The organism is Micromonospora sp. A200 (assembly GCF_029893845.1).
In the GTDB taxonomy this organism is placed as follows: Bacteria; Actinomycetota; Actinomycetes; order Mycobacteriales; family Micromonosporaceae; genus Micromonospora; species Micromonospora purpureochromogenes.
Genome location: NZ_JARXXY010000006.1, coordinates 1 through 229,513, shown reverse-complemented (window position 1 = coordinate 229,513; position 229,513 = coordinate 1). Strand labels below are relative to the sequence as shown.

The 229,513-nt window shown below is 73.3% G+C and carries 198 protein-coding genes, 3 tRNA genes, 1 other RNA gene and 1 pseudogene; 121 read left to right on the top strand and 82 right to left on the bottom strand.

Going from position 1 to position 229,513, the window contains the following annotated elements:
* Nucleotides 1-174: 174 nt before the first annotated feature.
* Nucleotides 175-402, bottom strand: a complete 228-nt coding sequence (locus tag M2302_RS08855) for a hypothetical protein (RefSeq protein WP_280837421.1) — start codon at nt 400-402, stop codon at nt 175-177.
* A gap of 192 nt (nt 403-594) precedes the next feature.
* On the opposite strand from M2302_RS08855, the gene nudC reads away from it, so the two are divergent.
* A complete protein-coding gene (gene nudC, locus M2302_RS08850) occupies nt 595-1,518 on the top strand; it encodes an NAD(+) diphosphatase (RefSeq protein WP_280837420.1) in 924 nt (307 codons plus the stop codon).
* Between the two features lie 6 nt (nt 1,519-1,524).
* Here nudC and M2302_RS08845 read toward each other — a convergent pair whose 3' ends face one another.
* Both M2302_RS08845 and M2302_RS08840 read right to left on the bottom strand, forming a co-directional pair.
* Nucleotides 1,525-4,059, bottom strand: a complete 2,535-nt coding sequence (locus M2302_RS08845) for a fibronectin type III domain-containing protein (protein WP_280837419.1) — start codon at nt 4,057-4,059, stop codon at nt 1,525-1,527.
* Nucleotides 4,056-5,318 carry a polysaccharide biosynthesis protein gene (locus M2302_RS08840; RefSeq protein WP_280837418.1) on the bottom strand — a complete coding sequence of 421 codons (1,263 nt, stop codon included), beginning with the start codon at nt 5,316-5,318 and terminating at the stop codon, nt 4,056-4,058. Before M2302_RS08840 ends, M2302_RS08845 begins: the two co-directional genes overlap by 4 nt.
* Before the next feature lie 120 nt (nt 5,319-5,438).
* On the opposite strand from M2302_RS08840, the gene M2302_RS08835 reads away from it, so the two are divergent.
* Both M2302_RS08835 and M2302_RS08830 read left to right on the top strand, forming a co-directional pair.
* Nucleotides 5,439-6,986 carry a hypothetical protein gene (locus tag M2302_RS08835; RefSeq protein ID WP_280837417.1) on the top strand — a complete coding sequence of 516 codons (1,548 nt, stop codon included), beginning with the start codon at nt 5,439-5,441 and terminating at the stop codon, nt 6,984-6,986.
* A gap of 107 nt (nt 6,987-7,093) precedes the next feature.
* On the top strand, nt 7,094-7,294 hold the full coding sequence (locus M2302_RS08830; RefSeq protein WP_280837416.1) for a hypothetical protein: 201 nt from the start codon (nt 7,094-7,096) through the stop codon (nt 7,292-7,294).
* 1 nt (nt 7,295) lies between these two features.
* Here M2302_RS08830 and M2302_RS08825 read toward each other — a convergent pair whose 3' ends face one another.
* Nucleotides 7,296-8,498 (bottom strand): glycosyltransferase family 4 protein, encoded by a 1,203-nt coding sequence (locus tag M2302_RS08825; protein WP_280837415.1) that lies wholly within the window; start codon nt 8,496-8,498, stop codon nt 7,296-7,298.
* 177 nt (nt 8,499-8,675) lie between these two features.
* Between M2302_RS08825 and M2302_RS08820 the strand changes: the two genes are divergently transcribed.
* Entirely contained in the window at nt 8,676-12,842 is a 4,167-nt protein-coding gene (locus M2302_RS08820; protein WP_280837414.1) for an alpha-(1->3)-arabinofuranosyltransferase, read from the top strand.
* Here M2302_RS08820 and M2302_RS08815 read toward each other — a convergent pair.
* A complete protein-coding gene (locus tag M2302_RS08815; RefSeq protein WP_280837413.1) occupies nt 12,767-13,966 on the bottom strand; it encodes an acyltransferase in 1,200 nt (399 codons plus the stop codon). The genes M2302_RS08820 and M2302_RS08815 overlap by 76 nt on opposite strands.
* Nucleotides 13,967-14,077: 111 nt before the next feature.
* Between M2302_RS08815 and M2302_RS08810 the strand changes: the two genes are divergently transcribed.
* The 3 genes from M2302_RS08810 (at nt 14,078) to M2302_RS08800 (ending at nt 17,845) form a co-directional block, all read left to right on the top strand.
* Nucleotides 14,078-15,280: a DUF3068 domain-containing protein gene (locus M2302_RS08810; protein WP_280837412.1), complete on the top strand. Its 1,203-nt coding sequence runs from the start codon at nt 14,078-14,080 to the stop codon at nt 15,278-15,280.
* A 394-nt stretch (nt 15,281-15,674) separates the two neighbouring features.
* Complete coding sequence (locus tag M2302_RS08805; protein WP_210777431.1) at nt 15,675-16,280, top strand: DUF6230 family protein; 606 nt, start codon at nt 15,675-15,677, stop codon at nt 16,278-16,280.
* 83 nt (nt 16,281-16,363) lie between these two features.
* Nucleotides 16,364-17,845: a DUF6114 domain-containing protein gene (locus tag M2302_RS08800; RefSeq protein ID WP_280837411.1), complete on the top strand. Its 1,482-nt coding sequence runs from the start codon at nt 16,364-16,366 to the stop codon at nt 17,843-17,845.
* Nucleotides 17,846-17,914: 69 nt separating this feature from the next.
* Here M2302_RS08800 and M2302_RS08795 read toward each other — a convergent pair whose 3' ends face one another.
* On the bottom strand, nt 17,915-19,585 hold the full coding sequence (locus M2302_RS08795; RefSeq protein WP_280837410.1) for a DUF885 domain-containing protein: 1,671 nt from the start codon (nt 19,583-19,585) through the stop codon (nt 17,915-17,917).
* 9 nt (nt 19,586-19,594) lie between these two features.
* The gene (locus M2302_RS08790; RefSeq protein ID WP_280837409.1) at nt 19,595-20,236 is read right to left on the bottom strand and encodes a Uma2 family endonuclease; all 642 of its coding nucleotides are present in this window, start codon (nt 20,234-20,236) and stop codon (nt 19,595-19,597) included.
* A gap of 173 nt (nt 20,237-20,409) precedes the next feature.
* Between M2302_RS08790 and M2302_RS08785 the strand changes: the two genes are divergently transcribed.
* Nucleotides 20,410-21,390 carry a DMT family transporter gene (locus M2302_RS08785; RefSeq protein WP_280837408.1) on the top strand — a complete coding sequence of 327 codons (981 nt, stop codon included), beginning with the start codon at nt 20,410-20,412 and terminating at the stop codon, nt 21,388-21,390.
* 124 nt (nt 21,391-21,514) lie between these two features.
* Here M2302_RS08785 and M2302_RS08780 read toward each other — a convergent pair whose 3' ends face one another.
* The 3 genes from M2302_RS08780 to M2302_RS08770 form a co-directional block, all read right to left on the bottom strand.
* Complete coding sequence (locus tag M2302_RS08780; protein ID WP_280837407.1) at nt 21,515-22,585, bottom strand: PHP domain-containing protein; 1,071 nt, start codon at nt 22,583-22,585, stop codon at nt 21,515-21,517.
* A gap of 74 nt (nt 22,586-22,659) precedes the next feature.
* Nucleotides 22,660-25,569, bottom strand: coding sequence for a glycosyl hydrolase (locus M2302_RS08775; RefSeq protein ID WP_280837406.1), 2,910 nt, complete (start codon nt 25,567-25,569; stop codon nt 22,660-22,662).
* Between the two features lie 170 nt (nt 25,570-25,739).
* Nucleotides 25,740-26,501, bottom strand: a complete 762-nt coding sequence (locus M2302_RS08770) for a M23 family metallopeptidase (protein WP_280837405.1) — start codon at nt 26,499-26,501, stop codon at nt 25,740-25,742.
* Between the two features lie 79 nt (nt 26,502-26,580).
* On the opposite strand from M2302_RS08770, the gene M2302_RS08765 reads away from it, so the two are divergent.
* The 4 genes from M2302_RS08765 (at nt 26,581) to M2302_RS08750 (ending at nt 28,519) form a co-directional block, all read left to right on the top strand.
* Complete coding sequence (locus tag M2302_RS08765; protein WP_280837404.1) at nt 26,581-26,967, top strand: hypothetical protein; 387 nt, start codon at nt 26,581-26,583, stop codon at nt 26,965-26,967.
* A 73-nt stretch (nt 26,968-27,040) separates the two neighbouring features.
* Complete coding sequence (locus M2302_RS08760) at nt 27,041-27,208, top strand: hypothetical protein (RefSeq protein WP_170285394.1); 168 nt, start codon at nt 27,041-27,043, stop codon at nt 27,206-27,208.
* 119 nt (nt 27,209-27,327) lie between these two features.
* Nucleotides 27,328-27,855 (top strand): tRNA adenosine deaminase-associated protein, encoded by a 528-nt coding sequence (locus M2302_RS08755; protein WP_280837403.1) that lies wholly within the window; start codon nt 27,328-27,330, stop codon nt 27,853-27,855.
* A 208-nt stretch (nt 27,856-28,063) separates the two neighbouring features.
* Nucleotides 28,064-28,519: a nucleoside deaminase gene (locus tag M2302_RS08750; protein WP_280837429.1), complete on the top strand. Its 456-nt coding sequence runs from the start codon at nt 28,064-28,066 to the stop codon at nt 28,517-28,519.
* Nucleotides 28,520-28,573: 54 nt separating this feature from the next.
* On the opposite strand, the gene M2302_RS08745 is transcribed toward M2302_RS08750, so the two are convergent.
* From M2302_RS08745 to deoD, 3 genes are all read right to left on the bottom strand, one after another.
* Nucleotides 28,574-29,041 (bottom strand): thioesterase family protein, encoded by a 468-nt coding sequence (locus M2302_RS08745; protein WP_280837402.1) that lies wholly within the window; start codon nt 29,039-29,041, stop codon nt 28,574-28,576.
* A complete protein-coding gene (locus tag M2302_RS08740; RefSeq protein WP_280837401.1) occupies nt 29,038-29,676 on the bottom strand; it encodes a TetR/AcrR family transcriptional regulator in 639 nt (212 codons plus the stop codon). Before M2302_RS08740 ends, M2302_RS08745 begins: the two co-directional genes overlap by 4 nt.
* A 125-nt stretch (nt 29,677-29,801) precedes the next feature.
* Entirely contained in the window at nt 29,802-30,509 is a 708-nt protein-coding gene (gene deoD / locus M2302_RS08735; protein WP_280837400.1) for a purine-nucleoside phosphorylase, read from the bottom strand.
* Nucleotides 30,510-30,584: 75 nt separating this feature from the next.
* Between deoD and M2302_RS08730 the strand changes: the two genes are divergently transcribed.
* Nucleotides 30,585-30,671 (top strand) — tRNA-Ser (locus M2302_RS08730).
* A 64-nt stretch (nt 30,672-30,735) separates the two neighbouring features.
* Here the strand turns inward: M2302_RS08730 and M2302_RS08725 are convergent.
* Together M2302_RS08725 and M2302_RS08720 are read right to left on the bottom strand one after the other, a co-directional pair.
* On the bottom strand, nt 30,736-31,467 hold the full coding sequence (locus M2302_RS08725) for a hypothetical protein (RefSeq protein WP_280837399.1): 732 nt from the start codon (nt 31,465-31,467) through the stop codon (nt 30,736-30,738).
* Nucleotides 31,464-31,967: a SigE family RNA polymerase sigma factor gene (locus M2302_RS08720; RefSeq protein WP_280837398.1), complete on the bottom strand. Its 504-nt coding sequence runs from the start codon at nt 31,965-31,967 to the stop codon at nt 31,464-31,466. The genes M2302_RS08725 and M2302_RS08720 overlap by 4 nt, the downstream gene beginning before the upstream one ends.
* 161 nt (nt 31,968-32,128) lie before the next feature.
* Between M2302_RS08720 and M2302_RS08715 the strand changes: the two genes are divergently transcribed.
* The 3 genes from M2302_RS08715 (at nt 32,129) to M2302_RS08705 (ending at nt 36,387) form a co-directional block, all read left to right on the top strand.
* The gene (locus M2302_RS08715) at nt 32,129-32,926 is read left to right on the top strand and encodes a DUF3152 domain-containing protein (RefSeq protein WP_280837397.1); all 798 of its coding nucleotides are present in this window, start codon (nt 32,129-32,131) and stop codon (nt 32,924-32,926) included.
* 176 nt (nt 32,927-33,102) lie between these two features.
* Nucleotides 33,103-34,737, top strand: coding sequence for an FG-GAP and VCBS repeat-containing protein (locus M2302_RS08710; protein ID WP_280837396.1), 1,635 nt, complete (start codon nt 33,103-33,105; stop codon nt 34,735-34,737).
* A gap of 243 nt (nt 34,738-34,980) precedes the next feature.
* A complete protein-coding gene (locus tag M2302_RS08705) occupies nt 34,981-36,387 on the top strand; it encodes a hypothetical protein (RefSeq protein ID WP_280837395.1) in 1,407 nt (468 codons plus the stop codon).
* Nucleotides 36,388-36,564: 177 nt separating this feature from the next.
* Here the strand turns inward: M2302_RS08705 and M2302_RS08700 are convergent, their stop codons facing one another.
* The 5 genes from M2302_RS08700 to M2302_RS08680 all read right to left on the bottom strand — a co-directional run bounded on the left by M2302_RS08700 (nt 36,565) and on the right by M2302_RS08680 (nt 41,510).
* Nucleotides 36,565-39,150 (bottom strand): hypothetical protein, encoded by a 2,586-nt coding sequence (locus tag M2302_RS08700; RefSeq protein WP_280837394.1) that lies wholly within the window; start codon nt 39,148-39,150, stop codon nt 36,565-36,567.
* Nucleotides 39,151-39,255: 105 nt separating this feature from the next.
* Nucleotides 39,256-39,786, bottom strand: a complete 531-nt coding sequence (locus tag M2302_RS08695; protein WP_280837393.1) for a hypothetical protein — start codon at nt 39,784-39,786, stop codon at nt 39,256-39,258.
* Nucleotides 39,783-40,397 (bottom strand): hypothetical protein, encoded by a 615-nt coding sequence (locus tag M2302_RS08690; protein WP_280837392.1) that lies wholly within the window; start codon nt 40,395-40,397, stop codon nt 39,783-39,785. Before M2302_RS08690 ends, M2302_RS08695 begins: the two co-directional genes overlap by 4 nt.
* Nucleotides 40,398-40,560: 163 nt before the next feature.
* Nucleotides 40,561-40,752 (bottom strand): DUF397 domain-containing protein, encoded by a 192-nt coding sequence (locus tag M2302_RS08685; RefSeq protein WP_280837391.1) that lies wholly within the window; start codon nt 40,750-40,752, stop codon nt 40,561-40,563.
* The gene (locus tag M2302_RS08680) at nt 40,743-41,510 is read right to left on the bottom strand and encodes a helix-turn-helix transcriptional regulator (protein ID WP_280837390.1); all 768 of its coding nucleotides are present in this window, start codon (nt 41,508-41,510) and stop codon (nt 40,743-40,745) included. Before M2302_RS08680 ends, M2302_RS08685 begins: the two co-directional genes overlap by 10 nt.
* 196 nt (nt 41,511-41,706) lie before the next feature.
* Between M2302_RS08680 and M2302_RS08675 the strand changes: the two genes are divergently transcribed.
* Nucleotides 41,707-41,952, top strand: coding sequence for a hypothetical protein (locus tag M2302_RS08675; RefSeq protein WP_280837389.1), 246 nt, complete (start codon nt 41,707-41,709; stop codon nt 41,950-41,952).
* A complete protein-coding gene (locus tag M2302_RS08670) occupies nt 41,949-42,197 on the top strand; it encodes a flavin reductase (RefSeq protein WP_280837388.1) in 249 nt (82 codons plus the stop codon). Before M2302_RS08675 ends, M2302_RS08670 begins: the two co-directional genes overlap by 4 nt.
* 342 nt (nt 42,198-42,539) lie before the next feature.
* Here the strand turns inward: M2302_RS08670 and M2302_RS08665 are convergent, their stop codons facing one another.
* Complete coding sequence (locus M2302_RS08665) at nt 42,540-42,947, bottom strand: DUF805 domain-containing protein (protein ID WP_280837387.1); 408 nt, start codon at nt 42,945-42,947, stop codon at nt 42,540-42,542.
* A gap of 307 nt (nt 42,948-43,254) precedes the next feature.
* Between M2302_RS08665 and M2302_RS08660 the strand changes: the two genes are divergently transcribed.
* Nucleotides 43,255-43,749 carry an SMI1/KNR4 family protein gene (locus M2302_RS08660; RefSeq protein ID WP_280837386.1) on the top strand — a complete coding sequence of 165 codons (495 nt, stop codon included), beginning with the start codon at nt 43,255-43,257 and terminating at the stop codon, nt 43,747-43,749.
* 611 nt (nt 43,750-44,360) lie between these two features.
* Nucleotides 44,361-46,130, top strand: a complete 1,770-nt coding sequence (locus M2302_RS08655; RefSeq protein WP_280837385.1) for a hypothetical protein — start codon at nt 44,361-44,363, stop codon at nt 46,128-46,130.
* Here the strand turns inward: M2302_RS08655 and M2302_RS08650 are convergent.
* A tRNA-Ser gene (locus M2302_RS08650) sits at nt 46,104-46,188 on the bottom strand. The two genes, M2302_RS08655 and M2302_RS08650, sit on opposite strands and share 27 nt — an antisense overlap.
* An 81-nt stretch (nt 46,189-46,269) precedes the next feature.
* Here M2302_RS08650 and ffs point away from each other — a divergent pair.
* From ffs to recR, 4 genes are all read left to right on the top strand, one after another.
* Nucleotides 46,270-46,359: signal recognition particle sRNA small type (gene ffs, locus M2302_RS08645), an RNA gene on the top strand.
* A gap of 96 nt (nt 46,360-46,455) precedes the next feature.
* Nucleotides 46,456-49,416, top strand: a complete 2,961-nt coding sequence (locus M2302_RS08640; RefSeq protein ID WP_280837384.1) for a DNA polymerase III subunit gamma and tau — start codon at nt 46,456-46,458, stop codon at nt 49,414-49,416.
* Between the two features lie 108 nt (nt 49,417-49,524).
* Nucleotides 49,525-49,833, top strand: coding sequence for a YbaB/EbfC family nucleoid-associated protein (locus M2302_RS08635; protein WP_218896632.1), 309 nt, complete (start codon nt 49,525-49,527; stop codon nt 49,831-49,833).
* A gap of 8 nt (nt 49,834-49,841) precedes the next feature.
* The gene (recR, locus tag M2302_RS08630) at nt 49,842-50,435 is read left to right on the top strand and encodes a recombination mediator RecR (protein WP_179802253.1); all 594 of its coding nucleotides are present in this window, start codon (nt 49,842-49,844) and stop codon (nt 50,433-50,435) included.
* Between the two features lie 200 nt (nt 50,436-50,635).
* On the opposite strand, the gene M2302_RS08625 is transcribed toward recR, so the two are convergent.
* A complete protein-coding gene (locus M2302_RS08625; RefSeq protein ID WP_280837383.1) occupies nt 50,636-51,232 on the bottom strand; it encodes a hypothetical protein in 597 nt (198 codons plus the stop codon).
* Nucleotides 51,233-52,216: 984 nt separating this feature from the next.
* Here M2302_RS08625 and M2302_RS08620 point away from each other — a divergent pair.
* The 5 genes from M2302_RS08620 to M2302_RS08600 all read left to right on the top strand — a co-directional run bounded on the left by M2302_RS08620 (nt 52,217) and on the right by M2302_RS08600 (nt 58,213).
* On the top strand, nt 52,217-53,890 hold the full coding sequence (locus M2302_RS08620; RefSeq protein WP_210776036.1) for an ABC transporter substrate-binding protein: 1,674 nt from the start codon (nt 52,217-52,219) through the stop codon (nt 53,888-53,890).
* 100 nt (nt 53,891-53,990) lie between these two features.
* Complete coding sequence (locus M2302_RS08615) at nt 53,991-54,998, top strand: ABC transporter permease (protein WP_210776037.1); 1,008 nt, start codon at nt 53,991-53,993, stop codon at nt 54,996-54,998.
* A gap of 83 nt (nt 54,999-55,081) precedes the next feature.
* Nucleotides 55,082-56,023 carry an ABC transporter permease gene (locus tag M2302_RS08610; protein ID WP_210776076.1) on the top strand — a complete coding sequence of 314 codons (942 nt, stop codon included), beginning with the start codon at nt 55,082-55,084 and terminating at the stop codon, nt 56,021-56,023.
* Between the two features lie 112 nt (nt 56,024-56,135).
* Nucleotides 56,136-57,122 (top strand): ABC transporter ATP-binding protein, encoded by a 987-nt coding sequence (locus tag M2302_RS08605; RefSeq protein ID WP_280837381.1) that lies wholly within the window; start codon nt 56,136-56,138, stop codon nt 57,120-57,122.
* Nucleotides 57,119-58,213 carry an oligopeptide/dipeptide ABC transporter ATP-binding protein gene (locus M2302_RS08600; RefSeq protein ID WP_280837380.1) on the top strand — a complete coding sequence of 365 codons (1,095 nt, stop codon included), beginning with the start codon at nt 57,119-57,121 and terminating at the stop codon, nt 58,211-58,213. Before M2302_RS08605 ends, M2302_RS08600 begins: the two co-directional genes overlap by 4 nt.
* 51 nt (nt 58,214-58,264) lie before the next feature.
* Here M2302_RS08600 and M2302_RS08595 read toward each other — a convergent pair whose 3' ends face one another.
* Together M2302_RS08595 and M2302_RS08590 are read right to left on the bottom strand one after the other, a co-directional pair.
* Complete coding sequence (locus tag M2302_RS08595; protein WP_280837379.1) at nt 58,265-58,726, bottom strand: hypothetical protein; 462 nt, start codon at nt 58,724-58,726, stop codon at nt 58,265-58,267.
* Complete coding sequence (locus M2302_RS08590) at nt 58,708-59,367, bottom strand: HNH endonuclease family protein (protein ID WP_280837378.1); 660 nt, start codon at nt 59,365-59,367, stop codon at nt 58,708-58,710. The genes M2302_RS08595 and M2302_RS08590 overlap by 19 nt, the downstream gene beginning before the upstream one ends.
* A 107-nt stretch (nt 59,368-59,474) precedes the next feature.
* Here M2302_RS08590 and M2302_RS08585 point away from each other — a divergent pair, with 107 nt between their 5' ends.
* Both M2302_RS08585 and M2302_RS08580 read left to right on the top strand, forming a co-directional pair.
* Complete coding sequence (locus M2302_RS08585) at nt 59,475-60,908, top strand: MFS transporter (RefSeq protein WP_280837377.1); 1,434 nt, start codon at nt 59,475-59,477, stop codon at nt 60,906-60,908.
* A gap of 52 nt (nt 60,909-60,960) precedes the next feature.
* Nucleotides 60,961-61,164 (top strand): DUF1737 domain-containing protein, encoded by a 204-nt coding sequence (locus M2302_RS08580; RefSeq protein ID WP_280837376.1) that lies wholly within the window; start codon nt 60,961-60,963, stop codon nt 61,162-61,164.
* 50 nt (nt 61,165-61,214) lie between these two features.
* Here M2302_RS08580 and leuA read toward each other — a convergent pair whose 3' ends face one another.
* The gene (leuA, locus tag M2302_RS08575) at nt 61,215-62,966 is read right to left on the bottom strand and encodes a 2-isopropylmalate synthase (RefSeq protein ID WP_280837375.1); all 1,752 of its coding nucleotides are present in this window, start codon (nt 62,964-62,966) and stop codon (nt 61,215-61,217) included.
* Nucleotides 62,967-63,205: 239 nt separating this feature from the next.
* Nucleotides 63,206-64,486, bottom strand: a complete 1,281-nt coding sequence (locus M2302_RS08570) for an MFS transporter (RefSeq protein ID WP_280837374.1) — start codon at nt 64,484-64,486, stop codon at nt 63,206-63,208.
* 77 nt (nt 64,487-64,563) lie between these two features.
* Between M2302_RS08570 and M2302_RS08565 the strand changes: the two genes are divergently transcribed.
* The gene (locus M2302_RS08565) at nt 64,564-65,553 is read left to right on the top strand and encodes a helix-turn-helix domain-containing protein (protein WP_280837373.1); all 990 of its coding nucleotides are present in this window, start codon (nt 64,564-64,566) and stop codon (nt 65,551-65,553) included.
* A gap of 52 nt (nt 65,554-65,605) precedes the next feature.
* Here M2302_RS08565 and M2302_RS08560 read toward each other — a convergent pair whose 3' ends face one another.
* Nucleotides 65,606-66,136, bottom strand: a complete 531-nt coding sequence (locus M2302_RS08560; protein ID WP_088959871.1) for a nitroreductase family protein — start codon at nt 66,134-66,136, stop codon at nt 65,606-65,608.
* An 84-nt stretch (nt 66,137-66,220) separates the two neighbouring features.
* On the bottom strand, nt 66,221-67,006 hold the full coding sequence (locus M2302_RS08555) for a hypothetical protein (RefSeq protein ID WP_280837372.1): 786 nt from the start codon (nt 67,004-67,006) through the stop codon (nt 66,221-66,223).
* A gap of 248 nt (nt 67,007-67,254) precedes the next feature.
* Here M2302_RS08555 and M2302_RS08550 point away from each other — a divergent pair, with 248 nt between their 5' ends.
* Together M2302_RS08550 and M2302_RS08545 are read left to right on the top strand one after the other, a co-directional pair.
* Complete coding sequence (locus M2302_RS08550) at nt 67,255-68,520, top strand: aspartate kinase (protein WP_154941300.1); 1,266 nt, start codon at nt 67,255-67,257, stop codon at nt 68,518-68,520.
* 5 nt (nt 68,521-68,525) lie between these two features.
* Nucleotides 68,526-69,587: an aspartate-semialdehyde dehydrogenase gene (locus M2302_RS08545; RefSeq protein ID WP_280837371.1), complete on the top strand. Its 1,062-nt coding sequence runs from the start codon at nt 68,526-68,528 to the stop codon at nt 69,585-69,587.
* 142 nt (nt 69,588-69,729) lie between these two features.
* On the opposite strand, the gene M2302_RS08540 is transcribed toward M2302_RS08545, so the two are convergent.
* Complete coding sequence (locus tag M2302_RS08540; RefSeq protein WP_280837370.1) at nt 69,730-71,151, bottom strand: diguanylate cyclase; 1,422 nt, start codon at nt 71,149-71,151, stop codon at nt 69,730-69,732.
* A 208-nt stretch (nt 71,152-71,359) separates the two neighbouring features.
* Between M2302_RS08540 and M2302_RS08535 the strand changes: the two genes are divergently transcribed.
* Both M2302_RS08535 and M2302_RS08530 read left to right on the top strand, forming a co-directional pair.
* Nucleotides 71,360-72,139, top strand: coding sequence for a phosphodiesterase (locus M2302_RS08535; protein WP_280837369.1), 780 nt, complete (start codon nt 71,360-71,362; stop codon nt 72,137-72,139).
* Between the two features lie 10 nt (nt 72,140-72,149).
* Nucleotides 72,150-72,779 carry a histone deacetylase gene (locus M2302_RS08530; RefSeq protein WP_280837368.1) on the top strand — a complete coding sequence of 210 codons (630 nt, stop codon included), beginning with the start codon at nt 72,150-72,152 and terminating at the stop codon, nt 72,777-72,779.
* Between the two features lie 524 nt (nt 72,780-73,303).
* On the opposite strand, the gene M2302_RS08525 is transcribed toward M2302_RS08530, so the two are convergent.
* A complete protein-coding gene (locus tag M2302_RS08525) occupies nt 73,304-74,038 on the bottom strand; it encodes an alpha/beta fold hydrolase (protein ID WP_280837367.1) in 735 nt (244 codons plus the stop codon).
* 319 nt (nt 74,039-74,357) lie between these two features.
* On the opposite strand from M2302_RS08525, the gene M2302_RS08520 reads away from it, so the two are divergent.
* Complete coding sequence (locus M2302_RS08520) at nt 74,358-76,070, top strand: bifunctional metallophosphatase/5'-nucleotidase (RefSeq protein ID WP_280837366.1); 1,713 nt, start codon at nt 74,358-74,360, stop codon at nt 76,068-76,070.
* A gap of 285 nt (nt 76,071-76,355) precedes the next feature.
* On the opposite strand, the gene M2302_RS08515 is transcribed toward M2302_RS08520, so the two are convergent.
* Nucleotides 76,356-77,636 (bottom strand): MFS transporter, encoded by a 1,281-nt coding sequence (locus M2302_RS08515; RefSeq protein ID WP_280837365.1) that lies wholly within the window; start codon nt 77,634-77,636, stop codon nt 76,356-76,358.
* A gap of 119 nt (nt 77,637-77,755) precedes the next feature.
* Between M2302_RS08515 and M2302_RS08510 the strand changes: the two genes are divergently transcribed.
* The 3 genes from M2302_RS08510 to M2302_RS08500 all read left to right on the top strand — a co-directional run bounded on the left by M2302_RS08510 (nt 77,756) and on the right by M2302_RS08500 (nt 83,703).
* Nucleotides 77,756-78,229, top strand: a complete 474-nt coding sequence (locus tag M2302_RS08510; RefSeq protein ID WP_280837364.1) for a hypothetical protein — start codon at nt 77,756-77,758, stop codon at nt 78,227-78,229.
* A 107-nt stretch (nt 78,230-78,336) separates the two neighbouring features.
* A complete protein-coding gene (locus M2302_RS08505) occupies nt 78,337-80,958 on the top strand; it encodes a right-handed parallel beta-helix repeat-containing protein (protein WP_280837363.1) in 2,622 nt (873 codons plus the stop codon).
* Between the two features lie 147 nt (nt 80,959-81,105).
* Nucleotides 81,106-83,703 (top strand): DUF1565 domain-containing protein, encoded by a 2,598-nt coding sequence (locus tag M2302_RS08500; RefSeq protein ID WP_280837362.1) that lies wholly within the window; start codon nt 81,106-81,108, stop codon nt 83,701-83,703.
* Nucleotides 83,704-83,767: 64 nt separating this feature from the next.
* Here M2302_RS08500 and M2302_RS08495 read toward each other — a convergent pair whose 3' ends face one another.
* On the bottom strand, nt 83,768-84,874 hold the full coding sequence (locus M2302_RS08495) for an ionic transporter y4hA (RefSeq protein WP_280837361.1): 1,107 nt from the start codon (nt 84,872-84,874) through the stop codon (nt 83,768-83,770).
* Between the two features lie 177 nt (nt 84,875-85,051).
* On the opposite strand from M2302_RS08495, the gene M2302_RS08490 reads away from it, so the two are divergent.
* The 5 genes and pseudogenes from M2302_RS08490 to M2302_RS08470 all read left to right on the top strand — a co-directional run bounded on the left by M2302_RS08490 (nt 85,052) and on the right by M2302_RS08470 (nt 90,781).
* Nucleotides 85,052-87,658 carry a DUF1565 domain-containing protein gene (locus M2302_RS08490; protein WP_280837360.1) on the top strand — a complete coding sequence of 869 codons (2,607 nt, stop codon included), beginning with the start codon at nt 85,052-85,054 and terminating at the stop codon, nt 87,656-87,658.
* 122 nt (nt 87,659-87,780) lie between these two features.
* Nucleotides 87,781-88,191, top strand: a complete 411-nt coding sequence (locus M2302_RS08485; protein ID WP_280837359.1) for a hypothetical protein — start codon at nt 87,781-87,783, stop codon at nt 88,189-88,191.
* Between the two features lie 241 nt (nt 88,192-88,432).
* Nucleotides 88,433-88,879 (top strand): annotated as a pseudogene (locus tag M2302_RS08480) (SRPBCC family protein); the annotation flags it as partial.
* A gap of 465 nt (nt 88,880-89,344) precedes the next feature.
* Nucleotides 89,345-89,917 (top strand): hypothetical protein, encoded by a 573-nt coding sequence (locus M2302_RS08475; RefSeq protein ID WP_280837358.1) that lies wholly within the window; start codon nt 89,345-89,347, stop codon nt 89,915-89,917.
* A gap of 141 nt (nt 89,918-90,058) precedes the next feature.
* Complete coding sequence (locus M2302_RS08470; RefSeq protein ID WP_280837357.1) at nt 90,059-90,781, top strand: PKD domain-containing protein; 723 nt, start codon at nt 90,059-90,061, stop codon at nt 90,779-90,781.
* Nucleotides 90,782-90,854: 73 nt separating this feature from the next.
* On the opposite strand, the gene M2302_RS08465 is transcribed toward M2302_RS08470, so the two are convergent.
* Nucleotides 90,855-91,202 carry a DoxX family protein gene (locus tag M2302_RS08465; protein WP_280837356.1) on the bottom strand — a complete coding sequence of 116 codons (348 nt, stop codon included), beginning with the start codon at nt 91,200-91,202 and terminating at the stop codon, nt 90,855-90,857.
* Nucleotides 91,203-91,574: 372 nt separating this feature from the next.
* On the opposite strand from M2302_RS08465, the gene M2302_RS08460 reads away from it, so the two are divergent.
* Nucleotides 91,575-92,801, top strand: a complete 1,227-nt coding sequence (locus M2302_RS08460) for an epoxide hydrolase family protein (protein ID WP_280837355.1) — start codon at nt 91,575-91,577, stop codon at nt 92,799-92,801.
* 271 nt (nt 92,802-93,072) lie between these two features.
* Here M2302_RS08460 and M2302_RS08455 read toward each other — a convergent pair whose 3' ends face one another.
* Entirely contained in the window at nt 93,073-93,432 is a 360-nt protein-coding gene (locus M2302_RS08455; protein WP_280837354.1) for a hypothetical protein, read from the bottom strand.
* 357 nt (nt 93,433-93,789) lie between these two features.
* On the opposite strand from M2302_RS08455, the gene M2302_RS08450 reads away from it, so the two are divergent.
* The 3 genes from M2302_RS08450 to M2302_RS08440 all read left to right on the top strand — a co-directional run bounded on the left by M2302_RS08450 (nt 93,790) and on the right by M2302_RS08440 (nt 95,228).
* Nucleotides 93,790-94,380, top strand: a complete 591-nt coding sequence (locus M2302_RS08450; protein WP_280837353.1) for a hypothetical protein — start codon at nt 93,790-93,792, stop codon at nt 94,378-94,380.
* Nucleotides 94,381-94,549: 169 nt separating this feature from the next.
* Nucleotides 94,550-94,807 (top strand): hypothetical protein, encoded by a 258-nt coding sequence (locus M2302_RS08445; RefSeq protein WP_348529410.1) that lies wholly within the window; start codon nt 94,550-94,552, stop codon nt 94,805-94,807.
* A gap of 163 nt (nt 94,808-94,970) precedes the next feature.
* On the top strand, nt 94,971-95,228 hold the full coding sequence (locus tag M2302_RS08440) for a tyrosine-type recombinase/integrase (protein WP_280837352.1): 258 nt from the start codon (nt 94,971-94,973) through the stop codon (nt 95,226-95,228).
* Between the two features lie 85 nt (nt 95,229-95,313).
* Here M2302_RS08440 and M2302_RS08435 read toward each other — a convergent pair.
* Both M2302_RS08435 and M2302_RS08430 read right to left on the bottom strand, forming a co-directional pair.
* A tRNA-Pro gene (locus M2302_RS08435) sits at nt 95,314-95,390 on the bottom strand.
* A gap of 86 nt (nt 95,391-95,476) precedes the next feature.
* Nucleotides 95,477-96,370 carry a metallophosphoesterase gene (locus M2302_RS08430; RefSeq protein ID WP_280837351.1) on the bottom strand — a complete coding sequence of 298 codons (894 nt, stop codon included), beginning with the start codon at nt 96,368-96,370 and terminating at the stop codon, nt 95,477-95,479.
* Nucleotides 96,371-96,395: 25 nt separating this feature from the next.
* On the opposite strand from M2302_RS08430, the gene M2302_RS08425 reads away from it, so the two are divergent.
* A complete protein-coding gene (locus M2302_RS08425) occupies nt 96,396-96,851 on the top strand; it encodes a GatB/YqeY domain-containing protein (protein WP_280837350.1) in 456 nt (151 codons plus the stop codon).
* Nucleotides 96,852-96,914: 63 nt separating this feature from the next.
* On the opposite strand, the gene M2302_RS08420 is transcribed toward M2302_RS08425, so the two are convergent.
* Nucleotides 96,915-99,356: a transglycosylase domain-containing protein gene (locus M2302_RS08420; protein ID WP_280837349.1), complete on the bottom strand. Its 2,442-nt coding sequence runs from the start codon at nt 99,354-99,356 to the stop codon at nt 96,915-96,917.
* Nucleotides 99,357-99,759: 403 nt separating this feature from the next.
* Between M2302_RS08420 and M2302_RS08415 the strand changes: the two genes are divergently transcribed.
* Complete coding sequence (locus M2302_RS08415; protein WP_280837348.1) at nt 99,760-100,080, top strand: WhiB family transcriptional regulator; 321 nt, start codon at nt 99,760-99,762, stop codon at nt 100,078-100,080.
* 6 nt (nt 100,081-100,086) lie between these two features.
* Here the strand turns inward: M2302_RS08415 and M2302_RS08410 are convergent, their stop codons facing one another.
* Genes M2302_RS08410 through M2302_RS08400 form a run of 3 tightly spaced genes read right to left on the bottom strand, consistent with a single transcriptional unit; the run spans nt 100,087 to nt 102,878 of the window.
* Nucleotides 100,087-101,238, bottom strand: coding sequence for an ArsA-related P-loop ATPase (locus tag M2302_RS08410; protein WP_280837347.1), 1,152 nt, complete (start codon nt 101,236-101,238; stop codon nt 100,087-100,089).
* 54 nt (nt 101,239-101,292) lie between these two features.
* Nucleotides 101,293-102,270: an ArsA-related P-loop ATPase gene (locus M2302_RS08405; protein WP_280837346.1), complete on the bottom strand. Its 978-nt coding sequence runs from the start codon at nt 102,268-102,270 to the stop codon at nt 101,293-101,295.
* 26 nt (nt 102,271-102,296) lie between these two features.
* A complete protein-coding gene (locus M2302_RS08400) occupies nt 102,297-102,878 on the bottom strand; it encodes a hypothetical protein (protein ID WP_280837345.1) in 582 nt (193 codons plus the stop codon).
* Between the two features lie 326 nt (nt 102,879-103,204).
* Here M2302_RS08400 and M2302_RS08395 point away from each other — a divergent pair, with 326 nt between their 5' ends.
* The 7 genes from M2302_RS08395 to M2302_RS08365 all read left to right on the top strand — a co-directional run bounded on the left by M2302_RS08395 (nt 103,205) and on the right by M2302_RS08365 (nt 111,147).
* The gene (locus tag M2302_RS08395; RefSeq protein WP_280837344.1) at nt 103,205-103,669 is read left to right on the top strand and encodes a hypothetical protein; all 465 of its coding nucleotides are present in this window, start codon (nt 103,205-103,207) and stop codon (nt 103,667-103,669) included.
* Nucleotides 103,670-103,716: 47 nt separating this feature from the next.
* On the top strand, nt 103,717-103,872 hold the full coding sequence (locus M2302_RS08390; protein WP_088959894.1) for a hypothetical protein: 156 nt from the start codon (nt 103,717-103,719) through the stop codon (nt 103,870-103,872).
* A 5-nt stretch (nt 103,873-103,877) separates the two neighbouring features.
* Complete coding sequence (locus tag M2302_RS08385) at nt 103,878-104,339, top strand: RidA family protein (RefSeq protein ID WP_154941322.1); 462 nt, start codon at nt 103,878-103,880, stop codon at nt 104,337-104,339.
* Between the two features lie 122 nt (nt 104,340-104,461).
* Nucleotides 104,462-105,295: an MBL fold metallo-hydrolase gene (locus tag M2302_RS08380; protein ID WP_280837343.1), complete on the top strand. Its 834-nt coding sequence runs from the start codon at nt 104,462-104,464 to the stop codon at nt 105,293-105,295.
* Nucleotides 105,292-108,885: an adenylate/guanylate cyclase domain-containing protein gene (locus tag M2302_RS08375; protein ID WP_280837342.1), complete on the top strand. Its 3,594-nt coding sequence runs from the start codon at nt 105,292-105,294 to the stop codon at nt 108,883-108,885. The genes M2302_RS08380 and M2302_RS08375 overlap by 4 nt, the downstream gene beginning before the upstream one ends.
* Nucleotides 108,886-109,100: 215 nt before the next feature.
* Nucleotides 109,101-109,592, top strand: a complete 492-nt coding sequence (locus M2302_RS08370) for a hypothetical protein (protein WP_280837341.1) — start codon at nt 109,101-109,103, stop codon at nt 109,590-109,592.
* Nucleotides 109,593-109,623: 31 nt separating this feature from the next.
* Entirely contained in the window at nt 109,624-111,147 is a 1,524-nt protein-coding gene (locus tag M2302_RS08365) for a serine/threonine-protein kinase (RefSeq protein ID WP_280837340.1), read from the top strand.
* On the opposite strand, the gene M2302_RS08360 is transcribed toward M2302_RS08365, so the two are convergent.
* Nucleotides 111,134-111,454, bottom strand: coding sequence for a hypothetical protein (locus M2302_RS08360; RefSeq protein WP_280837339.1), 321 nt, complete (start codon nt 111,452-111,454; stop codon nt 111,134-111,136). The two genes, M2302_RS08365 and M2302_RS08360, sit on opposite strands and share 14 nt — an antisense overlap.
* A gap of 214 nt (nt 111,455-111,668) precedes the next feature.
* On the opposite strand from M2302_RS08360, the gene M2302_RS08355 reads away from it, so the two are divergent.
* From M2302_RS08355 to M2302_RS08340, 4 genes are all read left to right on the top strand, one after another.
* Nucleotides 111,669-112,031 carry a hypothetical protein gene (locus tag M2302_RS08355; protein WP_280837338.1) on the top strand — a complete coding sequence of 121 codons (363 nt, stop codon included), beginning with the start codon at nt 111,669-111,671 and terminating at the stop codon, nt 112,029-112,031.
* A 170-nt stretch (nt 112,032-112,201) separates the two neighbouring features.
* Complete coding sequence (locus M2302_RS08350; RefSeq protein WP_280837337.1) at nt 112,202-114,004, top strand: alpha/beta hydrolase; 1,803 nt, start codon at nt 112,202-112,204, stop codon at nt 114,002-114,004.
* Nucleotides 114,005-114,154: 150 nt separating this feature from the next.
* Complete coding sequence (locus M2302_RS08345) at nt 114,155-115,093, top strand: transporter substrate-binding domain-containing protein (RefSeq protein WP_280837336.1); 939 nt, start codon at nt 114,155-114,157, stop codon at nt 115,091-115,093.
* A complete protein-coding gene (locus M2302_RS08340; RefSeq protein WP_210779010.1) occupies nt 115,090-116,130 on the top strand; it encodes a hypothetical protein in 1,041 nt (346 codons plus the stop codon). The genes M2302_RS08345 and M2302_RS08340 overlap by 4 nt, the downstream gene beginning before the upstream one ends.
* A gap of 104 nt (nt 116,131-116,234) precedes the next feature.
* On the opposite strand, the gene M2302_RS08335 is transcribed toward M2302_RS08340, so the two are convergent.
* From M2302_RS08335 to M2302_RS08300, 8 genes are all read right to left on the bottom strand, one after another.
* The gene (locus M2302_RS08335; protein WP_280837335.1) at nt 116,235-117,398 is read right to left on the bottom strand and encodes an acyl-CoA dehydrogenase family protein; all 1,164 of its coding nucleotides are present in this window, start codon (nt 117,396-117,398) and stop codon (nt 116,235-116,237) included.
* On the bottom strand, nt 117,395-119,452 hold the full coding sequence (locus M2302_RS08330) for a biotin carboxylase N-terminal domain-containing protein (RefSeq protein ID WP_280837334.1): 2,058 nt from the start codon (nt 119,450-119,452) through the stop codon (nt 117,395-117,397). Before M2302_RS08330 ends, M2302_RS08335 begins: the two co-directional genes overlap by 4 nt.
* Nucleotides 119,453-119,462: 10 nt before the next feature.
* On the bottom strand, nt 119,463-121,064 hold the full coding sequence (locus M2302_RS08325) for a carboxyl transferase domain-containing protein (RefSeq protein ID WP_280837333.1): 1,602 nt from the start codon (nt 121,062-121,064) through the stop codon (nt 119,463-119,465).
* Nucleotides 121,061-122,257, bottom strand: coding sequence for an acyl-CoA dehydrogenase family protein (locus M2302_RS08320; protein WP_280837332.1), 1,197 nt, complete (start codon nt 122,255-122,257; stop codon nt 121,061-121,063). Before M2302_RS08320 ends, M2302_RS08325 begins: the two co-directional genes overlap by 4 nt.
* Complete coding sequence (locus M2302_RS08315) at nt 122,254-123,981, bottom strand: DUF1446 domain-containing protein (RefSeq protein ID WP_280837331.1); 1,728 nt, start codon at nt 123,979-123,981, stop codon at nt 122,254-122,256. The genes M2302_RS08320 and M2302_RS08315 overlap by 4 nt, the downstream gene beginning before the upstream one ends.
* Nucleotides 123,978-124,835 (bottom strand): TIGR03084 family metal-binding protein, encoded by an 858-nt coding sequence (locus M2302_RS08310; RefSeq protein WP_280837330.1) that lies wholly within the window; start codon nt 124,833-124,835, stop codon nt 123,978-123,980. The genes M2302_RS08315 and M2302_RS08310 overlap by 4 nt, the downstream gene beginning before the upstream one ends.
* Nucleotides 124,836-124,875: 40 nt before the next feature.
* Nucleotides 124,876-125,532 (bottom strand): TetR/AcrR family transcriptional regulator, encoded by a 657-nt coding sequence (locus M2302_RS08305; protein WP_280837329.1) that lies wholly within the window; start codon nt 125,530-125,532, stop codon nt 124,876-124,878.
* A gap of 413 nt (nt 125,533-125,945) precedes the next feature.
* Nucleotides 125,946-126,689: a metallophosphoesterase family protein gene (locus tag M2302_RS08300; RefSeq protein ID WP_280837328.1), complete on the bottom strand. Its 744-nt coding sequence runs from the start codon at nt 126,687-126,689 to the stop codon at nt 125,946-125,948.
* Between the two features lie 148 nt (nt 126,690-126,837).
* Between M2302_RS08300 and M2302_RS08295 the strand changes: the two genes are divergently transcribed.
* Nucleotides 126,838-127,479, top strand: coding sequence for a DUF3592 domain-containing protein (locus M2302_RS08295; RefSeq protein ID WP_280837327.1), 642 nt, complete (start codon nt 126,838-126,840; stop codon nt 127,477-127,479).
* A 63-nt stretch (nt 127,480-127,542) separates the two neighbouring features.
* Here M2302_RS08295 and M2302_RS08290 read toward each other — a convergent pair whose 3' ends face one another.
* Complete coding sequence (locus tag M2302_RS08290; RefSeq protein ID WP_067306583.1) at nt 127,543-128,220, bottom strand: Crp/Fnr family transcriptional regulator; 678 nt, start codon at nt 128,218-128,220, stop codon at nt 127,543-127,545.
* Between the two features lie 221 nt (nt 128,221-128,441).
* On the opposite strand from M2302_RS08290, the gene M2302_RS08285 reads away from it, so the two are divergent.
* Genes M2302_RS08285 through M2302_RS08260 form a run of 6 tightly spaced genes read left to right on the top strand, consistent with a single transcriptional unit; the run spans nt 128,442 to nt 133,856 of the window.
* Nucleotides 128,442-129,104 carry an adenosylcobinamide amidohydrolase gene (locus M2302_RS08285; protein WP_280837326.1) on the top strand — a complete coding sequence of 221 codons (663 nt, stop codon included), beginning with the start codon at nt 128,442-128,444 and terminating at the stop codon, nt 129,102-129,104.
* 56 nt (nt 129,105-129,160) lie between these two features.
* Entirely contained in the window at nt 129,161-130,318 is a 1,158-nt protein-coding gene (locus M2302_RS08280) for a CapA family protein (protein WP_280837325.1), read from the top strand.
* 51 nt (nt 130,319-130,369) lie between these two features.
* Complete coding sequence (gene nth, locus M2302_RS08275; protein WP_088959914.1) at nt 130,370-131,149, top strand: endonuclease III; 780 nt, start codon at nt 130,370-130,372, stop codon at nt 131,147-131,149.
* On the top strand, nt 131,146-131,868 hold the full coding sequence (locus M2302_RS08270) for a TlpA disulfide reductase family protein (RefSeq protein WP_280837324.1): 723 nt from the start codon (nt 131,146-131,148) through the stop codon (nt 131,866-131,868). The genes nth and M2302_RS08270 overlap by 4 nt, the downstream gene beginning before the upstream one ends.
* Nucleotides 131,869-131,923: 55 nt before the next feature.
* Nucleotides 131,924-132,619: a CoA pyrophosphatase gene (locus M2302_RS08265; RefSeq protein ID WP_280837323.1), complete on the top strand. Its 696-nt coding sequence runs from the start codon at nt 131,924-131,926 to the stop codon at nt 132,617-132,619.
* Nucleotides 132,620-132,677: 58 nt separating this feature from the next.
* Nucleotides 132,678-133,856, top strand: a complete 1,179-nt coding sequence (locus tag M2302_RS08260; RefSeq protein WP_280837322.1) for a MarP family serine protease — start codon at nt 132,678-132,680, stop codon at nt 133,854-133,856.
* A gap of 110 nt (nt 133,857-133,966) precedes the next feature.
* Here M2302_RS08260 and M2302_RS08255 read toward each other — a convergent pair whose 3' ends face one another.
* The 4 genes from M2302_RS08255 to eccCa form a co-directional block, all read right to left on the bottom strand.
* Nucleotides 133,967-134,614 (bottom strand): phosphatase PAP2 family protein, encoded by a 648-nt coding sequence (locus M2302_RS08255; RefSeq protein WP_280837321.1) that lies wholly within the window; start codon nt 134,612-134,614, stop codon nt 133,967-133,969.
* 30 nt (nt 134,615-134,644) lie between these two features.
* Complete coding sequence (locus M2302_RS08250) at nt 134,645-135,433, bottom strand: phosphatase PAP2 family protein (RefSeq protein ID WP_280837320.1); 789 nt, start codon at nt 135,431-135,433, stop codon at nt 134,645-134,647.
* A 42-nt stretch (nt 135,434-135,475) separates the two neighbouring features.
* A complete protein-coding gene (gene mycP, locus M2302_RS08245; protein WP_280837319.1) occupies nt 135,476-136,837 on the bottom strand; it encodes a type VII secretion-associated serine protease mycosin in 1,362 nt (453 codons plus the stop codon).
* Between the two features lie 75 nt (nt 136,838-136,912).
* Nucleotides 136,913-140,866: a type VII secretion protein EccCa gene (eccCa, locus tag M2302_RS08240; RefSeq protein ID WP_280837318.1), complete on the bottom strand. Its 3,954-nt coding sequence runs from the start codon at nt 140,864-140,866 to the stop codon at nt 136,913-136,915.
* 101 nt (nt 140,867-140,967) lie between these two features.
* Between eccCa and eccD the strand changes: the two genes are divergently transcribed.
* Nucleotides 140,968-142,368 (top strand): type VII secretion integral membrane protein EccD, encoded by a 1,401-nt coding sequence (eccD, locus tag M2302_RS08235; RefSeq protein ID WP_280837317.1) that lies wholly within the window; start codon nt 140,968-140,970, stop codon nt 142,366-142,368.
* Nucleotides 142,369-142,585: 217 nt separating this feature from the next.
* Here the strand turns inward: eccD and M2302_RS08230 are convergent, their stop codons facing one another.
* Nucleotides 142,586-143,092 (bottom strand): inorganic diphosphatase, encoded by a 507-nt coding sequence (locus M2302_RS08230; RefSeq protein ID WP_280837316.1) that lies wholly within the window; start codon nt 143,090-143,092, stop codon nt 142,586-142,588.
* A gap of 600 nt (nt 143,093-143,692) precedes the next feature.
* Between M2302_RS08230 and dacB the strand changes: the two genes are divergently transcribed.
* The 4 genes from dacB to M2302_RS08210 all read left to right on the top strand — a co-directional run bounded on the left by dacB (nt 143,693) and on the right by M2302_RS08210 (nt 149,085).
* Nucleotides 143,693-145,168, top strand: a complete 1,476-nt coding sequence (gene dacB, locus M2302_RS08225) for a D-alanyl-D-alanine carboxypeptidase/D-alanyl-D-alanine-endopeptidase (RefSeq protein ID WP_280837427.1) — start codon at nt 143,693-143,695, stop codon at nt 145,166-145,168.
* A gap of 65 nt (nt 145,169-145,233) precedes the next feature.
* Entirely contained in the window at nt 145,234-146,301 is a 1,068-nt protein-coding gene (locus M2302_RS08220) for a zinc-dependent metalloprotease (RefSeq protein ID WP_280837315.1), read from the top strand.
* A 10-nt stretch (nt 146,302-146,311) separates the two neighbouring features.
* Nucleotides 146,312-147,307, top strand: coding sequence for a tRNA lysidine(34) synthetase TilS (gene tilS / locus M2302_RS08215; protein ID WP_280837314.1), 996 nt, complete (start codon nt 146,312-146,314; stop codon nt 147,305-147,307).
* Between the two features lie 146 nt (nt 147,308-147,453).
* The gene (locus M2302_RS08210; protein WP_280837313.1) at nt 147,454-149,085 is read left to right on the top strand and encodes a gamma-glutamyltransferase family protein; all 1,632 of its coding nucleotides are present in this window, start codon (nt 147,454-147,456) and stop codon (nt 149,083-149,085) included.
* Nucleotides 149,086-149,096: 11 nt separating this feature from the next.
* Here the strand turns inward: M2302_RS08210 and M2302_RS08205 are convergent, their stop codons facing one another.
* Nucleotides 149,097-150,059, bottom strand: coding sequence for a helix-turn-helix domain-containing protein (locus tag M2302_RS08205; RefSeq protein ID WP_280837312.1), 963 nt, complete (start codon nt 150,057-150,059; stop codon nt 149,097-149,099).
* A gap of 150 nt (nt 150,060-150,209) precedes the next feature.
* Here M2302_RS08205 and M2302_RS08200 point away from each other — a divergent pair, with 150 nt between their 5' ends.
* The 4 genes from M2302_RS08200 (at nt 150,210) to folE (ending at nt 154,167) form a co-directional block, all read left to right on the top strand.
* Nucleotides 150,210-150,347: a hypothetical protein gene (locus M2302_RS08200; RefSeq protein ID WP_210774141.1), complete on the top strand. Its 138-nt coding sequence runs from the start codon at nt 150,210-150,212 to the stop codon at nt 150,345-150,347.
* Nucleotides 150,348-150,447: 100 nt separating this feature from the next.
* On the top strand, nt 150,448-151,023 hold the full coding sequence (gene hpt / locus M2302_RS08195; RefSeq protein ID WP_088959929.1) for a hypoxanthine phosphoribosyltransferase: 576 nt from the start codon (nt 150,448-150,450) through the stop codon (nt 151,021-151,023).
* Nucleotides 151,024-151,462: 439 nt separating this feature from the next.
* Nucleotides 151,463-153,466: an ATP-dependent zinc metalloprotease FtsH gene (gene ftsH / locus M2302_RS08190; protein ID WP_280837311.1), complete on the top strand. Its 2,004-nt coding sequence runs from the start codon at nt 151,463-151,465 to the stop codon at nt 153,464-153,466.
* Nucleotides 153,467-153,501: 35 nt separating this feature from the next.
* Nucleotides 153,502-154,167 (top strand): GTP cyclohydrolase I FolE, encoded by a 666-nt coding sequence (gene folE / locus M2302_RS08185; RefSeq protein WP_210774414.1) that lies wholly within the window; start codon nt 153,502-153,504, stop codon nt 154,165-154,167.
* A 59-nt stretch (nt 154,168-154,226) separates the two neighbouring features.
* Here the strand turns inward: folE and M2302_RS08180 are convergent, their stop codons facing one another.
* Nucleotides 154,227-154,886, bottom strand: a complete 660-nt coding sequence (locus tag M2302_RS08180; protein ID WP_280837426.1) for a hypothetical protein — start codon at nt 154,884-154,886, stop codon at nt 154,227-154,229.
* 71 nt (nt 154,887-154,957) lie between these two features.
* The gene (locus M2302_RS08175; RefSeq protein WP_280837310.1) at nt 154,958-157,525 is read right to left on the bottom strand and encodes an FtsK/SpoIIIE domain-containing protein; all 2,568 of its coding nucleotides are present in this window, start codon (nt 157,523-157,525) and stop codon (nt 154,958-154,960) included.
* 202 nt (nt 157,526-157,727) lie between these two features.
* Here M2302_RS08175 and M2302_RS08170 point away from each other — a divergent pair, with 202 nt between their 5' ends.
* Nucleotides 157,728-158,291 (top strand): hypothetical protein, encoded by a 564-nt coding sequence (locus M2302_RS08170; RefSeq protein WP_280837425.1) that lies wholly within the window; start codon nt 157,728-157,730, stop codon nt 158,289-158,291.
* Nucleotides 158,292-158,297: 6 nt separating this feature from the next.
* Here the strand turns inward: M2302_RS08170 and M2302_RS08165 are convergent, their stop codons facing one another.
* Genes M2302_RS08165 through M2302_RS08135 form a run of 7 tightly spaced genes read right to left on the bottom strand, consistent with a single transcriptional unit; the run spans nt 158,298 to nt 166,835 of the window.
* On the bottom strand, nt 158,298-158,900 hold the full coding sequence (locus M2302_RS08165) for a hypothetical protein (RefSeq protein ID WP_280837309.1): 603 nt from the start codon (nt 158,898-158,900) through the stop codon (nt 158,298-158,300).
* Nucleotides 158,897-160,096 carry a M23 family metallopeptidase gene (locus M2302_RS08160; protein WP_280837308.1) on the bottom strand — a complete coding sequence of 400 codons (1,200 nt, stop codon included), beginning with the start codon at nt 160,094-160,096 and terminating at the stop codon, nt 158,897-158,899. Before M2302_RS08160 ends, M2302_RS08165 begins: the two co-directional genes overlap by 4 nt.
* Complete coding sequence (locus M2302_RS08155; protein ID WP_280837307.1) at nt 160,093-160,650, bottom strand: hypothetical protein; 558 nt, start codon at nt 160,648-160,650, stop codon at nt 160,093-160,095. The genes M2302_RS08160 and M2302_RS08155 overlap by 4 nt, the downstream gene beginning before the upstream one ends.
* A complete protein-coding gene (locus M2302_RS08150) occupies nt 160,647-162,596 on the bottom strand; it encodes an MFS transporter (protein ID WP_280837306.1) in 1,950 nt (649 codons plus the stop codon). The genes M2302_RS08155 and M2302_RS08150 overlap by 4 nt, the downstream gene beginning before the upstream one ends.
* 1 nt (nt 162,597) lies before the next feature.
* Nucleotides 162,598-166,095, bottom strand: coding sequence for an ATP-binding protein (locus tag M2302_RS08145; RefSeq protein ID WP_280837305.1), 3,498 nt, complete (start codon nt 166,093-166,095; stop codon nt 162,598-162,600).
* Between the two features lie 49 nt (nt 166,096-166,144).
* Nucleotides 166,145-166,507: a hypothetical protein gene (locus tag M2302_RS08140; RefSeq protein WP_067302246.1), complete on the bottom strand. Its 363-nt coding sequence runs from the start codon at nt 166,505-166,507 to the stop codon at nt 166,145-166,147.
* 13 nt (nt 166,508-166,520) lie between these two features.
* Nucleotides 166,521-166,835, bottom strand: coding sequence for a hypothetical protein (locus M2302_RS08135; protein WP_088959938.1), 315 nt, complete (start codon nt 166,833-166,835; stop codon nt 166,521-166,523).
* Between the two features lie 333 nt (nt 166,836-167,168).
* On the opposite strand from M2302_RS08135, the gene folP reads away from it, so the two are divergent.
* The 7 genes from folP (at nt 167,169) to M2302_RS08100 (ending at nt 171,861) form a co-directional block, all read left to right on the top strand.
* Complete coding sequence (gene folP, locus M2302_RS08130; protein ID WP_280837304.1) at nt 167,169-168,122, top strand: dihydropteroate synthase; 954 nt, start codon at nt 167,169-167,171, stop codon at nt 168,120-168,122.
* 52 nt (nt 168,123-168,174) lie between these two features.
* Nucleotides 168,175-168,534 carry a dihydroneopterin aldolase gene (gene folB, locus M2302_RS08125; RefSeq protein WP_280837303.1) on the top strand — a complete coding sequence of 120 codons (360 nt, stop codon included), beginning with the start codon at nt 168,175-168,177 and terminating at the stop codon, nt 168,532-168,534.
* Complete coding sequence (gene folK / locus M2302_RS08120; protein WP_280837302.1) at nt 168,531-169,058, top strand: 2-amino-4-hydroxy-6-hydroxymethyldihydropteridine diphosphokinase; 528 nt, start codon at nt 168,531-168,533, stop codon at nt 169,056-169,058. Before folB ends, folK begins: the two co-directional genes overlap by 4 nt.
* Nucleotides 169,059-169,077: 19 nt before the next feature.
* Nucleotides 169,078-169,614, top strand: a complete 537-nt coding sequence (locus tag M2302_RS08115) for a DUF3180 domain-containing protein (protein WP_280837301.1) — start codon at nt 169,078-169,080, stop codon at nt 169,612-169,614.
* A 102-nt stretch (nt 169,615-169,716) separates the two neighbouring features.
* Complete coding sequence (locus M2302_RS08110) at nt 169,717-170,937, top strand: ABC transporter permease (protein ID WP_280837300.1); 1,221 nt, start codon at nt 169,717-169,719, stop codon at nt 170,935-170,937.
* A 55-nt stretch (nt 170,938-170,992) separates the two neighbouring features.
* Nucleotides 170,993-171,298, top strand: a complete 306-nt coding sequence (locus M2302_RS08105) for a hypothetical protein (protein ID WP_280837299.1) — start codon at nt 170,993-170,995, stop codon at nt 171,296-171,298.
* 62 nt (nt 171,299-171,360) lie between these two features.
* The gene (locus tag M2302_RS08100; RefSeq protein WP_280837298.1) at nt 171,361-171,861 is read left to right on the top strand and encodes a hypothetical protein; all 501 of its coding nucleotides are present in this window, start codon (nt 171,361-171,363) and stop codon (nt 171,859-171,861) included.
* Nucleotides 171,862-171,931: 70 nt separating this feature from the next.
* On the opposite strand, the gene M2302_RS08095 is transcribed toward M2302_RS08100, so the two are convergent.
* Entirely contained in the window at nt 171,932-172,930 is a 999-nt protein-coding gene (locus M2302_RS08095) for an ABC transporter ATP-binding protein (RefSeq protein WP_280837297.1), read from the bottom strand.
* Between the two features lie 2 nt (nt 172,931-172,932).
* Between M2302_RS08095 and M2302_RS08090 the strand changes: the two genes are divergently transcribed.
* From M2302_RS08090 to M2302_RS08075, 4 genes are all read left to right on the top strand, one after another.
* On the top strand, nt 172,933-173,619 hold the full coding sequence (locus tag M2302_RS08090; RefSeq protein ID WP_154941372.1) for an ABC transporter permease: 687 nt from the start codon (nt 172,933-172,935) through the stop codon (nt 173,617-173,619).
* On the top strand, nt 173,616-174,365 hold the full coding sequence (locus M2302_RS08085) for an ABC transporter permease subunit (RefSeq protein ID WP_280837296.1): 750 nt from the start codon (nt 173,616-173,618) through the stop codon (nt 174,363-174,365). Before M2302_RS08090 ends, M2302_RS08085 begins: the two co-directional genes overlap by 4 nt.
* 156 nt (nt 174,366-174,521) lie before the next feature.
* A complete protein-coding gene (locus M2302_RS08080; RefSeq protein ID WP_280837295.1) occupies nt 174,522-175,526 on the top strand; it encodes a glycine betaine ABC transporter substrate-binding protein in 1,005 nt (334 codons plus the stop codon).
* Between the two features lie 119 nt (nt 175,527-175,645).
* Nucleotides 175,646-177,094 carry a hypothetical protein gene (locus tag M2302_RS08075; protein WP_280837294.1) on the top strand — a complete coding sequence of 483 codons (1,449 nt, stop codon included), beginning with the start codon at nt 175,646-175,648 and terminating at the stop codon, nt 177,092-177,094.
* A gap of 21 nt (nt 177,095-177,115) precedes the next feature.
* On the opposite strand, the gene M2302_RS08070 is transcribed toward M2302_RS08075, so the two are convergent.
* Nucleotides 177,116-178,285: an NADH-quinone oxidoreductase subunit D gene (locus M2302_RS08070; protein WP_280837293.1), complete on the bottom strand. Its 1,170-nt coding sequence runs from the start codon at nt 178,283-178,285 to the stop codon at nt 177,116-177,118.
* Nucleotides 178,282-179,352, bottom strand: a complete 1,071-nt coding sequence (locus tag M2302_RS08065; protein WP_280837424.1) for an SAM-dependent methyltransferase — start codon at nt 179,350-179,352, stop codon at nt 178,282-178,284. The genes M2302_RS08070 and M2302_RS08065 overlap by 4 nt, the downstream gene beginning before the upstream one ends.
* 46 nt (nt 179,353-179,398) lie before the next feature.
* Between M2302_RS08065 and M2302_RS08060 the strand changes: the two genes are divergently transcribed.
* The 8 genes from M2302_RS08060 (at nt 179,399) to M2302_RS08025 (ending at nt 187,882) form a co-directional block, all read left to right on the top strand.
* Entirely contained in the window at nt 179,399-180,673 is a 1,275-nt protein-coding gene (locus tag M2302_RS08060) for a phytase (RefSeq protein WP_280837292.1), read from the top strand.
* A 251-nt stretch (nt 180,674-180,924) separates the two neighbouring features.
* Complete coding sequence (locus M2302_RS08055) at nt 180,925-181,902, top strand: DUF2520 domain-containing protein (RefSeq protein ID WP_280837291.1); 978 nt, start codon at nt 180,925-180,927, stop codon at nt 181,900-181,902.
* Nucleotides 181,899-182,747: a pantoate--beta-alanine ligase gene (gene panC, locus M2302_RS08050; RefSeq protein ID WP_280837290.1), complete on the top strand. Its 849-nt coding sequence runs from the start codon at nt 181,899-181,901 to the stop codon at nt 182,745-182,747. The genes M2302_RS08055 and panC overlap by 4 nt, the downstream gene beginning before the upstream one ends.
* Before the next feature lie 34 nt (nt 182,748-182,781).
* Nucleotides 182,782-183,207 (top strand): aspartate 1-decarboxylase, encoded by a 426-nt coding sequence (gene panD / locus M2302_RS08045; protein WP_280837289.1) that lies wholly within the window; start codon nt 182,782-182,784, stop codon nt 183,205-183,207.
* Between the two features lie 89 nt (nt 183,208-183,296).
* Nucleotides 183,297-184,193 (top strand): septum formation family protein, encoded by an 897-nt coding sequence (locus tag M2302_RS08040; protein ID WP_280837288.1) that lies wholly within the window; start codon nt 183,297-183,299, stop codon nt 184,191-184,193.
* A gap of 73 nt (nt 184,194-184,266) precedes the next feature.
* On the top strand, nt 184,267-185,961 hold the full coding sequence (locus M2302_RS08035; RefSeq protein ID WP_280837287.1) for an L-aspartate oxidase: 1,695 nt from the start codon (nt 184,267-184,269) through the stop codon (nt 185,959-185,961).
* Between the two features lie 173 nt (nt 185,962-186,134).
* Complete coding sequence (gene nadC, locus M2302_RS08030; RefSeq protein WP_280837286.1) at nt 186,135-187,031, top strand: carboxylating nicotinate-nucleotide diphosphorylase; 897 nt, start codon at nt 186,135-186,137, stop codon at nt 187,029-187,031.
* Between the two features lie 92 nt (nt 187,032-187,123).
* Entirely contained in the window at nt 187,124-187,882 is a 759-nt protein-coding gene (locus M2302_RS08025; protein WP_154941384.1) for a type III pantothenate kinase, read from the top strand.
* Between the two features lie 33 nt (nt 187,883-187,915).
* Here the strand turns inward: M2302_RS08025 and M2302_RS08020 are convergent, their stop codons facing one another.
* Nucleotides 187,916-188,656, bottom strand: coding sequence for a class I SAM-dependent methyltransferase (locus M2302_RS08020; RefSeq protein ID WP_280837285.1), 741 nt, complete (start codon nt 188,654-188,656; stop codon nt 187,916-187,918).
* Between the two features lie 90 nt (nt 188,657-188,746).
* On the opposite strand from M2302_RS08020, the gene lysS reads away from it, so the two are divergent.
* The 3 genes from lysS (at nt 188,747) to M2302_RS08005 (ending at nt 193,785) form a co-directional block, all read left to right on the top strand.
* A complete protein-coding gene (gene lysS, locus M2302_RS08015; protein ID WP_280837284.1) occupies nt 188,747-190,255 on the top strand; it encodes a lysine--tRNA ligase in 1,509 nt (502 codons plus the stop codon).
* Nucleotides 190,256-190,362: 107 nt separating this feature from the next.
* Nucleotides 190,363-190,713, top strand: a complete 351-nt coding sequence (locus M2302_RS08010; RefSeq protein WP_348529409.1) for an Lsr2 family protein — start codon at nt 190,363-190,365, stop codon at nt 190,711-190,713.
* A 540-nt stretch (nt 190,714-191,253) separates the two neighbouring features.
* Entirely contained in the window at nt 191,254-193,785 is a 2,532-nt protein-coding gene (locus tag M2302_RS08005) for an ATP-dependent Clp protease ATP-binding subunit (protein ID WP_088959962.1), read from the top strand.
* Nucleotides 193,786-194,095: 310 nt separating this feature from the next.
* Here the strand turns inward: M2302_RS08005 and M2302_RS08000 are convergent, their stop codons facing one another.
* On the bottom strand, nt 194,096-195,001 hold the full coding sequence (locus tag M2302_RS08000) for an A/G-specific adenine glycosylase (protein WP_280837282.1): 906 nt from the start codon (nt 194,999-195,001) through the stop codon (nt 194,096-194,098).
* A 96-nt stretch (nt 195,002-195,097) separates the two neighbouring features.
* Between M2302_RS08000 and M2302_RS07995 the strand changes: the two genes are divergently transcribed.
* The 3 genes from M2302_RS07995 (at nt 195,098) to M2302_RS07985 (ending at nt 197,006) form a co-directional block, all read left to right on the top strand.
* On the top strand, nt 195,098-195,610 hold the full coding sequence (locus M2302_RS07995; RefSeq protein ID WP_154941390.1) for an ACT domain-containing protein: 513 nt from the start codon (nt 195,098-195,100) through the stop codon (nt 195,608-195,610).
* Complete coding sequence (locus M2302_RS07990) at nt 195,607-196,170, top strand: peptide deformylase (protein ID WP_280837281.1); 564 nt, start codon at nt 195,607-195,609, stop codon at nt 196,168-196,170. The genes M2302_RS07995 and M2302_RS07990 overlap by 4 nt, the downstream gene beginning before the upstream one ends.
* 107 nt (nt 196,171-196,277) lie before the next feature.
* Complete coding sequence (locus tag M2302_RS07985) at nt 196,278-197,006, top strand: hypothetical protein (protein ID WP_280837280.1); 729 nt, start codon at nt 196,278-196,280, stop codon at nt 197,004-197,006.
* Between the two features lie 9 nt (nt 197,007-197,015).
* On the opposite strand, the gene disA is transcribed toward M2302_RS07985, so the two are convergent.
* The 4 genes from disA to M2302_RS07965 form a co-directional block, all read right to left on the bottom strand.
* Nucleotides 197,016-198,197 carry a DNA integrity scanning diadenylate cyclase DisA gene (gene disA / locus M2302_RS07980; protein ID WP_280837279.1) on the bottom strand — a complete coding sequence of 394 codons (1,182 nt, stop codon included), beginning with the start codon at nt 198,195-198,197 and terminating at the stop codon, nt 197,016-197,018.
* Nucleotides 198,198-198,339: 142 nt separating this feature from the next.
* Nucleotides 198,340-199,797 carry a DNA repair protein RadA gene (radA, locus tag M2302_RS07975; protein WP_280837278.1) on the bottom strand — a complete coding sequence of 486 codons (1,458 nt, stop codon included), beginning with the start codon at nt 199,795-199,797 and terminating at the stop codon, nt 198,340-198,342.
* Nucleotides 199,798-199,883: 86 nt separating this feature from the next.
* Entirely contained in the window at nt 199,884-200,636 is a 753-nt protein-coding gene (locus M2302_RS07970) for a hypothetical protein (protein ID WP_280837277.1), read from the bottom strand.
* Nucleotides 200,637-200,777: 141 nt separating this feature from the next.
* The gene (locus M2302_RS07965; protein ID WP_280837276.1) at nt 200,778-201,620 is read right to left on the bottom strand and encodes a UbiA family prenyltransferase; all 843 of its coding nucleotides are present in this window, start codon (nt 201,618-201,620) and stop codon (nt 200,778-200,780) included.
* Between the two features lie 45 nt (nt 201,621-201,665).
* Here M2302_RS07965 and M2302_RS07960 point away from each other — a divergent pair, with 45 nt between their 5' ends.
* The 4 genes from M2302_RS07960 to M2302_RS07945 all read left to right on the top strand — a co-directional run bounded on the left by M2302_RS07960 (nt 201,666) and on the right by M2302_RS07945 (nt 205,604).
* Nucleotides 201,666-202,424, top strand: coding sequence for a methyltransferase domain-containing protein (locus M2302_RS07960; protein ID WP_280837275.1), 759 nt, complete (start codon nt 201,666-201,668; stop codon nt 202,422-202,424).
* Between the two features lie 41 nt (nt 202,425-202,465).
* Entirely contained in the window at nt 202,466-203,632 is a 1,167-nt protein-coding gene (locus tag M2302_RS07955) for an acyl-CoA dehydrogenase family protein (RefSeq protein ID WP_280837274.1), read from the top strand.
* A 192-nt stretch (nt 203,633-203,824) separates the two neighbouring features.
* The gene (locus M2302_RS07950; RefSeq protein WP_280837273.1) at nt 203,825-204,892 is read left to right on the top strand and encodes a 3-oxoacyl-[acyl-carrier-protein] synthase III C-terminal domain-containing protein; all 1,068 of its coding nucleotides are present in this window, start codon (nt 203,825-203,827) and stop codon (nt 204,890-204,892) included.
* Nucleotides 204,893-204,980: 88 nt separating this feature from the next.
* Nucleotides 204,981-205,604, top strand: a complete 624-nt coding sequence (locus tag M2302_RS07945) for a hypothetical protein (protein ID WP_280837272.1) — start codon at nt 204,981-204,983, stop codon at nt 205,602-205,604.
* 83 nt (nt 205,605-205,687) lie between these two features.
* On the opposite strand, the gene M2302_RS07940 is transcribed toward M2302_RS07945, so the two are convergent.
* Entirely contained in the window at nt 205,688-206,425 is a 738-nt protein-coding gene (locus M2302_RS07940; RefSeq protein WP_280837271.1) for a hypothetical protein, read from the bottom strand.
* Between the two features lie 327 nt (nt 206,426-206,752).
* Between M2302_RS07940 and M2302_RS07935 the strand changes: the two genes are divergently transcribed.
* The 3 genes from M2302_RS07935 to ispF are packed head-to-tail and all read left to right on the top strand — an operon-like array spanning nt 206,753 to nt 208,488.
* Complete coding sequence (locus M2302_RS07935; protein ID WP_088959974.1) at nt 206,753-207,238, top strand: CarD family transcriptional regulator; 486 nt, start codon at nt 206,753-206,755, stop codon at nt 207,236-207,238.
* A 55-nt stretch (nt 207,239-207,293) separates the two neighbouring features.
* On the top strand, nt 207,294-207,989 hold the full coding sequence (ispD, locus tag M2302_RS07930; protein ID WP_280837270.1) for a 2-C-methyl-D-erythritol 4-phosphate cytidylyltransferase: 696 nt from the start codon (nt 207,294-207,296) through the stop codon (nt 207,987-207,989).
* Nucleotides 207,990-208,005: 16 nt separating this feature from the next.
* Nucleotides 208,006-208,488: a 2-C-methyl-D-erythritol 2,4-cyclodiphosphate synthase gene (gene ispF, locus M2302_RS07925; protein ID WP_280837269.1), complete on the top strand. Its 483-nt coding sequence runs from the start codon at nt 208,006-208,008 to the stop codon at nt 208,486-208,488.
* A 7-nt stretch (nt 208,489-208,495) separates the two neighbouring features.
* Here ispF and M2302_RS07920 read toward each other — a convergent pair whose 3' ends face one another.
* Nucleotides 208,496-209,662: a cupin domain-containing protein gene (locus M2302_RS07920; protein ID WP_280837268.1), complete on the bottom strand. Its 1,167-nt coding sequence runs from the start codon at nt 209,660-209,662 to the stop codon at nt 208,496-208,498.
* A gap of 94 nt (nt 209,663-209,756) precedes the next feature.
* Between M2302_RS07920 and M2302_RS07915 the strand changes: the two genes are divergently transcribed.
* The 5 genes from M2302_RS07915 to M2302_RS07895 all read left to right on the top strand — a co-directional run bounded on the left by M2302_RS07915 (nt 209,757) and on the right by M2302_RS07895 (nt 214,110).
* A complete protein-coding gene (locus M2302_RS07915) occupies nt 209,757-210,614 on the top strand; it encodes a hypothetical protein (RefSeq protein WP_280837267.1) in 858 nt (285 codons plus the stop codon).
* A complete protein-coding gene (gene fahA / locus M2302_RS07910; RefSeq protein WP_280837266.1) occupies nt 210,611-211,810 on the top strand; it encodes a fumarylacetoacetase in 1,200 nt (399 codons plus the stop codon). Before M2302_RS07915 ends, fahA begins: the two co-directional genes overlap by 4 nt.
* Nucleotides 211,811-211,963: 153 nt before the next feature.
* Nucleotides 211,964-212,173: a DUF397 domain-containing protein gene (locus M2302_RS07905; RefSeq protein WP_210774230.1), complete on the top strand. Its 210-nt coding sequence runs from the start codon at nt 211,964-211,966 to the stop codon at nt 212,171-212,173.
* Between the two features lie 139 nt (nt 212,174-212,312).
* Nucleotides 212,313-212,795 carry an SRPBCC family protein gene (locus M2302_RS07900; protein WP_088959981.1) on the top strand — a complete coding sequence of 161 codons (483 nt, stop codon included), beginning with the start codon at nt 212,313-212,315 and terminating at the stop codon, nt 212,793-212,795.
* A 76-nt stretch (nt 212,796-212,871) separates the two neighbouring features.
* Nucleotides 212,872-214,110 carry a PQQ-binding-like beta-propeller repeat protein gene (locus tag M2302_RS07895; RefSeq protein WP_280837265.1) on the top strand — a complete coding sequence of 413 codons (1,239 nt, stop codon included), beginning with the start codon at nt 212,872-212,874 and terminating at the stop codon, nt 214,108-214,110.
* Nucleotides 214,111-214,212: 102 nt separating this feature from the next.
* On the opposite strand, the gene hisC is transcribed toward M2302_RS07895, so the two are convergent.
* From hisC to hppD, 4 genes are read right to left on the bottom strand one after another with little or no spacing between them, the layout of a single operon-like run.
* A complete protein-coding gene (gene hisC / locus M2302_RS07890) occupies nt 214,213-215,316 on the bottom strand; it encodes a histidinol-phosphate transaminase (protein WP_280837264.1) in 1,104 nt (367 codons plus the stop codon).
* Entirely contained in the window at nt 215,313-216,260 is a 948-nt protein-coding gene (locus tag M2302_RS07885) for an RDD family protein (protein WP_280837263.1), read from the bottom strand. The genes hisC and M2302_RS07885 overlap by 4 nt, the downstream gene beginning before the upstream one ends.
* A complete protein-coding gene (locus tag M2302_RS07880) occupies nt 216,257-216,967 on the bottom strand; it encodes an RDD family protein (RefSeq protein WP_280837262.1) in 711 nt (236 codons plus the stop codon). The genes M2302_RS07885 and M2302_RS07880 overlap by 4 nt, the downstream gene beginning before the upstream one ends.
* An 11-nt stretch (nt 216,968-216,978) precedes the next feature.
* Nucleotides 216,979-218,184: a 4-hydroxyphenylpyruvate dioxygenase gene (hppD, locus tag M2302_RS07875; RefSeq protein WP_280837261.1), complete on the bottom strand. Its 1,206-nt coding sequence runs from the start codon at nt 218,182-218,184 to the stop codon at nt 216,979-216,981.
* A 146-nt stretch (nt 218,185-218,330) separates the two neighbouring features.
* Between hppD and M2302_RS07870 the strand changes: the two genes are divergently transcribed.
* From M2302_RS07870 to M2302_RS07860, 3 genes are all read left to right on the top strand, one after another.
* Nucleotides 218,331-218,822, top strand: a complete 492-nt coding sequence (locus tag M2302_RS07870) for an Lrp/AsnC family transcriptional regulator (RefSeq protein WP_280837260.1) — start codon at nt 218,331-218,333, stop codon at nt 218,820-218,822.
* Nucleotides 218,823-218,927: 105 nt separating this feature from the next.
* Nucleotides 218,928-220,391 carry a PQQ-binding-like beta-propeller repeat protein gene (locus M2302_RS07865; RefSeq protein WP_280837259.1) on the top strand — a complete coding sequence of 488 codons (1,464 nt, stop codon included), beginning with the start codon at nt 218,928-218,930 and terminating at the stop codon, nt 220,389-220,391.
* A gap of 92 nt (nt 220,392-220,483) precedes the next feature.
* Nucleotides 220,484-222,151 (top strand): fumarate hydratase, encoded by a 1,668-nt coding sequence (locus M2302_RS07860; protein ID WP_280837258.1) that lies wholly within the window; start codon nt 220,484-220,486, stop codon nt 222,149-222,151.
* A gap of 65 nt (nt 222,152-222,216) precedes the next feature.
* Here M2302_RS07860 and M2302_RS07855 read toward each other — a convergent pair whose 3' ends face one another.
* Nucleotides 222,217-224,577 carry a hypothetical protein gene (locus M2302_RS07855; protein ID WP_280837257.1) on the bottom strand — a complete coding sequence of 787 codons (2,361 nt, stop codon included), beginning with the start codon at nt 224,575-224,577 and terminating at the stop codon, nt 222,217-222,219.
* Between the two features lie 418 nt (nt 224,578-224,995).
* Here M2302_RS07855 and M2302_RS07850 point away from each other — a divergent pair, with 418 nt between their 5' ends.
* Together M2302_RS07850 and M2302_RS07845 are read left to right on the top strand one after the other, a co-directional pair.
* Nucleotides 224,996-227,977 (top strand): AfsR/SARP family transcriptional regulator, encoded by a 2,982-nt coding sequence (locus M2302_RS07850; RefSeq protein ID WP_280837423.1) that lies wholly within the window; start codon nt 224,996-224,998, stop codon nt 227,975-227,977.
* 35 nt (nt 227,978-228,012) lie between these two features.
* Nucleotides 228,013-229,422, top strand: a complete 1,410-nt coding sequence (locus M2302_RS07845) for a class II fumarate hydratase (RefSeq protein ID WP_280837256.1) — start codon at nt 228,013-228,015, stop codon at nt 229,420-229,422.
* The last annotated feature ends 91 nt before the right edge of the window (nt 229,423-229,513 follow it).

The window sequence follows — 229,513 nt, the reverse complement described above, 5'->3', positions numbered from 1 at the left end:
CCGCGTGTCGACCCCGGTGGCCCCGCTCGCCTGAAGCTGCCGCCGCAGTGGCACGGGTGCCCCCGCGAACGCCGCAGTGGCAGGGGTGTCCCCGCGAACGCTGGCGAGAGAGGGCCGACCCGGCCGGGTCGGCCCTCTCCGGGATCTCCTGGTCTCCAGGTAGTGAACTTTGCCCTACGGACCGGCCGATTGCGGAGATCTGCCCGATCCCGTTACCGGCAGCGCCACACGACAGCCTGGATCGTGTCCGTCGCGTCGTCCGACTGCACGCCGCCACTTCACGTACAGCGTGGTGATGGTCTGCTGGACCAAGTCATCGGCGCGGTGCTCGTCGCCGGCCAGGAGGTACGCCAGCCGCCGCAGCGCGGGAATCCGCGCCGTGACGTAGTCGACGTACTCCAATTCCGAACCATCCCGCATCGCCCGTCCCTCCGTTGGGTCATCACCCCTCAGACGGGCGCGGACGATCAGCCGGTTGTCCGGTCCCGCAAATTGATCGCGTAGGCCGGTGCTGCCAGCCCTCGCGCCGAGTCGGACCAGCGGCAACCGGCAGCCGGCCCCGCTCACCCGAGGCTCCCGCCGCCGTGGCACGGTGTGCGGGTGGCGGATCGGGTGCTGGCGTACGGCGGCGGGTGGCTGGACCGGGCGGGAGCGCTGCGCGGCAACCGGGAGTGGATCTCCGCCCGGCTGACCGATCCCGGGGCCGTGCTGCTGCCGCTCTGGCGGGACCACTGCCTCGTCACCGCCGACCAGACGCCGGTCCGGCTGCACCCGGCCGACACCCCCGAGGTGCTCGCCGCCGCTGAGGAGACCGTCTTCCTGGGGCTGGACGGCGAGGCTCCGGTCTTTGCCGTGGACCTTTCCGGGCGTACCGCGCTCGAGGCGGCCCGGCTGGCCGGCGCGGCCGCCACCGCGGACGTGCGCGCCCTGGTCGCCTGGCTGGACCCGGCCCAGGCAGCGGTGCAGGCGTACGCGCGCGGGCTGCTGCACTGGCACCGGCAGCAGCGGTACTGCGGCAGCTGCGGCTCGGCCACGGTGGCACGCGACGGCGGGCACGTGCGGGCCTGCTCGGGGCCGCGCTGCGGGCGGCTGCTCTTCCCCCGGATCGAACCGGCGATCATCGTGCTGGTCGAGGCGCCCGGGTCGCCCGACCGCTGTCTCCTGGCCCGGCACGCCGGCGCTCCGGAGGGGGCGTACTCGACGCTGGCCGGGTTCGTGGAGGTGGGCGAGAGCCTGGAGGACGCGGTCCGCCGGGAGATGGCCGAGGAGGCCGGGGTGATCCTCTCCGCGGTGTCGTACCGGGGCTCGCAGGCCTGGCCGTTCCCGGCCGGGCTGATGGTCGGGTTCCGCGCCACCGCCGCCTCCGAGGAGGTCCGGGTGGACGGCGTGGAGCTGCTGGAGGCGCGCTGGTTCACCCGGGACGAGCTGCGCCGCCGGGTGGCCGAGGGGCGGCCGCTGGGCCGGCCCGACTCGATCGACCACCACCTGCTCGGCGGCTGGCTCGCCGCCGGCGACTGAGCCGGATCATCGGACCTCCACCGACACTGGCTCGCTGGTCGTCCCGTCGGTCGTCCCGTCGGTCGCGGCCACCCGGAACTCGTAGCGGTGGCCCCGGGTCAGCAGCACTGCGGTGTGCCGGGTGCCGTGCACCGGGTACGGGTCGGTCCGCCAGGTCTCGCCGGCGGTGGCATCGCGCAGCTGCACCCGGTAGGCCAGGCCCGGGCCCGCCGACACCCAACTCAGCCGGGCCTCGCCGTTCCCGCCGGCCGTTCCGGTGAGCCCGGTCGGCGTGGGGAGCTGCGGAGTGGCCCGGACGGGTTCGCTGAGCGGGCCGGGGCCGGCCTGATTGGCGGCGGCCACCGTGAACTCGTACTCGTGGCCGTTGCGCAGGCCTGCAACTGTGGTGCGGGTGCCCTGGGTGGGGATCGCCTCCTCCGTGAAGTCGCGCTCCCCGGCGGTCAGGTCCCGCCGGTAGACCCGGTGCCAGCCGCCCGACACGGACGAGCGCCAGGACAGCTTGACGCTGCCCGGCCCAGCCTCGGCGCGCAGGCCGCGCGGGGCGGCGTCCGGCGGAGCGAAGCGGGCAACGATGCGGACGGGGTCGGCCTGGGGGCTCTCGCCACCGCTGTTCACCGCGCTGACGGTGAACTCGTACTCGCGGCCATGTTCCAGGTGACGGGCGACGTGGCTGGCCCCGGACTCCAGCGCCGGCGGCGCGTACGCCCGCCCCCGGCTGACGTCGCGTCGGTGGACCCGGTAGGAGACCCCGCGGCCGAGTGTCCGCCAGGTCAGCCGGACGGTCCCGTCCCACAGAGCGGTGGCAGTGAGGCCGGCCGGGGCGGCCGGGGGTGTGACGACCGCGGTCGCGCGGACCGGCAGGGAGGGCGGACTGTCGCCGCCGCCGCCGACCGCGACCACGGTGAACTCGTACGTCCTGGCGTGCTGGAGGAACTCGACCGTGGCGTGGGTGCCGGTGAACGTGCCGATCGACGTGCGTTCCCCGGTGGTGAGGTCACGCTGCTGGACGCGGAAGAGCTGGACGAAGGGCACCGGGTTCCAGCTGAGGGTGACGTCCCCGGAGCGTCCCGGCTGGGCGCGCAGGCCGGTCGGCGGGGGCGGGGGCGGCACGGTGGCGGTCATCCGGGCGGCCGGTGAGGGCGCGCTCTCGCCACGCCGGCCGACGGTGGTGACCCGGAACTCGTAGTCGTGCCGGTCCACCAGGAAGTCGGCCGAGAAGCGGGGCTCGGCGGTCGGCTCGCCGATCCGGGCGAAGTGGGTCTGGCCGGCGGTGACATCCCGGCGGTGCACCTGGTAGCGCAGTTCGCTGTCCGTGCGTACGGCGGGCCAGTCCAGCTCGGCGGTGCCGGCGCCGCCCGGTCGGGCGGTGAGGGTCGCGGGCGCGAGGGGCACGTCCGCGCGGTCGGGGCGGGGGCGCGGCCAGTCGACCTCGACGAATCGCGGCCGGTAGACACCGGCGTCGGCGTAGGTGACCGCGTCGTCCACGTCGTTGACGTTGTAGGAGACCAGCAGCTTGCCGGGGCGGGCCAGGGCGGGGTGCAGGTCGGCGTCGTAGACGAGGTGGCCGGCGGCGGTCTCCGGGGCGCGGTGCAGGTAGTCGGGGCCCTCGAACGGGCCGGTCGGCGCGGCGGCGGAGTAGGCCACCAGGTCGGCGCTGAACACCAGGTTGTTCTCGTGGGTCACCAGCACGTACCGCCCGTCGATCCGCTGCACGCCGTAGGCCGTGCCGACGCCGCTGAGCACCCGGGCGGAGGCGCGGCCGTCGGTGGACCAACCGTCGCCGGTCCAGAACTCCCACGGGCCGCCGAGGTCGTCCCCGCGTACGCGGGCCAGGTGGGCGAACTTGGACTGGCCGGCCGCCTCGGTGCCGTACACGTAGGTGTGGCCGCCGTCGCGCAGCAGGGCGGACCCCCAGGAGATCCGGGCGTCCAGCGGCAGCGGCCGGACCCCGGTGGGAGTGAGCGCGGGCAGGGCGAAGGTGGCCAGCGAGGTGCCGAGCAGGGTGTGGTCGAGCGGGCCGGCGCCGGTCCGGCGGTAGCGGTTGACCAGCACCTGGAGGGTGTCGCCGACGACCTGCGCGTCACCGATCCAGTGGAACTCCCCGGCCGACGGCGAGGGGACCAGGGCGCGTGGCTCGTCGGGGGTGCCGCCGTGCAGGGTCTCCCCCAACCGGTCGTTGTGCTGCACGATCGCGGAGTTGTTGACGAAGGGCGCGGTGCGCGGGCGGGAGCCGTCCGGGTTGACCGGTCCGAGGAAGGTGTCGGAGAAGAGCCAGAGCAGCCGGCCGTCGGGCAGCCGTACCGAGGCCGTCCGGTCCGCGCCGGTCCAACGGCCGGAGGTGTCGCCGTAGCTGTCGAAGAGGGCGGTCAACCGTTCGGCGGAAAGGCCGCCGCCGGCAACCGGGCGCGGCACGCCGGTGGGCGCCGCCGCCAGCAGGCAGATCACATAGAGGAAGAGCAGCCAGCGGGCTGGCCGGCGGGCACCGGCCGTCCCCCGGCCCGTGTCGGCCACCGCCACCAGAAACCCCCGTCTACTGGTCAACCACCTCGCAGGGTGTCATGACCCACGGACGGCACGGAAGGGGCCGGACGGGTCGAAGTGGATGCGCTGTCCGGTTCGCGCCGCATCGTCAACGCCCCGGTGACCACGGCGGTGAGCGCCGCCGTGGCCAGGGCGGCGACCGCGATCCCGGCGACGGAGTGCGGCACGACGGTGACGACCGCGCCGACGAACGCGACGGTGGCGGCCCAGAGCGGCGCGGAGGGCCACCGCGTGGACGCCGCCACCCGAGCGTTGATCAGGACGAAGACCAGCGCGTACAGGGCGCCGGTGGCGGCGAAGAGGGGCGCGTACCGGCCGTAGGCGGTGTACTCGGCGCCGCCGGCCAGGCCGAAGGCGAGACCGCCGGCGACCATGGCGGCGAGCACCAGCACCGCGCCCGCCGCGCCGACCAGCGCCAGCGCGGCGAGCAGCGTACGGCGGTCGCCCTTGGCCAGCCGGGGCAGGGCGATCACGGTCACCACCTGCGGCGCCCACAGCGCCCCCTTGGTGAGCACGGTGCCGACGGCGTAGACGCCGGAGGCGTCGGGCGGGAGGAACCGGCGGGCCAGCAGCAGGTCCGCGTACGAGACGACCAGCATGGCGAGGGTGGCGCCGCTGGCGGTGAGCACCGTACGGGAGTCCAGGGTCGGGGAGACCGGGTCGATGCCGGCCCCCCGGTTGAGGCGGACCAGCAGGGCCAGCACCAGCAGCGAGGTGACCGCACCGGCCAACAGGGCGCCGGTCAGCCCGCCGCCGAGGGCCAGTCCGGCGATCATGCCGCCGTACCGGCCGGCAGCGAGCAGCGCCATCCCGACGGCCAGGCGCAGGAAGCGCTGGTCGCCCTGGAGTTCCCCGAGCCACCGGCCGGCCGCCACCACGGCCACGGTGAGCACGCCCAGAAGCAGCACCGCCGGGCCGGTCAGCCGGAGCGCGACGGCGGAGACCGGGAGGACCACGGCCAGCAGTGCGGCGGTGACAAACACGGTGACCAGGGTGGGGCGCGCGGTGGCGGCCCGCCCGTGCCGGGCGCGGTGCACGGCCACGGCGATCTGCAGGCCGGTGCTGGCGACGCCGCCGATCGCGCCGAGCGCCAGCAGGGTGGCCAGCGCGCTCAGCCCGGCCGGGTCGAGGTGGCGGGCGCCGAGGACGGGCACCACGTACGCCAGGCCGTTGACGAAGACGCCGGCCAGGGTGACCGCGACCCCGGCCCTGCCGAGCCCCGCCGCGCGGCCCTGTCCGTCGTCCGACCCTGTCACCATGTCCGCCCTGTGTCGCCGGCTCCGCCGGGCCTAGCCCGGGCGCGCGTACAGTGTCGCCACGCCGGCGCGCCCTTTTGCCGGGTCAGCCTAGTGAGGAGGTCAACCCTGCGGGAGAGGTCGATGCTCGTCGCGACCGGGTTGGCCGTCACCGTGGCGGTGCTGGCCCCGCTGGCGGCACCCGGTCTGGTGCTGAGCTACGACATGGTGTTCGTGCCGCACCAGCCGTGGCGGGCCGAGCTGGTCGCCCCGGGCGAGTCGCTGCCCCGGGCGGTGCCGCTGGACGCGCTGGTCTCGCTGGCCAGCCAGGTGGCGCCGGGCTGGCTGCTGCAACGGGTGGCGCTCGCCGCGATCCTGCTGACGGCCGCGATCGGGGCCGGCCGGCTGGTGCCCGCGCGGCACCCGGCCACCCGGCCGGTGGCCGCGGTCGGCTACGCCTGGACGCCGTACCTGGCCGAGCGGCTGCTGATCGGGCACTGGGGGCTGCTGTTGGCGTACGGTGTGCTGCCCTGGCTGGTCGCCGCCGCGATCGCCGTACGCGAACAGCGGCCGAAGGCGCTGCGCCGGCTGGTGCTGGTGGCCCTGCCGGCGGTGGTGACCCCGACGGGCGGGGTGGTCGCGCTGGCCACCGTCGCCGTGCTGGTCGCCCGGCGTGGGGCGGCCCGGCTGACCGCCCTGGCCGTGGGCGCGGTGCTGCTGCTGAACCTGCCCTGGCTAATGGCGACCGCGTGGACGCGAGCGGACGCGCGGTCCGACCCGGACGGGGTGGCGGCCTTCTCGGCCCAGGCGGAGAACTGGAGCGGGGTGCTGGGCGCGCTGGCCGGCACCGGAGGGATCTGGAACGCGCAGACCACCCCGGCGAGCCGGTCCTCCCCGCTGGCGCCGGTCGCCACGGTGCTGCTGCTGGCGTTGGCGGTGCTCGGCTTCCGGACTCTGCGGCGGCGCTGGCCGGCGGGGGTGGCGACCCGGCTGGCGGTGCTGGCCGCCGGCGGATTCCTCGCCGCGCTGCTCGGCGTGCTGCCCGGGCTCGCCACGCTGCTGGGCTGGGCGGTCGCCACGGTGCCGGGGGCGGGACTGCTCCGGGACGGGCAGAAGTTCCTCGTGCCGTACGCGCTGCTGCTGGTCCTGGCCGGCGCGCTCGGCGCGGAACGGCTGGCCGCCTGGGCGACCGCCCGGGGTGCGGTGGCCGGTGGCCGGGCGCTGCTCGGCGGGGCGCTGCTGCTGCCGGTGGTGGTCATGCCGGACCTGGCGTTCGGCGCGGCGGGCCGGTTGCGGCCGGTGCAGTACCCGGCGGACTGGGACGCCATCGCCCGGCGGTTGGACGGGCAGCCGGGGGAGGTCCTGTCGCTGCCGTTCGGCGCCTACCGGGCCTACCCCTGGAACGGGGGGCGGACGGTGCTCGACCCCCTGCCCCGCTACGTGGACGCCGAGGTGCTGGTCGACGACACGCTCTGGGTGGGCACGACCGAGGTGAGCGGGGAGAACCGGCGTGCCGCGGAGGTGGGGCGGGTGCTCGGGGCGGGCGGCCCGGTCGCCGCGACCGGGGTGCGCTGGGTGGTGGTGCAGCGCACCGCCGGGGGCCGACCGGTTGACGTGGCAGCCCTGACCGGGCTCCGTGAGGTGTACGCGGGACCGGAGCTGGTCCTCTACGAGAATCCCTCCGCCCCGTGACCCGGCCGCCGTGCCGGCCCTCATTGATCGGCCTCGTGGCCCTCCCGGTGCTGGCTACTTGGTGGTAACGTCCCGCGCACGCAGCTCAGGAGGAGGAAGAAAGCGCCATGCGCAGTGCTCTCTCGTTGGTTCTGGTCGCGGTCGCCGCGATCGCTCTGGGTGCCTTCGGCACCGTGGCGCTGGCCACCACGCTGACCGGCACGACGGCGTCCGATGCGGCGGAGGCCGAGCAGGCCGCCCGTACCGAGTCGGGCGGCAGCGGCAACAGTGGTGCCAACCTGCCGCTGATCTACGGCACGAACAGCTGATCTACGGCACCAAGTAGGACCGCTCCATCTGCTCCACCGGCGCTCCCGCCGGCACGTTCGCGGCCCTCGTCACGAGGGCCGCGAACTTTTCCCCCGAAACCGGCCAGGTGAACCGGGCCGCGTGGGCGCGGGCCGCCTCCCCCATCGTGCTGCGGTAGGCGTCGTCGGTCAGCAGCAGCCGTACCTTCGCCACGAAGTCGTCGACGTCGTCGGCGAGCAGGCCGGTCTCGCCGTCGACCACCGCCTCCTCGACCCCGCCCGCGCCCCGGAACGCCACCGTCGGGGTGCCGACCGCGCCGGCCTCGACGATGGTCAGCCCCCAGCCCTCCTTGAGCGACGGGGTCAGCGCCACCCAGGCGGCGGCGAGCAGTTCCCGCTTCTCGGTGTCGGTGACGAAGCCGGTGAACCGGACCCGGTCGGTGACACCGAGGTCGGCGGCGAGCTGGCGCAGCTGCGCCTCCCACCAGCCCTGACCAGCCACGGTCAGGTGCAGTCCGGGCAGTTCGTCGCCGAGTTGCGCGAGGGCGTGCAGCGCGACCTCGACCTGCTTGTGCGGGACCAGCCGGCCGAGCACCACCAGGGAGGGCTGCGGTGAGCGGGCCACCGGCCCGACCGTCATGTCGGGCGTGCCGTTGTGCACGATGGCGACCCGGGCCGGGTCGATGCCGAGGCCGGCCAGCTCGTCGCGGGTGGCGGCCGAGACGGTGACGTACTGACAGCGGCGGTAGACGCGCGGGGCCAGCCAGGACTCGACCCACCAGCCGAAGCTGGCGAGCCAGCGGCCGAGCACCACCGGCCACTGCTCCCGGTGCACGTGGTGCACCAGCGCGATCACCGGGCGGCGGGCGTAGAGGGCGGAGAGGAAGGGCAGGCCGTTGCCGACGTCGACGATCAGGTCGGGCCGGCCGCCGTGCCGGCGGCTCAGCGGGCCGACGCCGAGGGCGCCGGCCAGGTAGACCAGGGCGGCGCGCAGGTAGACCGTGTGCCGGCCGCCGCGGCGCAGCACGCGTATGCCGTCGGCGGTGGTCTCCTCGGCGGGGCCCGCCGTGTGGGTGGCGCAGAGCAGGGTCGCGCGGTGACCGCGCCGGACGAGTTCCCCGGCGATCCGTTCGACATAGACCTCGGATCCGCCGCCCTCCGGGTTCCGGGTGTCTCTCCAGTTGAGGAACAGTACGTGCCGGGTGGCGGCAGCCGGTGCTTCCAACGCTCACTCCTACTGCCGAGTAATGTTCACAGTCGCGTCACACTATGGGCTGCGTCACGAAAGCCGCAATGCCCGATCGGAGACGAGATGCTGCAGTCGCCGGGCCGCCCGGGGCCGGCCGACAGGCCGGACGCCACACCGAGGACGGTGTGGCGTCTCCGCTTGGTCGCGGTCTGTGTGGCTTTGTCCGCCCTCGCGTTCCTCCAGGACCCGGGGCTGGTGGTCATCGACACCAAGGTCGATCTCGCCATCGATCCGGCCGGATGGCTGACCCGGTCCCTGCACGTCTGGGATCCGGACGGGACCTTCGGCCAGCTCCAGAATCAGGCGTACGGCTACCTCTGGCCGATGGGCCCGTTCTTCCTGGCCGGCAAGCTGCTGGCCCTGCCCGCCTGGGTGGTACAGCGGCTCTGGTGGGCCCTGGTGATGACGGTGGCCTGTACCGGCGTGGTCCGGCTCGCCGAGCGACTGCATATCGGCACCCCATGGGCCCGGCTGCTCGCCGGCGTGGCCTTCGCACTCTCCCCCCGGCTGCTCACCGAGCTGGGCCCCATCTCGGTCGAGGCGTGGCCCAGCGCCATCGCGCCCTGGGTGCTCGTCCCGCTGGTCGGGCTGGCGCAGGGGGCGCCGCTGCGCCGGGCGGTCACCCGGTCGGCGCTGCTGGTGGCCTGCGCGGGCGGGGTCAACGCGACCGCGGTGCTGGCGGTGGTGCCGCTGGCCGCGCTCTGGCTCGTCGGCCTGCATCCGTTCCGGCTGCGGGTGAAGGCCCTGGTCGCCTGGGGGCTGGCCGTGGCGGCGGCGACCGCCTGGTGGCTGGTGCCGCTGCTGCTGCTCGGCCGGTACAGCCCACCCTTCCTGGACTACATCGAGACCGCGCCGGTGACCACCGCGCCGACCGACACCACCACCGTGCTGCGCGGCGCGTCGCACTGGCACGCGTACCTCAACGGGGCGTACGGGCCGCCTTGGACGGCCGGCTGGCGGCTGGCCACCGAGCAACCGCTGGTGGTCGCCACGCTGGTGGTGGCCGGTCTCGGCATCGCCGGGCTGGCCCGGCGCGGCATGCCGTACCGGCGTTTCCTGGTCACCGGGCTGCTGGTCGGGCTGGCGCTGGTCGGGCTCGGCCACGTCGGGCCGCTCGACGGCTTCGGCGCGCAGACCCAACGCACCTTCCTCGACGCGGTGGGCGCGCCGCTGCGCAACGTGCACAAGTTCGACGCGGTGCTCCGGCTGCCGCTCATCCTCGGCCTGGCCCACCTGGTCGGGCTGGTGCTGCGGGCCGCCCGTACCGGGGACCGCCCCGAGCTGGCCGCCCTGGTGCCCCGCCTCCTGCAGCCGGTCCGGCTGCGCGCCGCCCTGGTCACCGGGACGGCCCTGGTGGCGGTCGGCGCGGTGGCGGCCCCGGCGCTCGGCGGCGGGCTGGCCGCACCGGGCAGCTTCCGCGACGTCCCCGGGTACTGGCAGGCGGCGACGACCTGGCTGGACCGCAACGTCGGCGACGACCGGGTGCTGGTGGTGCCCGCCGCCAGGTTCCCCCGTTACCTCTGGGGCAGCCCGAGCGACGAGATCACCCAACCGCTGCTGGAACGGCCCTGGGCGGTACGCAGCTCGGTGCCGCTCACCCCGCCCGGCACCATCCGGCTGCTCGACGCGGTGGAGTCGGCGTTGGCCGGCGGGCAGGGCTCTGCCGGCCTGGCCGACCTGCTCGCCCGCTCCGGCGTGCGGTACCTGCTGCTCCGCTCCGACCTCGACTACGGCCGCAGCGGCGCCACCCAGCCGGTGGTGGTGCGCCAGGCGCTGCTCCGCTCGCCCGGCATCGCCCCCGTCCGCGCGTTCGGGCCCGAGGTCGGCGGTGGCTGGCTCCCCGGCAACTTCGTCGACCGTGGTCTGGACACCAGGGTCCGGGCGCTGGAGGTGTTCGAGGTACGCCGCCCGGTCGACCCGGTCGTCGCGTACGACGCGGACGACGTGGCCACCGTGGTCGGCGGGCCGGAGTCACTGCTGCCGCTGGCCGCGTCCGGCCGGCTCTCCGACGCGCCGACGGTGCTCGCCGGCGACCGTCCGGCCCAGCTCGGCGACACGCCGGTCACGCTCACCGACGGGCTGCGCCGCCGCGAGGTCGCCTTCGGGCAGCAGCACGACAACGCCTCGGCCACCCTGACCCCGGGCGAGCGGCCCCGCCTGGACGCCCCGGCCCGGGACTACCTGCCGGACTGGGGCGATGAGGCGTCGACCGTGGTGCGGTACCTCGGCATCCGCGGGGTCTCCGCGTCCAGCGCCTGGTCGCAGGCGCAGCCGCTGGGCGGCGCCCGCCCCGAGCACCAGCCGTACGCGGCCGTCGACGGTGACCTGAGCACGTCCTGGCGGTCCGCACCGGGCACGGTGGCGACCGGGCAGTGGTTCGAGGTGGAGCTGCTCCAGCCCCAGGTCGTCCGCAACCTCCGGATCACCTTCGACACCGGGGCCGACTCGTTGCCCACCAAGGTCACCGTGACCGCCGGACGGCAGCAGACCACGGCGGAGACCTCCGGCCGGGTCCTGGACGTCGCCCTGCCCGATGGCTACCCGACACGGGTCGTCCGGGTCACCGTGGAGCAGGTCTTCGACGTGCGGGCCGGCTTCGGCGGGGTGGGCATCTCCGAGCTCGTCATCCCCGGCGTGCAGGCCGCCCGTACCCTCGTCGTGCCGTCCCCGCCGGTCACCGACGCGCCGGCCTCGATGGTGCTCACCGCCGCGCCGTCCGTGCCGGCATGCGTCTTCGACCGGGGACGGCCGATCTGCGACGGCGGGCTGGTGCGGGCCTCCGAGGACTCCGACAAGATCGACCGCACCGTGGACCTGCCGATCGCCGCCAGCTACCAGGTCGCCCTCCGGGCCCGGCCGAGGTCGGGGGCGGCGGTCAACGCGCTGCTCGACGCCGGTGGCGCGGCGGCAGTGACCACCGGGGTCACCCCGACGATCGCCGCCTCAACCGTCGGCGTGCCCGATCCGGCCGCCCGGCCCGGCGCGGTGGTCGACGGTGACGGGTCGACCACCTGGTACGCCGCCGACTCCGACCAGCAGCCGTGGCTGCGGGTGACCTGGCCGAAGCCGCGCACGATCACCGGCCTGCGGATGGCGCTGCCGTCCACCGCGGCGGCGGCCCGCCCCTGGCGGGTCACCGTGATCGGCGACGAGGGGATGCGCGGCGGAGTGCTGGACGCGGGTGGCACGGTCCTCTTCGACCAACCCCTGCACAGCGACGAGATCACCGTGCTGATTTCGGACATCGTCCCCGCCCGCTCGTACGACCCGTACCGGCGGCTCACCCGGAACCTGCCGGTCGGGGTGGGGGAGCTGACCGTGCTGCCGGCCACCCCGGTGACCCGGGCCGACCCCCTCAAGCGGGTCGTCCTGCCCTGCGGCAGCGGCCCCACCGTCTCGGTGGCCGGCGAGGAGCGCCGGACGGCGCTGGTGGCCAACCGTCGCGACCTGCTGGAGTTGCGCGAGGTGAACGCGGTTCTCTGCGGTCCGGGCGCTCGGGAGCCGCTGAAGCTGGCCCTCGGCGGGACCCGGCTTCTGGCGGCGGGGACTCGCCTCGCCGTGCCGACACAGCTCACCCTCACCCCGCTGGGGGCGACGCCGGGTGCCACCGGTGGTGCGGCGGCCGGCACCGGGGAGCCGGTGGCCACCCGGACGGCGGTACGCATCAACGGCTGGTCCGCCACCCGCCGGGACCTGCACCTCACCGGCTACGCCGGCGAGCGGGTGCTGGCCCTGCGGGAGAACGCGAACGCCGGCTGGGTCGCCACCGCCGGCGGGAAGACGCTGACCCCGTTCGTGGTGGACGGCTGGCAGCAGGGTTGGCTGGTGCCCGCCGGATACCGCGGGAAGGTGGAGCTCCGCTTCGCCCCGGACGACGAGTACGTGCTGGCGCTCGGCGCCGGGGCGGTGCTGCTCGCCGGGCTCGCGCTGCTGGCGGTGCTGCCGTCGAGGCGTACTCCGGCACCGCTGCCGGCGGTGGCCCGCCGCCGGCGCGGCCGGTTCCTCGCCGCACTCGTCGGCGGCGGCGCGTTGCTGCTGGTAGGCGGTCCGGCGGCGGTCGGCGTGGCGCTGCTGGTGTTCCTCGGCGTGCTCGCCGGGCGGATGCTGGAGCCGCACCTGCATCCGCCGGACCGGCGCGGGATGCACCGGCTGCGCCGGAGCACCGTGCGCTGGCTGCCGGTGGCCTGCTTCGCGGTCGCCGGGTGGTACATGGCGACCGGAGGCGGGCACACCGCGTGGCAGCCTCAGTTGGCCGCGGTCGCCACCGCCACGCTGCTCTGGCTCTCGCTGGTGCTGCGCCGCTTCCGGCGCGGCCTCTGAGCGCCCCACCGCTGGAAGGGCTTCTCCACCGCGTAGTAGCTGATTGAGGCGAGGACCAGCCCACCGGCGACGGTGAGTCCGAAGGTGCCGAGCGGGTCGCCGGTGAACTCCGGCCGGTCGTCGACGAGGTAGATGCCCTCCAGCACGAACGGGTGCCAGAGGAAGAGCCCGTACGACACCCGGCCGAGCCACCGGCCGACGACGCTGTCGAAGACGCCCTTGGTGCGGGTCTGCGGGCCGAACGCGACCGGGACGATCAGCATGACCGCGACGACCAGGTAGAGCACCAGCTTGGTGGCGAACTCGCCGGCGGTGGGCTCGGCCAGGTCGCGCGGGCCGGTGACCGGGGTGGTGGCGACGGCCAGGGCGGCCAGGGCGATCGCCCAGCAGGCCAGCGGGGCGCGGCCGAGGTCGTCCAGCCACCGCCAGCGGGTACCGGCGCCGGTGCGCAGCGCGACGTGCGCGCTGGCCAGGGCCATGCCGGCGCCGAACCAGCCCGCGTACGACGGCAGCCACATGGTGTGCAGGCCGAGGCTGAGCAGGCCCAGGTGCATCAGCGCGACCCACGCCCCGGTCACCACCAGCGCGGCCACCGCGATCCTGGACACCCGGTCCGGGCGGGGGCGCCGGCCCAGCAACAGCGCGGCGAGCACCGGCAGGAGCAGGTAGAAGGTGACCTCGGTGGCGAGACTCCAGGTCTGGCTGATGCCGTGCTTCAACTGCCCGTGCTGGTAGATCTGCGTCAGTGTGGCGTGCCGCAGCCAGTCGCCGGTCGTCGCGTCGCGGTTGTGCGGAAGCACCAGCAGGCAGACCACCACCGCCACCCAGTACGCGGGCAGGATCCGGGTGGCGCGCCGCCAGAGGTACCTACCGGCAGCGGGGGGACGCTGGTACGTTGCCTGCGCGTGTGCGTACGGCCGGAAGAGCAGGAACCCCGAGAGGACGAAGAACACGGCGACACCCACGTCGAGCCGGGACAACCAGGCACCGATGGCGGCGTCGCCGGTGTTGCGTCCGGTGGCGAAACCGACGTGGTGCCCCACGACGGCGAGCGCACCGATCACCCGTATCGCGTCGAGCGCGGGCAGCCGTCGCAGAACCTGATCGGGGATCGGAGCAGACATCAGCCGTCCAGAGGGTCGCGTGGATATGTAACCCGGGAGTAACATCCGGCCCAGTTTTGCAGACCGAACGCTCGCCGGACACCGGCTGACCGTCTTTGTTGGGGAGGATCAGTGAAGGCTCGCCTGGGTGCCGTGCTGTTCGGCATTGGCGTCTTGTTTCTCGCGGTTGCCGCGGGAACGGCTTACTACGTGGCTCCTTCGGTGACGAAGCTGCCGTACGACTTGACGTTCTGCGACGCCAAGAACGAGCCGGACGGCTGCCTCAAGGCCAGCGTCGCGGTCGCGGAGAACGCCACGTTCATGCAGGTCGTCGGTGGCAAGCCGACGATCCAGACCGGCACCCTGAAGGCAACCACCGAGGTGGTTCCGCAGGCGTCGACGACGGAGAAGGAGATGACCGGCGACCTGGCCGGCGAGGCGGTCGTCTGGCAGGCGTACGGCCGGGTGGTCCGCACCGACGACAATTCGGACGTCAGCCTGTACTCGGCCGAGTTGGCGCTCGACCGCGAGACGGCGGCGGCGCGGAAGTGGGACAAGCAGTTCCTCGACACCGACGGCAAGGCCAGCGACAACGACTCGGTGACCTTCGAGGGGCAGACCTACAAGTTCCCCTTCAAGGCGGACAAGAAGGACTACCTGTACTTCGACCGGGACCTGCGCAAGGGGCTGCCGATCAAGTTCGACGGCACCGAGAAGGTCAACGGCACCGACGCGTACCGGTACGTGCAGACGATCCCGGAGACCGAGCTGAACACGGCGGCCGGCTCGCTCTCCGCGCTGGCCAACGCGCTGGCGCCGGGCGCCACCACCGGCAAGGTCACCTACGCCAACACCCGGACCATCTGGGTCGAGCCGACCAGCGGCAACTTCGTGAAGGTGCGCGAGCAGCAGAAGAAGACCTTCGTGCCGGACCAGGGCAGCACGGTCACCCTGCTGGACGCGGACTTCACCTACGACGACGCGACCATCGCCAACAGCACCAAGTCGGCCGGGGAGACGCGGGACAAGCTCCAGCTCATCAGCCGTACGCTCCCGATCGCCCTGGCGGTCCTCGGCGCGCTGCTGCTGCTGGTGGGCCTCTGGCTGGTCATCGCCGGCCGCCGGGCGTCCGCCGCCGCGCGTCACCGGGCGGACGACGCCCCGGCGCCGGTCGATGCGCCGACGCGGCAGGACGAGTCGGTGCAGAATCGGCAGCCCGCCGAGGGCGGACCGCTGACCGACGAGATCCCGCCCGCGTCGACGAACTGGCGCGCGGACGACGAGCCGACGGTGCCGGCCCAGCGGCCGGCGTCGGACGAGCGGGAGAAGCACTGACGCGGTAGCACCTTCGAAGAGGGCGGGTCGATTCGTCGACCCGCCCTCTTCGCGTTCGTGTCGTCACGCTCAGCACTTGTTACTTAATCGTAACCTGTCGATGGTTTGACTGCGCTGAGTCACCGGCGTGGCGCCGAATGCCCCTTTTGGATGGTTGATCCGATCGTGAGTCCTGGGTCTCGTTCCACCGTGGGTGACAAGAGTCGATCACCGCGTGGTCCACAAGTTACGGGACCGTAGGTGAGGTCTTGTGACCCACGCCTCAGCGGGTGCACCATCATTCGCACGTTCGTTACTCGCCGGTAACAGGTGATACGGCCCGGCCCGGGACGGCCCCCGTCCACCGACCGGCACACCACCCCGAAGAGCACCGCCCCTCATCCAGGAGGAACCCGTGCAGGATCGGATCGAGAACCCGGGACGTACCCGGTGGCGGCGTTTCGCCGCGATGATGGTGCCCGCGACCGCAGCCGTCGGCGCCATCCTGTTCGGCATGCAGTCCGGCGCGATCGCGTCCGACATCACCGTCTCCGGCCAGACCTTCAAGATCGGTGCTGAGCGCCTGGAGGGTGACGGCTTCAAGCAGTACGGCGGCATCGTCAAGGAGAAGAACGGCAAGGTCCACCCCGTCGCCCTCTCCGAGATCAGCAGCGCCGAGCTGTACAAGCTCTGCCAGTCGGTCCGGGCCGACCTGCCCGGCCTGCCGGTGGTCCTCACCATCAACGCCGGTGACGACAAGCCGGCGACCGCCAAGGACATGCTGATCGCGATGGACAGCCTGGACGGCAACGCGACGTTCACCAACATCAGGATCGGCCGCGACGCCAGAGACCTGAACGCGTCGGCGCAGGCCGGCTCGTTCGGCCAGGATGCCCAGCACGTCACCATCACCGGCCTGGAGCAGGTGTCCCGCTACACCACGGCGGCCACCTTCAACCTGACCGGCCTCCGGCTGAAGGTCAACGTCGGGGACGCCGCCAAGGGCAAGGAATGCTTCTGAGCTGAAGCGTGGCCCGCGGCGGGCACGCGCCGCGGGCCACCTCCCTGTCCCTCGTTCCCCCGCTCCGCCAGGAGGAGGAGTACGTGACAACCGCCGATCCGCAACACGTCCGCGCCGGTGGCCTCGGCCGGGCCTGGCGGGGGTTCCGCCGCTGGCGGCGGACCCGGCCGTTCTGGGGCGGCCTGCTCACCGCGTTGGCCGGGGTGGAGATGTTCGCCTCCACCCGGATGACGCTCAACGGCCTGAGCTTCCAGTCCGGAGCCACCGGGCTCTACTCGCTGCTGATCCCCGTCATCCTGCTCACCTGCGGGCTGCTGCTCTGGTTCAGCCCGGGGCAGCGGCTCTTCTACTCGATCGTCGCCGCGGTCACCACGATCTACTCGCTGATGGGTCTCAACCTCGGCGGCTTCTTCCTCGGCCTGTTGCTCGGCATGGTCGGCAGCGCCCTCGGCTTCGCCTGGACGCCGCTCAGGTCGACCGACGCCCCCGCCACCGCGGTGGACGCCCCGGGTGCCGAGGACACCGCCGGTTCCGACGACCCCACGCTGGCGGACGAGTTGCTCCCGACCCTGCCCCACCAGCGCGGCGACGCGCCGGCGTACGAGCAGGAGCGTCCCGCCCCGGCTCCCGCCGGCTACGACGCCCCGCCCGCCGGGCCCCGCGACCCGCGCTACTTCGCCGTGGCGCTGGTGGTGCTCGGCCTCTCCGCCGCCGGGCTGGTCGCCACCCGCCCGTCGCCGGTGCAGGCCGCCCCGGCGGTCCCCGCTCCGGCCGCGACCACCACCTGCCCGTCCGTGCCGGCCGCCACCCCCTCCGCCACCCCCGGCCGGAGCGCGCCGACCGCCACGCCGTCGGCCAGCGCGAGCCCGTCGCCGACCCCCACCCGCGGCGGCGGGGTGCTCGGCGACATCCTGCGCGGGATCGGCGACCTCTTCACCGGGGGCGGGCGCGAGGAGCCGAGCGCCAGCCCCTCGGCCAGTCCGACACCGAGCGCGAAGGCGGTCGCGCCGACCGCCAGGCCGACCGCCACCGGTCGGACGTCGAGCCGCACCGGCTGCGCGCCGAGCCGGCCGAGTCGGCCGAGCCGGCCCGGCCAGGTCGAGCCCGGCAAGCTGCTGCCGCGGATCGCCCCCGAGCCGGGGCAGCCGAAGGTGGCCCAGCAGCCGTCCAAGTTGACCGGTTCGTCGGTCACCATGAGCTCGCTGCGGTTCGAGGGGATCGTCGACCTGCCGACCGCGAACGGCACGCTCAAGGCGCTGAAGTTCAGCATGAGCAAGGCGGTCACCGACGACTTCAAGCTGGTGGCGGACGGCCCGGCGGGGCGCAACCAGCAATACGTCACCGACCGGCTCACCGTGCAGGGCGACGTGGCGTTCTACGCCACCCGGTTCGTCGGCCGGCTGCTCGGCATCAAGATCACGCTGACGCCGGACCTGCCGTTCCCGGACGGCATCCCGGTCACCCTGCCGATCTCGGTCACCTTCACCGACCCGGTGATCGACCTGGCGTTCGTCGACTCGAACACGCTGACCGCCCGGCCGGCGCTGAAGCTCAGTCTCCCCTGACCTGCGTCCCACCACCCCTGGTGGCCGGGGGCGGGCCGTCCCGCCCGCCCCCGACCCCGCACCCAGGTCCTAGAGGCGGGCCAGCGCCTTGCGCAGCGGGTCGAGCCCCAGCGAGCCGAGGTCGAGCGCCTGCCGGTGGAACTCCTTGAGGTCGAAGTCGGCGCCCTTGCGGGCCTTCGCCTCCTCGCGGGCCTGGAGCCAGATCCGCTCGCCCACCTTGTACGACGGCGCCTGCCCCGGCCAACCCAGGTAGCGGTTGAGCTCGAAGCGCAGGTTCTCGTCCGGCACCCGGCAGTGCGCCCGCATGAACTCCCAGCCCAGCTCCGGCGTCCAGCGCTCGCCCGGGTGGAAGTCGAACGGGTTGTCCTTCGGGATCTCCAGCTCCAGGTGCATGCCGATGTCGACGATCACGCGGGCTGCCCGCATGGCCTGCCCGTCGAGCATGCCGAGCTTGTCGCCCGGATCCTCCAGGTAGCCCAGGTCGTCCATCAGCCGCTCGGAGTAGAGCGCCCAGCCCTCGCCGTGCCCGGAGACCCAGCAGAGCAGCCGCTGCCAGCGGTTGAGCAGCTCGGCCCGGACCGCCGTCTGCGCCACCTGGAGGTGGTGCCCCGGCACGCCCTCGTGGTAGACGGTGGTCACCTCGCGCCAGGTGGAGAAGTCGGTGATGCCCTGCGGCACCGCCCACCACATCCGACCCGGGCGGGAGAAGTCCTCGCTCGGCCCGGTGTAGTAGATCGCCCCGTCACTGGTCGGCGCCAGGCAGCACTCGATCCGGCGGACCTGCTCCGGGATGTCGAAGTGGGTGCCGTGCAGGTCGCTGATGGCCTTGTCGGCCAGCGCCTGCATCCAGTCCCGGAACGCCTCCTTGCCCTGGATGGTCCGGGCCGGGTCGGCGTCGAGCGCCGCCACCGCCTCGTCGATGGTCGCGCCCGGGCCGACGATCCGCCCGGCCAGCGCCCGCATCTCGGCCTCCAGCCGGGCCAGCTCCGCGAAACCCCAGGCGTACGTCTCGTCGAGGTCGACCTTCGCGCCGAGGAAGTACTGGGAGGCCAGCTCGTACCGCTCCCGGCCGGCGGCCTGCTTGTCCCGCCCCTGCGGGGCCAGCTCGGTGCGGAGGAACTGGCCGAACTCGGCGGTGGCGGCGGTGGCGGACGCGGCGCCCCGGCGCAGGTCGGCGCCGAGGGTGCCGTCCACGCCGAGCCGCTCCACCAGGCCGTGGAAGAAGTTGTCGCCGTTCGGGTCGGTCCAGACGTCGCACTGCTTGGCCACCTCGACCAGCTGCACCTTCGAGCTGATCCGGCCGGCGGCGGCCGCCTCGCGCAGGGTGGTCTTGTAGCCCTCCAGCGTCGTGGCGAACCGGTTGAGCCGGGCCGCGACGTTGGCCTGGGCGGCCTCGCCCTCGGTCGGCATCAGGTCGAACACCATGCGGATCTCGTGCAGCCCGCTGGCGATCACGTTGACCTCGCTGGTCACCTCACCCGCGTCGTACCGGGCGAGGTCCAGGCCGAGGCGTTCCTGCATGGCCTCCTTGGCCGTCCGCTCGATCTCCGTGTCCGGCTCGGTCACGTCGAGGTCGGCGAGGGTGCGCCGGGTCAGCTCGGCCCGGGCCTCGTAGCCGGCCGGGGAAAGGTCGTCGAGCTGGTCGTCGTAGCCGGCGATACCGACGTAGGTGGCGCCGGTCGGGCTCAACGGGGCCCAGTCGGCCACGTAGCGGTTCGCGAGGTCATCGATTCGTCCCACGCTGCGACCCTACGTGACCGACCGGCCCTGATGTCGAGCGTGTTTGGCGTGTTCGGGCAGCAGTCGCGCCGGGTCGACGTCGATCGAAAACGGCGACCGGGCGCGCAGCCGCTGCCCGCCGACCGCCCGCGCGGTGGGCACGTAGTGCCCGTCGCCGTCGAGGCCGAACAGCTCCATTGCCACCCGGCGCATCCGGCCGCCGATCTCCACCCGCATGAAGTACGGCACGCCGCCCTCGGCGCAGCGGCGCCGCTTGTCCGCCCCGTCCGGCGCGGGACCGCCGGGCCGGACGAACTCCACGGCCAGGACGCACAGCTGCGCCGGCACCCACCGTTCCTCCTCGTCGGTGGCGGGGAGGGTGTGCAGCACCGTGACGTCCGGCTGGATCCAGCAGGTCGGCGAGAAGGTCAGGTTGACCCGGCCGAGCACGTGCCGGCCGGTCGCCTCGGCCGCCGGCACCAGGGCGCTGGCCAGGCTCGCCATCGCGATGCTCTCGGTGGCGGGCGGGAACGGGGTGACCACCAGCCGACCGTCGACGCACTCGTGCCGGGCGCCGGCCAGCTCACCGACCCGCAGGTGGCGTTCCGCGCGCTGCACCGTCCACCCGCCGGCGAGGTCGAGCACCGGATCCGACCCGCGCGTCAGCAGCATCAACGCCTCACCCCTCCCGGCTGATCAACGACGGTGCGCCGCCGGGGTTCCTGGGTGGCTCCCGCAGCGGCTCGACCCGTCGACGGCCGCGCGGTCGCGGGCTCGCTGTGGCGGTCGACACGGCGTCCGATTTTCGCGGGACATCGTCGTACCCCTGCGGCAGAGTGTCAGGGGTGACCACCCATGTGACCCCTGACCGGGCGCCGCTGCGCAGCTGGCTGCCCGGCTTCCTGGCGCTCGCCGCGATCTGGGGTGCGAGCTTCCTCTTCATCAAGGTCGGCATCGAGGAGCTGCACCCGCTGCATCTCACCCTCTACCGGGTGGCCACCGGCGCGCTCACCCTGCTGGTGGTGCTCGCCGTGCTCCGCGACCGGCTGCCGCGGGAGCCCCGGGTCTGGGCGCACCTGGTCGTGGTCGCCGCGTTCGGGGTGGCGCTCCCGTTCACCCTCTTCGGCTACGGCGAGCAGCGTGTCGAGTCGATGCTCGCCGGCATCTGGAACGCCACCACGCCGCTCATCGTGCTGCCGCTGGCGGTGCTGGCCTTCCGTACCGAGCGGCTGACCGCGCGCCGGGCGGTCGGGCTCGGGCTGGGCTTCCTCGGCGTGCTGGTGGTGCTCGGCGTCTGGGAGGGCGTGGGTGGCTCGCACTTCACCGGCCAGTTGATGTGCTTCGGTGCGGCGGCCTGCTACGGCGTGGCCATTCCGTACCAGAAGAAGTTCATCGCCGGCAGCGCGTACTCCGGGTTGTCGCTCTCCGCGGCGCAGCTGCTGGTGGCGACGGCGCAGCTCGCGGTGGTCGGTCCGCTGGTGGTCGGGGCGCCGCCCGTGCCGACCGAGCTGTCGGCGCCGGTGGTGGGCAGCGTGGTCACGCTCGGCGCGCTCGGCACCGGGCTGGCCTTCGTGATCAACCTGCGCAACATCCGGGTGGCCGGCGCGAGCACCGCCTCCACGGTGACCTACCTGATCCCGATCTTCGCGGTGCTGATCGGCGCGGTGGTGCTCGACGAGCGGATGAACTGGCACCAGCCCGTCGGCGCGCTGGTCGTGCTGCTCGGCGTCGCGGTGACGCAGGGCCTGGTCGGCCGGCGCCGCCCGCGCGCCGAGGCGGTTACCGGCATCCCCGCCGTGCCGGCCGCGGAGCCCGCCGCCCGCTGACCCCGCCGGCCCGGACCTGACGGCGTGCCGGTCCGACACTGATCCACTCCGTTGCGGCGAAACGGCGGTCTCCCGGCTCGCGGACACCGCCGTTTCGGCGACATCGTGGCCCCCGGTCGGGGGGTCAGCGGCGGGTGCGGGCCCACTTGAGCAGACGGTCGGCCGGCCAGGTGTTGACCACCCGGTCGGCGGGGACGCCGCAGAGCGCCGCCCGCTCGCAGCCGAACCGCTGCCAGTCCAGCTGCCCCGGGGCGTGCGCGTCGGTGTTGATGGCGAACCGGCAGCCGGCCTCCAGGGCCCGGCGGATCAGCCGCTTCGGCGGGTCCTGCCGCTCCGGCCGGGAGTTGATCTCGACAGCCACGCCGCGCTCGGCGCACGCGGCGAAGACCGCGTCCGCGTCGAAGTCGCTCTCGCCCCGGGTACGCGGCCGGTGCGCGCGGTCACCCGGACCCTTCACCCCGGCCGGGCGGGACGACACCATCCGCCCGGTGCAGTGGCCGAGGATGTCCAGGTGCGGGTTGTCGATCGCGGCCAGCATCCGGCGGGTCATCTTCGCCCGCTCGTCGCTCAGCCCGCTGTGCACCGAGCCGACCACCACGTCCAGCCGGGCCAGCAGCTCGTCGGTCTGGTCCAGCGAGCCGTCGGCGAGGATGTCCACCTCGATGCCGGTGAGGATGCGGAACCCCTTGGGCAGGGCCTCGTTCACCGCCGCGACGTGGTCGAGCTGTTTGCGCAGGCGGTCCGCGGTGAGGCCCCGGGCCACCTTGAGCCGGGGCGAGTGGTCGGTCAGCACCACGTACTCGTGGCCCAGCTCGACCGCCGCGAGCGCCATCTCCTCGATCGGCGACCCACCGTCGGACCAGTCGGAGTGGGTGTGGCAGTCGCCGCGCAGCGCAGTCCGCAGCGCGGTGGCCGCGGCGTCCAGGTCGGTGCCCTCGGTGGCGACCAGCCGGCGCAGGTAGACCGGCTCCTCGCCGGCCAGCGACTCGGCGACGCAGCGGGCCGTGACGTCGCCGACGCCGGTCAGCTCGGTGAGCTTGCCGGTGCGGGCGCGCTCGGCGACCTCCTTCGCCGGCAGCTCGGCCAGGGCCTTCGCCGCCGACCGGAACGCCCGGACCCGGTAGGTGGCCTCGTTGGCCCGTTCCAGCAGGAACGCGATCCGGCGCAGGTCGGCGATGGGATCCCGGGCGGTCATGACCTGCAAACTACGCGCCCGCGCCGCCGGTCGGGGGTACGACCGGCGGCGCGGGCTGGTGGTGGTAGGCCGGATCAGGCGTACGGCAGCGTGACGACCGAGCGGTCGCCGAGGCCGAGGGTGGTCGGGTTCGTGCCGATGGCGGACCAGACCTCCACCTTCACCGTGCCGTTCGACAGGTTGCCGAGGGTGCCGGTGGCGGAGAGCAGTCCGGCGTTCTGGGTGTAGTGCTCGTAACCGGGGACCGGGTCGGTGGCGAAGTAGCGGTACGTCTCCACCCGGTCGACGGTCCCGTCACCGGTCAGGTCGTAGGAGACCCGCGCCTGCACCCCGTTGCCGACGGCCGAGCCGGCGTCGAGGAACAGATCGAACCGGGTCTGCCCACCCGAGTACGCCATGGTCAGCCCGGTCGCGGTGAAGACCACCGGGTTGGTCGGCGTGCCGTCGTGGTTGGTGCCGCCGGCGCCGGCCACCGTGGTGGTCGTCGCGCCGCCGGCCGCCCCCAGGCCACCGCCGGGGAGCAGGTACCGCGTCGGCGAGCCGCTGGGCGGGGGTGTGGTCGGCGTCGGGCTCGGGGTGGTGGGGGTCGGCGTCGGGCTGGTCGGCGTCGGGCTCGGGCTCGCGCCGCCGCCCGCGTTGCCGCCGCTCCAGGTGTACGCCCCGGTGGTCGCCGTCCGTCCGGCCGCGACCGTCAGCCGGGTGCCGTCGGACCAGGTCACCGTCAGCGGTGCGGCGGTGATGTTGCTGGCCACGTAGGTGCGGGCGCCGTTGCGGGTGAAGACGGTCGCCAGCGGGTGGTTCGCGGTGACGCCGGTGTCCACCTGGCCCAGTGCCGCCAGGTTGCGGATCCAGTGGAACGTGTGGGCGCGGCTCTCGCCCTCCTCCGGGGTGTAGCCGGGGTTGGCGCGCAGCTTCGTCAGTGCCGCGTCGGGGTCGCCGAGAGCCAGGAACTGCCAGAGGATGTCCTGCCAGACCGTGGGTTCGCCGCCGTTGTTGCGGACCAGTTCGGCGTAGTTGGCCCGGGGGTAGGCCGGCCGGTGGCCCAGGTAGAGGTGGCCACCGGTGACCGGCAGCATGTTGATGCCCTGGATCATCTCCGGGTCGGCGCTGAACCAGGTGGAGTACGCACCACCGTCGCCCCAGACCATGCCGACCGTCGAGTGCCCGAACGCGGCCGGGAAGTTCTCGTCGTCGACGTCGAGCCAGTACTGCTGGATCGCCGCCGCCTGGTTGGTGTACATGAACATGCCGGCGTCCCGGACGGCCGTGTTGCCGGTGGCCTGTCCCCACTGGATGAGGGCGTTGGCGAAGTTCATCCCCTCCGACGACGACTCCTGGTTGTTGCCGGCGGCGAACGAGCCGTGCCCGGAGGCCCAGTCGTGCCCGGCGTAGATGTCGAAGTCCCGCAGGTACGGGAAGCGGGTGTCCTCACGGCTGTAGTTGTTGGCGTCCCGGATGAGCAGGTCGACCATGCCGCCGTACCGGTCTGTGGTGGCCCAGGTCGGGTCGAACTTGGCCAGCGTCGCGGCGGCCGCGATGAAGTACCCGTAGTGGAAGTGGTGGTCGTTGAGCTCCTGGTCGGAGCCGTACGACGCGGGGTAGCCGATCAGGGTGCCCCAGTTCCGGTCGTAGTAGAAGACCCGGTCCGTCTTGCCGGGGGTGGCGGTGAACCAGTCGTTCAGCGTGGACCGGATGGCGTTCAGCGCGGCGGTACGGGTCTCCGTGTCACCGACCAGGTCGGCGATCTCGGCGATCCGGGCGGCCCGCCCGAGGCCCTTGCCGGTCCAGTACGTGTCGGTGCCGCGCTGGTCCATCGGGTTGCCCCGCACCGCGGCGAGCTGGTCCCGGAGCTGGGCCAGGTCGGCGCCGGCGCCGGTGGCGACGCCGGGCAGCTCCGGCAGCACCCCCTGGTAGGTCATCGCGGTGCGGAACTGGCTGACGCCGGTGAGCACCTTCATCCGGCCCCGGGCCGAGGGATAGCTCTGGCCGATCGGGGTGGCGCCGGCCAGCGCCTTCCACTGGTGCGGGTAGAGGCTCACCACGGTCTGGGTGGCGGTGCCCTCCCGGGGGGTGGTGGTGAAGGCGTACGTGGTGGTGACCCGGCTGCTGGCCTGGTCGTAGGAGTAGGAGACCCGGGTGCCGGTGACGTGTGCGTGGGCGTACCGGCCGTAGGTGGTGGCGAGGTCGGCGCGGGCGGCGGCGTCGGTGCTCGGCGTGGTGGGCAGCAGGGCGACGGAGAAGTAGCCCTTGCCGGCCAGGGTGGAGGTGATCCGTCCGCCGGCGACGGTCCAGGTGGCGCCGGTCGGGGCGTAGGCGACGTAGTCGTGGCCCCGGACGGTGAACCCGATGGTGGCGCCGTTCTGGGACCACACCGTCGGGCTGCCGCCGGTGGGGTTGATCAGCGCGTCGCCGCCGCTGGTCCGGAAGTAGGCGAACGGCAGGCCGTGGCCGATGGTGGCCCGCAGGGTACGAGTGCCGTCGCTCCAGTACGGGCTGACCGTCCAGTCCGTCCAGTCGTCGACCTTGACGACCGGCGCGCCGAGCCCGGTCACGCCGACCCGGATGTCCTCGGCGTACGCGTACTTGTACTCGCCCACTCCGGTCGCCGTGCCGGTGACGGTGGGGGTGGAGGTGGCGGAGAAGCCCAGGCCGTCGCCGAAGGGCTGGTAGGAGGCGGGGTGCGCGTGCAGCGGCTCGCTGTACGCGCAGTTGGTCCGCTTCCAGAGCAACGACGACCACCAGTCGTTGGTGGGGATCGGGCCGGCGGGTGCGTTGGCGGTGACGAACTGCCGGGGGTTGGTGGACAGGTCCCCGCAGCCGGTGGGCAGGGGGCCGACCCGGTCGGTGGTGTAGCTGCCGGCGCCGACGGTGGCGGCCTCGGCGGTGGCGGTGGCGGTGAGGGCGAGACCGGCGACGACGACGGCCAGGGCGGTGGTGGTGGCGAGCACCCAGGGGGTGCGGCGGGGTGGGACGGGAGGGTTCATCGTTCCTCCAGCGCGGCGCCGGATCGGGGGCCCGGGGTCGCGGTTCGTCGGAATCGGGAGGTTTGTTGCCTGAGAGAGCGCTCTCTCACGCGGACGTTAACCATTGCCACGACTTTCGTCAATGTGTCAGTCGGGTGACGGCGCTGTTGCGCGGGCTCCCGTGCCTCCGGTCAGCCGGCGTCCGTGGTCGTGCGCGGGGCCTTCGGGCAGCCGTGTTGGCGCTCCCAGGACGTCACCGCGGCGACCGGCGACCGGTTGCCGTCGCGGCGCCACGAATCCAGGTACTTCGCCGGCCACACCACGCCCCGGCGGATCCACCAGTCGTCGTGGCCGGTGCACTTCGGCGACAGGCCGAAATGCAGGTGGCAGACGTTGTTGGCGTTGCCCGTCCGGCCCACCTTGCCGAGCTGCTGCCCCGCGCGGACCCGCACGCCGGCGTCCACACCGGCGCTGATCGCGCTCAGGTGCGAGCCGTAGTACCGCACCCCGTCGTCACCGAGCAACGACACCGAGAGCCCCCCGTTGTGCGGCCCCAACGGCCCCCGTCGGTCGAACCGGTCCACCCGGCTCACCTCCAGGATCGTCCCGTCGGTCACCGCCACCACCGGCTCACCACAGTCGGCGAAGATGTCCGTGCCCGGATACGCCGAGTGCGTCGGGTGGTAGGCGACCTTGCCGGCGCGTACCGGGAAGACCCGGCGCAGCGGCGCGCGGCTCGGCGACGCCGACGGCGCGGCCGGGCTCGCGGAGGGCGCGGCCGCCGGCGGCGCCGGTTGGTCCGCGGTGGCCGTCGCGGACGGAGCGTCCCAGACCGTGCTCGGCGCGGCGGCCGGCCGGTCGCCGGGTGCGCAGCCGGCGAGCAACGCCGGTGCCAGCAACAGCAGGACCGGGTACGCCGGACGCGCGCGGCGGCCGGTCGATCGCGACGACATCCGGACATCCTGGCAGACGGCTACGGTGGGAGGGTCCCCCGGAGCGCCGGGGGGTGCGTGGACGGGAGCGGTGACGGCGATGAATGGTCAGCCCACGTACCCGGCCGGGCCGGCTGCCGGGCAGTTCATGGCGCGTACCCCCTCGGGTCTGTTTCCGTCGGGGCCGCCGCGCCGGCCGACGTGGCGCGAGCCGCACCCGGTGACCGGCAGCGGGGTGGCCGCCGGCGCGGCGCTCGCCGCCGCCTGGCTGGTGCTCTTCGGCCTCCTCGGCCGCGGCGTCCCCGGGTACGCGTGGTGGACCGTGATCGCCGGCGTGGTGGCCTGGCTGGCCGCCCTCGGCCTCGTCCGGTACGGCGACCGGGGCGTGGCGACCGGGGTGGCGATCGTCACTGCGGGTGGTTGGAGCATCGCGTTCGCGATCGTGGTCGTGCGCTGGGCGACCAGCGCGGACTGGCCGATGTGGTGACGCTGCGTCATCGCCCGGCTTCGTTTCGAACGCCATCTTGACGTACTCGCTGTGACTGGGGACCCTTTCCGGTATGGCCTGGACCACCCCGCGGCTCGACCCCGAGCGCAGCCGTCGCCGCCTGCAGATTCTCGCCGAGTTGGCGGGGGCCCGCGCGGTACGACAGCGGGACAAGCCGCAGCGGGAGCGCACCGAGCGGCTGCGACAGCTGATCGCCACCCGGCGTCGCGTCGCCGGCTGAGGCGACTTTCTCAGGATTGACCGGCCCTTCGGGGCGTTGACCGGTCGCCTGCCGACGCGACCGGTTAACGTGCATCGCGTAACGAGTCGGCGTGCTGTGCCGAGGCCTTTGGGGGGACCGTGTCGTACTTCGCTGCCGCCGTGGTGCGCGACGAGGGCGAGTGGAGCGCCGCCGAGGTGAACCTACGGGGCGCCTCCGACATCGACGAGGTCGCCGACCGGCTGCGCGACGTCGAGCCCGACGCCGACCTGTCGCTGCTCTTCGTCGAGGCGGACGACGCCTACCTGGTGATCCTGCGCCTGGACGAGGGAGAGGACCTGCGGATCTTCGGCTCCGACTCCGCGTACGCCGAGGAGTCCCGGCTGGGCGCGCTGCTCGTCGGTGACCTGAAGACCTCGGTCACCGGGCTGGAGGAGAGCGAGGAGCCCCGGCCGTCCGCCGCCGGGACCGAGGAGAGCGAGCAGCCGGCGGTCGACCCCGAGGCGGACCCGGTCGGCGACGCGGACATCCTCGCCGACCTGGGCATCTCCGCCCAGAAGCTGCTCCGGCTCTGCGCCCACGAGGGGATGCTCCCGGCCGATGTCACGGCCGAGGTGTGCCAGGTGCTCGGGTGCGCCGACGAGGTCGAGGAACTGCGTGAGGTCTGACCCGCCGTCCGGCGACGGAGCCGCCCTGTCGGGCGGCGGTTCGCCGCAGGCCGGCGCCGCCGAGCCGGTCGACTCGACCGACCCGGCGCTGGAGACCGTACGCCGGGGGCAGCCGACCCCGGGCGCCGTCGGTCGGGTCGGGCCCGGCGCGGACGAGGGGCTGGCCGACCCGGACGGGGCGGGCCGCCGGCAGCGGCACGAACTGTGGATGCGCCGCGCGCTGGAGGTCGCCGTCACCGGCCCGGACACGCCCGCCCCCGGCGCCGACGGCGCGGACGCGGCCGACGACATCCCGGTCGGCGCCGTGCTCTACGGCCCGGACGGGACCGAGCTGTCGATCGGGCGCAACGAGCGCGAGCTGACCGGTGACCCGACCGCGCACGCGGAGGTGCTGGCGCTGCGCCGGGCCGCCGAGCGGCTCGGCCGCTGGCGGCTCGACGGCTGCACGCTGGTGGTCACCCTGGAGCCCTGCACGATGTGCGCGGGCGCGCTGATCCTGGCCCGGGTGTCCACCGTGGTCTTCGGCGCCTGGGAGCCCAAGACCGGCGCGGCCGGCTCGCTCTGGGACGTGCTGCGTGACCGCCGGCTCAACCACCGGCCGGAGGTCTACGGCGGCGTCCTGGAGTCCGAGAGCGCCGCCCTGCTGCGCGCCTTCTTCCGCTGACCGCCCGCCGACCCGGCACCCTCGGCCCGCTCAGGCCCGTGGCCCGTGGGCCGGTCAGGCCGGGGTCGGGGCGGGGCGGAGCAGGTTCGCGGCCACCGCGCGGCCGGTCTCGGTCCACGGGGTGGGTCGCAGGGTCGCCGGGTCGAGCCGGACGATCGCCCGCCGGCCCTCGGCGTGCACGATGCTGCCGTCGAGCGAGCGGAACTGGTAGGCGTACTCGGCGCTGCTGGTGCCGAAGTGTTCGAGCCAGAAGTGCACCGCCACCGGCCCGGTGGCCGCGATCGGGGCGCGGTAGGTGATGGTGAACTCGCGGACCGCGTGGAAGGTGTCCGGCGCGCTGCGCTGCCCGCCCTGGTAGGAGACGCCCCGCTCGGCCCAGTAGGCGGTCAGGGCCCGCTCCAGCAGCACCACGTACCGGGAGTTGTGCAGGATCCCGAAGGCGTCGAGGTCGTCGAAGTACACGCTGACGTGCTCAACGTGGCCGTACTCGACGGCGGAGGGGGCGGCGAGGGCGTGGCTCATGAGAGGCCTTCCGGTAGCAGGGTCGGATCGGGGCACAAGGCCCGCAGGCGGTGCAGCAGGCCCTGGCGGGCGTGCCGGTAGGCGGTGTCGGGGTCCAGCAGCCGGGAGCGCAGTGCGGCGGCGATTCCGAGCGCGTCGATCTCGTACGCCAACTGCGGGACGTCGGTGTCGACGGGGAGTTCGCCGGCGGCGACCGCCTCCCCGACGAGGTGTTCGAGGAACGCGGTCCAGCGGCCGAACACCTCGGCGAGCCGGTCCCGGACCGGGCCGGGTCGGGCGTTGTACTCGAAGTCGGTGCTGGCGAAGAAGCAGCCGCCGGGGAGCACCCGGGCGGCGTAGAAGTCGATCCGGGCCTGGTGCAGCGCCCAGAGCCGCCGGACGCCCCGGGGGGCGCGCAGCGCCGGGTCGATGATCCGCTCCTGCCACTGCTCCACCGCCCGGTCGACGGTGGCGAGCTGGAGCGTCTCCTTGGAGCGCCAGTGCGCGAACAGGCCGGACTTGCTCACCCCGAGCGTGTCGGCGAGCTGCGCGAGCGAGAGCCCGTGCAGTCCGACCTCGGTGGCCAGCACCACCGCGGCGTCCAGCGCGGCGGCCCGGGTCCGGTCGCCGCGGGCGACGCGTCCGTCGACTGTCATGGGGAGAGGCTAACCAAAAAGCACGACCGGTCGTATTGTTTGGGTCGGTGACGGTGCTCACTCCGAATACGGCGACGCCCCGCCATCCGGTGCGGATGACGGGGCGCCGAGAAAGGAGGGGAAAGTCAGGCGATGGCGGTGTCCAGGGCGATCTCGACCATCTGGCTGAAGGTCTGCTCGCGCTCCTCGGCGGTGGTCTTCTCGCCGGTCTTGATGTGGTCGCTGACGGTCAGGATGGTCAGCGCCCGCGCCTTGAACCGGGCGGCGATCGTGTAGAGCGCCGCCGACTCCATCTCCACCGCCAGCACGCCGTAGTCGGCCAGGCTGTCGTAGAGGTCCGGCCGGTCGGTGTAGAAGGCGTCCGCCGCCAGGATCGGCCCGACCCGCATGCTGATGCCGCGCCGCTCGGCCACCTCGACCGAGGTACGCAGCAGCCCGAAGTCGGCGACCGGGGCGTAGTCGATCAGCCCGTCGAACCGCATCCGGTTCATGTTCGAGTCGGTGGAGGACCCGATCGCCGCGACCACGTCGCGCAGCTGGAGGTCCTCGGTCAGGGCGCCGCAGGAGCCGACCCGGATCAGGGTCTTCACGCCGTACTCGTTGACCAGCTCGTGGGCGTAGATGGAGGCGGACGGCATGCCCATGCCGGAGCCCTGGACGGAGACCGGCACGCCGTTCCACCGGCCGGTGAAGCCCAGCATGCCCCGGACCGTCGAGTAGCACGTGGCGTCCTCGAGGTAGGTCTCCGCGATCCACTTGGCCCGCAGCGGGTCGCCCGGCATCAGGACCCGCTCGGCGATCTCTCCCGGCTTCGCGCCGATGTGCGTACTCATGGCAAAGATCCTGCCAGGCCGGAGGCGGGCATACCGGTTCGGCATCCAGACCGGCGGTCCTGTACCCTCGTCGGCGGTGGCGTGTCCGAGTGGCCTAAGGAGCACGCCTCGAAAGCGTGTGAGGGGGCAACCCCTCCGCGGGTTCAAATCCCGCCGCCACCGCTCGTGAACAGCGAGGACGCCCGGTCGATCCGCGAGGATCGGCCGGGCGTTCCGCTTTCGGCTCTCAGAGCCTCCGGCCCTGCGCGTCGTCGGCGACGATGCCGTCCAGGCGCACCCCGGGAGCCAGTTGCCGCGGGTCGAACCAGAAGATCACCACCTCCGGGTCCGCACTCCACTTCGCCAGCCGGGCGTCGATCTGACGGCCGTCGACGGTGCCGACGATGCGCTTCGCAGGACCGACGAAGTATCCGAAGGTGGGCACCGGGTTGCGGTCCGGGCCGGATCCCGACTGGTCGTAGCCGATCTCGTGGAATCCGGGGCGGCGATCGTTGCCCTCGACGTCGTTGACCAGGAAGTCCGAGGTCAGCCTGCCGTCGGCGGCGCGGCGGCCGGCGACCAGTCCGATCGTCACCCCGGGTACGTCGGGTAGGTCGACGGCGACGAAGTAGAAGACCCGCTCGTCGGCGCCGTACCGGATCCCGCTGTCCACCACGCGACCGACCGGGACCGGTGGCGGCTCTTCCGGGCTCGGTGTGGGGTCCGCCGAGGGGTGGACGGCAGGTGCGGTGACGGCCGGCGCATCCGGCCGCTCGGGATCCGGCGGGCCGGCCTGCTGCACAGCGGCCGTGACGCCGGCGACCACCGCAAGCACGAACGCCGCCGCGCCGGGGCCGGCGAGCCGCCGGCGGCGACGCAGGCGGCGACCCTCGCGCATGATCGTGGTCAGGTCGAGGGCGTCCCGCCCGGTCCGTTCGGTCGCCCGCATGGCCTGCCGGAGCTGGTCCGTCTCGTTCATCGGCGCGCCCCGTGGGTCGCCGGCGCCCCGGTGCCGGCCTTGCGCAGCTTCTCCAGGGCGCGGGAACTGGTGCTCTTGACCGTCCCGACCGAGACGTCGAGTTCGTGGGCCACCTGCAGCTCCGGCAGATCGAAGTAGTAACGCAGGACGACGATGGCGCGCTCGCGCGGGCTGAGCGTGCCGAGGATGCCGAGCAGCCAGCGTCGGGTGGCGACCTCGTCCGCGACGTCGCTTCGAGGTTGCTCCGGGATCTCCTCGCTGGGGTACTCGCGGATCGGGCGCCGCCAGCTGTCGACGAGATGGTTGACCATCACGGTCCGGGCGTATCCGTAGGCGTCGCTGTCGCGGACCCGGGACCACGACGCGTAGGTGCGGACCAGCGCGGTCTGCGCCGCGTCCTCGGCCTGGTGGTGGTCGCCGGTGATCAGGAAGGCGGCGTGTACCAGTCGACCGGACGCCGCCCGGGCGAACTCGACGAACTCCGCATCACCCCGGGCCATGCCCACCCTGCCCGCATCGCCCGCCGTTCGCGCATCCCACGACGGACAGGACGGGTGGGACGGGTGAAAGGTTGAGTCCGCGCGAGACCAACTTTCTGGCCGGGTCACCCGTCCTCCTCGCTGCGCACGACCGGCCGGCGCTGCGCAGCGAGGGGAGACGCATGACAACGAAGACTACGGGTCGGACCCGCGCCGTCGGCGCGGCACTGTCGCTGGCAGCCCTGCTGCTCAGCGCGGCGACCGGCTGCACGCGACCGGCGCTTGGTCAGCCACCCGCCCCGGCCGCCGGGGCGGACGCCACCACCCCCGCGCCGCCACCGGTGACCCCCCGGCCACGAGCCGCCGCCATCGGCTATCCGGCGGACGGCGGCAACCGGTGGCACCGCGCCGCCGCGGAAACGCCGGCCCCTGGCGGGACCGGGCGGCTGCTGCGCTACCGGGTGGCGGTGGAGCGCGACATCCAGGGCCTGCCGGTGACCGAGTTCGCGGCGGAGGTCAGCAGGACGTTGAACGACCCGCAGGGGTGGACCGCGGGCGGGACGCTGCGGCTGCGCCGGGTTGGCTGGGGTCAGCCGGCCGACTTCACCATCTACCTGGCCACCCCAGGTACTCGCGACAAGCTGTGCCAGGACCTGCACGACGGCTACACCTCCTGCCGCAACGGAGACCGGGTCGTGCTCAACGTGGCGCGCTGGGTCAAAGGAGTGCCGCACTATGGCGCGCGCCTCGCCACCTACCGGCGGTACATGATCAACCACGAGGTCGGGCACCGGCTCGGCATGGGTCACGAGCGGTGCCCGGGTCGGGGCCGACCGGCACCGGTGATGCAGCAGCAGTCGCTGGGCCTGCACGGCTGCACCGCGAACGCCCTGCCGTACCTCGACGGTGAGCGCTACACCGGTCCGCCGGGCGCCTACGACGACCCCGTACCGCCCCGCGACCGAGGCCGGCTCGGCTGAACACGACCCGCGCCTTCGCGTCGCTGTCGCCCGCGCATCGACCGATTGGCGGACGGTGCCGGCCGGTCGACGGTCAGCCTGCCCGTTCGCCCAGTTATCGCCGATCTTCCATCCCTCTACGGTGTCGGGGCAGTTGACCACGATCGGGGGTTTTGGTGGTTCGAAGAATTACGAGTGTGTCGCTGGTGGCCGTGCTGGCCGGTCTGGCGGTGGGTGCCCCCGCGCAGGCGTCGGACGACGTGCGAGTCATCACGCGGGAAGGCGTCGTGCTGCAGCACCACCGGGTGGCGAAGGCGACCACGCCGATGCGGGGGACCGGTGGTACCCGTTCCGACTTCGACGGCGACGGCGTCGACGACATCGCCGCTACCGGCGACCCGTTGAACACCAACCTGCCGTACGGGGCGACCGGCGTGGTCGTGGTGCGGTACTCGTCCGCGCCGCAGGTCGACTACCTCATCGGTGCCGCGACGCCGGAAAGCGGTAGCACTGCCTTCGGGTGGGCGCTCGCCGCCGGGGACTTCAACGGCGACCGGTACGACGACCTCGCGATCGGCGCCATGGACGAGTTGGATCCGGGAAACAAGACCCATGCCGGCGGGGTCTGGGTCATCCCGGGTAGCAGTGCCGGCCTGGTGGTCGATGCGGCGAAGCACTTCAACCAGAGTTCACCGGGTGTTCCGGACGCTGCGGAGAACCAGGACCGGTTCGGTGCCACGCTGGCGGCCGGCGACATCAACGGGGACGGCCGCGAGGACCTCGCCATCGGCGCGTACGGGGAGGGGATCGGGGGCAAGCCGGGCGCCGGCGCGGTCACCGTCCTCTTCGGTGGGGCGACCGGCCTGACGGCCACCGGTGCCCAGCACCTCCAACAGGATCAGGCCGGGGTGCCGGGCGCGGCCGAGCGCGACGACTACTTCGGCTTCTCGTTGGCGATCGGGAAGGTCAACAACAACCGCTACAACGATTTGGTGATCGGCGCGCTTCGCGAGAACGAAGGCACGTTCTGGGGTGGCAGCGGCATGGTCACCCTGATGTGGGGTTCGCCGAGTGGCGTGTCGTCCACCGGCGCCACCTCGTCCACCGGAGCGGCGGTGCACGCCGCGACCGGCCATCCCGACACCATCGCCTGGAACCTGGGCGAGACGCTGGCCATCGGCGACGTGAACGGCGACGGGCTGGGCGAGGTCGTCGCCGGCGCGCCCGGCGCCCAGACGCCGGACATCTACGGCGGCCTGATCGCGGTCTTCACGGGGCGGACCGCCGGCCTGTCCGGCAGTGCGGTCCGGATCGTCACACAGCGCACCGCCGGGGTGCCGGGGGAGCCCGAGGGCTACGACCGCTTCGGCGCGTCGCTCGCGACCGGCGACGTGACCGGCGACGGGAGGGCGGACGTGCTGGTCGGCTCGCCCGGCGAGGAGGTCGGCCCGACCGACGAGGGCGGGGTGGTCACCCTGCTCAAGGGCTCCGCCTCGGGCATCACCGGCAGCGGCGCCCAAGCGTTCGACCAGAACCACCCGAACATCCCGGGCACGGTCGAGCGCGGTGACAAGTTCGGCGCGTCGGTCGCGGTGTTGAACCTCAACGGCACCGGCCCGCTGGACGCCGTCGTGACGTCGACCGGGGAGGAGGTGGCCGGCGACACCGTCGGGTACGCGTCCGGTTCGATGGTCCCGTTCCACGGCTCCGCCGGCGGGCTCGTACCGCAGTTCGTCTCGTGGAGCGGCGCGAGCCTGCGTACCGAGCGGATCTGGCCCATGCACTACGGCAGCCAGGTCGCCGGACCGCAGGGCGGCGGCGGAAGGAACTGACGCCCCTTCCCGCACGACAGCGCCCGGCAGCTCCCCGCGAGCGGCCGGGCGTTTCGTCATTCCGGTCCCGTCGTCCCATCCACGACTGCCGTCACCACGAACAGGTCAACTGATCCGGCAGGCCGGTCTTCCTGCCTTCGGCTCGGTAGCGTCCCGGCAGTGCCGGGGGGCCTCGCCGAGCTGTGCCTACCCCTAAGCTTGCTCCGCACGTAACCGTGGATTTTGGTCTCAAGGGGGTGGGACGTGCGGGTCAAGCAGCTGGCACGCCTCATGGTCGTGGCGCTCGGCGCGACGCTCGGCGTCGCATCGCCGCTGAGCTCCGGCGTGGCGCACGCCGACAGCACGGTCGGGCTCGGCATCGGGACGTACGCGCAGATGGTCGTCGACTCGGCGCGCGGGCATCTCTTCTTCAGCCCTGGGCGGACGGGGTCGGGCGTGCGGGTGACGGACCTGGCGGGCGGTTCGCAGACGACGATCGCGAACCTGCCGGACGCCTCCGGCATGGCGCTGAGCCCGGACGGGGCGACGCTGTACGTGGCGCTCATCCAGGCGGGCGCCATCGCCGCGATCGACACCAGGACGCTGACCGAGACACGCCGCTACAGCATCGGCGCCGGCACCTGTCCCACCTGGCTGGCCCCCGCCGGCGGGAAGCTCTACTTCGGGTACGGCTGCACGTACGGCAAGGGCCTGCTGGGCTCGCTCGACCTGCGCGGAGTGGCGCCGGTCGTGGCCCTCGGCCTGCCGCTCAACGGCACGTTCGTCCGGCCCCCGTTGCTGCGGAGCAGCCCGGCCGATCCGGATCTGCTGTTCGTGGCGGACCAGTCCTCCGTCACCACCCCCTCCTCGGGCAGAGCGACCGTGTACGACGTCTCGTCCGGTACTCCTGCGCTGGTCGCGTCCATGCCGTCGGACACCTGCACCGGTCTGCACGACGCCGCGCTGACCCCCGACGCGAGCAGGGTGATCCTGGGCTGTTCATTTCTGAACGGCGACCAGACGGCGGCCGCCACCCAGCACGTGGGGTTCTCGACGACGGACCTGTCGGCGGCGGGCGGGTACCCGTCCGGCACCTGGCCGACCGCCGTGACGACGTCCCCGAACGGCTCCTTCGTGATCGTCGCCAACACGAACAGGTCGGCGGAGACGTCCTCGACGATCCGGGTCGAGCGGCTCGACGGGACCCTGGTGCGCAGCTACAAGCTGCCGACGGACACGCACGTCGAGCGGCAGGGCCTCGCCGTCAGCGCCGACAACGGCACGCTCTACGCCGTCACCACCGACCACACCGGGCAGAACCCCACCCTGCGGCTGCTGACCGACTTCACGAAGGCCGAGTCCTCGCTCACCCTGTCGGCGCCGGCGAGTACCTACCGGACGAAGATCACGGTCACCGGCAAGCTGGCGTTCACCGGTGCCGCCGTGTCGTCGCCGTGGACCTTGCAGGTGGCGAAGCGGGACCGCTTCGGCACCCACGTCCTGCCGAGCGTCACGACCACCGCGAACGGGACGTTCTCCTTCACCGACACCCCGCGGTTCGGTGGGGCCAACACCTACACCGTCACCTTCCCCGGCGACGCCGGCCACCTGGCGTCCAGCCGGTCCGTCACGGTGCAGGTCTCCCTGTTCACCACCGCGACGACGCGGTAACCCGCGACCGGGTTCGCGCCGCGACGGTGACCGCCCAGGCGGCGACCACCGGCAGGTTCTGCCGCCATCGCTCGTGAAATGCGGAAACGCCCGGTCGATCCTCGCGGATCGGCCGGGCGTTCTCCGTGTGTGCGGCCTCGCTGGTGGGCCGGCCCTGCAGGGCCGGCCCACCGATGATCACGTGGTCGGGGCGCTGGCGTCCCGGTGGGTGAGCCGGTACGTGGCATCCTTCCCGTCCGTCTCGAGCAGCACCGTGACGGGCCCGTCCGGCAGGCTGCAGGTGCGCGTCCCTTCGATTTCGAGTCCGGTCCGGCCGCAACTCCAGCGGCCTTGGCTGTCGAAGACCGACACGTCGGCGGCTCCGGTGCCGGCGGTGCGCTTCCAGGTGAAGCTCTCCATCGCAGCGTGCTGGTCGGCCGGGATCGAGAAGCACACCACGAACCGGTCCGCCCCGGTGGTCACCGCGGTCTCGACGGCCCTGGTGAGCACCGGGCAGGCGGGCGGCCCGTCGACCCGGGAGAAGGTCATCGCGTACGTGGCGGTGGGCTTGTTGATGACGCCGTGGATCAGGGCGAAGAAGGGTGCCTGCCCGATCAGTGCGCAGCTGGTCGTGTTCGGCCAGTCGCACACTTCGGTGCCGGTGGCGTCCACCACCCTGGTCTCCGTCCGCCTGTCTGCGAAACCTTCGACCGGCTCCGACCGCACGACCCGGGAGCCGGCCGGGCTGGTCAGCTGGAGGCAGTTGACCTGCCCGGCGACCTGGAACTCGCTCCGGTGCGGCGCGTCCCGCCAGCCGGTGTCCGACACCGTGGCACAGCCCGTCGGCACCCAGGGCAGGAGCGCGGCGGCGTGCTCGACGTGGTTCTCGACCACGCCCTGCGGCTCGAACACCAGGGTGTACCGGCCGGCGGTGGGGAGGGAGCAGCGGCCGGGGAGGCAGACCCTTTGGCCCTCGCGGTCGTACATCCAGCTCGACACGGCGTTGTTGTTCGCGCTGACGGTGCGCAGCCGGTAGTCGCCGGCCTCCGCGATCTCCACCGCGCGGCAGCGGATGCCGGTCAGTTCCGGCGCGGCGTCGTAGCCCCCGGGCACGAGGGTGGGGCAGCCGGCGGCGTCGGTGAGCCGCCGGATCTGCACCTGGTACGTCGGGTCGAGGCTGTCGGAGACCCACCGCGACGGAGTCCAGATCATCCGGTAGGTGCCGTCGGCCGGAAGCACGCAGCCGCCGTCCCGGGGGGACCAGTTGGTGCAGATCCGGTTACCGCTCTGGTCGACCAGCCACTCGACCGTCTCGACCGGCCCGGTGTACGCGACGACCCGGTCGCCGGCCCTCCCCTGGAACGGATGACAGGTGGCCTGCACCGGTGAGGTCAGCCGCACCTGCAGGGTCGGCTGGTCCCAGGAGGTGCCGGTGCTCGCCCCGCACCCGTCGACGCGGTGCAGCGGGGTCACCGCCACCTGGTAGTCCCGGGCCGTGGAGTAACTGCCGCTCCACGGCAGCAGCGTGTACCGCCCCGCGGCAGGCAGGTTGCAGTACTCCACCGAACCCTGGTCGCAGATGTACCGCCCGGCGTCGTCGTACAGTCTCCAGTCCAGGGAGGACGGGCTTATGCGGACCATGACCTGAGTGGCGGTCGTGGTGGTGAACGAGTGGCAGGCCCGCTCGTACGGCTCCAGCCGGCCCCGGCCGACGGCCGCGCCCGGGTCGCCGAACGGGGCCAGCGGCAGCGTCGGACAGCCGACCGCCTGGGAGATGCGCGGCAGCCTGAGGTTGTACGCCGTCGCCTTGCCGTCGATGTGCTGGATGAAGATCCGGTACGGCCCGGCCGAGCTCAGCGTGCAGTCGAAGTCGGCGTAGTGGGACTCACAGAGCCACTGGTGGCGCGCGTCCGTGATTTCCGCCCGCAGGCCGGTGCGATCACGCTCGTGCGGCTCGGCGATGAACAGCTTGCTGCCGATGGGCTGGTCGAACGTGAAGCACCGAGCGGCCGACCCGGCCGAGAGGGTGCCGCTGATTCCTGCCGACGCCCACGAGAAGGCGTCCGCCGGCAGTTGCCCGCAGGTTGACGGCGTCCGCCTCGACTCGGTCGAAAGGGTGTAGGCCCCCTTCCCGCTGCCGCCCTTGATGCTGACCGTGAGCGTGTAGGCGCCGGCAGGGCCGAGCCGGCACTGCTCGAGGTATTCGTGGTAGGCGCTGAGCTCGCAGGCCTTCCAGCCGTCCTGGTGGTTCACCCGGATGGTGAGGCTGACCCCGGACATCTCCACAACCTGGAGGTACAGCACGTCCGAGTCGGCGGTCGTGGTGAGCGTCCAGGTGTCCTGCGCCTGGCCGATGATCAGCCTGCAGGTGTTGACGGTGCCGAAGGTCAGCTTGCCGCCGCAGAACGAGCGGGGTTTCCGGGGCGCCGGGGTGATGGTGGCCGACCGGGTACGGGTCTGCTCCGTGGTCAGCCCGGCCGCCATCGCCGTCGACGACGCCGTGGGCGTGGGGGTGGGGGATGCGGCGCGGGCCGAGGCGGTCGGCGACGATGCCCGGGCGGTCGCGGTGGCGGCCGGCGACGACACCGGGGAGACGGCTCCGGTGGGCGCGGTGGCGGTGGACGAACGGGCGGTGGCCGCGGTCGGCGTCGTCCCGCTGACACCTGCGGCGGACGGTCCTACCAGGAACGCCGGGACGGTCAGCACGGCCGCGGCGACCAGCGCGATCCGGGGGACTCCCCTGCTCGGCCGGTTCTCGAGGCAGGCGGACAGGGTTGTTCTCACATCAACTCCCCCATGAGATGCCGCGCGGCGACCCCGCGGGCGAGGAGATGATTCCACGGAAGCGGATCTTCGACAATCCGCCTTACATGCCGTCGGTGCCGCTGGTCAGCAGGGGCCGTAGCCCTCGTCGAAGAGGCGGCGGGCCCAGTCGGCGTACCCGGCGATGATCTCCCGAACCGAGGTGCCGTCGTGCAGAAAGAGGTACGCCCGGTCGCCGTCGCGGGCGAGCAGCCCGTCGAACCGGTACGTCCGCTGTGGAGCGTCGAGCCGGACCGCCTCCGGGTAGCTGGTCAGCACCTCCTCGACCGCCGTGCCGACGGTGATCCCCTCGGGTGTGCTCATCGGGTCGTCCAGCCAGAGCAGCACCAGGCGGTCGTCCACGAAGATCGGGCTGGCCGCCCCGTGCCCGGCCAGCGTCGGCCCGCAGGCGTCGACCTCGGCGCGCAGCACGCCACGGCGGGTCAGCTCCTGCTCGGTGTCGCCGAACTCGATCTCGGCCAGGCCGCTCAGGTGGACCACCTCGGTGACGCCGACCGGGCGGGCCGCAGCGTCCGGCCCCTGTGGACGGACGCCGCTCCCCGAGATCGAGGCAGCCGTCAGCAGCGTGGCAATGAATACGAATTGTCGCAATTTCATGGAATCCCCCAGTCCCCAACGGAACCGGGCCGCTCAGGTTGCTGCTCCTGGCCGGATTGCCGGTATTCCCACTCCTCGGCCAGCTCGTCCCAGTAGTCGGCGGACAGGCCCCGCCGTCCGTGGACCAGCCAGCCGTCGGTGTGCCGCTCCAGGTGCAGACCCAGCTCGGCGAAGGGGTCGATCCACGGGCCGGGTTCGGCGCCCAACCGGGCCAGCGCCGCGTTAATCGGCCACTCGGCACGCGGCCCGTCGAGGAGCCGGTCGACCCGCGGCCCCCAGCTCACCTCGCCACCCAGCCACACCACCGCCGACTGGTAGCCGAGGCCCCCGGCGAACTCCGCCTCCAGGTACGCCACCGGTCCCCGCCGCGACCAGCGGGCCAGCAACTCCGTCAACGCCGGCGAGAGGAGCAACTGGAACGGCTGCTCCGCGCTCGGCTCGTCGGTGGCGAAATCGGGCAGCGCGCCGGTCAGCTCCTGCACGAGTTGCGGGGTCACCGGCAGCAGCGCGAAGTCCTGGCGGAGCGCGGCGAGGACGGCGTGGTCCAGCTCGGCGGTCTGCTCACGGAGCAGCTCCACGTCCGCGACGACGGCGCTGAGCTGGTAACTCATCCGAGCCCTCCGGCATCCACAGCCTGTGGATGGAACATGTGTACGACGGATCCGGTGCCGCCGCAGATCACCGGACGGTACCCGCCGGATCGTCGGCCATCCGCCCCGTGTCGGTCGGAGCCCCGTCCCCGTCGGGGCCGGGGCGCTCCCGGTCGCGCTCGGGTCAGGCCCGCTCGGTGACCCGGGCGACGAAGGCGCGCCAGGCTGCCGGCGCGAAGACGAGCGCCGGTCCGGTCGGGTCCTTCGAGTCGCGTACGCCGACGATGCCGGGCAGGTTGTCGGCGACCTCTATGCAGTTGCCGCCGTTGCCGCTGCTGCGGCTGCTCTTGCGCCACCGCGCGTTGTTCAAGTCCATGTCTCCGCCACTTCCGTGATGAGATCGACTGATTGCCAGTGGGACAAGGCCTCGCCGCGCACGTTCTCCCACGCTGCCATCATGGCCGCGATGTCCTCCGGGTCGCTAACCACTTGTCCCTGGAGTTGGTTGTCGAGGTAGCCGGCGATCCGGTGGTCGTGGCTGGTGGCGATCACGAAGGGCCCGTTGAGGCCCGCGTAGGCGCCCACCGTGGACGGCACGACGTGTACCCGGATGTGCGGCTCGGCGCACGCCGTGACCAGGGCCCGTAGTTGCTCGTGCATGGTCGCCCGGCCCCCGACCGGCCGGCGGAGGACCGCCTCGTCGACGACGGCCGTGAACTGCGGCGGGTCGTCCCGCCGGAGGATGCCCTGGCGGGCGAGCCGGGCCGCCAGATGCCGTTCCACGTCGCCCCGGGGAAGCTGGCCGGCGCCCGCGAGCACCGCACGGGCGTACTCCTCGGTCTGAAGGAGGCCGGGCAGCACGACCGATTCATACGACCGCAGCGATACCGCCTCGCGCTCGATCTCCTGCCAGGGGCGGAACCAGATCGGATCCCGACGTCTCGATGTGTCCGGCCATATGTCCGCTACGTCCCGGCCGAGGGCTTCGGCCGCCGTGAAGCGGTGCCGAGGGTGCGGGATGCGGCCCTCGGTCAGCCAGCGCGCGACCGTCTTCGGGTCGACGCCGACGCGTTCGGCGAGGGATTCGGTGGTGTGCCCGGTGTCGCTCAGCGCCGCCCGTAGCGCGTCGTTCACGGCCCCTCCATCGGATGTCTCGAATATCCGCCGACCATATAGCTACGCGGTATACCTGTCCGGTGACGCGCGGAAGGGTGGTCGCAGAGGACGGCGCGGCCGGTGGAGGTGATCCAGCCCGGCGGCCGGCGTCAGTCAGGGGCCGCCTCGACGGGGAGGCGGGGCGGCCCCCTCCACCGCGAAGGAGGCCCCGCCCATGCCGTCCACGACCCGCGTCGCCATCGGCGCCACGATCCGCGTCCCGGCCGACGGGTACCGCTTCGGCAAGGGCCCGCTGACCCTGTGGATCACCGAGGTGCTGAGCGTCGGCCGGTTCGAGGGGGCGCTCTGGGCCGAGCTGCGCGGCCACGAGGTGAACCCGGACGGGACGCTCCGCATCCGCCAGCGTTTCGCGTTCGTCCGGGTCGACCGGGCCGTCGCCGTCGAGGTGCCGTCGCGGTGAGCCGCCGCCGGGAGCACGTCCCCACCCGACCCACCTGGCGCTGCCAGGCGTGCGGCATCGCCTGGCCCTGCTCGGCGGCGAAGCTGCGGCTGCTCGCCGAGTACCGCCACGACCGGGCCGCGCTCACCGTCTACCTGGCGACCCTTCAGGCCGAGGCCGCCGAAGAATTGGCCGGTTCCGGCCCCAGTGCATCCCCGGCGGGCCTGACTGACCGGTTCGTCTCCTGGGCCCGCGCCCGCGGGTGACCTTTCTCGCGTACGACGAAGGGCCGGCCCCGTGCGGGGGCCGGCCCTTCGTGTCGCTCTGTCGAGCGGAGGATACGAGATTCGAACTCGTGAGGGTGTTAACCCAACGCGCTTTCCAAGTCTGTCGCTGCGCTTTCGCCGAGGTCTGTAGCCGTACCGAGCAGTGGCGCTGGCACCAGGCGGGACCTAGTCGGATGACCTCGTCTGTGGCCGACCACAGTTGCTCGCGCTGGCCAAAAGACCGATGAGTGGCGCCGGCGGCGACAGTCGTGCGCTGTCAACCGCCGGCATGGGCTTCCTGGGCTGGCTTAGCTCTAGCAAGCAGCCACTCAATCGGCCCTGTCAGGCCATGCTGGGGGCGGCGGCGTGCGGAGCGTCCTTCGGGTCGGCACCGTACCGGTTACTTCCCCGAGTACCGTCCTTCACGAAGAACACGAGCAGGACGATGCTCCCCACGAGAGGCACGAGTCCGATCAACAGCCACCAGCCCGAGCGGTCGGTGTCGTGAAGTCGCCGCACGGCAACGGCCAGGGTCGGCAGCAGCAGGGCCAAGCTGACGATGAGCCCGATGACGCCGGTAGAGCTCGGGTCTGACCCGATGTTGGTCCCCAGCGCGCCGTCCAGAATTCCGGCGACGATGCTGAGGATCAGGGTGAAGAGGACGAACCACCAGTACTCGGACCGGCGAGCTCGACCGCCAAAGCCGGCGTACTGGGAAAGGACGGATTTGATGGCATCAACGGGGGACATACATTCTCCAGCGCAGTGAGAGATTGAGACCTGCAAGGTCAACTGCGACGCAGCCAAGCAGACGCCCGGCGGGCGGTCAATGGCCGTTCGGCTGCCCCCGCCCGGTTGGGCCTGGGACTTGAACCCTGAACCCCTCCGGCGTGCTCCTGATCAACTCCAATCGGGCGGATCGGCAGCCTGACCTCCGCGAGCTCTTCCCCTGCCGTACAGCGGTTGACAGCCCTTGTCGGCGTCACTTGTGTCCGCCTTGTGCCCGACGATCTTGCCGAGGCGACTTGAACTGGGGCCAACCGGCTACTGTCGACCCGTGCTCGATCCCGCAACTGTCTTCGACGCATCCGGCCCGCTGGAGGACCCCCTCACCGACGAGGTTCTGCGGGCTGTGGAGGCGGAGCTCGGGCACCAGCTGCCCGCCGCGTACGTCGACCTGTCCCGGCGACACAACGGCGGCTCCCTCGCCCGTGACGCCCACTCTGCACCCAGCCGAACATCCTGGGCTGAGGACCACGTCGGTGTGTACACACTGGCGGCGATCGGTCGAACTGCTCGGTTCAGCCTCTGCGGCGAGCTCGGCAGCGCGTTCTGGGTAGCGGAATGGGGCTACCCCGACATCGGCATCTACATCGCCGACTGCCCGTCGGCGGGTCACGACATGATCGCCCTCGACTACCGCTCGCCCGGTGAGCCGGCCGTCGTACACGTCGACCAGGAGTGGAACTACCAGATCAGGGTCCTCGCCCCCGACTTCGAGAACTTCGTGACAGGCCTCGTCAACGAATCCGAGTACGACGTGGACAACTGACTCGCGCATTACGAGTCGGCTCCTTAACTCCTGCTCCCGCGTGTGCTGTCCCTGGTCGGCCGGCTGCCCGTGTACGTGATCGTTCGCCTCTGCTCGCCGGCTTGGCTGCTCGATTGGCTGCCACCCCAGGACGGCCCGGCCGCGATCGCCGACCCTGGCCCCGCATACCGTCGATCACACCACGCTCACCCGTCGGCTGTAGGTTCCAGTGGGGCCGCTGGGAGTCGGTGGGGCCATCGGCATGCCTAGGGTCTGTGTCGGAAGTGGCTTTTGACCTGCAGCTTCGGCATGCTGCGGGTCGTGGATGCGGCCGGGCGGCATGATCTGACGGACGAGGCGTGGGCGGTTGTCGGGCCGTTGTTGCCGGTCGCAGGGTTCGGTCGTCCGGCGCGGAACCTGCGCAGGCAGGTCGACGGGTATCGACACCTGCCGGACGAACACCTCCGGGCGTCTGCCCACCGGCCACCACCTCCCACCGAGTGATGGGAGACAGTCCGCCGGACGAGTCCTCAGAACCGACCGATTAAACGATCAACGTTCAAAGACGAGGCATTAGGCTCGTGGAACCGGACTGGCGCCGACGAATACCTGACGACCGGGGAGACGATCCTGTGACTGACGTCGAGAACATCACTCTGGAGGCGGAACTCCTCCACGAAAACGCCGAGCATGAGATCGCGAATGCTGTGAGCGCCCGGCACGCGATTGCCCGCAAGTACGTGAAACGGGTGCGGAAGCGGAATCCCGAAGCGACTCCTGCCGAGGTCATCACGATGCTTGAGCGGCACTACGTCACAGCGATCACTGTCGCCGGGGGCATCGTTACTGCGGGAGCGATTGCCGCTGACATCGCGATCGCGCTGATCCCGGGCGGTAGCGCCGTTACGGCTGGGGCCAAGAGTGTGGGCGCCCAGGCGGCGAAGAAGGCCGGCAAGGAGGCGGCGAAGAAGGTCGGCAAGGAGGCGGCGAAAGCGGTCGCGAAAGGCGCGGCGCTAAACGCCGCGAGGACAGGTGCCCAAAGGGCCGCCGCACTCCTTCCGGCTGGTGATGAGCAACTCCAGTTCGAGATCACCGCGATCTTCGCCCTCGCGATCGCCGACATTCACGGCATGGCTCTTGACCAGGACCAGGCCCACGCTCTCGTCTACCTCCTGTCCAACGGACGCGTCAGTCAGAAGCAGATTGCAGCCATGGCAACCGACCTCGCGAGCGCGTCGACGGACGGCATTGTCGGCGTCGGCCACACCATCGCCTCCGGCCGCAAAGACTGGTCGCATTGGGCGAATACTCTTGCGGACACCCTTCCAGGAGGCGCGGCACAAGACCTGGTCCGGACTGTTCAGACGGGTCAGTTGGAGGCCGTGCGCTCCGGCTTGAGGGGCAGGCAGCAGGCAGCGATTGAGTACGGCGTCGGCGCCCTTGCTGGCGGTGTCACTCGGTTCGTTTTTGGTCGCGAGGTCGTCAACGCGGCGAAGACGGCATTTGCCGAGGCGCCATCGGAGTTCCCAGATCACCTCACAGTGCCAATCAATGTCACGGCGGAAGAGGAAGAGGATGAGCCGAACCGGGCGCTTGTGGCGCTCGAGGACGCGGCCAAAGCCACGGGCAACTGGGTGGCGAATGCAGCCGTCACCGTAACCCGACCCTTCCAAAGCGTCGACCTCGATGGCGATGGAGTTCCTGACGAGCCTCAGGCGTTGACCGCCGTGAAGGGAGTCGGTGGGGCCATCGCCGGTGTGGCCGGGACCGTCGGCGCTGGAATGGCGGGCGGGGCGAATGCAGCAGGTTCAGGGGTCGCGGCGGCAGCCGTCACCGTAACCCGACCCTTCCGAAGCGTCGACCTCGATGGCGATGGAGTTCCTGACGAACCTCAGGCGTTGACCGCCGTGAAGGGGGTCGGTGGGGCGATCGCCGGTGTGGCCGGGACCGTCGGCGAGGGGGTCGCGTCCCTGTTCAAGCCGAAGAAGCAGGGCAAGCGTGCCGCTGTGAGCCGCGGCGAGAAATCGAGGCGGCTGAGGCGTCAGACGGCCAGTAGCTGGGAGCTGGCGGCCGAAACTCCGTGTCGATGCGGCGGAGGTAGCCCGACCAGTCAGCGAGCTTCGCCGCATCTCGGGCTGCCGCTGGTCCAACTCCGCGATGACCGTCCGGTATCAGCACATGACCGACCAGGTGCGCCGGGACATCGCGCAGCAGCTCGGCGGACTGCTCTGGGGCGACCCGCCGTGCCAGCCAGGGGAGAGCGGCGGCGGCGGCAGACCGGCCGGAACAGGACAACCGAGACGAGAGCGACGCAAAGACGACGAAGGGCCGGTCCCCGATGGGGCCGGCCCTCGCGTTTGTGCTGCTCAGAAGAGCGGAGGATACGAGATTCGAACTCGTGAGGGTGTTAACCCAACACGCTTTCCAAGCGTGCGCCCTAGGCCTCTAGGCGAATCCTCCGCGAGCCAGGATACAGGTCCCCGGCGGGCCGGCCACCCCACCACCCCCTGATGATCCACCTGGAGTCGGGTAGGCTGGTGTCACCTCCCGTGCGGCGGTATCTCGTGAACCTCCCCAGGGCCGGAAGGCAGCAAGGATAAGCGAGCTCTGCCGGGTGCACGGGAGGCCTTTTTGTCTCCGGGCGCCGGTACCGTACCTGCCGGGGTGGTGGGTGGTCACCCGCGCCTGACCGGCGCAGAATGGCTCGGTCGAGAGGAGGCGGTACGGGTGGCACTGGCCCTTTACCGCAAGTACCGGCCGCGCACCTTCGCCGAGGTCATCGGGCAGGAGCACGTCACCGAGCCGTTGTCGCAGGCGCTGCGCAGCGGGCGGCTCAACCACGCCTACCTCTTCTCCGGCCCCCGGGGCTGCGGCAAGACCTCCAGCGCCCGCATCCTGGCCCGCTCGCTCAACTGTGAGCAGGGCCCCACCCCGGAGCCCTGCGGCACCTGCGGGTCCTGCCGCTCGCTGGCCACCGACGGTGCCGGCTCGATCGACGTGATCGAGATCGACGCGGCCAGCCACGGTGGCGTCGACGACGCCCGCGAGCTGCGCGAGAAGGCGTTCTTCGCGCCGGCCAGCAGCCGCTTCAAGATCTACGTCATCGACGAGGCGCACATGGTCTCGTCGGCCGGCTTCAACGCGCTGCTCAAGCTGGTCGAGGAGCCGCCGGAGTACGTCAAGTTCATCTTCGCCACCACCGAGCCGGAGAAGGTCCTCGGCACGATCAAGTCGCGGACCCACCACTACCCGTTCCGGCTGATCCCGCCGAAGACGCTCCGGCCGTACCTCGAACAGCTCTGCGAGGCGGAGGGCGCCACCGTCGAGCCGGCGGTCTTCCCGCTGGTGGTGCGCGCCGGCGGCGGCAGCGCCCGGGACAGCCTTTCCGTGCTCGACCAGCTCATCGCCGGCGCTGGCCCGGAGGGGGTCACCTACGCCCGGGCCGCCGCGCTGCTCGGCGTCACCGACTCCGCGTTGATCGACGAGATGTGCGACGCGCTGGCCGCCGGGGACGGCGCCGCCGCGTACGCCACCGTCGACCGGGTGGCGGAGGCCGGGCACGACCCGCGCCGGTTCGCGTCCGACCTGCTGGAACGCCTGCGCGACCTGATCGTGCTTCAGCAGGTCCCGGACGCCGCGGCCAAGGGCCTGATCGACGGTCCGGCCGACCACGTCGAGCGGATGGCCGCCCAGGCCCAGCGGCTCGGCCCGGGCACCCTCTCCCGCTGCGCCGACATCGTGCACAACGGCCTGGTCGACATGCGCGGCACCACCGCGCCCCGGCTGCTGCTGGAGTTGATCTGCGCCCGGATGATGCTGCCCGGCGCCGACGACACCACCGGCGGCCTGCTCCAGCGCCTGGAGCGGATGGAGCGCCGGCTCACCCTGGGTGGCGCCGAGCTGCCGTCGGCCGCCGCCGGCCCCGCGCCGGTCGCCCCCGCTTCCCAGGTACGCCCCGAGCCCGCCCCCGCCGCCCCGAGCGCGCCCGCCCCCGTCGTGGAATCGCGGGACGTCGCCGTGCCGGCCGCCGCCCCGGTGGGGGAGCCGGTGACCCCGCCGGCCACCCCCCGTCGGGTGCCGCCGGAGGCGGTGATGCCCGACCCGGCCACCCCCGCGCCGCCCCGCCCGGGCAGCAGCTCCCCGGGTGCCCTGGACGCGGTCGCGGTACGCCGTGCCTGGCCGGACATCGTCGCCAAGGTCAACCGGATCAAGAAGCCCGCGGCGGCGCTGATGCGCGACGCCGTGGTCCGTGACGTGGACGGCGACACCGTGGTGCTGACCGTCAAGTCGCCGGTCCTCGCCCAGATGATGGGCAACCACATCTCCGTGCTGTCCGACGCGCTCTACGAGGAGTTCGGCGGTCGCTGGCAGATCCGCTGCGAGGTGGCCGGCGAGCGTGGCGCGGCCACGCTCAGTGGCCCGAGCCGGGCGCCGGCTCCGACCCGACCGGCTTCCCCGCCGACCCCCGCGCCCGCCGGCCCGGCCGCTGCCGGCCCGGCCGGTGTGGGCCCGAGCGGCCCGTCCGGCGCGGCCAACGACGTGGGGCCGTCCGGCTCAGCCAGCGGGGTGGGCCCGTCTGGCACCGCCAACGGCGTAGGCCGGTCCGACGCGACCAACGGTGGAGACCTGGGCGGCCCGGCGGATCTGAGCGGCGCGGGTCCGCGCGGTGCATCGGGTGCTTCCGACGGCGCGGGTTCGGGCGGCGCGGCTGGCCCGAACGGCGTGGCTCCGCGCGGTGCGTCCAGTGCTGCCGGCGGTGCGGGTGCGGGTGGCCCGGCGGGTGTGCCCGGCGGTGGAGCCGCAGGCTTTCCGGCCGGCCAGTCCACCGGCCGTGGCTCAGCCGGCGGCCTGGGTGCCGGGGGAGCTGGGACCGCCATGGGCGCAGCCGGTTCGGCTCGCGGTGCCTCCGGTCCTGCCGGCGGTGCCGGTGGCCCGGCGGGCAGCGACGGCGGACGGCCCGGCAGCACAGGGAGACTCGGCGCAGGGCGGCCCGGTGGTGTGGGGCAGGCCGGTGGTGCCGGCGGCCCGGCGGCCCGTGCCCAGGCCGGCCCGGCGACCCACGGCGGGACCGGCCCGGCGGCGACCGGCCCGAGCGGCCCGAGCGCCCCGGCCGACGGTGCCGGAGACGACGAGGACTGGCCCGAGCCGGCTCGCCCCGGCGGTGCGAGCGACGGTGACCAGGGCTGGCCCGAGCCGGCCCGTCCGGGTGGTGCCGCGACCGCCACCCCGGGCGGCGACGACTGGCCGGAGCCCGCCCGCCCGGGTGGGGCGACAGCCACCGCGACCGCCGTACCGAGACCGGCCGGCCCGCAGTCGGCACCGTCGCCGGCCCCGGCGGCGGCGACCGGCGGCGCGCCGGTGAGCAGCGCGATCGCGGCGGCGCGGGCGGCTGCGGCGGCGGCCGGAACGGGCAAGGCGGCACGCCCTGCCCAGGCGGCGCGGAAGACCGCGGACGCCGACTGGGCCGGCGAGCCGCCGTACGACCCGGACTTCGACGGGCCGCTGCGCGGCGGTGGCCGCCCCCAGCCGGCGGCGACCCCGGCGTACGAGGGGTTCGACCCTGGTGACGAGCCGCTGGACGAGGTGGTCGACGAGCGGACCGCCCGGCAGTCCAGCGAGGAGCAGGCGGTGCAGTTGCTCCGGGAGGCGTTCGGCGCCGAAAAGATCGACGAGGTCGACGCGCGCTGAGCGCGCGCCGGCCATCGAGGACGTGTGCCGCCGCCCGACTAGGCTGGGCGCGGCCGAGCAGACGAGTGCGAGAAGGAGCCCTCCGTGCGCCCAGGTGGACAGCCGAACATGCAGCAGATGCTGAAGCAGGCGCAGAAGATGCAGCAGCAGATTGCCAAGGCGCAGGCCGAGCTGGCCGAGGCCGAGCTGACCGGCACCGCCGGCGGCGGCTTGGTCACCGCGACCGTCTCCGGCGCCGGTGAGATCAAGAGCATCAAGATCGACCCGAAGGCAGTCGACCCGGAGGACGTGGAGACTCTGGAGGACCTGGTCGTCGCGGCCCTGCACAACGCCGCCGAGGCGGCCAAGGAGCTGACCGAGAAGAAGATGGGTCCGGTCGCCGGCGGCATGGGCGGCCTCGGCCTGCCCGGGTTCTGAGCCGGCTGATGTACGAAGGTGCAATCCAGGACCTGATCGACGAGCTGGGGCGGCTGCCGGGCGTGGGCCCGAAGAGTGCCCAGCGGATCGCGTTCCATGTCCTGTCGGCGGACCCTGCCGACGTCAACCGGTTGGCCGGCGCGTTGCGCAAGGTCAAGGAGCTGGTCCGGTTCTGCACCACCTGCTACAACGTGGCCGAGTCCGACCAGTGCCGGATCTGCCGCGACCCGCGCCGCACCGACGAGGTGCTCTGCGTGGTCGAGGAGCCCAAGGACGTGGTGGCGATCGAGCGGACCGGTGAGTTCCGGGGCCGGTACCACGTGCTCGGCGGGGCGATCAACCCGCTGGAGGGCATCGGGCCGGACAACCTGCGCATCCGCGAGCTGATGACCCGGCTCAGCGGCGGGACGGTGCGGGAGCTGATCCTGGCCACCGACCCGAACACCGAGGGCGAGGCGACGGCGACGTACCTGGCGCTGATGGTCAAGCCGATGGGCATCTCGGTCACTCGGCTGGCCAGCGGCCTGCCGGTCGGCGGCGACCTGGAGTACGCCGACGAGATCACCCTCGGCCGCGCCTTCGAGGGCCGCCGCGCCGTCTGAGCCGTTGTACGCACGACCGAGCCGTATCCGATGGGTCCACGCGAACAGGCGTGGACCCATCGGCGTTCTCCTCGTTGACCATGAGGTTGGCGGCGGCGTTGATCTGCCCCACCACTGCCAACCTCATGATCAACGGCGGACATGCCGCTGGCCGGCACCCCGGGTTCGGGGTGCCGGCCAGCGTTGATCGTTCAGGTGGGTCAGTTGTTCCAGTGCTTGGCGACGAGGTCGGCGGCCTGCTTCTCCCACTGGGCGTAGTGGTCCGGGTAGGCCGAGACCTGCACGGTCTGCGCGGCCTTGGTCAGCGGCATGTCCTTCCAACCGTCGACCTGCTTGAGGCCCTTGAGGAACGCCATCGTCGAGTACTCGGGGTCGGTGATCTGCTCAACCGTGCCCCAACCGCTGGACGGGCGCTGCTGGAACAGGCCCTGCGAGTCGTGGTCGTTACGGTCACCCAGGTGACCCAGGTTCTCCAGCTTCGACTCCTGCAGCGCGGTCGCGATCGCGACCACGGCGGCCCGCTCGTCCATACCCGACTTCTTCGTCGCGGCGATGATCGCCTTCACGTTCTTCGTCTGCTCGTCGCCCAGGTCGATGTGCGACTGCTTGCCCTGCACACCGTGCGGGATCAGCTTGCCCTTGTCCACACCCGGCTTGTCCGCCTGCACCACGGCGACGGCCTTGGCGTCCACGGCCGGGTTGGCGTGGGCTTCGGTGACGGGGCCGGCGAAGATGCCACCGGCGAAAGCCAGACCAGCAATACCCAGAACGCTCTTGCGCAGAATGGTGGTGTTCATGGGGGAAGCTCCTTCAGGGGGTTGACGCCGCCGGTCGACCGGGGGATCGACGTGACAGGCGGCGTAAGCACCACGAGCAGGCGCTCACATACAAGGGGAAAGTCTTCGCCCCGGCAGGCTTCGCAAGCGGGGGCTCACGGCGCCGGGTCCATGTGTAACGACCGGCCGCCCACCATCATTCCGGGGGCCCGCATCCCGGGCGGCCCAGGTGATCGGGCCAGGCCAGCGGGCTTGCTGCTGCGGTCGTACAGAGGATGTAACGACCCCGGGCCGGCCGCCATTCCGGGGTGGGGGTGCCGACGGTCACGGGACCGCGGACCCGATCCGGGCATGAACCGGACATCGCGCCGGGTGGCCACCGGGCCGAAGCGGACAGCCCCCGCAGGCCACCCCGGCCCGGACCATCGACCCGTCCCGTCCCGGATCAGTGGTTGTCACCGCACGACGACACGGCCCGGACCGGCCCGGGCTGGCCGGCCTGGAGGCCGACCACGGGGACAACTCCCCGGCCTCGATCGACACCGTTTCGCCGAGCTGGCGGTCTCCACGCCGATCCGATATCGCCACGACGACGGCATCGGCTGACGCCCACCACCGCCGACGACCCGGGACGCCGACCACCCGGACGTCGACGGATGAGGACCGTTTTGCTGCGGCGGCGGGCCGATCCGTCCGCCTGGCGGCAGGCGGGGACGGGTGTCCGCGTACCCGAAGAGGAGCCGGCGGCGGCGGGCCGTGGTCCGGAGGGTGGTTTGCGGGGTTTTGGTGGTTATTGACCGGCGGCGCGGGAACGGTCTCGACCGGGGTGCCGGGTGTGACAGTCCCGTTTGTCGACGGATCCGGGGCTGTCAGACCCGGCGGCTTGGTGTCGGCTTGATAGCGATTGCCTAACGGCCGTTCCGCTGCGGGTGAGTCCTGTCATAGCCTCCCGCTCACGGACCGGCCATGAAACCGGCGTGGTCACGCGGATGACAGAGGTGAGAGATGCAGGCGAGAAGGCTTAGAACGGCCGTGACCCTCGCGGCCGTTGCAGCCCTGGCGGTCGGCGCGGCCGGCTGTGCGGAAAGCGACCGCAGCGACGACAGCGGCGAGGCCAAGACGGGCGGCACCTTCATCTTCGCGGGTGCCGGTGACCCCAAGAACTTCGATCCGATCTTCAACGACGACGGTGAGTCGTTCCGGCCGATCCGGCAGATGTACGACACCCTCATCCAGCACAAGCCGGGCACGGCCGAGCTTCAGGGCGGCCTGGCGGAGAGCTGGGAGCACGACCCTGAGGGCAAGGTCTGGACCTTCAAGCTGCGCCAGGGCGTGAAGTTCCACGACGGCACCCCCTTCAACGCCACGGCGGTCTGCTTCAACTTCGACCGCTGGTACAACATGAAGGGCGCCGCCGCCCAGTCGCAGATGATCTACTACATGGACGTCTTCGGCGGCTTCGCGAAGAACGAGAACCCCGACGCCGGCAAGCCGGTCTACAACAAGTGCGAGGCCAAGGACGACGGCACCGCCGTCATCACCCTCAACCAGTACAAGGGTGCGTTCCCCGGCGCCTTCGCGCTGACCGCGCTCTCGATCGCCAGCCCGGAGGCCCTGAAGAAGGGCGACGCCGACACGGTCAAGCAGAACGGCGACTCCTTCGAGTACAGCTCGTTCGCCACCAGCGGCCCCGTCGGCACCGGTCCGTTCACGTTCGGCGGCTGGGACAAGGCCAAGAACGAGATCACCCTGAACCGGAACCCGGACTACTTCGGGGAGAAGGCCAAGGTCGACAAGCTGATCATCAAGATCATCAAGGACGAGAACACCCGCAAGCAGGAGCTGCGCGCGGGCACCGTCCAGGGCATCGACTTCCCGGCCCCGGCCGACCGCAAGGCGCTCGAGGGTGAGGGCTTCCAGGTCGTCGCCCGGCCGGCGTTCAACATCCTCTACCTGGGCATCAACCAGAAGAACCCGAAGCTGAAGGACCTGCGGGTGCGCCAGGCGATCGCCTACGCCCTCAACCGTCAGCAGCTCGTGCAGACCAAGGGCCCGGGTGGCTCGAAGGTCGCCGACCAGTTCATGCCGGACACCGTGCTCGGCTACGCCCCGGACGTGCAGAAGTACGAGTACAACCCGGAGAAGGCCAAGCAGCTGCTCAAGGAGGCCGGCGCCGAGGGTCTGACCCTCAACTTCTACTACCCGCCGGACGTCTCCCGGCCGTACATGCCGAACCCGCAGGAGATCTTCACGATCCTCGCCAACGACCTGCAGGCCGTCGGCATCAAGGTCAACGGCGTGCCGCGTCCGTGGAACGGTGGCTTCAAGGACGACGTGCAGCAGTTCGGCAAGCAGGACCTGCACATCCTGGGCTGGACCGGTGACTACAACGACCCGGGCAACTTCGTCGGCACGTTCTTCGGTCGGGGCAAGGTCGAGTTCGGCGACCAGTCGATGACCGAGATGTTCGACGCCATCGCCAAGGCCGACGGCACCGTCGACGAGGCGGCCAAGAAGGCGGCCTGGGAGCAGGTCAACCGGGACATCGCCAGCAAGTGGCTGCCGGCCGTGCCGGTCTGGCACGCCCCGCCGGCCATCGTCGTCACCAAGGACGTCAAGGGTCTGGTCGCCAGCCCGCTGACCGACGAGCGGTTCAACACGGTCAGCGTCACCAAGTGACGTACGTCGGCTGACGCCGTAGGCGCGTATCGGCCCGGGTCGGGGGCTCCACCCCGGCCCGGGCCGATTCCGCGAACATCGAGAGTCTGGTGTGTGAGAGATGTTGCGAGTCATAGTCCGCCGCCTGCTGCAGCTGGTGGTGACCCTGATAGCGCTGTCGGCGCTGATCTTCATCTGGCTGCGGAACCTGCCCGGCGGCCCGGTGGAGGCGCTGCTCGGCGAGCGGGCCACCCCGGAACGCCGCGCCCTGCTGATCAAGGCACTCGGCTACGACCAGCCGATCCTGGTGCAGTACGGCAAGTTCATGCAGCGGGTCCTCACCGGGGACTTCGGCAACTCGATCCGGACCGGTGACCCGGTCAGTGAGGTGATCGGGCGCGCCTTCCCCGCCACCATCGAGCTGGCCCTCGCTGCGATGATCATCGCGGTGGGCCTGGGCATCCCGCTCGGCTACCTCGCCGCCCGCTGGCGCGGTCGCTCCCTCGACAACCTGACGATCGCCGGCACCCTGATCGGCATCTCGATCCCGATCTTCTTCCTGGGCTACCTGCTCAAGGACGTGTTCACCCAGAACATCCACTGGTTTCCGCCGTCCGGGCGGGTCACCACCGGGCTGGACAACACCAACATCACCGGGTTCTACGTCCTCGACGGCCTGCTGACCCGGGAGTTCGACGCCAGCGCCGACGCGCTCTGGCACCTGATCCTGCCGGCGGTCACGCTCGCCACCATCCCGCTGGCGGTGATCGTCCGGATCACCCGGGCCAGCGTGCTCGACGTGCTCAACGAGGACTACGTGCGCACCGCCGAGGCCAAGGGCCTGCGGCACCGGACCATCCGGGGCCGGCACATCCTGCGCAACGCCCTGCTGCCGGTGGTCACCACCATCGGCCTGCAGACCGGCGCGCTGCTCTCCGGCGCGGTGCTCACCGAGAAGGTCTACAACTGGGGCGGACTCGGCACGCTGATCGTCGACTCGATCACCGGTGGCCGGGACTACCCGGTGCTCCAGGCGATCATCCTGCTGGCCGCCCTGGTCTTCGTGGTGGTCAACCTCCTGGTCGACCTCTCCTACGCCTTCATCGACCCGAGGGTGCGTGTCCGATGACCGATCCGACCACCCAGGCCGGCGCCACCGCGCCGGCGCCCCGTACCGGTGACGAGCGCACGGGCGGCGTGAGCGAGCGGAACATCGGCCTGCTCGGCGACCGGAAGAAGGCGCGGCTGGACGAGCTGGCCCGGGCCACCGCCGACAACGGCGGCGTCAGCCTCTTCCGCGACGCGCTGGGGCGGCTCCGGCGCAACCCGGTCGCCATCGTCGGCGCCATCATCGTCGGGCTGTTCATCCTGGTGGCGGTCTTCGCGCCGCTGATCGCGCCGCACGACCCGGCGCAGGAGTTCGACGCGCTCACCAAGAACCTCACCGTGGAGAACATCCCGGGGGCCACCGACGGGCACCCGCTCGGCTCCGACCCGCTGGGTCGCGACTTCCTCTCCCGGCTCATCTACGGCAGCCGACAGACCCTCTTCGTCGGCGTGCTCGCCACCCTGATCGGTCTCTCCCTCGGCGTGCTGCTCGGTGCGATCGCGGGCGCCTTCGGTGGCTGGGTCGACGTCGTCCTGATGCGACTCACCGACGTGATGCTGGCGCTGCCCAGCCTTCTGCTGGCGATCACCCTGGTCGCCATGGCCAGCAAGTCCAGCCAGTGGACGGTCATCTTCGCGGTGGCCATCGTCAGCGTGCCGATCTTCGCCCGGTTGCTGCGTGGCTCGATGCTCGCCCAGCGGGAGAGCGACCACGTGCTCGCCGCGCGGGCGCTCGGCGTCAAGGAGCGCAACATCGTGCTGCGGCACATGCTGCCCAACTCGCTGACCGCGGTGATCGTGCAGGCCACGCTCACCTTCGCGGTGGCGATCCTGGACGCGGCGGCGCTCTCCTTCCTCGGCCTCGGCGACCCGGACATCAACCGCGCCGAGTGGGGCCTGATGCTCGGCGTGGACGGCGTCCACTACTTCGAGGCCCGCCCCGAGCTGGCCTACTACCCGGCGCTCGCGATCATCGTGGTCGCGCTCGGCTTCACCCTGCTGGGCGAGGCGATGCGCGACGCAATCGACCCGAAGAACCGGCGGTGAGGGCGGTGCGGCGGACCAGCACGGCCGGCGTGGGCCGCCGGCTAGCGCGAGGAGTGAGCTTGCGAGCCCCGCAGTCGCGAGCGAAGGACCAGTGCAGTGAGGAAGTGACCCGATGAGCCTGCTCGACGTACGCGACCTGAGCGTGGTGTTCCAGCGGCGGGGCGAGCGGCCGTTCACCGCCGTGGACAAGGTGAGCTTCAGCGTGGAGCCGGGCCAGACGGTCGGCCTGGTCGGCGAGTCCGGCTGCGGCAAGAGCGTCACCAGCCTCGCGATCATGGGGCTGCTGCCCAGGCGGGGCAACAAGGTCAGCGGTGAGGTGCTCTTCGACGGCGCCGACCTGCTCAAGCTCCGCCCGGACGACATGCGGGACCGGCGTGGCCGGGACATCGGCATGATCTTCCAGGACCCGCTCTCCTCGCTGAACCCGGTGATCCCGATCGGTGTGCAGGTGGCCGAGGTGCTGGAGCGGCACCAGGGGATGGATCGCAAGAAGGCGCTGCGGGAGGCTCGGGAACTGCTCGACGCGGTCGGCATCCCGGACCCGGAGCGCCGGCTGAAGGAGTACCCGCACCAGATCTCCGGCGGCATGCGGCAGCGGGCGCTGATCGCCATCGCGCTGGCCTGCAAGCCGCGGCTGCTGATCGCGGACGAGCCGACCACCGCGCTGGACGTGACCATCCAGGCGCAGATCCTCACCCTGCTCAAGCAGTTGGTCGACGAGACCGGCACCGCGCTCATCATGATCACGCACGACCTCGGTGTGGTGGCCGGCCTCTGCGACACGGTGAACGTGCTCTACGGCGGCAAGGTGGTCGAGCGGGCCGCCCGGCACGAGCTGTTCGCCCGGGCCCGGCACCCGTACACCCACGGGCTGCTCAGCTCGGTGCCCCGGCTCGACTCGCCGCGCGGCGAGCGGCTGCACGCCATCCGCGGCTCGGTGGCCGACAACATCCCGTGGGCCGACGGGTGCGCGTTCGCGCCCCGCTGCGACAACGTCGTGGACGCCTGCCTGGAGGGTCCGCCCCCGCTGGAGCCCACCGCCACCGGCGGCGACCTTCGCTGCAACAATCCCGTTTCCGAGGAGGTGGCGGTCCCGTGACCGAGCGGACCGGACCACTGGTCGAACTGCGCGACCTCAAGGTCCACTTCCCGATCAAGAGCGGCCTGCTCTTCGACCGCACCGTCGGGTACGTCTACGCCGTCGACGGCGTCTCGCTCGCCATCCGGGCGGGTGAGACGTACGGGCTGGTCGGCGAGTCGGGCTGCGGCAAGTCGACGCTGGGCCGGGGCCTGCTGCGGCTGGTCGAGCCGACCGACGGCGAGATCCTCTTCGACGGCACCGACGTCCGGCAGCTCAAGGGCGAGAAGATGCGCCTGGCCCGCCACCGGATGCAGATGATCTTCCAGGACCCGCTGTCCAGCCTGGACCCCCGGCAGTCGGTGGAGTCGCTGCTGGTCGAGGGGCTCAAGGCACACGGCCTCGCCAACGACAAGGCGGCGACGAGCCGGCGGCTGCGGGAGACCCTGGAGGCGGTCGGCCTGCCCGCGTCGGCGCTGAGCAAGTACCCGCACGAGTTCTCCGGCGGCCAGCGCCAGCGCATCGGCATCGCCCGGGCCCTGGTGCTCAACCCGGAGCTGATCGTCGCCGACGAGCCGGTGTCGGCGCTCGACGTGTCCATCCAGGCGCAGGTGCTCAACCTGCTCGAGGACCTCCAGAACGAGCGCGGCCTGACGTATCTGATCATCGCGCACGACCTGGCGGTGGTCCGGCACATCGCCGACACGGTGGGCGTGATGTACCTGGGTGGCCTGGTGGAGGAGGCGTCCAGCGACGACCTCTACCGGGAGCCGATGCACCCGTACACCAAGGCGCTGATGTCGGCGGTGCCGGTGCCGGACCCGCTGGTGGAGGACCGCCGCGAGCGGATCCTGCTCGCCGGCGACCTGCCCTCGCCGACCAATCCGCCGTCCGGCTGCCGCTTCCACACCCGGTGCCCGTGGGCGCAGCCGACCCGCTGCGCCGACGAGCGGCCGGCGCTGCGCGAGGTGGTCGGCGGGCACAAGGTCGCCTGCCACTACGCCGAGGAGATCGCGGCCGGCCGGATCCGTCCGCACGAGGTGGAGCCGGAGCTGGTCCGGCCGGACGACGGTGGGGCGCCGGACACCGGTGAGCTGATCCCGACGCCGTGAGCGTGTGCCGAGGCCCCCAACCCCGCGCGGGGTTGGGGGCCTCGGCGTGTCTCAGCCCTCCGGGCGATTGAGCAGGGCGACCGCGACCGCGTGGACGGCGTCCAACCCGGCCGGGTCGGCCAGCGCAGCCTTCCCGCCGGTCACCGCGTACCACTCGTCGGCGTCCTTGTACTGCACGGAGAGGGTGACCTGCCCGTCGGCGTACCGGGTCTTCAGGGTCAGCTCGCCGGTCACCACGCCGACCTCGTCGGTCATCACCCCGCCGGGCCCGGCGACCAGGTCGGCGGTCAGCTCCCGGGGTGACGCGTCCGGGCGGGCGTCGGCGCTCATCCCGGCCCCCGGCACGGCGGCGGGCGCCGCCGGGTGGCCGTCCGCGGTCATTCCGGCGGTGGCGGCCGTCGTGCCGGTGCCGCCACCGCTGCCGGTGGCGGCGGCCGCGTCGTCCCCGCCGGCGTCCGGCATCTGCTCCGGTGCGGGAGTCGCCCCGGCACCGGTCACGGCTTGTTCGCCCATGTGCAACCCTCCAACATGTCGCTGAGGGCGGCCTTCTCGGCACTGGTCACCGTCAGCCGCCAGTGATGCTTGACCGTCACCCAGCTCTCCGCGTACTTGCACCAGTACGACCGGTTCGCCGGTTTCCACTCCGACGGGTCCTGGTCACCCTTTGCCCGGTTGGAGGTCGCGGAAACCGCGATGAGCTGCGGTCGGGTCAGATCGTTGGCGAAGTCCCCGCGCTTGGCGTCGTCCCACTCGTTCGCCCCCGAGCGCCACGCGTTGGCCAGCGGCACCATGTGGTCGACGTCCACGTCGGAGGGATCGGTAAAGGTGCGCCCGTCGTAGACGCTCTCCCAGTGGCCGGCGACCACGTTGCAGCCGGAGAGGCGGATGTCCTCCCCGTCGCGCTTGAGCACGCTGTCCCGGACGTCGCAGTTGGTGCCGGTGTCCCGCCAGTGCGGGAACCGCTCGCGGCTGTAGCCCCGCATCGAGCCCGCCTTCGCGACGGTCAGCTCGGCCAGCTGTTCACCGACGTTGCCGGCGCTGCTCGGCGGCGCCTCCGGCTCGTCGAGCGAAACCTCGCAACCGCCCACGCCGAGGGCGAGCACCGCGGCGAGCGCGACGGCCACCGTCCCACGGGCTCCTGATCTGGTACGCACAGACGACACCTCTCCAGCTTGCGGGCTCCCGGCGATCCCGCACAGTACCCGGGCACGGTTTCGGCGTTTCGTGGAATCTCCCACGCGGCGCGGGCAGATTGGTACCCATGACCGCACCCCCTCACGCGCTCCGGCTCCGCAGCGGCGCGGGTCGGGGCACGTTGCTGGCGGCGATCCTCGCCTCCGGAATGGTCTTCCTGGACAGCACGGTGGTCAACGTGGCACTGCCCCGGCTCGGCGCCGAACTCGAGGCGACCGTGGCGGGTCTGCAATGGACGGTCAACGGCTACCTGTTGACCCTGTCCGCGTTCGTGCTGCTCGGCGGGGCGTTGGGCGACCGCTTCGGCCGGCGGCGCATCTTCCTGCTCGGGGTGGTCTGGTTCGCCGTCACCTCCGTCCTCTGCGGCCTGGCCCAGGACACCGGCTGGCTGGTCGTCGCCCGGTTCCTCCAGGGCGCCGGCGGGGCGCTGCTCACCCCCGGCTCGCTCTCCGTGCTCCAGGCGAGCTTCCACCCCGACGACCGGGGCCGGGCCATCGGGGCCTGGTCCGGGCTGGCCGGCGTGACCACCGCGCTCGGCCCCTTCATCGGTGGCTGGCTGATCGACGCGCTCTCCTGGCGGTGGATCTTCTTCATCAACCTCCCGCTGGCGGTCGCGGTGATCCTGGCCGCGCTGCGCTGGGTGCCGGAGAGCCGTGACGAGGACGTCTCACGCAGCGGGGGGAAGCGGTTCGACGTGACCGGGGCGCTGCTCGGCGCACTCGGCCTGACCGGCGTCACGTACGCGCTGATCGACGCCCCGGCGCGGGGTCCGCGCTCGCTGCCGGTGCTGCTGGCCGCGCTGGTCGGCGTTCTCGGCGCGGCGGCCTTCGTGCTGGTGGAGCGACGCCGGGGGGAGGCGGCGATGCTGCCCACCGGGCTGTTCACCAGCCGCCTCTTCTCGGCGCTCAACCTGTTCACCGTGGTGGTCTACGCGGCGCTCGGCGGCTTCATGTTCTTCTTCGCCGTCTACCTCCAGAACGTCGTCGGGTGGTCGGCGGTCCGCACCGGGCTGGCCAACGTCCCGATCACCGTGCTGCTGCTGGTCGGCTCGGCCCGGGCCGGCGCCCTGTCGGCGCGGATCGGCCCGCGGCTGCCGCTGACCGTCGGCCCGGTGATCGCCGCCGCCGGCCTGCTGCTGCTGCGCCGGGTCGGCCCGGGCGCGTCGTACTGGGTGGACGTGCTGCCCGGGGTGCTCCTCTTCGGGCTGGGGCTGACCCTGGTGGTGGCGCCGTTGACCGCGTCGGTGCTGGCCGCCGTCGCGGACCGGTTCGCCGGGGTGGCGAGCGGCTTCAACAACGCCGCGTCCCGGGTGGGCGGCCTGCTCGCGGTGGCCGCGCTGCCGCTGCTGGTCGGCCTCTCCGGCACCGGGTACGAGCAGCCGGCCGAGCTGACCCACGCGTACCGGGGCGCGCTGGCCTGGTGCGCCGGGCTGCTGCTGGCCGGCGCGGTGACGGCCGGCCTGCTCGTGCACCGGCCGCCCCGAGCGGCCGCGCCGTCGTAATCGGGCCCTCGCTGCCGCCTCGACCCACCGGACCGGTTGCTACGGTCGGCGGATGAACGATCATGACGACCGGCTGCGTTACCGGCTGCTGACCGGGCCGGACGACGCCGACTTCTGCCGCCGGGTCAGCGAGGCGCTGGCCGACGGCTACCGCCTGCACGGCTCCCCGGCCATCACCTTCGACGGCGAGCGGGTGGTCGTCGCCCAGGCGGTGGTGCTCGGCGACGGCTGGTCGGCCGGGGTCACCCCGGTCTGACCGGGCGCGTGCGGCAGGGCCCGGCCGGAGCCGGACCCTGCCGTGGCACCTCAGTCGCGGGCGCGGTTGACCGCGCTGGTGACCGCCTTCACCGAGGCGGTGACGATGTTGGCGTCCATCCCGACGCCCCAGACCGTCCGACCGTCGACGTCGCACTCGACGTACGCGGCGGCCTGCGCGTCACCACCGGAGGAGAGCGCGTGCTCGTGGTAGTCGAGCACGCGTACCGCCACGCCGACCGACTGGAGCGCGTTGACGTACGCGTCGATCGGGCCGTTGCCGACCGCGGCGAGCGCGCGGCGTTCCCCGCCGAGTTCCACCTCGGCCTCGATCTCGACCTTGCCGTCGACGGTGCCGATCGTGTAGACGGAGAGCGTGACGGCGGGGTCGCTCTGGTGGTCGAGCAGGTAGTGCCGGGCGAAGATCTCCCACATGGTGCCCGGGTCGACCTCGCCGCCGTCGTGGTCGGTGACCTGCTGGACCACGCCGGAGAACTCGATCTGGAGCCGGCGCGGCAGGTCGAGCTGGTGCTCGCTCTTCATGATGTACGCGACGCCGCCCTTGCCGGACTGCGAGTTGACCCGGATGACCGCCTCGTAGGTGCGGCCCAGGTCCTTCGGGTCGATCGGCAGGTACGGCACCGCCCACGGGTGCTGGTCGACCGGCACCCCGGCGGCAGCCGCGTCGGCGGCCAGCGCGTCGAAGCCCTTGTTGATCGCGTCCTGGTGGGAGCCGGAGAAGGCGGTGTAGACCAGGTCGCCCGCGTACGGGTGGCGCTCGTGCACCGGCAGCTGGTTGCAGTACTCGACGGCCCGCTTGACCTCGTCGATGTTCGAGAAGTCGATCATCGGGTCGATGCCCTGGGAGAACAGGTTGAGCCCCAGCGTCACCAGGTCCACGTTGCCGGTGCGCTCGCCGTTGCCGAACAGGCAGCCCTCGATCCGGTCGGCGCCGGCCAGCAGGCCCAGCTCGGCGGCGGCCACCCCGGTGCCCCGGTCGTTGTGCGGGTGCAGGCTCAGCACCAGGCTGTCCCGCCGGGGCAGGTGCCGGTGCATCCACTCGATGGAGTCGGCGTACACGTTCGGCATGGCCATCTCGACGGTGGCCGGCAGGTTGACGATCAGCTTGCGGTCGGGGGTGGGGTCGACCACCTCGATGACCTTCGCGCAGACCTCCAGTGCGTACTCCAGCTCGGTGCCCGTGTACGACTCCGGCGAGTACTCGTAGTGGATCTCGGTGTCCGGGGTGTGGATCTCGGCGTACTTCTGGCACAGCCGTGCGCCCTGGGTGGCGATGTCGGTGATGCCGTCGCGGTCCAGCCCGAAGACCACCCGGCGCTGGAGCGTCGAGGTGGAGTTGTAGAAGTGCACGATCGCCCGGCGCGCGCCGCGCAGCGACTCGAAGGTCCGGTCGATCAGGTGCTCCCGGCACTGGGTGAGCACCTGGATGGTGACGTCCTCCGGGATCAGGTCCTGCTCGATCAGCTGCCGGACGAAGTCGAAGTCGGTCTGGCTGGCCGAGGGGAAGCCGACCTCGATCTCCTTGTAGCCCATCTGCACCAGCAGCTGGAACATCCGGCGCTTGCGCTCCGGGGACATCGGGTCGATCAGGGCCTGGTTGCCGTCGCGCAGGTCGACCGCGCACCAGCGGGGCGCGACGTCGACGTGCCGGGTCGGCCAGGCGCGGTCCGGCAGGTCGATCCGGAACTGCTGCTGGTACGGCTGGTAGCGGTGGAACGGCATCCGGCTGGGGCGCTGCCGGGCGATCGGATCGGTCTCGGCGTCAGTGGCGGGTTGAGCCATGGCGGAGTGCTCCCGTGGGTCATGTCGGGCGTCAGCAATCGGAAGGTGTCGGCGGGTGCCGGGCGACGATGCCCGGGCGGTGCCGAGGGGAAGTTCGGATGTGCTGGACGGCGCGGTTCGACTCCGCGACGAGGTGCCGGCCGGTCAGGCCTCGTCGCGGCGACCAAGGAGGAGGTACGCCTGCCACATGACAGGGTCACCCTACGTGGTGAGACGGGGGGTGGGAAGGCAGGTCCGGACTATGGGATCGGAGTCACGGCCCTCTCCGCCGGCTCCGAAGCGGTCTCGCCGAGGCGCGGCGTCCGCTCAGCCCAGGCGACCACAGGTACCACGGCCAACCCGATGATCACGAAGAGCGCCGCCGTCGGGTACCAGCCCCAACCGCCGGTGGCGACGCCGAGCGCGGTCAGGCCGGCCGGCGCGATCAGGTACTGCAACTGCGTGCCGAGCCGGAACGCCCCGACGTACGCGCCGCGCTGGGCGGCCGGCGGCAGGGTGGCGGTCAGCCCCCAGGTGCCCGCCGACTCGATCAACTCGGCCACGATGAGCAGCGTCGCGGCGGCCACCAGCACCACCACCGTGAGCCCGCCGCGGGTCACCCCGGAGAGCGGCAGGACCAGGCAGAAACCGGCGATCAGCAGGGCACCCCGGCGGGACGCCCGGGCCGCGCCGGAGGTGGTGTCGGCGCCCCGGCTGGCCCGCACCTGGAGCAGCACGATCAGGATCGTGTTCAGCAGCACCAGCCCGGCGATCACCGTCTTCGGGGCGTCGGTGTGGCTCAGGATCCACAACGGCATCACCGTCAGGTAGAGCGTCTGGTGCGCGGTGAGCAGGCCGGAGAGCAGGGACACCGCCATGAAGGGGCGGTCCCGGAGCACGGCCAGCCGGCTCATCGGCTCCGCCGGCCGGGCCACCTCGGGCAGCCGGGGAAGCCGGCGGACGAAGACCGCCGTGACCAGGAACACCGCCGCGATGAACCAGACCATCCCCCGGTACGCCGCCATCGTGTCCACCGCGAGCACCACGCCGCTGATCACCGCCCCGAGCCCGAATCCGACGTTCAGCGACGAGCGCTGGTACGCCATCGCGGTGACCCGCTCGGCCGGGGGCAGCGCGTTGATCGAGTAGACCTGCCGGGCCACCCCGGTGGCGGCGTCCACCGCGGCCAGCGCCACCACCACCGCGAGGAATCCGGCGAAACCGCCCACGAACGGGTACGCCGCGAAGAGCGCCGCGTCGAGCACCAGGCCGGCCAGCCAGACCCGCTGTGGGCCGTACCGGTCGGTGAGCCCGCCGAGCGGCACGGTGCCGAGCAGCGACACTCCGGCCGCGATGGACAGGCCGAGCCCGACCTGGGTGGCGCTGAGCCCGAGCGCGCGGGTGAAGAAGACCGCGCTGCCGGCCTGGAAGAGGCCGTTGCCGACGGCGTAGACCATCGCCTGCACGGCGAGGGCGCGGGTCAGGCCGGCGGGTGGCACGACGTGTCGGACGGCGGTACGGATGGTGTCGCTGGTCCCCATGGCCGTCGAGCAAACCGTGCCCCCCACCGACGGGTCGAGCCTTTTAGGCTGGGCCGAATTCTCGACGGGGGTGGAGGATGTCGCAGCTGCGGTTCGAGACGGCGGACGTCGCCGGGGTGCGGTTCGGCGTTTCTCCGGTGTGGGAGACGGTCTCCAGCCTGTGGGTGTTGCGGGACCCGATCCGCAACGCCCTGCACCTGCCCTGGATCGACCGGGCCCGGACGTTCGTCGCACGCCCGGAGGTGGCCGTCGCGGTGGGCCCCCTGCGGGAGCTGACCCGCCCGCGCGCCTGGCTGCCCGACTTCCTCACGCCACCCCCGTCCGGCCCGGACGTCGGGTTCGAGGAGAGCCTCGAGCAGGTCAGGGCGACGCCGCCGGCGGTGGTGGTGCGGGACTTGCTGGCCACCACCCCGAAACGGCCGCTCGGTCCGTTCGGCCAGGCACTGCGTACCGACCCGAAGGCCATGTTGCCGGCACTGGTCACCGCGCTGCGGGTCTGGCACGACGTGGCCATCGCCCCGGACTGGCCGAGGATGCGGGCGCTGCTGGAGGCGGACATCGCGCACCGGGGCAGCCAACTCGCCGAGGGCGGTGCCGGGCTGGCCCTCGCCGGGCTGCACCCCACCGTGCGCTGGGCCGGTGACCGGGTGGTCAGCGACGACCCGTGGCGGCTCGACTTCCACCTGGGCGGTCGCGGTATCGCGTTGAACCCGGGGGTCTTCACGCCCCAGCGGGTGCTGTGGAACCTGCTGGAGGACTCGCCGCCCGGCGGGACGTACCCGGTGCGGGCGGTGGCCACCCTCTGGGAGGCGGCCCCGGCGCCGCCCGGCGACCCGCTGGCCCGGGTGATCGGGTCGGGCCGGGCGGCGTTGCTCCAGCTGCTCGACAGCGCGGCCACCACCAGCGACCTGGCCCGGCGGACCGGGATGTCGGCGGGAAACGTCTCCCAGCACCTGGCCGCGCTGCACGCCGCCGGGCTGGTCTCCCGGGTCCGGCAGGGGCGGCACGTGCGCTACCGGGGAACCGACGTGGCGGCGGTGCTGCTGCGGGCCAGCCGGGGAGAGTGACCGCCCGACGACGGTTCTTCCTCCGGCCGGCCAGCGGGTGGCGCCGGATGGCTCAGCGCAGCAGCAGGGCGTGCACCGGGTGTCGGCGGCGCAATGCGGTCTCTCGCCGGCGCAGCTCCTCGGGCAGGTCGAGCGGGTCGCCGAGTCGGCCCACCGCCACCACCACCAGCGGGCGTACAGCGGGCGGCAGGTCGAGGTCGGCGCAGAGCGCGGCGCGGTCGAAGCGGGTGAGTTGGTGCACGTACAGGCCGAGCGCGGTGGCCTGCACGGTGAGGTGGGCCATCGCCTGCCCCAGGTCGTACGCGGCCCGCTCCGGGTCGGTGCCGGCGTGCGCGCCCACCACCAGGGCGGCGGCGTGCCGGGCCCAGCGCTGGTCGGGTTCCGGGAGGCTGACCAGGGTCCGCTTCCAGGTCTCGTCGTCGCGGTGGCCGAGGGCGAACCGCCAGGGCTGGGCGTTGCCTGTCGAGGGGGCCCAGCGGGCGGCCTCCAGCAGCGAGGACGCCTCCTCCCCGGTCAGCTCGGCGGCCGGGTCGAAGGCCCGGGGACTCCAGCGGAAGGCGAGCAGTGGGGTGAGGTCGACCATGCGAAGAGCGTCCCGTATGGGTGATTCGCCCGGTGGGGCGGGTGGGGGCAAATGTGGTCAATCGCACCCGTAACGCCACGCCGGTCAGGACGTTCCCGCGCCCGTGCTGTCGCTCGGCTCGGGTGCCGCCACGCCCAGCGGCTCGGCGTTCACCACCGGCCCGGCCAGCGGCGCGGTGGCCGGCCCCGGCCCGGGCGGCCCGGCCAGGGTGAGCGTGCCGAGGGCGGCGCGGACGTAGGTGGGCGTCCCGTCCGGCTCGTAGCAGTAGATCCCGACATCCAGCGGCGGGTTGAGCGAGGCGGAGGTGGTCTCCACCGCGTAGCAGGTGCCGGCTACGCCGGCCGGCGCGGTGGCGGGGGAGACCGCGAGCGGCGTGCGTCGGTCGGTGAGCACCTCCAGCCAGTCGGTGAACGGGTGCTGCACCCGGGGGTCCAGCCGGCGCGGCACCGCGTCGTCCCGGTCGCCGAGGCGGACGCAGCTGGCCGCCTCGGGGCGGCCGGCCGACGGCAGGCCGCACTGGAAGAGCCCGTCAGCGGTGCCGGCCAGCGAGACGTCCGCCGTGCCGCCGAGCGCGCCCCCCGGGACGTCGACCCGCCAGGTGCCGTCCGCCGCGCTGGTCACCGTGACGTCCCGGGTCGGCCCGTCGGTGCCGGTGAGCGTGTAGCGGGCGGTCAGGTGGCGGTCCCGCGCCGCCGCCGCCAGCGCGGCCAGCTCGTCCCGGCCCGCGTCCACCTCGGCCGGTGCCGGGTCGGCGGATCCGGCGGTGGGTGGCGGGGCCGGCCGGTCGGCGGTGCAGGCGGTGAGGAGCGCCGGCAGGAGCAGGACCAGGACGCCGGCCGACCGGAACGTCGGGCGCAGATGAGCAGGCACCGGGTCATTCTGCGCCGCCCGCCCGCCGCCCACGGGCCCGTGCCGCCGACGACGGCCGGCGTGTCGGCGGGCGTCGGCGCGACCGCCCTGGGCAGGGCGTCGACCGGGCGCTTCCGCCGGATGGTGGGATCACCCGACCCGTCCTCGCGTACCGCCCGATACCCTGGACAGGTCTGACACGCGCCGCCGGACCTCTGACCGGCGGCGTCGGCACGCTCAGGGTCGTCGCTGGGAGGGAGTGCACCGTCGTGGCACTCGTGGTGCAGAAGTACGGCGGGTCCTCCGTCGCCAACGCCGAGCGCATCAAGCGGGTGGCGGAGCGGATCGTCGCCGCCCGGAAGGCCGGCGACGACGTGGTGGTGGTGGTGTCCGCGATGGGCGACACCACGGACGAGCTGCTCGACCTGGCCAACCAGGTCAGCCCGCTGCCGCCGGGCCGTGAGCTGGACATGCTGCTCACCGCCGGCGAGCGGATCTCCATGGCGCTGCTCGCGATGGCCATCCACAACCTGGGGTACGAGGCCCGCTCGTTCACCGGCTCGCAGGCCGGTGTCATCACCACCTCGGTGCACGGCCGGGCGCGGATCATCGACGTCACCCCGGGCCGGCTCAAGGGCGCGCTCGACGAGGGCGCGGTGGTGATCGTCGCCGGCTTCCAGGGCGTCTCGCAGGACACCAAGGACGTCACCACGCTGGGCCGGGGCGGCTCGGACACCACCGCCGTGGCGCTCGCCGCCGCACTGCGCGCCGACGTCTGCGAGATCTACACCGACGTGGACGGCATCTTCAGCGCCGACCCGCGGATCGTGCCGAACGCCCGGCACATCAAGCAGATCACCTACGAGGAGATGCTGGAGCTGGCCGCCTGCGGCGCCAAGGTGCTGCACCTGCGCAGCGTGGAGTACGCGCGGCGCGCGGGGTTGCCGATCCACGTCCGTTCGTCATACTCGACCAACACCGGCACCATGGTCACCGGATCGATGGAGGACCTTCCCGTGGAACAGGCACTGATCACCGGGGTCGCCCACGACCGCAGTGAAGCCAAGATCACGATTGTCGGCGTGCCCGACGAGCCGGGTGCGGCCGCCAGGATCTTCGACACCGTGGCCGGCGCCGAGATCAACATCGACATGATCGTGCAGAACGTCTCCACCGAGGGCACCGGTCGCACGGACATCTCGTTCACGCTGCCCAAGACTGACGGCCCCACCGCGATGGCCGCGCTCAGCAAGATCCAGGAAGCCGTCAAGTTCCGTGGCCTGCTCTACGACGACCACGTCGGCAAGGTGTCGCTGATCGGCGCCGGCATGCGGTCGCACCCCGGTGTCGCGGCCGGCTTCTTCGCCGCGCTCGGCGCGGCCGGCGTCAACATCGAGATGATCTCGACCTCGGAGATCCGGGTCTCCGTGGTCTGCCGGGACACCGACCTCGACAAGGCGGTCCGGGCCATCCACGACCAGTTCGAGCTGGGCGGCGACTCCGAGGCCGTGGTCTACGCGGGGACGGGACGGTAGCGCCCGTGTCGGCGCAGCCCACGCTCGCCGTCGTCGGGGCGACCGGTGCCGTCGGGACCGTGATGTGCGAGCTGCTCTCCTCCCGGCGCAACGTCTGGGGCGAGATCCGGCTGCTCGCCTCGGAACGCTCCGTCGGGCGCAAGGTGCGCTGCCGGGGCGAGGAGTTGACCGTCGGCGCGCTCACCCCGGAGGCGTTCGACGGCGTCGACGTCGCCATGTTCGACGTGCCGGACGAGGTCTCCGTCGAGTGGGCGCCGGTCGCGGTGGCCCGCGGGGCCGTCGTGGTCGACAACTCCGGCGCGTTCCGGATGGACCGCGACGTGCCGCTGGTGGTCCCCGAGATCAACCCCGAGCAGGTACGCAACCGGCCCAAGGGGATCATCGCCAACGCCAACTGCACCACCCTCGCGATGATCGTGGCGATCGCCCCGCTGCACCGCGAATACGGCCTGCGCGAGCTGGTGCTCTCCTCGTACCAGGCGGTGTCGGGGGCGGGTCAGGCCGGCGTGGACGCGCTGCACCTCCAGCTCGGCAAGATCGCCGGGGACCGGGTGCTCGGCTCCCGCCCGGGCGACGTGCGCCAGGCGGTCGGCGACGAGCTCGGCCCGTTCCCCGCGCCGCTGGCGCTCAACGTGGTGCCGTGGGCCGGGTCGCTCGTCGACTTCGGGTGGTCGTCCGAGGAGATGAAGATCCGCAACGAGTCGCGCAAGATCCTCGGTCTGCCCGACCTGAAGGTCTCCGCGACCTGCGTACGGGTGCCGGTGGTGACCGGCCACTCGGTGGCCGTACACGCGGTCTTCGCCACCGAGGTGGACGCCGAGGGCGCCCGGGAGGCGCTGCGCAACGCCCCCGGCGTGATCCTGGTCGACGACCCCGCCGCCGGCGAGTTTCCGATGCCGATCGACGCGGTCGGCACCGACCCGTCCTGGGTCGGCCGGATCCGCCGCGCCCTGGACGACCCGCGCGCCCTGGACCTCTTCGTCACCGGCGACAACCTCCGCAAGGGTGCCGCCCTGAACACCGCCCAGATCGCCGAACTCCTCGCCAAGGACCTCACCCGCCCCTGACCCCACCCCCACCCACCGGAGCCCCCGCCCAAGGGCGGACAGTTTCAGAGAAAGAGGCCCTATCCAGGCGCGGACAGGGCCTCTTTCTCTGAAAGTGCGGCGGGAGCCGCTGGGGTGCGGCGCGGCGCCGATGAGGGGCGGGTCAGGCGGCGGCCAGGCGGACGCCGTCGCGGCCGTGGCGTTTGACCGCGTAAAGGGCCTGGTCGGCGCGGCGGAGGGTGAGTTCCGGGGACTCGCCGGCCTGGGGGAGGGCCACCCCGACGCTGATGGTGCGCCCGGTACGTCGGGCCGCCTCGGTCAGCCGCTCGGCGATCCGGACCGCCTCGTCGGGGCGGCTCACCTCGATCACCGCGACGAACTCGTCGCCACCGACCCGGTACAGCTCGTCGCCCTGGCGCAGCGCGCCCTCCAGCGCCCGGGCCAGTCCGACCAGCAGCCGGTCGCCGGCCTGGTGGCCGTACGTGTCGTTGACCGTCTTGAACCCGTCCACGTCGATGGCGAGCAGGGCGGTACGCCCCGGTGTGGCCGCCCTGATCCGCTGGCCGAACGGCCCGGTGTGCCGGAGCCCGGTGAGCGGGTCGGAGCTGGCCTGCTCGCGGAGCCGGGCCAGCGTACGGAGCCGGTCCAGCGCACCCCAGGCCTGCCCGGCCAGCAGCTCGATCAGGTTGACCGTGGTCGGGTCGGGCCGCAGCAGCCGCTCGTCGGCGACCAGCAGCACCCCGCCCGCGTCGGGCTGGCCGAACGGCACCGACACCAGGGTGCGTACCCCGGCCCGGGCCAGCGGCGCGTACTCGTCCGTGGGCGGATGACCCGCCTCGCCCAGCGTGTACGCGGTGCCGTGCCGGTGGGCCCGGGCCACCATCCGGCTGAGCGGCCCGGCCCCGGCCTCGGTCAGCTCGGCCCGGATGCGCGACTCCAACTCGCCGGGTGCGCCGGTGGGGTCGCCGAGGCGGGGGCCGCTCCGGCCGACGAGCACCAGCACGGCGCAGGAGAGGGTGGAGACGTCCCGGGCCGCGGTGAGGGCCGCGGCCATCAGGTCCCGGCCGGTCGGGGCGGCGGTGAGCGCCGTGGCGTGGCGCAGCAGCTTCTCGCTGCGGCTCTCGGCCGGCGGCCCGCCGAGGGCCACGATCCGCGCGCCCAGCCGGCCGGCCAGCCGTTCCGCGGTCTGCCGCCACCGTCCCAGCTCGGCCGGCCCGCTCCACTGGAGGTCGAGCACCCCGATCGGGCGGCCCGCCGGGTCGAGCACCGGTACGCAGATCTCGGCGGTCACGTCCGGGCGCAGCGGGAGGTAGTCCGGGTCGGCGGTGACGTCGGGCACCGTGGCCCCCTCGGCGGAGGCGTAGACCCGGCCGACGATGCCGGACTTCGGCGGCACGGTGGAGAAGATCTGCCATGATCCGGTGGCGGCGACGCAGCGCAGCCGGTCGTGGACCTGGAGCAGGACGGAGATCGTCGCGGGGGCGTACCGGGCGAGCGCGGTCACGGTCCACTGGCACGCCTCGACGGCGGTCGACGCCATCGGCAGGCGGACCGTGACGTCGCGGACGACTCGCTCGTGATCCACGTTCTTCCAGGTGGGGGTGGGCCCAGCCGGCGCCGGGGCTGCGATCAAGCGTACTCAGCCGACGGCGGTCCGCCACGCGAAAGATCATCTGGCGTTCGTACACATGTGCCATCCACAGGCTGTGGACACGGCCTGTGGGCTGCGCGACGGGCCCGCCCGCGACGGCTCGCCGGGTTAGCGTGAAGGTCCCGGTCCCAGTGGAGGAGCCATGCTCATCGCCCAGCTGAGTGACCCGCACCTGACCAACGGCGTGCTCGGTGCCGTGCCCGCCGCCGGCCTGCACCGCGCGCTCGGCCGGGTGCTGGCGCTGCGCCCCCGCCCGGACTGCGTGGTGATCACCGGCGACCTGGTGGACCAGGGTCGCCCCGACGAGTACGCGACGCTGCGCGAGGTGATCGGGCGGTATCCGCTGCCGGTGCACCTGGTCGCCGGCAACCACGACGACCGCGAGTCGCTGCTGGACGCCTTCGGTGGCACCCCGTACCTGGGCGGTGGCTTCTCCGCGTACTACCACGTCGACCACCCGGACGTGACCGTTGTGGTGCTGGACTCGCTGACCCCCGGGGAGGGCGGCGGCCGGCTCGGCGAGGACCAGCTCGGCTGGCTCGACGGGGTGCTGGCCGGCCGCCCGGACGTGCCCGCCCTGGTCTGCCTGCACCACCCGCCGGTCGCCGTCGGCGTCCCGGCCGCCGACGCCGTCCGGCTCGCCGACGGTGACGCGCTCGCCGAGGTCGTCCGCCGACACCCCCACGTGGTACGCGTCGCCGCCGGCCATCTGCACCGCCCGGTGACCACCGGGTACGCCGGCACCGTGCTGACCGTCGCGCCGAGCACCTGGCGGCAGGCGTCGCTGACCATGCGCGCCGACGACGAGATCGGCTGGGTCGACGAGCCGACCGCCTTCCTGCTGCACGCGGTGGACGACGGCGGCTGCGTCACCCACACCGTGCAGGTCAGCCACGCCGCCGGTCAGACCTGCGGCTACTGACCTCCGCCGGGTGCGGCTCGTCTGGTACGTCGCGTACGGGTCGAACATGGATCCGGCACGGCTCGGCTGGTACCTCTCCGGTGGCCGGCCACCCGGCGGGCTGCGGTCGTACCCCGGGTGTCGGGACTGCCGGCCACCGCGCCGGACGGAAGCGGTGCTGGTCCCCGGCGGCGTCTACTTCGCCGGGGAGTTCCGGGCCTGGACGGGCGGGATGGCGTTCTACGACCCCGAGCTGCCGGGCACGGCGGCGGCGCGCGGCTACCTGCTCACCGCCGGGCAGTTCGCCGACATCGCCGCCCAGGAGATGTACCGCCCGCCCGGCGCCGACCTCGACCTGATCGCCGTGGCCGTCGAGACCGGTCGGGCCACCCTCGGCCCCGGCCGGTACGAGACGCTGCTGCGGGTCGGCGCGCGCGACGGGGTGCCGATGCTGACCTTCACCGCGCCTTGGCGGGCGGGCGAGGTGAGGTGGATCGCGCCGGCGCCGGTCTACCTGGGGATGATCGCGGCCGGGCTGCGGGCGGCGCACGGCTGGTCGGTCGTGCGGACCGCCGCCTACCTGGCCGACCGCCCCGGCGTGACCGGGCACTGGACCCAGGCCGACCTGACCGACCTGGTGGCGGCCGCGCCGGCACGATGACCTGACCGCCGTCGGGCAGCCGGCGGACAGGGCGCCGATCGGGCCGCGTCGCCGGCCGGTCGGCGGTTGGGCGTCGGCGGAAGGGCTGCTCCGGGGCCGACGATCGCGCCGGCTTCGGTCACCGTCCAGTTTCGACCCACCGGACTCGCGGATTTGTTTGCCGACGCAGAGGTTTCACGGTCCACAATTGCCGCACCGCATCGATAGTCTCGGCTCACTCCGTGGCCGACCCCCGAGGTCGGCCCGACTGCTGACCAACCACCGGCGGGCCACCGACCCGCACGCAGGCCCGGCGGTCGGCATCCCGAAAAGGGGCGGGGTCCGGCACGCCATCCGACCGCCCCGGACAGCGGGCGCCGGCTCCTCCGCACCGGGAGCCGCCACCCCTGCCCGGGGCGGTCGACCACGCCTCCGGCGATCGCCTCTCGGCTGACCGGCGCTCCGGCCCGGTCAGCCGAGCAGGAGGCGCCGCAGCTCGGCGGCGAGCCGGTCGGCGGGCACCTCGTGGAAACCGCCCTCCAGGCTCACCCGCCGGGCACCCGGCACCGCCTCGCCGGTCGCGCCCGTCGCGTCGCGCAGCCACTGCGGGCTGCCCGTGCTGTCCAGCACCACCGTCGGCGCGGTGATGGTGGCGAGCCGGTCGGCGGGAAGTCGGCGGGAAGACTGCCGTCCCCGCTCACGGTGGCGTCGTGGACCAGGGACGGGGCCATCATCTCCAGCCACGGCCACATCGGCTGGTCACGCATGCCGCGTACCTGGTCGTCGGGGAGGCCCACCGCGTCGCGCAGGAAGCACTCGACCGCGTCGCCCCGCCGGCCCGCCGACACCAGCTCGGCCAGCCGGGGCGCGAGCGCCACGCCCGACCCGTCCTGCGGCCCGACCCGGAACGGCGGCTCGAAGAGGGCCAGCCCCGCGACCGGAAGCCCGGCGGCGGTCGCCAGAGCGGCGAGGATCGCGCCGGACGAGATCCCGTAGAGGTACGCCGTGCCACCGGCCGCGCCGATCAGCGCCGCCAGGTCCTCGATCTCCCGCCGCACCGCGTACGGGGCGGTGTCGCCACTGTCGCCCCGGCCGCGCCGGTCGTACCCGAACACGGTGAAGTCCTCGGCCAGCGCGGCGGCCACCGCGCGGGTGGTGGTCCGGTCGTTGAACGCGCCGCCCACCAGCACGATCGCCGGCCCGTCGCCGCTGCGCTCGTACGCGATGGTCGTGCCGTCGGCGGAGCGCACCGTGCCCACCGCCAGGGTCGCGTCAGTCATCCGTGGATCCTCTCCTCGTCGTCGTCTCCATCCTGGTCGGTGCCACCGACGGGAATCCGACGCCGACCGCCGGACTGCCTTCACCTACCCGTCATGTCGGAATGGTCCGAACGTCCAGGCCGGGTCACCTCACGTATCCGCAGGTCTGTTCGACTTCCCCAGTCGACCGGCGGTGGCGGAGATGAGAGGCTGTCCCCTGACGGAGCGGCGATCCCCGACCGCCGCCATCCGCGATCGCCCCCTGTCACGGCACGGATCAGGGTGGCCGGGCGAACCATCGCCCGTGCCGCGTCCAACGCCGAACCTCACGAGGAGTTCCATGTCCGTCCCCGGGATGCGTCGGGCCGCCATCGGCCTGACCGCACTCGCCGCGGCCGCGCTGAGCACGGTCGCCGTCAACCCGAGCCAGGCCGAGGCCGGCCCCAAGCCGGTCGACGTCAAGCTGCTCGCCCTCAACGACTTCCACGGCAACCTCGAACCGCCGACCGGCTCCAGCGGCACCATCGCCGGCCAGCCCGCGGGTGGCGCCGAATACCTCGCCACCCAGCTCGCCGCCCTGCGCGGCGCCACCGAGGAGGAGCAGGAGCGCACCATCACGGTCGCCGCCGGTGACCTGATCGGCGCCTCCCCGCTGCTCTCCGCCGCGTTCCACGACGAGCCGACCATCGAGGCGCTCACCATGGCCGGGCTGGACTTCGCCAGCGTCGGCAACCACGAGTTCGACGAGGGCGCCAACGAGCTGCTGCGCATCCAGAACGGCGGCTGCCACCCGGTCGACGGCTGCGCCGACGGCACCCCGTACACGGGCGCCGGCTTCCAGTACCTCTCCGCCAACGCGTTCAAGACCGCCACCGGCCAGCCGCTGCTGCCGCCGTACGCGGTCAAGAAGGTCGACGGCGTCAAGGTCGGCTTCATCGGGATGACCCTGGAGGGCACCCCGCAGATCGTCTCCCAGGAGGGCGTCGCCGGCCTCACCTTCAGCGACGAGGCGGAGACCGCCAACAAGTACGCCCGCATCCTGCGCTCGCAGGGCGTGCAGAGCATCGTGGTGCTGCTGCACGAGGGCGGTCAGCAGGAGGCCACCGGCGGCATCAACGACTGCAAGGGCTTCACCGGCCCGATCGTCGACATCGCCAACCGGATGGACCCGTCGATCGACGTGGTGGTCAGCGGGCACACCCACCAGGCGTACAACTGCGAGATCAACGGCAAGCTGGTCACCAGCGCCAGCTCGTTCGGTCGCCTGGTCACTGACATCGACCTGCAGATCGACCGGAAGACCGGCGACGTGCTGACAGCCAAGGCCAACAACGTCGTGGTCACCCGGGACGTCACCAAGGACGCGGCGCAGACCGAGCTGATCACCCGCTACAAGACGGCGCTCGGCCCGGTCGCCACCAAGGTCGTCGGCGAGACCGCTGAGCCGCTCAACCGCGTGCAGGAGACCCTGTTCGGTACGGCCAAGGGCGAGTCCCCGCTCGGCAACGTGATCGCCGACGCGCAGTTCGCGGCGACCGACAACGAGCAGGGCGCGCTCGGCGCCTTCATGAACCCCGGTGGTGTCCGCGCCGACCTCGACGCCGGCCAGGTCACCTACGAGGAGGCGTTCACGGTCCAGCCGTTCGCCAACAACCTGGTCACGCTCGACCTCACCGGCGCGCAGCTCTACTGCGTGCTGGAGCAGCAGTTCGTCGTCGGCCGGACGCTCTACCCGTCCTCGACGGTCCGCTACACGGTCGACGTGAACGGCACCACCGGCACCACCGCCGACCCGTGTGCCGGTACCCGGGTGGTCCGGGGCAGCCTCACCCTCGGCGGCGTGACGGTCACCGACGCCGGCACCTACCGGGTCACGGTGAACAACTTCCTGGCCGGTGGCGGTGACGGGTTCACCGCGCTCAAGAGCGGCACCAACCAGGTCACCGGCATGATCGACCTGGACGCCTTCGTGGCGTACCTGACCGCGTCCTCGCCGGTCTCCGCGCCGGCCCTGGACCGCATCCGCACCACCGCCGAGGTCCCCGCCGCCTGACGGCAGGACCCCGCCCACGAACGGGCCCCGGAGCAGCCGCTCCGGGGCCCGTCCCCGTCTCCGTCTCCGTCTCCGTCTCCGTCTCCGTCTCCGTCTCCGTCTCCGTCTCCGCGCCACCCCCGGCCGTGCCGTCCCCCGCCGCGCCGCGCCCCGCCCCGCCCCGCCGGCCGCGCCCCGCCGCGCACGTGCTTTCCGTGACGGTGCGCGGATCTTGCGGCGGGGTGGGCGCGGCGTGGTGAAGCGTCGGGCGGGTGAAGCGCGGACTGGGGGAGGCGGTGCAGGGAGTCAGGCGGGGGTGGGTTCGGGGGTGCGGTGGGCGGTGGCGGCGGGCCGGCCGTCCTGAATGGCGGTGAGCAGGGGGCGCAGGGAGAGGGCGATCAGCGAGGCGGCCAGGCAGCCACCCACCACGACGGCGACCCAGACCTTGCCGTCGGCGGCGCCGATCAGCGGGCCGGCGGTGACCGGGCCGATCACCCCGCTGATCCCGAAGATCATCGAGCTCATCGCGTTGTACCGGCCGCGCAGTTCGTCGGTGGCGAGCGCGTTGGTCAGCGCCGGCATCACCGGCGACAGCATGGTCTCGCCGAACCCGAAGATCGCCGCGCAGGCCACCACGCCGAGCGCCGCCACCAGGGCGTTGCCGGTGCCGATCACCCCGGCCGCGCCGAGGGTGAGCCAGGCGGTCGCGAAGACCGCACCGACCACCGCGAGCCCTCCGGTGCGGCTGCGCCCCTCCATCCGCCTGATCACCAGCAGCTGGGAGAGCACGATCATCAGAGTGTTGCCGGCCAGCGCCCAGGCGACGACGCGCGGGGTCACCTCGACCACCCGGACCGCGTACGCGGTGAAACCGACCTCGATCTGGGCGTACCCGCAGGTGGTGAGCACCAGCCCGAAGATCACCAGGCGGCGGAACGGGCGGTCCCGCAGCACCGTGAGGTAACCTCCGCCGCCCGTCTTCGCGCCCGCCGCGCCGGCGGCGAGCCGGTGCCCGACGTGCGGCAGGGTCAGCAGGATGACCGCCGGTGTCAGGTAGCTGAGCGCGTCGAGCAGGTAGATCGCCTGGAAGGTCACCGGTCGGGCGACGTCGACGATGGCGCCGGAGGTCAGGCCGCCCACGCCGATGCCGAGGTTGAGCAGGGCGAAGTTCAGCCCGTACACCCGCTGCCGCTCGTCGTCGGCGGTGAGCGAGGCGAGGATGGTGTTCTGCCCCGACCAGATCGCGGAACTGCCGATCGCGATCACCGTGGCCACCCCGAACGCGGAGGCGGTCGAGTCGACCAGCGCGAGCGACCCGGTGCCGATCGCCTCGATCAGCAGGGACGGCAGCACCACCCGGCGGGCGCCGAACCGGTCGATCAGCGTCCCGCCCAGCGGGGAGAGCGCCAGGGTGACCGCGCCGTACCAGCCGATGACCAGGCCGGCGCGCGGGTCGGAGAGCCCGCGCACGTCGGTCAGGTAGATGAACAGGAACGGCAGAGTGAGGCCGCGACCGATCGCCGACAGCAGGGTGCCGAGCAGGATGCGTCGGGCTTCCGGACGGCGGGGGAGGGATCGGCGCAGCATGCCGCGATTCTTCCCACCGGGTCTGACAGGTCGCGACGCATTTTGCCGCCGCTCACGCCTGCCACGTGATCAAGCGCACGCCCACCGGCGCTGTCGGTCGGCTCTGCCATGCTGGCCCGGTGAGCGTGACCTGGCGACACCTGCCCGCATCGGCCCGCGAGATCGCCGCCGCCGCCACCGACGCCGTCGAGGCCGCCAAGGCCCGCGACGGTGGGGCGTACGAGGCGGCGACCGCGCGGCTCGGCGGGGCCGAGCGGTCCGGCCTGGTCCTCGGCGCGGTGGTGCGGCTGCTGCTCGAGGAGACCCACCCGGACGGGCTGGACGGCGACGACGTCCGGCAGGTGCTGGAGCACTGCGTCCGGGCGGCGGCCCCGTGGCGGCCGGAGGTCGACCCGCACGTGGTGCTGGTCCTGCTGGCCTCCGCGCTCGGCGTGTACGACCCGGGCGAGGACGACTCCCCGCCCGATCCGGCGGCGATCGCCCGGCACGCCCCGCTGCTGGTCGCCGACCTGCTCGCGGTGACCGGCCGGCCGGTCGAGGGCTACCTGGGGGCGGCGTTCACCGAGATCGAACGCACCGAACGACAGGACTGACGACGGGACGAACAGTCGGGAGCATCGACCGATCGGCGCTGCTCACATCGGCCGACGTCGCGGTACGCTCCGCCCACCACATGATCGACTTGTCACGGGGGCAGTTGATGGACAGACGTGCGTGGGTACGGCTCACGGTCGTACCACTGGTCGGCGGTGCGGGCCTGGTGGCCCCGGCGGCGCCCGCGGCGGTCGCCGCGCCGGCGCCGGTCACCCAGGCGGTGGCGAGCGAGTTGTACGTGAGCAACAAGGACTGCGCGCCGGGCGGCAACGGCAGCATGACCGCGCCGTACTGCACGATCTCGGCGGCGGCGGCCGTGGCCCAGCCGGGCCAGACCGTGCTGGTGCAGCCCGGCGCCTACCCGGAGGCGGTGACCTTCAACCGCTCGGGCACGGCGGACGCGCCCATCACCTTCCGCGCCGTCAACGGGCCGGAGGGCCGGGTCGACGTGGGCAGCGTCGACGGTAATGCCACCATCGGCACGGTCTTCACCGTGACCGGAGTGCACGACGTCGTGATCGAGGGCTTCCGGCTGGCGACCCAGCCGGAGCAGACGCCCCTCGTGGTCGACGGCTCGACCCGGGTCACCGTCGACGGCGTTACGGCTTCCGTATCGCGCGGCCCCGAGGTCGTGCACATCACCGGAGGGTCCAGCGACGTCACCATCAGTCGGGGCTTCTTCAGCAACGTCGCCACGACTCCGCAGCCGGCGGTGCGGATCGACCCGGGCGTCACCGGCAGTGTCGTCGTCCACAACCAGCTCTACTACGGGGGTCTGATCGCCACCGACGTCCCCGGCACGGTGGTCACCAACAACACGGTGCTCACCTACTGCACCCGCGGAATCGACGTGGCCGGAGCATCCCCCGGGGTGGAGATCCAGAACAACGTCGTGCGCACCAACCGGCTCCGCGCGGCCTGCACCAACACGCAGAACGCCACCGCGATCGCGGTCTCCCCGCAGTCCACCGAGGGGTCCGTCGCCGACTACAACCTGATCGACCCGATCAGTGGCGGCGCCCTCTACTCCTGGGCCGGCACCACCTACCCCGACCTGCCGTCGTTCCGCGCCGCCACCGGGCAGGGCGGTCACGACATCGCCGCCGACCCGCGCATCGGCAACTGGCAGGGAGCGGCCCGGATGTACTTCCCGATCGACCCGGCCTCACCGGCGGTCGACTCGGCGAACGCCGCCGCCAAGGGGCTCACCCGCACCGACATGCTGCTCAACCCGCACAGCGACAACCCCGCCGTCGCCAACACGGGCACCGGTCCGGGTTACCACGACCGGGGCGCGGTGGAGGCCCAGGGTGGCGTCAACGGCGGTCAGGTGGGCATCCAGCGCAAGCGGGGCAGTGACCCGCTCGCCGTGACCGCGATCGCCGCGCCCCAGTACGCCTGGCCGACCGACGGCGAGGGCGGCTCCATCGCCTACCGGTTCTGGGACGAGCCGTTCTGGCGGGTCACCGCCGCGCGGACGCTGGACCACTCGTTCCGTCGGGGTGGGGAGGCCTGCGTCACCACGCACACCAGCTTCACCGACTTCCGGAACGGGGCGGAATACACCTACTACCACTGCACCACGGTCGGTGCGCTCTACCAGCCGGTGGCGCCGACGCGGCTGCTCGACACCCGTGCGGCCGTCGGCACCGCCACCACCACGCCGGTCGCCGCGAACTCCGAGATCGTGCTTCCGATTCCCAGCATCAGTGGCACGCCGGCCGCGGACATCACCGCGGTGGTGCTCAACGTGACGGTCACCAGGCCGACCGCGGCCGGGTTCATCACCGTCTACCCGGACGGCGACGGCGTGGGCGCGCCACAGTCGTCGAACGTCAACTTCGTCGCCGGGGAGACCGTCCCGAACCTCGTCACGGTGCCGATGGCCAACGGCCGCATCCGCCTGCGCAACACCGGCAGCGGGACGGTGCACCTGGTGGCCGACCTGCAGGGCTTCTACGGCCGGCAGGGCTCGGGCCTGAAGCCGTTCACCCCGACCCGCGTGCTGGACACCCGTACCGGCGCGGCGCTGGCCGCGAACGGTGAGCGGCGGTTGGACCTGTCGGGGAGGGTGCCGGTGGACGCGAAGGCCGCGATCCTGAACGTCACCGTCACGAAGCCGACAGCGAGCGGCGTTCTCAAGGTCTACCCGGACGGGTCGCCCGTGCCGGTGGCCTCGAACCTGAACTTCGTGGCCGGGCAGACGATCCCCAATCTGGTGATCGTGCCGGTCGTCGCCGGCAAGGCGATGATCCGCAATGCCAGTTCGGGCACCACCCACGTGGTGGCCGACCTGGCCGGGTACTTCGGTTCGGCCGCATCGGGCGCAGACCAGACCTACCTGCCGCAGGGACCGCACCGGATCGCCGACAGCCGGAACCGCACCGGCTGGATCAAGCCCTACGACGGGCCGTTCACGAAGTATGCGAAGGCGTCGGTCGGCGTCCTGGTGAGTCAGCAGTGCGACGGCGGATGTCCCCAGCCGACGGCGGCGGTGCTCAACCTGACCGTCACCGCGCCCACGGCCGCAGGGGTGCTCACCGCGTACCCGGCCGGCCAGGCCGCGCCGACCGCGTCGAACGTCAACTTCGTCGCGAAGGAGACCGCGTCGAACCTGGCCGTGGTGAAGGTCGGCGCCGACGGCCGGATCGCCGCGTACAACAACAGCAGCGGCAGCACCCACGTCGTCGTCGACCAGGCGGGCTACTTCATCGCCCCGGCTTCCTGATCCGAGGTTCGGCCCGACCGCCCGTCCGGACGGTCGGGCCGAACCCGTCCGTGTCACCGTCCACATCGCCGTCCGGTGGCCGTCCGCCACATATCGACCGCGGTACGCTGCCCCGGCACGTCATTCGTTCATCGTCACGGGGTGTCCATGAGAAGACCTGCCCGATCCCTGTTCGCGCTCGTACCCCTGATCGGGGCCGGGGGTCTGGTGGCACCGCCGGCATCCGCCGTCGCGGCGCCCGCGCCGACCGCAGCTGCGGCGGCCTCGACCGGCTCGGAGCTGCACGTCAGCGGCACGGCCTGCGCGCCGGGTGGCGACGGCAGCGCGAAGGCGCCGTTCTGCACCATCTCGGCCGCCGCCGCCGTCGTGCAGCCCGGCCAGACGGTGCTGGTGCAGCCGGGGACGTACTCGGAAACCGTCGCCTTCACCCGGTCCGGCACCGAGGCGGCGCCGATCACGTTCCGCGCGGTCAACCTCCCCGACGGGATGGTCCGGGTCGGCCGCTTCAACACCACCTCCGTCACCGGCACGATCTTCACCTTCCGTCAGGTGCACGACGTGGTCGTGGAGGGCTTCACCGTCTACGGCGACAGTCAGAGCCCGCCCGTCGTGATCGACGGCTCGTCCCGGGTCACCCTCGACGGTGGGGCTGTCCGCCAGGTGCTGGCCCCGGTCGGCGTACGGATCACCGGGGCGTCCCGGGACGTGACCGTCAGCCGGAACTGGCTGCACGGTCTGGCCAAGGTCGGGCTGGCCGTGGAGGCGGGCGTGACCGGCACGACGGTCGTCGCCAACCAGGTGCCGGCCGGCCGCCTGGTGTTCACCGACGCCCCCGGCACCACCGTCACCAACAACACCGTCGTCACCTACTGCGGCCCCGGCCTCGACGTCACCGGCACCTCGCCCGGCACCGTCATCGCCAACAACATCGTGAAGCCCTACGCCGAGCAGGGGCCCTGCGCCAAGCCGGTCGCCGAGGTGGCCGTCGCGGTGTCGGCGGAGTCGGTGCCGGAGACCACCAGCCACCACAACCTGATCGACCCGACCGCCGGCTGGGCCCCGTACGCCTGGGCCGGCACCACCTACCCGACCCTGGACGGCTTCCGGGCCGCCACCGGTCAGGGCGGACACGACATCGCCGCCGACCCGCTGCTCGACCTCGCGGCCGGCGGCGACCGGGGCTACATCCGGCTGAAGCAGAGCTCCCCGGCGGTGGACTCGGCCGACGCGACCGCGCGTGGCGTACCGGCCACGGACCTGTTCGGGAATCCTCACGCCGACGATCCGACATGGAACAACACCGGCACCGGCAACGGCTTCCACGACCGGGGCGCGGTCGAGCGGGTTCAGGGGACCAACTCGAAGACCGAGCCGCTGCACCGGACGATCGGCGCGGGTCCGTTCGACACCAAGCTCCGGGCCAGCACGAGCTTCCACTGGACGACCGACGGGCCGGGCGGCCGGTTCGCCTACAAGTACGACGACTCCCCCCTCTGGCGGACCGGCCGGTCGTCGCTCGACGTGGACCACCGGTTCCGGCGGGCGGGGAGCACCTGCGTGCGGGTGCGCTCCAGTTGGAGCGACTTCCGAACCAGCGAAGGCAGCGATTCGCGGTCCTGCGTGGTGCTCGGCGCGCACTACACGGCGATGGCACCGACCCGGTTGCTGGACACCCGGTCGGCGATCGGGGTGGCCACCACCACCCCGGTACCGGCCAACTCCGAGGTGGTGCTGCCCATCAACAGCATCGGCGGGGTACCGGCGGCGGACATCAGCGCGGTCGTCCTGAACGTGACCGCGACCCAACCGACGGCCGCCGGGTTCCTGACCGTCTACCCGGACGCCCCGGGCGCGCCCAGCGCGTCGAACGTCAACTTCGTGGCCCGGGAGACGGTGCCGAACCTGGCGACCGTGCCGATGACCAACGGGAAGATCAGGATCCGGAACAGCGGTAGCGGGACCGTCCACGTCATCGCCGACCTCCAGGGCTGGTACGGAGCCGCCGGGCAGGGCTTCGCCGTCGGCACCCCGAAGCGGGTGCTGGACACCCGTACCGCGGGTGGCGCCCTCGCGCCGAACAGCACCCGGCTGCTCGACCTGGACCTCAAGGTCTCCCCGGCCGCCACCGCGGTCGCCCTCAACGTCACGGTCACCGGGCCGCGGGCCAACGGCGTGCTGAAGGTCTTCCCGTACGGCTCGGCGGTGCCGACCGCGTCGAACCTGAACTTCGTCACCGGCCAGACCATCCCGAACCTGGTGATCGTGCCGGTGACGGACCTCAAGGTGAGCATCCACAACGCCAGTTCCGGCAGCACCCACGTGATCGTGGATCTGGCCGGCCACTTCGGGCCGGACGGCCAGCTGAGCTACGTGCCGAACGGTCCGCTGCGGATCGCCGACACCCGGGACGGCACGGGCGTGTACAACCGGGGCACCACGCCGCTCCAGCCGCGTGAGACGATCACCGTCGCTCCGTACGCCAACAACCTGGCCTGCTGCGTGACGCCCGCCGCGGTGGTGGCGAACCTGACCGTCACCCGGCCGACCGCCGCCGGAGTCCTCATCGCGCACCCGGCGGACGAGGCGCGGCCGACGGTGTCGAACGTCAACTTCGTGGCCGGCGAGACCGCGTCGAACCTCGCCATCGTCGGCTCCGACGGCGGGCTGAAGCTGTACAACAGCAGCTCGGGCACCACCCACACGGTCGTCGATCAGGCGGGCGTCTTCATCGCACCGCAGTACTGACCTGGTCCGACAGCGGCCGCGCCCCGACGAGGGGCGCGGCCGCTGTGCATGCTGGGCCCGCCGGTCAGGGGCTCGCGGCGAGAAACACGAACGCGGCCAGCAGCACCAGGTGGACCCCGCCCTGCAGGACGGTCGCCCGGCCGGGGACGACGGTGAGCACTCCGGTCACCGCGGTCAGCGCCAACAGGGCCAGTTGGGTGCCGCCGAGGCCGAGCAGCAGCGGTCCCTCCAGCCAGATCGAGGCGAGGGCGATCGCCGGGATGGTGAGACCGATGCTGGCCATGGCGGAGCCGAGGGCGAGGTTGAGGCTGATCTGCACCCGGTCCCGCCGGGCGGCGCGGGCCGCCGCGAGGGTCTCGGGGAGCAGCACGAGCAGGGCGATGACCACGCCCACGAAGGCCTGCGGGAGGTTCGCGGCGGCGACGCCCGCCTCGATGGCGGGGGAGACGGTCTTCGCCAGGCCGACCACGGCGACCAGGGCGACGAGCAGCAGGCCCAGGCTGGCCAGCGCGGTCCGCGTCGACGGCGGGTCGGCGTGCGCGTCGCCGTCGCCGTCCAGCAGCCTGCCCGCGCTGGTCACGGGGAGGAAGTAGTCGCGGTGCCGGCCGGTCTGCACCATGACGAAGAGCCCGTAGAGCGCGAGTGAGGCCACCGCGGCGAAGGCCAGCTGGGCGGGGGAGAACTCGGGGCCGGGGCGGCTGGTGGTGAAGCTCGGCACCACCAGGCTCAAGGTGGCGAGGGTGGCCACGGTGGCCAGCGCCCCGCCGGTGCCCTCCGAGTTGAACACCGCCACCCGGCGGCGCAGCGTGGCGATCAGCAGGGACAATCCGAGGATGCCGTTGCAGGTGATCATCACGGCGGCGAAGACGGTGTCCCGGGCCAGCGACTGGGTCTTCTCCCCGCCGCTGATCATCAGGGTCACGATCAGCGCCACCTCGATGACGGTGACCGCCACGGCGAGCACCAGCGAGCCGTACGGTTCGCCGACCTTGTGCGCGACCACCTCGGCGTGGTGGACGGCCGCGAGCACCGCGCCGGCCAGGAAGGCGGCCAGCAGCGCGACCGCGACCCCGGAGAGGTCGCGACCCCAGGTGAGGACGAGCAGCACGACCGCGAGGATGGGTATGAATACGGTCCAGTTGGTCAAACGGGATCGAATCAGCGCGATCATGCCGTCAACAATGCCAGGCGAGCCGACCGAACGCCGAGGGTCAGCGCTCTGACACCCGCCGTCAGCGCCGCCTGTCCGACCGCCGAAACGGCACCGCCGACGACCCTTTCGGTGCTGCTGGCATCGGTGCCCGTCGGTGTACGCTGCGCGCCGAAGACTTGATCACGGGGGTGGTTGATGACAACCGGACAGATGCTGGCGCGGCTCGCGCTCGTACTGCTGCTCGCCGGTGCGGGCCTGGCGGGGCCGGCGGCGCCCGCAGCGGTAGCGGCGCCCGCGCCGGTCACCGCCACGGATGCGCCCGCCGGTGAGTTGTACGTCAGCAACGTCTGGTGCCCGGCCGGCACCCCGGCCACCCGGGACGGCAGCGCAGAGAAGCCGTTCTGCACCATCTCGGAGGCGGCGGCGGTGGCCGGTCCCGGCCAGACGGTGCTGGTGCAGCCGGGCGACTACCAGGAAACCGTGACGTTCACCCGGTCCGGCACCGAGGCCGCGCCGATCACGTTCCGGGCGGTCAACGTCTCCTGGCAGTGGGCGCGGGTCCGGGGTCTCAAGGTCACCGGTGTGCACGACGTGGTGCTGGAGGGCTTCGTCGTGAACGGCATCGGCTATGTCGACGGCGTCGTCGTGAAGGATTCCAGCCGCGTCCGCCTCGACAAGCTCACCGTCCTGGCCGGTCCCTACGCGCCCACCGCGCTGCGGATCAGCGGCGCCTCGGACGACGTGACCCTCAGCCGGAGCTTCCTCCGCGACTTCGCCGGCCCGTCCGTCGCCGTCGAGTCCGGCGTCACCGACACGACCGTCACCGCCAGCCAGCTCGACGCCTCCGGCCTGGTTGCCACCAACGCCCCCGGCCTGACGGCCACCGGCAACACCCTCAACACCGAATGCCGGCGCGGCATCGAGTTGGCCGGCGCCTCGCCGGGCGCCTCGATCCGGAACAACATCGTGGTGACCGACCGGCAGCGTCGCCCCGCCTGCCCGAACTCGGTGGAGGCCACCGCCATCACCGTCTCCCCGGAGTCCGCCCCGCAGACCAGCACCGACTACAACCTGATCGACCCCCTGGGCGGCGGGCTGCCCTACGTCTGGGCCGGCAGCCAGTACCCGACGCTGGCCTCGTTCACCGAGGCGACCGGGCACGCCACCCACGACATCATCGCGAACCCGAAGCTATCGTGGACGACCCCCGCCCCCGCCGGCGAGCGGAGCTATCTGGTGCTCAGTGCGAACTCACCGGCCCGGGACTCCGCCGACGCAGGAGCCCGGGGCGCCCTCGACACCGACCTGCTCGACAATTCCTACGCCGACGACCCGTCCGCCCCGAACACCGGCACCGGCAGCGGCTACCGCGACCGGGGGGCGGTGGAGGTGCAGGGCACCCCGACTCAGGACCCGGTGCGACTCGAACGCAAGGTCGGTGGCGGCCCGTTCGACGTGGTCGCCCGGACGGGCCTGCACTCGCCCTGGCCGGTCGAGCGGGAACGCGCCGCGTACGCGTACAAGTTCGCCGACGAGCGGTACTGGCGGGTCAGCGACTCCGGCACCGCGGAGCACACCGTGCGCCGGGCCGGCTCCGCCTGCGTGCAGGTGCAGACCAGCCAGAGCGACTTCCGCCAGATCAGCACCTACGGCCCACCGGTCTGCACGCAGGTGGGCGCGCGTTACGTGCCGGTGGCACCGACCCGGCTGCTGGACACCCGGATCCCGATCGGCGTCGAGTACGCCGCCCCGGTGGCGGCGAACGGCACCATCTCCCTGCCGATCGAGAGCATCGCCGGGGTTCCGACCCCGGACATCAGCGCGGTCGTGCTCAACGTGACCGTCACCCAACCGACCGCGGCCGGCTTCATCACCGTCTACCCGACCGGTGGCGGCTGGTCGAACGCGTCGAACGTCAACTTCGTGGCCAAGGAGACGGTGCCGAACCAGGTCACCGTTCCGGTGGTCAACGGGTCCGTCTCGTTCCACCACTCTGGCCAGGGCACCGTCCACCTGGTCGCTGACCTCCAGGGCTTCTACGCGGAATCCGGGTCCGGCTTCGCCCCGGTGTCGCCGGTGCGGGTGCTCGACACCCGCGAAGGCGCCGCCGTCCCGGTCCCGGCCAACGGCACCCGGCCGCTCGACCTGTCCGGCCGACTGCCCGCCGGCGCGACGGCCGCCGTGCTCAACGTGACGGTCACCAGGCCGACGGCGAACGGCGTGCTCAAGGTCTTCCCGTACGGCTCGGCGGTGCCCACCGCGTCGAACCTGAACTTCGTCACCGGGCAGACCATCCCCAACCTGGTCACCGTGCCGGTGGTGAACGGCCGGGTCAGCATCCACAACCAGAGCTCCGGCACCACCCACGTCGTCGCCGACCTGGCCGGTTGGTTCAGCCCGGTCGCCACCCAGACCTTCGTGCCGATCACCCCCACCCGGATCGTGGACACCCGGAACGGCACCGGGCTTCCCGGCCGCGGCTCCGTGCCGCTCTCGGCCCGCGAGACCGTACGGTTCCAGCCGTTCCTCTCCGGGGAGAACTGCCTGCCGGCCTGCCCGGCCCCGACCGCTCTGGTGGGCAACCTGACGGTGACCGGCCCGACCGCGCCGGGCGTGCTGATCGCCTACCCGGGCGGTCAGCCGCGGCCGACCGCTTCGAACGTCAACTTCGTCAAGGGCGAAACCGCCTCGAACGCCGCCGTGGTCGCGGTCGGCTCCGGCATCGAGCTGTACAACAGCAGCGCGGGCACGACCCACGCCGTCGTGGACCAGTCCGGGTACTTCATCGGACCCGCCTCCTGATCGGACCGACACCGGCACCGGCCACCCGTCTTACGCAGCGGGTGGCCGGTGCCGTCTCAGGTCACGCCCGTTCCACGGGGCCACGGGACCCGTCGATCCCCCGGTACGCTGCCGCGGCAATCGTGCCGGTCGTCGCCGGGAAGGTGAGCATCCACAACGCCAGCTCCGGCACCACGCACGACCTGGCCGGCTTCTACGGATCGGTCGCCTCCGGCGCCACCGACGGCTACGTGCCGCTCGGGCCGCAGCGCATCGTCGACACCCGGCAGTCCATCGGCCTGGAGGGCCGGACGCTCACCGGCCAGCTCAACCCGCGGGAGAAGGTCGCCCTCCTGCCTGCGTCCCAGCGGACCGGCTGCCCCGGCGGCTGCCCGGCCGCCACCGCCGCCGTGCTCAACCTGACGGTCACCAGGCCGAGCGCGGCGGGCGTGCTCACCGTGTACCCGGAGACCGGGGCGGCGCCTCGAACGTCAACTTCGTGGCCGGGGAGACGGCCGCCAACCTGGCGATCGTGCGGACCGGGACGGGCATGAAGGTCGGCGCGTACCACCAGAGCAGTGGTTGGACCGACCTGATCGTCGACCAGGCGGGCTACTTCATCGCGCCCGCGTCCTGACGTACGGCCGGAGCCGGCGACCCCCCGTGACCAGCGCGTTGTCGCCGGCTCCGGCATTTTCCGGTTCAGCCGTCCGACGGTGGGTAGGGATTCTGGTGGACGAGAAACGCTGCTCCCTCCCGCGTGGAGGGAGGTCGACCGGAACGAGGAGGATTGCCATGACCACCGTGGTCGAGAAGTCGATCGAAGTCGACGTCCCGGTCAGCACCGCCTACAACCAGTGGACGCAGTTCGAGGAGTTCCCCCGCTTCATGGGTGGCGTGCAGGAGGTGCGCCAGCTCGACGACCAGCGGATGCACTGGGTCGCCCAGATCGCCGGCGTCAAGCGTGAGTGGGACTCCAGGGTCCTGGAGCAGGTGCCCGACCAGAAGGTCGCCTGGGCGGCGACCGAGGGTGCCACCAACGCCGGTGCCGTCTACTTCCAGCCCGTGGGCGCGGGCCGCACCATGGTCCGGCTGCACCTGGAGTACGAGCCGGAGGGGCTGGTCGAGAAGACCGGCGACAAGCTGAACATCGTCGAGAAGCAGGCCGAGTCCGACCTGGAGAAGTTCAAGAGCTTCATCGAGTCCCGGGGCGCCGAGACCGGCGCCTGGCGCGGCTCGGTCGGCGAGGGGCACGGCGTGGGCACGCCGGGCGTCGCGCACGCGGCGTCGTCCCAGGGTGACAGCGGCAAGGCCGGTGTCTCGGGCACCGCGGTCGCGGCCGGCGCCGCCGCCGCGGGTGCCGCTGCCGCCGCCGGGATCGCCGCCGCCAAGCACCGCACGGGCGACGACGAGGACCGGATGCCGACGACCACCACCACCGAGACCGAGTACGTGGTGACCGACGTCGAGGTCGTGCCCGACCCGGCCGCCACCACGTACCCCGGTGGCCCGGTCAGCGAGCCGAACCGCCCGCTCTGACTTATCCCCTGCGGGGCCCGGCGGACCGACCAACCGGTCGGACCGCCGGGCCCCGCGCCTGTGCCCCTTAACCAGAACCAGTGGTTCATTTAACTATGCCGCTGCGTCCGCCGCCGTACGGTCGGACGGTCACCATCCAGGTGGGATACGGGGCCCAGGAGGATTCCAGTGATCAGACGCAGTGTCGCCCGGCTCGCTGTCGCGTTCACGGGGGTGGTCGCCCTGCTCGTCGCGGGGCAGACCGCCGCCTACGCCGCACCGGCGAACGACGACTTCTCCGCCGCGACGACGGTGGGGACCACTCCCTTCACCACCACCATCGACACCACCGGCGCCACCACGGACCCGACGGACCCGACCGGGTGCGCCAACCGTGGGTCCGTCTGGTTCAGCTTCACCCCGACCGTGGACGGCCGCGTCGAGGCCCACACGTACGGCAGCGACTACTACAGCGTGCTCTCGGCCTGGACCGGTGAGCAGGGCTCCCTCACGCAGGTGGCCTGCAACGACGACAACGGCAGCCAGCGGTCGAGGATCCGCTTCGCGGTCACCGCGGGCACGACGTACCACCTCATGGTCGGCACCGGCGGCTTCGGCGACACCACCGGCGGTTCGCTGCGGTTCTCGCTCGACCAGGCCGTGGCCCCCGCCAACGACGACTTCGCCGACGCGATCACGGTAGGCGCACTGCCGTACGCCGACACCCGGGACTACGCCGGCGCGACCGCCGAGACCGGCTAGCCCTCGGTCTACGTCAGTTCCGCCTACACGGCCTGGTACGCGTACACGCCGACCACCACCGGCTCGATCACGGCCCGGACGAACCCGGGCTACGCGGGCATCGCCGCCTACACCGGTTCCTCGCTGACCGCGTTGTCCCTTATGGGCTACACGTCCCTCTACGACTACGACCCGTTGACCTTCGTGGCGCAGGCCGGCCGGACGTACCTGTTCCAGGTGGGCTCGGACGGCAGCTCCGCGCACACCTTCCAGCTCGACGTGGCGGCCGCCCCGACCGTCGATTTCTACCACTACCCGGGCGACCCCAGCTCGTACGACCAGGTCAGCCTCGGCAGCTCCGCCTACGACCCGGCCGGCGCCGGCTTCGGCTCCTTCGCCTGGGACTTCGGTGACGGGACGACGTCGACCGAGCTGTACCCGGTGCACCGGTTCCCCGGTGACGGCGACTGGACCGTCCGGCTCTCCGTGCGCACCCTCGACGGGCGCACCGCCTCGGTCAGCCACGTGGTGTCGGTCCGGACCCATGACGTCGCCATCGTGAAGCTGAACGTGCCGTCGACGGCGCGGGTGGGGCAGACCATCGGGGTCGCGGTCCAGGTCCGGAACACCCGGTACGACGAGAACGTCCGGGTCGACCTCGAGCGGAGCACCCCCACCGGCTACGTGCCGGTCGGATCGTCCACCCATCCCGTACCGGCGACGGACAGCGGGAAGACCACCCGCTTCGTCATCGACTACACGGTCACGGCGGAGGACCTGGCCGTGGGCAAGGTCTCCTTCCGGGCAGTCGCCGAACTGCTCGACGCCCGGGACGCGCTCCCGTACGACAACGAACTGCGCTCGGCGCCGGTCAAGGTCGCCTGAACCGTCGACGCCCCGGACGGCCGGTCGCACCGCGACCGCGCCGTCCGGGGCCTGTCCGGGGCTTCCGCGCCGCTCAGGAGGCGGCCAGCAGCGCCAGGGAGCCGACCACCGGCGCCGCGTACAGCAGGGGGAACGGGATGTGCGAGTACGAGCGCGCCCGGATCACGGTGACGACGGCGCCGGTGAAGTAGAGCACCAGGCCGATCCCGGCCAGCACGCCGATGACCGGCACCAACAGGCCGGCCAGCAGTCCCGCCGCGCCGGCCGCCTTGGCGGTGCCGAGCCAGGGCCACCACGAGCGGGGTACGCCGTAGTCGGCCAGCGGCTGCACGACCCACGGGGCGCGGAGGAAGACGGAGGCGGCGGAGAAGCCGACCATGGCGGCGGCCAGCAGGGTCACGACGACGTGCGTGGTGGACATCAGGAGAGCTCCTCGGTGTTCGGCTCACCCGGGCGGGTCGTCCGGGGTTCCTCACCGCACTGACACCGGGCCGCGCGCGGTTGTGACAGGCGCCAGGAACGTGACGAATCAGCGCCGCGGGACCGGTATTCGGACACTCGGGCGGACTCGGCCCGCAGCGCCGGGCGGGATCGGTGGTATGGCCCGCGACCCGTAAAGAGGCGTCCTACGCTCTGGGCAGATGGGCCGTGCACCTCTGTGACCTGCCGCAAGTCCGGGTAGCGCCGTCATCGAAATGCCCTCGCGCGGCAAGCCCTGTGCTTGCCGTCTGTCCCGGTACGAGGCAGAAGGTTCCCGCTCGACCTCTCATCACCTCGAACGGAAGGTGGCCATATGGCTGTCAAGACCGAAGCGCGACCGAGGACCGCAGAAATTCGGCCGTTCACGGTAGAGATTCCCGAGGCCGAGCTGAAGGCCTTGCGTGCGCGCATCGCGGCCACCCGTTGGCCCGAGAAGCAGACCGTCCGCGATCAGTCCCAGGGCGTGCCGCTCGAGACCAGCCAGGCGCTCGCCCGCTATTGGGAGAAGGAGTACGACTGGCGCAAGGTCGAGGCACGGCTGAACGCCGTACCGAATTTCATCACCGAGATCGACGGGCTGGACATCCACTTCCTCCACATCCGATCGAAGCACGAGGACGCGCTGCCGCTCATCGTCACGCACGGGTGGCCGGGCTCGATCATCGAGCAGCTGAAGATCGTCGGTCCGCTCACCGACCCGACGGCGCACGGCGCGGACGCCTCGGACGCCTTCCACCTGGTGATCCCGTCGATGCCCGGCTTCGGGTTCTCCGGCAAGCCGACCGAGCCCGGCTGGGGCCCGGAGCGCATCGCCAGCGCCTGGACCGAGCTGATGAGGCGCCTCGGCTACACGCGATACGTCGCGCAGGGCGGCGACTGGGGGGCGCTCATCACGGACGTCATCGCTCTGCAGGCGCCTCCGGAACTGGCCGGCATCCACACCAACATGCCCGGTGTCGTCCCACCCGACATCGACACGCTGCTCCAGACCGGCGTCACCGGAGCCGCCAACCCGCTGGCCTCGCTGCCCTCCAACCTCTCCGCCGAGGAGAAGCAGACCTGCGAGCAGCTCGCCTTCTTCTGGCAGCATTCCGCCTACGCCCTCATGATGGGGACGCGTCCGGAGACGCTGACCGGATTCGCGGATTCGCCCATCGCGCTGGCGAGCTACATGATCGACCATGACGCGGCCAGCCTGGACCTGATCTGCCAGGCCTTCGCCGGGAAATCCGTCGGCCTCACGCGGGACGACGTCCTCGACAACATCACGCTTTTCTGGCTGATGAACTCGGGAGTTTCCGCGGCCCGCATCTACTGGGAGAACAAGCTCTCCTTCTTCGCCGCCAAGGGCGTCTCCGTCCCGGCTGCCGTGAGCGTCTTCCCGAACGAGATGTATCAGGCCCCGAAGAGTTGGGCGGAGCAGGCGTATTCCAATCTGATCCACTACAACAAGCTCGACAAGGGCGGGCACTTCGCGGCCTGGGAACAGCCACAGCTCCTGTCCGAAGAGCTGCGCACCGCCTTCCGGTCGCTCCGCTAGCCGGCCGGCCGCTTGCCTCCGGCGGAGCGGTGAGCCCCAGGAACGGATCAAGGCCCCTCCGAGGAGGGGCCTTGATCTTCACTTACCTCTGGTCGGGGTGGCCGGATTCGAACCGACGACCTCTTCGTCCCGAACGGCCGTCGATCCTGTCATCCGCTATCGGCCGCTGTCGCTCGGCCGCGACGACGCAGGGTCGGCAGACGTCTGCGGCTCGTTGATGGGGGACCGCTGTCAGGCGTTCGCTGACTTTCTGCTGACGCGCTGGGCGCAGCTACGAGCGCACCGCTCGCAGGCCCACGAACTCGTCGCCCTGGGGGTCGTAGAGGACCAAGCCGTGCCGCTGCGTCAGTGCCAGTACGGCCTCCACCGCCTCGGTGCCACGCGCGGACCAGGCGATGTTCATCGAGACGTGGTCGATGCCCACGGCGAGTGGAGTAGACATCCATGGCGAGTCAGGGGGCAACGGCGGCTCGTCGGGATAGCGCGCCCGGAGTTCCTCGTAGAAGGCGACGATGTGCTCATCAAGCTCGCCGTCACGATGGTGTCCGCTGGTGCAGTGATCGAGCATCGCTCGGGCCTCGGCGAGGCTGGCGTTCGGGGCCATGGCCAGAACCACGAGGTCGAAACTCACATCGCCATCATGCTGGTCGTTCCTCGGCACGCTCTGCCAGGGCTCGGACTGCCAGCTTGGGAATTGTCGATCTGCGGGAGGCCACCGGCTTGGCGGCCTGGTCTCGGCAGTCTCTCGTGGCCTCGGCTGGCCCCTGTTGTCCTCGCCTAATGGCACGCTAATGGCACGCCGGGTGCTCGCCACCAATCGCCGGCCGGGAGCGATTGCAGACCCCGCCTTGCAAAGATCAAGAACCCTATCGGTCGGTGTCGGCCATCGTCGTTGACCTGGCGAGCACCCGAGCGCCTCGGACGGACCCACTGGTGTATTGATGACCTGAGTCTTTCGCGCGCAGTCAGGCAGCCCTAGGATGCTGCCATGTCGGCGGAGCATGCAGTGATCGCCCTGGACGAGCGCAATCATGAGCTGGCCGGATCGGGAGGAATTAGCAATGGCCGTTTTGCCCTCAGACGGAAAATGGTCCTGCGCCTCGTCGCCGCTTTCGTTGCTGGTGGTGTCCTCAGCGGTTTCGGTGTCAATGAGCTACATGACTCGCGTGAAGAGCGGAAGCGGAATGCTTCGGTCGTACTCATGACCATCCCTGTATCGGCTGGTCGCGGATATCGGACCGTCGAGGGCCTCGTTCACTTGGACGGGCAGGTAGCGGTGATCAACGCTGGTCCCGCGCCGGTCACGGTCCGTGGGGTTAAGGTGCAGGGGCCGGGCATCCTGATCCGTGATATCGGTCAGTCCCAGCTGTTGCCCTCCGGCGGCACCGTCCGAGTCAACGTCAAGCTGCAGATTGAATGTTCGATCGCTTACAAAGCCTTTTCGGCGTCGATGCAGCTGTCGGTCGAGACTAATGACAAGCGAGTCACAGAGGTCCGGCCCACGTCCCTGGTGTTCCTTGAGGACAGCGTCTGGGTCCCTGCGGTAATGCCTTTGTGCGAGCCGCCGCACAAGAGTTGACAGCGATGGGGCCAAAATGAACTCCTCGTCGTGCGGTTGCCAGACCATCTAGCCTTCCGGACGGGGGCAGGGGTACAGCAACTCATGCCTAGCGGGCCCTTTTGGTGGTCGGCTTCATGGGGGTCATTCCTACGATTCCGCCCCGACTGCTGCTCTAGCCCGAGGTGGCATCGCCCAGGTCGGCCAGATCCAGCTCGCACAGCCGGTACTCACCCTGCTCTGGTCCGCGCTACTGCTCGCAGAGACCGTCACCCCTGCATCGATCGGGGCAGCGCTGGTCGTGCTGGCCTGCGTCGTCCTGATCCAGCGCACCCGCAGCGTGCGCGCAACAAGCCAGGACGCCACCGCTGACGCGATGGACCGCGCCCTTCCACCACCCATGCCCCAGCACAAGGCATCCACGCGAGCGGCCGACCACACCCGCTAGTCCCTGAACTTGTCGACGTGACGGGCCCGGCCACACTCAACTCGGCATGTGAGTGCGCACTCCCTCGCTGACCGATCAGCGGCGGCCGTCGAGTGCTTGGTCCACGATGTCGATGACCATCACCGCGACGTTGTCGTGCCCATCCTGATCGAGGGCGGCGGCAATGAGCGCGCGGGCTCGTGTCTCACGCCTTGCCCAGGGCGGGCTTCGGTTCCATGATCTGCGGCACTCGTACGCGACCTGGCTGGTGTCGGACGGCGTACCGATCAACGACGTGGCCCGGGTCATGGGGCATGAGCAGATCTCGACCACGCTGGACCGGTACACGCACGCCTTCGATGCCGGCGCGGAGAAGGTCAGGGACTCGTTTGCTGACTTTCCGCTGACTTTCGAGGCTGACGAGGACGAAAGCGCCGACTAGCCGGCGGCCTGAGCCGATGGACGAGAGCGCCGGGGGTATGACAAAAGGCCAGGTGAGAGGTGATCTCACCTGGCCTTTTGGCCTCTGGTCGGGGTGGCCGGATTCGAACCGACGACCTCTTCGTCCCGAACGAAGCGCGCTACCAAGCTGCGCCACACCCCGAGGCGTGCCGACAAATAGTAGCCCACCCGGTCCGATGGTCAAACTCGGTACCCCTCGACCCGGCCCGGGGCGCAGGTGTCAGGGGCTCAGCGCGGGATGAGCGTCAGCACGCTCGCCTCCGGCGGGCAGGCGAACCGCACCGGAGCGGTGGGGTGGGTGCCGAGGCCGGCGGAGACGTGCAGCCAGGAGTCCGAGCCGGGCCAGCGGTGCAGGCCGCGGGCCATCGAACGGGGCAGCCCGCAGTTGGTCACCAGTGCCCCGTAGCCGGGTACGCAGACCTGGCCGCCGTGGGTGTGCCCGGCGAGCAGCAGGCTGAAGCCGTCCGCGGCCATCCGGTCCAGCACCGCCGGTTCGGGGGAGTGCGCGAGCGCGATGCCGAGGTCGGCCGAGGCGGCGACCGGCCCGGCGACGGCGTCGTAGTCGTCCCGCTCGATGTGCGGGTCGTCCACGCCGACCAACTCCACCAGGCGGCCGCCGGCCTTCACCGACGTCCGGGTGTTGTTCAGGTCCGCCCAACCGGCCCCGGTGAACACGTCCCGCAGTTCCTCGTGGGGCAGCTCGACTCCCTCGGTGTACTCCCGGTCGGGCAGGAAGTAGGTGAACGGGTTCTTCCAGACCGGCCCGGTGTAGTCGTTCGACCCGAAGACGAACGCGCCCGGGTAGTCGAGCAGCGGTTGCAGGGCCCGCAGCACCCCGCCGACTGTGTCGGGGTGGGCCATGTTGTCGCCGGTGACCACCACCAGGTCCGGGTCGAGGGCGGCCAGCGAGGCCACCCACTGCTGCTTGCGTGCCTGGTCGGGCATCATGTGCAGGTCCGACAGGTGCAGCACGCGCAGCGGCTCCGCGTCGGCCGGCAGCACCGGCACGTCGTACCGCCGCAGGGTGAACATGTTGCGCTCGACGAGCGACGCGTACGCCAGGGTGGCCGCGCCCGCGGCGACGGTTCCGGCGGCAAGGCGGAATAGTGTGCGCTTTCGCATGGCGTTCAGGGTAGTTTGACCGTCCATGAGCACGCTGAAGGACCGCCTCACTGCCGACATGCGCGCCGCTCTCAAGGCGCGCGACGAGCTGACCACCTCCACCCTGCGGATGGCCCTCGCGGCCGTCGGCACCGCCGAGGTCGCCGGCAAGGCCAAGCGCGAGCTCACCGACGACGAGGTGCTCGCGGTGCTGACCAAGGAGGCGAAGAAGCGGCGCGAGGCCGCCACCGCCTTCGCCGAGGCCGGCCGTGGTGACCAGGCCGCCAAGGAGACCGCCGAGGGCGAGGTGCTGGACCGCTACCTGCCCAAGCAGCTCTCCGACGAGGAGCTGGCCGAGCTGGTCGCGGGGGCGCTCGCGGCCGGCGGCTTCACCGGCAAGGCGCAGATGGGCCCGGCCATGAAGGCGGCCCAGGCCGCGGTGGCCGGCCAGGCCGAGGGGGGCCGGGTGGCCGCCGAGGTACGCCGACAGCTCGGCCTCTGACCCCGACACGCGAAACGGGCGGGCACCCTCGAAAGGGGTGCCCGCCCGTCGTTCGTGCTGAGGTCAGCCGCGGGGCCGAGGGGGTCGGCCCGGAGTCGGCGGGGTGGCGGGGCCGCCGGGGCCCGTGGTGGTCCCGGGCGGGGTGCCGCCGCCGCTGCTCACCTGGATGGTGACCACGCCGCCCTTGATGGTCCGGCCCCCCGGGCTGGTGCCGGCGGCCTTGCCCGCCGGGCAGCTCGACGCGACCTTGTCGTTCGAGACGACCGCCTCGAAGCCGGCCCCGTTGATCCTGGACTTGGCGGCGTCCACGTCCAGGCAGGTGACGCTGGGGATGGAGCGCTGGTCACCTTCGGAGATCTTCCTGCCGGGCGGCTCGAAGTTGATCCGGTCCTTGCCCTCCATCGCGGCGCGGAGCGTCTCGATGACCGGCGGGTTGATGCCGTCGGGCTGGTTGTGCTTCATCTTGACGTTGGTCTGCGGCCAGTCCGGGTCGGCCATGATGCCGGCCACCGCGTACTGCTTGGTCATCGCGACCAGGGCGGCGGTCTTCTCCGAGTCGGTGGTGCCGGACTTGCCGGCCACCGGCGCCTTGACGATCGTCTTCACCTGGCGGGCGGTACGGCTGCCGCCGCACTTGCTCGTGGAGGAGTTGTCGCCGACCGGGCAGCGGGCGGCGTCCACGGCGGCCCGGGCCACCTCGGTGCTGACCCGCTTCTCGCAGCGCGGGTTGGCGATGTCGAGCTTGTTGCCCTCCGGGTCCTTGATCTCCTGCACCGGGATCGGCTCGCAGTATTTGCCGTCCGCGGCGAGGGTCGCGTACGCGTTGGCCAGCTCCAGCGGGGTGGTCTGCGAGACGCCCAGGGTGAAGGCGCCCCACTGGTGGGCCGAGTCCTTGGTGCCGGCGAACTTGGCGTCGTTGGCGGCCCGGAACTGGATGCCGAGGCGCTTCGCCGCGTCGACCACGTTCTCCGCCCCGACCTGCTGCTGGAGCGGGACGAAGTAGGTGTTGGTCGACTGGGCGAAGGCGCTCCACATGTTCTGCACGCCGCCGGCCTTGCCGCCGGCGTTCTTCGGGCAGTAGAAGTGCGTGCCCGGGCAGGCGGCCGGCGAGCTGCTGTCGATGATGTATTCCGACTTGAACGTCTGCTGGGCGTTGATGGTGTAGCTGAGCGGGATGCCCTTCTCCAGGGCGGCCACGATGGAGAAGATCTTGAAGGTGGAGCCCGCCTGGTAGCCGGTGATGCCCTGGCCGCCGGTGAGCAGCGGGTTGACCGTGTTCGGGTAGTTACCGCGGATCTTCTTCTTGGCCTTCGCCGGGTCGCTGGAGATCTTGTTCTTCGGGTTCTTCGGGTCGTCGATCTTGAAGGACCGGTTCACCGCGAGCGCCCGCACCCGGCCGGTGCCCGGCTCCACCACGGCGACCATGGCGGCCTCCTTGGCGGTCTCCTTCTTCGCCTTGCGTACCGCCCGGTCCGCACCCCGCTGCGCCTGCGCGTCGAGGGTGGTGACGACGGTGTAGCCGCCGCTCTTGAGCCGCCGCTCCCGGTCGTACGTGGTCGAGCCGAACGTCTCCTGCTGCAGCCACCAGCGGTAGAAGTAGTCGCAGAAGAAGCCCCAGCCCTTCTCGTTGGTGGAGACGCAGCCGTTCGGGGTGCGCTTGTCCTTCACCACCATCGGGGCCGTCTTGGCGGCGTCGGCCTCCTGCTGGTTGATGGCGCCGATCTTGACCATGTTGTCGATCACGTAGTTGCGCCGGTCGAGGGCGAGCGGGCGGCCGCTACGGGTGGTCGGGTCGTTGGTGGTCGGCGCCTTGACCATGCCGGCCAGCATCGCCGCTTCCTCGAGCTTCAGCTTGCTCGGCGGCTTGCCGAAGTAGACCTGGCTGGCGGCGTAGATGCCGTACGCGCCGTTGCCGAACGAGGCGATGTTCAGGTAGCGCTTCAGGATGTCGTCCTTGGAGAACTCCTTGTCGATCTGGATCGCGTAGCGCATCTCGCGCAGCTTGCGGGCGCTGGTGTCCTCGGTCGCCGCGACCACGTCGGCCGGGTGGGTCGCCGAGTAGGCGATGGCCAGCCGGACGTACTGCATCGTCAGCGTCGAGGCGCCCTGCTGGGAGTTGGTGCCGGACTGGTTGTTGACGAAGGCACGGGCGACACCGTTGAGATCGACGCCGTTGTGCTTGTAGAAGTCGTGGTCCTCGGCGGCGATGATCGCCTTCTGCATGACCGGCGCGATGTCGGCCAGCTCCACGTCCCGCCGGTTCTCGTCGTACATGGTCGCCAGCGGTGTCTTGCCGTCGGAGGCGAGCAGGTAGCTGATCTGCGGCGCGCGGGCCACGGTCAGCTCCTTCGGCAACGCGCCGAAGGTCTCGGCGCCGGCCTTCGCGGCCAAGCCGGACATCGCCACCGCGGGGAAGGCCGCCGCCGCGACCACCACGCCGGCCAGCAGGCCACAGACAAGCAGCGATGCGGCGTTGGTGAAGACATTGTGGTCACGTTTCCGCATCCAGGTCACCTCGACAGGGTACGCGAGTAGGGAACGAGGGGCGCTGGGGCGTTCTTTCCCCATTTCCTGCGCGCGCCGACCTCGTTGTGCTAAACGCACGACCCCCGGTACCTGGTTGCGTGTGACCTGCCGCGAGTCTCCACCGAACGGTGGAGCCCCCGCAGCGTTTTCACGTACCCGGGCCGGGTAAGCGGCGGGCGAAGGCCCGGTAAGCCGGGAGTGTCCGTAATGATGGATTTCGCCGACAACGTTGCGTAATCAGGCGACTACAGAGCATGATGGTAGCGGCGACAGCCACACGTCGTCCGTGCCTCCTTGGGGAAGGAACGGGCCGGACGACCGGGGGGAAATTCACGGCTGGTCGCACGAGGTCGGTAGGTACTGCAAGGGGGGACGTGTACACATGGGCATGATCACTGACTGGCCGTCACTGGCGGCGTGTCAGAACGGGGACCCGGACGCGTTGTTCGTACAGGGCGCCGAACAGAACGTGGCGAAGAGGATCTGCCGGAGCTGCCCAGTTCGGTACGAGTGCCTGGCCGACGCGCTCGACAACCGGATCGAGTTCGGGGTGTGGGGTGGCATGACCGAACGCGAACGCCGGGCGCTGCTGCGTCGGCACCCGCAGGTGACGAGCTGGCGCAAGATGTTCGAGGCCGCGATGAAGAAGAACGCCAAGGACCAGACCGGCAAGGACAAGGTCCTGGTCACCGCCGCCGGCTGACGCCGGTCACGGCCGGCTGATCGCCGCGCCGATCGTCCGCAGCCCGTCGACGTCGTGCACGTCGGCGGGCTGCGCCGTCACCGACACGGCCGGCACCGTCGGGAACTCCTCGGTGAACCGGGTCGCCACCTGCTGTTCGCGTACCGCCTGCTGGGCCAGCGCGGCGTGCGCCCGCAGCACGTCGACGGTCGCGTCGTGCCCGCCCAGCTCCGCCAGCCGCCCCGCGGCGGCGACGCTCTCCGCCGCCCCCAGATCGGGCACCGCCGGCCGGTGCACCCGGTTGAGCACCAGGCCGGCCAGCGGCATCCGCTCCTCGCGCAGCCGCCCGGCGAAGTAGGCCGCCTCCCGGACCGCGTCCGGTTCCGGCGCCGCGACCAGCAGGAAGGCCGTCTCCCGGGCCTGCAGGATGCGGTACGTCTGCTCCGCCCGCTGCCGGAAGCCCCCGAACATCGAATCCAGTGCGGCGACGAAGCCGGAGAGATCGGTGAGCAGCTGCGCGCCGAGCACCTTCTGCACCACCTTGGAGAACATCCCGAAGCTGGCGGTGACGAGGCTGAACATGCTCCGCCCCCCGCTGCGCGCCGGCGCCAGCAGCAGCCGCAGCATCCGCCCGTCGAGGAAGCGGGAGAGCCGGGCCGGGGCGTCCAGGAAGTCCAACGCGGAGCGGGACGGCGGGGTGTCCACCACGATCAGGTCCCACTCGCCGCGGGCGTGCAACTGACCCAGCTTCTCCATCGCCATGTACTCCTGAGTGCCGGCGAAGGTCGAGCTCATGGCCTGGTAGAAGGGGTTGGCGAAGATCTCCGCCGCCTTCGTCGGATCGGTGTGCTGGAGTACCACGTCGTCGAAGGTGCGCTTCATGTCCAGCATCATGGCGTGCAACTCGCCGCCGCTGGCCTCGACGTCGAGGCCCTTGACCTGGCGGGGCGTGTTGTCCAGCTCGGTCAGGCCGAGCGACTGGGCCAGCCGGCGGGCCGGGTCGATGGTGAGCACCACCGTCCGCCGGCCGTGCCGCTCGGCCGCCCGCAGGGCGAGCGCGGCGGCCGTGGTCGTCTTACCCACACCGCCGGCGCCGCAGCACACGACGATCCGCACGCCGGGATCGGCGAGGATCTGGTCGACGTCCAGCCGTGGCGCCGCGTCTTCGGAAGGCACCAATCGAGCGTATCGGGCCGGTGGGGTCCGTGCGCCCGTGCCGAGGTCAGGTGTGAGTCAATCGGCCCGGCCGAGGAGTTCGGCGAGCCGATCCAGCCCGGCCCGGTCCACCCCGTCGGGGAGCAGCGGCAGCTCGGTCAGGGGCAGCCTCAGCTCCACCAGGTCCGTCCGGAGGGAGTCCTCCAGCTCGCGCCGGATCTGCTGGTCCCGTGCCTCGCCGGCCAGCCCGGCCACGGTGGCCCGGTCGGCCGGCAGCCCGGCGGCGAGCAGCCCCCGCTTCAGCTCGGCCTGGGTGACCTCACGCCCGGCCGGCACCGGCGGCCGGGCGCCGTTGACGATCACCCGCCCCACCGGGAAGCCCAGCTGGGTCAGCTCGGCGATCGCGTCGACCGTCTCCTGGACCGGCATCTCCTCCAGCAGCGTGACCACGTGCACCGCGGTCATCGGGGAGCGCAGCAGCGCGGCGACCCCCTCGCTCTGGGTCTTGATCGGGCCGACCTTGGCCAGCCGGGCGGTCTCCGCGGTGACGTTGAGGAAGCGGCCGATCCGCCCGGTCGGCGGCGCGTCCAGCACCACCGCGTCGTACGCCCGGCGCTGGCCGGTGGTGCGGGTGGTCGCCTCCTTCACCTTGCCGGTGAGCAGCACGTCCCGCAGTCCCGGCGCGATGGTGGTGGCGAAGTCGATGGCGCCGAGCTTGCGCAGCGCCCGGCCGGCCGCCCCGAGCTTGTAGAACATGTCGAGGTACTCCAGCAGGGCCTCCTCGGCGTCCACCGCCAGGGCCCGTACCTCGCCGCCACCCGGGGCGTCGGTGAGGTGCCGCTCCTCGTACGGCAGCGGGTCGGTGCCGAAGAGCTGGGCGATGCCCTGCCGCCCCTCGACCTCGACCAGCAGGGTGCGCCGGCCGCCCTCGGCCAGGGCCAGCGCCAGGGCCGCCGCGACGCTGGTCTTGCCGGTGCCGCCCTTGCCGGTGACCACGTGCAGGCGGGCCGGCCATCCGGTGGAGGCCGGGTCGGCCGGCCGCTCTGCTGCTCGCACCCGTCGAGCCTATCCACCCGGCGGCGTCAGGCCACCTCGCAGACCCACCAACCCGTCTTCCGTACGACGGTGAAGCGCAGCGCCTGCTCGGCGACCTTCTCGTCTGCGGTGGTCATGGTGACCTTGGTGGTGACGGTGGCCCGGTCCCCGGTCTGGTTGTCCACCTTCGGGCTGGCCCAGCGGAAACGCGGGTTGGCGTAGCCGGCCGCGTACCTGCGCACCTCGGCCACCTTGGCGTCGAGCTTCTCCTGGTCGCGGGCGGCCGAGCAGACGTGGTCGGCCGCCTTCTTCGCGTCCTGGTCCCGGTAGACGGCGGTGAGGAAGTTGTCCACCGCGACCGCCGGCTCCTTGGCACCCTCGCCGTCCTCGGTGTTCCGCAGGGCCAGGAAGGCGGCCGTCCCGCCCCCGCCGCAGAGCAGCAGAGCGCCGGCCAGTACGAGCGAGGCGATGAGCAGGCCGCGCCGGCGCCGGGCCACCGGCGCCTGGTACGCCGGGTAGGCGGGCGGGGGCGCCGGGACGGCGCCCGGCCCAGGCTCGTCGGGGGTGGTGTCGCCCGGCGCGGGGGTGGCCGGCGATCCGGTCGCTCCGTCGTTCGGCGGTTGCGTCATCTGGTCCCCCGGGGATGGGCGTCCTCGCCGCCGCTGGGCGTGGAAGAGGGTGCGGGCGCGGCGGGCGACGTGGCTCGCCCGTCCGAGGCAGAAGGGTAGCGGTCGATGGGTCCTTCCGTGGCGCACCGTTCACGAGCCGTCGGCCCGCGTCGTCACGTTCCGGACGCGGCATGTGTCGTATATGTGACTCCAGGTGATCAGCCATGCGCGTCCCGTTGTGGCTGTCCGGGCTGCGGTCCTACGTTCGTGCCGGCGGGGGAGCGGGTCGGGCGGTGGGCCCGGTCCGGACGGCGGTCAGTTCATGGTTTGAGGCCCGGAGGCAGTACATGCGCGACGCGGACAACATCGCTCGAGCCCAGTTCCCGCCCAGCGACCGGGCCGGCCGGCTCGCCGACCGGGGGGACACGGACGGTCTCCCGATCAACGAGCGGTCGTACCGCCGGTGCGCCGAGCCGAACGAGGTGCTGCGCATCCTGAGCCGTGCGGGCGGGCGGGACGAGGACGAGCCCGGCTACGTCATCCACCTGCCGATCCGGGTGGCCGACCTGTCGGCGGCCACCGCGCTGGCCGGCACGGTGGCGGTCTCGCTGGGCTTCCTGCCCGAGCTGGACGCCGGGGACACCACCGTCTCGACCGCCGACGACCAGAACAATCGGCACCGCGTCTTCTGCGACCTGCTGCTGCCCGACAGGTCCCGCTGCCCCCAGCCGTACGACCACGAGGGCCCGTGCGGCGAGGTGCCGACCGCCCCCGAGCAGCGTCCCGCGCCCCGGCCGACGCCCAAACCGTAGGCTGTGCCTGGAAACCAGTCCACGCCAGGCAAGGGAGCCTTCCACCGATGCAGAAGTGGGAATACGCCACGGTCCCGCTGCTGGTCCACGCGACCAAGCAGATCCTCGACAACTGGGGCGAGGACGGCTGGGAGTTGGTCGCCGTGGTCCCCGGCCCGAACCCGGACCAGCTGGTCGCCTACCTGAAGCGTCCGAAGGGCTGACGGGCATGAGCAACGGGCCTCACGCCAAGCTGGCGGAACTCGGGCTGGCCCTGCCCGAGGTCGTGCCACCGGTGGCCAGTTACGTGCCGGCGGTGCAGTCCGGCCAGCACGTCTACGTCTCCGGCCAGCTGCCGATCGCCGAGGGCAAGCTGCTCGCCACCGGCAAGGTCGGCGCCGGCGTCTCCGCCGAGCAGGCCAAGGACCTCGCCGAGCGGTGCGCGCTGAACGCCCTCGCGGCGGTCGACGCCCTGGTCGGCCTGGAGAACGTCGTCAAGATCGTGAAGCTGACCGGCTTCGTCGCGAGCGCGTCCGGGTTCACCGGCCAGCCCGGCGTGATCAACGGCGCTTCGGACCTCTTCGGCGCGGTCTTCGGCGAGGCTGGCCGGCACGCCCGCTCCGCCGTCGGCGTCGCCGAGCTGCCGCTCGACGCCCCGGTCGAGGTCGAGGTCATCGTCGAGGTCGCCTGACCGCACCGCCCCCCCGCGATCCTGCGTGTTCCGTGGCCGCTGAAAGCCGCGAACGGCTACAAAGCATCGGCCGAAGCTGCAAGATCGCGGGGAGTGGCGGGCGGGGTCGTACGATCGCAGCCATGGGCGGGCATGTGACGGGGCCGGTGGCCGCGCTCGCGGACGGGCTGCCCGGCTGGGTGACCCTGCTGCGGGCGCCCAATCCCGGGCCGATGACGCTGGACGGGACGAACACCTGGGTGCTGCGTGCCGCCCCGGGCGCGCCCGCCGTGGTGGTCGACCCCGGACCGGCGGACGAGGGCCACCTGGGCCGGATCGCCGCGCACGGCCCGGTCGGCTCGGTGCTGATCACCCACGGGCACCCCGACCACACCGAGGGCGCCGCCCGCCTCGCCGACCTGCTCGACGGGGCCGCCGTGCGGGCCGCCGACCCGGCGCACACCATCGGCGCCGCGCCGCTGACCCCGGACGCCCCGGTGGAGGCCGCCGGCTTCACCGTCCGCCTGGTGCCGACCCCCGGGCACACCGCCGACTCGGTCTGCTTCCTCGCCGAACACGGCGACGAGCGGGTCGTGCTCACCGGCGACACCATCCTCGGCCGGGGCACCACCGTGGTCGCCCACCCCGACGGGCACCTCGGCGACTACCTCGCCAGCCTCGAACTGCTCTCCGCGTACCGGGGGATCCCGGCGCTGCCCGGGCACGGCCCGGCACTGGCCGACTGCGGCGCCGCGGCGGAGTTCTACCTGGCCCACCGGCGGGCCCGGCTCGACCAGGTCCGCGCGGCGGTCCAGGCGGGCGCGACCACCGCACCCGAGGTGGTCGCCCGGGTCTACGCCGACGTCGACCGGTCGCTCTGGTGGGCCGCCGAATGGTCGGTCCGGGCCCAACTGGAGTACCTCGGGGTCACCCCCGGGGAATCCGGCACCGGGGTCACGGAGTTGGAGCAGCCGTGACCTGCCCCGTGTGCGGCACCGTCGCCGTGCCCGGCGCCCGCTTCTGCCACAACTGCGGCGCCGCGCTGCCGGCCGCCGCGACCCTGCCCGCCGCCGAGCGGCGGGTCGTCACCGTGCTCTTCGGCGACCTGTCCGACTTCACCTCCTGGTCGGAGGACCTGGACCCGGAACGGGTCGGCGCGGTCACCGACCGGGTGCTCGCCGCGCTCGCCGGAGCGGTCAAGACCTTCGGCGGCCACGTCGACAAGCTCACCGGCGACGGCATCATGGCGGTCTTCGGCGCGCCGGTCGCGCACGAGGACGACGCCGAACGGGCGGTCCGCGCCGCGCTGTCCATGCAGCGGGCGGTCCGCCGGGTGCTCGACGACGAGCGGGGCGGCGGCGCGCCGCTCGGCCTGCGGGTCGGCCTGAACACCGGCGACGTGATCGCCGGCATCCAGGCGGCGATCGAGTACACCGTCATCGGCGACACGGTGAACACCGCCGCCCGGCTCGCCGACGCCGCCGCCGTCGGCGCGGTCTACGGCGGCGCACGCACCTCCGCCGCCACCCGGCACGTCGCCTCCTGGCGGGCGCTGCGCCCGCTGCGGCTCAAGGGCAAGCGCGAGCCGGTCGAGGCGTACGAGCTGCTGGGGCTCCTGGACGCCCCGGGCACCCGCTCGGGCCTCGGCGACGAGGCGCCGTTCGTGGGCCGGGAGACCGAGATCGGCCGGGTCGCCGGCCGGCTCGCCGAGGTGATCGACCGGAGCGAGCCCCGGGTGCTGCTGATGACCGCCGAGGCGGGGATCGGCAAGTCCCGCTTCGCCGCCGAGGTGGAACGCCTCGCCGCCGGCTACGACGTCGGCGCCGGCCGGTACGCCGCGCACACCGGTGCCCGGGTGCTCTCCGTCCGCTGCGCCGCCTTCGGCGAGCGGCGCCGGCTCGCCCCGCTGGCCGACCTGGTCCGGGCCGCGGTCGGCCTGCCCAACGACACGTCCACCGCGCTCACCCGCCCGGCCGTGGAGGAGCGGCTGCGCCGGCTCGGCCAGCGGCTCGGCCGGCAGCGCGTCGCGCCGCTCGCCACCGAGCAGCTGCTGGCCCTGCTCGGGTACGCCGAGCTGCCCGGCGGGCACGGCAGCGCCACCGACAACGGGGAGTGGACCGCCGGCGGCGGTCCCGCCGACGCCGAAGCGGTGCCGAACGCGGTCGCCGGGCTGCTCAGCGCCCTGGCCACCGAGGCGCCGCTGGTGATCATCGTGGACGACCTGCACGACGCCACCGCCGAGACGATCAGCGCGCTCGGGATGACGCTGTCCCGGCTCGCCGGCCCGGTGCTGGTGATGCTGCTCGGCCGGCCGGAGCTGGTGCGCACGGCGGGGGCGCTGACCCGGGTCGCCGACGCCGAGGTGCACGCGCTGCCCCCGCTGCGCGGCGCCGACGCCGCCCGGCTGCTCACCACCTACCTCGGCGGCGGCCGGCTGCCGCAGGCCGACGCGGACCGACTCCTCGCCACCGCCCAGGGCAACCCGTTCTACCTGGCCGAGCTGGTCACCCTGCTGATGGAGCGGGGCGCGCTCACCGCGGTCACCGAGCGGGGCGCCGACAACCCCGGCGGCTGGCGGCTGGCGCCCGGCTCGCTGGGCAGCCGGCTGCTCTCCCGCGACCTGGCCGCCGTGCTCGCCGCCCGCATCGACGCACTGCCGGCGGACGCCCGCTCGGTGCTGCGGGACGCCGCCGTGGTCGGCGACACCGTGCCGACCGGCACCCTGGAGGCGCTCCGCGAACTGCGCGCCGGGCGGGACGGCCGGCCTGCCGCGGTGGCCGCGGTCGAGCTGGAGCGGGCCGTCGAGGAACTGCTGCAACGCCGCATGCTGCACCGCACCCGCGCCGGGTACGCCTTCGCCACGCCGCTGATGCGGGAGGCCGCGTACGCCGGGGTGAGCAAGGCCGAGCTGGCCGAGCGGCACGCCGCGCTGGCCCGGTGGGCGGCCCCGGTGCCGGACGGCCCGGTCACCCCGCCGGGCGGCTTCACCGACCCGGCCCGGGACGACTTCGTCGCCGAGCACGTCGAGCGGGCCGCCGTGCTCGCCGACGCGGTCAAGCTCCGGCCCGACGCACCGGCCCGCACGGTCGTCGGACTGGGCGTGGCCGCGCTGGGCCGGGCCGTTCGCCGGTCGATGCACGTCGGCGAGCCGGCCCTCGCCGTCGAGTACGCCGAACGCGCCGCCGAGCTGGCCCGGGACGGGGTGCCCGCCGCCGACCGGGTGGTGCACGCCCGGGCCCTGCTCCAGGTGGGCCGCCCCGCCGACGCGCTCGCCTTCGCCGAGAAGATCGCGGCCAACGCCGGCGACGACGCGGCCACCCGGACGAGCGCGCTCCTGCTCGCCGGGCAGGCCCACCAGACCCTCGGCGACCAGGTCCGGGCGGTGACCTGCTGGCAGGAGGCGATGCAGGTGGCCACCACCGGCGGGCTGCCGACGATGCGCGCCTCGGCGATGCGCCGGCTCGGGATGGCCGACTTCGTCGCCGGCCGGCTCGGCCAGGCCAGCAGCCGCCTCGCCGCGTCGTACCAGGTCAGCCTCGCCGCGCAGGACCGGCGGGGGCAGGCCTGGTCGTTGCAGAACCTGGCCTGGGTGACCACCACCCGGGGCGACTTCGCCGGCACCGACGCGGTGCTCGGCCGGGCCGCCCGGCTCTTCGCCGAGCTGAAGGACCCGTACGGGCGGGCCTGGCTGCGCGGCACCACCGCGTTCGCCCGGCTGCTCGCCGGCCGGCTGAACGAGGCGTGCCGGCTGGCGAACGTCTTCCTGCCCTTCGGCGAGCGGGTCGGCGAGGCGTGGGCGGTCGGCACGCTGCGCGCGGTCGAGGCGTTCGCCGGTGCCGAACTGGGCGAGATCGCCGAGGCGGACCGGTCGGCCCGCCGGGCGTACCGGGACTTCGCCGAGGTCTCCGACGACTGGGGGCGCGGTTTCGCCCTGGTGGTGCGGGGCGTGGTGGCCCGTGGCCTGGGCGAGCCGGAGCACGCCGCCGACCTGCTCACCGACGCCCTCGCGTACGGCGAGCGCACCTCGCACCCGCTGCTCACCGGGATGGCCGGCACGCTGCGCGGCTTCGTCGCGCTGGACATGGGCGACTGCGAGACCGCCGAGCGGGACGCCCGGGCGGTGCTGACGGCCGTCGAACCGCACAACCCGCAGGCGCCGGCCCAGGTCGCGCCCCGGGTGCTGCTGGCGACCGCCCGGCTCGTCGCCGGCGACTCGGCCACCGCGGTCGGGCTGCTCGCCCCGGTGGCCACCACCGCCGCGAACGCCCCGACGCTGCTCTTCTCCCGCCGCCAGACGATGGCCCGGTACGCCTCGGCCCTGCTCGCCCACGGTCAGCGGGAGCAGGCGCTGGACTGGGCCCGCCGGGCCGTCGCCGCCCCCGCCGAGGACGTGCGCAGCCAGGTGATCGGGGCGAGGGTGCTGGCCGAGGCGCTGGCCGCCTGCGGCCGGCCGGTCGAGGCGCTGGCCTGCGCCGAGGAAGCGGTCCGGCTGGCGTACGCGACCGAGCAGCGCAGCGAACGCGCCGCGGCCGACGCCCTCCGCGCCCGCCTCGCCGCCGGAGCCTGACCCACCCCCGGCCCCCTAGGGCCCGCACTTTCAGAGAAGGAGTGGCTGTCCACGCCGGAATAGCCACTCTTTCCCAGAAAGCGGCGACGGCGGGGGTGGGGGTGCTGCGGGAGGGAGGTCTGGCGGTTTCGGGGATGTGCGCGTCGGTGGGGGCGGTTAGCGTGTCCTTCCACGCGGTCGGTCACCCGGCCGCGCCCTGGGGGTGGGGAGGACAGATGAGGCTGCCGCGTTCCGGCGCCGGCTGGACGATCGCGGTCTTCGGCGTGCTGGCGCTCCTGCTCGGCGCGCTCGGGTTGGTCTGGCCCGAGGCGCAGTTGCGGATGCTCGGCTTCGAGGTGCCCGCGCGGCGGGCGGCCGGCGACTACACCGGCACGTTCCTCACCGCCTCCTCGATGGCCTCGTTCAACATGGGCGTCTACTACCTGCTGGCGGTCGCCACCGAGTGGCGGGCCTTCTACCGGTTCACGGTCGTTTTCCGGCTGGTCACCTTCACCGTCTTCACCCTGATCGTGCTGGCCGACGTCGCGCCGGACCGCTTCCTCGGCGTCGCTGCATGGGAGGGGCTGGGGGCGGTCGCCACCGCCGTCGGCCTGCGCTGGGACGCCCGCCGGGCGGCCGCGCCGACATCCGTCGATGGCCCGGACGGCGTCGCGCCGGGTGCCGGTGAGAGCGCCGGTCCCGCACCGGCCGCCGGTACGGTCCGCTGAGCGCTCCGGCGGGACGGGTATTTTCAGAGCTGTGACCGAGACCCCGCCCGGCGCCCTCCGGCTGCCCATCGTGCCCGGTCTGACCGATCTGCGGGTGTTCGCCCGGGGTGGCTACGCGACCGTCTACCGGGCCACCCAGATCTCGGTGGGGCGCGAGGTCGCCGTCAAGGTGGAGAACCGCACGCTGGACAGCGAGCGGGACCAGGCCCGGTTCCTCCGGGAGGCGCGCGCCGCCGGAAAGATGTCGTCCCACCCGCACGTGGTGGACCTCTTCGACGTCGGGGTCACCGTCGACCAGCACCCCTACCTGATCATGGAGCTCTGCGACGGCTCGTACGCCGAGCGGATGCGGACCTCGCCGCTCGGCCCGGCGGAGACCCGCGACCTCGGCATCAAGATCGCCGACGCGCTGGCCCACTCCCACGCGGCCGGGGTGCTGCACCGCGACGTCAAGCCGGCCAACATCCTGCACTCGCACTTCAATCCGGCGGTGCTGGCCGACTTCGGGCTGGCGGTGCTGGCCGAGGTGCGCGACGCCTCGGTCACCCTGGAGGTGCTCACCCCGGCGTACGCCCCGCCGGAGATGTTCAGCCACAGCCCGCCCTCGCCGGCCGTCGACGTCTACGCGCTCTGCGCCACCCTCTACGCGGTGATGCACGGCCGCCCGCCGCGCTGGCAGTCGGAGCGGAACCCGAGCCTGGTCACCGTGCTGGAGATGTTCAACCAGCCCATCCCGGAGCTGCCCGGGGTGCCGACCGAACTGGTCGACGTGCTGCGCGCCGGGATGTCCAACGACCCGGGCGCGCGTCCGTCCGCGCTCGAGCTGCGGGACCTGCTCACCGCCCTGCCGCTCGGCGCGGTCCCGTCGTCCCCGGTCAGCGGGGCGCCGGTGAGCGGAGCGCCGATCTCCGGGGGCCCCTCCGGGCCGTACACCGTGGACCGGTCCGGCCCGCCGCGGCCGGTGCCCGAGGACGCCCACCCGACCGTGCCGCACGGGCGACGCCGGCGGCGGCGGTGGTTCCTCGGCGGCGCCGCGGTCCTCGCCCTGGCCGCCTCGGCGAGCGCCGGTGCCTGGGTCGCCGGCAACGCCGCGTCCGTGGCCGCCCCCACGCCGACGCCGACGGCCACCGGATCCGCCTCGCCGGCCGCGTGGGGCACGCTGCCGGGCTGCGTCGCCGGCTCGTCCACCCTGACCCTGCCCCCCGGGGCGCACTGCGCGTCGGGGCTGGAGTGCTTCGGCCCGGTGCGGTTGCGCGGCGACCGGGCGGTGGCACCGCAGGTGTCCTGCGCCGGCCGGCACACCTGGGAGACCTATGTGGAGGGTGAGCTGCCTCCCACGCTGGTCGGCGCGGGGCACGCCGCGATCAGCGCGGACCCGACCGTCCGCCGGGTCTGCAACGCGCGGACCTTCCGGCTCACCAGCGGGTTGGCCTATCCCACCGGCTGGAACCTGGAGGTCCTGCCGCCGAGCGGCACGGACACCGGCCGGACGTACCGCTGCCTGGCGGGCAAGGGCGTGGACGCGCTCGCCTCTCCCACCCTCATCGGTCCCTGAGGTCGTCCAGCTCCTCCAGCTTCCTGCGGACGGCCGCGCTGTCCAGGGCGTCGAGGGTGTCCGCGTCGAGCACCGGGGGGCCGGCGTCCGGCGGCCCCGGCGGGGTGACGCCCGTCCCCGAGGGCTGCTCACGCAGGGCGGCCACGGCGGTGCCGGCGACCGTGGCCAGCAGCACGCAGAGCAGCGCCAGCCCCACCGTCAGGATGTTGGCGGGGTGCCGCACGAGCAGGATCACCAGCACCGCCACGGCGGCGAGCGACGCGACCGCCGCCACGGCGCGCGGGTCCGGCCTGAGGATTCGTCCCACCCGACAAGCATCTCCGGGTGGGGCGCGCTGTCAATCCGCGCACCGGTGGGTCGCGGCGGCGGAGCCGCCGGCCACCCGGTGCGATGATCCGATCACGTCGTCCGAAGGAGGAACGCCGATGCGCCGGACGTCCCGGATCGTCGTCGCACTGCTGGTGTCGGGCCCGCTCGGCGCCTGCGGGTAGGGCTCGTCGCCGGAGGAGGCGCGCCCCTCCGTGCTGGTCACCACCTCCGCCGCCGCACCCTCGCCGCCGGCGGCGACCCGACCGGCGGCGCTGGTGTCCCGCGCCGAGGCTCTGTCCCGCTACGTGACCGCCACCTACGGCGGCGACCGCCGGTACGTCGGCGACTGCGCCGGTGCCCGGCCGGACCCGCGGGGCGTCTGCTCGCTGGAGAAGGCCACTGTGGACGGCGGCACCGTGTACGCCGTCGGCGCGCCGTACAGCGAGATCGACGCCTTCCTGCTGCTGCGTGCGGACGCCGCCGGTTGGCGGGTGGTCGACGACCACGTGCCGCCGGAGTCGGGCGGGCCGACGTCCGGGCCGGAGCCGGACTGGTTCGAGGAGGTCGGCTCCTGAGTGGCGGAAGGATACTAAACAGCGTCGACAATGAAAATTTCGTTACATCGTCCGGATAGTTGGTCCTCTTGATGGTGTTTTGCCGGGCCGCGATCGTTGTCTGCCGCCCCTAGGGTGACGGAGGTCGAGGGTCACCTCGACAGTCCCCGTCCTCCACCGGAAGGCAGCACATGCCACGTACTTCCCGGTCCCTGGCCGCGGCAGGAATCGCCGGCCTCTTCCTCGCCGGATCGGCGATCGCGCCCGCAACCGCGTCGCCCGTCACCGCCGGCTGGGGTCGACCCACCACATCGGACCGCACCAGTCCCGCCGAGGCCCGGCGGGTCGACCGCGTGCCCACGCCCAAGCTCGACTGGTACGCCTGCTACGGCTACGCCGAGTGCGCGACCACCCGGTTGCCGCTGGACTACGACCAGCCCAAGGGGGCCACCACCGAGATCGCGCTGCTCCGGGTCAAGGCCCGCGACCAGCAGAGCCGGATCGGCAGCCTCTTCCTCAACCCGGGCGGCCCCGGCGGCTCCGGCACCGACATCGCGCTCGCCGCGCCGTACTTCCTCTCCGACGAGCTGCTGGACCGCTTCGACATCGTCGGGGTCGACCCGCGCGGCGTCGCCGCCAGCGACAACGTCAAGTGCTTCCCGTCGGTCAAGGACCAGACCAGGGCGTACGCCGGGCTGAACGTGGCGTTCCCGTGGACGAAGGCCGAGGAGAAGGCGTACATCGCCTCGTCGAAAGCGGTCGGTCGGGCCTGCTCCACCACGGGCAAGCCGCTGACCGGGGCGATGTCCACCGCCGAGGTCGCCCGGGACATGGAGGTGCTGCGCCGGGCGGTGGGCGACAAGAAGCTCAGCTACCTCGGCTTCAGCTACGGCACCGCGCTCGGCCAGTACTACGCCAACATGTTCCCGGACCGGTTCCGGGCGCTGGCCGTCGACGGGATGCTCGACCCGAACGCCTGGGTCGGCCAGGGCAAGGCCCGCGGCGAGCTCCAGGAGACCCGGCTGCGCAGCGCCGACGGGGCGTACCAGGCGCTGCGCGAGATCCTGCTCCGCTGCGACAAGGCCGGCGAGGAGAAGTGCTCCCTGGCGGCCGGCGACCCGGTCGCCTCGTACGAGCTGGTGGCGCAGCGGCTGCGCAAGAAGCCGGTGGTGATCGAGGACCCGGACGGCGGGTCGTTCACCGTCAGCTACGCCGACTTCGTCGGCGCCAGCCTCAGCTCCCTCTACAGCCCGTACGGCTACGCCGACATCGCCTCGATCACCGCCGACCTGCTGGTGCTCACCGATCCGGGAGCGGCCACCGCGGCCCGCCTGGCGCAGGCCCGCACGGCCGTCGCCAAGCGCGCCGAGCAGGCCCGGCAGCAGCGCCGGTACGACTTCCCGTACAACAACGGGTTGGAGACGTTCCTCGGTGTCGACTGCACCGACGCGTACCACCCGAAGGACGCGGGTGCCTGGCCGGCGCTGACGGCCAAGGAGGACAAGCGGGCCCCGTACTTCGGGCGGGCCTGGGGCTGGAGCGCCGCGCCGTGCGCCCGGGACACCTGGACGGTGCGCGACGAGGACGCCTACACCGGTCCGTTCAACCGGAAGACCAGCGCTCCGGTGCTGGTGGTCGGCAACTACTGGGACCCGGCCACCAACTACGACGCGGCGGTCAGCTCGGCGAAACTGCTGCCGAACAGCCGGCTGCTCAGCAGCGACAGCTGGGGGCACACCGCCTACGGGACGTCCGCCTGCGTGACCGGCGCCGTCGACGCCTACCTGCTCAAGGGCACGTTGCCGAAGAAGGGCACCCTCTGCACCGGTGACGTGCAGCCCTTCGTCGAGGTGCCGGCCGCGCCGGAGACGTCGCGGGCCGCCGCGCCGAAGAGCGCGCTGGCCGCCGAGGGCGAGCCGGCCCGGGGCGAGCCGAAGCGGCTCCCGCCGGTCGTCGCGCCGCGGCCCGCCGTGGGCACGCTGACGGTGCGCTGACGGTTCGGTGAAGGACGCCGGGGTACGGCGGGCGCTCGGGCCGCCTGTCGTACCCCGGTCACTTTCCACGCCGTTCCGATGACGACCGAAGTGGTGGGAAACCGCTACTCTCGGTTTCCCGCAGGCCGTGTCCGTCAGCGAGGTAGTTCGATGAACGACAGCTCCTCCCCGAGGTTCCGCTCGGTCGCGACCACGCTGGCCGTGGCGCTGACCCTGACGCTGGCCGCCGCAGCCGGGTGCGACAACCGGCAGGATCCGCCGCTCCCCTCGGTGCTGGACAAGTTGCGCGAGTCGCACATCGACGGCCAGCCGAAGATCAGGGTCGGGGTGGCGGCCACCGAGCCGCTGATGGGCGAGCTGCGCAACGGCACCTACATCGGCTTCGACGTCGAGATCGCCCGGTACATCGCCGCCTCGCTGGGCTACGAGGGCGACCAGCGGATCGACTTCGTCTCGCTGGCCACCGAGGACCGCATCCCGGCCCTCCAGGGCGGTGTGGTCGACCTGGTGGTCTCCAGCTTCTCGATCACCGAGGAGCGCAAGAAGCAGGTCGGCTTCGCCGGGCCGTACTTCGTCACCACCCAGGAGGTGATGGTCCCGAACCGGTTGAAGGACAAGATCCGCACCATCGAGGACCTCCGCGACCCGGCGTACAAGATCTGCACCAGTGGCGGCTCCACCACCGAGGCCGAGCTGGAGAAACACCAGGTCAAGGCGCTGGTCGTGAAGCGGGTCGGCGACTGCGTCAACGGCATCCGCGAGGGGCGGTACGACGCCGTCAGCTCCGACGAGACCATCCTCGCCGGCTTCCTCTCCCAGTACCCGACCGAGTTCGAGATCGTCGACATGCCGTTCGGCACCAGCGAGACGCTCGGCATCGGGGTGCCGATCGGCGACCCGGCCCTGCGCGACCTGGTCGCCTTCTTCCTCGACAAGAGCTACCAGCAGGGGCGCAGCGGGATCAGCAGTCCCTGGTTGACCGCGTACAACCGGACGCTGGGGCCCTGGATGAAGGCGCCCAAGTCACAGCCGCAGCCGCTGGACGTACCCAAGCTGGTCGACTTCGACGACAAGGCGCCCCGGCGGTGAGCGCACCGGCGGTGCCCGCCCAGCGTGACGTGGGCCCCGCCGGGCCGGCGCGGGAGGGGAGCGACCCGGCCGAGCGGCGGGCCCGGGCCAGCCAGTCGTTCTGGACGGCCGTGGTCGGCGTGCCGGCGATCTTCTCCGTGCTCCGGCTCGGCGTCGAGGCCGGCGGCGAACTCCAGACCACCCTGCTCCTGGTGGCGAACGTCGGCCCGGTGAACCTGCTGGCCGGCTTCCTCACCACGGCCGCCCGCCTGCTCTCCACGGGCCTGGTCGCGGTCTTCGCGCTCGGCGCGGTGCTCCGGGTGAGCGTGGAGCGGATGCCGGCCAGCTTCCGCCGGCCGCTCTTCGCCCGCTGGGTGGACATCACCCCGGCCTGGTTCGTGGTCGCCAGCTTCCTGCTCGCCCTGGTCACCTGGCAGCTGCTCTACCTGCCGCTGCTGATCCCGGCGTTCGTCGCCGCCTTCCAGCTCACCCCGGCCCGGCTGCACGAGCAGGTCGCGCCCCGGCTGCTGCTGCTCGCCGCCCTGTTCGTCGGGTACGCCTGGCTGCTCGCGCCGACCCTGCGGGACGCCTGGCGGCAGGGGGAGTTGCTGGCTCTGCTGTTGCTCGTCGCGCCGCCACTGCTCGCGCTCGGCGTCACCGGTCCGCTGCCGGCGGCGGTGATCCGGCCACTGGCGTCGCTTACCGAGGCGGCCGTGCTCGCCATGCTGGTCTGGGCCGCGCTGCCGGTGATCAGCACGCCGGTGCTGCCGCTCACCGTCACCACCGTGGAGTCGACGCCCGGCGGCACCGAGGACGTCCGCGGGCACGTGGTGACCGTGGACGATGTGAACGTGGTGCTGCTCCAGGAACGTGGCGGCGTCCGCTACGTGCCGGTGGACCAGGTGCGCGCCCAGGTGCTCTGTCCCAGCGAGGAGGAACTGCCCCGGCACCGGTTGCGCATCCGCGACTTCCACGTCGAGGACTCGCTGCTGGAGGGGACGGGCCGGCGGGTGCGCCCGGTGCACCGCATCGACGCCGCCTGCCGCGCCGTGCGCTGAGCTTTACCGCTCCGACGGCTGGACCACCGACCTCGGCCTCTGCCGCCCTGACCCCCGGGCCGGGGGATTCTGGTCAGCGGGCCCGGCCCGGGAGTCGGGCTGGCTCAGTAGGACTTGTCCTGGCCGAGGACGTGCTGGGCGACGAAGTTGAGGATCATCTCCCGGCTGACCGGAGCGATCCGGCCGGCGCGTACCGCGCCGAGCAGGGTGGCGACGCCGTACTCGGTGGTCATGCCGGCCCCGCCGAGGGCCTGCACGGCGGTGTCCACGGCCAGTGCGGCGGCCTCGCCGGCGGCGTACTTGGCCATGTTGCCGGAGATGCCGGCCTCCAGGTCCCGGCCGGCGTCGTACAGGGTGGCCGCCTTGTGGATCATCAGTCGGGCCAGTTCCACCTGCACCGCCGCGTGCGCGAGGGGGTGCGCCACGCCCTGGTGCGAGCCGATGCTCCGCCCGCCCCAGACCTTGCGGGTGGCGGTGTACTCGCTGGCCCGCTCGATCGCGTACCGGCCGGTGCCGGCGCCCATCGCGGCGACGGTGATCCGCTCCGGGTTGAGCCCGGCGAACAGCGCCGGTAGCCCGGCGTCCAGCGACTCGCCGACCAGCGCGTCGGCGGGCAGCCGCACGTCGTCGAGGTAGAGCAGGAACTGGTTCTCCGGGGAGAGGATCTCCATGTCCAGTTTGGAGCGGGTCAGCCCCGGCGCGTCGGTCGGGACGATGAACAGCGCCGGCTTCAGCTTTCCGCTGGCCGCGTCCTCGGTACGGGCCACGACCAGCACGTACTGCGCCTCGTCGACCCCCGAGATGTAGCACTTGCGGCCGGAGAGCAGCCAGTCGTCGCCGTCGCGGCGGGCCACCGTGCCGAGCCGGTGGAAGTTCGAGCCGGCCTCCGGCTCGGTGATCGCGAAGACGATCTTCTGGGTGCCGTCGGCCAGGCCCGGCAGGTGGCGCTTGCGCTGCTCGTCGGTGCCGTGCTTGTTGATCACCGTGGCGGCGATGGCCGGGGAGACCACCAGCAGCAGCAGCGGGCAGCCGGCCGCCGCCAGCTCCTCGCAGACGAGGGCCAGTTCAGTGATACCGCCGCCCCCACCGCCGTACTCGGTGGGGATGTTGACGCCGAGGTAGCCGAGCCGGCCGGCCTCGCTCCACAGCTGGGTGGTGTGTTCCCCCGACTTCGCTTTCGCTACGAAGTAGGAGTGACCGTACCGGCGGCCAAGCGCGCGGACGGCGTCGCGGAGCTGGTCCTGCTCGGGGGTGAGGTCGAAGTTCATCGCGGGTCCTCCTCGGGGTTGACCACGGCCAGCACGGCGCCGGTGTCGACCTGGCCGCCGGCCGGCACGGGCAGTTCGGCGACCACGCCGTCGGTCGGGGCGAGCACGGGGTGTTCGAGCTTCATCGCTTCCAGGGTCAGCAGCAGGTCGCCGGCGGCGACCCGCTGACCGACCGCCACGTGCACCCGGCTCACCGCGCCGGGCAGCGGCGCCAGCAGCGACCCGGCCGCCAGTTCCGTGGTGGGCAGCGGGAACCGGGGCAGCTCGGTCAGGCTCGTCGCCCCGTCCGGGCCGTCCACGAAGACCGCCGACCCCACCCGGTGTACGCGGAACGCCCGGCGCACGCCGTCCACGTCGAGCACGACCCGGTCCGGCCTCGCCTCCACCAGCGCCACCGTCGGCGGCTGCCCGGACCGGTCGGCATCCGCTCCGGCCGGGTCGGCCCCTGCCCCGGGTCCGGGCCCCGCCGCCGGCCCGTCGGCCGAGGTCAGGCCCGGGTCGGTGTGCCACTGCGCCAGTGCGCCCGTGCGGTCCAGTCGGTAGCGCACCTCGATCTCGCCGCCGTCCGGCCCGGCGTAGCGGGTGACCTGGGGGAACGCCGGCACGTTCCGCCAGCCGGAGGGGAGCCCGGCGAGCACGCCCGCCTCGGCGCGGCGAGCGGCGGCCGACGCGAGCGCCGCGGCCAGCGCCGCCAGCGGCGACCGGTCGGCGGGGAGCAGCGGGGCGAAGACCTCGGGGTGCCGGTCCAGGAAGCCGGTGTCCGCCTCGGCCGCCGCGAACTCGGCGCTGCGCAGCACCCGGACCAGCAGGTCCCGGTTGGTGGCGACGCCGTGGAACTCCGCCCGGGCCAACGCACCCGCCAGCGCCCGGACCGCCTCCGCCCGGGTCGGCGCCCAGGCGACCAGCTTGGCCAGCATCGAGTCGTAGTGCACGCCCACCGTCGAGCCGTCCGTCACGCCCGAGTCCAGTCGCAGCCCCTTCGTCGGGGCGAACGCCCCGGTCACCCCCGGGACGGCGAACCGGTGCAGGGTGCCGGTCGCGGGACGGAAGCCCTGGGCCGGGTCCTCCGCGCAGAGGCGTACCTCGATCGCGTGGCCGTCGGCCGGCGGAGTCGCCGCCACCGGCAGCGGCTCGCCCTCGGCGACCAGCAGTTGCAGCCGCACCAGGTCCAGCCCGGTGACCGCCTCGGTGACCGGGTGTTCCACCTGGAGTCGGGTGTTCATCTCCAGGAAGAAGAACTCGCCGGTCGGGGCGAGCAGGAACTCGACCGTGCCCGCACCGACGTAGTCGACGGCCCGGCCGGCGGCGACCGCCGCCTCGTGCAGCCGCTGCCGCACCTGTGGCCCGAGGACGGCCGGGGCCTCTTCGACGATCTTCTGGTGCCGGCGCTGGATCGAGCAGTCCCGCTCGCCCAGGGCGACCACGGTGCCGTGGGTGTCGCCGAAGATCTGCACCTCGACGTGCCGGCCGCGCTCCACGTACCGCTCGACGAAGACCGTGCCGTCGCCGAACGCGGCGGCCGCCTCGCGGCGCGCGGAGGCGACGGCCTCGGCGAGGTCGGCGGCGTCGCGGACCACGCGCATGCCCCGTCCGCCGCCGCCGGCGGACGCCTTGACCAGCACCGGGAAGTCGGTGATCTGGTCGGGGTCGGTCCAGGTCGGCAGCATCGGCACGCCCGCCTCGGCGAGCAGCGCCTTCGCCTCCATCTTGTCGCCCATCGCGGCGATCGCCTTGGCCGGCGGGCCGACCCAGGTCAGCCCCGCGTCGGTCACCGCCGCGGCGAACTCGGCGTTCTCGGCGAGGAAGCCGTAACCCGGGTGGACGGCGTCCGCGCCGGTCCGCCGGGCCGCGTCCAGGATCTTCTCGATCCGCAGGTACGTCTCGGCCGGCGTGTTCCCCGGCAGCCGGACCGCGTGGTCGGCCTCGGCCACGAACGGCGCGTCGGCGTCGGCGTCCGAGTGCACGGCGACCGTCTCGACGCCGAGCGCCCGGCAGGTGGCGAAGACCCGGCGGGCGATCTCGCCCCGGTTGGCCACCAAGAGTCGGTTGATCATGAGTGGCCCCCTACATCCGGAAGACGCCGAAACCGTCGGCGCCCTTCACCGGTCCGTTGTGGATCGCCGACAGGCAGAGCCCGAGGACGGTACGGGTGTCCCGGGGGTCGATCACCCCGTCGTCGTAGAGCCGGCCGGAGAGGAAGAGCGCGCCGGACTGGGACTCGATCTGCTGCTCGACCATCATCCGCATCGCCGCGTCGGACTCCTCGTCGTAGTCGCGTCCCCGGGCGGCGGCGGCCTGCCGGGCGACGATGGAGAGCACCCCGGCGAGCTGTGCCGGCCCCATCACCGCCGACTTCGCATTGGGCCAGGTGAACAGGAACCGCGGCTCGTACGCCCGGCCGCACATGCCGTAGTTGCCGGCGCCGTAGGAGGCGCCCAGGTTGACCGTCAGGTGCGGCACGGTCGAGTTCGAGACCGCGTTGATCATCAGCGCGCCGTGCTTGATGATGCCGCGCTGCTCGTACTCGGTGCCGACCATGTAGCCGGTGGTGTTCTGCAGGAAGACCAGCGGGGTGTCGGCGGCGTTGGCGAGCTGGATGAACTGGGCCGCCTTCTGCGCCTCCGCGCTGAACAGCACGCCCCGGGCGTTGGCCAGCACCCCGACCGGGTACCCGTGCAGCTCGCCCCAGCCGGTGACCAGCGCCGTGCCGTAGGCCGGTTTGAACTCGTCGAACTCGCTGCCGTCCAACACCCGGGCCAGCACCTCGCGCGGGTCGAACGGCACCTTGAGGTCGGCGCTGGCGATGCCGAGCAGCTCCTCCGGGTCGTACTTCGGCGGCTGGGGCACCGGGTTGCGGGGCGGCGGACCGTGCTTGCGCCAGTTGAGCCGGCGCACGCACTGCCGGGCCAGCCGGATGCCGTCCCGCTCGTCCTCGGCCAGGAAGTCGGCCAGCCCGGACGTCGAGGCGTGCATCGCCGCCCCGCCCAGCGACTCGTCGTCGGTGACCTCGCCGGTGGCCATCTTCACCAGCGGCGGGCCGGCGAGGTACACCTGCGAACGGTCCCGGATCATGATGACGTGGTCGGACATCCCGGGCACGTACGCGCCGCCGGCGGTGGCGTTGCCGAAGACCACGCTGACCGTGGGGATCTTCGCCGCGGAGAGCCGGGTCAGGTCGCGGAACACCCGGCCGCCCGGAATGAAGATCTCCGCCTGGGTGGGCAGGTCCGCCCCGGCCGACTCGACCAGGTTGATCATCGGCAACCGGTTGGCCAGGGCGATCTCGCCGGCCCGCCGGGTCTTCGCCAGCGACCACGGGTTGACCGCGCCGCCGCGTACCGTCGGGTCGTTGGCGACGACCAGGCACTCCACGCCCTCGACCACGCCGATGCCGGTCACCACGCTGGCCCCGACCGGGAAGTCGGTGCCGTACGCCGCGACCGGGGACAGCTCCAGGAACGGGCTGTCCGGGTCGAGCAGCAGCTCGATCCGCTCCCGGGGGAGCAGCTTGCCGCGCGCGTGGTGCCGGGTCACGTACTTCTCGCCACCGCCGGCCCGGGCCCGGTCCAGCGTGGTGTCCAGCTCGGCGAGGCGTTCCAGCAGCGCCTCCCGGTTGGCCCGGTAGGTCGGCGAGGCGGGGTCGAGCGTGCTGTCCAGTGTGCTCACAGGCCCATGCCCTTCGCGATGATCTCGTTCATGATCTCGGTGGTGCCGCCGCCGATGCCGAGGATCCGGGCGTCCCGGTAGTGCCGCTCCACCTCGGCGTCGCGCAGGTAGCCGAAGCCGCCGTGCAGTTGCAGCGCCTGGTCGACCACCTGGTCGCAGGCGGCCACCGCGACGTTCTTCGCCATCGCCACCTCGGTCACCACCGGCTCGCCCACCGCGACCCGGGCGGCCACCTCGTGCACGTACGCCCGGGCCGCCTCGGCGCGGGTGTGCATCTCGGCGAGCCGGTGCCGGATCAGCTGCCGGCTGGCCAGCGGGCGGCCGAAGGTGGCCCGGTCCCGGCACCAGCGGGTGGCCAGCTCCACACAGCGCTGCGCGGTCGCGTACGCCTGGGTGGCCAGCGAGAGCCGCTCGGCGGCGAAGTGTTGCATGATCGCCAGGAAGCCGGTGTTCTCCTCGCCGATCCGGTTGGTCACCGGCACTCGGACGTCGACGAAGGACAGTTCGGCGGTGTCCGAGCAGTGCCAGCCCAGCTTCTCCAGCCGGCGCCCGACGGTGAAGCCGGGCGTGCCCTTGTCGATGACCAACAGGCTGAGCTCTCCGCTGCCCGGGAAGTCGGTGCAGACCGCGGTGGTCACGAAGTCGGCCCGGACCCCGCTGGTGATGTAGGTCTTCGAGCCGTTCACCACGTAGTGGTCGCCGTCCCGGCGGGCGGTGGTGCGGATCGCGGCGACGTCCGAGCCGCCGTCCGGCTCGGTGATCGCCAATGCGCCGATCATCGTCCCGGTCAGGGTGGGCCGGACGTACCGGTCGACCAGGTCGTCGTCGCCCCGGAGCTGGCCGCCCCCGAGCCGGCCGCGGAGCAGGCCACCGCTCTGGCCGCCGGCGGCGGCGACCATGTGCGGCAGCGCGATGCCGTGCGTGAAGAGCGCCGCGATCAGCCCCGACGAGCCGCCGGAGCGGATGATCTCCTCGGTGACGACGATCGAGTCGAGCAGGTCGCCGCCGCTGCCGCCGACCGACTCGGGGAACCCGATGCCGAGCAGGCCGATCTTCGCGGCGGTGGCGTGCAGCTCGCGCGGCACCTCGCCGGCCCGCTCCCAGTCGGCCAGGTGCGGCAGCACCTCCCGGGTGACGAAGGCCCGGGTCAACTCGCGCAGCTGCCGCCGTTCCGGGGTGTCCACGATGCTCATTCGCCGGCCTCCCCGACTCGTTGCGGTGAACCCGCCGCCAGGTCCGCGGGCAGGTCGACGACCCGGCAGCGCAACAGCTCCCCGAGCGCCTTGGCCTGCGGGTCGAACCGAGTGGAGGCGGCCACGCCCTGCCCGAGCAGCCCCCGCACCACGAAGTTGACCGCCCGCAGGTGGGGCAGCTCGTACCGCTCGACGGTCAGCGGAGCGGTCTCCGGCAGCAGTTCGGCCAGCCGCTCGACGGTGAGCCAGCCGCGCAGCCAGGCGTACGTGGCGTCGGTGCGGGCCCAGACGCCCAGGTTGGCGTCGCCGCCCTTGTCGCCGGAGCGCGCCCCGACCAGTTCGCCCAGCGGAGCCCGTCGGGTCGGGCCGGTGCCGGCCGGCCGTGCCGGCGCACCGCCGATGGCCGGTGAGACCTCCGTGGCGTGCACGGTGGCGGCGTCGGTCCGGGTCGGCGGCGGGATCGAAACCCGCTTCCCGCCGGGCAGCACCGCGACGTGTTCGACCGCGTCCTGCGGCACCGCGTCGGCGGTGAAGACGCCGTACGGGGTGGCGTCGCCGGGCAGCGTGGTCAGCGTGCAGCCGGGATAGGAGGCCAGGGCCAGCTCCACCGCGGCCGCCGAGAAGGCCCGCCCGGCCCGCGCCTTGTCGCCGTCGCGCAGGTGTACGTGCAGCAGCGCGCTCGCCGCCTCGGTGTCGGCCGCGTCCGGGTGGTCGGTGCGGGCCAGCGTGAACTCCAGCCCCTCCTTGCCGACCGCCTCCTCGAGCTGCCCGCGCACCAGGGCCGCCTTGGCGGGGACGTCCAGTCCGCAGAGGACGAACGTCATCGAGTTGCGGAACCCGCCGAGGTTGTTGACGCCGACCTTGAGGGTGTCCGGCGGCGGCGTGCCCCGGACGCCGGAGACGCGGACCCGGTCGGGCCCGTCCTGGTGCAGCCGTACCGTGTCCAGCCGGGTCACCACGTCCGGCCCCAGGTACGCCGGGCCACCCACCTCGTAGAGCAGCTGCGCGGTGACGGTCTCGACGGTGACCGCGCCGCCGGTGCCGGGGTGCTTGGTGAGCACCGAGGAACCGTCCGGGTGGATCTCCGCGATCGGGAAACCGGGCCGGTGGCCGCCGTCGGGCAGCTCGGTGAAGAAGCTGAAGTTGCCGCCGGTGACCTGCGCCCCGCACTCGATCAGGTGCCCGGCGACGGTCGCCCCGGCCAGCGCGTCCAGGTCGTCCCGGCCCCAGCCGAACCGGGCGATCGCCGGCCCGACGGCCAGCGAGGCGTCGGTGACCCGGCCGGTGACCACCACGTCCGCCCCGGCGTCGAGGCAGGCCGCGATGCCGAACGCGCCGAGGTAGGCGTTCGCGGTGAGCGCGTCGGGACGGGCGAGGGCGTCGCCCTCGACGTACCCGATCCGGGCGGTGAGGCCGAGCCGGTCGGCGAGCGAGCCGATCGCGGCGGCCAGGCCGGCCGGGTTCAGGCCGCCGGCGTTGGTCACGATCCGCACGCCCCGGTCCAGCGCAGTGCCGAGGCACCCTTCGAGTTGGCGGAGGAACGTCTTCGCGTATCCCAGGGCGGGGTCGCGCATCCGGTCGCGGCCGAGGATCAGCATGGTCAGCTCGGCCAGGTAGTCGCCGGTGAGCACGTCCAGCTCGCCGCCGTCGAGCATCTCCCGCCAGGCGGTGGCGCGGTCGCCGTAGAAGCCGGAGGCGTTGCCGACCCGGAGCGGGGCGCTCATGCCGGGGCTCCGGCGCCGCTCGCCGCGCGCGGCTCCCGGCCGGCGCCGGGCGGCCCGGCGAAGGCCTGCGCCACGTCCAGCCACTCGTCGGCGGTGGCGCCGGTGGCGGTCAGGGCCAGGTCGGCGCGGTGCCGGCGCTGGGTGACCAGCAGGCAGAAGTCGAGCGCCGGGCCGGTGACCCGGTCCGCCGCGTCCGCCGGCCCGAAGGCCCAGATGTCGCCGGCCGAGCCGTCCGCGCTCGCGGCTGCGGGGCTCGCGAGCGCACCGCTCGCGCTCACCGGCGCGGTCAGTTCGACCCGGACCGGGGCCGTGGGCAGCGCCCGGCCGTGGGCGGCGAAGCCGTGCCCGAGGGTACGGAAGCCGAGGTGGGCGACGTGCCGCAGCCGGGCGGTCGGGGCACGGGTGACGCCCAGCGCGTCGGCCACGTCCTCGCCGTGCGCCCAGGTTTCCATGATCCGGGCGGTGGCCATCGAGGCGGGCGACATCCGGGTGCCGTACCAGGGCAGCTTGTCTCCCGGGGGAACGGCGGTGAGGGCGTCGATGAGCGCGGCCCGGCCGGCACGCCAGCGGGCGAGCAGCTCGGCCGGCGGGGCCAGGAACCGCTCCGCGCCGTCGTCGACCAGCCGGCTGACGTCCGGCGCCGAGGTGACCGAGGCGTAGAAGGCGTCGACGTCGGTGGCGGCGAGCCGGGCCATCTCGTCGGTCCAGGCGAGGTGGGCGATCTGGTGGCCGACCGTCCACCCGGGAGCGGGGGTGGGCCGGGCCCACGCCTGCGGCGGCAGCGGCGCGACGAGGGCGTCGAGCTGCTCGGACTCGGCGGCCAGATCCGCGAGCAGTGCTGTCAGGTCGACCATGGTGCCTCCGGGCGGGGGTGTGCCGGTCAGGACGGGCGGGTCACTGCCTCTCGCGCTCGGGCCCCGCCGTGGCGCGCTCCGGTGGGCCGGCGTCGGGCGTGAGCAGGGCGGCGAGCTGGCGTTTCCAGGTGTGCAGCAGGGCGGTACGGCGGGCCGAGTCGTCGTTGAGCAGGTTGGCCACGCCCAGCCCGCGAAGCAGGTCGAGGGTGGCCTGCACGGCCTCCCGTACGCCGGGGCGGCGCTCGTCCACGCCGAGCAGCGCCACGGTCAGCCGGTGCATCTCCCGGCCGACCCGGGCCTCCAGCGGCACCAGGGCGCGGCGCAGCTCGGCGTCGGTGCGGGCGGCGACCCAGAGCTCCAGCGCGGCGACGAAGAGCGGCCCGGTGAAGGCCACGCCCAGCAGGTCGACCACCCGGTCGAGCCGCTGCGGCCCGGCCGGCAGGGACTCCGCCTCGGTGCGCAGCTCCGCCGCCCGTCGGTCGGCGAGGTGGGCGACGGCGGCGGTCACCAGGGCCGCCCTGGTCGGGTAGTGGTGCAGCTGCGCGCCGCGGGAGACGCCGGCCCGGGCCGCGACCACCGTCGTGGTGGTGCCGGACCAGCCGTACTCCACCAGGCAGTCGACGGTCGCCTCCAGCAGCCGGGCCCGGGTGGCGCGGCTGCGCTCCTGCTGAGGGACGCGCGTCGATGCGGTGGACACGGGGACAGCGTGCCGCCCCCGAAACAAACAGTCAAGCCTGACTTTTTCTGCTTTCGCCGCCCTGCGCGCCCGTCCGGGTCCGCGCCGCCCGCCCGGGGGCCGCCCCGCCCGCCTGGGTCCGCTCCGGCCTTGCCCGGGTCTGTTTTCGGCCCGCGAGAACGACCTCTTCCCGGTCCTTGTGGTGGTGTTGCGGTCCTTTGGAGCTGATGACGTATACGACTCAGCGGGCGATCCGTTTACGTCATCAGCTCGAAAGGACCCGCCAGTGAACCGGGCGATGGGACGAGCCCTGGCAGCCGCCCGCACCGGCCACCGCGCGGGCCGCACCGGCCGTGCCCAGGCGCACCGGCCGCGCCGGACGCGTGAGCCGCGCAGCATCGCACGGCGGAGTTTTCTGCTCAGGTTCGCCGGGGTCAGCGACCGTCCCGGGGGCCGAACACGGTGAGCGCGTCGAAGTCGCTGTGCCGGGAGCGGAGGTACTCGTCGGCCCACGCGGCGGCATCGGGAAAGCCCGACTCGGCAGCGACCCGGGCGCAGGCGGCATCCACGTCGAACGGGGTGCGGCGCAGTTGCACGCCCGGCCCGAGCAGGGCCCACCACGCCCCGGCACCGCCGTACGGCATGCCGACGCTGCCCGGGTTGACCACCAGGCGGCGGTCGACGAGCCGGGTGAACGGCATGTGGGTGTGGCCGCAGACCACCGTGCCGACCTCGGCCGGCAGCCCGGCGAAGACCTCCGCCCAGCGTTGCATCCGGGAGTCGACCAGGACGACCTCCTCGTCGTTCCGAGGCGTCGCGTGGCAGAAGAGCACCTGGCCGAGGCCGGAGACAGGCAGGGTGACGGTCAGCGGCAGCGCGGCCAGTCGGGCGACGTGGTCGTCGCGGAGCTGCCCGGCGGCCCAGTTCGAGACCTCGATCGGGGACGACCGACCGGCCCGCGCCTCCACCAGCTCCCGGTCGGCGTTGCCGCCGACCCAACAGGCCCGGTCGCCGAGCGAGACGAGCAGGTCCAGCACCTCGACCGGCTGCGGTCCGGCGGCGATGTCACCGGTGAGCACGATCAGGTCGGCGGCGACCATGTCCGGCTCGGCCAGTACGGCCTCCAGCGCGGGCAGCGCACCATGGATGTCGGAGAGGACGGCGACACGTTCATGCATCGCCCCAGCCTGGCCACGACCCGCGCCGGAGTCCAGGAATTCTGCGCCGGGCAGACCGCACCGGGATCGCCGGCACCGCCCACCTTGGTGCCGCCGTCTACCGTGAGCCGCGATTGCCAGGCGGGAGCGGGCGGGCTGGAGGCGGTGGGTGGCCAGTCGGAACGAGCGGCGCAGGCGACGCAGCCAACCGTCGGCCGTGGCGTCGGCCGCACCGGTTGACCCGGTGCAGCGCGAACCACGGAGCCGATGGCGCCCCGGTTACTGGCTGCGGCACCCGGCCTTCGCCGCCGTTCTGGTGGTAAGTCTCAGTGCGCTGACCTTCGTCGCGTGCGGCGTCGGCAGCCTGCTCGAGGCACGGGACTTGCGGGAGCGGGGCGAGTCGGCCGTTGCGGTGGTCGTCGAGGCCCGCGAGTTGCGGCGGGGGTCGTTGTTGAAGGTGGGGTTCACGACGACTCAGGGCGAGAGGGTCGTGGCACATGTGGCCGGACCGCCCGAAGACCTGCCAACCCCCGGCGAGCGGCTGACCGTGGTCTACGACCCGGAGGATCGAGACTACGTCTACCTGCGGAGCGACAAGCCTTACGAAAAGGGGGGTTGGCTGATCCTCGGGGGTCGGCTGTTCCTCGCGATCGGTCTGCTGGCCACCGCGATCTACCTCGCCTACCTGCGGTGGACCTGGCACCGCTGGCGCGACCAGGCCGAGCGGTGGCGACACCGCCGGCCCGTGCCCAGGCTCGGCAAGCGGCAGGAGCCGTGGCGGACGGAGCAGCGCGACGATCCGTTGCCGTGACGCGAAGGGGCCGGCCCGGACCGCACGACGGCGAGCCGGGCCGGGACGTTCGTTCTGACCTGGTCAGACCCGCGCGCGGCGGGCCAGACGCTCCGGGTCGAGGATGATGATGCTCTTGCCGTCCAGCCGCAGCCAGCCCCGCGAGGCGAAGTCGGCCAGCGCCTTGTTGACCGTCTCCCGGGAGGCGCCGACGAGCTGGGCGATCTCCTCCTGGGTGAGGTCGTGGGTCACCCGCAGCACGCCGCCGTCGCGGGTGCCGAAGCGGCCGGCCATCTGGAGCAGGTTCTTGGCGACCCGGCCCGGCACGTCGGTGAAGATCAGGTCGGCCAGCGAGTCGTTGGTCCGGCGGAGCCGGCGGGCCAGCACCCGCAGCAGCTGCTCGGCGATCTCGGGCCGGTTGTTCAGCCAGGGCCGCAGCGCCTGCTTGCGCAGCCGCACCAGCCGGGTGTCGGTGACCGCCGTGGCCGTGGCCGTACGCGGACCGGGGTCGAAGAGCGACAGCTCACCGACCATGTCCGACGGGCCCATCACGGCGATCAGGTTCTGCCGGCCGTCGGCCGCCCGACGCCCAACCTTGATCTTGCCCGACAGGAGGATGTAGAGACTGTCGCCGGGCTCGCCCTCGTTGAACACGATCTCGCCCTTGCGGACGTCGATCGTCTCCATCTCCTTGGCGAGCGCCTCGGCAGCCTCCGGGTCGACACCCTGGAAGATCCCGCTGCGGGCCAGTACCTCGTCCATCGCGCACCTCCGGTTGCGCGTCGCCGTCCGTCGGCCGGGTCCGCCGTCCGCTTATCCCTCGCGCGCCGACAAGTCTAGGCGCACGTGAGCACGAATCAGCGGCGCACCCCTGGAATCTTGATCCTTGGACTTAACCTTCCCGCCCTGATCAGGGGCTAGTATCGCGCGGCCGTATCGGGTGGTGACCGGGCGTCGCCGTCGATGGCCGTAGGGTGACGGGCGTGCTGAGCGACCCCACCCTGACCAGCCGTCCCGAGGACGGCCGGGACATCCCGCTGCTGGTGTGGCGCGCCGGGGCGCCCCTGCGGGCGGCCAGCTCCGGCCCGCTCGGCGGCGGGATCGGCGTCCGGAACTGGGTCGTGAACGCGACCGTGCCGATGTCGTACCACCGGGACGACCCGGCCGCCCACCTCGCCGCGCTGGCCGGCGGCCTCGGCCTGGCCGGACCCGGGATCGGCCTGCTCACCGGGGTGGACGTCGCCGAGGTGGTGGCCCGGGCCGACACCGGCGTGCGGGCCTGGGCGACGGTCGGGCTGGGCATGCCGGTCTGGGCCGCCGCGCCGGCCCCGGCGGCGCCGGCCCAGCGGGTGGGCACGGTCAACATCGTCGTGTACGTCCCGGCGGCGCTCGGCGACGCCGCGCTGGTCAACGCCGTCGCCACGGCGACCGAGGCGAAGGCCCAGGCGATCTGGGAACTCGGCCTGCCCGCCACCGGTACGCCCACCGACGCGGTCACCGTGCTCTGCCCGGCCGACGGCCCCGCCGAGCCCTACGGCGGCCCCCGGTCCACCTGGGGCGCCCCGCTGGCCCGGGCCGTGCACGCCGCCGTCCGGGACGGCGGGTCGCTGCCGTGCGTCCCCTGGTCCGACCGGCGGGCGAAGTGAACTTCGGTCCGAAAGGCCATCGTCGTGCCGTTACCTACCGGGTAGGGTCGCCAGCGATGCCCGCTCCCGCGCCTCCCAGGACCCGCCGCCGTGCCGCGCTCGCCGTCGGCGCGGTCCTCGCCGTGCTGCTCACCGTCGGCTGCGGCACGTCGGACGACGACACCACGCCGGTCTGGCAGCGCGGTGGTGGCGGGGGCGCCACCGGTGCGCCGGCCCCGTCCGGCGGCGCCTCGGAGCCGGCCGGCGAGGCCGTCTCGCTCTCGGCGACCGGCGACATCATCATGGGCAACGCCCCCTCCCGGCTCCCCGCCAACGGCGGGAAGGGCTTCTTCGACGAGATCTCCGACGCGCTCGCCGCCGACCTGGTGATGGGCAACCTGGAGGAGCCGCTGACCGAGGACACCGGCACCGGCAAGTGCGGAGCCAACTCCACCGCCTGCTACCAGTTCCGGGCCCCGTCCAGCTACGCCGCCCACCTCAAGGACGCCGGCTTCGAGCTGCTCAACCAGGCCAACAACCACGGCTACGACTACGGCCCGCAGGGGTACGCGAACACCCAGAAGGCGCTGGAGAAGCAGGGCCTCGAGCACACCGGCGCGCCGGACCAGATCACCGTGGTCGAGGTGAAGGGCGTCAAGATCGCGGTGGCCGGCTTCTCGTCGTACCCCTGGTCGAACAGCCTGACCGACATCGACGCCGCGACCGCCGTCGTCGAGAAGGCCGCGACCATGGCCGACCTCGTCGTGGTCCAGGTGCACATGGGCGCCGAGGGGGCCGACAAGACCAAGGTCAAGCCGGGCACCGAGCTGTTCTACGGCGAGAACCGGGGCGACCCGATCAAGTTCTCCCACGCCATGGTCGACGCCGGCGCGGACCTGATCGTCGGGCACGGCCCGCACGTGCTGCGCGGCATGGAGTTCTACCAGGGCCGGCTGATCGCCTACAGCCTCGGCAACTTCGCCGGCGGCGGCCGGTCGCTCAACCCCAGCGGGCGGCTCGGCTGGGGCGGGGTGCTCAAGGTGTCGCTCAAGCCGGACGGCAGCTTCGCCGGCGGCTCCTTCACCTCCACCCGGATGAACTCCGTCGGCAAGCCGACCATGGACTCCGCCGACCAGGGCCTCGGGCTCATCAAGCAGCTCAGCCGGGCCGACTTCCCGCGGACCGGGGCCCGGTTCGACGCCGAGGGCAGGATCAGCGCGCCGCAGGCCGGCTGAGCCGGGCGTGGGCCCGGCGGGTGGTCGTCCCGGCGACGTAGGCTGGCCGGCGTGACCATCAGCTCCACCGAGACGGACCTCGGCCGGACCCGGCGCGCCCGGCGGATCGGCCGGGCGCTGACCGAGGCGCACCCGGACGCGCACTGTGAACTCGACCACTCCAACGCGTTGGAGCTGGCCGTCGCCACCATCCTCTCCGCGCAGTGCACCGACAAGAAGGTCAACGAGGTCACCCCGAAGCTCTTCGTCCGCTACCCGACGGCGGCCGACTACGCCGGGGCCGACCGGGCGGAGCTGGAGGAGCTGATCCGGCCGACCGGCTTCTACCGCAACAAGACCGACTCGCTGATCAAGCTGGGCCAGGCCCTGGTCGAGCGGTACGACGGCAGGGTCCCCGGCAGGCTGGCCGACCTGGTGACGCTGCCCGGGATCGGCCGCAAGACCGCCAACGTCATCCTCGGCAACGCCTTCGACGTCCCGGGGATCACCGTCGACACCCACTTCCAGCGGCTCGTGCAGCGCTGGAAGCTGACCGCGCAGACCGACCCGGTGAAGATCGAGCACGAGATCGGCGCGCTCTTCCCCAAGCGCGAGTGGACCATGCTCTCGCACCGGATCATCTTCCACGGCCGGCGGGTCTGCCACGCCCGCAAGCCGGCCTGCGGGGCCTGCACGCTGGCGAAGCTCTGCCCGTCGTACGGGACCGGGCCCACCGAGCCGGCCGCCGCCGCGAAGCTGCTCAAGGGCCCCCGGGCCCGGGACCTCGCGGCCGCCGCCGGGGTCGACCCCGAGTTGGTGCCGCGGCAGGCCGTCGCCGCGGAGGTGCCGTGAACCGGCGGCTGGCTGCCCTGCTCGTCCCCGCGCTGCTGGCCGTCGCCGGCTGCACCGCCACCGGTCAGGGCAGCGCCACCACCCCGACCGCCCGGGCCGAACGCCCCTCGCCGTTCGCCGACTGCGCGACGCTGACCCGCCCGCCGGCCGCGACCGGTGCCGCCGCCCCGTCCGGTGCCGCCACCCCGTCCGGTGCCGCCACCCCGTCCGGTGCCGCCACCCCGTCCGGTGCCGCCACCCCGTCCGGTGCCGCCGCGCCGGCCGCCAGCGGAGCCGTCGGGGCGGGCGGTGCCGGGGCGGTGCTGCCCGGCCTGATCCTCTCCTGCTTCACCGGCGGCACGCCGGTGGCGCTGCGGGACGTCCGGGGCCCCGCCGTGGTCAACGTCTGGGCCTCCTGGTGCCCGCCCTGCCGCAAGGAGCTGCCCGCCTTCCAGCGGCTCAGCGAGCGTGCGGCCGGTCGGCTCCAGGTGATCGGCGTCAACAGCCGGGACACCCGCAGCGCCGCGCAGTCCATCGGCGAGGACTACGGCATCCGCTTCCCGATGCTGTTCGACCAGGGCGAGGCGCTGCAACGCGAGCTGGGGCGCAACGCCCTCCCGCTGACCCTCCTCGTCGACGCGCAGGGCCGGGTACGCCACACCGACGCCACCGGCGCCCTCGACGACGCCCGGCTCGCCGCGCTGGTCCGGCAGCACCTCGGCGTGCAGGTGGCACCGTGAGCGCGAGGAGTGAGCCGGTCCTGCGAGCCCCGCAGTCGCGAACGAAGGTGGCACCGTGACCCGCCCGCCGGCCTGGATCGACCCGTTGCTCGGTCGGCTCGGCTCCGCCCGGGTGGAGGACTTCACCCGGCTCACCACCCCCGAGGAGGGCGGCCGGGAGAGCGCGGTGCTGGTGCTGCTCGGCGAGGAGCCCGGCGTCGGCCCGGACGTGCTGGTGCTCCAGCGGGCCGCGACCCTGCGCAACCACGCCGGCCAGCCGGCCTTCCCCGGCGGCGCGGCCGACCCGGAGGACGCCGACGCCTCCGCGACCGCGCTGCGCGAGGCGAACGAGGAGGTCGGCCTCGACCCGGCCAGCGTGACCGTGCTGGCCGAGCTGCCCAGGCTGTGGATCCCGGTCAGCGACTTCGTGGTGACCCCGGTGCTGGCCTGGTGGCACGCGCCGCACCCGGTACACCCCCGGGAGCCGGCCGAGGTCGCCCACGTCGCCCGGCTGCCCGTCGCCGAGCTGGTCGACCCGGAGAACCGGATGCGGGTACGCCATCCAAGCGGCTGGATCGGGCCCGCCTTCTCCGTGCGCGGCATGCTGGTCTGGGGCTTCACCGCCGGAGTGCTCGCGACGCTCCTGGAGATGGGGGGTTGGGCGCGTCCCTGGCCGCGCGGCCGGGTGATCGAGCTGCCGCCCGTCGGGGCCACCCCGGCGCCCTCCGCCGGCACCGACGAGGTCGACGAGATGGCTGGCCCGCTGACCTGACCGTCACGTTCCGCAAGCGCAACGCCCCGGTCGTGCCCGGTGCCCGTACCCTTGACGCGTGTCCGTCGTGGATCTCGTCCTGCTCCTGCTCATGCTCGTGTTCGCGATCAGCGGATACCGCCAGGGCTTCGCCATCGGGGCGCTCTCGCTCTCCGGCTTCTTCCTGGGCGCGCTCCTCGGCCTCCAGGTCGGCCCGATCTTCGCCCGGCAGTTCGTCGACAGCGGCACCCGGGTGCTGATCTCCCTGGTCGCCGTCTTCGGGTTGGCCGTGCTCGGGCAGGCGCTCGCCGGCTGGCTCGGCTCGCACCTGCGCAGGACGATCACCAACGACGTGGCGAAGCGGGCCGACGACATCGGCGGCGCGTTCGTCTCGCTCTTCGCCGTGATGCTGGTGGCCTGGCTGGTCGCCGTCCCACTGGCCTCCTCCCCGCTGCCCTGGCTGTCCGCCTCGGTCAAGAACAGCGCGCTGCTGACCGTGGTGGACCGGGTGCTGCCCGACCGGGCCCAGGAGCTCTCCACCGCCCTTCGCGACACGGTGGACACCGACGGCTTCCCGGACGTCTTCAACGGCCTGGGCCGCACCCAGGCGCGGCAGGTCTCCCCGCCCGACCCGGCCCTGGCCGGCTCCCAGGTGGTGGCGAACAGCCAGCGGTCGGTGGTCAAGGTGCTGGGCTCCGCGCCGAGCTGCGCGCGCCGCATCGAGGGCTCCGGCTTCGTGTACGCCGACGACCGGGTGATGACCAACGCGCACGTGGTGGCCGGCACCCGCTCGGTTGCCGTGGAGCTGCGCGGCGAGCGGTACGACGGCGAGGTGGTCGTCTACGACCCGGACCGCGACCTCGCCGTGCTGCACGTGCCCGGGCTGCCCGGCCCGTCCCTGCGCTTCGCCGCCGGGCAGGCCGGCAGCGGCTCGGACGCGATCGTGCTCGGCTTCCCCCTCGACGGCCCGTACGACGCCCGGCCGGCCCGGGTGCGCGACGTCGACCGGATCACCGGGCCGGACATCTACTCCTCGGGCGACGTGACCCGGGAGATCTACACGATCCGGGCGCTGGTCCGCAGCGGCAACTCCGGCGGACCGCTGGTCTCCTCCAACGGCCTGGTGCTCGGCGTGATCTTCGCCGCGGCTGCGGACGACCCGAACACGGGTTTCGCGGTGACGGCGGCGGAGGCGCGGTCGGTGGCGCTGGCGGGTGCGGAGCGTACCCGTGGGGTGGGCACGGGCGACTGCACCTGAGCCCCGCCCCCGGCGGCCGGGTGACCGCGGCCGGGGTCAGCTCCGGGCGCGGGCGGCGGCCACGTCCCCGCCCGACGGGGTGACCCCGGGCAGCCGAGCCCGGCCCCAGTTCAGTGTTCGGTCCAGCACCGCCCGGGCCATGATCGCCACACAGGTGCCGCCGTTACGAAGGACGCCACCACGTCGCTCGGGTGGTGCATGCCCCGGTACATCCGGGTCAGCGCCACCCCGACCGGCACCAGGACCAGCAGGGCCCACCAGGTGACCTTGCCGGCGGTGCTCCCCACCCGCAGCGCCAGCAGCAGCGCGATGCCGACGTAGAGCGCCACCGCCGCCGAGGTGTGCCCGGACGGGAAGCTGGAGGTGGGCGGCGAGACGTCCATCTGCTCGACGGCCGGGCGACGCCGGTCGATGGCCATCGTGGTCAGCAGGAAGACCAGCGCCTGGGCGCTGACCGCGGCGCACAGGAACAGCGGCTCCCGCCACCGGTGCAGCACCAGCCGCAGGACCAGCGCCGCCACCGCGGTGACCAGGACGATCACCTGGGTGCTGGCGAGCGTGCTGAACACCAGCGAGACGTCGTTCCAGCCGCCGGTGCGGTCGGCGGCCAGGTCCCGGTTGACCGCGTCCTCCACGGTGAACGGCCAGACCCGGTCCAGCACCCGGGTGACCAGCACCCCGAGCAGGACCATGAAGGCGAGCAGCAGGGCCACCGGCACCAGCACCCGCTTGACGACCTGCCCCGCGAAGTCGGACATGGGCCGCCCATTACCCCCGCCGGGCCACAACTACGCGTCGGGCTCGTTCCGGCCGTCGGCCAGCTCCGGTTGCACACCCTCGGCGGCGGGCCGGCCGGTCCGCTCCCGCCAGGTGGTGAACGCGGCGGAGGTCGCCGCCACCACCGCCACGCCGAGCAGCCAGCCACCCAGCACGTCGCTGGTCCAGTGCACGCCGAGCGCCACCCGACTCAGCCCGGTCACCCCGGCGACCAGCACCGCCGCCACCCAGAGCGCCACCCGCGCGGCCGTCCGGCCCCGGGCGTACGGCAGGAAGACCAGCAGCAGCACGCCGGCGGCCAGGGTGGCGTTCAGCGTGTGCCCGGACGGGAAGGCGAAGCCGGCCGCCCGGGCCACCGGGTCGAGCAGGTCCGGTCGACTGCGGCCGACCAGCAGTTTCAGCAGCGCGCCGAGCAGCCCGCCGACGGTCATCGTGGTGACCACCCAGAGGGCCAGCCGGCGGGCCCGGCGGGTCCACAGCCAGACCACCACGGCCAGCGCCGCCACCCGCAGCGGCCCCGGGCCGAAGACGTTGGTCCACCCGTTCATCGCCCGCACCCAGGCGGGGTGGTCGACGGCGTAGCGGTACAGCGCGTCGGTCACCACCGCGTCCAGGTGGTGCAGCGGCGGCCAGGCGCCGACCACCAGCACGGCCAGCAGCGCGAACGGCACCAGCACCAGGAACGCCGCCGCCGAGGCCAGGGTCAGTCGCAGGCCCAGCGAGTGGTCGCGGTCCAGGCGTCGACCCCGCCAGGAGCGGGTCGACGGGCGTACGGAGGTGCGCTGGCCGGGGTTGCTCATGGCGTCAGCTCTTACCCAGCGAGGCGGCCGATCAGGCCGGGGTCAGCGGCCCCAGAGACGGAACCGGCGGATCATCAGCGCGGTGCCGGTGACCAGGGCGACGAGGATGGCCACGCCGGTCCAGAGCCGGCGCGGCGCGGTGTCGTCCTCGGCGCCGGCCGGCTGGGCGGACCAGCGGGTGTGCTGCCGGGGCGCGGTGAAGCCGAGCGGCTCGGAGCCGGTGCCGCCGGCCTGGGCGTCGTCGGTCGACCCGGGTGCCGGGCCGAAGCCGACCACGCCGGGGGAGGTCTGGTCGTCGAGCGGGTTGCGGTGCACCAGCGGCACGTCCCCGGTCACCGCGGCCACCGGGTCGACCAGGCCGTACCCGAAGCGGTCGTCCCGACCGGTGGGGCCGATGTCCTTCGCGGTGGTCAGCAGCCGGTTGACCACGTCCCCGGCGGACATCTCCGGGAACCGGGCGCGCACCAGCGCGGCGGTCGCCGCCACCAGCGGTGCGGCGAAGCTGGTGCCCTGCACCCCCCAGTAACCGTCCGGTGGACGGGCCCCGACCAGGCGGGTGGCCGGTGCGGTGAGGGTGGTGGCGTGCCCGGTGATCGAGCCGGACCACAGGTTCTCGCTGCTGCCCTCCAGCCCGGCCACGGCGATCACGCCGGGCTCCCGGGCCGGGTACCAGACCTTGGGGCTGGACGAGGTGGCGAGGTTGCCGGTGCAGGCGACCACGACCACGTCCCGGGCGAAGGCGTAGTCGAGCGCGGCGGCCAGCGCGGGGCTGTCGCCGCTGCCGCCCAGGGACAGGTTGATCACGCGGGCGCCGTTGTCGACCGCCCAGCGCACCCCCTTGGCGACGATCATCGCGTCGTCGTAGCGGTTCTCGTCGTCGAGCACCCGGACCGGCAGGATGCGGGCGCCCGGGGCCAGCCCGGCCACGCCCTTCCGGTCGTCGTTGCGCCCGGCGATCAGGCTGGCCACCGTGGTGCCGTGACCCACCGGGTCCGGCTCGTCGGTGCCGGCGGGGGAAACCAGGTCGATGCCGGGCAGCACCTGGCCGGCCAGATCCGGATGGGTGCCGTCCACACCGGAGTCGATCACCGCGACGGTGACCCCCCGGCCGGTGGAGGCGCTCCACGCGGTGCTGGCCCGCAACTCATTGAGCTGCCACTGGTCGTCGCGGACCCGGTCGGCCCGGGCCGTGGTCTCCAGCGGGACGAAACCCGGCTCGGCCAGCGGCACGCCGGCGGCCCGCGCGGCGACGGCGACCGGTCGGGAGGGGGCGGCCGACGCCGGTGGTGGCACCGCGCCGACGACCGTCACGGCGGTCGCCGCGACACCGAGCAACGCCCGGCCGGCGAACCGGTTGAGCGTAGTCGGGGAGCCGTGCCGAACCCTGGTCACATCCTCCGCCATTCATCGTCCATGACACGTGCTGCTCGGCAGATTACCGGTTTTCCCCTCCCCGGCGGGACGTTCCGCCGGACACGCTCACGGTGGGGGCAGATGTGCCAACTGGACCAGGCGTACGCCCTCACGTCGGGTGACCAGCCGGCCCCGCCCGGGCGGCAGTGGCCCGGGACGGACCTGCCCGACCAGCGGTCCCTCGTCCGGGCTGCCGCTCATCACCAGCCCGGCGGTGGAGAGTTCGCGCAGCCGCTGCACGATCGGCTCGTACTGGGCCCGGGCGGCACCGCCGGAACGGCGGACCAGCACCAGGTGCAGCCCGATGTCGCGGGCCTGCGGCAGGTGCTCCTCCAGGCCGCGCAGCGGGTTCGCCGGGCCGCTGGACACCAGGTCGTAGTCGTCGACCAGCACGAACAGCTCCGGCCCCGAGCACCAGGACCGCTCCCGCAGCTGCGCCGGGGTCACGTCCGGCCCGGGCAGCCGGGCCTGCATGTAGCCGGCGACCGACTCGACCAGCTCGGCGGTGTGCGCCGCCGCGCTGCCGTACCCGATCACGTGCGGGTCGTCGATCAGGCTGTACAGGCTGCGCCGGTAGTCGACCAGGATGATCCGGGCCTGCTCCGGAGTGAACCGGTCGATGATCGAGGTGGCCAGCGCGCGCAGGAATGAGGACTTGCCGCACTCCGCGTCGCCGAAGACCACGAAGTGCGGCTCGGCGGCGAAGTCCACCGCCACCGGGCGCAGGTCCGCCTCGGCCACGCCGATCGGGAAGGCCAGCCCGGTGGCGGCGGAGGTGTCGAGGTCGGCGTAGGGGAGCACCGGCGGGAGCAGCCGCACCCGCGGGGCGGGCGGACCGGACCAGGCTCCGGCGACCGCCTTTACCAGGTCGGCCGTCTCCGTCCCGGCCAGCTGGGGCAGCGCGGTGAGGAAGTGCAGGCTCTGCGCGGTGATGCCCCGGCCGGGTGACTTCTCCGGCACGCTCGCCGCGGCGACCCGCTTCACCACCGAGTCCGCCGGGTCGCCGAGGCGCAGCTCCAGCCGGGAGCCGAACAGGTCCCGGATGGCCGGCCGGAAGTCCATCCAGCGGACCCCGCTCGCCACCACGTGCACCCCGTACGACAGGCCGCGGGTGGCCAGGTCGGTGACCAGCGGCTCCAGGTCGTCGTACTCGCCGCGCAGGGTGGCCCAGCCGTCGACCACCAGGAAGACGTCGCCGAACGGGTCGACGATCGGCTGGCCGGCCCCCGCCAGCCCGGACCGGCGCTGCCGCCAGGCCGCCATCGACTCGACGCCCAGCTCGGCGAAGCGGCGCTCCCGCTCGGCGAGCAGGGTGGCGATCTCGCCGATGGTCCGGCGCACCACCGTCGGGTCGGACCGCCCCGCCACCTGACCGACGTGTGGCAGGTCGCGCAGCGCGGCGAGCCCGCCACCCCCGAAGTCCAGGCAGTAGACCTGCGCCTCGGCCGGCGTGTGGGTGAGCGCCAGCGCGCAGACCAGCGTGCGGAGCAGGTGCGACTTGCCGCTCTGCGGTCCGCCGACCACCGCCACGTGCCCGGCCGCGCCGTCCAGCGCCAGCCAGAGCAGGTCGCGGCGCTGCTCGAAGGGCTTGTCCACCAGGGCCACCGGCACCTGGAGCGCGCCGTGCAGCTCCGGGTTGGCCACGGTGAGGCCGCGCTGCGGGTCGACGGCGGCCGGCCCGAGCAGCTCGTCCAGGGCGGGTGCGGTGTCGAGCGGGGGCAGCCAGACCTGGTGCGCCGGCGGACCCTGCCCGGCGAGCCGGCCGACCAGCACGTCGAGCAGGTTCTCCGTCTCCTCCTCGATGGCGGGCAGCGCCGCGGTGGCCGGCTCCGGCACCGGCACCAGGTGGGTGGAGAAGGTGAGCAGCCGGGTGCCGCCGCCCGCGCCGCCGCCGGCCGCCGCGCCGCGCCGGCGGACCGGCCCGGAGACGTACGCGGCCCTGAAGCGGACCAGCGGGTCGGTGCCGGCGCGCAGGTAGCCGTGCCCGGGCGAGCGGGGCAGCTCGTGCGCGTCCGGCACCCCGAGCACCGTCCGGGACTCCAGCGCCGAGAAGGTGCGCAACCCGATCCGGTACGACAGGTGGGTGTCGAGCCCGCGCAGCCGCCCCTCCTCCAGGCGTTGGCTGGCCAGCAGCAGGTGCACTCCGAGCGACCGGCCCAGCCGTCCGATCTGGACGAACAGGTCGATGAAGTCCGGCTTGGCGGAGAGCAGCTCGGAGAACTCGTCGCAGATCAGCAGCAGCGAGGGCAGCGGGGCCAGCGGGGTGCCGGCGGCCCGGGCCCGCTCGTAGTCGCGCAGGCTGGCGAAGTTGCCGGCCCGGCGCAGCAGCTCCTGGCGGCGCATCAGCTCGCCGTTGATGGCGTCCACCATCCGGTCCACCAGCGGCAGCGCGTCGGCCAGGTTGGTGATCACGGCGGCGGTGTGCGGCAACCGGTCGAAGGAGGCGAAGGTGGCGCCGCCCTTGAAGTCGACCAGCACGAAGTTGAGCTGTTCCGAGCTGTGCGTGGCGGCCAGGCCGAGCACCAGGGTGCGCAGCAGCTCCGACTTGCCGGAGCCGGTCGCGCCGATCAGCAGGCCGTGCGGACCCATGCCGTCCTGCGCCGACTCCTTCAGGTCCAGCTCGATCGCGCCGCCGTCGGCACCGACCCCGATCGGCACCCGCAGCCGGTCCCGCCCCGAGCGGGGCGCCCAGCCCTGCTCGGCGGTGAAGCCCTCCGGGTCGCCGATGCCGAGCAGCTCGGGCAGGCCCAGCTCGGCCCCGGGCGCGGTCTCGCCCCCGCGTACGGTGGTGGCCAGCCGCAGCGGCGCGAGCCGGCGGGCCACCGCTTCGGCGTCGGCGACCTCCAGCCGGTCGGCGGTGCCCACCTCGGCGTGCCCCTCGGCCGACCGGGAGTGCAGCCGGTCGCCGCGCAGCTCGAGCAGGAGGGCGAAGCGGTCGAGCAGCCGCGGCGGCGGGGTGTCCAGGTCGATGACGGTGACCGCGTCGATGCCGCCGTCCCCGGCCAGCTCGGTCGCCCCGGTCAGGTCGCCGCCGTCGAGCAGGATCACCACGTGCGGCCCGTCGGTGGCCGGGCCGGCCGGGCTGAACCGGGACCGGCTGGCCAGCACCTCGTCGAGCAGCCGTTCCAGTTCGGCGGCGGAGCTGCTGACCAGCCGGACCGGACCGAGGGCGTCGGTGCGGCCGGGATGGTGGGCGTGCGGCAGCCACTTGACCCACTCCCAGAGCGCCCGCCGCTCCGGCCCGGCGCAGACCGCGATGAGCAGTTCGTCCGGGGCGTGGAAGACGGCGAGCTGGGTGAGCATGGCCCGGGCCAGTGCCTGCGCCCCGGGCGAGCCGGTGCCGCCACGCGCGTCCCCGGCCTCACCGCGGACGAAGACCCGGGCGAAGCTGCGCATCGACAGCGCCACCGGCAGGTCCGGCACCACCGAGTACGCGTCGAGGAAGCGCCGCAGCGCCCCCGCGGTCATCGGTTCCAGCTCCTCCAGCGGCCGGGTGACCGGGGGGATCAGGGGCGTCGCCAGGGTCTGCGGGCCGACGGCCACCCGGACCACGGCGAAGTCCGGGTCACCCGGCCGGCGCTCCCAGACCCGGTGGCTGTCGACGGTCGACCAGAGTCGGCCCGGGTCCGGGTGCCGGTAGAAGAGCCCGGCCCGCTGCTGGCCGGCCGACTGCCGGACCCGGCGGCGCAGGGCGGCCAGGTGCCGTAGGTACTCGCGGCGGGCGGCCATCATCTCCGACTTCTTCGGGGTGCCGGCGGCGCTGCCCCAGGAGGTCACCAGCATCGCCACCGAGGAGAGCCCGAACATGCCGCCCACCACGTACGAGTAGGCACCGCCGCCCCGGCCGAACATCATCGCCATCGCCACCGTGCCGCCCAGCATGGGCAGCACCATCAGCGCCTGCTGCCAGCGGCCGCCGGTCACCGCGGGGATCTCCGGCGGCGCTTCGACGGGCAGCTCACCGACCGGTATCTCCGGCGCCGGACGGCGCGGCGGTCGCTTGATGACGACAGTGGACACTGACCCTCCAAGGTGGCGCTCGGTGACCCGAGCCTGGCTCATGGTAGGTAAAGTCCTGTCGTCCGTCAGCCACCGCTCCCGCTCGATATGGAGATCAGTCGATGACTACCGGGCTGGCAAGGGTCACCATCAGCGCTCCGCAACGACGCGTCGACGTGGCCCTGCCGGAGCAGGTGCCCCTCGCCGAGCTGCTGCCCGAGGTGCTGCGGCACGCCGGCGAGGGGCTGGCCGACGACGGCGAGCGGCACGGCGGCTGGGTGCTGCGCCGCACCGACGGGGCGGTGCTGGCGACCGCGCAGGCGCTGCTCCCGCAGGGGGTGCGCGACGGCGAGGTGCTGCACCTCGTGCCGGCCCACGCCGAGTGGCCCGAGCTGGAGTACGACGACGTGGTGGAGGCGATCGCCGACGGCGCCCGCCGGCGCGGCAGTGCCTGGTCCCCGGCCGCCACCCGAGCCGCCGCGCTCGCCGGTGCCGGCGTGCCGCTGGCCGTCGGACTGGTCGCCGTCCTGGCCGGCGGGCCGCAGCACCGGGCCGGCTGGCCGCTGGCGGTCACCGTCGCGCTGCTGCTCGCGCTCGCCGGCACGGTCGCCTCCCGCGCGTACGGGGACGGCCCGACCGGCGCCACCCTCGGCGGGTACGCGCTGCCGTACGCCGCGGCGGCCGGGGCCCTCGCGGTCAGCTCCGGCGATCCAGTCGGTGAGTTCCGGCCGCTGCCCTGGCTGGGCGCCCCCGAGCTGCTGGCCGGCGCGGTGGCGCTGCTGCTGGTGTCGGTGCTCGGCCTGCTCGGCACCGCCACCCGGCTGCGGGTCTTCGTGGCCGGCGCGACCCTCGGCGCGGTCGGCGCGGCGGCCGCCCTCGGCGGGCTGCTGCTCGGGCCGGCCGAGACCGCGGCGGTGCTGCTCTGCGTGCTGGTCTTCGCCCTCGGCGGGCTGCCGCTGCTGGCGATCCGGCTGGGCAAGCTGCCGCTGCCGCCGATCACCCTGCCCACCGGCCCGACCGGCGGCCCGGACGGCGTACGGGACCTGCCCGACCGGGCGCGGGTGCACGCGGCGGTGGCCCGGACCGAGGAGATGCTGACCGGGATGCTGATCGGGCACGGCGCGCTGGCGCTCGCCGCTGCGCTGGTGCTCGGCGTGGCCGGTGGGCTGGCCGGGCGGCTGCTGGTGGCCGTCGTCTCGGCGGTGCTGCTGCTGCGCTCCCGGCTCTTCGTGGCGGTCCGCCACCGGGTGCCGCCCGTGCTGGCCGGGCTGGCCGGGTTCGCGCTGCTCGGTGTGGTGCTGGCCGCCGGGGCCGGCGACGCGGGGGTGCTGGCGCTGACCGTGGGCGGGCTGCTGGTGGCGCTCACCGCCGTGGCGGCCGGTACCACGTACGCCCGGCGGCCGGTGTCGCCGTACGTCGGTCGGGCGGCCGACCTGACCGACACCGCGCTGGTGGTCTCCGTCGTGCCGGTGGCCTGCGCGGTGCTGGGCCTCTACGACGCCGCGCGCGGCCTGCTCGGCTAGGAGGCTGTCGGGAAACCTCGCGACGGCTGCGACGGGCCCAGCCGACGACCGGCGGCGTTGGAGGCCGGTCCGGATACAACACCGGTATCCGAACCGGCCTCCGCCTTGCCGGATCGCCGCCTGGACTCCGCCTCGCTCGCCCCGAGGCTTCCCGACAGCCTCCGGGCAGACGACGAAGGGCCCGGGGGTGAGCCCGGGCCCAACGTGACGGTGCTGGTCAGTGCGCGGTGTCGCCGCGCTCCTCGGCGTCCTTGGCCCGCTGGTACGACGCGTGGATCTCGGCCTCGGCCTCGACCCGGCCCACCCAGGTGGCGCCCTCGACCGACTTGCCCGGCTCCAGGTCCTTGTAGACCTCGAAGAAGTGCTGGATCTCCAGCCGGTCGAACTCGCCCAGGTGGTGGATGTCGCGCAGGTGCTCCTGGCGCGGGTCCTCGTAGGGCACGCAGAGGACCTTGTCGTCGCCGCCCTTCTCGTCCGTCATCCGGAACATGCCGATCGTGCGGCAGCGGATCAGGCAGCCCGGGAAGGTCGGCTCGGGGACGAGCACCAGCGCGTCCAGCGGGTCGCCGTCCTCGCCGAGGGTGCCCTCGATGAAGCCGTAGTCGGCCGGGTACTGGGTCGACGTGAAGAGGGTGCGGTCCAACCGGATCCGGCCGGTCACGTGGTCCACCTCGTACTTGTTTCGGTGACCCTTCGGGATCTCAACCGTGACGTCGAAATCCATCTCCCACGCTCCCTCGTCTGCCCACGCTGGCTGAACGGAACCACAGACGCCCCCGGTAAGGGTGATTGGCCACCCACCGGCTCCGGACGCCGCATAGTCTTCGGACCGAAGTAGTGTCACCCAGGCTGGTTCCGGAGGCGGGAGGAGGGGGTCGTGGGGAGGGAAGATTCACACTACCGCCCGGAGGGGGTTGACGGGCGCGGGTCCGGTGGATCCGCGAGCGGACGGGTCCCGGTGCCCGGTGCGCACCCGTCCGACCGTTCTGCACCGCCCGGGCCCGGTGCCGGGCAGCCGCCGTCGGGGCCGGTCTCGCCGGCCTGGCCGGGCGATTCCCGCAACACCGGCCGGTTCCCCGACGTGAACCCGCCCGGCCGTCCCGCCGCCGGCTCCGCCCGCGTGCCGTCCGGGCCGCCGCAGGCCGCCGGGTCGGCCCGGGTCCCGCCGCCGACCTGGGACGCCCCGGCCACCGGGCCCGGCCAGGTGCACCACGCCGGCCAGGGCCACCTCTACGGCGCCGCGCCGGTCTCGCCCTCGTCGGGTCCGTTCTCCCCGGCCGCCGGCTCCGTGCCCGTCTCCCCGCCGCCGGCGGGCGCCGGGCCGCTGGCTCCGCCGGCCCCCGCGCCGCGCTGGCGTCGCCGGCTGCTGCCGGTGACGGCGCTCGCCACGGTGCTGCTGCTCGCGCTGGCCGGGGTCGCCGTGGTGCTCCGCCCCGGGCCGGTCGCCGGGTGGCTGGGCGACGACGACGCCGGACCGGCCGCCGCCGCTCAGGCGCCGGAGCCCGACCCGTCGCCGGTGCTCGCCGGCCCCGACGCCAACGCCCCGCTGCCCACCGCCGCCGGGGTACGCGCCGCCGTGGAGCCGCTGCTCGGGGCCGCCGCCCTGGGCAGCCGGGTGAACATCTCGGTGGCCGACCTGACCACCGGGCAGTCCATCTACGCCCGGGGCGGCGACGACGGCACGGTGCCCGCCTCGGTGACCAAGCTGGCGACCGGTGTGACCGTGCTGGAGGCCCGGGGCCCCGGGTACCGCATCCCCACCCGGGCGGTGGCCGGGGCGAACCCGGGCGAGGTGGTGCTCGTCGGCGGCGGCGACCCGACCCTCGCCGTGGACGGCAAGGCCTTCTACCCCGGCGCGGCCCGCCTCGACACGCTGGCCAAGCAGGTGAAGCAGGCGCTCGGCGGCATCGCTCCGACCAAGGTCGTCGTCGACTCCTCGCTCTTCCCCGGCCCGGTGCACGGCCCCGGCTGGGACGACGACATCCCGACCGGCGGCTACGGCGCGTCGATCACCGCGCTGATGACCGACGGCGCCCGCAGCGACCCCGAGGCGGCCCGGAAGACCTTCGACGACACCCACGGCGCGGCCGATCGGGTCCCGCGGCCCGACCTGACCGCCGGCCGCTCCTTCGCCCGGCTCCTCGGCCTCGGCGGGGACGCCCAGGTCACCCAGGGCACCGCCCCGCCGGCCGGCGGCGCCGCGGCCACCGGCGCCCCGGCGCCCGGCACCGAGCTGGGCAAGGTCGAGTCGCAGCCGATGATCCGCCTGGTCGACATCATGATCAGCGACAGCGACAACGTGATCGCCGAGGCACTGGCCCGCCAGGTGGCGCTGGCCCGCAACCAGCCGGCGAGCTTCGTCGGCGGAGCGGCGGCGATGGACGAGGTCATCGGCGAGCTGGGCCTGCCGGCCGACGAGATCAGCCTCTCCGACGGCAGCGGGCTGTCCCGGAACAACCGGATCAGCCCGTCCCTGCTCACCGACCTGATCGCGCTCGCCGGCAAGGGCGACCACCCGGAGCTGGGCGCCATCTTCGGCGGCCTGCCGGTCGGCGCCTGGTCCGGCACCCTGGGTGACCGCTACCGGGTCGACGCGACCGCCGCCGGCGCCGGGGTGGTCCGGGCCAAGACCGGCACGCTGAGCGGGGTGCACGCCATCGCCGGGCTGGTCACCACGGCCGAGGGTCGGCTGCTCACCTTCGCGGTCCTCACCGACAAGGCCCCGGCCGTCGACTCGGACGTCAGCCGTCAGGCCCTCGACCGGATCGCCGGTGCCCTGGCCGGCTGCGGCTGCCGCTGACCCCGACGCCGGAGCCCCTGCTCGCACGCCGGGCCGGGGTGTTCCGGCGCGGGTACGGTGGGTGCATGGCGCAGTTCGTGGACTGGGATCTGGCCGCCGCGACCGCGGGGGCGCTGGGCAAGTCAGGCCCCCGGGTGTCGTACGCCGAGGCCACCGATGTGGTCGTCGACCTGCGACGGCTCACCGACGAGGCGGCCGGGCACGTCGCCGACTACACCGGGCTGCGCTCGCAGGTGACGCACCCGCCGGTGCGGGTGGTGGACCGCCGGGACTGGGCGGCCACCAACATCGCCGGCCTGCGCGAGGTGATCACCCCGCTGGTCAACCGGCTCTCCGGCGACAAGCGTCCCGGGCCGCTCACCGAGGCGATCGGCTCCCGGCTGACCGGGATGCAGGCCGGCACGGTGCTCGCCTACCTCTCCGGCCGGGTCCTCGGTCAGTACGAGGTGTTCTCCGCCGACCCGGGGCAGTTGCTGCTGGTCGCGCCGAACATCGTCGAGGTGGAGCGGAAGCTGGAGGCGAACCCGCGCGACTTCCGGCTCTGGGTCTGCCTGCACGAGGTCACCCACCGCACCCAGTTCACCTCGGTGCCCTGGATGCGGGCGTACTTCCTCGGCGAGGTGAACGCCTTCGTCGACGCCGCGCAGGGCAACGAGCACCTGCTGGAGCGGCTGCGCCGGGGCGTCGCCACGCTCTCCGACGCGATCAAGGACCCGGAGAGCCGCACCAGCGTGCTGGACATCGTGCAGACCCCGGCCCAGCGGGCCGTGCTCGACCGGCTCACCGCGCTGATGACCCTGCTGGAGGGGCACGCCGAGTTCGTGATGGACGGCGTCGGGCCGCAGGTCATCCCCAGCGTGGAGCGGATCCGGGCGGGGTTCAACCGACGCCGCGAGGCGGGCAACCCGCTGGAGAAGGCGATTCGCCGGCTGCTCGGCGTCGACGTCAAGATGCGCCAGTACGCCGAGGGCCGCAAGTTCGTGCACGGCGTGGTCGACCGGGTCGGCATGGACGGCTTCAACAAGATCTTCAGCTCCCCGCTGACCCTGCCCCGGCTGAACGAGCTGGGCGACCCGGACGCCTGGGTGGCCCGGGTGCACGGGCCGGCCGGCGCCACCCCGACCGCCGGCTGAGCGGACGGCCGTGGCCGCCCTCGCCTCGCCGGTCGCCGCGATCCGGATCGCCGTCCGCCGCGCGCTGATCCCGCTACCGGCCGACGGGCCGGTGCTGGTGGCCTGCTCCGGCGGGGCCGACTCGCTCGCCCTGGCCGCCGCGACCGCCTTCGTGGCGCCCCGGCTCGGCCGGCGGGCCGGTCTGGTGACCGTGGACCACGGGTTGCAGGAGGGCTCCGCCGGGCGGGCCGAGGCGGTGGCCCGGTGGGCCGTCGAGGCCGGTCTCGACCCGGTCGAGGCGGTGCCGGTGACCGTGGCCGGGCGCCCGGGCGGCCCGGAGGCGGCCGCCCGCGAGGCCCGCTACCAGGCGCTGGTCGACGCCGCCCGGCGACACCGCGCGGCGGCGCTGCTGGTCGGGCACACCCGCGACGACCAGGCCGAGACGGTGCTGCTCGCGCTGGCCCGGGGTGCCGGACCGCGCGGACTGGCCGGCATGCCCGAGCGTCGCGAGCTGGACGGGGTGCCGCTGCTGCGCCCGCTGCTCGACGTCACCCGGGACGACACCCGCAAGGCGTGCGCCGCGCTCGGGCTGACCCCGTGGGAGGACCCGCACAACGCCGACCCCTCGTACGCCCGCGCCCGGGTACGCGCCGACGTGCTGCCGGTGCTGCTGCGGGCGCTCGGCCCGGGGGTGCTGGACAACCTGGCCCGGACCGCCCGACTGGTGGCCGCCGACACCGCCGCCCTGGACGACCTGGCCGCCGCCGCGCTCGCCGCCCCGGCCGGGGTACGGGCCGTCGACGGGGGACTGTCCGTGGCGGCCCTGGCCGCGCTGGCCCCGGCGGTGCGTACCCGGGTGCTGCACGCCTGGGCCCGGGAACTGGGCGCTTCTCCAGCGGCGCTGTCGCACCGGCACGTGGCGGCGTTGGACGCGCTGGTCACCGACTGGCGCGGGCAGGGCGCGACGCACCTGCCGGGCGGGCTGCGGGTGGCCCGCCGCGCCGGCCGCCTGCTCCCGGTCGACTGAGGCCGGCCCTGGCCGCCGGTCGAGCCGTGATCGGGTGACGATGTCCGAGGGATCCGACGCCGTGTCGTCCCGGTTCCCGGGTTCCGATCACGGGGGAGGCGAGGCGGACCCTCCCCGGGAGCCGCCGGAGGCGGTAGACATGGCGGATGGCGTACCCCCGACAGCCGCTCTTCGCCCCGAACGGTGCCGTCGCGACCAGCCAGCCGCTCGCGGCGGCCGCGGGTCTGGCCGTGCTGCGGCGCGGCGGCAACGCCGTCGACGCCGCGCTGGCCACGGCGATCGCGCTCACCGTGGTGCAGCCGCCCTCCAACGACATCGGCGGTGACCTGTTCGCGATCGTCTGGGACGGCGAGCGGCTGCACGGGTTGAACGCCTCCGGCCGGTCCCCGGCCGCGCTGACCCGGGAGGTGGTGCTCACCGCGACCGCAGGGCGCGCGCCGGCGGTGGACGCGCTCGGCGGCGCGCAGGCGCGCGGTCCCGCGATGCCGGCCCGGGGTTGGCTGCCGGTGACCGTGCCCGGCGCGCCGGCCGGCTGGCGGGACCTGCACGACCGGTTCGGGTCGCTGCCCTTCGCGGACCTCTTCACCGACGCGATCTCCTACGCCGAGCACGGCTACCCGGTCGCCACCGGCACCGCCGCCACCTGGGACCGGGCGCTGGCCGCGCGGGTCGAGCCGGGCGGCGAGGAGTACGCCGAGTTCGACCGGGTGTTCACCATCGACGGGCGGGCGCCGCGCCCCGGCGAGCGGTGGCGCAACCCGGACGCCGCCCGCACCCTGCGCCGCATCGCCGAGACCGGCGCGGAGGACTTCTACCGGGGCGACATCGCCGCCGCGCTCGACGCCCACGCCGCCCGCACGGGTGGCCTGCTCACCGGCGACGACCTGGCCCGGCACGCCTCCACCTGGGTGGACCCGGTCGGCGCCAACTACCGGGGGCACGAGGTCTGGGAACTGCCGCCCAACGGGCAGGGGATCGCCGCCCTGCTCGCGCTGAACATCCTGGACGGCACGGACCTCGCCGCGCTCGACGTCGGGGAGCGGCTGCACCGCCAGATCGAGGCGGTCAAGCTCGGCTTCGCCGACGCCCACGCCCACGTGGCCGACCCGGAGCGGGCCCCGGTGCCGACCGCTGCCCTGCTCGACCCCGGCTACGCGGCGGCCCGGCGGGCCCTGGTCACCGACCGGGCCGGCGACCCGGTGGCCGGCGACCCGGAGCGCGGCGGCACGGTCTACCTGTGCACCGCCGACGCGGGCGGGATGATGGTCAGCCTGATCCAGTCCACCTACCTGGCGTTCGGCTCCCGGGTGGTGCTGCCCGGGCACGGCTTCGCGCTGCAGAACCGGGGCCTCGGTTTCCGTCTCGACCCGGCGCACCCGAACGTGGTCGGGCCGGCCAAGCGGCCCTTCCACACCATCATCCCGGGCTTCCTGACCCGCGACGGCGCGCCGGTCGGACCGTTCGGCGTGATGGGCGGGCACATGCAGCCACAGGGGCACGTCCAGCTGGTCTCCGCCACCCTGGACGCCGGCCTCGACCCACAGGCCGCGCTGGACGCTCCCCGCTGGTACTGGCACGCCGGCCGGACCCTGCTGGTCGAGCCGGTGCTGGCGGCGGTGCCCGGCCTGGTCGCGGGGTTGCGCTCGCGGGGGCACGAGGTCACCGTCGCGGAGGAGCCTTCAGTCTTCGGGTACGGGCAGGCGGTGTGGCGGGGTCCGTCGGGCGGCTACGTGGTGGGGTCGGAGTCGCGCGTCGACGGGGCTGCGGTCGGGTTCTGATTCTCGCGTCGTCAGGTGGTGGTGACCCGGTCGCGGAAGGTGGTGCGGTAGGCGTGCGGGGTGGTGCCGACGCGGCGGGTGAAGTGGTGGCGTAGCGCGGCGGCGTCGCCGAAGCCGGCCCGGTCGGCGACGGTGTCGACGCTGAGCCTGGTCTCCTCCAGCAGCCGGCGGGCCAGGAGCACGCGCTGGTTGGTGAGCCAGTCGTGCGGGGTGGTGCCGGTCTCGGCCCGGAACCGGCGGGCGAAGGTCCGCGCCGACATGCCGGCTCGGGCGGCCAGCTCGTCCACCGTGGTCGGTCGGTCCAGGTGCCCGATCAGCCAGCTCAGCACCGGCTCCAGCGTGGGGGCCTCCGGGGTGACCGGGATCGGCGCCTCGACGTACTGGGACTGGCCGCCGTCGCGGTGCGGGGGGACGACCATCCGGCGGGCCAGTCGGGTGGCGGTGGCGGAGCCGTGCTCCTGGCGTACCAGGTGCAGGCAGGCGTCGATGCCGGCGGCGGTGCCGGCGCTGGTGAGCACCCGCCCGTCGGCGACGTAGAGCGAGTTGCACCGGACCCGGGCCGCCGGGTGGCGGCGTTGCAGCTCGTCGACGTACCGCCAGTGGGTGGTGCACTCGCGTCCGTCGAGCAGCCCGGCGGCGCCCAGCACGAACGCGCCCGAGCAGACGCTGAGCAGGTACGCCCCCCGGTCGGCGGCTCGGCGTAGGGCGTCCAGCACCGGCTCGGGCACCGCGCAACCCTGGCTGTGCGCCGGCACGGCGACCAGGTCGGCCTCCTCGACCGGGCCGAGGTCGGCGTGCGGGGTCAGCCCGAAGCCGGAGGAGGTGCGGACGGGGCCGCCGTCGGCGGTGCAGACGGCGAACCGGTAGCCGGGGAACCCGTCCGCCGTGCGGTCGGTGCCGAAGACCTCGGCGAGCACGCCGAGCTCGAACGGGGCGACCTTGTCCAGCGCGAGGACGGCGACGGATCGGAGCATGTGACGAGGGTAACCCCAGTGGTGGCAGGAAATCGAGGGGCAATGGCATTCCTGCCACTGTCCGGCTCCGCGTGGCGGACGGAAACTGGTACCAGTCCGGTGCGCACCGGCGGCGATAACAGTCCAAACAACGCGAAAGCGAGCGCCGCCATGGAACTCCTGCTGCTTCTGCTCTTCCTCGTCGGTCTGGCCGTCGCCTCGGCCGCCGGCCTCACCGCGGACAGTCACGACTCGGCCGACTGGAAGCCGACCGACCAGGGCCGCCGCTGGCAGTCCCGCACCTGCTGAGGTGATTGGCCCGGATTGCCGAGAAAATCCCTGGCGGGACCGCTCCAAAAGGGGCGGCCCCGCCGACGGAGGCCAGCCGGCGTACGGCAGGCTAGGAGTCATGGCTGACGGCTCCTGGTACGACGCCGACATCGATCACGTGATCATCTCTGAGGCGCAGATCCGCGAGAAGACCGCGGAACTGGCCAAGCAGGTCTCGGCGGACTACGCCGGCGTCGAGGACGGACTCCTGCTCGTCTGCGTGCTCAAGGGCGCGATCATGTTCATGGCCGATTTCGCCCGGGCGCTGGGCCGGAACGGTCCGCCGGCCGAGCTGGACTTCATGGCCATCTCCTCGTACGGCCAGGGCACCACCTCGTCCGGCGTGGTCCGCATCCTCAAGGACCTGGACCGGGACATCGCCGGCCGGCACGTGGTGGTGGTCGAGGACATCGTCGACTCCGGGCTGACCCTCTCCTGGCTGCTGCGCTACCTGGAGTCCCGCTCCGCGGCCAGCGTCGAGGTGGTGGCCCTGTTCCGCAAGCCGGACGCGGTGAAGGTCCCCGTCCCGGTGAAGTACGTCGGCTTCGACATCCCGACCGAGTTCGTGGTCGGCTACGGCCTCGACTTCGGCGAGCGCTACCGCGAGCTGCCCTACGTCGGCGTGCTCAAGCCGGAGGTCTACGCCCGGGCCTGAGCCCGTCGCCGGCCGGGTCCGCTCCCACCGCCGGCCCGGCGGTGGTCCCGTCCGGCCGGGCCGAGAGCTGCTCGTATCGGTGTCCATCGAGCGGACGTTCAGCGGGCTCTCAGCAAATCGGACTACGGTAGGTGCCGGTGGCATGGAGGCAATCTCCACGCCCGACCCCTCGACTGGTGTGTGACCGGCGGTCGGGTGGCCGGGTGCGGAGCTCCCGCCACGCCGGCTGAACCCCGGTTCGCCGTCCGCGTAAGTGCTGGGCTCAGAAGCTCACTCCTGGCGCACACGGTGTACCGTCGAATGACCGCGGCGCGGCAGTTCGCGCCTCGGGGTCGAGGCCGGCCCGCACGGCGGCTCGGCGCCGCCAAGGCGGCGACACCATTCAGACGGTCAGGACGTCGATCAGGAGGATGCGGGCGTCTCGGCGCTCGACAACAGCATGGAACGTACGCGTTTCTTCCGCCGACCGGTGGTCTGGATCATCCTGGTCATCCTCGGCGCCGTTGTGCTCAGTCAGCTGTTCACCGCTGGTCCCAGCTACCACCGCGTGGACACTTCCGTTGCGCTCGACCAGCTCCACACCACCAAGATCAACAAGGTCGTCTTCCAGGACAAGGAGCAGACGCTCCAGCTCAACCTGGCCGAGAAGACCAAGTTCGGCGACACCACGACCGACCGTATCGAGGCCCAGTTCCCGTACGAGGTCGGCGACGAGGTCTGGAACGACGTCCTCGCGGCGAAGGCGGCCAACCGGGTCACCGGCCCGGCCGACGCCAAGGTGTCGTCCGACAGCATCTGGGTGAGCCTGCTGGTCAACCTGCTCCCGATCGCCCTGCTGGTGCTCCTGCTGATCTTCTTCATGTCGCAGATGCAGGGCGGCGGCTCCCGGGTGCTCAACTTCGGCAAGTCCAAGGCGAAGATGATCACCAAGGACACCCCGAAGACCACGTTCGCGGACGTGGCGGGGGCCGAGGAGGCCGTCGAGGAGCTGCACGAGATCAAGGACTTCCTGCAGAACCCGGCGAAGTACCAGGCCCTGGGCGCCAAGATCCCCAAGGGCGTGCTGCTCTTCGGCCCGCCCGGTACCGGTAAGACGCTGCTCGCCCGCGCGGTGGCCGGCGAGGCCGGGGTGCCGTTCTACTCGATCTCCGGTTCCGACTTCGTGGAGATGTTCGTCGGTGTCGGCGCCAGCCGGGTCCGCGACCTCTTCGAGCAGGCCAAGGCGAACGCCCCGGCGATCGTCTTCGTCGACGAGATCGACGCCGTCGGCCGGCACCGTGGCGCCGGCATGGGCGGCGGCCACGACGAGCGCGAGCAGACCCTCAACCAGCTGCTCGTCGAAATGGACGGCTTCGACACCAAGGGCGGGGTCATCCTGATCGCCGCCACCAACCGGCCGGACATCCTCGACCCGGCGCTGCTGCGCCCGGGCCGCTTCGACCGGCAGATCCCGGTGGACGCCCCCGACATGGAGGGCCGCAAGGCGATCCTGCGGGTGCACGCCAAGGGCAAGCCGTTCACCCCCGACGTCGACCTCGACTCGGTGGCCCGGCGTACCCCCGGCTTCAGCGGCGCCGACCTCGCCAACGTGATCAACGAGTCGGCACTGCTCACCGCCCGCAAGGACCAGCGGGCGATCACCAACGACTCCCTGGAGGAGTCGATCGACCGGGTGATCGCGGGTCCGCAGCGCCGGACCCGGGTGATGAGCGACCAGGAGAAGAAGATCACCGCGTACCACGAGGGTGGCCACGCGCTGGTCGCCTGGGCGCTGCCGCACGCGGCGCCGGTGCACAAGGTGACCATCCTGTCCCGCGGCCGCTCGCTGGGCCACACCCTGGTCCTGCCGACCGAGGACAAGTACACCCAGACCCGCGCCGAGATGGTCGACACCCTGGCGTACGCGCTGGGTGGCCGGGCCGCCGAGGAGCTGGTCTTCCACGAGCCGACCACCGGCGCGGGCAACGACATCGAGAAGGCCACCCAGCTGGCCCGCGCGATGATCACCCAGTACGGCATGAGCTCCAAGCTCGGTGCGATCAAGTACGGCACCAGCGGCGACGAGCCGTTCCTCGGCCGCAACATGGGCCACGAGCGGGACTACTCCGACGTGGTGGCGGCCGAGATCGACGGCGAGATGCGGGCCCTGATCGAGCTGGCCCACGACGAGGCCTGGGAGATCCTGGTGGAATACCGGGACGTCCTGGACAACATCGTCCTGGAGCTGATGGAGAAGGAGACCCTCTCCACGGCCGACATGGCCCGGATCTGCGCCCGGGTGGCGAAGCGCCCGCCGATGGCCCCCTACAACGGCTTCGGCAAGCGTCAGCCCTCCACCGAGCCCCCGGTGCTCACCCCGGCCGAGAAGGACAAGCTCAAGGCCCAGGCGCAGGCCGACGGCGCGTCGGTCGGCGGCTCGAACAACTCGGACGGTACCCACTGAACACGGACGCCGCGGCCAGCCCCGAGAACTCGGGGCTGGCCGCCTCGTCGACCGAGCCCGACGGCGACGAGGCCCTGGACTACGTCGCGGCCCGGCTGATCAGCGGCAAGCTGACCGGCCGTCCGATCGAGGACACCATGGACCTCGCCCGGATCGAGAAGGCCGTCCGCGAGATCCTCATCGCGGTCGGAGAGGACCCCGACCGGGACGGACTCCAGCAGACTCCGGCCCGGGTGGCCCGGGCGTACGCGGAACTCTTCGCCGGCCTCCGGGTCGACCCGGCCCAGGTGCTCAGCACCACCTTCGAGGCCAACCACCAGGAGCTGGTGCTCGTCCGGGACATCGACGTGATGAGCCTCTGCGAGCACCACCTGCTGCCGTTCCGGGGCAGCGCGCACATCGGCTACATCCCCGGGCCGGACGGCCGGATCACCGGCCTGTCCAAGCTGGCCCGGCTGGTCGAGGTCTTCGCCCGCCGTCCGCAGGTCCAGGAGCGGCTCACCTCGCAGATCGCCGACCTGCTGATGAGCAAGCTGGCACCGCGCGGCGTCGTCGTGGTGCTCGAGTGCGAGCACATGTGCATGGCGATGCGCGGCATCCAGAAGAGTGGCGCCAAGACCATCACCTCCGCGGTGCGGGGCACCCTCCAGCACGACGCGAAGTCGCGGGCCGAGGCGATGGCCCTGATCATTCCGCGCTGACCCGTAGCATCCCGACCGGCCGCGTCGCCCCCTTGTGGGGGCGGGGCGGCCGTCGCGTCTCAGCCGGCCAGCAGCGTCAGCATGATCACGCTCGCCGTCACCACCGCTGGGACCAGGCAGGTCAGCGCCCCCAGCCGGGGCGTCCGGTCCAACCGCTCGCTCGGGCGCGGCGGGAAGAGCCGACCCACCGCCACCCAGCCCGCCCCGAACGCGACCGCCGGCATCGGTAGCCCGACGATCAGCGCCACCAGGCTCGCCGCGCCCGCCCCGGCGACCGCGAGGACGATCAGCTGGACCATCGGCACCAGCAGCGCCAGCGGGCCGTACACCAGCAGGTTGCGCGCCCGGGGCGGCCAGGCCGCCGGTCGCAGCGGACCCCGCGCGGCCAGCGTCGCGTCGGCCGCGTCCGCCCAGCCGCGGGCCACCCGCAACGCCGCCAGCACGGCGGCCGGACCGCCGACCATCGACCGGGCCGCCTCGGTCAGCTCCGGCGGCGTCGGGGTCAGCGTGATCGCCGGTACGCCCAGCTCCCGCAGCCCGGCCTGCTGCGGCGCCAGCCGGGCGTGCAGCCCGGCCAGCTCCTCGCGGGCCGCCTCCACCGCCCGGGCCTGCTCGGCGGCGGCGGTGGCGGCGGCGCGGCGTACCCCGTCCAACTGCCGCGCGGCGGACAGGTAGTCCGTCCAGGCGGCGGCCACCGCGCCGACCGGCTCGTTCCCGATCCGCTGCCGGACCGGCGCCGCCGGGGACGCCTCGTCGACGCCCACCGCGCCGGCCCGCTCGTCGCGCCTGCTCACGCCCGCTCCTCCTCGTCGGCGAAGGGCACCAGCACCGTGCCCCGCTCACCCGGACCGTCCCAGAGCACCACCCTGCCGGGGCGGGGCCGCCACTCCACCGGTCGCCCGAACACCGCGCCGAGCATCGCCCCCGGCACGTCCACCGCGGCGACCGCGGCCAGCTTGTCGACCTCGCCGTCCGGCTCCAGCAGCGCCGCGAACGGCGGCACCGTCCGCCACCAGCCCAGCAGGTGGATACCGGTCGGCGGGCCCTCGCGCAGCAGCGTGCGCAACCGCTCCACCGGCAACTCCTCCGCTGTCGCCAGGTCCACCCCGAACACCACCAGGTACGACGGCCCGTCGCCGTCCATCGCCGCGAGCAGGCCCGCCGCGTCGACCGTCTCCACCCGCTGCCGCTGCGCCAGCTCGGTCGCCAACCCGGCCGCCAGCGCGGCGGAGCCCTCGGCCAGCGGCGCGAGCACGAACCGGGCGGCACCCGGCGGATGGTGGGCAGCGGTGCTCCGGGCGGCGTTCGCCAGCAGCCCGGCCGCTCCCGTACCCGCCCCGAGGACCGCGAGGTTGCGGCCGGCCACCGGGCCGAGCGGGACGGCGACCGTCGTCCGGGCCACGTCCACCGCCCGGCCGAGCAGAGCGGCCGGCCCACCGGCCCGGCCGGCCAGGGCGGCCCGCAGCCGGGGGTCGTTGCGCAGCAGCGGCCGGGCCCAGCCCGCGAAGACCACCGGCGGGATGGTCCCCTCCGGGCGGGCCTCGAAGAGCCGGTGCCGGAGCCGCTCGATCGTTTCCGGGGCGTCGTGCGGGTCGGGGAAGCGGACCAGCCGCTCGTGACCCCGGGTGGCGCCGCGCGGTCCGCCCAGCCCGCCCGCGGTGTTGACCACCGCGCTGCCCACCGCCAGGCCCGCCGCCGCGTCGTTGGTGGGCGCGAGCACCGCGCCACCACCGGAGAGCGCCACCCGCACCGGGAACTGGCCCAGCACCGAGTCGCGCGGCGCCGGCCCCGCCCCGATGCCCAGGTCACCCGCGCCGGCCAGCACCAGGTGGATGCCGTACGCGCGCCCGGCGCGGGCCAGGCCGTCCAGCCGGGCGAGCACGTCGGCGGCGACCGGATCCCGGGTCGCCAGCAGCAGCGGGAAGTTGTCGATCACACAGACGATCCGGGGCAGCGACTGATGCTCCCGCAGCTGTGCGTAGCGCTGCCCGCCGGCCCGGGCACCCGTCTCCTCCCGCCGGCGGGTCTCCGCCGCCAACTGGTCGAACAGGTCCCGCACGTACTCCGGGTCGGCGGCCATCGCGGCGGCCCGGACCTGCGGCACCCACGAGCGGTCCCGCTCGGTCTGCAGGAACTCCACGAAGGACTCGCCGTCGCCGAGGTCCACCAGGTGCAGCACCAGCTCGTCCGGGCCGTACCGCGCGGCGAGGCCGAGCAGCGCGTTGGTGAGGAACGCCGACCGGCCGGCGTCGGAGCGACCGCTGACCAGCCAGTGCGGCGTCAGCTCGGTGAAGCCGACGGTCACCGGCCGCCCGTTCGCGTCGCCCACCGTGGTGGAGAGCCCGTCGGTCGAGCCGGCCTGCCAGAGCGGCTCCTCCGGCGGCGGCAGCAGCTCGGCCAGGCAGAGCCGGGAACCTTCCTCCACCTGCGCCGCCAACCGCCGGCAGACCTGCCCGATCAGGTCCGGCCCCGGGTCCTCGTCCACGAAGACCGGAGAGTTCAGGCCGGCCGGCCCGTCGCCGCCCGGCCCGCCGAACGGGCTGCCGGGTGGATCGCCGAGCAGCGCGTACGCGGTCCGCAGCTCCAGCCGGGTGGCCTCCGGCAGCGGCGGGCGGGCCGCGTACGGGCCGGGTGGGGGCCAGCCCGCGACCACCAGGTGCAGGCCGGCGGGGCGGCCCTGGGCGGCCAGCGCCTCGATCCGGGCCAGGTCGCTCGGCCCGGTCAGCTCCGGCAGCCCGGCGATCACCAGCAGCAGCGTCCGGTCGTGCCGGCGGGGCCGGCCGGTGCCCGGGGAGACCCACTGCTCGGCCTCGGTCAGCACCGCCCGCAGGCCGGCCACGTCCACCGCCGGCGGCGGCAGCAGACCCGCGTCGGCCAGCGGCGCGAAGGACGCGAAGGTGTCGCCCGCGCTCGCGCCGTCCACCGCGCGTACCAGCAGGCAGCCGGCCGGCGTCGCGGCCAGCAGCCGCAGCAGTACGGCCCGGAGCAGGCCGACCGCCCGGGGCTCCCGGGCGTCGACGTCGAGCGTCAGGTGGCCGGCGCCGAGCAGCGGCACCAGCGCGGGGAAGCGGGCGTCGTCCAGCGGGGCCGCGGTGCCGACCCGGACGAACGGCGGGTTCTCCTCGCCGGCCGGGGTGTCCGGCGGCAGGGTGTCCAGCGAGGTACCGGCCCAGCCCGGCGCGAGCACCGCCGCCGCGGTCCGCAGCCGGTCGGCCAGCTCGTACTGCCGGCGCTGGTCGGCGGGGGCCGGGCGGGTCTCGTCGAGCACGCCGGCGGCGGCTACGGCGGTGGCGGCGGCCCGCCGGTGCAGGGCGGCGGCACGGTTCGTCCGCGACTTCGGACCGGCCACCGTGTCCACCCCTCTTTCCGAGGTTGGAAACCTCCCCGAGCCCCGACGGTATCCCAGGTCCGACCGCTCACCTGGGAAGCGCGGCGGTGCGGGACCGTCTTGTCGCAAAGCGCGGCGAACTCTCACGTCACGGGTTCGTCCTGTCACGATCTGCAGGATCTGGGGCATTGGGTGCGGGGCGCTCAGCCGATAGCCTCAGGGGGTGGAATCAGTGCAGCCCCCCGCCGGTTCCCAGGTCTCCCGCGTACCGGCGCAGCGGACCCCGCCGGACCAGTTGGCGCCCCCGGCCGCCCCGCCGGCGCCACAGCAGCAGCCCCGCCGGACCCGCACCGTCCTCACCGTGGTCGCGGGGGTGCTGGCGCTGCTCTGCGTGAGCGGCGCGGTGATCGGCTACGTGCTGTACGACCGGGCCGCGACCCCGGACCGCAGCGCCCCGGACGTGGTGGTGGACAACTACCTGCGCGAATATCTGGTCAACCGAAACGACGCGCGGGCCAGCCTGCTCGTCTGTGAAGGGAATGCCGACCTCGATGCGGTCACGGCCCTGCGGAACGAGGCGGAACAGCGCGAGGCCACCTTCAATGTCGTGGTCCGGGTGAGCTGGGGGCCGCTCGTCCGGGCGAAGTCGGCCGACGGCGAGTCGGTCAGCACCACCCTGACCATCGCCGGGTCCTCGGACGGACAACAACGCAGCAGCCGGCGGGAGGACTGGACCTTCGAGGTGGTGAACATCAAGGACGGTTGGCGGGTCTGCAGCGCTCGAAAGGTTGCCTGACCTCCTTCACTCGATCCACAAGAGGTGCACCGGAACCTCCAGGGTGGTCGGTGGCTGCCCGCGCCAGGCCCACCGGTACCACTCCAGTTCCGGGGTGACCCGGACGCAGATGTCGCCGTCGGCGCCGGAGTAGGTCTCGGTGACCGCGCGCAGATCCCGGTGCTCGACCGAATCCTCGACGTGCACCACCCGCCGGCCGCTGACCGTGTCGGCCTCGAAGACCGGCGTCGGTATCCGGTTGGCCGGCTCGTCCAACGAGACCAGCCGGATGCCCTGCTCGCGGGCGGCCGCTCCCGGCGACGGGCGCTCGCCGAGCGTCTCGACCCAGACCCGCTCCACCGGGATCAACGGCGCGAACACCTCGACCTGGTCGGACTCGGCCCGGTACCACTCGTGCTCGGGGATCACCGGCACGTAGGTGCGGCTGCCCTGCACCACCCGTTCGTCGGCCCGTAGGTCACCCCGCCAGCCCAGGCCCGGCAGCCCGACCAGGACCCGCCGGCCGCGCAGCTCGACCCGCCCGGCGGCGGGCACGATCTCGACCGGCCGGGGGTTCAGTGGCGCCCAGTCGGGCTGGCCGGCGAAGGGATCCGGCAGCGGACCGCTCATCGTGCCGCTTGCCTCGTGCTCGACCCGTTGAGGGGCGCTCCCCGCTGCAGCATGAACGGCACCGGGTCGATCGCCCCGAGGGAGCTGCGGTCACCGTCCCGGTGCACCTCGAAGTGCAGGTGTGGGCCGGAGGAGTTGCCGCTGCTGCCCACCCGTCCGATGATCTCACCGGCCCGCACCTCCTGACCGGGAACGACCAGCGGCTTCTCCACCATGTGGCAGTAGCGGGAGATGTACCCGCCGGCGTGCAGGATGTCGACGAACCAACCGCAGCCGCCCTTGCCGGGGTAGCCGTCGACGTCGCAGTCGAGCCGGCCCCGGTGGTCGGGGTCGCAGCGCGCCACCAGCACCCGCCCGGTGGCCGCCGCGTGGATCGGCGTGGTCCCCTTCGGCGCGCCGATGTCCACCCCGTTGTGCTGCGGGCGGCTCGCGGTCCGGAATCCCGAGCCCACTCTGCCGGGGATCGGTGACGTCCAGCCGGAGGCGGCGATCGTCTTGGCGGAGGCCCGGTCGCAGACGGTCTTGTCGGCGATCTGCACCGTCCGGGCGGCACCCTGGGCCAGCGCGTTCACGATCCGGCCGGCGGTGTCCTCGTGCTTGGCGTACGCGTCCGGGTAGGCGCTGATCTGGACCCGCTGGGCGGCGAGGGTCAGCGGGAGCCGCTCCCAACCGTCGACCTTGAGCAGCTTCTCGTAGAACTTGCGGGCGGAGTAGTCCGGGCTCATCCGCTGCGCGACGCTGCCCCACCCGGCCCGCTGCTGGAACAGGCCGACCGAGTCGTGGTCGCGCCCGACCCCCTCGTTGGGGATGTCGCGGGATCCGGCGACGGTGCTGTTCGCCAGGTTGCGTAGGGCCGACTCCTGCATCGCGGTCGCCACCGCGATCACCCAGCCGCGGGGTGGCACCTTCATCTCCTGCCCGACCTTGATGATGACGGCGGCGTTGCGCAGTTGGCTGTCGCCGTAGTCGGACATGCGCGGCATCCTGCCGGTGACGTCGACCCGGTGGTCCTCGCCGCACGTCTGTTCCGTGGAGACCATGCTCTGCTCCTCGCCGCCGAGGTTGGTGAGGAAGAACGCGGCCGTGCCGCCGCCGCAGCAGAGCAGGGTGAAGGTGGCGGTCAGCGCGGTGACCACGGCGCCGACCCGAAGTCGGCGACGGGGCGGCTGGCCCACCCCCGGCAGCTCGGCAGTCATTCCCGCTCCCAGTCCACGGCGTCCACCAACCAGCGCCCGTCCGGCGCCACCAACTCCAGCCGGAGCCGCCCGGTCTCCAACGGGACCAGCACCTCCGCGAAGGCCTCCGTGCGCGGCCGGAGAACCAGCTCCCCGGTCACCTTCTCCGCCGGCACCCCCGCCGGGTCGGCGCCCGCGAGCTTCTCGGTCAGCCCCGCCGTGGACAGCGGGCGCAGGTCCGAGTGCCATTTCTCCGCCGTGACGGCCGGTCCACCGAGCCACGCCTTGGTGAACCGCTCCGCGGTCTGCTGAGGGGTCATCTCACCGGGACGCGTGCTGGGGGACGCCGGCACCGGCGTGGCGATGACGCCGTCGTCGCCCTCCGCCGGGTCCACGGTGGTGATGGGCTCGCGTGGGCGGTTGCTGAGTCCGATGGCCGGGTCGACGGGACCGGTCACCAGGCGGGCGGTCCCGATCACCGCGAAGACCAGCACGGCGATCGCGAGCGCGATACCGATCCGGGACCGCAGGACCCGGGTCACCAGGAACTCGATCGCCCGTCGCATCGCCGTCACCGTGCCTCGGAGCGCACCCGAGGGCTGGGCTTGCTGCTGGCCGGGGGGCGCTCGGCCGAGTCGGGTCGGTACACCACGAAGGACGGCGATTCCTCGGGCACGTCCGGCTCCGTCCAGCTCGCCGGCTGCCGACGGCGGGGACGCGGCGCGGTGGTCCGCGCGCCGTCGCCGGAGCGCACCTCCGGCGGATCCGTCTCGTCCGCGCGCTCCCGACCGTCCGGCCGGTCCCGCAGCGTGGTGGAGGAGTGCGACGGATCCTCCCGCCGGGCCTCCGGGCGCAGGCTCGACGGTTCCAGCGCCAGGCCGCGCCGCCGGGCGACGGCCGGTTCGGCCGTGCCCCCCGGCTCCACCACGTCGAGCCGGGCGGCGACGCGCATGTCGCGGAAGAAGCGACGGTGCCAGGAGCCGGCCGAGCTGACCGCCTCGCTGCTGTCCTTGCCGCCGAGCTGGGTGATCCGCCGGTACGGGCGCAGCAGCAGCCAGCCGACCACGCCGCAGAGCCAGACCAGCACCACCTGCAGCCAGCCGGCCAGGGTGGGGGTGCTCATGATCAGGTCCACCGCGAAGAGGTAGATGGCGGCCCCGGTGCCGAAGATGGCGATGTTGAACACCGCCGCGACGACCGCGTTGCCCAGTCGCCGCAGTCCGGCGCTGGCCGGTCTCAACAGGCCGACCGTGCCCAGGATCGGTGCCGCGATGACCGCCCAGCGGAAGATCAGGAAGCCGAGCAGCACCAGCAGCGACGCGGTCAGGTCGAACATCGCGAAGAGCAGCGCGGCCAGCACAGCGATGAAGCCGGACCCGATCCGGTCCATGTCCCGGGTGCCCTTGAGGTACTCGTACGCCTCTGGGTCCTCGGACTTGATCTGAGCGGCGACCCGGGCCCACTGCTGCTGCTTGGCGTTGATGGTCGCCGTCCGGGTGGCGGGGTTCTGCCGGAGCTTCTCCGCCTCCTCCCAGGAGAGCGACTTGGCGTCGTAGAGCGCGGGGCCGTACTTCTTGGCGGTCTCGCTGTCCGCCGACCCGAGCACGCCCCGCAGCCAATTGCGGTAGAGCATCGACTCGGTTGCGGTGTCGCTTGCCCGGACGGCGGGCGGTCGGTTGTCCTTGCACGCCTCCGGGTTCGGGTCGTCGCACTGCCCTGGCGGTGTGTCACGGGACGCGGGCCCCACCGCGTCGTGGACGACGCCGAGGGAGGTGATGAGCGTGCCGTCGGCGATGTTGGCGGACTTGACGGGCCAGGCGGCCAGGGCGGTCACCGCGACCATCACCAGCAGAGCCCACCCGGCCGTGGTCATCGCGTTGCTCATGTCCGACTGGCGGGAACGCCAGAGCAGGTAGAGACCCACCACGCAGAGCGTGACGATGCCGAAGACGCTGAACACCTTCTGGTAGACGGCCTTGGTCGACTTCTCCACCAACGGGTCGGCCCAGCCCCACATCGAGCGCGGGTCCCACGCCCGCTCCCGCAGGGCGTTCGAGGCACCGATGATGGCCGTGGCGAACATGAACTCGCCGTTGGCGACCGTCGTCGTGAACTTGTAGTCGGGATGGAGCACCGACGATGCGCATCCCTCGTCCAGGTCGTAGGTGTTGAAGCTGTAGCCGGCGTAGCCGTAGTCGCTGTAGAGGCCCTTCGGGCCGCCAAGCTTGGAGGAGTCGGGCCGGGAGGCGAACCAGCCTGCGAGCCCCGAATCCGGGGTGGTCGGCACCGGCGCGTTGCGGCACTTCACCTGGTCCTCGCTGACCTGCTGCAGCTTGGCGACGCAGGCGCGGAAGTCGGCCTGCCACTCCTTGGTGCTGCACAGCTCCGCTGCCGCCTGGGCCGCCACCGGCGGGGCCGCCGAGGCCGGTGTCGCCCCGACCACCGGCCAGGCGATCGTGGCACCGGCGAGTACGCCGATCGCGAGGAGGAGCGCCGCGATCCGTGCCCGGGCCCTCGCCATGTCACGCCTCCAGGTCAGCCAGGACGGTCGGCAGTTGCCCGGCCACCTGGGCGACCCCGGCGGGGGTGGTGTCCAGGTGCGCCAGCAGCCCTTCGACGTACGACACGTCGACCCGGACCTTCTGCACCCGGCCGTCCACGTCGCGCATCACGAACTCGCGGAAACCGAGCCGGTCCGCCGAGGTGGCGTCCACGGCCGAGAGCGAGGCGAGGGTGGCCTCGTACCCGTCGTCGACCGGCACCCGGAGCAGCCGCAGCGCCTCGGAGGCGATCTCGGCGTCCTCGGCGATCCGCCCGACGAAGACGGTGGAGACGAGGTTCTGCACGTCGAGGCCGAGGATGTCCTTCGGGTTCTGCGAGGCGACCAGGGCGGCGAGGTTCCACTTGCGGGAGTCCCGGGCCAGCCGGACCAGGAACGACCGGCCGGAGCGCCAGCCCTCCATGAAGTGCGCCTCGTCCAGGCCGACCAGCTTGCGCGACGACATCGACCCGCCGTAGCAGCGGCGCACCGCGAGCCGGTGCGCGGTGTGCAGCATCGGCAGGGCCAGCGCCTCCTCGGCGGACCAGTACTCCCGCTCGATCTTGAGGTCGGGGAGCCGGAGGCCGGCCATGGTGATCACGGTGAGCGCCGCGTCGGCGCCGAGCAGCCCCTCCGGCGGGCGGCCGAAGAAGAGCATCGCCAGCGGCATCTCGGCGGTGTCGAGCAGCAGGTTGGCCAGCTCCCGGCCGGCGTCGTCGTCCATCCCCTGCAGGCAGGCGACCACGTCGTCCAGCGTGGAGGTCTCCTCCGCCGGCACCTGGCGTACGGCGTGCCGGAACAGGGTCGCGGTGGACGCCTCGCGGGCCACCTGCGGCGGCACCAGCATCATGCAGATGTCCTGCACGAGCATCCGGCGCTCGGCCCGGGCGTTGGAGACCGCGATCTCGAACTCCCGGTCGCCCGTCGCGCCACTGCCGAACTCGCTGCGCAGCGGGGTGGGGATGAGCGAGTACGGGGCCAGCGTCCCGTGCTCCGACCCGGTCAGGTTGAGCACCCGTGCGTACGGTCGCAGCTCCGGCATCGCGCAGAGCCGGGCCAGCGGGCCGGACGGGTCCAGCAGGGTCACCTGCACCCCGCGCCGCGCGGCGAGGTAGCCGAGGGCGCCGAGCAGGGTCGACTTGCCACCACCGGGTTCGGCGACGAAGACCGCCAGGCCGGAGCGTTCCCGGACCTCCATCGGGAAGTGCAGGTCGAGGAAGACCGGGCGGCGGCAGGTGCCGGCGGTACGCCCGATCAGGTCGCCCCGGCGGTCGCCGACGGTGGAGGCGGCCTGCGGCAGCGCGGCGGCGAGCAGGTTGACCGGCATCCGCCGGACGTAGCCGGTGTTGGCGATCGGCTCGCCGGGGATGAACTCGCGGGCCAGCCAGTCCTGGTTCTTCGGGTGTTGCAGGGAGATGCGCAGCTCGCGGGAGTAGAGCTGGATGAGCCGGCGGGCCCGTTCCAGGCACTCCTCCCTGGTCCGGCCGCCGACGGCGATCCGGTGCCAGCCGTGCGCGCGGGCCGAGTCCACCGGCAGGCCGGTGGTCATCTCGTCGCCGATCACCAGCGCCCGCTTGGCCAGTCGCTCCAGCTCGGGCGGGGCGTCGATGCCGTGCTCGGCGTAGTCGAGCTGCTGCGAGCGGATCATCCGCAGCCGGTGCTCGAGGTTACGGAAGGAGTCGCCGGAGCCGAGGATGTCGACCCGGGTGGAGATCTCCATCGGCCAGGGCAGCCGCTCGTGGAAGTGCAGCCAGGGCTCGTGCCGCTCGGGGATCTCCAGCGGCTCCATCCGGCCGACGGCGAGCACGGCGACGTGCCGCTCCTCGCCGGTCATCCGGTTGACCAGCTTCACGGTGGAGCCGTACGGGGTGCGGTAGCGCTCGACCTGCTCGGTGAGGGCGAGCAGGTCACCCCGCTCCCACCGGCCGTTGGTCACCGGGGAGAGCGTGCCGGGGGGCGCCATGCAGAGCGCGACCGAGCGGTAGAGCAGCCATTCCAGCTCCTGCGCGGTCACCCGGCGGCCGCGCATGCCGAACGCGCCCAGCACCTCGTCGAACTGCTCGACGGTGCGGCCGAGCCTGCGGCGCTCGCCGTCGGCGGTGCCCCGGCCGAAGGTGCGCAGCAGCCGTTCGGTGAGCGAGTCGCCGAGCGAGCGCCGGGCGAAGGTGACGCCGAGGTAGGTCTGCCCCTCGGCGTGGTTGACCGACATCAGGTGCCGCTGGGCGGCGACCAGGTGGTCGGCCCAGCCGGGCGTGCCGGGGACGTCGGGCAGCGGCGCGGCCGTGTGCGCGTCGATGGTGCGGGCCCACTCGTCGGCCGGGAAGGGGCGGGTGGTGCGGCGCAGGTGCAGCCGGAACCCGGCCAGGCCGGCGTACTGCTCCGAGATCGCCGAGAGCAGCGCCTCCCGTTCGGCGTCCGGGCGGAACGCCCAGCGCACCTCGGGCAGCCAGTACCAGGCGGTGACGGTGTTGGGGGTGAAGGTCAGGTGGCCGGCGATCTCGGTGATCGCCAGGTCGATCGACGGGTCCCGGTCACCGAACTTGATCTTCGGAGGGCGTACCCGGACGGGCTTGGCGGGGGTGCGCCGGCTGGCCGCGCGCTGGCGCGGCGGCGCCAGCTCCCGGGACGTCCGTTCCGTCGGCTCCTGCGGCCCGGGCTCGGCCAGCTCGCGCCGGCCCGGTTCGGCGATCGCGTGCCGGGCCGGCTCCTCGACCTCGCGTTGCGACGACCCGGCGGGCGCCGACCGGGGCAGTTCCTCCGGCTCAGGCCACTCCGGCTCGGTCGGCTCGGGACGGACCGGTGCGACGGTCTCCCGGCGGGCCCGCGCGGCGGCCTCCCGCCGGGCCCGTTCGACGGCCTCCCGCCGGCTGCGTTCAGTGGCCTCGCGCGCGGTCAGCGGCTCGGCGGGCAGCGCACGCGGCAGGCGCGGCGCCGGGGTCTCCACCGGTCGGTCCGCGACCGGCTCGGCCTCCGCTGGCGGGCGCAGCACGGGCAGGCGGTCGCCGGGCTGGTGCGGGACGCGGGTGCGGGTGGGGCGGTCGGCGGCCGGTGCCTCGATCGCCGCCGGCGCCGCCGGCGCGATGGCGGGCTGCGGCGGGGCCGAGGCCGGGGGCGCCGCCGGCTGGTGCGGGATCGGCGGGTGCTCCCGGCCGCGGCGCGGGGACGACACCGGGGGCGGCGGGCCGGGGCGCGAGGGCGCGCCGGGGCCGCCGAAGAGGTCGAGGAACGGGGAGTCGATGTCGGTGCCGTCGCCGACGAGCATCGGCGGGCCCGGCTCGACCGGCGGTACGCCCCGGCCGTTCGTCGGCCGCGGCGGCTGGAAGACGCCGACGCCACCCTGCCCGGGACCGGTCACCAGGGCCGGGTCGGACGGCTGCTCGTCCTGGATCTCCTCCTCCGGGTAGTCGAGCGACCGCGCACGGTTACCGTGCGGGGCGCTGTGCCGTCCGGCCGGGAAACCCGGCGTGGAAGAGCGACTCATGCGACCGCCTCACCCGTGTGGTTCGACTGCCCGATCGACGTACGCCCGGTCATGCCAGTTCCTCCCGGATCCTGATCCGGCTGCCGACCAGGCGGGGGTCCCGCAGCTCGGCGGCCGGCTCCCGGGTGCGTCGCCAGTCGGTCAGGGCGGTGCGGATGACCATCCGTGCCGGCCGGTCCGGGTCGACGTACCGGAAGATGAACGAGGTGCTCACGATGGCGAGCGCGATCTCCCAGGCGGGGAAGAGCTCGACCTGCAGCGTGAACAGCCAGTGGATGAACATGTAGAGGGGTACGAGCAGCATGAACAGGCCGTACTGGGCGTACGGCAGGTGGACGGGAAGGGTGTAGCCGGGCGGCCCGAGGTAGACCAGGCGAGCCCGGTAGATGTCGTCGTCGGTGCGCAGCCGCATGTCTCGCCCGGGCCTATTCGAAGATCAGGTCGATCAGGTAGTCACCGACGAAGAAGAGCGTGGCCGCCCCGGCGATGAAGGCCAGGCCGACGATCGCGATGGCCGAGCTGGTGAGCACCTTGGAGATCTCACCGCGACTGGCCCGGCCGATGAAGATCACACCGAGCACGGCGAGCAGGATGGGCGCGATCTTGCTGGCGAAGAAGGTGACGACGCCGTTGGTGTCGATGCCCTTCGGAGCCTCTTCGGCGAGCGGTGTCGTCGCCAGGGTGTGCAGGGCCTGCGCGACGCCGGACGTCGCCGTCTGCATGAGCTCGAAGGCGATCACTGGAACCTCCCCATGTCGCGGCCGGCGGTGCCGCGGCGGTGCAGTAGGCAAGCCTGGCGGGAAATGTGCTCACTCAGCGCAGCGTCGGCGACGCTACGTTCGTTACCCACCACGGAGAGTGGTGAGCTTTGGGGGGATTCTTCCCGCTTCGGCCCTCCCTCCAGGCTTCGCCATCTCGATGCTGGGCAATTCCACAGCGTACGGCCCGCCCTCCTTTGCGACAACCCGCGAAGAGTCGGCCCGATTCGACCCGGACGACCGATCGTACACCTGTTCCAATGCGCATGTCAGGGGGTCGCCGGAGCGGGCGTGGACGACCGGTACCGTCTAGTCGTGACCGATCTGGTACGGGCCCAGGACCCGGTGGTGATGGGCGTCCTCAACGTCACGCCCGACTCCTTTTCCGACGGTGGCCGCTACGCCGACCTCGACGCCGCGGTCGCACACGGCGTACGGCTGCGGGCGGAGGGCGCCGCGCTGATCGACGTCGGTGGCGAGTCCACCCGACCGGGCGCCGACCGGGTCGACCCCGCGACCGAGGCGGCCCGGGTCCTGCCGGTGATCCGGGAGCTGGTCGCGGCCGGCGTTGCGGTGAGCATCGACACCAGCCGGGCCTCGGTTGCCGAGGCGGCCCTGACCGCCGGGGCCACCGTCGTCAACGACGTCTCCGGCGGGCTCGCCGACCCGGACATGGCCCGGGTGGTGCGCGACGCCGGCTGTCCCTGGGTGCTGATGCACTGGCGCGGGCACTCGCGGGGGATGCGCGAGCTGGCCACCTACACCGACGTGGTCGCCGACGTGCGCGCCGAGCTGGGCCGGCGGGTCGACGAGGCGCTGACCGCCGGGGTGGCCGCCGATCGGATCATCGTCGACCCCGGCCTCGGCTTCGCCAAGACCGCCGCCCACAACTGGGAGCTCAGCGCCCGCCTGCCCGAGCTGGTCGCGCTCGGCTTCCCGCTGCTGTTCGGGGCGAGCCGCAAGTCGTACCTCGGCCGGCTGCTGGCCGACGCCGACGGCGAGCCGCGCCCCACCGCCGACCGGGAGGCGGCCACCGCCGCCACCAGCCTGCTGGCCGTCGCCGCTGGCGCCTGGGGGGTACGCGTGCACGACGTGCGCGGCACCGCCGACGCGCTCGCCGTCTGGCAGGCCACCGGCCGCCCCCGCCTGGTCGCCGAGCCGGCCGCGCGCCGCGCCGGCCACGACGGCGCGGAACCGGGCGGTGCCGGCGTGCCCGCGGTGGGGGCGGCCGGGCCGGCCGACCGGCAGGAGAGCGAGCCGGCGCGGTGACCGCGTCCGGGCTGGGGACCGCCGCGTACGTCGGCCGGAACGAGGGAGAGCGATGACCGACCGGATCGAGCTGACCGGCCTGCGGGCGCGCGGTCGGCACGGCGTCTATGACTTCGAACGCGCACAGGGGCAGGAGTTCGTCGTCGACGCGGTGCTCGAACTCGACCTCGCACCGGCGGCCCGCTCCGACGAGGTGACCGACACGGTGCACTACGGCGAACTGGCCGAGAAGCTGGTCACCGTCATCACCGGCGAACCGGTCGCGCTGATCGAGACGCTCGCCGACCGGCTGCTCGCGGTCTGCCTGGCCGAGCCGCTGGTCGCCGCCGCCACGGTCACCGTGCACAAGCCCGAGGCGCCGATCCCGCACACCTTCTCCGACGTCGCCGTGACGATGCGGCGTACCCGATGACCCGGGCCGTGCTCTCCCTCGGCAGCAACCTGGGCGACCGCCTCGCCCACCTGCGTGCCGCGGTCGCCGCGCTCGGCGACGCGGTCCTGGTGGTCTCCGGGGTCTACGAGACTCCACCGTGGGGGGACGCCGACCAGCCGGCGTACCTCAACGCGGCGGTGATGGTCGCGGACCCGGCGGCGACCCCGCGCGACTGGCTGGAGCGGGCCCGGGCCGCCGAGCGGGCGGCCGGCCGGGTCCGCGACCCCGAGCGCCGGTTCGGACCGCGCACCCTGGACGTGGACGTCATCGCCGTCTGGGATGCGGCCGGCGAGCCGGTGCTCAGCGACGACCCCGAACTCACCCTGCCGCACGCCCGCGCCCACCTGCGCGCGTTCGTGCTGCGGCCGTGGATCGACATCGAGCCGCACGGGCGGCTGCCCGGGCACGGCTGGCTGACCGACCTGCTCAACGCCGAGCCGTTGGCCGGCGACGCGCTGGAACTGAGCCCCCGGCCCGATCTGGCGTTAGAGTCGACCCCATGACCGAGTGGAGCCGGCCGGCATGACCCAGGCGCAGCCCCCGCGCGGAAGCGAGCCCGACCGCTTCCGGATGGGCCCCACCCGGATCTCCACCCTGGTCGTCGCCGCCCTCGCCGCCGCGGCGGTGGCCTGGTTGCTGATCAGCACCTTCTACTACGACGTCGCGCCGGACCTGCCCTGGCTGCCGGTGGTCACGCTGGCCGCGCTCGCGGTGCTGGAGGCGTACGCGGCGGCCAACACCCGCAGCCGGATCGAGCGCCGGCCGGGCCGCTACCCGGTCAACCCGCTGCTGGTCGCCCGGTTCGTGGTGCTGGCCAAGGCGTCCGCCCTGGCCGGGGCGATCTTCACGGGCTTCTACGCGGGGCTGACCGCGTGGCTCTTCATCGAGAACACCAACGCCGCCATGGGCGACCGGCCGACGGCCGGTGCCGGCCTGCTCGCCGCGCTCGCCCTGACCGCCGCCGCGCTCTGGCTCGAACGCGCCTGCCGGGTCCCCGAGCAGGAGGACGACGAGGACCGGGAGCCCGGCGAGCGGCAGGGCGGCCCGCCCCGCCGCTGATCAGGGGGGTTACGCGCGGCCGCGTGCGCAGGTACCGTCCCTGGCGACCGGAGAGCAGACGACCGTCAACGAGGACGGCCGGCCACGTGGGAGGCGCGCGGCATGGCGTACGACGAACCAGGCCGGGCCGGATTCGTGGAGCCCACGCCGGGGGTGCCCGCCGCCGTGCTGGAGAACGTCTTCGACGATCCCGCGCACGGTGAGCCGGGCCGGGACCGGGTCGGCGTGCACCTGGTGTGGGAGACGCTCCTCCTGGTCGTCCTGGTCGGTGTGGTGCTGCTGCTGCGCCGCGAGGACGCCGACGCGCTGCGCGGCGACGGGCTGCGTACCCTTCTGGTCGACGTGGTCGCACTCGGCCTGCTGGCCCTCGCCGCCGGGCTGAGCCTGCGTACCGCGGCGGTGAACCTGGCGGTCGGGCCGGTCGCCGTCGCCGCCGCGCTGCACTTCGCCGAGCAGGGCGATCGGGGTGTCACGGCGGCGCTCACCCCGGCCCTGGTGGCCGCCGCCGTCGGTGGCCTCGCCTTGGCCCTGGCCGTGGTGGCGCTGCACGTGCCCGGCTGGGCGGCCAGCCTCGCCGCCGCCGCGGGCGTGATCGTCTACATCGAGCGGCGCTCCGGCGCGGTCGGAGTGCAGGCCGACTACGACGCGCGCCGCACGGCCTTCTACCTCTTCGCCGGGTTCGCGGCCGTCGCCGTGCTGGGCGGGGTCTTCGGCGCGACCCGGGCGGTCCGGCGGGTGATCGGCCGGTTCCGGCCGGTGGTCGACCCGGCCCGCCGCCGGGGCGTGCTGGCGGCCCTGGTGACCGCCGCGGCGCTGGTCGGTTCCACCGTGCTCGCCACGCTGGCCGGGGTGCTGCTGGCCGCCAACGCCGCCGGCCCGGTCGTACCCGGGTCGGGGCTGGACTGGACGGTGCTGGCGGTCGGCGTGGCGATGCTCGCCGGCACCAGCGCGTACGGTCGGCGCGGCGGGATCTTCGGCACCCTGCTCGCGGTGGGCGTGGTGGCGGTCTTCCTGGCCTGGGCCACCGCGCACGGCTGGACGGTCTCCCGGTGGACCGTGGGCGGCGCGGCGCTGGGCGTCGGGCTGGTGGTGACCCGGCTGGTCGAGGCGTGCGGGCGGCCACGTCGGGCGACCGGCGAGCCGGCCGAGACGACGCCCGCCGGCGACGGCACGATCAGCACCGGCTGGTCGCTGCCCCGGCCGAGCACCGTCGACAACTGGCCGCCCGCGCTGCCGGCCCAGTCGACCGCCACCCCGCCGGACCCGTGGGAGACCCCCCGCTGGGAGACCGGGTCGCGCCGCTGGGACGACGACGACCGGTGAGGCCGTGCCCGCGTCCGACGGGCCGTAGGTGATCTCGCCGGTTAGGCTCGCGGGCATGAGCGAGACTCCTTCCGCCGGTACCGGCCGCACCTTCGACGAGCTCGACGCGCTCTCCACCGAGGAGTTGCGGGAGCGGGCCTTCGCGCTGGCCCGGGAGCGCCGCGACGTGGGCTTCTTCTGGTCGGTGCTGCGCCACCTGCCGAACGCCGACGAGGCCGCCGCGCTGGACGGGGCGCCGAACTCGATCGGCCCGATCATCGACGAGGCCTCGGCGCTGTGGCGGGAGCTGACCGGGCATGGCTACGAGGAGGCGGAGCCGCTGCTGCGCGCGGCGTTCATCGACTACCTGGTGAAGCACTGACCAGTCGTACCGGCGGCTGGCGGAGGTTTGCCCGCCTTGGTGGGTCGGGAACTTTCCGCCGCATGGCCCTCACCAACCGTCCCCGGACCGTCAGCGGGTACGGCACCGCCGCCGGCACCGGCACCCTGGCCGTGCTCATCCTGGTCGGGGTCTGCGGCAGCCCGTGGTACGTCGACTGGGCCGAGGCGCACACCGACCCGAACTCCGCCGGCGGCTGGTTCCTGCGGCTGCTCGGCTGGCCGGCCTGGCGCCTGGAGGCCGCCGGTGGCGAGCACGGGGTGCTCGCCACCGACCTGCGGGCGATCCTGCTGCTGGTGTTCGCCGCGACCTTCCTCTACCTGCTGCCCACCTCGCAGGTGGCCCGGGTGCAGGGATCGGTGAGCCAGTTCTTCTCCGGCTGGGCCGCGTACGTCCTGGCCGCCGCCACGGCGACCCTGCTGGCGGCGCTGCTGACCTCGGACGGGCCGCTGCTCGCCGACTTCCAGACCACCGGTACGGGTGCCACCTACGGCTTCTTCGCCGGCTGGATCATCGGCACCGCCAGCCTCGGCGGCCGAGCCTGACCCTCCCTGCCTGACCTGCGCCGGAACGGCCGGGTCGTCGGCCGCGACGTCATCGGCCGGCGGGGCCGGGTCAGGCCCCGGTCTGGCCGAGTTCGAGCACCCGGGCCCGGCTGAGCGCGCCGACCGGCTCGCCGTCGGCGGTGACCACGACCGTCTCGGAGCCCGTGGTGAGCATCGCCGCCAACGCGTCGTACGCGGAACCGCCCAGCGGCACCGCCGGCAGGTCGGCGGTCGCGCCGGGGAGCGGGGCCAGCGTGTCCCGGGTGAGCGGGGTGACGGCGAGCCGGCGGATGCCGCGGTCCGCGCCGACGAACTCGCGGACGAACGGCGAGGCGGGGGCGCCGAGCAGGGCGGCCGGGGTGTCGTACTGCTCCAGCCGGCCCCCCTGGGAGAGCACCGCGATCCGGTCGCCGAGCCGGACCGCCTCGTCCAGGTCGTGGGTGACCAGCACGATCGTCTTGCGGACCTCGGCCTGGAGCCGCAGGAACTCCTCCTGCAACCGGGTCCGGACGATCGGGTCGACCGCCGAGAACGGCTCGTCCATCAGCAGCACCACCGGGTCGGCGGCGAGCGCCCGGGCCACCCCGACCCGCTGCCGCTGCCCACCGGAGAGCTCGTGCGGGTAGCGGCGGCCGAACTGCGCCGGGTCGAGCCCGACCAGCTCCAGCAGCTCGTCGGCGCGGCGGCGGATCCGCTCCTTCGGCCAGCCGAGCAGCCGGGGCACCGTGCCCACGTTGGTGTGCACCGTCTGGTGCGGGAAGAGCCCCACGTTCTGGATCACGTAGCCGATCCGGCGGCGCAGCTTCACCGGGTCGACCCGGGTGATGTCCTCGTCGCCGAGCAGGATCCGGCCGCCGGTCGGCTCGATCAGCCGGTTGACCATCCGCAGCACGGTGGACTTCCCGCAGCCGGAGGGGCCGATCAGGACCACCAGCTCGCCGGCCTTGACCTCCAGGCTCAGCTCGCGCACGGCCTCGGTGCCGTCCGGGTAGCGCTTCCGGATGCCGTCCAGGGTGATCGAGGCCGCGCTGTGCCCGGCCGCGCCGGTGGGTCCCGGGGTAACGTCCACGTGTGTCCCTCCACCTGAGCTACCGGGCCGACCCCGGTAACCCGTGGTTCTCCTGGCAGTACGTGCGGGACAACTCTGACACCATCCTCGCCGCGCTGCGCGAGCACGCCTCGCTGACCGCCCGGGCGGTGCTGATCGCCGCCCTGGTGGCCCTGCCGTTGGCGGTGGCGGCGTACTGGTTCCGCGCCCTCGCCGGGCCGATTCTCGCACTCACCGGCGTGCTGTACACCGTCCCGTCGCTGGCGCTGTTCGCCTTCATCGCGCCCTACCTCGGCATCGGCGCGATCACCGTGCTGACCGTGGTGGTGCTGTACGCGCTGCTGGTGATCGTGCGCAACGCGGTGGCCGGGCTGAACCAGGTGCCTCCCGAGGTCCGCGACGCGGCCGAGGGCATGGGGTATGGCCGCTGGGCGCGGCTGTTCCGGATCGATCTGCCGCTGGCCCTGCCCGGCATCCTCACCGGGGTACGCCTCGCCACCGTCTCGACGGTCGCCCTGGTCACCGTCGGGGTGGTGGTCGGTCGCGGCGGCCTCGGGCAGCTCATCTTCGCCGGCTTCCAGAACAACTTCTACAAGGCCCAGATCATGACCGGGACGCTGCTCTGCGTCCTGCTCGCCCTGGTGCTGGACCTGATCCTCGCCGGGGTGGGCCGGCTGCTCACGCCGTGGCTGCGCGGGCGGACCGGATGACGGCCACGGCCGCCCGGGCGGGCACGAATCCGGTCGAGCAGGCGGTGGTCTGGCTCAACGACCCGCTGAACTGGACGAATCCGGACGGCATCCTGGACCGGCTCGCGGAGCACCTGAGCATGTCCGCCGCCGCGGTGCTGCTCGGCTGCCTGGTGGCCTGGCCGATCGGGCTCTGGCTCGGGCGCAGCGGTCGCGGTGGCGGGCTGGTCCTGCTGATCTCCAACGTCACGCTGGCGATCCCCACCCTGGCGCTGCTGACCATCCTGCCGCTGACCTTCCTCGGGTTCGGCCGGCCGGCGGTGGTGGTGGCGCTGGCCGTCTTCGCGGTGCCGCCGCTGCTGGCCAACGCGTACACGGGGGTGCGGCAGGCCGATCCGGAGGCCCGGGACGCGGCGCGGGGGATGGGGCTGTCCGGGGGGCAGCTGCTGCGCCGGGTGGAGCTGCCGCTGGCGGTGCCGTACCTGGCGGCCGGGTTCCGGACCGCGGCGGTGCAGGTGGTGGCGACCGCCGCGCTCGCCTCGTTCGTCAACGGGGGCGGGCTCGGGCAGATCATCCGGGCGGGCTTCGGGCTGGACATCGCGGCCGGTGGCGGCCAGATCATCGCCGGGGGCGTGCTGGTGGCCGGGCTGGCGCTGCTGGTCGAGGGGGTGTTGGCGCTGGTCGAGCGGGCCGTCACCCCGCGGCCGCTGCGGCGGGCCCGGGGGCGGGCGAAGCGGCGAGCGGCGGCCGCCGTCGCCGGAAACTGAGCGAACCGGTGACGATCCGGTGACGAACCCGCTCCGAATTTGTCGGTGGGAGCCGGAGGATATTGGCTGGAGGCGCGGGCGGCCGATCGGATCGCCCGTCGGACACGCGGCCGGCCCACCTCGGGTCGCGCCGGGACACGGAAGGCGGGCGCGATCATGCGCGTACGGACACGGCTGGCGGTCGGCGCGGTAGGCGTCATCACCGCGGCAGGTCTGCTCACCGGCTGCGGGGACGAGGGGTCCTCCGGCACCGACGCACCCCAGCAGGGCGCGAGCGGGGCAGGCTGCGCCCCGGTCGCCGGCGACCAGCTGGTCGTCCTCGACGACGACAAGAAGCTCCAGAACACCGACAACATCATCCCGGCGATCAACGTCGACGCGGCCAACCCGCAGCTGGTCGCCGCGCTCGACAAGGTCTCCACCGCGCTGGACACGCCGAAGCTGATCGCGCTCAACAAGGCCGTCGACGTCGACCGCAAGACCCCGAAGGCCGCCGCCGAGGGGTTCGCCTCGGCGAACAACCTCACCGCCGGCATCGCCAAGGGCCCCGGCGGGCAGATCGTGGTCGGCGCCGGCAACTTCAGCGAGAGCCAGACCCTGGCCGAGCTGTACAACATCGTCCTCACCGCGGCCGGCTACCAGGTCAAGGTGCAGCAGATCGGCAACCGCGAGCTCTACGAGCCGGCCCTGGAGAAGGGCCAGATCCAGGTTGTCCCGGAGTACGCGGCGACCATGGCGGAGTTCCTCAACACCAAGGCCAACGGGAAGAACGCCACCCCGGTCTCCTCGCCGGAGCTGGACAAGACCGTGACCGCGCTGAAGGCCGCCGGCGACAAGGTGGGCATCACCTTCGGCGCGCCCGCCGCCGCGCAGGACCAGAACGCCTTCGCCGTGACGAAGGCGTTCGCCGACAAGTACGGCGTGCGGACGATCTCCGACCTGGCGGCCAGGTGCTCCGGCTCGGCGACCGTGCTGGCCGGCCCGCCGGAGTGCCCGCAGCGGCCGAAGTGCCAGGCCGGTCTGGTGGAGGTCTACGACTTCAAGGCCGGCTCGTTCAGCTCGCTGGACGCCGGTGGCCCGCAGACCAAGAACGCGCTGAAGACCGGCACCGCCAGCGTCGGTCTGGTCTTCTCCTCCGACGGCGCGCTCGCCACCGGCTGACCACGGGTTCCGGGCGCGGCGGCACCCCGCCGGCCGCGCCCGGCCCGCACCCGCTGACGTCGCGATTCGGTCCTCGGGACCGTTCCCACCCAGGGCATCTCTCGGTAGGCTCCACAGCCATGCCCGCCCCGGTCGTGCCCGAGAAGCACCACCCGCAGCTGCTGACCGTCCTGTTCTGGATCGGTGTGGCGATCGCGCCCGTCGCGGCGCTGATCCTGCTGATCGCCGACGGCAACGGTCCGCTCCGGTTCGCCGCCGTCCTGGCCATCATGGCCGTGGTCCTGATCGGTCTGTCGATCGCGCTGCGCGCCGACGGCGGCCAGCCGCGCGGCGAGGAGTTCCTCGACGAGCTGGAGCAGCTTCGCCGGGAGCTGCGGGCCGAGATCGTGGCCGCCGCCCAGCGCGGCAACCAGGCGCTCGACCAGTCCCAGCGGGTGGAGGACCAGGTCAGCGCGCTGCGCCGCCGGCTGGACGCGGCGGCGGCCGGCATCGCCGCGGCCGCCGGGATCACCGGGGCGGTGGCCGAGGAACCGGCCGGCGCCGGCCGGGCCCGGGTGTCCGCCCCGCAGGAGCAGGCGTCGGGCGGGCGGCGGTGGGCCGCCGCGCCGGAGGAGACCCCGTCCACCTGGGGCCGCACCACCGATCGGGACGACGAGGAGCCGGCCGGGCGTCGCTACGGCGCGGAGCGTTCCGACGCCGGCCAGGCCGGGGTGTACGGCGCTCCGCGCGAGCCGCGTGGTGCCGCCCCCGCCCCCGAGGCGGGCGGCCGTCCCGTGCTGCGGCACACCGAGACCGTGCACGTGACCACCCGGCACACCGTGGTGGACGGCGCGGACCCGGCGGTCGGCAACGCCTACGCCGGCTACGCCGGGCGCTGGTCCCCCGCTCCCGAGGAGTCGTCCTGGAGCGGCGCGGAGCCGGAGAGCTCCTGGTCGGAGCGGGCCGAGCCGGAGCGGGGCTGGGCCGGCCAACGCGACGAACGGTCGAGCGGCCAGCGGGAGGACCGGCCCTGGTCGGGCGGGCAGCCCGAGGAGCGGTCCTGGTCGGGCGCCGCCGACGACCGCGCCGACCAGTCCTGGGCGGGCGGGTCGTACCCGGCGGAGGAGAACTGGTCCGGGGTACGGGCCGGCGACCGCTGGGCCGAGGTACGCGACGACGGGCGGGGCCGCGAGGTGCGGGTCGGTGAGCGCCGGGCGGAGGTGCACGCCGACGGCGCCGAGTTCCGCATGCAGGACCGGTGGGCGTCGGTACGGCACGACGAGCCCCGCCGGCCCGCCGAGCAGTGGGGCGGCGGCGGTTGGGTCGAGGCGGAGGAGCATCCGGCGCTGCCGGCCGGCGGCGTGCCGGTGCCGCAGGAGTGGCGGGAGCAGGCGCGCGGCCAGCAGCACGCCGAGCAGACGTGGGGCGAGCGGTCGGCCGACCAGTGGCGGGCGCCCGCGCAGCGGGAACCGGTCGACTCCTGGCGGGCCGCCGAGCCGGAGCCGCGCGCCCGCCAGCAGTGGGGCGGCGAGCGGTACGGCCACCCGCCGCAGGACGACTCCCCGCGCGCCGGTGGCCGCTGGCGCTGACCGGCTCCGGTCGGCCGCCGGTCACTTGTCGATGTCGCCGACCACGAAGAACATCGAGCCGAGGATGGCGATCAGGTCCGGCACCAGGGTGCCGGGGAGCAGGCTGGCCAGCGCCTGCACGTTCGCGTACGACGCGGTGCGCAGCTTGAGCCGCCACGGGGTCTTCTCGCCCCGTGAGACCAGGTAGTAGCCGTTGATGCCGAGCGGGTTCTCGGTCCAGGCGTAGGTGTGCCCCTCAGGCGCCTTGACCACCTTGGGCAGTCGGGTGTTCACCGGCCCGGTCAGCCGGTCGACCCGGTCCAGGCACTGCTCGGCGAGGTCGAGTGAGGCGTACACCTGGTCGAGCAGCACCTCGAAGCGGGCGTGGCAGTCCCCGGCGGTGCGGGTCACCACCGGCACGTCGAGCTGGTCGTAGGCGAGGTAGGGCTCGTCGCGGCGCAGGTCCAGGTCGAGGCCGGAGGCGCGGGCGACCGGCCCGGAGGCGCCGAACGCGGCGGCGTCCGCGGCGGAGAGCACCCCCACCCCGACGGTACGGGCCAGGAAGATCTCGTTGCGCCGGATGAGCCGGTCCAGGTCGGGCATCCGGCGGCGGACCTCACCGATCGCGGCGCGGGCCCGGCCGGTCCAGCCGGCGGGCACCTCCTCCTTGAGGCCGCCGACGCGGTTGAACATGTAGTGGATCCGGCCGCCGGAGACCTCCTCCATCACCGCCTGGAGGGTCTCCCGCTCGCGGAACGCGTAGAAGACCGGGGTGATCGCGCCGATCTCCAGCGGGTATGAGCCGAGGAACATCAGGTGGTTGAGCACCCGGTTCAGCTCGGCGAGGGCCATCCGCAGCCAGGTGGCCCGCTCGGGCACCTCCATGCCCATCAGCCGCTCGACGGCGAGCACCACGCCCAGCTCGTTGGAGAACGCCGACAGCCAGTCGTGCCGGTTGGCCAGCACGATGATCTGCCGGTAGTCGCGTACCTCGAAGAGCTTCTCCGCGCCCCGGTGCATGTAGCCGACGATCGGCTCGGCCGCGACGACCCGTTCGCCGTCGAGCACCAGCTTGAGCCGGAGCACCCCGTGCGTGGACGGGTGCTGGGGGCCGATGTTGAGCACCATGTCGGCGCCCAGTTGCTCGCCGCCCGCGCCGGTGCCGACGGTCAGCTCGCGGAGGTCGCCGGCGTCCGTGGTCATGTGGGTCATCGTGCCATGAACGCCGCCGGGTCGACGCCGACCGGTTGCCGCAGCCACCAGTGCCCGCCGAGGCCAGCCGGTTCGGTCAGCTCGGCCACCGTCGAGGCGGCGGCCAGCGCCCGCAGGTAGCCGGCCGGGTCGCTGCCGGCCAGAGTGAGCGGCGGTCGGCCGCCGTCGGCCCCGAGCGCCCGCAGCGCCTCCCGCTGCGACACCAGCGTGTACGCGCACCCGGCGACCCGCGCGCCGGCGGCGGCGACCGAGTCCACGGCGACGTGCGCGGTGACGTCGCGGGAGCCGTCGGGTACGGGTGGCACCTGCCGGCCGGCGCGGTACCCGGTCAGCGTCCCGTCCACCGGCCGCTCCTGCCGCAGGTGTCCGTAGTCGACGGCCAGCGCGAGTCCCCGGTCGAGCCTGCCGACCGCGTCGGCCCAGGCGTCGTCCCTGGTCCGGCCGATCTCGGCCCGCCCGGCGGTCACCGGGGCGGGCCACCAGCGGTGCAGCCAGTCGACGTCGGCGGCGTCGACCCGGTCGCCCACCGACTCCGCCCCGCTCGCGGGGTCGACGAGCAGGTACCGCCAGCCGTCCTCGTCGTGCACCGCGACGTCGAGCGGGACGTTGTCCAGCCATTCCGTGGCGACCAGCAGGCCGGTGACCCCGTGCGGGATCTCGTCCCGCCAGTCGATGCCGGCGGGCAGGTCGTCGGGGCGGGGCGCCCGCTCGACGGCGGTGAGCCGCACCCGGCGGGCGAGCGGCACCGGCGCGGCGGGTGACGGCGCGGCGGCGGCCGGGGCGGTCGGGGTTTCCGGGGAGGCCGGATGCCCGTCGGCCCCCACGGCCCGGGCGAGGGCGCGCAGCAGTTCGCCCCGGCCGGCGCCCACGTCGACCACGTCCAGCCGGTCGGGCCGGCCCAGGGCGGCGTCCACCCGTTCGACCAGGCGGGACAGCGCGGTGGCGAGGACACCGGGGGCGTGCGCGCTGGTCCGGAAGTGGGCGGCGGGTCCGGCGCCGGCGACGAAGAAGCCGGCCGGGCCGTAGAGGGCGGCGTCCATGGCGTCCCGCCAGCGCATCGAGTTCATCCCGCGTTCAGGGTGCGTCACCGTGCCGACCCTACGGTCAGCCGGTATGAGACGACTGTTCATCCCCGCCCTGGCGGTCGTGCCGATGGTGCTGGCCGCCGTCCCCGCCGGCGCCGCGCCGACCCACGGGCCCCGGGAGGTCCGCGCGGTGGCCGAGACCCCCTCCCAATTCGACGACGAGGCCGGCGGGGACGCCGACGCCGACGACCCGGCGATCTGGGTGCACCCGACGGACCGGGCGGGCAGCCTGGTGGTGGCCAGCGCGAAGAACGGCGGCCTGCGGGTGTACGACCTGCGCGCCGGGGAGCGGCAGCGCATCGCCACTCCGCCGGCGCCCGGCCCGGAGCACGAGTCCGGCCGGTTCAACAACGTCGACCTGGTCTCCGGGTTCCGGCTGGCCGGCCGTGCCACCGACCTCGCCGTGGTCACCGACCGGGGCCGGGACCAGCTCCGCTTCTACCGGATCGACCCGGGTACCCGGCTGCTGACCGACGTCACGGCGGCGGACGTGCCGTTCGCTTTCAGCGCGGACCAGGCCGAGGTCGACGAGCAGCGCACCGCGTACGGGCTGGGCACCTTCACCGACGCCGACGGCGCCGCGTACGCGGTGGTCAGCCGGCGCAGCACCCCGGAGGTGGGGCTCTTCCGGCTGGTCGCCAGGGGTGACACGGTCAGCTACCGGCGGGTGGACCGGCTGACGCTGCCGTCGACGTTCACCCTGCCGACCGGCGCGCGCTGGTCGCCGTGCACCGACCCGGGCGACGGGCCCCAGGTGGAGGGCACCGTGGTCGACCCGGCGACCGGCGTGGTGCACCTGGCCCAGGAGAAGGTCGGGCTGTGGCGGACCCGACTGGCGGGCGGTCGGTTCGCCGGCGGTCTGACACCGGTCGAGCGGGTCCGCGAGTACGGCGTCCCGGCGGCCTTCGACGTCGAGGAGGACGACTGCGTGACCGACTACGCGGCCGACCCGGGCTTCGGTGGCCGGATCGCCCAGGACGTGGAGGGGCTGACCATCCACCGGACCGGCCGGTTCACCGGCACCCTCGTCGTCTCCAGCCAGGGCGACGACACCTTCTACACCTACGACCGGCGCACCGACCGCCCGACGGGCCGGTTCGCGGTGGTCGACGGCCGCGTGGACGGGGCCCAGGAGTGCGACGGCGCGGCGGTGACCGCCACCCCGCTGCCGGGCTTCCCCGGCGGCCTGCTGGTGGTGCACGACGGCCACAACACCCCGGAGTCCACCGGCGCGGACGGCGAGGCCCGCCCGGACACGGACTTCAAGTTCGTCGACGCCGGTTTCCTGCGCGCCCTGGGCTGAGGCTCGGGACCGGGTCGCCGCCACCGTCGGGGCGTGCGGCCCGGTCCGCCGCCGGATCCGTACCGGACGGACCGGACGTCCGGGAGCCGGGCCGGCGGGGCGGCACTGTAACCGCGGCGCGTGGTCCCCGCCGCCCGGAAACCGCCCGCCCACCGGCCGGTGAAGGTTTTCACACACTCTTGTTAGGGCTCCGTAACCCCAGCGCATACTTGCGATCGACCGGTACCCCCTTCGAGGACTGGATCGTTGCCATGAGCGCACCGCTGCGCCCGAGTCCGGGCGCCCCGCGTGAGGCCGCCGTTCCCGCGGGCGGCGCCCCTGCCGGCGCCCCGCTCGTCTTCCCCCGCACCCTGACCGTCGGCATCATCGGCGCCGGCCGGGTCGGTGCGGTGCTGGGCGCGGCGCTCGCCGCCGCCGGCCACCGGGTGGTCGCCGCCGCCGGCGTCTCCGGGACCGCGAAGGCCCGGATCGCGCTGCTGCTGCCCGGCACCCGCAACCGCTCGGCCACCTCGGTCGCCCGCGCCGCCACCGACCTGCTGCTGATCGCCGTCCCGGACGACGCGCTGGCCGGCGTGGTCGCCGGGCTGGCCGAGACCGGGGCGCTGCGCCCCGGCCAGGTGGTCGCCCACACCTCCGGCGCGCACGGCCTGGCCGTGCTGGCCCCGGCCGCCGCCGTCGGCGCGCGCCCGCTGGCGCTGCACCCGGCGATGACCTTCACCGGTACGCCCGACGACCTCGGCCGGCTGGCCGGCATCTCGTACGGGGTGACCGCCCCGGCCGAACTGCGCCCGCTCGCCGCCCGGCTCGTCGCCGACCTGGGCGGGGTGCCGGAGTGGGTCGGCGAGGCGGACCGCGCGCTCTACCACGCGGCGCTGGCGCACGGCGCGAACCACCTGGTGACCCTGGTCAACGAGGCGGCTGACCGGCTGCGCGACGCCGGAGTGGCCCAGCCCGAGAAGGTGCTGGCCCCGCTGCTGCGGGCGGCCCTGGAGAACGCGCTGCGGCTCGGCGACGACGCGCTGACCGGCCCGGTGTCCCGGGGTGACGCGGGCACCGTGCGACGGCACCTGGAACGGCTGGCGGAGACCGCCCCGGAATCGGTGGCCCCCTATCTGGCGTTGGCCCGACGGAGCGCCGATCGGGCGATCGCGGCCGGTCGGCTGCGGCCGGTGGACGCCGAGTCGCTGCTCGACGTGCTGGCCGGGATCCATCGGGAGGTGGCGGCATGACGGAGCTGGTGCACACCCGGGCCGAGCTGGCGAAGGCGCGGGACGGACTCAAGGGCACCGTCGGCGTGGTGATGACCATGGGCGCGCTGCACTCGGGGCACGAGACGCTGCTGCGGGCGGCCCGGGAGCGGGCGGACCACGTGCTCGTCACGATCTTCGTCAACCCGCTGCAGTTCGGGCCGAACGAGGACTTCGACCGCTACCCGCGCACCCTCGACGCCGACCTGGAGATCTGCCGCCGGGCCGGGGCCGACGTGGTGTTCGCCCCCGCCGTGTCGGACATGTACCCGGACGGGCAGCCGGCGGTCCGGGTGAACCCGGGGCAGCTCGGCGAGGACCTGGAGGGGCAGAGCCGACCCGGCTTCTTCCACGGGGTGCTGACCGTGGTCATGAAGCTGCTCCAGCTCACCCGCCCCGACCTCGCCTTCTTCGGCGAGAAGGATTACCAGCAGCTCACCCTGGTCCGCCGGATGGCCCGCGACCTGGACATCCCGGTGGAGGTGGTCGGCGTGCCGACCGTCCGCGAACCGGACGGGCTGGCCCTGTCCAGCCGTAACCGCTACCTCTCGCCGGAGCAGCGGCGGACCGCGCTGAGCCTGTCGGCCGCGCTGCGGGCCGGCGCGACCGCCGCCGAGCAGGGCCGGGACGCCGGGGAGGTGCTGGCGGCCGCGCACCGGACGTTCGCCGCGGTCGGTGCCGACGCCCGGCTGGACTACCTGGTGCTCACCGATCCGGACCTGGAACCGGGTCCGGTGGCCGGCCCGGCCCGGCTGCTGGTCGCGGCCTGGGTGGGTGACACCCGTCTGATCGACAACATGGCGATCCGACTCGCCCCGCGTTCCTGACCACCTGACCACCACACCCGCTGAGAGGCGACCGATGTTCCGGACCATGCTCAAGTCGAAGATCCACCGGGCCACGGTGACCCAGGCGGACCTGCACTACGTCGGCTCGGTCACCGTGGACCAGGATCTGCTCGACGCCGCCGACCTGCTCCCCGGCGAGCAGGTGGCGATCGTGGACGTGACCAACGGGGCCCGGCTGGAGACGTACGTCATCCCCGGTGAGCGGGGCAGCGGGGTGATCGGCATCAACGGCGCGGCGGCACACCTGGTGCACCCCGGCGACCTGGTCATCCTCATCTCGTACGGTCAGATGGACGACGCCGAGGCGCGCTCGTACCGGCCCCGGGTGGTGCACGTCGACGCCGACAACAAGGTCGTCGACCTGGGCGCCGACCCGGCGGCCGTGGCTCCCGGCACCGCCGGTGATCCCACCCCCAGCCCGCTGGCCGTGCTGGGCTGAGCGCACTTCCGGTCTGTCACCGGAAGGTCATTGTTGGTTACCCTGGGCGGACCGTCGGGTTTGACGGTCGTCGGCTGGGGGAGGCCGCGATGCGCCGTGCGATGACGAGACCGGTCGCCGCGTTGATCGCCGGGGCCCTGCTCGCCGGGTGCGCCGCCGCCGCCGGAGTCGACGGGGACCTCACCGACGACTGGGCCGCCCCGGCGGCTGCCGGGCCGTTCACCCCCGAGGCCGGCGTCTGCCAGGTCGGCGACTTCACCGACACGGTCGCGCCGGACGCGTACGCGCCGGTGGACTGCGCCGTGGCGCACCGGGTGGAGACGGTGCACGTCGGGGCCTTCCCGGCCGGCCGGGCGGATCCGCCCGCCACCGGCTCGCCCGACCTGCGTGGCGCCTTCGCCGAGTGCGACGCGCGCGCCACCGGGTACGTCGGCGACGACTGGCGCGCCGGCCGGCTGCGGCTGGCCGTGGCGCTGCCCACCCGCCCCGGCTGGGCGGCCGGCTCCCGCTGGTACCGCTGCGACCTCAGCGAGTTGGCCACCGTCGAGGCGGCGGCGGCCGTGGTGACCCGCACCGGCAGCCTGCGTGACGCCCTGAAGGGCCCGTCGGCGCTGCGCCTGGGCTGCCAGCGCACCCGCACCGGCACCGGCCGGGGCGTGCAGGTGCTGCTCCCGGCGGAGTGCGCCACCGCCCACGACGCCGAGTTCGTCGGCGTGTGGAAGGCGCCCGACCGGCCGTACCCGACCCGGGACGCCGACTGGCTGCCGCTCTACGCCGGCTGCCGCAGCGTCCTCGCTCGGTACGTCGGCGTGCCGGACGACGCCGACCTGCGCTTCCGCAGCGGCGTGGTGGTCCGCCCGCCCGGTGCCGGCCGCTGGCGGGCGGGTGACCGGGGTGTCCGCTGCCACCTGTGGCTCAGCGACCGGACGGTGACCGCCTCGCTCAAGGGCGCCGGCCCGGCCGGGCTGCCCGTCCGGACGAAGTAGCGGACGCCGTAGTCCAAACCACTCGTCGTGCCCCCGCCGCCCGGGATGAGGGGCGTTCGGGTTGACTGTGTTCATGGACCTTCCGACCGTCGACCTGCCGGCCCTGCCCAGACTGTTGGCCGCGCCCGCGCCCGGCTGGGTGGAGACCACCGACGTGATCGTGGTCGGGTCCGGGGTCGCCGGGCTCACCGCCGCGCTGCACCTGCGCGAGGCCGGCCTGCACGTCACGGTCGTCACCAAGGTCAACATCGACGAGGGCTCCACCCGGTGGGCGCAGGGCGGCATCGCGGCGGTGCTCGACCCGACGGACACCCCGGGCGCGCACGCCCACGACACCGAGATCGCCGGCGTCGGGCTCTGCGACCCGGCGGCCGTGCGGGTGCTGGTGGAGGAGGGGCCGACCCGGCTCCGCGAGCTGATGCGCATCGGCGCGGAGTTCGACCGCAACCCGGACGGGTCGCTGATGCTCACCCGGGAGGGCGGGCACCGGGCGGACCGGATCGTGCACGCCGGCGGCGACGCCACCGGCGCCGAGGTGCAGCGCGCGCTGCACGCGGCGGTCCGCCGCGACCCGTGGATCCGCCTGGTCGAGCACGCCCTGGTGCTGGATCTGCTGCGCGCCCCCGGCGACGGCCCGGACGGCCTCGGCCCGGCCTGCGGCATCACCCTGCACGTGCTGGGCGAGGGCAGCGAGGACGGCGTCGGCGCGCTGCTGGCCCGGGCGGTGGTGCTGGCCACCGGCGGGATGGGGCAGGTCTTCTCGGCGACCACCAACCCGGCCGTCTCCACCGGCGACGGGGTGGCCCTGGCCATCCGGGCAGGCGCGGCGGTCACCGACGTGGAGTTCGTCCAGTTCCACCCGACCGCGCTGATCGTGCCGCAGGCGGCCCGGGTGCCCGGCGCCGGCCTCGCCCAGCAGCCGCTGGTCTCCGAGGCGCTGCGCGGCGAGGGCGCCCACCTGGTCGACGGTGACGGCAAGCGGTTCATGGTCGGCCAGCACGAGCTGGCCGAACTGGCCCCCCGGGACGTGGTGGCCAAGGGCATCCACCGGGTGCTGCTGGCCACCGGCGCGGACCACGTCTGGCTGGACGCCCGGCACCTGGGCGGCGACTTCCTGGCCGGGCGGTTCCCCACCATCGTCGCCTCCTGCCTGGCCATCGGCGTGGACCCGGCCACCGACCTGATCCCGGTCGCCCCGGCCGCCCACTACGCCTCCGGCGGCGTCCGTACCGACCTGCACGGCCGCACCTCCATCCCCGGCCTGTACGCCTGCGGCGAGGTCGCCTGCACCGGCGTGCACGGCGCCAACCGGCTGGCCAGCAATTCGCTGCTGGAGGGGCTGGTCTTCTCCCGCCGGATCGCCGAGGACATCGCCGCCGGGCTGCCCGAGCAGGCCCGGCCGGCGGAGACGGGCGCGTGGGTGGGCGGCGAGGGCTGGGTGGTGCCGGCCGAGGGCACGTCGGCGCTCCAGCGGGCGATGACCCGGGGTGCCGGGGTGCTGCGGTCGGCCACCACGCTGACCGGGACCGCCGCCGTCCTGGGCGAGCTGGGCCTGGGCCGGGGCACGCCGCGTACCGCCGACTGGGAGGCGACGAACCTGCTCACCGTGGCGTCGACCCTGGTCGCCGCCGCGTACGCCCGCCAGGAGACCCGGGGGTGCCACTGGCGGGAGGACTTCCCGGCCGCCGACGAGCGGTGGCGGGGCCATCTGCTCGGTGCGGTCGGTGCGCAGGGTCGGTTGACGTCCCGGTGGGAGGAGTTGGCGTGAGCGCGAGGAGTGAGCCGGTCTTGCGAGCCCCGCAGTCGCGAACGAAGGTGGTCCGGTGAGCGCGAGGAGTGAGCCGGTCTTGCGAGCCCCGCAGTCGCGAACGAAGGTGGTCCGGTGAGCGCGAGGAGTGAGTCGGTCTTGCGAGCCCCGCAGTCGCGAACGAAGGTGGACGCGTGAGGGAGTCGACGGAGCGGGCGTTGCGGGCCGGTGGCCTGGACCCGACGCAGGTGCGGGCGGTCGTCCTGGGGGCGCTCGCCGAGGACCTGGGGCCGGACTTTCTCGACGTGACCAGCGTGGCCACCATCCCCGACACGCAGACCGACACCGCCGACGTGGTCGCCCGCGCCGACGGCGTGGTGGCCGGGCTGGCCGTGGCCGCCGCGGCCTTCGAGCTGGTCGGCGAGGTGACCGGTGCGGACCGTACCGTCGAGGTGTCGCTGGTGGCCCGGGACGGGCAGCGGGTGGCGCGCGGCGACGTGCTGGCCACCGTGACCGGCCCGACCCGGCTGCTGCTCACCGCCGAGCGCACGGCGCTCAACCTGCTCAGCCGGATGTCCGGGGTGGCCACCCACACCCGGGCCTGGGCCGACGCCCTGGCCGGTACGAAGGCGATGGTGCTGGACACCCGCAAGACCACCCCGGGCCTGCGCGCCCTGGAGAAGTACGCGGTGCGTGCCGGCGGCGGCACGAACAAGCGGATGGGCCTGCACGACGTCGCCATGATCAAGGACAACCACAAGTTCGCCGCGGGCGGCATCGCGCCCGCCTTCCGCCGGGTCCGGGAGGCGTTCCCCGACGTGCCGGTGCAGGTGGAGGTCGACACCGTCGCCGAGGCGGTGGAGGCGGTCGAGGCCGGCGCGGATTTCCTGCTGCTGGACAACATGACCCCGGAGACGCTGCGGGAGGTGGTCGCCCGGGTGGGTGACCGGGCGGAGCTGGAGGCGACCGGCGGACTCACCCTCGCGGTGGCGGCCGAGTACGCGGCCACCGGTGTGGACTTCCTGTCGGTGGGCGCGCTGACCCACTCCTCGCCCATCCTGGACATCGCGCTGGACCTGAGGACGCCGTGAGCCTGGGCGCGGTGAGTCCGGCGCGGTGGGCCGGGCCGGCCGGCCGGCGGCTCGGCGGGTTCGCCCCGCCGGGCGGCGTCTAGGCTGCGCGTGTGCTGCTCTGCATCGACATCGGAAACACCAACACCGTGCTGGCGACCTTCGACGGCGACAAGCTGGTGCACTCCTGGCGGATCAAGACCGATGCCCGGTCCACGGCGGACGAGCTGGGTCTGATGTTCCGCGGGCTGCTCGCCGGTGACGCGGTGGAGATCACCGGGGTGGCGGCCTGCTCCACGGTTCCGGCGGCGCTGCGCTCGCTGCGGTCCATGCTGGCCCGCTACTACGCCGACCTGCCCAGCGTGATCGTCGAGCCGGGGGTGCGCACCGGCGTCCAGCTCGCGATCGACAACCCCAAGGAGGTCGGCTCGGACCGGGTGGTCAACACCCTCGCCGCGTACACCCTCTACGGCGGTCCGTCGATCGTGGTCGACTTCGGCACCACCACGAACTTCGACGTGATCAGCGGCCGGGGGGAGTTCCTCGGCGGCGCCTTCGCCCCGGGCATCGAGATCTCGTTCGACGCCCTGGCCGCCCGGGCCGCCCAGCTGCGCAAGGTGGAGGCGACCAAGCCCCGGTCGGTGATCGGCAAGAACACCGTCGAATGCCTCCAGTCCGGCCTCTACTTCGGCTTCGCCGGGCAGGTCGACCGGATCGTCGAGCGGATGACCGAGGAGCTGGGCGAGGTGAAGGCGGTGATCGCCACCGGCGGGCTGGCCTCGGTGGTGATCGGCGAGTGCCGCACGATCACCCACCACGAGCCGATGATCACCCTGATCGGCCTGCGGATGGTCTACGAGCGCAACACCTGACCCCGGCCGCCGGGGCCGGACGCCGCCCGGGGGTCAGCGCCGCCGGGCCCGGAAGACGAGCGTCCGGTACGGCAGCTCGACCGTCTCCCGTCCGGCCAGGTCGGGGTGGGTGGCGAACAGCTCCCGCAGCTCCGAGTCGACCCGCTGCCGTTGCCGGGGCGTGGCGGTCAGCCAGTTCGAGCGGGTACGCAGCATGCCGACCACCTCGACCGGGGTGAGCGTGGCCCGGTGGGCGAACTCGCCCAGCTCGACCGCGCCGAAGGCCGGGCCCAAGTCGGTGACCTTCTCGGTCAGGTCGCCGGCGTCGTCGTGCGTCTCGGCGATCCGGTCCAGCTCGGCCACCCAGCCGACGCTCCCGTCCCGGGTGTTCCAGATCGGGGCGAACGTCCCGCCGGCCCGGAGCACCCGGGCGATCTCGGCGTGCGCCCGCTCCTTGTCGAACCAGTGGTAGGCCTGCCCCACCAGGACTGCGTCGGTCGTCCCGTCCGGCAGCGGCACCGCCTCGGCGCTGCCGGCCAGCGCGGTGCTGCCCGGCGTGGCGGCGGCCAACTGGGCCCGCATCCCCGGATCGGGCTCCACCGGCAGCACCTCGTGGCCCAGGTCGAGGATCGCGCGGCTGAGGATGCCGGTGCCGGCGCCGAGGTCGACCACCCGGGCCGGCGCGTCGACGCCCGCCAGGGCCCAGCGGACGGCGGACTGCGGATAACGGGGCCGAAACCGGTCGTAGTCGGTGGCGGCCGCCCCGAAGCACAGCGCGGGAGTGGGGTCGGTCATGGGCGGCAGGTTATCCCGTAACGGCGACCTGGGCGCTTGAGTACGCTCGGGGGCTGACCCCGCCGATTTCTCCTTTCTGAGGACAGTGCCGTGATCGAGCAGAACGCCGTGCCAGTGGACCCCGCCGACGACCTTCCCGAGCAGATGAAGGTCCGCCGGGAGAAGCGGGACCGGATGCTCGCCGAGGGCATCGAGCCGTACCCGGTCGGTTTCCCCCGGACCAGCACGCTGGCCGAGGTCCGCGCGAAGTACGGCGAGCTGCCCACCGACACGGCCACCGGCGACCAGGTCTCGGTCACCGGCCGGGTGATCTTCGTACGGAACACCGGCAAGCTCTGCTTCGCGACGCTGCGCGACGGCGACGGTACCGAGCTCCAGGCCATGCTCTCCCTGGACCGGGTGGGCGCCGAGCGGCTGGAGGACTGGAAGCGCCTGGTCGACCTCGGTGACCACGTCGGGGTGACCGGTGAGGTGATCACCAGCCGCCGGGGCGAGTTGTCCGTGCTGGCACAGGAGTGGGCGGTCACCGCCAAGGCGCTGCGCCCGCTGCCGGTGGCGCACAAGCCGCTGAGCGAGGAGGCCCGGGTCCGCCAGCGCTACGTCGACCTGGTCGTCCGCCCGCAGGCCCGGCAGATGGTGCGTACCCGGGCGGCGGCGGTGCGCAGCCTGCGCGATTCGCTGCACGGGCAGGGATTCATCGAGGTCGAGACCCCGATGCTGCAGTTGCTGCACGGCGGGGCGGCGGCCCGCCCATTCGTGACCCACAGCAATGCGTTGAACACCGATCTGTATCTGCGAATCGCGCCGGAACTGTTTCTCAAGCGGGCCGTGGTCGGCGGCGTCGACCGGGTCTTCGAGATCAACCGCAACTTCCGTAATGAGGGCGTCGACTCCTCGCACTCGCCCGAGTTCGCGATGCTGGAGACCTACCAGGCGTACGGCGACTACGACACGATGGCCGAGCTGACCCGCAATCTGGTGCAGCAGGCGGCGATCGCGGTCAGCGGCTCGACCGTGGTGACGCACGCCGACGGCAGCGAGTTCGACCTGGGCGGCGAGTGGCGCTCGGTGACGCTGTTCGGGGTGCTTTCCGAGGCGCTCGGCGAGGAGGTCACGGTCCGCACCGAACGGTCCCGCCTGGTCGAGTACGCCGACAAGGTGGGGCTCGCCGTGGACCCGAAGTGGGGCCCGGGCAAGCTGGTCGAGGAACTGTTCGAGGAGCTGGTCGTGCCGGGCCTGCAGGCCCCCACCTTCGTGCGCGACTACCCGGAGGAGACCAGCCCGCTGACCCGGGCGCACCGCAGCGAGCCGGGGCTGGCCGAGAAGTGGGACCTCTACGTCCTCGGCTTCGAGCTGGGCACCGCGTACTCCGAGCTGGTGGACCCGGTGGTGCAGCGGGAGCGGCTGGTCGCCCAGGCGCAGTTGGCCGCCCGCGGCGACGACGAGGCCATGCGGCTGGACGAGGACTTTCTGCGCGCGATGGAGTACGGAATGCCGCCGGCCGGCGGTATGGGAATGGGAATCGACCGGCTTCTGATGGCGCTGACCGGTCTCGGAATTCGGGAGACCATCCTCTTCCCGTTGGTCCGCCCGGAGTGAGTCGGAAGCTTCTCCGGCTCGTTACGGCATCCTATTGACGCGTCGAGCGCCACGCGGGTTATTGTGCTCCTATTGCAGGAGCACCCTGCTCGAAAGGAATGTGGGACGTGGCCAAGCAGATCATTCACAAGCTGGTCGATGACCTGGACGGCGGGGACGCGGACGAGACCGTCAAGTTCGCCCTCGACGGCGTCCAGTACGAGATCGACCTGTCGAACTCCAACGCCGAGAAATTGCGCGACGTATTCGCGCCGTACGTGGCGGCGGGCACCCGGGTCGGTCGGGGCGGCGTGGTCGTGGGTGGCCGGGCGGCGCGGGGCCGGGGCGGCGCCACGGCCGACCGCGAGCAGAACAAGGCGATCCGGGCCTGGGCCAAGAAGGCCGGCAAGGAGATCTCCGACCGGGGCCGCATCCCGCAGGAGATCGTCGACGAGTACCACGCCAAGGCGGGTCACTGACGCCAGCGCCAGGGGCGACACGACGCCGGGCCGGAGCACCCCTCCGGGCCGGCGTCGCCGTTTTCCCGGCCGGTGGTCGGGTGGGGCCGGTGTGCTCGCTGTGACCAACGGGGCTTGGCGGTCGTGAGTTGCCGCCTGCGGCGCGGCGCTGCGGTCCGGAATTGCCGCCTGCGGCGCGGCGCGGCGGTGCCGGGGCGGATGCCGGGCGGGCGGGAAGATTCCCGCCGGGGGCGGCGTTGTCCACAGGCGGTGGAGGATCTGTCCACAGCCTGTGGACGAGCCACCGGTCCGCCGGGGAGCTTCCGCACCCGGGGCGAATTTCGCTCTGCGCGTACAGGTCGGGGTCCCGGAACACCTCCTGAGCGCGGATGGTTGGTCAAAACGACGTCAGAACGGCTCATCGCGGGGACACACGACCTCAGCGGAGTCGGTCGGCGGCGATAGAGTAAGGAGGCACGGACGCCCGTCCCGGACGTCCGCGCACCGGCCCCGCCAAGATCTAGAACATCAAGGCGCACGGCACGTGAGGAGCACGAGGGCATGTTCGAGCGGTTCACCGACCGAGCGCGACGGGTTGTCGTCCTGGCCCAAGAAGAGGCCCGGATGCTCAACCACAACTACATCGGTACGGAGCACATCCTGCTGGGCCTCATCCACGAGGGTGAAGGCGTCGCGGCAAAGGCCCTGGAGAGCCTCGGCATCTCCCTCGAGGGCGTCCGCCAGCAGGTCGAGGAGATCATCGGCCAGGGCCAGCAGGCGCCGAGCGGGCACATCCCGTTCACGCCGCGGGCCAAGAAGGTGCTGGAGCTGTCGCTGCGCGAGGCGCTGCAGCTCGGCCACAACTACATCGGCACGGAGCACATCCTGCTCGGTCTGATCCGCGAGGGTGAGGGCGTCGCCGCCCAGGTGCTGGTCAAGCTCGGCGCGGACCTCAACCGGGTCCGCCAGCAGGTGATCCAGCTGCTCTCCGGCTACCAGGGCAAGGAGCCGGCCGCGGCGGGCGCCGCGCCGGGTGAGGCCGCGCCGTCGACCAGCCTCGTGCTGGACCAGTTCGGCCGCAACCTGACCCAGGCCGCCCGCGAGGGCAAGCTCGACCCGGTGATCGGGCGCGAGAAGGAAATCGAGCGGGTCATGCAGGTGCTCTCCCGCCGTACCAAGAACAACCCGGTCCTGATCGGTGAGCCCGGCGTCGGCAAGACCGCCGTGGTGGAGGGGCTGTCCCAGAAGATCATCAAGGGCGAGGTGCCCGAGACGCTCAAGGACAAGCAGCTCTACACGCTGGACCTCGGCGCTCTGGTCGCCGGTTCCCGCTACCGCGGTGACTTCGAGGAGCGCCTCAAGAAGGTGCTCAAGGAGATCCGCACCCGCGGCGACATCATCCTGTTCATCGACGAGATCCACACCCTGGTGGGTGCGGGTGCCGCCGAGGGCGCGATCGACGCGGCGAGCATCCTCAAGCCGATGCTGGCCCGTGGCGAGCTGCAGACCATCGGCGCGACCACTCTCGACGAGTACCGCAAGCACCTGGAGAAGGACGCCGCTCTCGAGCGCCGCTTCCAGCCGATCCAGGTGGGTGAGCCGTCGCTGGCCCACACCATCGAGATCCTCAAGGGCCTGCGCGACCGGTACGAGGCGCACCACCGGGTGAGCATCACCGACGCCGCTCTCGTGGCAGCCGCGACCCTGGCCGACCGGTACATCTCGGACCGCTTCCTGCCGGACAAGGCGATCGACCTGATCGACGAGGCCGGTGCCCGGATGCGGATCCGTCGGATGACCGCGCCGCCAGACCTGCGCGACTTCGACGAGCGCATCGCCCAGGTGCGCCGCGACAAGGAGTCCGCGATCGACGCGCAGGACTTCGAGCGCGCCGCCCAGCTGCGTGACAAGGAGAAGCAGCTCCTCGGTCAGAAGGCGCAGCGGGAGAAGGAGTGGAAGGCCGGTGACCTGGACGTCGTCAGCGAGGTCGACGACGAGCAGATCGCCGAGGTGCTCGGCAACTGGACCGGTATCCCGGTCTACAAGCTGACCGAGGAGGAGACCTCGCGCCTGCTGCGCATGGAGGACGAGCTGCACAAGCGCGTCATCGGCCAGGAGGACGCGGTCAAGGCGGTCTCGAAGGCGATCCGGCGTACCCGGGCCGGCCTGAAGGACCCGAAGCGTCCGTCCGGCTCGTTCATCTTCGCCGGCCCGTCCGGCGTGGGTAAGACCGAGCTCTCCAAGGCGCTGGCCGAGTTCCTGTTCGGCAGCGAGGACGCCCTCATCCAGCTGGACATGTCCGAGTTCCACGACCGCTACACGGTCTCCCGGCTGGTGGGTGCCCCTCCCGGCTACGTCGGGTACGACGAGGGTGGTCAGCTGACCGAGAAGGTGCGGCGTCGGCCGTTCTCGGTGGTCCTCTTCGACGAGATCGAGAAGGCCCACCCGGACGTGTTCAACACGCTGCTCCAGATCCTGGAGGACGGTCGGCTCACCGACGGTCAGGGTCGGATCGTGGACTTCAAGAACACGGTCATCATCCTGACCACCAACCTCGGTACCCGTGACGTCGCCAAGGCGGTGTCGCTGGGCTTCCAGGCCTCTGAGGACTCCGAGTCGAACTACGACCGGATGAAGCAGAAGGTCAACGACGAGCTCAAGCAGCACTTCCGGCCTGAGTTCCTGAACCGGATCGACGACACCATCGTCTTCCACCAGCTGCGTGAGTCGGAGATCCTCTCGATCGTGGACATCATGATCCAGCGGATCGAGGGCCAGCTGCGCAACAAGGACATGGGCCTGGAGCTGACCGACAACGCCAAGAAGTACCTGGCGAAGAAGGGCTTCGACCCGGTGCTGGGTGCCCGTCCGCTGCGTCGCACGATCCAGCGCGACATCGAGGACAACCTCTCGGAGCGGATCCTCTTCAACGAGCTGACCCCGGGTCAGATCGTGGTGGTGGACTGCGAGGGCGACCCGGAGAACATCGACAAGTCCAAGCTGGTCTTCCGCGGCTCGGACCGGCCGGCCGAGGTGCCGGACGCCGTTCCGGCCGACCTCGGTGGCGCGGCCACCGCAGGGGCGGACGAGTAAGGACGACAGCACGAGGGCGGCGGCCCCGGACGGCGAAAGCCATCCGGGGCCGCCGCCTTTTGGCATGCCCGATCCCGGCGTGCCCGGCCGCGTGATCCACTCGCTTTTGCGGCGTGTCGCGGCGCCGGACACCGCGACACACCACAAACGGCGTCGAAGCCGGGCCAGGCATCCGGAGCCGGGGTGCCGAGCGATCCGATCGTCACGACTTGCGGTGTGTCGCGGTGTCCCTGGCGCCGGACACCGCGACACGCCGAAAACGGCGTCGATCACCGGGCCCCCGGGCGGCGCGGCCCGGCGGAGGCGGGGGTCAGGGGCGGGGGAGTGGGGTGGCGGGGCCGTCGCCGACCAGGCGGAAGGCGGCCTCGCCGACCGGTTCCACCAGTCCGTCGGTGACCAGCCCGGCCAGCGCCCGCGCCCGCTGCACGTCGTCGCTCCACACCTGGTCGAGGCGCTGGTGCGGGACCGGGCCGGTGGTCTCCCGGAGCACTCCGAGCAGCAGCCCGCGCACCTGCCGGTCGGTGCCGGCGTACCGCTGGGGGCGTCGGGTCGGGCCGGCGGGCGCCTCCTGGCCGGAGGCCCGCCACGCGCAGACCGACTCGACCGGGCAGGCCGGGCAGCGCGGCGAGCGGGCCGTGCAGACGACCGCGCCGAGTTCCATGAACGCCGCACTGGCCAGCGCGGCGGCGGCCGGTTCGAGCGGCAGCAGCTCCTCGCAGGCGACCAGGTCGGCCGGTCGGGTGGCCAGTCCGGCGTCCGACTCGCCGGCCACCGCCCGGGACACCACCCGCCGGACGTTGGTGTCCACCACCGGGTGCCGTTGCCCGTACGCGAAGGCCGCCACCGCCCGTGCCGTGTACGTGCCGACGCCGGGCAGCGCCAGCAGCTGGTCCAGCTTGTCGGGCACCGCGCCGCCGTGCCGTTCCACGATCGCCACCGCGCAGTCGCGCAGCCGTACCGCCCGACGGGGGTAGCCGAGTCGGCCCCACATCCGGATCGCCTCGGCCGGCGGGTCGGCGGCCAGCGCGGCCGGGTCGGGCCAGCGGTCCAGCCAGGCCCGCCAGGCGGGCAGCACCCGGACCACCGGGGTCTGCTGGAGCATCACCTCGCTGACCAGGATCGCCCAGGCGCCGACCCCGGGCTCGCGCCAGGGCAGGTCGCGGGCGTTCTCCTCGTACCACCGGCTGACCAGGGTGGCGAAAGTCGGTTCAGTCATCGCGTCGCCGATGATGTCACGCGGGACGGTCCCGCTGGATGGGCGACCCGGGCGGGGCGACGCGGCCCGCCAGCGCGGATCGTGCAGAATGCCCGGATGAACGAGCTCGCGATCACCGTCATCGGCCGGGACCGGCCGGGCATCGTGGCCGACGTCGCCGAGGTGCTCGCCCGGCTCGGCGCGAACCTCACCGACTCCACCATGACCCGGCTGCGCGGTCACTTCGCGATGACCCTGATCTGCGTCGGCCCGGCCGCCGCAGAGGTGGAGGCCGCCCTGGCCCCGCTCGCCGCCGACGGCCAGCTGCTGGCCACGGTACGCGCGGTCACGCCCGACGGGGTGGCGGCGCGGGCCGGGGAGCCGTACGTGATGGCGGTGCACGGCGCGGACCGGATGGGCATCGTGGCGGCGATGACCCGGGTGCTCGCCGACGCCGGCGGCAACGTGACCGACCTGAGCACCCGGCTCGCCGGTTCGCTCTACGTGGTGGTGGCCGAGGTGGACCTGCCGCCGGGCAGCGCGGACGAGCTGGCCGGACGCCTCGCGGCCGCCGCCGCCGAGCTGGGCGTCGAGGTGTCCCTGCGGCCGGCCGACCCGGACCTGCTGTGAGCGAGGAGGAGTACGCCGGCCTCGGCGACTGGACTCCGGAGACGCTGGCCCTGCCCGGCGAGGTACGTCAGGTGGTCGCCGCCCCGCACCCGGTGCTGAGCCGGCCCGGTGGCGCGGTCGACCCCACCGCGGTGGAGACCGTCCAGCTGGCCGCCGACCTGATCGCCACCATGCGGGTCTCGCCGGGCTGCGTGGGGCTGGCCGCGCCGCAGGTGGGCGTGGGCGCGCAGGTGTTCGCCGTGGACGTCACGGGTCACCCGAAGACGGTCACCGTGCACGGCACCTTCGTGCTCTGCAACGCGCGGGTGGTCGAGGCGACCCGGTGGAAGCCGGGGCGGGAGGGCTGCATGTCGGTGCCGGACCTGACCGGGGACGTGAAGCGGGCCAGCCGGCTGGTGGTGGAGGCCGACCTGCCCGGCACCGGGAAGCCGGTGCAGCTGGTCACCGACGGCTTCGAGGCGCGCGCGCTGCAACACGAGATCGACCACTGCTCGGGGCTGCTCTTCCTCGATCGGGTCGCCGGCGCGCACGCCGTCTACCAGCGAAAGGTCTACCTGTGACCGGCCGCCGCCGGCCGTCGTGAGTGGAGGGTGGAGGCGGTGATCCGGGCGGTGTCCGGCGCGTCGCGACGGGTCGGAGTGCGGTGCGCCGCTACGGTGGGGGCATCATGCGTCTGACGGTCGGTCCTCTGCCATCCGCCGTGTACTGGCGGCGTCGAGCCGTCGTACTCGGAGCGGGGCTGCTCTTCCTGATTGTCCTGCTCTATTCCTGCAACCAGTCGGGGGACACCGCCACGACACCGCGGGCGAGGTCCACCCCGACGTCGCAGGCCGTCGATCCGGCACCGACCGGTTCGGTGCCCGCGTCCGGGTCCGCCGCAGCGACGGCCACGCCGGAGGCGCCGGACTCCGGGGGCGGTCCGGCCGGTGACCCGGGTACGACCACCGCGCCGCCGGCCGCGCCGCCCGTCGTGCCCGCCGGCCCGACCGTGGTCGACGACGGCACCTGCACGGACGCCGAGCTCAGCGTGACGTCGCAGGCGCTCCCGTCCGAGGTGCGCCGGGGCGCCCTGGTCGACCTGACGCTGCGGGTCAAGAACACCGCCCAGCGGACCTGCAGCCGGGACGTCGGGGCCGACCTCCAGGAGCTCTACGTCAAGCGCGGCGCGGAGAAGGTCTGGTCGTCGGACACCTGCGGCACCGGCAAGGGCTCGGACGTGCAGTCGTTCACCCCGGGCTTCGAGCGCTCCTACCAGCTGACCTGGAACGGCAAGGACGTCAGCCGGTGCGCCGGCGGGGTGGCCGCCGGGCCGACCCCGCCCGCCGGGACGTACCAGGTCTTCGCCCGGGTCGGCACCAAGCTCAGCGAGCCCGTGAAGCTGGTCATCACCGGCTGACCGGACCGGTCAGACGTACCGCTCCAGGATGGACGCCTCGGCGAGCCGGGACAGCCCTTCCCGTACGCCCCGGGCCCGGGCGTCGCCGACCCCGTCGACGGCCTGGAGGTCCTCCACGGTGGCGCCGAGCAGCCGCTGGAGGCTGCCGAAGTGCACGACCAGCCGGTCGACGATCGCCACCGGCAGCCGAGGCACCTTGGCCAGCAGCCGGAAGCCGCGCGGGCTGACCGCCGCGTCGAGGGCGTCGGTGGCGGCCGGGTAGCCGATCGCCTTGGCCACCGAGACCAGGTCGATCAGTTCGGTGGCGCCGAGCAGGTCCAGCTCGACCAGCGCCTCGTCGAGGGTGCGCGACTTGCGGCCGGTGGGCAGGTAGTCGCGGATGACCAGGGTGCGGTCGGCGTCCACGCCGGCCATCAGCTCGTCGAGCTGGAGGGCGAGCAGCCGGCCGTCGGTGCCCAGCTCCACCACGTACCCGGCGATCTCGTCGGCGATCCGGCGGACCATCTCCAGCCGCTGCACCACCGCGACCGCGTCGCGGACGGTGACCAGGTCCTCGATCTCCAGCGCGGAGAGGGTGCCGGAGACCTCGTCCAGGCGGAGCTTGTAGCGCTCCAGGGTGGCCAGCGCCTGGTTGGCCCGGGACAGGATGGCCGCCGAGTCGTCCAGGACATGCCGCTGGCCGTTGACGTAGAGGCTGATGATCCGCATGGACTGGCTGACCGAGATGACCGGATAGCCGGTCTGCCGGGCGACCCGCTCCGCGGTGCGGTGCCGGGTGCCGGACTCCTCGGTCGGGATGGACGGGTCGGGCATCAGGTGCACGCCCGCCTGGACGATCCGGGTGCCGTCGCTGGAGAGCACCACGGCGCCGTCCATCTTGCACAGCTCGCGGACCCGGGTGGCCGAGAACTCGACGTCCATCGGGAATCCGCCGGTGCAGATCTGGTCGACGACCTTGTCGTAGCCGAGCACGATCAGGGCGCCGGTGCGGCCCCGGAGGATCCGCTCGAGGCCGTCGCGCAGCGCGGTGCCGGGCGCCATCAGGGCGAGGTTCGCCCGCAGCGGATCGCCGGCGCTCCCGGCGCCCCCGGTCACGCTCACGCTGATCGGGCGGGCGGGCGAGCCCACGGCGCCGGTGCGGGCGTGGGGCGTCGCGCCGGCAGGCTTGGTGGTATCGCGGTCGATCGGCACGCGCACAGTCTACGGACTGCCGTGCGGTGGGTGCTGTCGTGGTTACTGTGATGTGCCACGGCGTCGGATCCCTGAAGTGTCGGCGGCTGTGCCGGGCCTGTCCGGTATGGCCCGTGCGGTCCGGCCCGGCGGCCACCGTGGGTCATTCGGCGGATGCGCGGGCGACACACTGCAGCGCCGAGCGCACATCCGTGACCTCCATCACCCGCATGTTCTCCGGGCCCGCCCCGGTGCTGCCGGGCCCGCAGCCCTGCGGCACCAGCGCCACCCGGAAGCCGAGCCGGGCCGCCTCCGCCAACCGGCGGGGGACCGCGCCCACCCGCCGCACCTCGCCGGTCAACCCGACCTCGCCGATCGCCACCAGGTTGGGCGCGATGGCCAGGTTCAGCCCGCCGGACGCGACGGCCAGGGCGACGGCCAGGTCGGCCGCCGGCTCCACCACCCGGATGCCACCGACGGTGGCGGCGAACACCTCCCGGTCGTGCAGCGTCAGCCGCTCGGTGCGGCGCTGGAGCACGGCCAACACCATGGCCAGCCGGGCCCCGTCCAGCCCGGAGACCGTCCGCCTCGGCGAGCCGGCGACCGTCGCGCCGATCAGCGCCTGCACCTCGGTGACCAGGGCCCGCCGCCCCTCCATCGCGACCGTCACGCAGGTGCCGGGCACCGGCTCCGAGTAGCGGGTCAGGAAGAGCCCGGACGGGTCGGCGAGGCTGCTGATGCCCCCCTCGTGCATCTCGAAGCAGCCGACCTCGTCGGCGGCGCCGAACCGGTTCTTGATGCCCCGGACCATCCGCAGCGACGAGTGCTTGTCGCCCTCGAAGTGCAGCACCACGTCGACCAGGTGCTCCAGCACCCGGGGACCGGCGACCTGGCCGTCCTTGGTGACGTGGCCGACCAGCACGGTGGCGATGCCGCGCTCCTTGGCGACGGCGACCAGGGCGGCGGTGACCGCCCGGACCTGGGTGACCCCGCCCGGCACCCCCTCGGTGCCGGTGGTGGAGATGGTCTGCACCGAGTCGAGCACCAGCAGCCCCGGCTTCACCGCGTCGAGGTGGCCGAGCACCGCGCTCAGGTCGCTCTCGGCGGCCAGGTAGAGCTGGTCGTGCAGGGTGCCCATCCGCTCGGCGCGCAGCCGGACCTGGCTGACCGACTCCTCGCCGCTGACCACCAGGGAGGGGCTGCCCGCGCCGGCGGCCCACTGCTGGGCCACGTCGAGCAGCAGCGTCGACTTGCCGACCCCGGGCTCGCCGGCGAGCAGCACCACCGCGCCGGGCACGAGGCCGCCGCCGAGGACCCGGTCGAGCTCGCTGACCCCGGTGGGCCGGGCCCGGGCGGGGGCGGCGCTGATCGTGGCGATCGGCCGGGCCGGCTCGGCCGGCAGCCGGGAGCTGACCACCCGGCCGGAGACCATCGGCCCGGTCACCGTGCACTCGACCACCGAGCCCCACTCACCGCACTCGGGGCAGCGCCCCACCCACTTGGGCGGCTGGTGCCCGCAGGCGTCGCACTCGTAGGCCGGGCGGGGCTCGCGGGCGGCTCGGCCGCGGGAGGCGCCGGAGGCCGCGCCACCCCGTGCCGGGGTCGATCGGGAGGTGGTCACCACAGGACGCTAACCCCCTGGTACGACGAAAACACCGCCGGCGTGGTGGTCACCACGCCGGCGGTGTCGACAGTTCCGTGCGGGGATCAGCCGCCGTGGCCGGAGCCGCCCTCCTCGCCACCGCCCTCGTGGCCGCCCTCGCGCTCGATGATCGGGGAGACCGGGGCGGCCGGGGTCAGCGGCACGCCGATCGGAGCGCCGGTCTGAATCGTCCTGCCGTTGCCGAAGTCGAAGGTCAGGTTGACCTGCTGGCCGACGCGCAGCGCCTCGGTCAGCCCGACGAGCTGGAGGTAACGCCCACCCTGCACGTTGAGCTGCACGTAGCTCTGCGCCGGGATCTCGAAGCGGGCCGGCTGGCCGGCCGGGGCCGAGGGGCTGGCCGAGGCGCTCTCCGACGGGCTGGCCGAGGCCGAGCCGGACGGCGACGGGCTCTCGGCGTGCGGCGACGGGCTCTCGGCGTGCGGCGACGCGCTCGCCGACGGCGCGGTGCCTTCCGGCGGGGGCGTCGAGCCCGGCTTGCCGGTGATCACGACCTCGCGCGCGCTGTCCGTGGTGACGGTCACGGTCACCGGGTCCCGGGTGTCGTTGTAGATCACGGCGTTGAGCGCGGCGTTCACGCCGGTGCGCAGGCCCTCGGTGCCGGGATACTCCACGTAGAGGCCGCGCACCTTGTAGGCGTTGTCCGGAGTCTGGACGTTGATGCCCTGGATCGACGGCGCCTTGTTGGCGGTCTCGGCCACCTGGCCGGCCCCGCATCCCGTCGCCAGCAGGGCGGTCGCCGCCGCCATGCCGGACAGCAGCAGGGCCGCCCGCCGGGAACCCCTGATCGAGCGCGTCACGTCGGTCCTCCTCGTCACGATCCCCACCCGGCCGTACCCCGGGCGCGGGGTGGTCATACCCGCGCAGACCGCGCTCCAGGGTAGTTGGGGCTGATCGACGGTCGCACGGCGACCCGGTATTGCCACCTGGCCGGGTGCCGGTCAGATCACCCGACCGCTCGCGACCAGCAGCACCACATCGATCAGGGCCACGACCATCACCGCCCGGAAGGCCGTCACCGGCCGTCCGCCGGCCTCGCCTGCGGCGCGCCGCCCGCCGTACCAGCCGAGCGGTGGCACCACGGCGGCGGCCGCCACGGCCGACAGGCCCAGCCAGGACGGCGGCCCGGGCGGCCCGACGACCAGGACGACCGTCGCGGCCAGCAGCAGCGCGGCGGCGGCGACCCGGCTGCCCGCCGGACCGAGCCGGTGCGGCAGCCCGCGCACCCCGGTGCGCGCGTCGTCGGCGAGGTCCGGCAGGACGTTGGCGAAGTGGGCCCCCGCGCCGAGGCAGGCCCCGGCGGCGACCAGCCACGCCGGTGGCGCGGGCGCGCCGGGCAGGGCCAGCACCACGAAGGCGGGCAGCGACCCGAAGGAGACCGCGTACGGCAGCACGGAGACCGGGCTGGACTTCAGCGGCCAGTCGTAGAGCAGCGCCGAGACCAGGGCGATCGTGACCCAGAGCGCGGCGGTCGGGTTGGTGGTCAGCGCCAGCAGCGGGGTCGCCAGGGCCGCGAGCATCGCGCCCACCGCCACCGTGCGCCGGCTCACCGCGCCCGCGGCGACCGGCTTGTCGGTACGCCCCACCGCGGCGTCCCGCCCGGCGTCCAGCGCGTCGTTGGTCCAGCCGACGGCGAGTTGGCTGGCCAGCACCGTCGCGGTGACCGCGGCGACGCCGGTCGGGGAGTGCCCGGCCCCCCACGCGAGCAGACCGGAGACCGCGGTGACCGCCGCGGACGGCTCCGGATGGCTCGCCCTGACCAGCCCTAACACCGTCGACGACATAAGGGAAGTCTGGTCGTTACCGGGGAGTCGTGCCACGCTCGGTCCATGCGGAACGGTCCCGTGTCGACTCCGCCGCGCGTCCTGCCCCCCAACGACCCCCGCCAGTACGACGACCTGGCCGGCGAATGGTGGCGACCGGACGGCGCGTTCGCCATGCTGCACTGGCTGGCCCGGTCCCGCGCCGCCCTGGTGCCGCCCGCCACCCGGCCCGACGCCCTGCTGGTCGACCTGGGCTGCGGTGCCGGGCTGCTCGCCCCGCACCTGGCCGGCAAGGGCTACCGGCACGTCGGGGTCGACCTGACCCGGTCCGCGCTGGAGCAGGCCGCCGCGCACGGGGTGACGGTGGTCAACGGCGACGCCACGGCGGTGCCGCTGGTCGACGGCTGTGCCGACGTGGTGGCCGCCGGCGAGCTGCTGGAGCACGTACCGGACTGGCGGCGTGTGGTTGCCGAGGCGTGCCGGCTGCTGCGCCCCGGCGGCCTGCTGGTGCTGGACACCCTCAACGACACCGCGCTGGCCCGGCTGCTGGCGGTACGCATCGGGGAGCGGCTGCCGACGGTCCCCCGGGGCATCCACGATCCACGGTTGTTCGTGGACGCTCGGGAGCTGGTGACCGAGTGCGCGCGACACGGGGTCCACCTGTGGATCCGGGGCATCCGACCGAGCCTGCGTGGAACGCTGGCCTGGCTCGTCCGGCGGGCCCGCGGCCGTCCTTCTCCGACGGTCGACGGGCGGCAGCCCCGGATCAAGCCGACCCGGTCGGTCGCCGTGCTCTACCAGGGGCACGGGGTGCGGCACGGGTAACCGGGCCGCGCGGGGGGTACAGGGACGCAGGAGGGGGCGACATGACGGTGAACGCGCTGGCGGCGGCCCGCCGGTTGGCGCCGCGGTTCGCCGCGCGGGCGGCACGGCACGACCGGGACGGCTCGTTCCCCGTGGACGACTTCGCCGACCTGCGCGAGGCCGGGCTCTTCGGGCTGATGGTGCCCCGCGAGCTGGGTGGGGCGGGCGCCACCTTCGCCGAGTACGCGGCCGTCGCCATCGAGCTGGCCCGGGGCAACGGCGCGACCGCGCTGGTGTTCAACATGCACGCCTCGGTCACCGGCGCGCTGGGCGCGGTCACCGAGGAGCTGGCCGAGGCGCTGGGCGTACCCGACGAGGCGCTGGCCGCCCGGGACCGCCTGCTCCGCGCGGCGGCCGAGGGCTCCTGGTACGCGGTCGCGATGAGCGAACGCGGCGCGGGCGCGCGGCTGTCCCAGCTCAGCACGGTCTACGAGCCGGTCGACGGCGGCTGGCACCTCAAGGGCAGCAAGACCTTCTGCTCCGGCGCCGGGCACCCGGACGGCTATCTGGTGGCCGCGCGCAGCGCCGCCGACCAGTCGGTGGTCTCCCAGTTCCTGGTGCCGGCCGGCGAGGGGCTGACCGTGGAGCCGACCTGGGACTCGCTCGGCATGCGGGCCACCTCCTCGCACGACCTGCACCTGGACGTGACCGTCCCGGCGGACCGGCTGCTCGGTGGGGTGGAGGGGCTGGCGCTGGTGGTGGCCCAGCTGATGCCGCACTGGCTGGTGGCCAGCTACGCCGCCGTCTACGTCGGGGTGGCCCGGGCGGCGGTGGACGCGGCGGCCGAGCACCTGAACGCCCGCAACCTGGGCGGCCTGCCGGCGGTACGGGCCAGGTTGGGTCGGGCCGACGCGGCGGTGGCGGCGGCGCAGTTGGTGGTGGCGGAGGCGGCGCGCCGGGTCGACGAGGCCCCCGGTGACGCCGAGACCAACCGTTGGGTCTGGCGGGCCAAGCTGCTCGCCGGCACGACCGCGGCCGACGTGGCGGCGTCCGTGCTGGAGGCGGCCGGCACGTCGGCGACCCGACGGGGCCACCCGCTGGAACGGCTCTACCGGGACGCCCGCTGCGGTTCGCTGCACCCCGCGACCTCGGACGTCTGCGCGGACTGGCTCGGCATCGCGGCGTTGGGCGGGGACCCGGATCGCGACGGATCGACCCCTCGTTGGTGAGGGCGAGGAGTTCGCCGGGTTTGCGAGCCCCGCAGCCCGAACGGAGGGCGGCAGGGGTGAGGGCGAGGAGTTCGCCGGGTCTGCGAGCCCCGCAGCCCGAGCGGGAGGCGGCACGGTGAAGGCGGTGGGGGTGGTCGTTCCTGGGGCGGGGGCGGTCGCCGGGCGTGCAGTCGTGGACGAGAGGTGGGGGACATGGCCGTACCAGTGATCGCGGGACTCGGTACGGCACAGCCGCCGGGCGCCGCACAGGACGAGCTCTGGGAGGGCTTCTTCTCCCGGCACTTCTCCGGCACCACCCGGGCGCTGGCCGAGCGGATCTTCGCCAACTCCGGGGTGACCCGCCGGCAGGCGGCGGTGAACCCGCTGCTGGAGGACGTCTCCGAGTGGCCGACCGAGCGCCGGATGCGTCGCTACCAGGTCGAGGCGCTGCCGCTGGGCAAGGAGGCGGTGGGTCGGGCGTTGACCTCGGCCGGTCTCGCCGCCGGCGACATCGGGCTCTTCGTGGTCTGCTCCTGCACCGGTTACGCCACGCCGGGGCTGGACATCCTGCTCGCCCGGGACCTGGGCATGGCCCCCGACACGCAGCGGATGTTCGTCGGGCACATGGGCTGCTACGCCGCGCTGCCCGGGCTCGGCGCGGCGGCCGACTTCGTCACCGCGCGGGGGCGCCCGGCGCTGCTGCTCTGCGCCGAGCTGACCAGCCTGCACATCCAGCCGGCCAGCGCGCGGATGGACACCCAGCAGATCGTCTCGCACGCACTCTTCTCCGACGCCGCGGTCGCCGCGGTGGTGGTCCCCGGCGCGGCCGGCCCCGGATCGCCCGGCGGGTACGCGGTGCGCGAGGTCACCTCGGTCACCGACACCTCCACCGCCGACCACATGACCTGGGACGTCACCGACACCGGTTTCCGGATGGGCCTGTCGCCGAAGGTCCCGCAGGTGCTTTCCACGCACGTTCGCGGGCTGGTCGTCGACCTGCTGGCCCGCCACGGCACGGGCATCGCCGAGGTGGACGGCTGGGCGGTGCACCCTGGCGGCCCGCGCATCCTCAACGTGGTGGAACGCGAGCTGGCCCTGCCGCCGGAGGCCCTCGCCGCCTCCCGGGCGACGCTGGACGAGCACGGCAACTGCTCGTCCCCGACGGTGCTGCTGATCCTGGACCGGCTGGTGCGGGCTGCCGTGCCGCCGCGGCGGATCGTGATGCTGGCCTTCGGGCCGGGCCTCACCCTCTACGCCGCCCTGCTGGAACGCCGTTCCTGAACCCACCCTCGCCGGTCCTCCGGGCGCGCCGGGCGGGAAGCCCTCCGACGGGCCGGCGGGTTCGGTGGCGGCTGGTTACGCTCGCCGGATGGATGACCGGCGGGACGATCGGCTGCGCGGCGGCCTGCTGGCGGCGGCGGCGCTGCTCGCCGTGACGGCGGGCGGCTGGTGGTGGTGGGCCGGGGCTCCGGCCACCGGCCCGCGCGGGGTGGCGGTGGGGACGAGCCCGCCACCGCGCGGTGTCGTCCCGTCCCGTTCGCCGGAGACCCTCAACGAGGTGCTGGCCGCGCACCCCGACGCGGCCGTCCGGGTGCGGATCGACGGGAGCGGCCGCGTCATCGAGGCGACCGAACTGCCGGGTGACATCGATGACCTGGCGCTGCCCCGGTTCACCGACACCCTGTTGCGGGAGCGCCTGACCTTGATCCCGGGCCAGGAACCGGTACGCCGGGAGTCGTTGGCAGACGGGGCACGGCACCTGCTGCAGTACCGCTGCACCGGCCCGGGCGAGCTGCTGATCTCGATCATCCAGGGTCCGACCATGAACACCGCCCAGTCGACCTGCGACGGTGAGCTGGGTCAGCTCGATCTGCCCCACCCGATGGAGCCGGAGTTCCTTACGCCCGAGCAGGTGGCGCCGACCCGGATCGAACTGTCCGCCGTCGGTCCCAGGCCGGTCGAGGTGGCCGCGCAACTGGTCGCTCTGCCCTGAGCAGGGCCGCCCGGCGCTGCCGCACGACCGGCCGCCCCGGGTGTGGGGTACCGCGATCCGCGACCGCGACCGCCTGGTCGGGGTCAGCGGACCAGACGGCTCAGGTCGGCGCGGTAGTCGCCGGCGATGGCCAGGTCGGGGATCACCCGCTGGACCGTGCCGGAGCGGTCGACCAGCAGCGCGGTGGCGATGCCGGGGCGGGGGTCGAGGTGCAGCGCCGCCCGTACGCCGCCGGCCGGGTCGGCGAGGGCGCGTACCGGGCCGCCGGGAACGGGGTCGGGGCCGACCGTACGACCGCCGGTGACGGTGACCACCGAGACTCCGGCGGGTGCGGCGGCCTCCGCCGCGGCGACCTGTTCGACGCAGGCGCAGGCGTCCACCAGGATGATCATCGCGGGCAGCAGCCGCCGCAGCGGCACCGGCGACTGGCCGGCGTCGACCAGGTCCAGCGCCGGCAGTGGCCGGCCGGTCAGCGTGCCGGGCGAGGTGGACGAGGGATACGGCAGGACGGTGGGCCGCTCGGTGCCCCGGGGCGAGCGGGGCCAGGTGACGGCGAGCAGGCCGCCGATGGTGGTGAGCAGGGCCACCACCAGGATCAGCACGGGCAGAGCGAGGGGTGGCCGGCCGTCGGCGCGCGGGGTCAGGCCCAACCGCCGGCGCCAGCGCGCGCCGGAGGTGCGGCGCCGCAGCTCGCGACGGAGCTGCTCGGCCTCTTCGGCCAGCGCCGACGCGTCGTCCGGTACGACCACCCGACCCCACTCCGGTGGCAGGTCGGGCAGCCCGTCGGACGGGCCGTGGCCCTCTGCGTCAGGCATGCCCATCGGACCCCCGGGGAAGTGGCTCGTGAGCGGACAGCGGTACCCCTCCAGCGTCCCGCACCGCTCCTCCTGCCGCCAGACCTGGGCGGGCCGGGCGCTGCCGGGCTACCATGGGAAAAGCGCGTAGCCCGAGAAATCCACGCTCCGATCATCCGTACCGGGTTGTCATCCGTTCGTCACGGAGCGTGCTCGAACCATCGGTTTGACTGCCTGTCAAGCTGAAGAAATACCTCTCACAGGGCCCCTGAGCTGCGCCAACGGTCAGGACAGCGGTGAGACATCGGTGCCTGAGCGTGTTACCCTAGACACAGCGAAAGGGGTTTCGAACCTATGGTTTTCAGTGTCGGCGAGACCGTTGTTTACCCCCACCACGGGGCCGCACTCATCGAGGCAATCGAGACTCGGGTCATCAAGGGCGAGCCCAGGGAATACCTCGTCCTGAGGGTCGCGCAGGGTGACCTGACGGTCCGGGTGCCCGCTGAGAACGCCGAGATCGTGGGCGTGCGCGAGGTGGTCGGCGAAGAGGGCCTCGGCAAGGTCTTCGACGTGCTCCGTGCACCGCACACCGAGGAGCCGACCAACTGGTCGCGGCGTTACAAGGCGAATCTGGAGAAGCTGGCCTCCGGGAACCCGCTGAAGGTCGCCGAGGTCGTCCGCGACCTGTGGCGCCGGGAGCGGGAGCGGGGCCTGTCCGCGGGCGAGAAGCGCATGCTCGCCAAGGCCCGCGACATTCTCGTCGGCGAGGTCGCGCTGGCCGAGAAGAGCACCAAGGACGAGGCGGAGACGCTGCTCGACAAGGTGCTGGGCGAGGCCTAGTCCCCACAGCATCGTCGTACCCGTCCCGCAGCAAAGAAACCACCAGGACCGCGACGTGACCGCGCAGCTGAACCCGCGCGGTGACGTCGCGGTCCTCGTGCCTGCGGCCGGTGCCGGGGTACGCCTCGGCCCGGGCGCGCCGAAGGCGCTGCGCCTGCTGGGCGGCGAGCCGCTGCTGGTGCACGCGGTACGCCGGATCGCGGCCGCGCCGTCGGTGCACACCATCGTGGTGGCCGCCCCGGCGGCCGAACTGGATGCGGTTCGGCGGCTGCTGGCACCCGTGGCACCGGTGCTGGTCGTGCCCGGCGGTGCGGAGCGGCAGGCGTCCGTGGCGGCCGCCCTGGCCGCCGTGCCACCAGGGCCCGACATCGTGCTCGTGCACGACGCCGCCCGCGCGCTCACCCCACCGGAGCTGGTCGAGTCGGTGGCCGGGGCGGTCCGCGCCGGGCACCACGCGGTGATCCCGGTGCTCCCGGTGGTCGACACGATCAAGGAGGTCGGCGCGGGCGAGGTGGTCCTCGGCACCGTCGACCGCTCCGCGCTGCGCGCGGTGCAGACCCCGCAGGGCTTCCGCCGGAGCGTGCTGACCGCCGCGCACGCCGTGGCGGGTGATTCGCTCACCGACGACGCCGGGCTGGTCGAGAAGCAGGGCGTACCGGTGTTCTGCGTGCCCGGCTCGGAATACGCGCTGAAGGTCACCCGCCCGTTCGACCTCGCGCTCGCCGAGCACCTGCTGGCCGCCGGCCTCTGACGCGTACCCTCGGCTCATGATCGTTCCTCGGGTGGCCGTCGGCACCGACATCCACGCCTTCGCGCCCGGCCGGCCCTGCTGGCTGGCCGGACTGCACTGGCCGGGCCAGGACGGCCTGGCCGGTCACTCCGACGCCGACGTGGTCGCGCACGCCGCCTGCAACGCGCTGCTCTCCGCCGCCGGGCTCGGTGATCTCGGCGCGAACTTCGGCGTCGACCAGCCCGAGTGGGCCGGCGCCTCCGGGGTGGCGCTGCTGACCGAGTCGGCCCGGCGGGTCCGTTCGGCCGGCTTCGAGATCGGCAACGTCTCGGTCCAGGTGGTCGGCAACCGTCCGAAGATCGGGCCGCGCCGGGAGGAGGCGCAGCGGGTGCTCTCCGCGGCGGTCGGCGCGCCGGTCACCGTCTCCGCCGCGACCAGCGACGGGCTCGGCTTCACCGGACGCGGCGAGGGGCTCGCCGGCGTCGCGGTGGCCCTGGTGTACGAGGCGCCGACCGCCTGAGCAGCCGTCAGGGGCGCCGGGACCAGGTCCAGGCGTACCCCTCGTCCTCGCACTCGCCGGCCGCGTCGCAGAGGTCGAGCGGGCGGAAGGTGTCCACCATGACGGCCAGCTCGTCGAAGAAGTCGACGCCGATGGAGCGCTCCGCCGCACCCGGCTGCGGCCCGTGGGTGAAGCCCGACGGGTGCAGCGAGATGGAGCCCTGCTCGATCCCGGAACCGCGCCGGGCCTCGTAGTTGCCGCCGGTGTAGAAGAGCATCTCGTCGGAGTCGACGTTGTGGTGGTTGTACGGCACCGGGATGGCGTCCGGGTGGTAGTCCACCTTGCGCGGGACGAACGAGCAGATGACGAAGTTCGGGCCCTGGAAGGTCTGGTGCACCGGCGGCGGTTGGTGGATCCGGCCGGTGATCGGCTCGAAGTCGTGGATGGAGAAGGCCCACGGGTACATGTGCCCGTCCCAGCCGACCACGTCGAACGGGTGGTTGGCGTAGACGTGCTTCGTCCACCCGCGCCGGTGGCGGACCAGCACCTCGACGTCGGTGCCGTCGACCAGCAGCGGGGCGTCCGGTCCCCGGACGTCCCGCTCGCAGTACGGCGAGTGCTCCAGGAACTGGCCGCGCACCGACAGGTAGCGCTTCGGCGGGCCGATGTGGCCGCTGGCTTCGACGGCGAGCAGCCGGGTGGGGGCGTCGCCGGTCGGCACCAGCCGGTGCACGGTGGAGGTGGGGATGATCACGTAGTCGCCGGCGACCGCGTCGAGCACGCCGAAGGTCGACTCCACCCGCAGCGTGCCGGCCTCCACGTAGAGGCACTCGTCGCCGGTGGCGTTGCGGTAGAGCGGGGACGGCCGGTCGGCCAGCACGTACGCGATCCGCACGTCGTCGTTGGCCAGCAGGTAGCGCCGGCCGAGGACCGGGTCCGCGCCGGTGCCGTCGAGCTTGTGGGTACGCAGGTGGCGCGGCTTGAGCGGAAGGTTCGGCACCCGGGTGTACGCCGGCGGGGTGAACTCCTCGGCGGCGACGATCGCGGTGGGCGCGTACCGGTGGTAGAGCAGGGACGAGTCGGAGGAGAAGCCCTCCTGGCCCATCAGCTCCTCGGCATAGAGGCTGCCGTCGGGCTGGCGGAACTGGGTGTGCCGCTTGCGGGGCACCTCGCCGACGCTGCGGTAGTACGGCATGTCGCCTCCCGTTATGTCCCGTTCTCCGGCCGATGACGTCCGATAATCGGACGCTGTTGTCCGTTCCTTGTAGCGTCCCGTAGATTCTTGTCTCGTGTCAACGCAGGTGCCCCGCCTCTTCGCCGGCCTCGTCGACGACGCCGCCGTCTTCCCGCCCGGTAGCGCGTCCCTGCCGGACGCCGTCGCCGCGCACCGCGAGCATCGCGCCGCCTGGTACGCCGACCTGGTCGGCCCGCTGCTGCTGCCCGCCTCGACGCTGCCGGCCCTGGCCGACCTGCTCGGCCCCGGCGAACGGATCGCCGTCGGCGTCATCGGTGACCTGCCGATCGGGCAGCTCGACGCGGCGCTCGCCGGGACTGATCCCCGGATCACCGCCCGCCAGGTCGAGGCGGCGGTCGCCAAGCGCGGCGAGGACCCGCAGCCCGGCCTGGCCGAGCTGCTGAAGCTCGCCGAGCGACTGACCGGCGTCGACGTCTACGCCGAGGTCCCGCTGACCTTCGGGCTCACCGGCGCGCTGGACACCCTGGCCGCGGCGCGGGCCGACGGGCTGCCGGTCGCGGCGAAGTTCCGCACCGGCGGACTGGCCGCCGAACTCTTCCCCACCCCGGTCGAGCTGGCCGCGGTGATCCGCGCCTGCCGCGACCGGGGCCTGCCGTTCAAGCTGACCGCCGGGCTGCACCACGCGCTGCGCCACCTCGACCCGGAGACCGGCTTCACCCACCACGGCTTCGGCAACGTGCTGGCCGCGACGCTCGCCGCCGCCCGGGGCGCCGAGGTGGACGGCGTCGCCGCCCTGCTCGCGGCGACCGACCCGCTGCCCCTGGTCGAGCAGGCGCGGGCGCGGCGCGACGAGGAGCGCCCGCTCTGGGTCGGCTTCGGCTCGTGCAGCATCCTGGAACCACTGACCGATCTGATCCGGCTGGGGCTGGTGAACGTGGGAGACGACCGATGAGCTGGGTGACGGGTGCGGACGGTTCGCCGTACGGGGTGACCAACCTGCCGTACGGGGTGTTCCGGGCCGGCGGGCGCGGGCCGCGGATCGGCGTACGCGTCGCCGACTTCGTGCTCGACCTGGCCGGCGCGGAGGCGGCCGGCCTGGTGCTCGCCGCCGGGGCGCTGGGTCGCCCCACCCTCAACGACTTCATGGCGCTGGGCCGTCCGCAGTGGACGGCGGTGCGGCAGCGGATCGTCGAACTGCTCACCGACACCGCGCACCGCGCGGCGGTGGAGCCGCTGCTGGTCCCGCTCGACGAGGCGGAGCTGCTGCTGCCGTTCGAGGTGGCGGACTACGTCGACTTCTACTCCTCCGAGCACCACGCCTCGAACGTCGGCCAGATCTTCCGCCCCGGCCAGCCGCCGCTGCTGCCGAACTGGAAGCACCTGCCGATCGGCTACCACGGCCGGGCCGGCACGGTGGTCGTCTCCGGCACCCCGGTGGTCCGCCCCACCGGGCAGCGCGCCACCGCGCAGGGCCCGACCGCCGGCCCCTCCGTACGCCTCGACATCGAGGCCGAGGTGGGCTTCGTGGTCGGTGTGCCGAGCGCCCTCGGCGACCGGGTCGCCGCCGCGGACTTCACCGACCATGTCTTCGGTGTGGTGCTGGTCAATGACTGGTCCGCCCGCGACATCCAGGCCTGGGAGTACCAGCCGCTCGGCCCGTTCCTGGGCAAGTCCTTCGCCACCTCGATCTCGGCCTGGGTGACCCCGCTGGACGCGCTCGCCGACGCGTTCGTGCCGGCGCCGGAGCAGGACCCGCCGGTGCAGGACTACCTGCGCGACACCCCGCACCTGGGGTTGGACCTGCGCCTCGCGGTGGAGTGGAACGGCGAGCGGGTGGCCGAACCGCCGTTCGCGACCATGTACTGGACGCCCGCCCAGCAGCTCGCCCACCTCACCGTCAACGGAGCCTCGCTGCGCACCGGCGACCTCTACGCCTCCGGCACCGTGTCCGGTCCGGACCGCGGCCAGGTCGGCTCGTTCCTGGAGCTGACCTGGGGCGGCGCCGAGCCGGTCAAGGTCGGCGGCGGCGAGACCCGCACCTTCCTGGAGGACGGCGACACCGTCACCATCCGGGCCACCGCCCCCGGCCCGGACGGCACCACCGTCGCCCTGGGCGAGGTCACCGGGCGGATCCTGCCGGCCCGCTGAGTCGCGTATCTGCCGGTCGCACCGGCTGTGCGACCGGCCGGCCCTCCTGCCGCGTTTGATCGACCGGATTCGGTCACCACTCCACGCCGTCCCGTCCCGGGGCGGCGTGGGTCGTGACCGGCATGGCTCATCCAGCGGACAGGAGGTACGAGCATGGACGATCTCGTGGGCGCGGTCTGGCGCACCAGTAGTCGGTCGAACGATCAAGGGCTCTGCGTGGAGGTGGCGGACAACCTCGCACGCGACCGGGGTGTGGTCGGGATACGTGATTCCAAGGACCCGGACGGGCCGGTGCTCGTCGTCGGCCCGCCGGGCTGGACGGCGTTCGTCGGGGCGATCCGCCAGGGTGGCTTCCGCCCCTGACCCGCGCCTGACCCCGGGCCTGATCCGCGCCGCGGGACCGCACCGGTGCCCCGATCCGGGGCACCGGTGACGGAAATTCCACCGCAGGACCCCCCGTGGCGCCCTCACGCGCCGTACCGTGGACGCCACGGGAGGTGTCATGTCGACGGTCACGGTCACCGAGTTCATCGAGGCGCGGGCCGACGACGTGTGGGCGCTCCTGGTCGACCTGCCGGTCCGGGCCGACTGGCTCTGCACCGTCGGCGGCGTGGAGCTGCTGACCCAGGGCCGGCTGGGGCCGGGCACCGCCTGGCGGGAGACCCGCACCAGGCCGGACGGCGGTGACCAGGCGGAGGAGTTCGTGGTGCTGGAGGCCCGGCCGCCGCACCGACTCGTGCTCAGCTCCCCCGGCATCGGGGTGGACTACCGGATCACCTGGACCCTGCGCACCGTACGGCGTCGGGGCCGCGGCTGCACCGCGGTCACCGTGGAGCACCAGGCGGTGCCGATCGCCCCGTACGGGCGGGTGGTCGCGCTGCTCTTCGGCGGGCTGGCCGCGCGGGCGGTGGAGGGAGCCATCCGGCGCGATCTCGCCGACCTCGCCGCCGCCGCCCGGCGCGCCAGCGGCGCCGAGGCCGCCTGAACCGCCGCACCCCGCCGTTGCGACCTGCGCGGGGCGGCGGCGGGCTGCCTCGGTAGGGTGCCGGGCGGAGGTGTGCATGGGTGTCCCGAAGGGCCGGCGACGGATCACCGTCGCGGTCGCGGCGCTGCTCGCCCTCGGGGTCGTCGGCGCCATCGGCTACCGGGTGCTGGCCCCGGCCGAGGTCGTCACGCCCGCCCAGGACGACCTGCCGCCCCTGGACACTCCGGCGACCGGGGTGGTGGGTCGACTGCCCGCCGCACCGCTGATCGTCGACGGTCGGCTCCGGGTGTACGCGGCGCAGCGCCAGGTTTACGCCGACCGGCCGGCCGACAGTAAGCACCGGGTCACCCCGTTCTGGTCGTACCGGCGGTGGCCGGCCCAGCTCAACGGGGTGCTGGTGGCGGGTACCACGGTGGTGAGCCGCTGGTCCGACGGGAAGATCGTCGCGCTGGACGGCCGTACCGGGAAGGTGGCCTGGCGGGCCGACGGCCCGGCGCCGGGGAAGGGCTTCCCGTCCCGGCGCACCGGCGCGGCCATCGTCTGGGACCCGCGGGGGATCTTCCTCGCGTCGGGTCCGGGTGGTCGGACGACGCTGGTGGTGTCCGGCGCGGGCGACCTGCGCGGGTACGCGCTGGCCGACGGGCGGGAGCTGTGGCGGGCCGCCGGTGACGCCGACTGCCGGACCGATCTCGGGACCACGGCCGCCGGCCAGGTCCTGTCGGTGGACGCCTGTGCCGGCCCGGCGGTGGTGGAGTTCCGCGACGCGACGACCGGCGCGGTGGGCACCCGGTGGCGTCCTCCCGGCGCCGGCCCGGAGCTGGCCGTCACGGCGCTGGGGTGCCTGACCCCGCGCTCGCAGTGCCGGGGCCTGCGTACCTCGGACGGCCAGGGCTGGCTGGTCGGCCCCGGTGAGCCGCGTCCCGCGCCGGCCCTGGGCGCCGACGGCGTCACCCTCTCCGGCGAGTTCGCCATCGCGGTCACCGACGGCGTGCTGACCGGCTGGGACGCGCGCACCGGAGAGAAGCGGTGGCGGCGTGGCGACCTGGGCGAGGTGCGGGTGATCGCGGTCCAGCCCGGCCGGGTGCACGTGCTGAGCCGGCAGCGGGACCTGATCACCCTGGACCCGCGGACCGGGGCGCAGCGGTCCCGCTTCCCGTTCACCCTCGGGCAGGACGGGATCGGCTGGGTGCCGGGGCTGGCGTACGCGGCCGACGGCTACGTGGCCGTGGAACGGTTGCGCGAGCGGGCCCGCCCGGACGACGACGACCAGGGGTACTTCCTGATGGCCGAGCCGGTCGTGCTCGCCGCGACCTGAGCGAATGACCGATAAATAGGACAAAAGCCGGCAAAAGCTGCATAGCATGCCGGTGTCGGTCCGCCTCCGATCGGGGTTGGCGGAGGCGGACCGGTCCCGGGCTCAGGCCAGCGCGGACTCCGCCGCGGCCAGGAAGGCGTCGTTCTCGGCCGGGGTGCCGATGGTGACCCGCACCCCGTCGCCGGCGAATGGCCGGACGATCACACCGCGCGCCTCGCACGCCTTGCCGAAGTCCACCGCCCGGTCGCCCAGCGGCAGCCAGACGAAGTTGGCCTGGCTGGACGGCACGTCCGGGACCAACTTGCGCAGCGCCTCGGTGACCCGGTCCCGCTCGGCGACGACCAGCGCGCAGCGCCGCTCCACCTCGTCCGCCTGCGCCAGCGCGGCCAGCGCGCCGGCCTGGGCGGCCATGCTGGTGGAGAAGGGGGTGACCACCTTGCGCACGGCCGCGGCCACCTCCGGGGCGGCGACCAGGAAGCCGATCCGCAGCCCGGCCAGCCCCCAGGCCTTGGAGAGCGTGCGCAGCACCACCACGTTCGGCCGGTCCAGGTAGGTCAGGCCGTCCGGCACCTCCGGGTCGGTGACGAACTCGCGGTACGCCTCGTCGATGACGACCAGCACGTCCTCGCCGACGGAGTCGAGGAACCGGTCCAGCTCCGCCCGGCGCACGGCCGTACCGGTGGGGTTGTTCGGGTTGCAGACCAGCACCATCCGGGTCCGGTCGGTCACCGCCGCGGCCATCGCCGCCAGGTCGTGGCCGTGGCCGGCGTCGTTGGGCACCCGGACGCTGGTCGCGCCGCTGGTCGCCGCGATGATCGGGTACGCCTCGAACGACCGCCACGAGTAGAGCAGCTCGTCGCCGGGCAGGCAGGTGGCCCGGACCAGGTGCTCGGCCAGCGCCACCGAACCGCAGCCGGTGGCGATCCGGTCGGCGTCCACCCCGTACCGCTCAGCCAGCGCCTGGCGCAGCGCCACCACGCCCATGTCCGGGTAGCGGTGCGAGCCGGTGACCGCCTCGGTGACCGCCTCGACCACCCCGGGCAGCGGCCCGTACGGCACCTCGTTGCTGGCCAGCTTGATCGCCTCCGGCAGGCCCAGCTCCCGGGCCAGGTCGGCGGGGCTGCGACCCGGCACGTAGGTCGGCAACGCGTCCAGGTCGGCGCGGGTCAGGCGCAGCGCGGGCTGGTGACGTCCGGTGTCGGTCATGGGGTGGCTCCCGGGGAGTCGGCACGGTCGTGCGGGGTGGCGGGGGTGGCGGGACCGCCGGATTGCGGCAGCCGCACCACGACGGTCTGGGCGCGCTTGTCGTGCAGCGCCTGGCGCAGCGGGTGGTCGAAGAGGACCGAGACCGCGTCGACGAGTTGGAGGAGCAGGCCGAAACCGCAGCAGTACCAGAGCAGGGTGGGCATGCCCAGCGTGCTCCACCGGCGGGTCGCCCGGCCGAAGCCGAGCGGCTGGTCCGCCTCGACGGGCACCGCCCGGATCCGCATCACCCGCTTGCCGAAGGTCTGCCCGCTGGCGGCCATCGCCGGCACCTCGTACGCGAACCAGAGCGCGGTGGCGATCACCAGGATGGCGATCTGGAGGCCGGCCGCCTGCTCACCGGGGGCCGGCAGCGGCGCGTTGGTGGTGTCGCCCGTGGTGGCCCGCCGCCACGCCTCGTCGAGGGCGGGGGAGAGCTCGCGGACGTACCGGTAGACGAACCAGCCGTTGACCAGCACGTTGAGCAGGAGGAGCAGACCGAGGTCGATCAGGCGGGCGACCAGTCGGGCGCCGTAGCCGGCCAGCGGCAGGCCGTGCGGGCGCGGCTCCGGCGGGCGCCCCGGCCAGGTGGGGTACGGCCAGCCCGGCGGCGGCCCCTGGGGATGGCCCGCGCCCGGGCCGGGCGGCAGTCCGACGCCGGGCGGGACGCCCTGGCCGTGCGGTGCGCCGACACCCCCCGGGCCGGGACCGGGGGGCGCCGGGAACCCGGTGGCCGGCACGGCCGGTGAGGCCGGCGGCTCGGGCGCGGGCGGCGGCTCCGGCGGCGGTGGGCCCTCGGGCGGGGTGACGTCGACCGGGACGGGCGCGCCGACCCAACCCTCGCCGTCCCACCAACGCCTGGTGGTGGGCTCGGCGGGGTCGACGTACCAGCCTGGTTCAACGCTCACCCGGACACCTTAACGACGACGGTGCGGGCGAACTTGTCGTGGAGGCACTGCTGCCAGGGCTTGTCCCAGAGCTGCCAGAGGCCGTCGAGGTAGCTGAAGCCCGGGATGAACGACCCGCCGACCTGGTGCGCGAGCCACCGCTTCGCCGCGGCCCTGCGGTCGAGCCGCTGGGTCGGGTCGATCGGCACCACGCGCAGTTTCATCACGCGCTTGCCGACCGTCTGCCCGGTCTTGAACATCATTTCTACGTGGAACAGGTAGGTGACACCGAGAGCGAACAGGAAGATCGCGGCTTCCAGGGCCAGGAAGGGCAGCAGGAAGTCCGCGAACGGGTCCGACTCCAGGGTGCCGTCGGGCGCGGTGGCGGTCAGGTCCGGCATCATCCAGACGAAGAAGGCGATCACCGCGGGCACGATGACGACCATGCAGGCCGCCATGATCACCAGACCGTCGATCAGCACGGCCAGCAGCCGGTCGCCGAAGCTCGCCAGCGGCTGGCCGTTCGGTGCGACCGGCACGGCCGGGAAGGGAAGCCGGGGCGGCGCGCCGGGCGGCCCCGCCGGATAGGTCGGCAGGCCGGAGTACGGGCCGGGCTGCGGCGGGACGGCGTACCCCTGGGGGGTGGGACCGGAGGGCGGCGCGAAGCCGCCGGCGGCGGGCGAGGGCCCACCGGCCGGCGGCGTCGGGTACGTCGGAGGCTGCGTCACGCTCGACAGTGTTACAGGTTGCCGCGCGCTTCCTGCTCCCGCTCGATCGCCTGGAAGAGCGCCTTGAAGTTGCCCTTGCCGAAGCCGAGCGAGCCGTGCCGCTCGATGAGCTCGAAGAAGACGGTCGGGCGGTCCTGCACCGGCTTGGTGAAGATCTGGAGCAGGTAGCCGTCCTCGTCCCGGTCGACCAGGATCTTGCGGGACTTCAGCTCCTCGATCGGCACCCGGACCTCGCCGATCCGGGCGCGCAGCTCCGGGTCGTCGTAGTAGGAGTCCGGGGTGTCCAGGAACTCGACGCCGGCGGCCCGCATCGCGTCCACGCTGGCCAGGATGTCGTTGGTGGCCACGGCGATGTGCTGGGCGCCCGGGCCCTGGTAGAACTCCAGGTACTCGTCGATCTGCGACTTCTTGCGGGCGATCGCCGGCTCGTTGAGCGGGAACTTCACCTTGCGGGTGCCGTTGGCGACGACCTTGCTCATCAGCGCCGAGTAGTCGGTGGCGATGTCGTCGCCGACGAACTCGGCCATGTTCGAGAAGCCCATGACCCGCTTGTAGAACTCCACCCACTCGTCCATCCGGCCGAGCTCGACGTTGCCGACCACGTGGTCGACCGCCTGGAAGAAGCGCTTCGGCTGGAGGCCGGCGTCGATCATTGGCCGGCGGTCCACGATCGGGCCGCGGGCGACGAAGCCGGGCAGGAACGGGCCGGTGTAGCGGGACCGGTCGACCAGGGTGTGCCGGGTGTCGCCGTAGGCGGCGATGGCGGCCATCCGCACGGTGCCGTGCTCGTCGGTGAGGTCGTGCGGCTCGACCAGGCCGGTCGCGCCCTGCGCGGTGGCGTGCGCGTACGCGGCGTCGACGTCCGGCACCTCCAGCGCGATGTCGGAGACGCCGTCGCTGTGCTTGGCGACGTGGTCGGCGCCGACGGCGTCCGGGCGGACCGCGCCGGTCAGCACGAACCGGGCCGAGCCGCTGGTCAGCACGTACTGGGCGTGGTCCCGGTAGCCCTGCTCCGGCCCCCGGTACGCCACACAGGTCATGCCGAAGGCGGTGGAGTAGTAGTGCGCGGCCTGCTTGGCGTTGCCGACCAGGAAGTGCACGTGGTCGAGGCCCTTGACCGGGAACGGGTCCCGGGTGATGTCGTGGTCGACGGCGCCGACGAGGGCGTCGACGTCGACCTCCTCGGTCGACTGGGGTCGGTCGATCGCCTGGGTCATGGTGTCCTCCCTTGCGTACCGGCCGGCCTCGTGGGCCGCCGCGGTGTTTCCGATGCTCTTGCCAGGAGGATCGCCGTGATCCGGCGCACTGGGCAACCGTCGCCGTTTCCGCTGGTCATCCTGCACATTCGGTAGAGTGTTGAAACATGAACGCTGGGCAGGATGTACAGCTCGACGAACTGGACGCCAGGTTGATCCAGTTGCTCGCCGACGAGCCGCGGATCGGGGTGCTGGAGTGTTCCCGCCGGCTCGGGGTGGCCCGGGGCACCGTCCAGGCCCGGCTGGACAAGCTGGTCGAGCGGCGGGTGATCGGCGGCTTCGGGCCGAACGTCTCGCCGGCCGCGATCGGCTTCGGGGTGACCAGCTTCGTCACCCTGGAGATCAGCCAGCGGCACGGCCACGACGCGGTGACCGCCCACCTGGCGGCCATCCCCGAGGTGCTGGAGGCGCACACCATCACCGGCTCCAGCGACCTGCTCTGCCGGATCGTCGCCAGGTCCAACACCGACCTCCAGCGGGTGATCGACCAGATCGTCTCGTACGAGGGCATCCGCCGCGCCTCCACGATCATCGCGCTGGCCGAGCAGATCCCGTACCGCGTCCTGCCCCTGGTCCGCTCCGCCGCCGCGCCCCGCTGACGCCCCGCGCTCCCGCGCCGGGCAGCCCCGGCACCCGGGCCGGCGCGCAGAAAGGGCGGCGACACTCCGGCGCGGGGCCGGGGGAGTTCGGTGATCGTCGCTACCGTGTGCGGTGTGAAGGGCCTTGGCGTACGCGGCTGGTTGCTGCTGGGGCTCGTCACCGTGGTCGTGCTCACCGCCACCGGGGTCTGGAACCCGTTCCCCGCGATCTGGGACTGGGTCGACCGGCGGCAGCCGATCTCCGACCCGGACGTGGTCTGGCAGCAGCGCATCGGCGGCACCCCGAAGAGCGTGACCATCGCCGGGGACACCGTCGTGATCGAGCAGAGGACCCGGGTCGAGGCGCGCAGCCTGGCCACCGGCACGCAGCTCTGGGAGCGCAAGGCGGACTGGGCGGCGGTGGCCGGCGGGACCCGGGACCCGGTCGTCGCCGTGGGCAAGCTGCTGGTCAAGGGGTACGAACTGCTCGACCCGACGACCGGGGTGGTGCGCCGGCGCGACGACGACGCGGTGGCCGTCTGGACGTACCGGAACATGCTGCTCGACGCGCACTGCGTCGAGCCGACCGACTGCACCCTGACCGCCTGGGACCCGCGCGGCACCCGGCCACTCTGGACGGCGTTCCTGCCCGGGGTCAGCACCGGCCTGTTCGCCGACAACCCCAACCTGCTCGGCACCCGCCGGCTCACCGCGCCCCGGATCGACGGCGGGGTGGCCGGCCCCGAGTCGGTGCCGCCGCTGCTCGGCTTCCCGGTCGACGGCCGGGTGCACGTGGTGGACACCGCCACCGGGCGGGTGGTGCAGAACGTCGAGCCCGGGCGGGACGAGCGGCTCGCCGTGATCGGCGGCCGGATGCTGCGGATCAGCGCCGTCTCCCGGGACGGCACCTGCCAGTACGCCATCTCCGCCCGCGACCCGGCCACGGGCCAGGAGGCGTGGCGCAAGGCCGGGGTCAACCTGCGCACCGCCGACAGCGCCGGCTGCGTGCAGCGGGAGGACCCGCAGGGCGCGCGGAACGTGCTGATCGGCGTGGCGCCGGACGGCCGGGAGGCGGTCATCGACGGGTACGACGGGCGGTTGCTGCTCGTCGACGCGGAGGGCGAGAAGCTGCTCGCCGTCGACGACCGGTACGCGCTGGTGCGCACCGCCGACAAGGACACCGTCGTCGGCCGGGAGTTGGGCGTCGACCGGGTCCGCTGGAACCGCCCCGCCGGCGACCGGGCGGGCGCGGCGCTCACCCCGTACGCGGCGATCGTCACCCAGGACAAGCCGAACCGGCTGGTCGCACTCGACCCGCGGACCGGTCGGGAACTGGTGGTGCTGCGGACCAGCGCCAACGCGCTCGCGGTCGGGCCGGACGGCATGATCATCGGCGAGGGGCGGGAGATCGGGTACGTCCGGTTCGGCGGTGGTGGCGCCGAGCCGCCGCCCGACGGTGGCGGGGTCCCCGACCCCGGCCCCGACACCGGAGGTTCCCCCGGCCCTGCCACCGGGGGCGGCCCCGGGGAGCAACCGGACTGCGGGCCGAAGCGGGAACTCTGCCCCGACCCGGGTGAAAACGACGGCTGAGCGCGGCGGGCCCCGCCCCGGGTGAGAGCGGCATCCCACGACGCACCCGGCGGGTGCCACCGATCGACCGGTCTGCCCTAGGCTTTCCCGTCATGAGCAGTGCCGCCGCGTTCTCGTACGCCCCCTTGCTGCCGACCGGTCCGGACCAGACGGAGTACCGCCTGGTCACCGACGAGGGCGTCGATGTCGTCAACGGCCCGGGTGGCCGTCGGTTCCTCACCGTGGAGCCCGCCGCGTTGACCGCGCTGACCGCCGAGGCGATGCACGACATCGCCCACTTCCTGCGCCCCGCCCACCTGGCCCAGCTCCGGTCGATCATCGACGACCCGGCCGCCTCGCCGAACGACCGGTTCGTCGCGCTCGACCTGCTGCGCAACGCCAACATCGCCGCCGGCGGCGTGCTGCCGATGTGCCAGGACACCGGCACCGCGATCGTGATGGGCAAGCGCGGCCGGCACGTGCTCACCGACGGCGCCGACGCCGAGGCGATCTCGCGCGGTGTCTACCAGGCGTACACCCGGCTCAACCTGCGCTACTCGCAGCTCGCCCCGCTGACCATGTGGGACGAGCGGAACACCGGCAGCAACCTGCCGGCCCAGGTGGAGCTCTACGCCGAGGACCCGGACGGGCACCCGGACGCGTACAAGTTCCTCTTCATGGCCAAGGGCGGCGGCTCGGCCAACAAGTCCTACCTCTACCAGGAGACCAAGGCGCTGTTGAATCCGACGCGGATGATGCAGTTCCTGGAGGAGAAGCTGCGGCTCATCGGCACCGCAGCCTGCCCGCCGTACCACCTGGCCATCGTCATCGGCGGCACCTCCGCCGAGTACGCCCTGAAGACCGCCAAGTACGCCTCGGCCAAGTACCTCGACGCGCTGCCCACCGCCGGCTCGATGACCGCGCACGGCTTCCGGGACCTGGAGCTGGAGGCGCAGGTGCTGGAGCTGACCCGCAACTTCGGCATCGGCGCGCAGTTCGGCGGCCGGTACTTCTGCCACGACGTGCGGGTCGTCCGGCTGCCCCGGCACGGCGCCTCCTGCCCGGTGGCGATCGCCGTCTCCTGCTCCGCCGACCGGCAGGCGGTCGCCAAGATCACCCCGTCGGGCGTCTGGCTGGAGCGGCTGGAGACCGACCCGGCCCGGTTCCTGCCCGACGTCACCGACGAGACGCTGGACGCCGAGCTGGTCGTCAAGGTCGACCTCAACCGGCCGATGGACGAGATCCGCGCCGAGCTGTCGAAGTACCCGGTGAAGACCCGGCTGTCGCTGACCGGCCCGCTGGTCGTCGCCCGGGACATCGCCCACGCGAAGATCGCCGAGCGGCTGGACGCGGGCGAGCCGATGCCGCAGTACCTGCGCGACCACGCCGTCTACTACGCCGGCCCGGCCAAGACCCCGGAGGGCTACGCCTCCGGCTCGTTCGGCCCGACCACCGCCGGCCGGATGGACGCCTACGTGGAGAAGTTCCAGGCCGCCGGCGGCTCCCAGGTGATGCTCGCCAAGGGCAACCGCTCGTCCCAGGTCACCCGCTCCTGCCACCAGCACGGCGGCTTCTACCTCGGCTCGATCGGCGGCCCGGCGGCCCGCCTGGCCCAGGACTGCATCAAGCACGTCGAGGTGCTCGAATACCCGGAGCTGGGCATGGAGGCGGTCTGGAAGATCCAGGTCGAGGACTTCCCGGCGTTCATCGTGGTCGACGACAAGGGCAACGACTTCTTCGCCGAGGTCACCAAGCCGGTGCTGACCGTCGGGCGCCGCTGACCCCTCACGTACGCGAAAGGGGCGCCGGGCGGGATTCCGCCCGGCGCCCCTTTTCGTGTCGCCCGTCAGTTCGGGTTGGCCACGGTGAAGTAGTAGACGCCCTCTCCGGACGTGATGCCCGAGTCGGTACGGCTGGAGACGTACAGGTAGTTGCCACCGACCTCGGTCGGGGTGAGGGTGACGGTGGCGGTGCCGTCGGGACCGGCCGGCACGGTCTTCTCCTCGGTGCCGTGTCGGTAAACGAACTCGGTGGAGCCCGGCACGTGGGCGGTCAGCGTGAAGCTACCCGCGATCCCCGGGCCGCCCACCTCGCCGCTCGGCGGGTAGTCCTGGCTGGTCACCGTCGGTGCCAGCTTGCCGAGGTAGAAGCCGTACTCGGTCTCGTCGGAGACGATGTCGCCGATCTTCTCGCGCACCTTGAGCCGCACCAGGCCCCTCGTGTCCACCCGGTACGACTGTGGGGTCCAATCGATGGTGGCGGTACCGTCGGCCGCCGCCGTCACCGTCTTCGGGCCGTCGCCGAAGTCGTAGACGTAGCCGGTGACGCCGTCGCGAGCCGGACGGAAGGTGAACTGGCCGGTCATGCCCGGTCCGCCACTCTCCTGGTAGGCGGGATATTCCGACGAGGTGACCTCGGGGGCGTGCGAGAACATCATGAAGTATCCCGAGGCGGTCTCCGACTCGTCTCCGTCGGCGGTCCGGCTGAACACCTCGATCCACTGGAAGCCGGCCTCCGTCGGGGTGTACGCAACGGTGGCGGTGCCGTCCTCCTTCGCCGCTACCGTGTGGTGCGCACCGCCGCCGACCGACCAGACATACTCGGTCACGCCGGGCATGCCAGGGGCGAAGGTAAACGTGCCGGGCGTGCCGGCGAGCGGGCCGTCACTGCCGTCCAGCGGGAAGTCCGGCGAGGAGATGGTCGGCGTGCTGGCCAGGTAGAAGTAGTACTCGCCGGTGCCGCTGGGCAGGTCGTCCGAGGTTCGGCTGGTGACCGTGACCATGTTGGCGCCGCCCCGGCGGGGCGTGACGGTCACCTTCGCGGTGCCGTCAGCGTCGGCCCGCACGGTGGCCGGCTCGCCGTCGTTGAACTGCCAGCTGTACTCGACCACGTTCTCCATGCCGGGCGTGAAGGTCAGCTCGCGGGGCTCGCCGAATCCGCCGGTCGGGTTCCCGTCGGTGATCCGCGGGGCGGTCTGCCGGACGTAGAACTCGTACATGGTGGTCGCGGAGTGGTTGCCGGTCCGGTCGATGCTGGACACCTCGAGCCGGTGGTGACCGGCATTCTTCGGGGTGTACTTGACGGTTGCCGTGCCGCCGGGACCGTCGGCAGGCACCGTACCGAAGCCGCTGTCCCAGCTCGTGTACTCGTACTTCACCACGTCGTCCGAGCCGTTTGGGGAGAAGGTGAAGGTACCGGGGATGCCCGGCCCGAAGGCCGTCGGCTCATACGGCGCCGCCGGGTACTCGCTGGAGCTGACCATCGGCCGCGCCGGGACCCGGGTGTCGACGGTGAACCGGCACTCCGACGCCCAGTCCGAGGTGTCGCCGTACTGGTCCGTGGCACGGACGGTGAAAGCGTACGTGCCGCCGTGCACCATCACCCCGTCCGGCACGGTGTACCGGAAACGGTAGCCCGAGGGCATCGACGCTGAGTAGTCGAACTCGGTCCGCTCGGCGGGCCGGTCCACCGGCCACCAGGCGAAGGTCGCCGTGAGCTGGTCACCGCCGCCGGTCTCGTTGACGTCCGGGTCGGTCACCTCGGCCTGGAACTCCGGCCGGGTGGTGCCGATGAACAGGTCGTCCCGGCAGGCGAGGCCGCCGGCGCTGAGCTTGTCGGGGGCGTTCGGCGCGTGGTTGTGCTCCAGCGAGACGCCCAGCGTGTTCACCCGCCGACCCCACTGGAGGCCGTTCTCGTGCTCGCCGACGCGGAGCATGAACGTGATCCTGCTCTGCCTCGCCGCGATCGCCGCGCGCACCTCGTCGGTGACCAGGGTGGTCAGGTAGGTCGACGGGCAGGGCGCGCCGGGGACGTCGAGGTCGGCGAGCTTCTTGACGGCGGCGGGCGCCGACTTCCAGGTGGGTGCGGTGGTCGGGTTCTCGGTCCGCCAGAGCTGGAGCTCGCGCGGCTTGTCGCAGTCGTTGACCGACCGCTCGCCGGCCACCGCTCGGGCGCTGATGATCCGCTGCCCCAGGTAGGGGCTGAGGTCGAAGGTGAAGTACGCCCGGGAGGTGTGCTTGTCCCCGGCGGCGGTCTGCCAGCTGCCGACCGGGAGGGCGGCGTCCTCGGCCGGGAAGGACCGGGTGGGCTGGGCGTTGTCGGTCCAGGCCACCTCGACCGGCTGGACGTAGTTCTGCAGGGCCGACGCCGGCTGGCCGGTGACCGCCAGGGCGCCCGTGGTGGTGAGCAGGGCCGCGAGGCCTGCCATAAGGAACCGGCGCGGTACGCGTCGGCGGCGTGCGGTGGGCACGCCGGTGGAACCGCCGTTTTCGGGCAAGGTGGAAGCCTCCGGTGGGAGTGAGAGGATCGTGATGATCTTAAGTGTGTGAGTGGGCTGGCGCGCCCGACTTTCGGCCGGACGCCGGCGCTTCGCGGACGCCGGGGGAGGTGGGCGGCGGGACGCCTAGCGTCCCTGCTCGCCTGCCGCACGTCGACATCGGTGCGCCCAACCGGGTGTTCGCCGGCCGGGCGCACCGCCCCCGTCGGATGTCGTCACCGACAACCCACGAAGAGTCTCGGCTCCGCCACTGTCGTTCCGCTATCGGATCGCTATCGCCTGGACGGGGCGAGCCGGCACCGGCGGGCTACGCTGCGGGAAGTTGCACCACGGCGCGCGGGGGGAGCGGATGCGGTTCGGGATCCTGGGACCTCTGCGGGTCGGCGGCGGCGAGGCCACCGTCACCGCAGGTCGGGACCGGGTCGTGCTCGCCATGCTGCTGCTGCGTGCCGGTCGGGTCGTACCGGTGGAGGAACTGGTCGACGCGGTCTGGGAGGAACGCCCGCCGGCCACCGCCAAGGCCCAGTTGCACAGTTGCGTCTCGCGGCTGCGCCAGCGGCTCGCCGCGCTCGGCCTGCCGGCCGATGTGATCGTCACCGACCCGGTCGGCTACGGCATCCGCGTCGAACCGGCCGACCTGGACTTCGAGGTCTTCGCCCGTACGGTCGAGGCCGCCCGCGCCGCGGTAGCGGCCGGGCAGCCGGCCGAGGCGCGCCGGCACTACCGGCGGGCGCTCGGGTTGTGGCGCGGGCCGGCGTTGAGCGGCATCCGGAGCCGGGCCGTGCGCAGGCGGTCGCAGACCCTCGACGAGCAGCGGCTCGCCGCCCTGGAGGAGTGCGTCGACGTCGAGCTGCGCCTGCGGCAGGCCGCCGACCTGGTCGACGAGCTGGCCGAGAGCGTCGACCGGCACCCGCTGCGGGAACGGCTGCGCGGCCAGCTGATGCTCGCCCTCTCCGCGATGGGACGGCAGGCCGACGCCCTCGCGGTCTACCGGGAGGGCCGGCGGATCTACGCCGAGGAGCTGGGCATCGAACCCGGCGCGGCGTTGCAGGAGCTGCACCAGCGGGTGCTCGCCGGCGACCTGGCGCTGGGCGGGCCGGAGAACCGGCCGGTGGCCCCCGTCCGGTCGTTGCCCCGGGCGATCAGCGACTTCACCGGCCGGCAGCAGACGATGGCCCGCCTGGTGAAGGAGATCGAGGAGGAGGGCGCCCGGATCCAGCTGATCGACGGGATGGCCGGCAGCGGCAAGACCACCCTGGCGGTGCACGTCGCGGCCGCCCTGGCGAACCGCTACCCGGACGCGCACCTCTTCGTGGACCTGCACGGGCACAGCGAACGGACCCCGCTGACGCCCGCCGCGGCGGTGGCCACGCTGCTCCGCCAGCTCGGGGTGCCAACGGAACGGGTCCCGCTGGACCTGGACGACCGGCTCGCGGTGTGGCGCAGCGAGCTGGCCGGCCGGCGGGCCCTGGTGGTGCTGGACAACGCCGCCGGTGCCGACCAGGTAGCGCCGCTGCTGCCCACCGGCCCGGACTGCCTGGTACTGATCACCAGCCGTCGCCGGCTGGTCGGCCTGGACGAGGGGCGGCCCTTCTCCCTGCCGGTCCTCGACCCGGACGAGGGCATCGAACTGCTCGGCCGGGTGGCGGGCCAGGAGCGGGTGGCCGCCGAACCGCAGGAGGCGGCCGAGGTGGTGCGCCGCTGCGGGTACCTGCCGCTGGCGATCCGGCTGGCCGGCGCGCGGTTGGCGCACCGGCCCCGCTGGCGGGTCGCCGACCTGGCCGAGCGGCTGGTCACCAGGGGCGGCCCGCTGGCCGAGCTGGCCGCCGGGCACCGCTCGGTGGGGCAGGCGTTCGCCCTGTCGTACGCCCAGGTGTCGCCGGCGGCCCAGCGGTTGTTCCGGCTGCTCGGCCTGCACCCCGGCGTACGGTTCGACAACCGGGTCGCCGCCGCCCTCGCCGAGCTGCCGCTGCCCGAGACGCAGGACCTGCTCGACGAGCTGGTCGACTCGCACCTGGCCGAGGAGGTCGAGCCGGGCCGGTACCGGCTGCACGACCTGATCCGCGAGTACGCCCGGCTGCTGCTCGCCGAGACGGACCGCGCCGCCGAGCGCCGGGACGCCCTGGCCCGCCTGCTCGATCACCACCTGCACGTGGCGGTGGCGATCGCGTGGACGCTGGAGGCGGCCGGCAGCCGCCCCACCCTCCCGGCTGTCACCCCGACCCGGCCCGACCTGGTGGCCGCCTGCGCGGCAGGGGGGCGGGCCTGGTTCGAGGAGAACCTGGCCCCGCTCACCGCCCTGGTCCGGCTGGCCGAGGAGGAGGGCTTCCCGGCGCGGAGCTGGCAGCTGGCCCGGGCCTGCTGGCGGCCCAACTTCGACGGCGGGCACCTCGACGAGCTGATCGAGACCCACACGATAGGCCTCCGGGTCGCCGAGGAGCTCGGCGACGAGGTGGCCATCGCCATCATGTTGAACTACCTCTCCTCGGCGTACTACCGCCTGGCCCGCTTCCCGGAGGCGATCCGGTTGATGGAGGTGGCCCTGGACCTGCGCCGCCGGCTCGGGCTGCGGGGCGAGGTGCTCAGCACGCTGTGGAACCTCGGCGCCTCGTACGCGGGCAACGGCGAGTACCGGCAGGGCAAGGCCAAGTTCGACGAGGCGCTCGCCCTGATCACCGGCCTGAACGACGCGGCCGAGCTGACGAACCTGCAGAACAACCTCTGCCTGGCACTGCTCGGCTGGGGCCGGTACGAGGAAGCCCTGCACACCGCCCGGCTGCACCTCCTGCTGGCTCGCCAGACGCAGGACATCCGGCAGACCTCGCACGCCGTCGGGCATCTCGGCATGATCCGGCACCGGATGGGCGACCTGGCACCCGCCCGCCGACTCCTGCGGGTCGCGCTGCACCTCAAGCGACAGACGGGCAACCGGTACGGCGAGGGGGAGGTGCGCAACGAGATCGGCGTGATGGAGCGGGAGGACGGGCGGCCCGAGCGGGCCGCGGCCCTGCACCGGGAGGCGCTGGTGGCGATGATGGAGGTGGGCGACCGGATCGGCCAGTGCGCGTCGCGCAACCTGCTGGCCCGGGCGATCCTCGACCAGGGCGACGTCCCCAGCGCGCTGGATCTGCACCGCCGGGTGCTCACCGACGCCACCCGGCTGGGTGCCCGCTACGAGCAGGCGCGGGCGCTCGACGGCATCGCCCGCTGCCTGCGGGCCACCGACCCGACCGCCGCCCGCTCGCACTGGATGCGGGCGCTGGCGTTGTTCCGTCAGGTCGAGTCGCCGGACCAGCACGAGGTCGTCCGGCTGCTGGCGAAGCTGGACTGAGCGATCATCTGCGAGTCGGCGCTGGGCGCGGCAGGATGGTACGCGTGACGACTCCAGAGGCAGCGGGTTACCGGATCGAACGCGACTCGATGGGCGAGGTGGAGGTGCCCGCCGAGGCGCTGTGGCGGGCGCAGACCCAGCGCGCGGTGCAGAACTTCCCGATCTCGGGGCGCGGCATCGAGCCGGCGCAGATCAAGGCCCTGGCCCAGATCAAGGGTGCCGCCGCGCAGGTCAACGGGGAGCTGGGCGTGATCGGCGCGGACGTCGCCGCCGCGATCGCCACCGCCGCCGCGCACGTGGCCGACGGCGGGTACGACGACCAGTTCCCGATCGACGTGTTCCAGACCGGCTCGGGCACGTCGTCCAACATGAACACCAACGAGGTGATCGCCACCCTCGCCGGCCGCGAACTGGGCCGGGACGTGCACCCGAACGACGACGTCAACGCCTCGCAGTCCAGCAACGACGTCTTCCCGTCCTCCATCCACCTGGCCGCCACCCAGGCCGTGGTCGAGGACCTGCTGCCCGCGTTGAAGCATCTGGCCGGCGCGCTGGAGGAGAAGGCGGCGGAGTTCGAGACGGTGGTCAAGGCCGGCCGTACCCACCTGATGGACGCCACGCCGGTCACCCTCGGGCAGGAGTTCGGCGGGTACGCCGCGCAGGTCCGCTACGGCGTGGAACGGCTGGAGGGGGCGCTGCCCCGGCTGGCCGAGCTGCCGCTGGGCGGCACCGCCGTGGGCACCGGCATCAACACCCCGCTCGGCTTCGCCGCGAAGGTGATCGAGAAGCTGCGCGCCTCCACCGGACTGCCGCTGACCGAGGCGCGCAACCACTTCGAGGCGCAGGGCGCGCGGGACGCGCTGGTGGAGACCTCCGGGCAACTGCGTACCGTCGCCGTCGGGCTCTACAAGATGGCCAACGACATCCGCTGGATGGGCTCCGGCCCCCGCGCCGGCCTGCGCGAGCTGCGCATCCCCGACCTCCAGCCCGGCTCGTCGATCATGCCGGGCAAGGTGAACCCGGTGGTCGCCGAGGCGATGCGGCAGGTCTGCGCGCAGGTGATCGGCAACGACGCGACGGTCGCCTTCGCCGGCTCCCAGGGCGACTTCGAGCTGAACGTGATGCTCCCGGTGATGGGCCGCAACCTGCTGGAGTCGATCCGCCTGCTGGCCGCGTCGAGCCGGCTCTTCGCCGACCGGCTGGTGGTCGGCCTGGTCGCGGACGCCGAGGTCTGCCTGGCGTACGCGGAGGGGTCGCCGTCGATCGTCACCCCGCTCAACCGCCACCTCGGGTACGACGAGGCCGCCTCGATCGCCAAGGAGGCGCTGGCCAAGCAGATCTCGATCCGCGAGGTGGTGATCGCGCGGGGCCACGTGGACTCCGGCAAGCTCAGCGAGACCCAGCTCGACGAGGCCCTCGACCTCCTCCGCATGACCCACCCCTAATGGGAGGTGTCGGGTCGGCTGGGAGGCAGACTCGACGTCCGGTAGCCGCGGGCGAGTGAGCACTCCCACCCCTTGGACCGGTGAGTCCTAG

Bases quoted from the DNA above. Each gene is read 5' to 3' on its own strand.
- M2302_RS08840 (WP_280837418.1), bottom strand. From the start codon at position 5,318: ATGGTGACAGGGTCGGACGACGGACAGGGCCGCGCGGCGGGGCTCGGC.
- M2302_RS08835 (WP_280837417.1), top strand. From the start codon at position 5,439: ATGCTCGTCGCGACCGGGTTGGCCGTCACCGTGGCGGTGCTGGCCCCG.
- M2302_RS08830 (WP_280837416.1), top strand. From the start codon at position 7,094: ATGCGCAGTGCTCTCTCGTTGGTTCTGGTCGCGGTCGCCGCGATCGCT.
- M2302_RS08815 (WP_280837413.1), bottom strand. From the start codon at position 13,966: ATGTCTGCTCCGATCCCCGATCAGGTTCTGCGACGGCTGCCCGCGCTC.
- M2302_RS08790 (WP_280837409.1), bottom strand. From the start codon at position 20,236: ATGCTGCTGACGCGCGGGTCGGATCCGGTGCTCGACCTCGCCGGCGGG.
- M2302_RS08780 (WP_280837407.1), bottom strand. From the start codon at position 22,585: ATGACCGCCCGGGATCCCATCGCCGACCTGCGCCGGATCGCGTTCCTG.
- M2302_RS08775 (WP_280837406.1), bottom strand. From the start codon at position 25,569: ATGAACCCTCCCGTCCCACCCCGCCGCACCCCCTGGGTGCTCGCCACC.
- M2302_RS08770 (WP_280837405.1), bottom strand. From the start codon at position 26,501: ATGTCGTCGCGATCGACCGGCCGCCGCGCGCGTCCGGCGTACCCGGTC.
- M2302_RS08765 (WP_280837404.1), top strand. From the start codon at position 26,581: ATGAATGGTCAGCCCACGTACCCGGCCGGGCCGGCTGCCGGGCAGTTC.
- M2302_RS08760 (WP_170285394.1), top strand. From the start codon at position 27,041: ATGGCCTGGACCACCCCGCGGCTCGACCCCGAGCGCAGCCGTCGCCGC.
- M2302_RS08750 (WP_280837429.1), top strand. From the start codon at position 28,064: ATGCGCCGCGCGCTGGAGGTCGCCGTCACCGGCCCGGACACGCCCGCC.
- M2302_RS08745 (WP_280837402.1), bottom strand. From the start codon at position 29,041: ATGAGCCACGCCCTCGCCGCCCCCTCCGCCGTCGAGTACGGCCACGTT.
- M2302_RS08740 (WP_280837401.1), bottom strand. From the start codon at position 29,676: ATGACAGTCGACGGACGCGTCGCCCGCGGCGACCGGACCCGGGCCGCC.
- deoD (WP_280837400.1), bottom strand. From the start codon at position 30,509: ATGAGTACGCACATCGGCGCGAAGCCGGGAGAGATCGCCGAGCGGGTC.
- M2302_RS08725 (WP_280837399.1), bottom strand. From the start codon at position 31,467: ATGAACGAGACGGACCAGCTCCGGCAGGCCATGCGGGCGACCGAACGG.
- M2302_RS08720 (WP_280837398.1), bottom strand. From the start codon at position 31,967: ATGGCCCGGGGTGATGCGGAGTTCGTCGAGTTCGCCCGGGCGGCGTCC.
- M2302_RS08715 (WP_280837397.1), top strand. From the start codon at position 32,129: ATGACAACGAAGACTACGGGTCGGACCCGCGCCGTCGGCGCGGCACTG.
- M2302_RS08695 (WP_280837393.1), bottom strand. From the start codon at position 39,786: ATGAAATTGCGACAATTCGTATTCATTGCCACGCTGCTGACGGCTGCC.
- M2302_RS08690 (WP_280837392.1), bottom strand. From the start codon at position 40,397: ATGAGTTACCAGCTCAGCGCCGTCGTCGCGGACGTGGAGCTGCTCCGT.
- M2302_RS08685 (WP_280837391.1), bottom strand. From the start codon at position 40,752: ATGGACTTGAACAACGCGCGGTGGCGCAAGAGCAGCCGCAGCAGCGGC.
- M2302_RS08675 (WP_280837389.1), top strand. From the start codon at position 41,707: ATGCCGTCCACGACCCGCGTCGCCATCGGCGCCACGATCCGCGTCCCG.
- M2302_RS08665 (WP_280837387.1), bottom strand. From the start codon at position 42,947: ATGTCCCCCGTTGATGCCATCAAATCCGTCCTTTCCCAGTACGCCGGC.
- M2302_RS08635 (WP_218896632.1), top strand. From the start codon at position 49,525: ATGCAGCAGATGCTGAAGCAGGCGCAGAAGATGCAGCAGCAGATTGCC.
- recR (WP_179802253.1), top strand. From the start codon at position 49,842: ATGTACGAAGGTGCAATCCAGGACCTGATCGACGAGCTGGGGCGGCTG.
- M2302_RS08625 (WP_280837383.1), bottom strand. From the start codon at position 51,232: ATGAACACCACCATTCTGCGCAAGAGCGTTCTGGGTATTGCTGGTCTG.
- M2302_RS08620 (WP_210776036.1), top strand. From the start codon at position 52,217: ATGCAGGCGAGAAGGCTTAGAACGGCCGTGACCCTCGCGGCCGTTGCA.
- M2302_RS08615 (WP_210776037.1), top strand. From the start codon at position 53,991: ATGTTGCGAGTCATAGTCCGCCGCCTGCTGCAGCTGGTGGTGACCCTG.
- M2302_RS08605 (WP_280837381.1), top strand. From the start codon at position 56,136: ATGAGCCTGCTCGACGTACGCGACCTGAGCGTGGTGTTCCAGCGGCGG.
- M2302_RS08595 (WP_280837379.1), bottom strand. From the start codon at position 58,726: ATGGGCGAACAAGCCGTGACCGGTGCCGGGGCGACTCCCGCACCGGAG.
- M2302_RS08585 (WP_280837377.1), top strand. From the start codon at position 59,475: ATGACCGCACCCCCTCACGCGCTCCGGCTCCGCAGCGGCGCGGGTCGG.
- M2302_RS08580 (WP_280837376.1), top strand. From the start codon at position 60,961: ATGAACGATCATGACGACCGGCTGCGTTACCGGCTGCTGACCGGGCCG.
- leuA (WP_280837375.1), bottom strand. From the start codon at position 62,966: ATGGCTCAACCCGCCACTGACGCCGAGACCGATCCGATCGCCCGGCAG.
- M2302_RS08570 (WP_280837374.1), bottom strand. From the start codon at position 64,486: ATGGGGACCAGCGACACCATCCGTACCGCCGTCCGACACGTCGTGCCA.
- M2302_RS08565 (WP_280837373.1), top strand. From the start codon at position 64,564: ATGTCGCAGCTGCGGTTCGAGACGGCGGACGTCGCCGGGGTGCGGTTC.
- M2302_RS08560 (WP_088959871.1), bottom strand. From the start codon at position 66,136: ATGGTCGACCTCACCCCACTGCTCGCCTTCCGCTGGAGTCCCCGGGCC.
- M2302_RS08535 (WP_280837369.1), top strand. From the start codon at position 71,360: ATGCTCATCGCCCAGCTGAGTGACCCGCACCTGACCAACGGCGTGCTC.
- M2302_RS08525 (WP_280837367.1), bottom strand. From the start codon at position 74,038: ATGACTGACGCGACCCTGGCGGTGGGCACGGTGCGCTCCGCCGACGGC.
- M2302_RS08520 (WP_280837366.1), top strand. From the start codon at position 74,358: ATGTCCGTCCCCGGGATGCGTCGGGCCGCCATCGGCCTGACCGCACTC.
- M2302_RS08515 (WP_280837365.1), bottom strand. From the start codon at position 77,636: ATGCTGCGCCGATCCCTCCCCCGCCGTCCGGAAGCCCGACGCATCCTG.
- M2302_RS08505 (WP_280837363.1), top strand. From the start codon at position 78,337: ATGGACAGACGTGCGTGGGTACGGCTCACGGTCGTACCACTGGTCGGC.
- M2302_RS08500 (WP_280837362.1), top strand. From the start codon at position 81,106: ATGAGAAGACCTGCCCGATCCCTGTTCGCGCTCGTACCCCTGATCGGG.
- M2302_RS08495 (WP_280837361.1), bottom strand. From the start codon at position 84,874: ATGATCGCGCTGATTCGATCCCGTTTGACCAACTGGACCGTATTCATA.
- M2302_RS08490 (WP_280837360.1), top strand. From the start codon at position 85,052: ATGACAACCGGACAGATGCTGGCGCGGCTCGCGCTCGTACTGCTGCTC.
- M2302_RS08470 (WP_280837357.1), top strand. From the start codon at position 90,059: ATGGGCTACACGTCCCTCTACGACTACGACCCGTTGACCTTCGTGGCG.
- M2302_RS08465 (WP_280837356.1), bottom strand. From the start codon at position 91,202: ATGTCCACCACGCACGTCGTCGTGACCCTGCTGGCCGCCGCCATGGTC.
- M2302_RS08460 (WP_280837355.1), top strand. From the start codon at position 91,575: ATGGCTGTCAAGACCGAAGCGCGACCGAGGACCGCAGAAATTCGGCCG.
- M2302_RS08450 (WP_280837353.1), top strand. From the start codon at position 93,790: ATGTCGGCGGAGCATGCAGTGATCGCCCTGGACGAGCGCAATCATGAG.
- M2302_RS08440 (WP_280837352.1), top strand. From the start codon at position 94,971: ATGAGCGCGCGGGCTCGTGTCTCACGCCTTGCCCAGGGCGGGCTTCGG.
- M2302_RS08430 (WP_280837351.1), bottom strand. From the start codon at position 96,370: ATGCGAAAGCGCACACTATTCCGCCTTGCCGCCGGAACCGTCGCCGCG.
- M2302_RS08425 (WP_280837350.1), top strand. From the start codon at position 96,396: ATGAGCACGCTGAAGGACCGCCTCACTGCCGACATGCGCGCCGCTCTC.
- M2302_RS08420 (WP_280837349.1), bottom strand. From the start codon at position 99,356: ATGCGGAAACGTGACCACAATGTCTTCACCAACGCCGCATCGCTGCTT.
- M2302_RS08415 (WP_280837348.1), top strand. From the start codon at position 99,760: ATGGGCATGATCACTGACTGGCCGTCACTGGCGGCGTGTCAGAACGGG.
- M2302_RS08400 (WP_280837345.1), bottom strand. From the start codon at position 102,878: ATGACGCAACCGCCGAACGACGGAGCGACCGGATCGCCGGCCACCCCC.
- M2302_RS08395 (WP_280837344.1), top strand. From the start codon at position 103,205: ATGCGCGACGCGGACAACATCGCTCGAGCCCAGTTCCCGCCCAGCGAC.
- M2302_RS08390 (WP_088959894.1), top strand. From the start codon at position 103,717: ATGCAGAAGTGGGAATACGCCACGGTCCCGCTGCTGGTCCACGCGACC.
- M2302_RS08385 (WP_154941322.1), top strand. From the start codon at position 103,878: ATGAGCAACGGGCCTCACGCCAAGCTGGCGGAACTCGGGCTGGCCCTG.
- M2302_RS08380 (WP_280837343.1), top strand. From the start codon at position 104,462: ATGGGCGGGCATGTGACGGGGCCGGTGGCCGCGCTCGCGGACGGGCTG.
- M2302_RS08370 (WP_280837341.1), top strand. From the start codon at position 109,101: ATGAGGCTGCCGCGTTCCGGCGCCGGCTGGACGATCGCGGTCTTCGGC.
- M2302_RS08350 (WP_280837337.1), top strand. From the start codon at position 112,202: ATGCCACGTACTTCCCGGTCCCTGGCCGCGGCAGGAATCGCCGGCCTC.
- M2302_RS08345 (WP_280837336.1), top strand. From the start codon at position 114,155: ATGAACGACAGCTCCTCCCCGAGGTTCCGCTCGGTCGCGACCACGCTG.
- M2302_RS08335 (WP_280837335.1), bottom strand. From the start codon at position 117,398: ATGAACTTCGACCTCACCCCCGAGCAGGACCAGCTCCGCGACGCCGTC.
- M2302_RS08330 (WP_280837334.1), bottom strand. From the start codon at position 119,452: ATGATCAACCGACTCTTGGTGGCCAACCGGGGCGAGATCGCCCGCCGG.
- M2302_RS08320 (WP_280837332.1), bottom strand. From the start codon at position 122,257: ATGAGCATCGTGGACACCCCGGAACGGCGGCAGCTGCGCGAGTTGACC.
- M2302_RS08315 (WP_280837331.1), bottom strand. From the start codon at position 123,981: ATGAGCGCCCCGCTCCGGGTCGGCAACGCCTCCGGCTTCTACGGCGAC.
- M2302_RS08310 (WP_280837330.1), bottom strand. From the start codon at position 124,835: ATGGTCGACCTGACAGCACTGCTCGCGGATCTGGCCGCCGAGTCCGAG.
- M2302_RS08300 (WP_280837328.1), bottom strand. From the start codon at position 126,689: ATGCATGAACGTGTCGCCGTCCTCTCCGACATCCATGGTGCGCTGCCC.
- M2302_RS08290 (WP_067306583.1), bottom strand. From the start codon at position 128,220: ATGGACGAGGTACTGGCCCGCAGCGGGATCTTCCAGGGTGTCGACCCG.
- M2302_RS08280 (WP_280837325.1), top strand. From the start codon at position 129,161: ATGCCCGCTCCCGCGCCTCCCAGGACCCGCCGCCGTGCCGCGCTCGCC.
- M2302_RS08255 (WP_280837321.1), bottom strand. From the start codon at position 134,614: ATGTCCGACTTCGCGGGGCAGGTCGTCAAGCGGGTGCTGGTGCCGGTG.
- M2302_RS08250 (WP_280837320.1), bottom strand. From the start codon at position 135,433: ATGAGCAACCCCGGCCAGCGCACCTCCGTACGCCCGTCGACCCGCTCC.
- mycP (WP_280837319.1), bottom strand. From the start codon at position 136,837: ATGGCGGAGGATGTGACCAGGGTTCGGCACGGCTCCCCGACTACGCTC.
- eccD (WP_280837317.1), top strand. From the start codon at position 140,968: ATGACTACCGGGCTGGCAAGGGTCACCATCAGCGCTCCGCAACGACGC.
- M2302_RS08230 (WP_280837316.1), bottom strand. From the start codon at position 143,092: ATGGATTTCGACGTCACGGTTGAGATCCCGAAGGGTCACCGAAACAAG.
- M2302_RS08220 (WP_280837315.1), top strand. From the start codon at position 145,234: ATGGCGCAGTTCGTGGACTGGGATCTGGCCGCCGCGACCGCGGGGGCG.
- M2302_RS08210 (WP_280837313.1), top strand. From the start codon at position 147,454: ATGGCGTACCCCCGACAGCCGCTCTTCGCCCCGAACGGTGCCGTCGCG.
- M2302_RS08205 (WP_280837312.1), bottom strand. From the start codon at position 150,059: ATGCTCCGATCCGTCGCCGTCCTCGCGCTGGACAAGGTCGCCCCGTTC.
- M2302_RS08200 (WP_210774141.1), top strand. From the start codon at position 150,210: ATGGAACTCCTGCTGCTTCTGCTCTTCCTCGTCGGTCTGGCCGTCGCC.
- hpt (WP_088959929.1), top strand. From the start codon at position 150,448: ATGGCTGACGGCTCCTGGTACGACGCCGACATCGATCACGTGATCATC.
- ftsH (WP_280837311.1), top strand. From the start codon at position 151,463: ATGGAACGTACGCGTTTCTTCCGCCGACCGGTGGTCTGGATCATCCTG.
- M2302_RS08165 (WP_280837309.1), bottom strand. From the start codon at position 158,900: ATGAGCGGTCCGCTGCCGGATCCCTTCGCCGGCCAGCCCGACTGGGCG.
- M2302_RS08160 (WP_280837308.1), bottom strand. From the start codon at position 160,096: ATGACTGCCGAGCTGCCGGGGGTGGGCCAGCCGCCCCGTCGCCGACTT.
- M2302_RS08150 (WP_280837306.1), bottom strand. From the start codon at position 162,596: ATGGCGAGGGCCCGGGCACGGATCGCGGCGCTCCTCCTCGCGATCGGC.
- M2302_RS08145 (WP_280837305.1), bottom strand. From the start codon at position 166,095: ATGAGTCGCTCTTCCACGCCGGGTTTCCCGGCCGGACGGCACAGCGCC.
- M2302_RS08140 (WP_067302246.1), bottom strand. From the start codon at position 166,507: ATGCGGCTGCGCACCGACGACGACATCTACCGGGCTCGCCTGGTCTAC.
- folB (WP_280837303.1), top strand. From the start codon at position 168,175: ATGACCGACCGGATCGAGCTGACCGGCCTGCGGGCGCGCGGTCGGCAC.
- folK (WP_280837302.1), top strand. From the start codon at position 168,531: ATGACCCGGGCCGTGCTCTCCCTCGGCAGCAACCTGGGCGACCGCCTC.
- M2302_RS08115 (WP_280837301.1), top strand. From the start codon at position 169,078: ATGACCCAGGCGCAGCCCCCGCGCGGAAGCGAGCCCGACCGCTTCCGG.
- M2302_RS08110 (WP_280837300.1), top strand. From the start codon at position 169,717: ATGGCGTACGACGAACCAGGCCGGGCCGGATTCGTGGAGCCCACGCCG.
- M2302_RS08105 (WP_280837299.1), top strand. From the start codon at position 170,993: ATGAGCGAGACTCCTTCCGCCGGTACCGGCCGCACCTTCGACGAGCTC.
- M2302_RS08100 (WP_280837298.1), top strand. From the start codon at position 171,361: ATGGCCCTCACCAACCGTCCCCGGACCGTCAGCGGGTACGGCACCGCC.
- M2302_RS08085 (WP_280837296.1), top strand. From the start codon at position 173,616: ATGACGGCCACGGCCGCCCGGGCGGGCACGAATCCGGTCGAGCAGGCG.
- M2302_RS08080 (WP_280837295.1), top strand. From the start codon at position 174,522: ATGCGCGTACGGACACGGCTGGCGGTCGGCGCGGTAGGCGTCATCACC.
- M2302_RS08075 (WP_280837294.1), top strand. From the start codon at position 175,646: ATGCCCGCCCCGGTCGTGCCCGAGAAGCACCACCCGCAGCTGCTGACC.
- M2302_RS08070 (WP_280837293.1), bottom strand. From the start codon at position 178,285: ATGACCCACATGACCACGGACGCCGGCGACCTCCGCGAGCTGACCGTC.
- M2302_RS08065 (WP_280837424.1), bottom strand. From the start codon at position 179,352: ATGAACTCGATGCGCTGGCGGGACGCCATGGACGCCGCCCTCTACGGC.
- M2302_RS08060 (WP_280837292.1), top strand. From the start codon at position 179,399: ATGAGACGACTGTTCATCCCCGCCCTGGCGGTCGTGCCGATGGTGCTG.
- M2302_RS08055 (WP_280837291.1), top strand. From the start codon at position 180,925: ATGAGCGCACCGCTGCGCCCGAGTCCGGGCGCCCCGCGTGAGGCCGCC.
- panC (WP_280837290.1), top strand. From the start codon at position 181,899: ATGACGGAGCTGGTGCACACCCGGGCCGAGCTGGCGAAGGCGCGGGAC.
- panD (WP_280837289.1), top strand. From the start codon at position 182,782: ATGTTCCGGACCATGCTCAAGTCGAAGATCCACCGGGCCACGGTGACC.
- M2302_RS08040 (WP_280837288.1), top strand. From the start codon at position 183,297: ATGCGCCGTGCGATGACGAGACCGGTCGCCGCGTTGATCGCCGGGGCC.
- M2302_RS08035 (WP_280837287.1), top strand. From the start codon at position 184,267: ATGGACCTTCCGACCGTCGACCTGCCGGCCCTGCCCAGACTGTTGGCC.
- M2302_RS08020 (WP_280837285.1), bottom strand. From the start codon at position 188,656: ATGACCGACCCCACTCCCGCGCTGTGCTTCGGGGCGGCCGCCACCGAC.
- M2302_RS08005 (WP_088959962.1), top strand. From the start codon at position 191,254: ATGTTCGAGCGGTTCACCGACCGAGCGCGACGGGTTGTCGTCCTGGCC.
- M2302_RS08000 (WP_280837282.1), bottom strand. From the start codon at position 195,001: ATGACTGAACCGACTTTCGCCACCCTGGTCAGCCGGTGGTACGAGGAG.
- M2302_RS07995 (WP_154941390.1), top strand. From the start codon at position 195,098: ATGAACGAGCTCGCGATCACCGTCATCGGCCGGGACCGGCCGGGCATC.
- M2302_RS07985 (WP_280837280.1), top strand. From the start codon at position 196,278: ATGCGTCTGACGGTCGGTCCTCTGCCATCCGCCGTGTACTGGCGGCGT.
- M2302_RS07965 (WP_280837276.1), bottom strand. From the start codon at position 201,620: ATGTCGTCGACGGTGTTAGGGCTGGTCAGGGCGAGCCATCCGGAGCCG.
- M2302_RS07960 (WP_280837275.1), top strand. From the start codon at position 201,666: ATGCGGAACGGTCCCGTGTCGACTCCGCCGCGCGTCCTGCCCCCCAAC.
- M2302_RS07955 (WP_280837274.1), top strand. From the start codon at position 202,466: ATGACGGTGAACGCGCTGGCGGCGGCCCGCCGGTTGGCGCCGCGGTTC.
- M2302_RS07950 (WP_280837273.1), top strand. From the start codon at position 203,825: ATGGCCGTACCAGTGATCGCGGGACTCGGTACGGCACAGCCGCCGGGC.
- M2302_RS07945 (WP_280837272.1), top strand. From the start codon at position 204,981: ATGGATGACCGGCGGGACGATCGGCTGCGCGGCGGCCTGCTGGCGGCG.
- M2302_RS07940 (WP_280837271.1), bottom strand. From the start codon at position 206,425: ATGGGCATGCCTGACGCAGAGGGCCACGGCCCGTCCGACGGGCTGCCC.
- M2302_RS07935 (WP_088959974.1), top strand. From the start codon at position 206,753: ATGGTTTTCAGTGTCGGCGAGACCGTTGTTTACCCCCACCACGGGGCC.
- ispF (WP_280837269.1), top strand. From the start codon at position 208,006: ATGATCGTTCCTCGGGTGGCCGTCGGCACCGACATCCACGCCTTCGCG.
- M2302_RS07920 (WP_280837268.1), bottom strand. From the start codon at position 209,662: ATGCCGTACTACCGCAGCGTCGGCGAGGTGCCCCGCAAGCGGCACACC.
- fahA (WP_280837266.1), top strand. From the start codon at position 210,611: ATGAGCTGGGTGACGGGTGCGGACGGTTCGCCGTACGGGGTGACCAAC.
- M2302_RS07905 (WP_210774230.1), top strand. From the start codon at position 211,964: ATGGACGATCTCGTGGGCGCGGTCTGGCGCACCAGTAGTCGGTCGAAC.
- M2302_RS07900 (WP_088959981.1), top strand. From the start codon at position 212,313: ATGTCGACGGTCACGGTCACCGAGTTCATCGAGGCGCGGGCCGACGAC.
- M2302_RS07895 (WP_280837265.1), top strand. From the start codon at position 212,872: ATGGGTGTCCCGAAGGGCCGGCGACGGATCACCGTCGCGGTCGCGGCG.
- hisC (WP_280837264.1), bottom strand. From the start codon at position 215,316: ATGACCGACACCGGACGTCACCAGCCCGCGCTGCGCCTGACCCGCGCC.
- hppD (WP_280837261.1), bottom strand. From the start codon at position 218,184: ATGACCCAGGCGATCGACCGACCCCAGTCGACCGAGGAGGTCGACGTC.
- M2302_RS07870 (WP_280837260.1), top strand. From the start codon at position 218,331: ATGAACGCTGGGCAGGATGTACAGCTCGACGAACTGGACGCCAGGTTG.
- M2302_RS07860 (WP_280837258.1), top strand. From the start codon at position 220,484: ATGAGCAGTGCCGCCGCGTTCTCGTACGCCCCCTTGCTGCCGACCGGT.
- M2302_RS07855 (WP_280837257.1), bottom strand. From the start codon at position 224,577: ATGGCAGGCCTCGCGGCCCTGCTCACCACCACGGGCGCCCTGGCGGTC.
- M2302_RS07850 (WP_280837423.1), top strand. From the start codon at position 224,996: ATGCGGTTCGGGATCCTGGGACCTCTGCGGGTCGGCGGCGGCGAGGCC.
- M2302_RS07845 (WP_280837256.1), top strand. From the start codon at position 228,013: ATGGTACGCGTGACGACTCCAGAGGCAGCGGGTTACCGGATCGAACGC.